We start from the raw sequence: 230,686 nt of genomic DNA, 5'->3' as shown, positions 1-230,686 counted from the left end.
TGATCGCCAGCGCGGCGCAGGCTGCCGAGTTCGGCGGGGAGGCCGGCGCCTATGCAGTCGGTACCGGCAATACCGGCGCCGCGCAGACCTTCATGACCTTGGGTATCCTCTATTTCGTGGTGATGATCCTCGCCGCCTTCCAGTACCGGGTTCCGGCCAAGGACTGGGCACCGGCGGGCTGGACGCCGAAACCTGCGGCCTCGGGTTTGGTGACGCAGAACAACGTGCATATCGACCAGGCGCTGAAGACGCCGCAGTTCTGGCAGCTGTGGGTGATGCTGTGCTTCAATGTGACTGCCGGCATCGGCGTGATCGGTGTTGCCAAGACAATGATGTCTGAGATTTTCGGCTCGGTGATGCCGCTGGTGGCAACCGCCGCTTTCGCCTCGACCTACGTGTTGATGATTTCCGTCTTCAACATGGTCGGGCGGTTCTTCTGGGCGTCGACCTCGGACTATATCGGGCGCAAGGCCACCTATATGTGTTTCTTCGTGCTGGGTACCGTGCTGTATCTGTCGATCCCCTATTTCGCCTCGGCTGCCGCGGCGAACCCGTCGCTGATCTATCTGATGGGGTTCTACCTCGCGACCATGCTGATCTTCTCGATGTATGGCGGTGGTTTTGCCACCATCCCGGCCTATCTCGCGGATATGTTCGGCACCATGCATGTGGGCGGCATCCACGGCCGCCTGCTGACGGCCTGGTCGACAGCGGGTGTGCTCGGGCCGCTGGCCATAACTTCGCTGCGGCAGATGTCGGTAACCAGCGCGGTGCAGGACCTGGCGGCCAAGATCGACCCCGCCGCCTTTGCCGAGAAGTTCGGCGCCCCGGTGACGCAGCTGGACCAGCTGGTGGCGGCCAAGACCGTGACCATCGCCAAGCTGATGGAGATCGCCCCCGCGGGCACCGTCGATCCGACGCCGAGCCTCTACAACACCACGATGTACTGCATGGCGGCGCTGCTGGCGGCGGCCTTCTTTGCCAATCTCGTGATGCGCCCGGTGAAAGAGCATCACCACCATGACGACCCGGAGCTGCAGGCCGTCCCCGGGGAGTAAAACCGGCGTCCGGGGTGCGTTTTGCGCCCCGGCTGCGGTTGCAGCCTGCATTCCAGACAGTAGATTTCCTGAAAGAAGTTTAAGTATTTATCGCAGCTACCGGGAGTGCCGCAAATTTTGCGAGGCAGCGTCTCTGCGCCTTGCCATCCTCAATGCAGAGTCCAGCACGAACAGGGCCAGAGCGCTACCCGGAGTTACACCTCTTCGTGGGACATGACTGTTGTGGATGACGCGGTCGCTCAAAATGTAATTCCGGAACTGTTAGTGACCTGAGCCCCAATTTTCCTCCACCTCGCGGAAAGTCCTTGGGATTGGTGCTCTGAGCCCCAACATTGGACCACCGTAGGCTGGAATTTCCCGGCTGTTTCACGATGACGGGCTGGTGGCACCATCAGGATATTGCATGGCGATCGGGACGTTGTACCCGATCGCACTGCGAGGTCTGTCCTCGTTGCAGTGTCTACGCTAATCCTCCGGCTTTTCGCGGGCATCCGCAAGGCTTATGAACCAATGGGTATTCAGTCATTCCGCCCGCAGCTTGCTGTTGAATGCCTCGATGAACCCGTTGTCCGTTGGTTTTCCGGGCCTTGAGAAGTCCAGCGTGACGTCGTTGGCGCAGGCCCAAAGATCCAAGTCGCGCGAAATGAACTCACTGCCGTTGCCGGCTCTGATTCAGGATTTCTGCCGGGCTTTGCTCTGTGCCGTGCGATAGCTTTCTGCAAACCGCTCTGCCTCGTGTTTTTCCATCGCAAGGTCGAGATCCCATTTCTGGATTTCCTTGGCCAAGATACGATCCTTGTCTTTGCGTTGTTTGGCGATTTGGCGTCTGACGGTGCCAACCGTCAGGCAATCCAGTGCGGGCGGGCCGTTCAGGGCCGCATTGGGTGCGGGCGCACGACCGAAAATGCCGACGACCGCGCGACGCTCGGCGGCGGTCAACCCGTTCACGACCATCGGCCCGAGCAGCAGCGATTCCGACAGGCAGCCATTGGCAGTGACAACCTCGTGCCGGTCACAGGCGAAGTGTACCCATGTGATCTTTCTCTTGCCCTTCATATGACGGATGCCCGGTACCGCCGTCAGGGATTTTGCAGGCGCGAAAGCCTCGCTGGTGAACACCTTGTCTAATTGCCCGTTCCCGCCGACAAATATGCGGTGTTGCGGCGAGACGATCAGGTCCTTTGCAGGCAGGTTAGGACCCAATGCCTCGGCCTTGATCTGCACCGGCTTGGCGTCGGCTTCGACCTCTTCCAGCGGATGGACGCTGCAGCGTGCCCAGCGGATTAACTGCGGGCCGTGATCCCGCGTCAGAACCAAATCGCCAGGTTTCAACGTCTCCACCGGGCGCGGCCCGTCCGGTGTGTCGATCATCGTACCAGGGGCATAGCAGACTATGTTGGCGTAGGGCTCCGAACTGGTGGATGTTCCGTCGCCGCTATCCACTGGATCGCCATCGCGCCCTTGTGCAGCGGTAAATGATGTTCCGTTGACAGGTTCTTGCCCCTCTGGATAGCCAAAACCAACGTTAACACCGTCGATCCTGACAACGAACACTTCATTGCCAGCAGCATCCAGCATTGAGAACTCATTCTCAACGACAGAACCGGCCAGATACGTCACACCATTTATGGTGACATCTTGGCCAAGTGTCTGAGCTCCGCCAGTTTCTACATATCCGTCCTCGAATTGACCGTCGTCATCAACGATATCTATCTGGGAACCTGATCCGCCGTTGAATGTGAAGGTTTCACCGATCCATGTTGGCGCCGAGGCATTATAATCCGGGCTGTCCGGATCGTTGGCATGGGAATCGCCCTCTATGTCCGACATCGGGATTGCCGATGGCATCGTATAAAGCGACCAATCGTATAACTTGATGATTGGCATCGGGTTCGACTCCCTTACATGACTCGCACAAACACTCGAAGATCCACGCTAAACTCGGTGGGTAAAACCCTGGCAACGAAACCTGAATATCTGGTGAACACGCGCCATTTTAACTGAAGAACTGCCTGCAACTGTATTGTTCAGGCGGTCTGAGCGGCCCATTTCTGGCGAGATTTGCGGAGTGCAATCACCATTGTCGCAAACTTGCGGGCGATAGCAATGATGATGACTTTGTGCGGTTTTCCTGCCTTCCACAGCCGGTCTGCTAAGGGTTTCTGGACCGGGTTGTGGTGCGCCGCCCTGTGGCCGGAAATCAAACCGCCGTTGATATATCTGCAGAAAACACTTGCAAGTTTGAGCCGTCCACCTAAGGCACTGGGAAGTGCCAGCCCTTGGCTAAGCCGGCATGACCATGCAGTTGAACAAGATCCATTCCGTCAAGACCATCGACCGCGTCGCTGCCGAATTAGGTGAGACCGTCGATCAGCTGCTCGCTTTCGCCATCAAACTGGAGCCGGAAGATGGCGTGATCTGGGTCTAAGGTCCCGAAGATGCCAGCGTCATGGCCTTCTCACCATTAGGTGTCCAAAAGCAGCGTGAGAGCATCGGACCGAACCATCAAAGTGGGTCCTGACGCCACCACGGTCGTTAATGTCCAGAGAGCCGGTGTAACTTTTCTCTGCGACCTTGGTTCGGCCGCAGTTACAGGGCGGTGATCTTCGCGGGTTCCATGGGGGCGGTGTCGCAAATGGCGGCGACGGTTTCCAGATGTCGCCTTGGTGCGGTCAGGTACTGATAGGCTGGCGCTTTCACTTCTCGGAAGAGGACGACATGAAGACTTTCATCGGCATTGGCGTTTCGCTCGCGAGCTCCGCAGTCTGCGTGCTAGACGAACGTGGGCAGATCGTGAAGCGGGCGCAGCTCGACAGCAAGCCCGAGGCTTTCAATGTGTTTCTGGGCGATCTGCCGTGGCGCATCGAGGCGATCGGGCTCGAGGCCGGCCCACTGCCGCAGTAGCTCCACCGCGGCTTGCGGGAGGCGGGGTTCAAGCTGATCCTGATGGAGGCGCGCCAGGTCAAGGCGGTCTTGAAGGCGATGCACGTCAAGACCGACCGCCGCGATGCCGAGGGGATCGCCCGGCTGCTGCGCATGGGGTGGTTCAGGCCGGTCCATTGCAAGTCGGTTTCGGCCCAAGAGGTGCGCGCTCTTCTTAGCGCCCGCAAGGCGGTTCAGAAAGCGCTGCTGGATATCGAGCAGTCGCTCTTCGGGGTGCTGCGCAGCTTCGGACTGAAGCCTGGTTCGGCCGGCAAGAGCCGCTACGAGGCGCGGATCCGCGAACTGGTCGCAGGAAACTCTGCGCTTGAAGCCGCAGCTGCAGCCATCCTGAGCGCCCGAACGGCGCTGCGCGGCGAACTGTCCGCCCTCGAGCGCCGGGTCCTTGCGCCCGCACGTCAGGACGAGGCCAGCAGACTGATGCTGACGATGCCAGGCGCCGGCGCCGAGGTCGCGCTAACGGCCCGGTCGCCGATTGACGCTCCGGGCCGGTTCCGCTTGTCGCGTGATGTCAGGCCATGTTCCGGCAGGTATCACCATAGATCTTCTTTCATACCTTCTTTGGAATAGGCGAACCTGTAAATGGCCTCTTGGCATAATGGCACAAGCGCGCCTTCATAGCGAAGGCGGCCGGCAATTTGCTCAGGTGTCCAACCGTATTTGATCCGTTCGATGATCAGTTCCCGCAGCTCGGGGTGCCGTATCAACTTCCGGTCCTTCTGACGCCGGGAAAGCGCCTTCATCGAAGCAACACCGCCGACATACCCGGCGACCTTGGCCATCTCTGCGTCCTGATAATGATTGCGCCGGAGCCCGCGGAAAATGCCGCTCTGTCGCGGCCGGGGCGCTCTGCATTCACGTCCGCGCTGACTTTGGCTCCGTGCCATTGCTTGATCTTGCGTCGTTCTTCCAGGCTCGGCTGCTTGTAGGGACGTTTCATCATTTGTCCTTTTGAGTGCCAACAGGCTGTTATCACTCAAAAGTCGCAACCCAATCTAGAATGTGCCCCGCTACCCACTTGAAAACGTGTAAGCGAAATTATGGTAAATTTTGACCAGAGCGAATGACTCTGTTTCAGGGCACGTTGTTGATTTCCGCTTCTCTATTCGGCGGGTTTAAGTCAAGTGTCATCGAACGAATTCCAAGCCGGCAACTTTTTCTTCCGCGGGGTCTCGCTTCTCGTCGGGATCGGCACTCCGGCCCTCCCATGATGGGATAAGAGGAACAAAGCGGTTCAATCTTAGAACCGTCCCGGCGGCATGGGCGCCGCCGGCATTGCGGAAATCGCGAGCTCACTGCATCCACCGTCCCGCGAAGGACATTTTGCCAACTTGGGCGGACCTCAGAAGACAGTCATCATCCGGCCATTCCGGCCGCGTCGTTAGGCTTTACTTTTCCCAAGAAAATTCGGTTCCGTCGCTCCACATCCGGTGCATGATTACAGCCAGGCGGCGGTCCAGCACGACGATGGCCTGCCGGTGGCTGCTGCGCGTTGCCAGTTTCACGGCCCTGGCTTTCAGCCAGGACCACTTCTTAACCCAGGTGAGCAGAACCTAAGCGGCCTTGTAAAGCAGTGCGCGCACTGCTGTATCGCCGCATTGCGACATCCGGCCGGCGCGCCTGCTTTCGCCTGATTGATGGAGCATAGGCGTCAGCCCGAGAACTGCCCGTAAGGTTCGTGAATTCCGGAAACAGGCCGGGATATCGATTGTGCTAGCAAATGCCACGGCCGTGACCGGCCCGACCGCCGGGATTGTCATAAGGCGGTTGCTAGTTACATCATTTTCAGCGACGGTCAGAGCCAAATGCTGAAAACGGGCAAACTCTTCCCGCAGCTTTCGCCTCGCCGCCAGCAACAGCTGTATGATCTCATCAAGGTCATGTCTCTCCTTGACGAACTCGCAGATCCGGTCTTCAAACCTAACGGCGCCAACTGATCGGCACGCAGAAGAAAATCGAGGCTCTGACTGCAGACATCCGCGCGGATGCGAGGGCCAATGAAGCCGCACAACGCATGCAAACGATCCAGCGCTTCCTTCAAGGCCTTGATGCAGGACCCGGCGATCATCGTGTTCGATAACCGCCAGCTCCACACCTTTCCGCTGTGCCAGTCCATGATCGCGACCAAATGAAGGAACCCAGGTGCATGGGAATGTTGGTTATGTCAGTAAACCAGACCTGATTGGGGCGGGTGATCGCCAAGCCTATAAGAAGTAATTGAAAATCCTTTTTTCAGGGTGTTTCTCGCTGGTCTTTTGCCCCTGGCAGATCGGCACAAGACGCATGATCCGCAAGCGACCGACACTGTCTATGAGAGAGGGTTACGCCGATGATGATTTCCAATGCCGATTTCGAAGAATTGTTCCCTGCACTTTTCCAACCCGAACCAGCACGCGCAACGCGCCCAAAGTCAAAGGTGCCAGGCGCCGTACGTGTCGCTCGGCGGGATGGTGACGGCGGACGGCCTGCGGCGTCCACCCGCGGATCGAAACCGCAGGCGGCGACGGCCCGCAAACCGGTTTCGATCTGACAGGTTTTGACAGGATCGGCATCGCTGCCGCCGCAACACGGAGCACGAGGGCCCATGCGGCCGCTGGAAGCGCGATCACTGCTTTTGGACAGATGCGAAACAACGGTAAGCCACGCCTGGAACGGCAAATCGGCACACCAGCCGCAGTCAGGAGTAAGAACCATGATAGCCACACGAATCCTCGCGGCAGTGGAACGGTTTCCGCAAGATGACGCGGTGTTGGAGCGCGGATTTGAACTCGTAAATCGGCTTGGAGCAGTGCTTGCCATCGTTCAGGTGTGGAGCTGCCCGGCCATGCGGCGGCGCGCGCATTGATAGGTACGTTCCGTTACCAATCTGAGGCTGCAGCCCGCGACCGGATCGAGGCGGCAATGCGCCGGAACAGCAACGATCCTGCAGCCACCGAGGTCCAAATCGTAGCCGGATCGGCCGCCCAGAGGCTTGTCGAAATCTGTGATGAAGTCGTTCCTGCCCTTGTCGTGAGGCGGGCAAATCCAAAACCCTGGATCGTCGAAAAGCTGCTTGGCTCAGACAGAACTGACCGCCCATCGCGACACTTTGGCCGAAGACGCCGAGAACCGCCTGCGCGGCGAACCGGCAGAAGAACTCATTCGCGCGACGCAAAGCCCCGATACGGACTTGATCATGCTGGGTCCCAACCTGTCCAGCCTGATCCTGCGTGGGTTTACTGGCAGTGTCACGCAGCGACTGCCGCGCAGTGCCGCCTGCAACGTGTTGATCTGCCGACCGGCAGAAGGTTTGCGGTCCACGCGCGCTGGCAACAGAACCGGCAGCCTGGCTATCCTGCGGCCAGCAATCCTGACCACTTTATCCAGGAGGCACCAATGACCACCAAACTGGAACAGGACCCGTCAGCCGACCATGCCAAGGCTGATATACCGAACACCGCGTCCGTAACGAAGGCGGTGTCCGAGGTCCTGGCGGAGACTTACCGGCTGGTCCTGAAGCCCCAAACTTACCATTGGAATGTGACGGGTCCGCTATTCTTCTCAATCCACGAGATGACCGAGGCGCAATACACCGGCATGTTCACCGCGGCGGATGTTCTGGCCGAGCGGATAAGGGCGCTGGGTAAGCCCGCGCCGGTGAACCCGGCGGCACTGGCCGCAGGACCGGATGGAGAGGATCCCGATGCAAAACTGTCAGCAAACAAATTTGTCAGGGTTCTTCTGACCGACCATTAAAGGCTGACTCAATGATCGCAGCAGCAACGAAACCCGCGGGCGCGTGCTTGGGTTTTATATGCTGACTTTCTACCTTGCGATTGCACTTGGCCAGACTTTGATCAACATCGCCCCGGTGACTCCACCGGAACGACAATCGGCCCGCTTCTCTCATCGGCGCTCATGTCGATCTACGGCCCCTCTTCGTTCTTCCTGTTCGAAGCCGCCGTCGCAGGGGGAATTTGCGCCGGTGGAAGCCGCCATCACGCGGATCGCCAGCGCTGTGCAAGCGGTCTTGCAGCATGCAATCTGCGCGTCAGGTGTGGCTGCGGGTCAAGCGGGCGGCGGCGCTCTGGAGTGCTGCCGGTCCGGTGCGGGACTGCCGAACACTCAGTCCGGCCGGGTGAAGAAAGCCTTGGCAAAGGCGGTGAACGCCTGGACAACAGGCCGTCTCACCGCGGCGCCGCGGTGGGCGAGGGCGATCTGGTGCGGCGGCGGATGGCCGGCGAGCGGTACCCGGACGACCGGATTGCCGTCATAGCACATCCCGTCCGGCAGATCGGTGGCCAGCAGGCCGGCGCCGAACCCGTTCGCCACCATCGACCGCAGCATCTCGATCGATCCGGTTTCATGGGCCACCTGCACCGGAAAGCTGGCGTTCTGCAGCAGCGACAGGAAATAGCCGCGGCTGTGCGGCAGGTTCATCAGGATGACAGGCTCCTGCGCCAGCTCTTCGACGCTGACAGCGGGCTGCCGTGCCAGCCGGTGGCCTTGCGGCAGCAGGGCATAGGGTTCCGCGGCCATCAGCGGGGTGATCGCAAAATTGGACGGCACCCCGAAATCATAGAGCAGCGCGACGTCAATCCGGCCTTCGCTGAGCCAGTCGAACAGCGTTTGCAGGTCGCCTTCGAGGATGCGGATTTCGGCGTCGGGACGGGTCTCCATGAAGCGGCGCACCAGCTGCGGCGCATAGCGCGGGCCGAGGGTGGAAAACACCCCGAGGTTCAGGAACTCCGGCGTGCCTTCGCCGCCGCTCAGCACCCAGCGCGCCTGTTTCTCCAGTTCGTGCATCTGGGCAACCTTGTGCTGCCCGAACGGCGTCAGCTCCATGCCGCGGCCGGGGATGCGGACAAAGAGCTTCTGGCCGAACACCTCCTCGCAGCGGGCGATGGCCAGAGACACCGATGGCTGCGAGGTGTTCAGCGCGCGGCTTGCCGCGGCCGTGCTGCCGGCTTCAGCCACCGCCAGCAGGAATTCGACCTGGCGGAAGGTCAATGGTATATTCAAATTGGAATACCTTTTATATCGATGCTGTATTTCCCGATATACCCCAGCGGAGGCTACCCTGCAGCAAGCAATTGATGGGGTATGCATGTTCGATAATGACGAGACCGCAGGCCGCAGGCCGCTGAACGGGGTCCGGGTGCTGGATTTTTCCCGCGTTCTTGCAGGTCCCTACTGCACCGCGCTGATGGCCGATCTTGGGGCGGAAGTGATCAAGGTGGAGCCGCCCGCGGGCGATGACTACCGCCATATCGGCCCGTTCAAGGACGGCGAAAGCCTGCTGTTCCATTCGGTGAACCGCGGCAAGAAATCCATTGTTCTGGACCTGAAGTCAGCAGAAGGCGCCGCGGCGGCACGGGCCTTGGCAGCCGAAAGCGATGTATTGATCGAGAATTTCCGTCCCGGCGTGATGGAGCGGTTCAGGCTGGGCGCCAAGGACCTGTGCGCAGCCTGTCCGCAGCTGGTCTATGTCTCGGTGTCCGGGTTCGGCCAGACCGGTCCGAACCGGATGCTGCCGGCTTATGACATCATCATCCAGGCGATGAGCGGGCTGATGGACGTGACCGGCGCCGAGGACGGCCCGCCGATGATGGCCGGGGACGCCTTTGCCGACGTGGCGGGCGGCATGTTCGCGGCCTTCGGGGCGATGGTGGCGCTGTTCGACCGCGCCCGCAGCGGCAGGGGGCGGCATGTCGATCTGGCGCTTTATGACTCGCTGGTATCGATGATGCCGGTGCTGGCCTGCCGGGCACTGATGGCCGGGGAAACGCCAAGGCGGACGGGCAGCAAACATGCGCTGTCAGCGCCCTTCGGCACCTATCCCGCCAAGGACGGTAGTTTCACCGTTGCGGTGCTGAACGACCGGCTGTTTGCAAAATTCGCAGCGGCCATCGGTGCGCCGGAACTGGCCACTGATCTGCGTTTCGCCAGTGACAGCTTGCGGCGGCAGAATGAACCGGCGCTGGCGCGGCATATCGAAAGCTGGGCCGCCGCCCGTGATGTGCAGAGCGTGGTTGCGGTACTGTCGGAAGAGGGCATCCCGGCAGCGGCGCTGTGTTCGGTGCCAGAGGCCTGGACATCGCCCCAGGCCCAGGCGCGGGAGCTGGCAACGCCGGTCATCCATCCCTCTCTGGGCGCGCTCAGCGTGCCGGAACAGCCGGTGCATTTCAGCGGCGCGCCGCGCGGCGGGCGGCAGGCAGCGCCGGAATTGGGGGCGCATACGGATGAAATTCTGAAGCAGCTGCAGGAAGGAGAGACCAAATGAACGGTGATCCGAACAGTGAAGACCAGGCCGTCATCGGCCAGATCGAGCGGTTTTCGACCGAGGTGCTGGCTCCTGCCGCTGCCGCGATCGATGCCGAGGGGACCTTTGCAACTCTGCACCGCCCGGCGCTGGCGGAGATGGGCATCATGGGGATGAACCTGCCCGAAGCCTATGGCGGCATTGGCCTGTCCGGTCCTGCGCTCTATTGCGCGGTGGAGGCCATCGCCGGCGCCTGCGGCTCAACCGCGTCGATGCTGACGGCGCATTTTCTGGCGACGGATTCGCTGCTGCTGGGCGCGGATGAGGCGCTGAAGCAGCGGCTGCTGCCGACCGCCGCATCGGGGGAGGCGCTGGGAGCTTTTGCTTTGACCGAGCCGATGGCCGGCTCCAACCCGGCCGACATGCGCACCACCGCCACCCGCGACGGGGACGGCTACCGGCTGAAAGGGTCCAAATGCTTCATCTCGAACGCGGGCGGCGCGGATTTCATCGTGATCTATGCCAAGACCGACCGCGCGGCAGGCGCCCGCGGGGTCAGCGCCTTTGTAGTCGAACCGGCCAAGACCGATGGGGTGGAGATTGGCAGGCACGAGGAGACCATGGGTCTGCGCGGCGGCCATGTGTTCCCAATCTCGTTTGACTGCCACGTGCCCTCGGCAAACCGGCTGGGCGACGAGGGCACCGGGTTTCGCACCGCGATGAAGGTGCTGGACAACGGCCGTATCGAAGTGGCCGCGCAGGCCACCGGCATTGCGCGCGCCGCGCTGGATGCGGCTGTGTCCTATGCCAAGGAGCGCGAGGTTGGCGGACGGCCGATCGGCAGCTTCCAGGGGCTGCAGTGGATGCTGGCCGATAGTGCCACCGAACTGGCGGCAGCGCGGGCGCTGGGATTGCAGGCTGCCCGCAAGCGCGGCACCTGCGAGCGGTATTCCTCGGACTCGGCCTTTGCCAAGCTTTATGCCAGCGAGGCGGCCTGGCGTATTGCCGACCGGGCGCTGCAGATCCACGGCGGTTACGGCTACACCCGCGATTTCCCGCTGGAACGCTACCTGCGAGATTTACGGATCTTCCGGATCTACGAGGGATCTTCGGAAATCCAGCGCACAATCATTGCCCGCAGCATGCTGAAGTAGCCGTTCAAGCTGCACAAACCATGCAGGCTGCGCCGTTTCAAAGCGCAGCCTGCCAGTGAACCAGCCTGTGAATGGCATAAGCGAATGGGCAGCCAGCTATGGCGAAGGTAAACGGCAGCGCAACGCCGGCGACCTTCGGTACTGATACGGCTTGAACGTCGCATCCTGTAACCGCGGCCAAAAAGTGACCTTAGGCAAGGCCTGTTTCGCCATCGGTCCATGGCACAAGGTGTTGCCGTGGTTTCATTCTATGACCGGATTAAGAAACTCGCAGCCAGAAAGATTCCGCACGCCGCGATGATCCGCTTCAAAAGCCTTTGAGGCAAGTATGTCATTGCTCTACCGCCAATCGCGCCACCGGCAAGGCCGCTGATCAGCACCGTAATCGCTGCATCCCAGGCAACAAGACCAGTCAGGGAAAACGGAACGACCGCGGCTGTATTCGCTCCCAGAGATATGAAATTCTTGCGCGCCGTCGCGACGTGGATGGAACCCTCGCCCGCCAGAAACACTGCAGCCACGATCAGGAACCCATATCCCGCGCCGAAGTATCCGGCATAGACGCCTGTGAACAGAAACATCACGCGCGCCGCAGCTCTGTTCCTGCCTGCCAAGCGCTGCCCCAGCTTTGACAACTGGTCGCCAAAGAGGATCGCGACGGCAGCTAGAACAAGGAAGCCCGGAACAATTGACAGGAAAGCGGCCTCACCCAGAGCATAGAGCAGCACCGCACCGGTGACAGCGCCTGCGGCGGCGATGATGGCGTCCAGAACATGCCTGTGCCGGTCGGCGGCAAGCGATCTGCGGAACACCCAGACACCGGGGAGCTGGGCAGGCCACAGCCCTGCTGTCGCGGTCGCATTAGCGACAAGAGGCGGCAGACCGGCGGCCATCAGCATCGGGAACACAAACAGCTTGGATCCACCGGCCACGACATTGACAAGCCCGCCAATCAGCCCCGCAAAAACAAGAAATGAAAAGTCACCGAAGACTGTCATTTTGCGTGGTTTCCAGGTGGTGAGTTGCCCCGCATTTTCAATCCTTGTCCAGCATGGCGGCCTCGATGGTCTTCAAATGGTCTGTCATCGCACTGGCCGCAGCGCGCGGGTCCGCTGCCGCGATTGCGTCGACAACCCGGTCGTGCTGATCACTGTGGATCGTCTGAAACTCGTCAGGGGCGATGCTGCGGTAGGTGCGGTCCCATTCCCGTTGCCATGCAACACGGCGGCGCGCGCCTGACACGTAAATCAGAAACCCGGTCAGCACCGGATTGCGCGACGTCTCGGCGACGGCGCGGTGGAACGCATTATCAGCCTGTTCACACGCTGCCCTGTCCCGCGCGTCGCGGCCCTCACCAACCTTTGAACGCAAGTGAACAACATCAGATTCATCCGCGCGCAAAGCCGCCACAGCGGCCACTTGCGGTTCAAGCAGCAAGCGCGCCTGCATGAGGTCCGGTGGCGTAGCCCCCTCGACCAGAAGCGTATCGCGCAGAGGCATATGGACCGGACGATGGCCTCGATATGTCCCCTGTCCGACGTGACGCCAGATTTCGCCCTCTTGTTCGAGAGTCGCATAACACGCCCGAAGAGTTTCCCGGCTGCACCCCAGAATGCCCCTCAATTCACGCTCTGGCGGCAATCGATCCCCGTGCACGGGTGCGAGCTTGTCGATGGCCTGACGAAGATCAGCCAAGACGGCTTTGACACGTCTCCCCATACACGCCTCCATTTCAGACCAATTTGCCGGCCAATCTATTTGCTGCCAGGAATGATGCCACTCTATAGGAGGACAACGTGATGAGTATGAATTCAATCCACTTCGGCACCTGCACGCCGGTTTTGACTGAAGAAGAGATCGAAGCGCAGGTTTTCCGCGATCTTAAAGCCGCGCAAAAAGCAGCCCGTGCCGAGGAAGAAGGCGGCGTTGTCCTCTTTCAGTATCCCGACGATCGCAGCGAGTTTCAGCGCCTGCGCGCCTGGTGGCACATCAGACATCTCCGGTCTGCCTCCAACACTGCGGAATACGAAACAGCTCCGATGACCGAGCCTGATTGGCCCGGGCACTGGGCAACAACTAAATACGTCTGACCTTTTAGCACTTGTATTTCTCAGGCGGCCTGATTGCCGAAGTACCTGCACGCCTTGACGATGTTGCCGGTTTCTGCTGCATAGGCAAAGACACGCTTTTTGCCTGCAATTTCGCTGAGAGTTTTCGTGTCTATCTGCTTACTCCTTGGAAGTCTTCCGCTTGTCGTCAAATACATCCGTCAAGCCATCCATAAGCTGATCCTTCCAATGCTTGATCTGGTTCGGATGCGTGCCACTCTTGCCAGTGACAAAAAGCGGGAGCCGCGGGCGACACGCCACCAACAGGTTCGCGCTCCCGGCTCAACCGGGTCAGTCGCAGAGGCGGCCGGCTACTAACACGAGCTCGCAGCTCATGGAATACTTCGGCCTGCCTGCACAATCGCGCTCCCCTTGCCTCCGTCCCGGGTGCTATCAGCATACACCCTGATCCGAAAACCGGGGCCGAACATTGGCACCAGGATCTGCATACCGGTTTCCAATGCCCCTCTCGGAAGATTTGCTTCACAAATCGCCTGCCGGGCAATGATTGAAGCGCTGAACGCGAAAATCCACCGCGCGGAAATGCCCAACTCGGAGCCGCGTGAACGTCGCAACCTGCCTAAATTTCGAGCCTGTCCGGTTCACTTTAAGGTGCCCACTGAGCCAAACAGACATCACTAGGAATAGCGTTTCCATGGACGGCAAGAATGTTTCTGAGACGAAGGAGGTCTACATATAACGGCCCTCTGCCACGGAAACCGGAGGATAGATGGTCTATGAGGCAGCGGGCCGATAGGCCCGCCCCAATTTTTACCGTAAGCCGCCACGCTGTGAAGCTGGCAGTCATGCATCCTGGCCAATAACCAGTCCCTCAGGCAAATTCTGATAGCAAACCGGACGCAGGAAGCGGCGGATCGACAAGGTCCCCACTGATGTGGCTCCGAAATTTGTCGATGCGGGGTACGGCCCGCCGTGCACCATGGTATCGCTCACTTCGACGCCAGTGGGGAAACCATTCGCCAGAACCCGGCCCGCCTTGCGCTCTAGGATCGGCATCAGCGCCTGGGCGTCCGGGGTATCGGCATCTTCCATATGCACCGTGCAAGTCAGCTGGCCTTTCAGGTTCCGTGCGATGGCGCGCATGTCTTCGACGCCTTCTGCCACAACAATGATGCCCATAGGCCCGAAAACTTCCTCGGCCAGCACTTCGTTGTTCATCCAGTTCTTTGCGGTCGTCTGATACAGGTATGGTGTCGCTTCACGCTGGTCGCACATCGAAGTCAGCAGTTCTTGGACACCTTCCGTTTCGGCGATCCGCCGCTGACCGTTGCGGTAGGCTTCAGCTATGCCATCGGTCAGCATCGTCTGTGCCCCGGTCTCGCCAAGAGCCTGCCGGGTCGCAGCGGCGAATTTTTCTGCCTGCTCACCCGAATTGACAACGGCTACACCGGGATTGGTGCAGAACTGGCCCGCCCCCATGCTGAGCGATGCCGCCCAGCCCTTGCCGATCTCTTCGGCACGGGCGTCCAGCGCCCCGTCCAAAATGAACATCGGGTTGACAGAGCCGAGTTCGCCGAAGAACGGAATTGGTTCGGGACGCGCAGCGCACAAATCGAACAGCGCGCGGCCTCCGGCCAGCGAACCGGTGAACCCGACCGCCTTGATCAGCGGATGCTGGACCAGCGCCGCCCCCACGTGGCGGTTGCCGCCCTGAATCAAGCTGAACACGCCAGGATGCACGCCGCATTTCACTGCCGCCGCATGAACCGCCTCAGCGACGATCTCTCCGGTTCCCGGATGCGCGGAATGGCCTTTGACAACCACGGGGCAGCCGGCAGCCAGTGCGGCGGCGGTATCGCCCCCGGCAGTGGAAAAAGCCAGCGGGAAGTTGGAGGCGCCAAACACCGCAACCGGACCGATAGGGCGCTGCACCATCTTCAGGTCCGGGCGCGGCATGGGCTGGCGCTCCGGCAGCGCCTCGTCATGACGGCGGTCCAGGTAGTCGCCTTTCAGAATATGGGCGGCGAACAGGCGCAACTGGCCAGTTGTACGGCCACGTTCCCCTTGCAGACGCGCTTCCGGCAGGCCTGTCTCCTGGGTTCCGATCTCGGTGATCGCGTCGGCCCGTGCTTCGATTTCGTCGGCAATTGCGTTCAGAAAATCGGCGCGGGACTGGCGGGTAGAATAGCCGTAGCTCCAGAACGCCTCTTCCGCGGCCTGGGCGGCTGCCTCCACATCCGAAACGCGGCCAACGGAAAAGCTGTGGCTAGGCCCATGCGCGGGACTCGATTGAAACGAATCGCTGCCTGCGGTCCAAACGCCTGCGATGAGGTGTTTTCCATGCGGGATAAAGGTCATGTCGGCTCACTTTCGTGCGAGTGCATAGGTAAAGGTTTGATATTTAGGATATTGTATCCAATTAAGCGGTGCGCGCAAGCCCCTGCCTTCTCACGCAGCCATTCACTCGCTTCCGTGACGCCTCTGCTTTACAATCATTTCCAGCAATTCAGTCTTGGTGCGTTCAATATGCTGCCGCAACAAAGCTGCTCCGCCGTCCACGTCACCATTGCGGGCATACGTCAGGAGCTTCCTGTGCTCCTCCTGTGCAGGTTTGCGCTGTTTCATGACGCTGAGGTGGATACGCACATACCGATCCGAATGAAGGCTGATGCGCTCCAGAAATTCCATCGACATGCGCCGGTCAGCCGCGGCGTAAAGCCCCATGTGATATTCGTGGTTGAACTTGCCCCATTGGCTGACATCGTCAGCTTCATAAGAGCGTTCCATCTCAGTCAGAAGCCGCTCGCATGCCTCAAAGTGGGCCGCTGCCATGTTTGGAATTGCCCGGCGGAAAAGGTCGACTTCGATCAGAATCCTCAGATCGAAAATTTCCCCGATCTCATGAAGGGAATGCTTGATGACCGTCCCGCCGCGGTTGTTCTCCCATTGCACAAGGCCTTCCGCACTCAGCCGTTTCAAGGCTTCCCGCACAGGCATCCTCGAGACATCATATTCCTTCGCCAGAAGCTCCTGCCGGATGGCCTCTCCTTCTGCCAGCTCACCGCTCAGAATGCGCTGCCTGAGATCGCTTACGATCATCTCAGGTAAGCTTAGCTTCTTGACAGCTCGCCCGCCTGCCATCTTGCATCTCCCTTTTGTATTTTGGATGCATATTTACTAATAGACTGACCATACAGCAGCATTTCCAGTTTCAGAAGCCAAAAAAGATTTGCCAAACACCGCCCAACTATTGCATCCAATATCCAAAATTAGAGTTTGGAGCCGCGCTATGACAACCGTAAGACAACTCCCCCTTCAGGAGATCAAGGAGCTAAGCCTGTCGGTTCTCAGCCGCGCAGGCTATGGTCAAGCCCATGCGCAGGCAATCTCGGACATGCTTTATACATGCCAAATAGATGACTGTCAGTCGCATGGCTTGTTCCGCCTGCTCATGTGTGAGCAGACGATGAGGGCTGGCAAGATTGATGGGCATGTTCCGCCTCACATATTAAACGAAGATACCGCCATAGTGCGCGCGGACGCACGGGGCGGCATGTCTCTTCTGGCGCTGGAACAGGCACTGCCGACGCTTGTCGAAAAGACGCGAAGGTATGGAATTGCCGCGATGGCAATCAACAACTGCTTTCATTTCTCGGCGCTCTGGCCGGAGGTTGAGCGGTTGTCCTCTGCCGGTCTTGCAGGCCTGGCAATGGTGCCCAGCCATTCCTGGGTTGCGCCTGCCGGTGGAACACGCGGCAGTCTCGGCACCAATCCGATCGCCTTTTCCTGGCCGCGCGCAGGCAAGGATCCCTTCACCTTTGACTTTGCCACTAGCGGCTTTGCCCGCGGCCAGATCGAACTGTACAAGCGCGCAGGCAAACCGCTGCCTGAAGGGGTGGCGATCGACAAGGATGGCAAGCCAACTACCGACCCGCAGGCGGCTCTGGATGGGGCGATGCTGACCTTTGGCGGCTACAAAGGCTCCGCCCTGTCGATCATGATCGAACTGATGGCCGGACCGCTGATCGACGACCTCACCAGTCTGGAAAGCATGGAGTTCGCCGAGGGCGCTGGCGGCGCGCCGTATCATGGCGAGATCATCCTCGCCTTTGATCCGCAGCATTTCAGCGCGGGCCGCACCGCCGAAAACGGCGCCCGCGCCGAGCGCCTGTTTGCCGACATCATCGATCAGGGCGCGCGCCTGCCCTCGCAGCGCCGCTTTGCCGCCCGCGCCCGCAACCTGCAGCGCGGCTATGTGGAAATCCCGCAGGCGCTGTATGATGACCTGACCGCTCTGTCCGGCGCGTGAACCAGAAAAAGGGGGCAGATCTGATCAGCCCCCTTCTTCGGTACTCAAGCGCCCCAAGTGTCCGACAGGCGATAGCCGCCCGGCCAGGGGTCATCCGGGTCCAGCAGATGCTGGTGAATTCCCGTCACCCAGCCGCGGCCGCTGATCTCTGGCACGATGGCATCCCGCTCCCCCACCTTTGCGGTCTCGACAATGCGGCCGGCAAAGCGCGAGCCGATGATCGACACGGCGTCAAAGGTCTGCCCAACCTGCAACTGGCCGCGCGCCGCCATCAGCGCCATCCGCGCCGAAACCGCGGTGCCGGTTGGCGAGCGATCGACCTTACCGGGTTGAATGGCCACAGCCGATTTGCCGCTCAGGCCGGTATCCGTTTCGCTGAGCGGACCGCAGAAGGCGCAAAAGGAGATATGATCCCATTCCGGGTTTTCCGGGTGACTGAAGCCTAGCTGTTCATTGGCCGCATTAGTGATGCGTACGCCAAGGCGGGCAATTTCCTTGGCCTCGGATTCGACAATCTTAAAACCCAGTGCCTGCGCATCTACCACCACGAAACTGTCGCCGCCATAGGCGGTGTCCACGGTGATCGTGCCCAGCCCTTCGACCTCAAGCGGAACCTGAATCTTGTCGGCAAAACTCGGAAGATTCTGCACAAAAATACGCTCAGCCTTGCCGTTGCGGCACTCCGCGCGCACCTTCACCAGCCCGCCCGGCGCTTCCAGCACCATATGCGTTTCCGGCTCCTGCATCGGCACCAGCCCGCCATCCAGAAGCACAGTCGAGACGCAGATCGAGTTCGAGCCGGACATCGGCGGCGTGTCTTCCGGCTCCATGATGATCCAAGCGGCTATGGCCTCGGGGTGCTTGGGCGGCACCAGCAGGTTCACATGACGAAACACGCCGCCGCGCGGTTCGTTCAGCACGAAGTTGCGCAGGGTCTCGTCCTGCGCGATGAAGTTGCGCTGCTCCCACAGCGTCTCACCCGGCGGCGGCAGCACGCCGCCGACAATGACATCGCCGACCTCGCCTTCGGCATGGGCCGAAATCACATGTATGGTCTTTGCGCTACGCATTCACTGCTTCCTCAATCAAAATCGGTCAGCCCTGTAAGGCTGAAGCGGAATCGAACAGTTCCTGCCCGCAACCACATCGCCCACCAGCTCGGCGGTGGCGGCGGACTGGGTCAACCCCAGGTGCCCGTGACCAAAGGCATAGATCACGTTCTCGGCCCGCGGTGAGGTGCCGATGACGGGCAGCGTATCCGGGATTGAGGGCCGGAACCCCATCCAGCGGGTGCCGCCCGAGGTCTCAAGCCCCGGCAAGAAACGCGCAGCCTTTTGCAGCAACACATCCGCGCGCTTGTAGTTGGGTGGCAGCTTCAACCCACCCAGCTCCACCGCGCCGCCGACCCGCACACCACCATTGATACGGCTGACCACAAAGCCATGCGCACCGAATGTCAGATGGGTGCGCACGTCAAATGCCCCGGCAGGCAGGGTGGTGTTGTAGCCACGCTCTGTCTCCAGCGGGATGCGGTCCCCGAGGGTGCGCGCCAAATGATGCGACCAGGCGCCTGCTGCCACCACAACCTTGTCGGCCGTTATGCTGCCGTCTTCGCAGACCAGCTCAACCCGCTCCCCGTCCTGGGCTATCGAGCGGACGGTGCTGCTCAGGATCTCTCCGCCTGCGGCCACAAAGCCGCGTGCCAGATGTTCGGTCCAGGCTTTCGGGTCGGTCGTGTTGATCCAGTCCGGCGTGAAGCCCGCATGGGTGAACCGGCGGTCGAGGCCCGGCTGGATCTCGGCGATTTCCTCGGGGCTGCGCAGCAGTTCATACCTGATACCATAGCGACCGCGCAGCTCCCACCCGGGCAGGCTGTCGCGAAACTGCGCCTCGCCCTCATACAGCTGCAACTGGCCGTCGCGTTGAATCAGCGCCTCGCCATCGGTGGCGGCAATCTGGCGTTCCAGCGCCGCCCTGGACAGATCCATCAGTGCGCTTTGAGCCGCAACGGAGGCGTCGTGGCGGTCCTGCCAGCTGGCCCGCCAGAACCGCAGCATCCAGGGTGCGATCCGCAATGCATAGCGCGGCGGGATCGACAGCGGGCCCAGCGGATCCAGCAACCACTTCGGCGCCTTGCGCATGATGCCCGGCGCCGCCAGGGGCATCACATCTGTAAAGGCAAAAGCCCCGGCGTTGCCCTGCGAAGTCTCGGCGGCAACGCCGGTGCGGTCCAGCACCCGGACCTTGTGCCCCTGCCGGGCCAGTCCGGCTGCGATGCTGATACCGACGACACCTGCGCCGATGACAACGATATCTTGCGGCATGGGATCTGCCCTCTGATTGAAAGGAATGCACGGGGCGAAACATGCGCCCCGCCAATTGACAAGAGAGCTGGCGCTGTCAGACGATCCCGGCCTTGAACGGATCGTCGGGCGCGAACACCAGTCTGGATTCCGCCATCACATAGGCCTGGCCGGTGATCTTCGGGATAACCCCACCAGTGGGGCCGTTCCGGTAAGACAGCTTGTAAGAGCTGCCGATTACGCTTTCCAGAACGATCTCCTCGCCTTCTGCAAGCTGATCAGCCGCTGCGAGACAGGACACGAAGGCCGAGCTACCGGTGCCACAAGGGGAGCGGTCGTATTCGTCATCCGGGCACAGCACAAAATTGCGACGCAGCGCCCCTTTGGCCGGGCTGGCCCCGCTCAGGATCACGTGATCCACCGGTTGGCCTTCCCGCCCTGCGACACCTGTGCGGTTGCAGCTTTCGCGAATGGCGACCGACAGTGCCGTCAGCGCAGGAATGTTGGCCGTCGATACTTCAAGCGGAGCGTTCGCGATGAAGAACCAGTTGCCCCCATAGGCCATGTCACCGCTGATTGCACCGTGGCCTTCGACCTCGACGGCTACATCGTGATGAATGCGACGGCTTTCGATATTGGTGACAGAGACGGTATTGGCATCATGCAGCTCCACCGTGACCACCCCTGCCGGGGTTTCGATCCTATGGGCGCCTTGGGAAATACGGCCCATATGCGCCAGAGTAACGGCCAGGCCGATGGTGCCATGGCCGCACATGCCCAGCACCGCATCCGCATCAAAATAGATGACGCCAGTGACGCAGTCCGGGTCCACCGGTTCCACCAGCAGCGCCGCCACCATCCCGGCTTGGCCGCGCGGTTCGAGCAGCACCGAATTGCAGAAATCCTGGTGTTCCGTAGCCAGCGCCTCTGCCCGCGCGGAAAGCGGCCCCGACCCAAGGTCGGGGCTGCCCTCAAGGATAACCCGTGTGGGCATCCCGCCGGTATGGCTGTCGATTACATGCATTCAGCGATAATCCCGCCCTGGGCCGACCAGTCAGCGAACCAGGTGCGGAACAGGTTGTACTGCTGTTCGCAATAGTTGCGCTGCGCGTCGGTCAGCTCATCGCTTTCGATGAAGTGCAGGCGATACTCTTCTTCGCCGTTCAGCACCAGCAGGTACTTGTAGTAGAGGACCAGGTCGGTGCCCTCGTCAAAGCTGGCCAGCACGCCGAAGGCTTCTTCCAGCTCGCGCGCGCGCAGGCGCGCCTCTGCATTGCCCTCGGCCGCCTTCTGCGACAGCGCGGCCAGCAGCAGGGCTTCCTTGGGCAGCGCGGTGCCGATGCCGGTGATCGAGCCGGTGGCGCCGCAGTTGACGAAGCCGTGGTAGACCTCAGTGTCCACGCCCACCATCAGGGTGACCTGATCGTCTTTGCTGGTGATGTGCTCAGCCGCATAGCGCAGATCGTCCTTGCCGCCGAATTCCTTGAAACCAACCAGGTTCGGGTGTTCTGCGCGCAGCGCAAAGAACAGATCGGCGCGGGTGGCAAAGCCATAGACCGGGCTGTTGTAGATAATCGCAGGCACATCGGGTGCCGCGGTCAGGATCGCCTTGAAGTGGTTCTTCTGCGCGGTGGCGGATGTGCCGCGCGACAGCACACGCGGGATCACCATCAGGCCTGCAGCGCCGACCTTCTGCGCATGGGCCGCCAGGGCCACTGCGGATTTGGAGTTGATCGCACCGGTGCCCACAACGGTCGGCACGCCGGCTTCGACCAAGCGCTCAACACCGGTCATGCGTTCTTCGTCGCTCAGCAGCGGCCAGTCACCCATGGAGCCGCAATAGACCACGGCGGACATGCCGGCCGCGATCATTTCCTTGCCCTTTTTTACCAGGGCGTCGAAATCCGGGGTGCGATCCGCCTTACAAGGGGTCATGAGTGCGGGCATGGTACCCGTGAAGATATTCTGGGACATGAGTGCTCCTTAATAAATGTGCCGCCTTTCGGGCCAGCCTGTCGAACTGAGATCCCAGCCTGGGCCGCAGCCCGATGCCACGATAACTCGCTTTGCCAGACTCGCGCTTGGAACCCACGACTCTGCAATGCAGTCCTAGTATTTTTTGGATCCAAAATCCAATATCTTTTAACACCGGTTCCAAAAAACTTTAAAAACCGGGCCACAGCGGCGCGAGCAGCCGCGCCGATACCCGGCCGCAGAGACGGATCCGAAACAAGACAGCCGGCGCTGAACGCCGGCTGTCCTTGCGAGGCTTGCAGCCCCTGCCCTTCATCACACGGAAAGAAGACCTGCTCAGCCCAGCAAGAGTTCGGGCAGCCACAGGGCCACGGAGGGCACGAAAGTCGTCAGCATCAGCGTCGGTAGCCAGGCAAAGATGATAAACACCAGCGTCGGCCAAAGCATCTTTGCAACGGGCGTTTCTGACACCTGCGCGCCGAGATAAAGCAGCGGCGCCGTCGGTGGCGTGATGTTTGCCATGCCGAGGTTGACACCAATCACGGCGGCGAAATGGATCGGGTCCATCCCCACGCTCTGCGCAATCGGCAACAGGATCGGTGTCGACAACAGCAGACCTGAAATATCATCCATCAGCATCCCGATCAGGATCATCACGACATTGATCATCAGCAGGATCACGATCGGGTTGTCCGACACGGAATAAACCATCTGCTGTGCGATCTGCGGCGCGCCCTGGGCGATAAGATTGTCGGAAACGATCAGCACCATGAAGATCATGATCATCACCACGCCAATAGTGATGCCAGATTTCTCGATTGTCCCCATCAGCCCCCGCCACGTCAGCCCGCGGTAGAAATAGATCGCGATCGGGATCGCATAGACCACGGCAATGCCAGCCGCTTCGGTCGGGGTCATGATACCGCCATAGATGCCGCCCAGGATGATGACAGGCATCATCAGCGCGGGGCCGGCAAAACGCCCCTGCGCTTTGAGCGCGGGAAAGAAGGGCGAAGGCCGCTCGGACAGCTTGATCTCGCCATGTTTGCGCAGCAGGAAATGGTTGGTGATGATCAGCAGCGTGATCAGGATGAAGGCGGGGATCACCGTCGACAGAAAGCACTTAAGCACATGCTGCTGTGCGACCCAGCCATAAAGAATATGGTTCGAGCTTGGCGGGATCAAAAGCCCCAGCGGGCTTGCCGCAACCAGCAGGGCCGCGGATTTACCCTCGGGATAGTTCGCCTTTTTGAGATGCGGCAGCATGATGCCGCCGATGCAGGTCAGTGTCGAATTGGCGCTGCCCGCGATGGAGCCGAACACCCCGCAGGCCAGCACGGCCGCCGCGCTCAAGCCGCCCTTGAGGTGGCCGACGAACATTTCCGCAATCGCCACCAGCGGCGCCGCGATGCGGCCGCGCTCCATAACGCCGCCGGCGATCATGAACAACGGAATGGCCAGCAGAACCAGCGACCGCAATCCGGTCGACCCGGTCGGCAGATAGCCGGTGATCGACTGATCGCCCACCAAAGCGATGAACATCAGCACCGCCCCAAAGGCCACAAAGACGCTGACACCCAAAAGAAGCATGGCGCAGACAATGACAAGACTTCCGACGATAATCATGACTGCGCCTCCTTGTTCAGATCTGATTTGAGAGGCAGGCCGAGGCCCTTTCGAATGTGAACGTAAAGGTAGGCGGCCGAAAACATCGCCATGAAGCCAAAGGCAATCATGATCGCGATGCGCCAGGAGACGAAGGGGATGCGTAAGGCAGGAGTCGCGCGCAGCCTTGGGAAGGAAAAGTCATCGGCAAGAGACACATAACAGGCGTAGGCAATAAAAACCGCTACAATGAGCTCGATCGCAAGAACCACAAAACCGCGCCACCAGATCAGACGCGGGTTCTTGAATACGACCTCGAGAACGTCGGCGTTGATGTGCAACTTGCGTTCGGAAGCCAGCACGGCACCCGCGAAGAACCCCACGATGCTGATCGCCAGCAGCCATTCCTCATACGCAAAAAGGTCACCGCCGAACCCGTAGCGAACAACGACAACCAGACCAAAGGTCACGGCCATCATCGCCCCGGAAAACACGACGAGGACCTTCATAATGAACATTGCCCAATTCATCGGAACGCCGATGCAGCGCGGCAACTCATCCGTAATACGCGCCATCTCCCCCCCCTTCTTGGAGTTGAGCTCCTGAAAATGCGGGAAATCAGCCTACCAAGGGTGCAGGAGCCAGAGCCGCTTACGGCCCGTCTCCTGCCTGGTTTGCCGAGATCCGTCAGAGCACTCAGGTGTCAGAGAATCCAGACAGGGGCGGCAAGCTCTGCTACCCCTGCTGAAATAGATTACTTAACTGCTGCCAGGACCTGATCGATTACGTCCTTACCAACCGCGCCTTCCATGGTCGGCCAGATGGTTGCGCGCACGTGGTCAGCCATCGCTTTCTGCTGTTCGCCGCTGAGGCTAAGGATCGTGTAACCGCTATCGATCAGCTTCTGGCCATACGCCGCATCGTTGTCTCGGTTGTAGGCAAAGAAATCTGCCGATGCCTTGGTCATCGCCGCCTGCACAACCTCACGCTGCTCGTCGTTCAGCTTCGCCAGCGTCCGCTCGGACCCATAGTAGAAGGTCTGTTCAAGGAGAGAGTTGTACTCGATGAAATGGGTGCCGACATCAGACTTCGCAAAGATTGAGTAGGTCGCGGTTTTGGTGCAGCAGATCGCGCCGTCCACGATACCGGACTGAAGCGCGGGGAAGATGTCCCCCCAGGCCATTGTCGTGGCGCGATAACCTAGGGCTTCCATCGTTGATTTCACCGCATTGGAAGACCAGACACGGATGTTCATGCCCTTGTCTTCGGAGCTGCTCCAGTTGTCAGGCTCCTTGGTAGCAACGATACCAACGAAACCTTCAGGATTTGCTGCCATCACGCGGACGCCGTATTCGTCGGTAATGTCCTGCAGGATCCGATTGTAATCCGAGTCCATGTCGCGCAGCACGCGCTCCATGTCGTCATAGCCGCTTACGAGGAACGGCATGTTGAGGAATTCCAGCCGCGGATCCGTATCAGAATAGATAAAGGCGGAGGCAAAATCGATGTTTCCGCGGGCCACATCTTCAAACAGGGCTTCGCCTGACCCCAGCTGGCTGGCCGGAAAGACGGTCATTTCCAGACCAACACCCGCAGCATTCACGTCAGCCGCGACCTGCTCCATCATCTTTGTGCCCTGGTGGTCGATCGGAAACACACCTGCAAAGCGCAGCTTGATATTCTCAGCAAAAGCGGGTGTGGCAAACTGCAATGCAATCGTGCCGGCGGCCACTGCTGTCAACAGCTTTTTCATTCCTTAGTTCTCCATGTTGTGAAGGCAATAATTATCAAACCGGCTGCCCGGCTTCTTTTCCCGCGTTTTCTTTCTGGGCACACCAACTGCCATTCACGGCCCATTGTCGAAGCACCTTGAACGTGATGATCGCTCTGAATTTCACCCGAAGCTCAAAAAGTACTCGCCAAATCCAGCCATGCTTCCTCCTCCCAAACGCAGCTTCAAGCTTTATAGTGATACAATATCCAAAATCCAATATCTCCGTGCGTCTGAGGGAGATTTATCGCAACTGATTGATATAAAAAATTTTTCCAGAACATACACCGGTTTCTGGCGCCTCTATCTCCCCAGGGCAGAGTTCCGGAGTCCTGAAAAACCCAGGAAAGATTCGCGCTGCGCACGGCTCGTTTGAGTGTTTTGGACTTGCGAATGTATGAATGACTAGAGAAGAAAACGGCCTGCTTCCGGCTCAGCATTTCGCCCAGCCAGTCGAGAAAGACGGCATAGGTCCGGGGTGCGTGCGAAGTAAAGCGCGGTGAGCTTTGCTGGCTGCTTCACAGAACCAACACGGCACAATGCGATGCAGTCGGGGTGAAGCCGCCCGCACGAGCAGATTGCTGAGCTTCGGCCAGCCTCTGGGCGATCTTCAACAATCAGTGACCTGCCACCCGCGGACTATGCGCGGACACTGACCACCGCATTCGCCCGCCCCGCTGCGCGAGAGGAAAGCTTTGCGCATCGGGCGATTGCTCAAACTGCGCCGATCAGCGTAAACACCAACCGGGCTCAAATCGTGGTTAGATGAAATTTTAGTCGCAGGTCACCACTGAGCAGCCCCACTTGTGCGGTCCGGTTTGAAAGTTAGTGCATGGTTGGCCGCTGGTCCATCAAGACGATGGCCTCGGGCGCAGGCGGGCGGCAGACCAGGGCACTGTGCGGTCGTTTAGTGTTGCAGTGCTGTCTCCAGCTTTCGATGATGATCTGGGCTTCCCGCAGAGGCTAGAAGACCTCCCCGTTCAGCAGTTTGTCCATTGCCCGTCAGGCGCATGCAAAGCATGCTGCCGAGAGGGGCGCATCCGCCCGTTGAAACTCTCGCAAAATCCGTTCTCCCACGGCGATCCTGGCTCGATGCAGGCGGTCTTTCCCCCGAAGCTTTGCTCCAATCTCTGACAGCCTCAGCGATAGGCTCCGGGCCGTTGTCCGACCGGATGCAGGCAGGCACGCCGCGTAGAAGGAACAGGTCGGTCAGCGCGCCGCTGACCCCGGCCCGGTTCAGCTTCCGCTTCACACGGATGGCCAGGCACTCCCGGCTGTGTTCCTCCAGAATGTTCAATGTCCTGAACGCCCCGCCATCATCAGGTCGATGATGCACGAAGCCGCAGGACCAGACGTGGCTGCGACATTCGGGGCGCAGCCGGGCGCATGATCCGCCGTTGAGCCAGAGCCGCCCCTTCCTGGGCTGTTTCAATGGAACCTTCAGCCCCTCGCGCCGCCATAGGCGTTCGGCCCGCCTGTCAATCACCTGCCAGCCGGCGTCCCGCAGCAAGGCCGCAACCCGGCGGCAGCCATATCGGCCATATTGACGTGTCAGCTCGATCATGTCCGCGACCAGGCGCTCCTCGTCTTCACGCCCCTGAGGCAATCGCCGCTGTGTGGACCGGTACCGGCCCGGGACGCGGCAAACGCGACGCTTTGAAACCGGCATCCCGCTGCGCGCATGAGTGATGCAGGAACGGCGACGCGAGGAGCTCAGAAGTTTCCCCGTGCGGCTTCCGGCAGGATCAGCTTGCCCAGCGTCAGATCCGGGACAGCCCGGCGAAGACGCTGGATCGCTTTCTGAAGCCGCTTCAGGTCCTTCAGTTGTTCTGCGCCCATTCCGCCGCACTTTTTCTTCCAGCGGTAATAAGTTTGCTCCGTCACGCCGGTCTGGCGGATTGCATCAATCCGGGGCATGCCTTGTCCCATCAGGACTTCAACCTGCCGCAACTTCACGACAATCTCTTCTGGCTTGGGTCTCTTAATCGCCATCTATGGTCTTCCGATTTCCCCATCATAGGCGCGGACCACTTCTTTGGGGGAGGCTCAGGCTTGAGCAGCCCTACTTGAGTGGTCCAAATTGAAAGTTAGTGCATGATTGGCCTGCGGTCCATCAAGACGATGGCTTCGGGCGCTGGCGGGCGGTAGCCCAATGCACTGTGTGGTCGCTTGGTGTTGCAGTGTTTTCTCCAGCTTTCGATGATGATTTGGGCTGCGCGCAGCGGGTAGAAGATTTCACCGTTGAGCAATTCGTCCCGCATCCGCCCATTGAAGCTTTCGCAGCAGCCGTTTTCCCAGGGGGGGCCCAGGCTCGATATACGCAGTCTTTGCTCCGGCCGCTTTGATCCAGTCTCTGACAGCCTCAGCGATGAACTCCGGGCCATTGTCTGACCGAATGCAGCCTGGCACGCCGCGCAGGATGAACAGGTCAGTCAGTGCATCAATGACCTCGGTCGGGTTCAGCTTGCGTTTTACACGGATCGCCAGACATTCCCGGCTGTACTCGTTCAAGATGTTGAGCGTCCTGAACGCCCTGCCAGCGTCGGTTCTATGATGCCCGAAGCCATACGGCCAAACATGGTTGCGATACCCGGGTTGCAGACGGACGCACGATCCATCGTTCAGCCGGAGCCGCCCCTTCTTTGGTTGTTTCATTGGCACTTTAAGCCCCTCACGCCGCCCCAAGCGTTCCACGCGTTTGTCATTCACCTGCCATCCTGCATCTCTCAGCAGGGCGGCAACCCGGCGGTAGCCATATCGACCGTGCTGCCGTGCCAGCTCAATCATATCCGCGATCAAACGCTCCTCGTCAGCCCGCCCTCGTGGCGACCGACGCTGTGTGGACCGGTGCCGGCCCAGAACACGGCAAACGCGTCGCTCAGATACCTTGAACCAGCTACGCACATGATCAATGCAAGCGCGTCGGCGTGAAGGGCTCAAAAGTTTCCCGATGCGGCTTCCTTCAGGATCAGCTTGTCCAAAGTCAGATCCGACACCGCACGACGCAACCGCTCGTTCTCTTTCTGAAGCCGCTTCAGGTCCTTGAGTTGCTCTGTGCCCATTCCACCGTACTTTTTCTTCCAGCGTAAAAGGTTTGTTCGGTCACGCCGAGGGGTTCAATAAGGCCGCAGTTGCGACGGCTCGAAAGATAGCTGTGCTGATGCTGACGATCTGGAAAAATGAAACTGAAATCTGTTGTTAGGAAAAGCTGCAGCCTAACACGAAATGACGGAATCCTGCCTGAGGAAGAGGCTGGGCGCGAAGTCCCCAGGGGACGGAGCCAGATTGATCTCGTGGGTGCGGTTGGGGCTGAGAGCATTGCGCCTGATGACCCCGCACATGACATTTGGAGACAATCAGCCCCGAACGCCATAGTGAGGCGGCCACGTCCGGTCTCGGAGAGAACCATGCCTCCGAAGGACAGAGCGAACCAGGTCTGGACTATGCCGCAAACAGAGAACCGTACCCGAACCTAACCTGAGAAAGTCGGAAAAACCCTTGCATCGAAGGGGGCATAACCGGGTTCTTCCACGCTAAAGCGGATCCGGCTGGAAGCCGGTGAGTTTGCTGCAGGAAGTGGATACTGAAGAGGCTTCATGGGCCTTCTGCACCTGCCGCCGGTGTCTGGTCATGTTGGCAGGCCGCGCCCAAAATGGCCCGGCCAATGACACGCCGGAACTGCAGATCCAGCATCACCGCCAGATACATCCGGTCAGGCAAAACCTACTCCGCGACGATCAGTCCCGGCACTTTGTCCTCAAGCTCATCGAAACCGGGGCACAGCTTGGCCTTGGCATCGACGATAAGATGATCCATGTCTTCCGTGCGGCAAAACACCGAGCGGGACGGCAGCCCGACTTTGGAATGGTCGGCCAGGATGATCCGCCGCTCCGAATTCCGGACCATCGCCCTTGCGATCTCGGCACCGTGCAGGAAGTGGTTCATCGCACCCATTTTGGCGCTGACGCCCCAGGGTGCAAGCAGGGCGGCGTTTGCATGATAACGCTGAATATCGTTGATCGTGGCTTCGCCATGGGTTTCCATCGGGTCCTGTTTGATATCCCCCGCCAGCATGACGACACGGAAGCCGCGTCCCGGCTCGCCCGGGCGCTCGGCCAGACGCTGGGCGACATCGACGGCGTTAGTGATGACTGTCATATCAGTCAGGCCATTCGGTCCGGCAAGAGCATCGGCCATCGCCTGGCTGGTCGCCCCCGCGTCCATGAAAATGGTCATGCCGCTTTCCAGCAGCTGCAGGGCGGTCGCAGCGATACAGCGTTTTTCCTGCAGGCGCTGCTTTACCCGCGTCGAAAATGCCGTGTCTTCCCGCACGGCGGGGACGGCCCCCCCCCTGACACGGCGAACCTCGCCGGCGGTTTCCATCTCCATCAGATCGCGGCGGATGGTTTCTCTTGAAACGCCAAACTCCTCAACAATTTTGTCGATGGACACCCGGCCGAATGCGGCCAGTTGCGCACGAATCTTCTGGTGCCGTTCTTCCTGCCACATAACTGAACCACCCAGCTTTATTGGAATAAGTCAAAATTTGCCTCTGTATTCCACAAACTTCAACCACCTCGAACAACTCAACACATAACGACACAAAATACACATATTGCCACAAATGTGAATCCACGCTAATGATTCTCCAGGCCGGCTGCGAACAGGCCCCCAATGAAAGAAAACCAGCCCCTTCAAAGCGAAGGGCGCCGCCGGAGCCTTGCGCACCTAACGATGGCTTGCGGCCGCAGAAACGGAGAGACCGCATGACCCGCGCTTTCGCGATCGAAGACCACCACATCGCCTTTGCGCTTGCGCTTGCCGATACCGCCCGGGATGTGCTGTCACGGCACGCCACCGATGCCCCGGGGGTTTCGGTCAAGCCGGATCGCAGCCTTGTCACCCAAATGGACCTGATGATCGAAGCCAGGTTGCGGGCGATGATCGCAGACCGGTTTCCGTCGCACGGGATCATCGGCGAGGAGGAGGGCGTCATCGCCGAAGACGCTGAAGCGGTTTGGATTCTCGACCCGATCGACGGGACCGCACCCTTCATCATGGGCCTGCCGGTATTTGGCACGCTGATCGCCCTTGCAATCGACGGCGTGCCGCTGCTTGGCGTCATCGACATTCCGGGCGTCAATGCCCGCTGGCTGGGTGCGCCGGGGCGTCAGACCACCTGCAACGGCCGGCCCGTGAGCGTGCGCTCATGCGCCGGGCTTTCCCAGGCTTTGATGACCAACAGCAATCAGGATTACATCCCCGCCGCCGACCGCGCCGCCTTCGAAGCCCTGAGAGCGGCAACTGCGACACGCGTCTATGGCGGGGCCGCTCTCAATTATGGGCGGCTTGCGGAAGGCCGCACCGATCTGGCCGTGGATGCCGGACAAAAAGTGTTCGATTACGCGCCGTTCCGTCCCGTCATCGAAGGCGCAGGCGGCATCATCACCGACTGGCGGGGCGACCCGCTGACCATTCATAGCGACGGCCGCATTCTGGCCGCTGGCGACAGTGCCGTTCACCGGCAAGCCGTCGATCTGATCGCCGGAACAGAAGCCTGCGGCCAGTAATTCCATCGCTGGGGCGCATCAAAATAACGGCACGATAACTGGGAGGAACCATGAGTATCGACATTTCCAATCTCACTGTCACCTATGGGCAGGTCGACGTGATTTCAGGCCTGTCTCTGACAATCCCCGAGGGATGTTTCTTTACCCTTCTGGGACCATCCGGCTGCGGCAAGACCACGCTGCTGCGCACGATCGCGGGCTTCGTGCCAGCTGCCGGCGGCATGATCAGCTTCAGCGGCCGCGACGTGACGCGCCTGCCGCCGCACAAGCGCGCCATCGGCATGGTGTTTCAGGATTACGCGCTCTTTCCCGACAAGACCGTGGCGCAGAACGTCGCCTTCGGCCTGCGCGCACGCGGTGAAAAGAGGCCTGAAATAGACCGCAAGGTGGCGGAAGCGTTGGAGCGTGTCGGGCTGGATGGATTTGGAGGGCGCCACCCCGCCGCGCTGTCTGGCGGTCAGAGGCAGCGTGTGGCGCTGGCGCGGGCGCTGGTCATCAAGCCGCAGGTGCTGTTGATGGACGAACCGCTGTCGAACCTCGACGCCAAGCTGCGCATCCAGATCCGCGAAACCATCACGGAACTGCAGCGCGAAGCCAACATTACGACCGTCTTCGTCACCCATGATCAGGAAGAGGCCCTGTCGATGTCCGACCTGATCGGAGTGATGAAGGACGGGGCCGTTGAACAGCTCGGCACGCCACAGGAGATATACGCCAAACCGGTAACCGGATATGTGGCCGATTTCGTCGGCGCAGCCAACCGGATGAAGGTACGGCTGGGCGCCGCCGAGAGCGGCATGGTCCGCGCCGAGTTCGGTTCTGCCAGCATCCTGGCCAGGAACGCGTTGCCAGGGCAGGCCGCCGAAGGGCTGCTTGTTCTGCGCCCCGAAGACTTGAAAATCTCTGCCGGCCAGCAGGACGGGCTGCAATCGCTGCCTGCACAGGTCCGGAAGCGGCAATACCTCGGGTCAAAAACCAGCTATTGCCTCGATCTGGGTGATGAATTGCAGGTCGTTGCCGAACTGCATGGCCCCGGCCACGACGGTTTTGCCCCCGGCGACCAAGTCAGCCTGGGCATCGACCCGGACCTTGCACGGGTCATCGCAGCATGAGCACCGCAAACCTCCGCTCTCCCTGGTTCTGGATAACCGTTCTGGCGCTCGGGCTGCTCGCGCTGTTCGTCCTCTACCCGCTCCTCAACATCCTCAGCGCCAGTGTGCTGGGCGACGGGCCGTCGGGCTGGTCACGGCTGATCGAGTCGCCGAAATACCTCCGGGCCATCGGCAACACCCTGATCCTGGCAACATCTGTAACCGTGATCTGCACGCTGATCGGGGTTCCGCTTGCCTATGTCACCGCACGCTACAGTTTTGGCGGCAAGACGCTGATCGCGCTGCTGCCGCTGATCACCCTGGTGATCCCCGAGGTGATCGCCGCGCAGACCTGGCTGATGATGCTGGGGAACAACGGGCTAATCACCAAGTTCTTCCGCGAATTCGGTATCCACCTGCCGTCTTTCTACGGCTGGTTCGGCCTGATCACCTCGATGAGCTTCATCTATTACACCTATGTCTATATCGGCACCGTCGCCGCCATCGGCAAATTCGATGTGCAGCTGGAAGAGGCCGCGCAAAGCCTTGGCACCCCGCCGGTTTTTGCCCGCCTGAAGGTAATGCTGCCGGTGATCATGCCCGCGATCCTGGCCTCGGCGCTGCTGGTTTTCACCATGACGGTCGGCAACTTCGCGATCTCGGTGATCCTCAGCCATCAATTGCCGCTGCTATCGGTGGCCACCTATCAGGCGGCGGTTGCCGAGGGCGCATCGGACATCACCATGCAAAGCACGCTGGCCAGCGTTTCGGTGATGATCGTCATGGTCGTGCTGTTCTTCAACCGCCGGGTCGTGTCGCGCGGCAGCTATGAAATCGTTCAGGGGCGGGGCGCCAGGCCCGTGCCGCTGCGTGGTGTGCGCGGAATGATGGTCGCGCTGCCGGCCTGTCTGGTGGTCGCGATCTCACTTCTGCCGCTGGCCACCATCGTCGCGGGGGCGTTCACAAAATCGCGCGGCCCGGTGCTGCAGTGGGGGGAATGGACGCTCGACAATCTTGCCCGCGTCTTCATCACGGCGCCCGGTCCCCTGCTGAACTCGCTGACCTATGCGGCAATCGCAACCGTGATCTCTATCGTTTTCAGCACGATGGTAAGCTATTTGGTGGTCAAGAAGCCGAGCCTGCTGACCCCGCTGGTCGACTATGTCTCAGCGATCCCGCTGGCATTGTCGGGGACGGTTCTGGGTGTCAGCCTGCTTGCGGCATTCAACGGCGGGATCCTGCCGCTGACCGGCACGGCGGCCATCATCGTGCTGGCCTATGTCATCCGCAAGATGCCGTTCGGAATGCGCAACAGCCAGTCGACGCTTCACAACATCCCCAACTCGATCGAGGAGGCATCCATCAGCCTCGGCTCGCCGCCGCTCCGCACGTTCCTGCGTGTCATCCTGCCGGTGATGCTGCCCGCGGTGGCATCGGCGGCGATCCTGACCTGGACAACCTCGGTGGCTGAACTGTCTGCCTCTATCCTGGTGTATTCCGGCGGCCGGGAGACACTGCCGATCCAGATATTCCGGCTCATCGATTCCGGGCTGATGGCCTATGCCTCGGCTTACGGGCTGGTTCTGGTGGCCATTATCCTGATCCCAATCACAGTCGCCAACCGGCTGTTCGGCATCGACATTTTCTCATCGAAATGACGTGTCGGCATCACCCGCGCACGGCGCGGACATCGAAACAGTAGAGAGGAGAAACCATGAAGTTCAATTCACTGATCCCCGGCGCCCTGGCCCTGGGCCTGACCGTCACACCGGTGCTGGCCAGCGAACCGGTCCTTTACACATCGAACCCGGTTCCCGCGGTTGAGGCCGTCCAGGCGGCGGTTCATGAAAGTGCCGGCACCGATCTGGGCGTCATCACCGGGGGCAGCGGCGTGCTGCTGCGCCGGATCGAGGCCGAGGCCGATGCGCCGCAGGGCGATGTGTTCTGGTCGACCTCGATCAACACCGTCGGCGCCTTCAAGAGCAATTTCGAAGCCTACAGCTCGCCCGAGCTTGCCGCGGTCAAGGAATCGCTGCGCTATCCGGACGACCTGTTCCAACCGGCCAACATTCACGTCGTGACCATGCTGGTGAACTCTTACCTGCTGGACGGCGCTGAAATGCCCGGCAGCTGGGCCGATCTTGCCGATCCGGCATGGAAGGGCCGGGTGATGATCCCCGATCCCGCAAACAGCTCGACCGGCTACACCATCGCCTGGGGCTTGTCGAAACTGCTCGATCAGGAAACCTTCGAAGCGGTGGTATCGAATCTCGTGATCAGCGGCTCGTCATCCGCGGTGCCGAGAGGCGTGGCAATGGGCGAATACGCCGTTGGGCTAACTTTTGAAACCAATGGATACGCCTATGTCGACGGCGGGCAGGAAGAGCTGCAGCTGGTTTACCCCGCAGAGGGCACTTTCATCACCGCCGACTATTCCGGCCTGGTGCAGAATGCCCCCGCCGGCGAGAATGCCAAGAAGGTCATAGACACGCTCATGTCGAAGGAAACCCAGACCGAGCTTCTGATGGTTGCCTTCCGCCGTCCCAGCCGGACCGACATCAAAGTATCCGACTATGTCGGGCTTCCTGAACTGGGTGACATCAAGATTTTCGACGTCGATGAGGGCGAAGCGGCCACCTCCCGCGAGGACTTCCTTGCCAAGTGGGCCACCCTCCCGAAGGCCGGCAGCTAAGTCCCCCCGGGCTTTCTCATCGGCAGCAGTCGCGGCATTTTCTCCCAGTGCCGCGACTGCGCTTTGTCGCTTGCTGCGGCTCTGATGATGTGACCGCCCCCCGACGGCATCAATGTGCCAAGGCGGGTCTGCAACGATCCACAAAGGAAAGCGGTCATGCCAGAGATTTCCAAGGTCGGGCCCGATCTGGCGAATAATGTGGTTCAGGCCCGCGGGGCAGATGCAGCGGGGCAGCCTGTTCTGCGCAAGAAGCTGCGGAGGGGTCAGGTGCTGGCCTTATTCGGCGGGTTGCAGCCCTGTGTTGTCGCGATGGAAGCCTGTGGCGGCGCTCATTATTAGGGTCGTGAGATCAGCAAGTTCGGCCACGAAGTACGGCTCATCCCTCCCGCTTATGTGAAACCCTTTGTTAAACATTGGAAGAACGATGCCGCGGATGCCGAGGCGATCTGCGAGGCCGCGCTGCGTCCGACGATGCGGTTTGTGCCTGTGAAGAGCGAAGAGACGCAGGGCGCGGCGATAGTGTTCCGCGTGCGCGAGCTTCTGATCCGGCAGCGGACCCAGGCCATCAATGCACTGCGAGGGCATTTGAACGAGTTCGCACAGGTCGCGCCACGGGGGGCGGCCAACGCGTCAAAGCTGATTGCAATCATCGAAAGTCCGGAAAGCGGCCTGCCAGCTGATGCCATCCCCACACTCAAGGTGCTGATCACGGCCCTGACGCCGCATCAGAGGCCGGATACATGTCAGCGGCTTCGTAGCAGAACTGATAGCGGAGGCGTGCGTTCCCCTTTCCCGGTTGGGGTCAGGCCACGCGAACGATCTTGGCTGCGCCGAGAGCCGGGAAGCGGTTCACTAGGGCAATGCGGATGTGGATTTCAGCGGTTTTTCCATTGGGGTCTTCTGTAGCGGTGCGATCACCGAAGGCCTTTAAGCAGCGCATTTTCGCCTCGATCCGGCTCCGGGTGTGATAGCCAGTCCAGCCCCGCCATCCGCAGCAGACCGGCCGGCGACCGGGGCGGGCCTCATGTGGCGCAAGCCAGGTCATCTCTTTGTCTCCCCAGATGAGCAGAGAACCGCGCTGTCGCAGCGCTGCATTGTAGCTGGACCAATTCGCCGTCCGGTAGCGGGCTGGTAAGGGTTTCGTCATGCAGCCCTTCTAACCTCATGTATCCACGCGGTGAATCCTCAAGGGGTCAAGTTCTGCAACAACGCCAGCCTGGTGGGCGCCTGGTGAGGGGCTGATCGCCTGGGGCGAGTTCATCCGGAACCGTAAGAAACTTGTGGTCGTGGCCGATGCAAAGCCCGTAATGAACGAAGACGACACTACAGCGGTGATTTGGGAGCGTCGGCCGCGGAGAAGGAAAATCACTAAACAAGCCAATTAGGGCAGCTGGGCTAACGGCGGCCTGAAAACCCCATAATTTTGCCATACTTGACAGTTTTTCTCAGTATGGCCGAGGCGAATTCATAGAGGTACAGTTATTTGGTTCAGGCGGGTATCAGGTGGCTGCTGGTCTTGTTCGTTCTCGAGGGCATTGCGGTCATCGCAACCTATCAGATTTTTTTTCCCATCGAATGTCACGCAACCGGAATAGCGGGATTGTGCCGCGGGTTGAGGATTGTGTTTATCAGCGCCATCTGCGTCTTCGCTGCGTTTGCAGTTCTGATATGCGGTCGGACCAGAAGCTGGCACCGGTTTCTCGAACTGATCAAGGCAGCAAGTCGAAAGCCCCTTTGGGGTAACGTTCACTTGCTCGGCGTCATGGTCATATTTCTGCCGGTACTGATCATCCCTCCAGGGGAAGTGAACGAAAAATTCCTGTATGTTTTCATACTGCTCGCAGGTGGCGGTGCCTTAGCAGCACTTGGATCCTTGTTCTGGGTTCTAAGACCGTTGTCCTGGTGGGAATGGCTAGGAACCGAGCGTTTTCAGCCGCTTGTAATCTTGCTGTTGGCTGCTTTGATCCCGTCCTTGGCGCACCTGATAGAGCCGCTGTGGGCGGTTGAGTTCGTGTCCACCGCCACATTCAAAGGTGTGGCGCTGTTGCTCTCTGCAGTTGGCCCTGAGGTTTTCATTGAACCGGGCCGTGCTTGGATCGGGCTGCCAGGGTTTGTGGTTGCTGTCGCCAGCCAGTGTTCCGGCATCGAAGGGTTTGCGCTGATCACCGGGTTCATGGTGATCTATGCTGTGCTGTTTCGCGAAACACTGAGGCAAAATGTATTCTGGCTTGTTCTTTGGCCAATAGCGCTTCTGGCCAGTTGGGTATTTAACATCCTGCGCATTACTGTCCTGATTCTGATTGGCAGGTATGTCTCGCCGGAACTCGCGGTGAACGGCTTTCACAGCTTCGCCGGGTGGTTGCTTTTCATCTTTCTGGCGCTTGGAATCTTATATCTCGCTCAAGCTATACCGGCGCTTCGCCGAGTGAACTATACCCTCCCAGAGAGGGAAAAATTGAGCGCCGACCCTGTAGCCGCTCTGATTGTCCCTTTTATTGCCTTTATGATTTCGGGCGTCATTGCACATGCATTCTGGGAAAACCCTGCTCTTGGATATCCGTTCCAGGCGGCGGTCATGCTTGGCGTCTTGGTCTGGATGCGCCGTGCGCTGTTTCCTCAGATCCGGCTGTCGCTCGACCCGTTTTCGATCGCGGCTGGTCTTGTCGTCGGTGCGGCATGGGTGTGGTTTTCCGAGCCCTATCAAGAAGACGATCTGGTTCTGGGAGCATTGAGCGGTAGTGCGTTCCTGGCATGGGCGATGGTACGCACGCTGGGAACCACCCTTCTGGTGCCCGTGGTGGAAGAAGCTTTCTTTCGCGGCTACATTCTGGCCAGGCTCGATACCGGCTCTCCGGCCGCAAAAGCCATCGCAGTTCTGGTGTCGACTGCTCTGTTTGCAGCCCTGCATGGACGCTTGATTCTGGCAGGCATCGCGGGCCTTCTTTTCGCAGCTGCAATGTTGCGCCGGGGTCGACTGGGCGATGCCGTTGTCGCGCATATTGTCGCAAACGCATCCGTCGCCGCAGTCGCCTGGTATTCCGGGCAATGGTCTTTGATCTGACCTGGGCTTACCCAGCCTTGCGGCGCCGGTTCACCTCCCAAGCCAGCACCAGAGCGGCGGCTAGAGCTGCGAGAGCCATTGCGCCTGTGGATGCGTCAATTTCGGGAACAGAGGCCGGTCGCCCTCCGCCGATGCCTACATCAACGGCGCCGAGATCGACGCCGATCGATTGCGCCGTTAGGACTGTGGGCAGCACGCTCAACAATGCAATGGAAGCACCGCAAACACCAACTTTCTTGCCAATACCCGCCATAGACAGATCTCCACTTGAACAATTCGCCCCATAATTGATTCTCGATAACTAAAAATCAAACAAATCTCTGCATTGTTGCGGAATTGGCAGTCAATCATGCCGCAGGCGGATCGTTGTTTCAGGATAGGCCTGCCCTTGAGTTCGCACGAGAAAAATTCACTGTAGTGATTTGAATGGCTTCGTAGCAGAACTGATGGCGGAGGCGTGCGTTCCCCTTTCCCGGTTGGGGTCAGGCCACGCGAACGATCTCGGCTGTGCCGAGGGCCGGGAAGCGGTTCATTAGGGCAATGCGGATGTGCATTTCAGCGGTTTCTCCGTCGGGGTCTTTTGCAGCGATGCGATCACCGAAGGCCTTAAAGCAGCGCATTTTCACCTCGATCCGGTTCCAGGTGTGATAGCCAGTCCAGCCCCGCCATCCGCAGCAGACTGGCCACCATGCCGGCGGCTTGCCTTAAGAGCAGCTTGAACAGAACTTTTATCGACAAGCGGAACTGGATCCCGGCATTGGAGCAGACCGGCCGGCGACCGGGACGGAGAAGAAGAAATTCCTGCGGCAGGCGATCCGCTTGGTGCTGTCCGAAGGCAGGCCGCCGTCCCCCCTCTCGGGTATTGCTGCGCAATCGCCTGCCGGGCAGTGGCGGCGACACTGGCGTAGCGCGCCGTCGTGGTCAGTTTGGCATGCCCGAGCAGCGCCTGCCCTCTCATCGAAACTGGGTTTCGACTGCCGGGCAATAAACGACCCGGATGCCGACGCCGCGCTCCGGCAGATGTGTCGCAAAACTGTGCCGCAGCGTGTGCAGCGTCACAGGCTTGGTGATGCCCGCGGCCCGCGCCGCCTGCTTGAACAAACGCGGGAACTGACGGGTATTCCGGGCTTGCCGCGATAGCCGGGGAAAATGACCCGTTCAGGCCCGGCCACGCCTGTGTCCTGACCGGCGGGCCGTTCTTATCACCACTCGCGCAACAAGCCCGGAATACCCGCGGGCAGCATCACGTTGCGATCCTTGCGGGCCCTTGGATTGCACGATGCGGATGATCTTCTGGTCCTCGTCGATGCCGCCGACCTTGAGCCGGACAACTTCGCCCGCACGCAGGCCGCAGCCATAGGCGAGCGACAGCATCACACGCGCCTTCAAGCTTGGTGCCATGAGCAGGATACGCTTGACCCCGGTACCGCTCAGCCCAGCGGCACCTTCACCGGCTCCTTGAGGCTGAAAACCTCCGCGGCCAGGTTATGCCGCCGCAGCGTCACCCGGAACAGAAACTTCACCCCGGTCATGGTCTGACTGCGGGTACAGATGCTGGTGCCGCTTTCCATCAGATGCCGCTGGAAGCCCCGCACATCATCGGTTGCCGCGGTCCCGGGGGATCGTCCGAGCCAGGCTGCAAACCGCTTGCAGGCCCGCAAGAGGCTGGTTTGAAGCGCCGGCCCCGGATTGCGCGCCGGCATATCGGCAATCATCCGGGCGCGAAGGGGTGCCGCCGGCGCGGACTGCTGAACGGTCATGGGAAACCCTCTGTCAACCGAGGCAAAATCACCGCGCCCGACAGCACGCAGCCGTCATCGAAATCCGCGAACAAATCCCGATTCCGCGCCGGGGCGACCGGGTCACCGTTTCGGAGGATTAGAGCGCTTCCCGGCTGTTCCCCAGGATGACGGCAGGCAGCCCGAAGCGGCCTTAGACAAGGGGTGTCGCGCCAAAGATTCTGCCGCCGCGAAATTCCTTGGTCACTTTCCCGGAAGCCGGTGGGGTGGATGGCTCCTGCTCCAACCGGCGTCGCAATGCGCCATAGTGCAGGTGTCGATATCTGGTTATGAGAGGAGCCACCCCATGCAAGTTACCACGACCGGTGTTGATCTGGCGAAGAACGTAATTCAGGTCCACGGAATTTCCGGAGATGAAAGTGTCGCCTTCAACAAACCGCTACGCCGCGCACAAGTTTTACCGTTCTTCGCGAAGTTAGAACCTTGCCTGATTGGTATGGAGTCCTGCAGCACGGCGCACCATTGGGCTCGTGAGTTGACCGCCTTGGGCCACGACGTGCGTCTGATCCCTCCGATGTATGTCAAACCTTATGTGAAACGCGGCAAATCCGATGCGATTGATGCTGAGGCAATCTGCGAGGCTGTTACCCGTCCGACCATGCGCTTCGTGGCCATCAAAACGGTAGAACAGCAGTCACTGCTATCGCTTCATCGTGCGCGTGACCTTCTGGTTCGCCAAAGAACGCAGTTAATCAACGGCCTGCGAGGGCTGGTCGCTGAGTTCGGCATTTATATACCCCGAGGTCTGGCTCGCGTCATTGGGTTTGCCGAAGACATCACCCTCGGAGAGGTGCTCGATGTCCCAGATATCGCCAATGAGGTGATCCGCAACCTGTCTGAACAGCTTAAGGCGTTGCACAAACGCGTCCGCTGGTATGAGGAACGTTTGAAGCAGGTGGCTAGGGAAGATGAGCGGGTAAGACTGCTGCGAACCATCCCAGGCGTTGGAGCGGTGACAGCCTCGGGGATCATCGCCAGCATCGGAGACGGGCACCAGTTCAGAAATGGCCGCGAATTTGCGGCGTGGCTTGGTTTGACACCCGCAAATAGATCCAGTGGTGGAAAAGAGAAGCTGGGCCGGATCACCAAAATGGGCGATCAGTACTTAAGATCGTTGCTTGTCGTCGGGATGACATCGCTTGTCAGGCAAACCCGATCACATCCAGAGCGCGCCAGCAAATGGCTGACGTCGCTCCTTGAACGCAAACCTGCTCGCCTGGCTGCAGTTGCTATGGCGAACAAGACGGCCCGAATCGTCTGGGCCGTTCTCACCCGTAGCGCACCCTACAACCCACATTTGGCCTAAGGAGACAGAACCACGAGTTAGCAAGACCTGCGAAATGATGGTGCAAAAGTCAGCCGCGAAAACCAAGAGACCCCGTCGAAGGTCCCGGGCATCATAGCCCGCTAAGCCGTAAGGAACTTGGTTTGCGGAACCCATCAGGGCCAGCGGTCAAAACCGCGCAAACAGGCCGGACACACGACTGCATCTGACGAATGCACGAAATCAACTCAAAAATGTCTTGCTATGCAGGAGCCATCCACACAGGTCCTTCGCCGGAACCAAGCTGCTTCATGTGACGCTTCGGGTTGCACCGGAGCAGCTATGCGCAAAAGCGCCATTTTCAAATCCAGCCCTGCCGCCTGCCGCAGGCGGAGCAAGAATCTGGCACCGTATGGCCGGGGCGGTGGCAGCGTCAACGCTCGTTCGATCTGGCTCTCAAATTAGCGGAAAATCGAATAGCAAAGACACGGCACAAGCCGGAAGAGGTTGTCTGGAAGCTTCCGCAGGAGGCCCCTCAGGTGCAGTTCGAGTTGCTATTCATGAATCTGCCTGGCAGGAAAGAATTGCCTTCGCCAGCAGACTTGCCGCGCGTGAAGGGCGTTTGCGCGGGTATACGATTTGAAACGTGTCATTGAACGTGACCCGGTCCTTGGCAAGGGTGCGCAAACGGCCGCGTTGCACTTCCGGATCCGCGTAATGATCGGGCAGAAATCCGATAAAGGCGCCGGACAGAATGAGAAGCAGCGTGCTTTCCATATGCGCGGCTACAGCGTGCCAGTTGAAGCCGATGCCGCAGATCGGTCCTTGCGGCATATACGTGCGTCCGGCAAAATCCTGCCGGGCAAGAACCGCATCCGTCAGCGTATCCTCATCAACGGCAAACAAGGGGTGCCGGCAACTGCAATACAGGTTCTGGCGTTCTTCGAAGACATCGACAGCCTGCATCTGTCCCAACTGACGCTGAGACGGCATCAAAACGGCTTGATACCGGCCGTTCAATATGCCTTGCGACAGGACTTGCGGCGCGGCAATGTCGATCGACAGCCGCACCTGTGGAGCGAGTTCTGCAAATTCCTCGATGGCACGGTCCAGTCTCAGGCTTCGGTTGGTGTACATGGCATCAACCGTCCCGAAACTCAGATCCCCGGACAGTTCCCCCTGCGCTTCGCTGACCGCATTTTGAAACCGGTCGATGGAGCCGAAAAGGTCAAGCATCGCCGAATAGATTTGGCGGCCTTCCTCGGTCAGATAAAACCCGCTGCGGCCGCGTTCGCACAGCCGCATGCCGAGCCTCTCCTCAAGATGCCGCATGTGCGCTGATATCGTTGCCTGCGTCATGCCGAGGTTTACCTGTGCGGCCGAAAACCCGTTTGCATTCACAATTTCTGCAAAGACCCTCAGCAGGCGCAAATCAACATCGGCAAGGCTGTGAGGTTGGGACGTTTGAGGCGCAATTTTCTCCATACATAGAGATTATCATAACTGAGCTTAGATACATATAGATTTGAATGAGAATATATCGGTGCTTTGCTGATCCCATCTAATTTGGAGGGGAGAAAAGCATGTCCGATAACGCCTATGACCAGGGCCGCCTCAACTTGCCATTCGTTGGCATCAGTACCTTTGGAAAAAACCCCTATGTAGCAGACTGGGACCGCATTGACGCCGATGTCGCGATCCTCGGGGCGCCGTTTGACTTTGGTACGCAGTGGCGCGCCGGTGCCCGGTTCGGACCACGGTCAATCCGCGAAGCCTCCACATTGTTCTCTTTCGGCCATGGCGGCGCTTACGACCACGAGGATGATGTCACCTACCTGCCGGCCGAAAAGGTCCGGATAGTCGACATCGGCGACGCCGATATCATCCACACCGATACTGAAAGAAGCCATGCCAACATTGAATTCGGTGTGCGCAAGATCCTGGCCGCAGGCGCGCTGCCAGTGGTCCTGGGCGGCGATCATTCGGTTAATATCCCCTGCATCAATGCCTTCGAGGAAGACTGTGCCAAGAACGGCCCCATCCATGTCGTTCAGATCGACGCGCATCTCGACTTCGTCGATGAGCGCCACGGCGTGCGCTGCGGACATGGCAACCCGATGCGCCGCGCCGCCGAGAAGGACTATGTCAGCGGCCTGTCGCAGCTTGGCATCCGCAATGTCTCCTCGACGGCGCGCGACGGCTATGAGGCCGCCCGTTCCATGGGCTCCGATATTCTCTCGGTCCGTCAGATCCGGGCGCTCGGCGTGGAGGCCGTGCTGGCGCGGATCCCCAAGGGCGAACGCTATTACGTGACAATCGACATTGACGGGTTCGACCCCTCGATCGCTCCGGGCACGGGCACGCCTTCGCATGGCGGCTTTATTTATTACGAGGTGCTGGAGATTCTCGCCGGCCTTGCCGAACGCGGCACGATTGCAGGGGTCGACCTCGTCGAGGTTGCGCCGGATTACGACCATACCGGCGGCACGGCAATTCTGGCGGCTCAGGTGCTGATGAACCTGATCGGCCGCATCATGCATGCGCGGGAGGTCTGAAAATGGGCAAGCTCCGCTATGATTTCACCGGCGAACAGGTGCTGGTCACCGGCGCAAGCCGCGGCATCGGTTTTGCCGCCGCCAGAGCCTTTGCCATGGCTGGTGCCGAGGTGACGATCCTGTCTTCAGGTGCCGGCATCCATGCCGCCGCTGATGCCATTGCCACTGAAAGCGGGCGGCCCTGCCGGGGGCTCGAAGCTGACATCACCGACAGCGCATCGGTAAAAGCGGCGCTGGCGCCGCTCGACCGGATCGACGTGCTGGTCAACAATGCCGGGCTGGAGCGCATCACCCCTCTGCTCGACCCCGACGCGGCGGTCGAGGAAACTTTCCGCCGCATCACCGACATCAATGTGAACGGCACCTTCTACGTCACCCGCCACGCCGTGCCGAAAATGCGCGATGGCGGCAGTATTATCGTTACCGCTTCGATCTGGAGCCGTACCGCAGTGCCGGAATTTGCGGCCTATATCGGCTCGAAACATGCCAACCTGGGTTTCACCCGCGTGATGGCCAAGGAGCTCGGGCCGCGCGGTATCCGGGTGAATGCGGTTTGCCCGGGATGGGTCAAGACCGATGCAGCGATGCTGTCGCTGACCGAGATGTCGCAGCGCACCGGCCGCAGCGAAGAGGATCTCTTGTCCGAGATCACTGCCGCGCAGGTCCTGCCGGGGCTGCTGGAACCTGACGATATTTCTGCGGCCTACCTGTATCTCGCCTCGGAAGGGGCGCGGGATATCACCGGTCAGGCGGTCATGGTTGACCGCGGCGAGGTGATGGCATGACGGCGCGCGTTCTCATTACCGGCGCTCAGCGCGGCATCGGAGCGGCCGCAGCTCTGGCCTTTGCAGGGCAAGGCGCGCGTTTGGCGCTTGCCGATCTCAATGCGCCGGACGCCACGGCCGAAGCGGCCGGTTCACAAGGCGCGGCCGAGGTCCATACGCACGCCTGCGATGTCTCCGATGCGGCGGCGGTGGCTGCGCTGGCTGACACCCTGAGATCTGCCTGGGGCGGGCTTGACGTGCTGGTCCACTGCGCCGGAATCATTCACGAGGCGCCGCTTCTGGACACGCCGGTGGCGGACTTCGACCGTGTGATTGGCGTCAATCTTCGCGGCAGCTTTTTGGCTGGTCAGGCTGCCATCGGCCTGATGACGCCGGATGCGGCCGATCCGCCCCGCGTTATCCTGATCGCTTCCGACATGGCCTACTACGGGCGCGAGACCTTTTCGCCCTATGTCGCCTCCAAACACGGTGTGCTGGGGCTCGTGCGCAGCTGGGCCAAGGAATTCGCCCCCGGTATTCTTGTCAACGCCATCTGCCCCGGACCGATTGATACCGAAATGCTGGGCGCAGCGCATATGAGTTCTGAATGGCGGGCAAAGGAACTTGCCATTCCGCTCGGCCGCTTCGGCACTCCAGCGGAGGTTGCCTCGGTGGCAACTTTCCTCGCCGGCCCCGGCGGCCAGTATTTCACCGGCCAAGGGATTGGCCCCAACGGCGGGAGCATCATGCCATGATCAGCAACCCAATTCCCTGGCCGGGCGGCGCGAAATGCGCGGCCAGCATCACCTTCGACATGGACGCTGACAGCCTGATCCATCTGGCCCACCCGACCGACGGCCACAGCCGCACGGCGGCGATTTCCATGCTCCGCTACGGGCCGGAAATTGCTATTCCCCGCATCGTTGAAAGCTACCGGCAGCTTGGTATCCGCCAGACCTTCTTCATTCCGGCCTGGTGCATCGAGCAATACCCCCGGGCGGTCGAGGCGATCCTGGAGGGCGGCCATGAGATCGCCCATCACGGCTACCTGCATGAGCACCCGCGTGAACTGTCCGCGGAGGAGGAGGCGTATTGGCTTGACCGGGGCATCGACGTCATCGTCAAGGCAACCGGCCAGCGCCCGCGCGGCTGGCGTGCGCCGCTCTACAACTTCTCGCACCGCTCGGCGGATCTTCTGGCAGAGCGGGGCTTTGTTTATGACGCCTCGCTGATGGGTGATGACCAGCCCTATATGCTTGACTCCGCGGCAGGGCAGCTGGTGGAACTGCCGTCGCATTGGGGATTGGACGACTGGCCGCAATACGTTCAGTCGATGGATCTCGACTACATGATGCCCATCCGCGCGCCTCAGGAAGGTTTCAAGATCTTCTCGCAGGAATATGACGCGGCATGGCGCCACGGCGGGCTTTGGGTTCCCGTTGTGCATCCTTTTGCCACCGGCCGACTGGCGCGGTGGGAGATCATGCACCGGTTTATCGAAGAGGCGTTGGAACGCGGCGGTGTCTGGTTTGCACCGATGGAGGAAATCGCGGCCCATGTCCAGAAGGTGGTGCAAAGCGGGGACTGGAGCCCGCGCATAGACAGGCTGCCGCATTACACGGAACCCGTCCAGGTCCGGAGAACCTAAGGGATACGTGGGGAGCGTAACCGCAGGCCGGAGGGGCCTGCAATCTAGGGAGGTAAAGATGAACGAACATACTGAAGAATGGCTCGCTGAGATTGACCGGCGCGCCGCGGTCTATGACCAGATCGGAGAAGGCGGCCGCGGCCGCATGACCGCAATCGACTATCTCGGGATAGCCGCGCTGACCTTGGCGCTTGCCGCCGTTTTCTGGATGTGGGGGACCTGAGATGACCTTGGAAACAACAACAGAGAACTTCGGCGCGGATCCCGCAGCCGGTGCATCCAATGGCTATGGTGCGGCAGCCGAACGGGGCGATGCGCCGCTGCTGCCTTCGGAACGGCTGTGGGGGTTCAAGGAATTCACCTTTGCCAATTCGGCGCTGGCAATTGCCACCTGGGCCTTCCTGATCGGTGGCGCGGTTGGATTGTTCGTCGGCCCGAAGGAAGGGATCGCGGCAATCGTGATCGGCAATATATTCGGCGTGGTTTTGACGGCATTGGCCACCACGGTTATGACCGGGCGCTACGGCGTTGAACAGTTCACCGCCCTGCGCAGCCAGTTCGGTTACAACGGCAGCCGCCTTGTCTATCTGCTGGCTGTCATCGTGCTGACCATGGGCTGGCTGGCAGTGCTGGCAATGATGTTCGGCCGTTCGATCGACGGGCTGACCGCGCTGGCAAGCGGCGGCACGGCTTCGCCAATTGGTATCAAAACGGCCATCGCCGCGGTTGGGGCGATCCTGCTGACCTGGTACATCGTCGCCCGCGGGCCGACCTCGATCAAGGTCTTCAACATGATCGTTTCGCCTGCGCTGGTGCTCCTGATGGTGGGCATGCTGTGGCTGATCTTCCGCCAGCACTCCTTTGCCGAACTGATGGCCATGGAGGCACTTGACCCGCCGTTCGAAGACAGCAAGCTGAACTTCATCATCGCGATTGAGGTCAACATGGCGGCCGGCTTCTCCTGGTGGCCCTACATCGGCAACCTGGCGCGGCTGACACGCAATGAGCGGACGGCCTTCTGGCCCAACCTGGTTGGCATTTTCGGCGCCGCTGTGCTGGGCGAGATCGTGGGCCTGCTGGCTGCGGTATCTCTGGGCGACAGCGATCCGACGATCTGGATGACAACGATTGCCGGTGTTGGTGTCGGTGTGGCGGCTCTCGGCTTCATCGCCTTTGCCAACATCACCTCAATGGCCAATATCCTTTATGCTGCAATCGTCGGGCTGCGCCAGGTCGGCACCGCTGGCGTGCGCCGGATCGGCTGGGGCACATTGCTGTTCGGTTTCTGCATAGTGCCGCTGCTGCTGGCCGTGGTCTTTCCGCAGATCTATGACGGGTTCTTCATTTTCCTGGTCTGGACGTCGGCGCTCAACTCGGCGCTGGCAGGGATCGGCATCGCCGACTACTTCTTCCTGCGCCGCCAGCGGCTTGACCTGCGCGCGCTGCACGGCAAGCAGGAAAACGGCGCCTATCAGTTCCTCGGCGGCTTCAACCCGATTGGCCTCTTTGCGCTGCTGGTGGGCTTTGTCACCTATGTGTGGCTCTTCAACCCGCAAACGCTCGATAACGTCGGGGCCTTCCGCTACCTCACCGCGTCGCTGCCGTCCTGCGCCATGGCCGGGCTGGTCCACTACGTGCTGACCCGCTTGCTGGCCAACCGGCCGGGCTGGGGAGAGTACCCCAAGAACTGACAACCAACCGGCAGGTGAAGCTCGTTTGCCTGCCGGCCGCCGCAAGGCTGCAATCTACTTACAAGAACGGAAGGTGTCCCATGGCTCAGTCCTACGATTATATCATCATTGGCGCAGGCTCGGCTGGATGCGTGCTGGCGAACCGGTTGAGCGAAGATCCCGAAACGCGCGTTCTGGTGCTGGAATTCGGCGGGTCGGACAAGTCCATCTTTATCCAGATGCCAACGGCGCTATCCATCCCGATGAATGGCACCAAGCATAACTGGCGCTATTACACGCTGCCCGAACCGGGGCTGGACGGGCGCCGGGTGCATTGCCCGCGCGGCAAGGTGCTGGGCGGGTCCTCTTCGATCAACGGTATGGTCTATATGCGCGGCCATGCCCGCGACTTCGATGAATGGGAAGAACTTGGCGCCAAAGGCTGGGGCTACGCCAACTGCCTACCCTATTTCCAGCGCGCTGAAAGCTGGAAAGGCGGCGGCGACGAATGGCGCGGGGACACCGGCCCGCTTGCCACAAATGCCGGCAATGAAATGGAGAACCCCCTCTACCGCGCCTTCGTCGCGTCAGGGCGCGACGCGGGCTATGTCACCACTGAGGATCCGAACGGCCACCTGCAGGAAGGGTTCGGCCCGATGCATATGACCGTGAAGGACGGCCGCCGCTGGTCCACTGCCAATGCCTATCTGAAACCGGCGATGTCCCGGCCGAACCTGACCGTCGTGACCCATGCCATGACGCGGCGGGTGATCCTGGAGGGCAAGCGCGCGGTAGGCGTCGAATATGAACGCGGCGGTCAGCGCCACGTTGCGCATGCCACGCGCGAAGTGCTGATATCCTCCGGCCCGATCGGCACGCCGCATCTGCTGCAGCGGTCGGGAATCGGCCCGGCACAGGTTCTGCGCCAGGCCGGGGTCGATGTGCAGCACGATTTGCCCGGCGTCGGGGAAAACCTGCAAGATCACTCCGAGGTCTACATCCAATACGCCTGCAGGGAACCGATCACGCTGAATGGCAAGATGGGGCTCTGGAGCAAGTTTCTGATCGGCGCGGAATGGATATTGTTCAAGCGCGGCCTGTCGACCACCAACCATTTCGAAAGCGGCGGTTTCATCCGTTCGGATGCCTCCCTGGAATGGCCCGATATTCAATTCCATTTCCTGCCTGCGGCGATGCGCTATGATGGCAAAGAACCGCTGAAAGAGCATGGTTTCATGGTGCTGACCGGGCCCAATAAACCCAAAAGCCGGGGCCATGTGCGGCTGCGGTCCACCGACCCCTACGAGCAGCCCGATATCCTGTTCAATTACCTCGACCGCGAGGAGGACCGGGAAGGGTTCCGCAGGTGCCTGCGGCTGACGCGGGAAATCATTGCCCAGCCGGCCTTTGACAGATACCGCGGCGAGGAGATGGCGCCGGGCAAGGACGTCCAGACGGATGATGAGATCGATGCCTGGGTGCGGGAAACGATGGAAAGCACCTATCATCCCTGCGGCACCTGCCGCATGGGCGAGGATGGAATGGCTGTAGTGGACAGCGAACTGAAAGTGCACGGTATCGACGCGCTGCGCGTGATTGACAGCTCTGTTTTCCCCAGTGAACCCAACGCCAACCTGAACGCGCCGACGATCATGCTGGCGGAGCGCGCGTCGGACATGGTGCGGCAGCGCCCGCTTCTGCCGCCATCGAATGCGGCGGTTGGCTCTGCCCCAGGTGTAGGCCAGAGCCAGCGCAGCAGGGAACCGTTGCGCAAAATCTGACAGGCGGGTTGGCCTTGCACAGTTTCAATGCCAACCGCCAGCGTTCAAAGTCGACCGCAGATGCATACAGTGCAGAGGCAAAAACGGCTTTGTTGCGCAAATGTCATTGGGGATTAATATTGCAATTCAGCATGATAGCTGGGGGTCATGAGCAGTTGGGCCCCTACGAAGTACAAGACCGGGAACTGGCCGTCTTACAACACCGCGCTGCAGCAGCGCGGATCTCTTTCGATTTGGTTTGATCCGAATATGGGCTGGGAGCCGCCGCCGAGCGGCAAGCGCGGCCGCCAGCAGAAGTTCAGCGGCGCCGCGATCCAGACCTGCCTGACGATGAAGGTCCTGTTTGGCCTGCCGCTGCGGCAAACTACGGGTTTCGCCGAGCGCCTTTTGCGGTTGGCCGGGTTGGACTGGGCGGCACCGGATTTCAGCACATTGTGCCGTCGCCGGAAGACGCTGAAGGCAAGCCTGCTATATCGCGGCGGCAGCGGCCCGCTGAGGAACTGATCTCAGCTGGCCGCGCGCAGCCCGCGGTCCAGGGAAACGCTGCGCAGCATGGCGGAGAAGCGTTTGTAGCTGCCGGGGGAATAGCGGACAGCCAGGAAGATCATCAGCAGCGATCCTGCGGCCATCACCAGCCAGACCTGGCTGAGGTCAGACATCGCGTCGCGGACCGCACCGGCCAGCAAAGGCACAAAGCTTGCCAGGATGTAACCGCCGCCCTGCACGAAGGAGGTGAAGTTGCCCGCGGTGGTGGGATCATCAACGTGGTCGATGGCGACGATGATCGACAGCGGGAACAGGATGCCGATGCCAACGCCCAGCAGGGTCATTGCCAGGAAGGACATCTCTACCGGGGAGGAATACAGAACGCCAAAGCCCAGAGCCGTCACAATCAGTGCAAAAACCAGCGGGCCGCGGCGGTCCGGGAAGTGATGGATGAAGGCAGCCACGCCCAGAGCTGTCGCCGCTTCGATCACGGTCAGCACGGACAGCAGAAGGCCCGCAGTGCCCTGATCCAGCCCCTGCTCCAGGTAGAACGGCGGAATCCACGCCATGACCAGCATGAAGGCGCCGGTGCCAACCCCGAAGAACAGCATCAGAGACCAGCAGCGGCCGCTGCGCCAGAATTGCGGCGGTATGGTGCCTGCAGCAGGGGCAGGAGCAGCGCGTTCGCTGTCGGCATTGCGGGCGGCCAGCGCCCAGAACACAATTGCCAGAACAGCGGGCAGGCTCCAGGCGGCCAGCGTGCCGGCCCATTCCAGGGAGGACGCCAGCCCGGCAGCGGTGCCCGCGGCGATCGAGGCCCCGGCCACGATACCGGTGGAATAGAGGCCGATCACCCGGCCGGTTGAGGCGCCAAAGTTGCGCTTGGCAAAACCCGGCATCAGCGATTGAACCATGGCGATGCCGATCCCGGCCCCGGCGGCGGTGACCAGAAGGCCGGCGCCGGTGGAAAGCCACAGGCGGGTGGCACAGGACAGCGCAATGATCAGCGCGCCCAGGGTGATGCCGCCGCGCTCGCCCAGGGCGGCGCGCAGCTGGCGCACATAGATGGCGCCGATGCCCATCAGAAAGACCGGGATCATGGTCAGGAATCCGATGATGGTGGAGTTGACGCCGGTGTCGCCAAGGATCTGCGACACCAGCGGGCCGATGGCGGCAACGGCAGGCCGCAGGTTTATCGAGATCAGGAAGATTGCGATCAGCAGCAGCGCTGGTGACGCATTGGATATGCGGTCATTCATGGTGTGTCCTTTCAATGAATGGAATGCGGGCGGAGATCAGATCGCCGAATAATCCGGCGATCTGATCAATTCCTGGGGGCGGCCTTCGATATCCGGGGCAAAGACGGAGTTGCTCCAATCGTCCGGATTCACGGGGCGCAATGCGATGGAGACCGCGTGTTCCGAGCAGCCGAAGGCCTGGGTCGCCGCCTTGGTGATGGCGTCGGAAAGGGCGCTTCGCTGCACGTCGGTCAGGGTGGCGTCGAAATGCTTGATGATGACATGGGGCATGGGATCATAGCGCCTCCGGATCGCGGTAGTAGCCGGGGCGGCCCATAACGACCTGGGCGCCGCAGCACACCGCCAGCAATTCCCACTGCGCGGCGTCAAAGCTGACAGGGGTTTTCTGAAGAATGGTTTCGCCGACCCGCAGCTTCTGCTCGGTCTGCAGCCAGGTCAGCTGGTTCAGGATAGCGGCATGCGAGATGCCGACGCCCTTGGGGGTGCCGGTGGTGCCGGACGTATAGATCATATAGGCCAGATCATCCTCCAGCAGGGCCGGGCCGCACAAACAGTCGCTGTCTTCGCCGCCCGGGACTGCATCCAGCGCGTCCAGGGTGATCACGGTCACCCCCGGCAGGATCATCTCGGCCAGGCGGCCGCGCAGTTTTTCCTGGGTGACAATCACGTCGATGCCGGCATCGCGGATCATATAGGTCAGGCGGTCTGCCGGGTAATCGGTGCCAAGCGGCAGATAGGCGCCGCCCGAAAACAGAATGCCCCAAAGCCCGGCCATCATCTCGGCCGAGGAGTCCGCGAACAGGCCGACCCGGGCGCCCGGGCCGACGCCTGCGCGTTTCAGGCGGGTGGCCAGGCGGGCGGCATATTCGGCAAGATCATTATAACGCAGCGCGCTGGTATCGTCGCAGACCGCAATTTCGTCACCGCGGCAGCGCACCTGCAGCATCAGCATGTCGACCAGGGAGGTGCGGGCCGATGCGGTGTGCAGCAGCGCCCGCAGGGCACTGGTTTGCTGCGCAGCGGCATGAACGGGACGGGAAAGAAGCGGATCAGGAGTGTTCATGGTAAATCCTGTCAATTTTGGAATGATCGTTTCATAAATTGCCGCTGTTGCCAGCAGACGGGGGTCTGCTGCAGACAGGGTACTATGCAAGAATGCGGATGCCGCAGCGGCAGCCGCCGCTGCGGGCCCGGGTCAGTGGTTCTCGTACAGGACGCCCCGGCCGGGGATCGGGTCGGTCACGCCGCAGCTGCGCAATGCGTGCCAGTACAGCACCGCATTGTTCGACAGCACCGGCTTGCCGGTCCAGGCTTCCGCGGCCTGGGCAAAAGCCGCCATCGGCACATTGGTGCCAACCTGGACAATCGCCTCCACCTGCGGGCTGTCAACGGCCAGAACCGCGTCGCGCAGATCCGCCGGTGTGACGTCCGAAATGTTCGAGGGCGTGCGCCCGCCCAGCCCGTGGGTGGCGGCAACCTCAATCCCGCTGTCGGTGAAAAAACGCGAGACCGGTTCGTCGCCAAGCTCAAGATAAGGCGAGATAAGGCCGATGCGCCGGATGCCGCCAAGTGCCTTGAGGGCCGCCAGGATGGCGTCAGCGCTCAGGATGACCTTGGCGCCGCCCGCGGCTTCCGCAAGACGCCCATGCAGGGCTTCATGTGCCGCGTGGCCTTCCCAGTAGCCATCCGGGGACACCGCGGCAATAATTGCACCGGCGCCGCAATGGCGCAGGCTGCGGAGGGCATCGGGGGTGGCGCTGCGGATGTTCTCGATCACCCGGTTGGAACCGTCCGCATGGGTCAGGGAATCGTCGTCAATGATGATCCTGCCGATGTGATTGGTGACGCCAAAGGCGCGCATATCCTCCATTTCAGGCTGTGCAGAGGTGTTGGTCGATGGAATGGCAACGCCGATGCGCAGCCGCTGGCCGAGAAAATTGCTCACATTAAACTCCTGTAATAAATAAAAAATTTCTGCGGCCGGCGGCCCAAAAGCCGCCGTGCTGGACGTTATGCGAGGATTGAGGCTGCCATATCGGCATCGCCCCGGCCCTGCCCCTGCACCCGCCGGTAGCGGTTCAGGCCTGCCTCTGCGAGATCGGCGCGCACACCTGCCGCGCGGGCGGCATCCAGGATCAGAACGCTGTCCTTGACGGCGTTGTCTATGGTGAAGGCCGGAGTGAAATCATCCGCCACCATCGCCTGGGCTTTCATTTGGAAGAAAGCGGTATCCAGCGGCCCGCCGCGCAGGGTTTCCGCCACCAGCGCCGGGTCCAGCCCCAAGCCGCGTGCCAGCGCCAGGCTTTCCGCCGCGCCATGGGTAAGGGCGAAAACCCAGCTGTTCAGCGCCAGTTTCAGCCGGGTTGCCGTGCCCGGGCCGGTGTCTAGCCAGCGGGTGGCTTTGCCGATTGCCTCCAAAACCGGGCGAACGGCGTCCCGTGTTTCTTCCGGCCCTGCTGCCAGCACCAGCAACTGCCCGGCTTCGGCCAACTGGCGAGTGCCGAGCACCGGCGCGTCAATCAGTGTAAGCCCCTTGCGGTCTGCCAAAGACTGCAGCCCGGGCAGGTCCGCAGGGCCGACCGTGCTCATCTGCAGCCAGCATACAGGGGACGCCGGCGCGCTGTCCGCATCCGGCAACGTGGACACGGCCTCTGCGATTGCGCCGGCGTCTTTCAGCATGGTCACAATGACATCGGCGCCAAGGACCGCCTCGGCGGAATCCGCCGCAGGGGCAATATTATGTACTGCCAAGGACAGGGCCTTGGCAGACGTGCGGTTCCAGACCGTAACGCGGCAGCCAGTCGCCGCGATATTGCGGGCCATCGGCGCCCCCATCAGCCCGGTTCCCAGAACCGCCACGCGCAGCGGGCAGTGCGTTGCAGATTTTGCTTCAATTGACATGCTTAACCTCTGTTTGCCGGGCCCGGCCGGCCGTCGCAGCGTGCAGACCGCATTGGGGGCCGGTGTGTGGCGCCGTTATGGAACAATCATTCCATAACAGTCAACAACCAAAGGAAGAGCTTCATGACGCCGCTACAACGATTTGATTACCGCGTCGACGATGCTTTGCAAGTGAACCTGGCGGGAGGCCTCTGGGAGACCCTTGCTGACGACCCTAATTCCTTGAATTACAGCAACAAAATACCGCGCCAGCATTTGGCAGTCCTGATCGGCCGGAATTTCTCCGGCTTTCTGCCCTCGCTTCAGGAGCCGCAGCAGACCGGCCTCCAATCGCTCGAAATGTTGCGCCACCAACGCGCTGAGCTCCGGATCCCGGCCGGAAACCTCCAAGCTGCTGTTTGCAGCGAAACAACCAAAGCCCTCGCGGTCACTTGATTCGTCGGCAACGATCGATAGAAGCAGTTCCCGGAGGCTGGTTCTCACGTCACCGGGCCGGGAGATCATCGCAATATTTTCAGTGGTCACTCGCCGGTACTCTTTAAGGGCCAGCGCAAAGAGCTTTTTCTTGCCGCCAAAGGAGTTGTATATGGTACTGCGAGACAGGCCGGTTGCTTCCACCAGATCATTCATGGAAGTTGCAGCATAGCCTTTTCGCCAAAAAATACACATGACCGCGTCAACAGCCGCATCTTCATCAAATTCTCTTGGCCTCATAGCACTTAACCATTCTGAACCGATTGTTTCAAAACTATGGCAGAACAAATACCTATGCAACATCGTTGTGTAGTTGATTGAGTGCAGCGAAAAAGCGGCATCAGAGCCCGTGTTCAGATTGCCCCCCCGGATGGCATGTGGAAACATCAAACGGCCGGATGCCGGGACTGGACCTGCACCGTTTCCGTTCCGGTGTGTTGCTCATGTTAGGCGGCGGTCTTTTCGAAAGCCACGGGTGATTTCCAGCCGATGCCCGAATGCCGTCGGTGCGAGTTGTAAAAACCATTGATGCATTCGAAGACGGCCAGCTCGACCTCGCGGCGGGTCTGCCAGGTCCGGCGCCGGATCAATTCGGCCTCCAGTGACTTGAAGAAGCTCTCGACCGTTGCCCGGCAGGCGATTTACAATGAAAATCTGCTGATAGGGGTCGGCTTTTCATAGCAATTGCCCTTGCCGCTCATCGACGGCGCCAGTTCGTGCTTGCGTAAAGGCTTCTGATATTCGCGGGCACAGTATTGCGCACCGTGACCGGTGTGGTGAATGCAGCCCGGAGGCGGCTTGCGGATGGCCACGGCCATGTCCAGGGCGCGCAAGGCCAGATCCTGTTTCATCCGGTTGCTCAGCGCCCAGCCGATGACGCGTCGCGAATACAGATCCAGGGTGACAGCAAGATAGGCCCATCCCTCGCGGGTCCAAATATAGGCTATATCTCCCGCCCATTTCTGGTTTGGCGCATTGGCGGTGAAATCCTGACGCAGCGGATTCTGCGCCATATTGAAGCTATGGTCGCTTTCGGGCGTACGCTTGAACTTCCGGCTTCGCCGGACCTGGATGCCGTTGTCGCGCATAACCCTGGCCACGCTCCGCTGCCAGACATGGATGCCCAATTCGTTGAGCTCTTGCGTCATGCGCGGACGACCGTAGCTGCCAAGGCTCAGGCGGTGCTGCTCGCGGATATGAGCCAGCAGGACCATATCCCGGCGCTGACGACGTGATGGCGGCCTGCGCCGCCATGCGCGCAAGCCACGATCCGTCACCTGCATCAGGCGGCACAGATGGGCGCGCGACAGATCTCCACGGTGGTCCGCAATGAATTGAAATCTCGTTGCTCTTGGCCTGCGAAGAAGATCGCTGCCATTTTTAGTACTTCCCTCTCTTCCCGAAGAATGCGGTTTTCTTTGCGCAGCCGCTCATTCTCACGAGCCAACTCGGCATCCTGTGTGGCGCCAGACGGATCATCCGCAAAGTCGCGCATCCATTTGCCAAAGGTCGAAAATGCGACCCCCAGATCGGACGTGACCTGGCGGCGCGTCAGGCCGTTGCTAGTCGCGATCCGAACCGCTTCGCGTTTTAGATCGTCACTGTGTTTGGCTGCCATATCCGGTTTGTTGCGAGCATTGCTCGCAACAAACCGGAACGAAAGTGACGCAGGCCGAGGGTGACAAGCCAAAGCGACAGCAGTTCAAAGGCTATCCTATCGGTTTTTTTTCACGTCGGCATCGCGGAGGTGCGAACCACCGAGGGCAAGCTGTATCTCTTTGTTGGCATTGACCGGCCAGCAAGTTTGCAGTCACGCAACTCGTGGACAAGGCCGATCGTAAGACCGCGTGGGAATTCCTTGAGCATCGGCTCAAGGAATTCCCCTATCGCATCCACACGATCCTGACCGAGCGAGGCATTGAAGGCGCCATTGGTTCGAGCCCAATGGCGAGCGGCATCCAGTTCGTCGAACAGCCCCGGAACCGGAACAGAGTATACTCCCGGCAGATGCGCTTCGGCATGATCTGTGAGGCCAATGGCGCGCGCCCATCCGGTGGTCCGGTTTGATTGTTAGTGCATCGTCGGTCTGATGTGCTCCCCGACGTGCCCTCGGCCGTCTTTAGAGCTTCCGCACTTCTTGCTCTGGTCCACTGGGACGACGCTTTCCGGCGCAGGCGGGCGGGGCAGAATGAACAGATCAGTCAGCGGATCCAGCACTTCGGTTGAGTTGAGTTTGCGAACGACGCGGATCATCAGCACCTTCCTTGTGTATTCGCCGGTAATGTTCAGTGTCCGGCAGAGCCTGCCATCAGCGGTACGGTCCTGGACGAAGTGGTACGGCCAGACATGGTCGGGGCGTTCAGGCCGCAGACGCACCCAGGAGCCATCGTTCAGCCAGAGCCGCCCCTTTTTCTTCTGCTTTTGCGGGATCTTCAGCCCTTCGCGCCGCCAAATGCGGCCGGCCCGTTTGTGGTTCACATGCCAGCCCGCATTGTTCAGCAAGCCAGTCACCATCCGATACCCATAGCGGCCGTATTTGCCCGCCAGTTCGATGATGTCATCGGTCAGTCGTTCCTCATCGGACCGGCCCTGCGGCACCTTGCGTTAGGTGGACCGGTGCTGACCGGGTATGCGGCAGGCGCGGCGCTCGGACACGCCCAGCTCCTGCCGCACATGGCCGATGCATCTGCGCCGGCGCGAAGGGCTTAGAAGTTTCCCTTTGCTGCTTCGGTGAGAATGAGTTTGTCCAGCGTCAGGCCAGACACTGCGCGACGGAGCCGCTGGTGCTCTTTCTCCAGCTCCTTCAGTCGCACGAGTTGAGACCGCTGCATCCCGCCATAGAGCTTGCGCCATCGATAAAACGCCTGCTGCGCCACGCCAATCTGACGCACCGCCTCGGCGATCGTCGCGCCTTGTCCCCGCAACACTTCAACCTGCCGAAGCTTCAATACAATCTCTTCGGGCTTCTCTCGTTTTCCAGCCGTCGCTGATCCTCCGATTTAAGGGACAATCTATCCCAGTTGGTGGACCCCTTTCAGGGGGCTGCTCCATGGGGCTTGCCAGGCGCCCGGAAGACGGTTCCCTGTCACGCATTCATCCATTTCAGGATTTGGCCAATTCTCTGGTTGTTCAGGCGCACGGCAAAATTTGTGACCAGCTCGGCGTCGCCCGCAACGTGAACCCCCGACACCGCCAGCCCGACAGGCAAGTCGAAGTCGAACATCACGCCTGCGCCGCTTTCGCCCTTATAGGTATCGATCCGGTAGAAAATGAATTCTTCATCCGGCGCGGAAATCGGGCCGGCGGCGGTCCACATATAGTCGTTCGGCTTGTCGCCCGGATAGCCCGTAATCCGTGCCGAAGCTCCGGACAGTTCCGTATCGCTCGCCGCGTAGAGCCCCATAATCGGCAGATTGAGGGGCGCTTTCAGCCGCACGATGGCGTAGTCCTCGGTGTAAAGCGTGATATCATCGACCTCGCCGTCCGGTGTCTGGTTCGGATTTGCCGGTGAAAGCGTGTAATATTCCTCGGTGATGAAGACCCTTTCGGCCTCGGCGATTCCGTACGGCATGTCATCGTGGCTGCGCGCTGGTACAAACCAGACATTCCGCGCGAACCCGCCGAGGTCATTGCCGAACACATTGTGCGCGGCAGTCAGAACGTGTCTTCCGTCAACCAGGGTTGCCGTTCCGGTAAAGAACTCCCCGTTCGGGAACTGCATGATAAGCTGGCCGATCGTGTTCCAGGGGTAGCTGGTGGTCACCTCCACCCGGGTCCGATCATCGGGGGGGAATACAATCTCGACCCCCTGTCCCGGAAAGCCCGGTATCTTCAGAGCGCCGGATGTTTTCCGGGTGCCGCCGGATTGCCCCAGGACGTGGCCGGCGGCCGGATAGTCAGGTTTGAATGGCTTGTTCATCTTCTTTCTCCCGTCGGGTTCAAATTTCTGGCAATGGCGCGTCAGCCTGCCAGGCTGACCGGCTTGACATCCTCGGTGAGACGGCTGCCCAGCTTTTCGAGGATCTGCTGGCGCACCTTGCTGTAGACATCGAGGTTGAGCGAAAGCGCCGCGAATTCCGGAACCAGTTCGGCATCCGGCACCCAGTCGAGGATGCCCGGCACGCCTTCATTCAGCGTGAAGGAGGTCAGCAGCAGGCTCAACCGAGGATCGCCGCCGCCCTCCTGTTCCGCCAGGCCGGTGAGGTAAAGCCCCCGCCCTCCGCCATAGGTGCCGGCATTCCACAGTTCCGCGGCGCTGCTTGTTCCTGGCAGCGCCGTGGCAGATTGGATCGTTCGCCGGACCAGCGGTGCCGCCATGCCGTAAAGGCGCTCGAAGATTTCCAGCGTCGTTTCTGGCCAGTCCACCGGCATCGCTTGCCTGTCAGGCGGGCAGGTCTTGTCTCCCCGCACGGACCAGCCCACGACCGACAGAACCTCCAGCACCTTACGGATCCAACTGCGCGGCGCGGTGAATTTGTCGCTTGCTGCGGTGGCGGCGAGTTGCGCGAACAGCAAGCTGGCGGACACATCCGATTTGTGCTGCAGGCCAAGAGCGCTGTCGAGCGCCAGCAGGGTGCTGGCATTGACTTCGGCGCTGTCGCTGACGCCATAGGCGGGCTTCAGCGACACCGGGCTGGCGGAAGCAGGGACCGCCATATCAGGTAGATCAATACCGTGAATTTCCATCTTCCGGTTCATATTGAACCTCCCATGTTTGACGGCTGGTGCTTCGGCCGGCAGGCAAATGCGGGTTGGTAAGCAAAAAAGCTGCCTGGCCTTCGGAGCCGGGCAGCGGTTCTGCATCAGCCGATCGGAATGTCGGCAACCAACTGGCTGGCGCGATCGCCCAGCTTGTCGATCACGGCCTGGCGCACTTGGGCGTACACATCCTCGTTCAACACGAACCGGTTTGCACCGCGCTGGATTTTGATCGAGGTGCTGGACCAGGTCCACCACAGGAACCGGCCATGGCTGGTTGATGCGTTGAACTGCATGCCGGTCAGAACCATGACGACATCGTCATTCGGCAACTTGTCGACGGGCATGATCTGGAAGTTGCCGTTGTTGCCGTTGCTGCCGTTGGCATCCCAGATTGTCATCTGCTTGGAATCATCGCCAAGCTCATTCAGCCCCTGCATCGTTGCCGCCACCATCGCAACTTCGGCACCCGTGGCGATGGCGGAAAGGATGTTCAGAACCGCCTCGTCCAGCTTCACGGTCGAGCCGCCCGAGGTGTAGGTATCAAAGGCGAATGCGGGCTGGTTCCAGCCGATCTGACCCAGAATGTTAACGTAGTTCTTGTACCAGTCCATCGGCTGACTATAGCGGTCATAAGCGTAGTCCGACGCGAGCTGAGCGAACAGTGTGGAATTCTTGACATCGCTCTTGCTCTGGCCTGACAGCCGTTCTGTGAAGGACGTCAGGCTCCCCGCATTGACCTGCGCGCTAGCAATGCCATCCGCCGCGGAACTGCGGATCAGCGCCGGAGACGACCCGTCCTGCGCGGCCTGGATATTGAGCAGCACATTGGCAAGATCCTTGTCCGACGGCAACGGGGTGTCGAGGACGGTCTTTGTGAGATCATTGAGCATGGTTTCTCCTTTGCACGCCGCCAAGCGGCGCCGCTGTCGCATGCGCGTCCGCCGGTCCTGACGCGCATTGGGTTGAGCTTAGATCCGGAGGCGGATCCGGCAGAGTTGATCGTGGCGGCAGCGGCGGGAGAAGTCCTGAATTCGATCCGAAATAAATCTGAAATTTCCTGAACAAGCGGCGGCGGCGGAAGGCCAAATCCGGCGCGCTGGCCGCCATCTGAGCAAGTTTCGTCCGTATTCCCGCCCGCACTGAAGCATGCCCGACGCTGCGCGGGGCGTCGGAGGTTGGCTAGGTCAGATGGCGCAGCCATAGCCGGATTGAGGGTATATCTATGAAGACCAGGAAGCTCTCAGCGGTTTTATCGTAGCGTGTTGCGACACGGCGGACGTTTTCCAACTTGCTGAAGCACCTCTCAACCATGTTGCGCAGCCGGTAGAGCGTATGATCGACACCAGCGCGCATCTTGCGGGTTTTGCGCATCTGGATTTGCGGTAAAATACCCCGCGCGCCCATTCCTCGTTGCCCATCAGGTCTCGTGCCGAGCTGGTCTCCATTGCAGATACCAGCTTGAAACACGATCACGTCGCGGTGGGAATCCCTTTTGTCAACACGGCCTAAATATAGATTTGCCGGCATTTTTTCACGCAATACAACTAAAGGTTGTGTAAGCCAGAAGGTGTTCTCAATACACCGCAGGCAGGAGACGCATGCTACCCGATCGTGCCCCAGAGCTGCCAGTCAAATTAGGCGAATGCTGGTTTCATCATAAGAAGGCCCGCCTGATTGGCAGGCACGGAGAGGAAATCCGTCTACGCCCGCAATCCGCACACGTGCTTGACCTGCTGGCCGCCAGCATCGGCCAGACCGTCACCAAGACCGAGCTTTTTGCTGAGGTCTGGCCAGATGTCAGTGTCACGGAGGACAGCCTGTGCCAGTGCATTGCGGACATCCGCCGTGCGCTGGATGACAAACAGCGGACCATCCTGCGCACTGTGCCGAAACGCGGCTATGTTCTCACGGCGCCCGGCGGTTTCGCTTCGAAACAGTTGAATGAACCGGCCCCGGCAGGCAAAAACACGGTACTTGCACTTGAGGCTGCAGACGGCGTGCTGACACCGGATATTCTTGGCTCGCTGGGCACCGGAATTGTCTGCGGGCTGGCGTTTCATCAGCGGGCCAGCCGGCGACAGCTGATGGTAGCTGAACTTTCCGGAACCGAGGCCGCAGTCAGGTTGGGGCTGGAACTGTCGGAAAAAATGCGCCGCCAGGGCGGACATTCGGAGGGCCGCATTGCGCTCGACCTCGCCAATGCGGCGACCCCCAGCAGCCAGGGAATGCCCTGTCTGCTGGCAGAGCCCCGCGTCAGTCGGCTCGTCAGCCTGACAGCTCCCGGAGAGGTTCTGGCTACGGCTGGCATCAGGAAGGCCGCTAAGGACGGTACCGGCTGGAACTTCGAGGACTTGGGTGAGCGGTGCATTAAGGGGGAAATGATACATGTTTTCCGGGTTATGCCTGTCACATCAGTAGCTGGGGGCCTCCGCAACACTGGGGAGGGCTGTCGGCCGTCGGTCGCGGTGATCCCGTTCCGGGCGCTGCCGGCGGAGCAAGAAGACATTCTGGGGGAGATGCTGGCTGACGATATCATCTCGATCCTGTCACAGTCGCAGGAGCTCAACGTGATGTCCCGACTGGCCGCCACCGCGCATCACAAGCGGGATCCGAACCCTGCGGTCATCCGGGATCGCCTCGCAGCCGATTCCGTCCTCTCCGGGCGCTACACGCAATCTGGCGGGCGGCTGGTGCTGAGGGTGGAGCTTGCGGACACACGGTCGCAGATGGTGCTGTGGGCGGACCGGATCGAGACCGAATGCAGCGCGGTTCTGAAAGATTTGACAATCGCATGCCGAATTGCGTCGGGCCTGCGCACGGCGCTGGGTCTGATCGAGCCGCGGCAGGTACAGATCTATCCGGCCGCCTCGCTTGGCAACTGCATGTAACGGCATCTACGATTGCCGCCCGCGATACCGCAGCAAGAATCACTCTGGCCAGGGAGCGGGTTGCGTATTCCGGAGGAGCCGCCCGCCCGGCCCGACAGCATGCGTTCAGGGCCGCACGGCAGATCTGCTGTGCCGCCTCAACTTCCTGATCCACAACGAGCTTGGCTATCTCCCCTTCGCACAAACCTGTGGTCAGCTATTGTTCCATCTCATCAGCTGCCTCTACGAGCACACATCGATCATCGTGACCACCAACCTCGACTTCGGCGAATGGCCCTTGGTCTTCGGTGAAGCCAGGATGACCACCGCGCTGCTCGAGCGCCTTAGTCCTGGTGCTGCGCCGGCACGAGCGGCAGCGATGCGGAGAAAGCTGCGTTTGCAATGTCGGGACCAGCAGGCTTGCCGCTCCCTGCGATGGTTAGGTTGCCGCCGCATTGTCCGCAGGACAGCAGGCCGGACAGCAGATACTTGCGCCGACGCATGCCTTGGGCCACGGACAGGCCGTTGGCGTCCGATGCGGTCTTGGCGCCGCGGACACGCTGCTGCGCGGTCTGTCGCTCCTTTACGCTGTCCCAGAGGTCCTGTGTGATGATCCGGAGGTTCGCATCCTCGTGCGAGATCCAGTTATTGGACGGGTTGAGCTTGGAGACAGGTTTGCCGGTCTCCGGGTGCTTGGAATACCGCAGGCGATCCCAGACTCGGCGCCCAATATAGAGTTCGTTGTTGAGAATGCCGGTGCCGCGGTCTCGGTTGCCGTTGATCGTCGTCTGGCGCCAGTCTCCAGACCCATTGCCTCGGCCGCGTGGGGCAAGGATACCATCAGCGTTGAGAGCCGTTGCGATTTGGAGCGGCGACTAGCCCGAGGCGTATTCTCGGAAGATACGTTCAACGATCGGTGCTTCATCCGGATTGATATCCTTTTCATCTTTGACGGTCTCCCCTGTGGCGGTGCGCCGGGCCTGATACCCATAGGACTGCTGACCTGCCCCCCGCTGGTCCCTCGCTCATGACGAGAGTCTGCGGGTTTGTGCTCTGGTCCCCAACATTGGACCACCGGAAGCTGGAGTTTTCCGGCTGTGTCACGATGACGGGCTGGTGACGCCATCGGGATAATGCATGGCAATCGGGACGTTATACCCGATCGCACTGTGAGGTCGGTCTTCGTTGTAGTGTCTACGCCAAGCTTCCAACTTTTCGCGGGCGTCGGCAAGGCTCATGAACCAATGCGCGTTCATGCATTCGGATCGGAGCTTGCTGTTGAACGCCTCGATGAACCCGTTGTCCGTCGGCTTTCCGGGCCGTGAGAAGTCCAGCGTGACGTCATTGGCGTAGGCCCAGAGATCCAGATCGCGGGAGATGAACTCGCTGCCATTATCGACTCGAATGGTGTTCGGGTAGCCAATCCTGCCGCAAACCTGTTCCAGGGTCTGAACCACGTCCTCGCCGCGGTAGCTGAACCGAGGATCCACGACAGGGCAGAACCGCGAATGCGTGTCGACCACGGTCAGGATCCTCAATTTCTTTCCCATGGCCAGCTGGTCGTGAACAAAATCCATTGCCCAGACGTCGTTCGGCCCGGTGGCTTCTTCGCGATCCTCGCGCAGCTTGGCTTTCACTCGCCGTTTCGGGTGCTTATTCCGCAACTGCAGACCCAACTCATTGTAAATCCTGCGTGTCTTCTTGATATTGATGGTCCAGCCCTCTCGCCGCAACAGAACATGGACGCGCCTGTAGCCATAGCGCACACGCGTTTCTGCAATCTCCTTGATCCGCCGCTCGACGGCAGCCTGGTCCCCTCTCGGGACATCGCTGGGCGATGCCCTGCCGGGCAGTGATCCGCCGGGACTTGTAGTGGTAGGTGGAGGTGTCGAAGCAGATGGCCCCACAGGCCCTCCGGATCGACACGCCCCAGTCGACGCACATCCCGGTGACGATCTCGCGCAAACGGCCAGGCTTCAGAGCTTTCGCCGAATGACATCCTGAAGCATTTCCCGGTCCAGCGTCAGATCGGCTACGATCTTCTTCAGCCGGGTGTTCTCATCCTCCAGCGCTCTCAGCCGGCGCATCTCGTCCGGCAGAAGACCCCCGTATTTTTTCTTCCAGTTGAAGTACGTCGCCTGGCTGATCCCCGCCTTGCGGCAGATCTCCGCGACCGGCGTGCCTTGCTCGCCCTGCTTCAGGATGAAGGCCTTCTGCGCCTCCGTGAACTTCGATGCTTTCATGCGATTCCGCTCCTCTCCCAGCCAGGGAAACTTAGCGGAAAACTCCAGCTTCATACGGTCCAGTTTTCAGGGGGCAGAGCAACCTATGTAGGAGCAGACGAATGCGTAAGAGCCGTTTCACCGAGGCGCAAATCATCGGGATGATCAAAGAGCAGGAGTTCAAGCGTTAAGCAATTGATCCAGTGGATCAATTGTAGTGCCGAACGGGATGCCGACGGCGGAGGTGTGCCGTCGGCATGGGCTGAGCCCGGCGACCTTTTACAAGCTGAAGTCCAAGTCTGGCGGCATGGAGGTATCGGAGGCGGCGCGGCTGCGCGTCACAACAAACGCGCGGCTGAGCCGAAGCCGAAAAATCGGGAGAGCGCCGAGAGGGTGTCCCTCTCGGCAAATTTTGCCCCGGGGGAATAGTAAGCGGCCCCAAGCCGGGTCATCATGCCGCCCACGGTGGGGGGCCGGAGCCAGCCCAATCGCGACATTCGAACCAGGCACAGCGAAGGCTCCTCTGCAGCCGCAAAACACTTCCCGGAAGCATGCGTAATTGGGCAGACCCTGAACTGAGGTCGAGCTCCCGATAGGATCACAATAGATCTGTGAAGATGGGAGATTTCGAATGGAGTATTTCGCGGGCTTGGACGTTTCGCTGCGGTCCTGCGCGGCCTGTGTTGTCGATGGCAAAGGCACGGTTCTGCACGAGCAAGAACTGCCTTGTGAGATTGAGGCGATTGCCGGCTATCTGACTGCGCTTCGCTTTCCGATTGAGCGTGTTGGCTTTGAAGCCGGTACGATGTGTCAGCATCTGTACTACGGCTTGATGGCTGAAGGGTTTGAAGTTGTCTGTATGGAAGCGCGTCAGGTGAGCGCCGCACTATCGGCGATGCGCAACAAGACGGATCGGAACGATGCTCGGGGAATTGCTCAAGTCCTGCGCACGGGGTGGTTCAGCCCCGTTCATATGAAGAGCCGGGAGGCGCACGGCATTCGGGCGCTTCTGAGCACACGGAAAGCTCTGCTGAGCAAGACCATTGATCTGGCCAACGAAGTGCGCGGTCTTTTGAAGATCTTCGGTATCCGCCTGCCCAAAACAGTGCAGCATGGCAGCTTTGACGATATGGTCCGGCCAATGGTCGAGATGGACGAGGTGTTGGCCCATGCCTTGCTGCCGCTGCTTGATGCCCGGTTGGCGCTGCACCAACACTTCCTGGAACTGGACCGGCGGGGTAAACGCGCGGCCCGCCAGGATGAGGTCTGCCTGCGCCTGATGACGGCCCCCGGCGTGGGCCCGGTTACAGCATTGACCTTCAAGGCTGCGGTTGATGACCCCGCGCGTTTCAAACGATCTCGCACTGTGGCCGCTCACTTTGGTTTGACGCCCCGAAGATACCAGTCCGGTGAACAAGATAATCCCGGTCGAATATCCAAGGCCGGGGATCGAGACGTGAGGGCGACACTTTACGCCGCCGCCAACGCCTTGCTGGTACGAACCAAGGCTGGCTCTCAGATCAAATCATGGGGCATGCGATTGATGCGCACCAAGGGGCGCCGCCGCGCTGTCGTAGCTGTCGCCCGCAAACTGGCCGTTCTGCTCCATCGCATGTGGGCAGATGGCGCCGAGTTCCGTTCAGGGACGGTGGAGGGCATGGCATGACCTAATAGCCCAATACCAAAACTGAACGGGATCGTCCTCACCGGACGAGGTTCGTGGAAGAAGCCGAAAGTGTCTGCTGCGCAACGAGAAGCGCGTCCGAAAGCGAGGCTCTCCACAGCCAATCCGGCACATGCGTGCAGCGATGCCTCACCCGGCATCACCCAGACTGCGAAGAGAAGCGTGACCCGGATGAGCGACAAAGATCCCGTACAAGGAAGGAAAACGAGCTTGACCCGAACGCCCAATTAGAGAAGCGGACCCTCGGCAGGGCCAAGCTGCCTCATGTGATGCTGCGGGTTGCACCGGGGGCAGCGGAGCGCAGATAGCGACCTTTGCAAAGTCACGAAATCGGCACCAAGGCAACTGGTGCTGTCGGCCCAAGGACGAAGCCGCTCCGCGGCATTGGCGCGGGTGGCTGGTGTTCAGCGATGATCTGACAGTGGTGCATTTGGGGAACGGCATTTCTGCCTGACGATTGAGCTCTTCTCAATCACCAGACAGGAGGCTCCCATGACAGAGGAGAGATCGACCCCGCTTCGAGAGCGGATGATCGAGGACATGCGCATCCGCGGGATGGGCGACAAGGCGCAGAAAGCGCATATCCGGGCGGTCAAGGATTTCGCCATTTTCCTCGGGCACCCGCCGGATACCGCCTCACCGGAGGAACTCCGCGCCTATCAACTGCACATGACGGATACAGGGGTAACGCCGGCGACTTTCAACGCCCGGATCGTGGCGCTCAGATTCTTCTTCGGCATGACCTGCGGGCGCGAGGAGATGAAGCGCTACATGCAGTTCCGCACCCAGCCCAGGAAGTTGCCTGTAGTCTTCAGCGTGGAAGAGGTATCGGACATCCTGATGGCGGCACCGGGGCCCGGGCTCAAATACCGGGCCGCGCTCAGCATTTCCTACGGCGCGGGGCTGCGGGCCGCCGAGGTATGCAACCTCAAGACCGGCGATATCGACAGCGACCGGATGCTGATCCATGTCGAACAGGGCAAAGGGCGGAAGGACCGGAAGGTGATGCTGTCACCCGGGCTTCTGAGCTTGCTGCGCGACTACTGGCGCGAAGCGCGGCCGGAGGGCTGGCTGTTCCCGGGCAAGCCGAAGATCAACCCGATCTCGCCGCGGCAGCTGAACCGCGCCTTCACGTCAGCGAAGAACATGGCCGGCATCAAAAAGGCCGCCACGCTGCATACCCTGCGGCACAGCTTTGCGACGCATCTGCTGGAGGCCAACACCCCCTCTCGGCAGCATCCTGCGGATGCGCCTGCCGGGCAGCGGATGTCCGGGTCATCCAGGTGCTGCTCGGCCATGCCAAGCTGAGCACGACGGCCCAATACACCCATGTCGCCACCAAGACGATCCGTGACACGGTCAGCCCCTACGAGATGCTGGCGCAGTTGCAGGATCAGACAATCAAGCGAAGCCTGAAGTGACGGGGTGCCGGGGTGTCCCGCCCGGGGCTGGAGATTGCTGATATATTCCGTGCCCATGGTCCCGGGTGGCGGCGGGCCAATGCAGGGAATGTCAGCCTGACCCAGCTCAAGGTGATGTCGGCAATCGAAGCCTGCCGGACCGAAGCGCTCGGCGGGCACGTGGCCGGGTGCGCCAAATGCGGCCATCGCCACATCGCCTACAATTCCTGCAAGAACCGGCACTGCCCGAAGTGCCAAGGGCCAGCAGCGCGCGACTGGATGGAAGCCCGCGCCGAGGATCTGCTGCCCGTGGAGTATTTCCACGTGGTCTTTACCCTGCCGGCAGAGATCGCCCGGATCGCCTCCTGGAACAAGCGGGCGGTCCACGGTCTGCTGTTCCGGGCGTCGGCACAAACGGTCATGACCATCGCAGCGGACCCCAAGCGCCTTGGCGCACGGGTGGGCATGACCAGCGTGCTGCATACCTGGGGATCGGCGCTGACCCATCACCCCCACATCCATATGATCGTTCCCGGTGGCGGCCTGTCTCTGGACGGCGCGAGATGGATTGCCTGCAAGCCCGGATTCTTCCTGCATGTGCGGGTCCTGTCGCGCTTGTTCCGGCGGCTGTTTCTGGAGGGGCTGATGGCGCTTCACCGCGCCGGGGAGCTGGCCTTCTTCAGCGGCCTGGAACCGCTGGCGCAGGCTGATGCCTTCGCAGAGTGGCTGGCTCCTTTGCGCAAGTCCGAATGGGTGGTCTATGCCAAACCGCCCTTCGGAGGCCCGGAAGCCGTGCTCGCCTATCTCAGCCGGTACACCCACAGGGTGGCCATCTCGAACCGCCGCCTCGTCAGCTCCGATGCGGGCACCGTGGCATTCCGTTGGAAGGACTACAGGATCAAGCGCGGCGACAGGCAGAAAGTCATGCGTTTGGCCACGCCCGAGTTCATCCGCCGCTTCCTGATCCACGTCCTGCCCGGTGGATTTCATCGCATCCGGCACTACGGCTTGCTCGCCTCAGCGCAGCGCAAGGCCAACATCGCCCGGTGCCGTGCCCTGCTCGGGGCAAGGTGCCCGGGTCAAGAACCGCCAGAAGCCGCCGAGGTTCTCCCGCTCACCCTGCGTGAGCCATGCCCCTGCTGTGGCGGAACAATGCATATCATCGAGATCTTCCGGCGCGGGCAAAAACCCCGGTCGCGCGCGCCACCGCGGAAGGAGGCGGCATGACGAAACGCCCGTCATTCCGGTACTGTGAACATCGGGCATCCGCTGCGGCCCGGCTGTATCCATTTACGCCTGTACTATCCTGCAAGCTCAGAACCACGCCGAAACGCCGCTTTCGTCGCAGAAATTGTCCGGAGGTCCCCGTTAAGTGCATCCCAACCAGCATCGGAATGCCTCCGGCTTGGCCGCCGGCTCCAGCCGCAGACCCCGCCGTCAGCGCTCTTTCCCCATAGACAGCCCCAAGAGCCCCGCGGCTTCCACCTTGGGAGGTTTTCCAACGCGGGCCGATGTCGCGCCAAGCCGCACCCCCACGCCGCGGCCCGCATCAGAAAACCTTCACCAAATCAGACCGTGATGCCGTCCGCAACTAAGGTCTGGTCTGAGGCCGCTTGAACGGCTGGTGCGATAGGGGCGAAAGCCGGCTTCAGTAGACTGCGCTGCAATTAGTCGTGTTCGGCAGCTTCACAACACTGGAAATCGCCTTTTACATGTTGTTGTAACTATTAGTAACGTTGATTTCATCAATTATGACACCCAATGGGGGGCCATCACCAAATAACCTTACAAATGTTGACACATTTTCCCCCAACGTGTAGCTGAGGGTGCAATGCTTTTGGAGGAACGGTTTGGATTTCTTTGCATGGTCCGGAACCGGCGCCGTACCGCCACGACGGGCTGGAGAAGAGATTTGCAAAGCCTGCTTCGCCAAAGGCTGCAAACGCCACACCATGGGAAAAAACAATGAACGATTATATCCTGTCCGATGAAACGCGTGACAAATTACGTAAGGTGTCTACCGCTTCCGTGGCCACCGCGCTCTATAAACGAGGACTGCGCAATCAGTTCGTGCAGGGGGTTACGCCGGTCGGACGCAAGCCGGTAACCATGGTAGGTCAGGCCTTTACCCTGCGCTACATTCCGGCGCGCGAAGATCGAAACCCGATCACGGTGTTCCGCGACCGCGACCACAAACAGCGCGTTGCCGTCGAGACTTGCCCCAAGGGCCATGTGCTGGTGATGGACGCGCGCAAGGACTGCCGTGCCGCCACAGCCGGCTCGATCCTTGTTACCCGCCTGCAACAGCGCGGTGTAGAGGGTGTGGTCTCGGACGGCGGTGTGCGGGATGCGGCGGGAATAGGCGCGCTTGACATGCCGGCCTATTTCGCCCGCCCTTCGGCCCCCACGAACCTGACCCTGCACGAGGCGATCGACCTCAATGTGCCAATTTCTTGCGGCGATGCGGCAGTCTTTCCCGGCGACGTAATGCTGGGCGATGGCGATGGCGTCATGGTGATTCCGGCCCATCTCTCTGATGAGGTCGCTGCGGAATGCACAGAGATGGAGGCCTATGAAGATTTTGTACTCGAGCAGGTCAACGATGGCGCGGGGATTATCGGACTTTATCCGGGAACCGACAACGAGAACATCGTGAAATTTAACGCGTGGCGCGAAAAGACAGGACGATAGACATGACATTTACCCCACACGGCGATCACCTAATTGCTGGCGAGCGCGTGAGCGCTGAGGGAAAATTATCTTCTGCTCCGGCCAGCGGCAACGCCTTTGAGTTCTCAGCGGGTTCGCCCGAGCTGGTAGCCGAAGCCTGTGCAGCAGCGCATGCGGCTTTCTCCGGCTTTGCCGCCACCACCCGCGAAGAACGTGCGGTTCTGCTTGAAACCATTGCCGATGAGATCGACGCACGCGGCGACGAGATCACCGAAATCGGCAGCGCCGAAACCGGTCTGCCCGAAGCGCGCCTTCAAGGCGAGCGCGGCCGCACCACCGGCCAGCTGCGCCTGTTTGCAACCCACATCCGCGACGGTGCTTATCTTGACCGCCGCCATGACACCGCATTGCCGGACCGTCAGCCGCTGCCGCGTCCCGATCTGCGGATGATGCAGCGCCCGATTGGCCCGGTTGCGGTCTTTGGCGCCTCGAACTTCCCGCTGGCCTTCTCCACCGCTGGCGGCGATACCGCTGCGGCGCTGGCGGCAGGCTGCCCTGTTGTGGTCAAAGGCCACGGCGCGCACCCCGGCACCGGCGAAATTGTCGGCGACGCCATCGTTGCGGCGCTGGCCAAGCTGGGCATGGACGGCGGCATCTTCAGCCTCGTGCAGGGCGGCACCCGCGCGGTGGGCGAAGCGCTTGTCACCGATCCCCGCATCAAAGCCGTCGGCTTCACCGGCAGCTTGGGCGGCGGGCGCGCGCTGTTTGACCTTTGCGCCAAGCGCCCCGAGCCGATCCCGTTCTTCGGTGAGCTGGGCAGCGTTAACCCGATGTTCGTGCTGCCAGAGGCCGCCACCGCGCGCGGTGCTGATCTTGGCACGGGCTGGGCTGCAAGTCTGACCATAGGCGCCGGCCAATTCTGCACCAACCCCGGCATCGCCATTGTAATGGATGGGCCTGAGGCTGACGCATTTGTGAACGCCGCCAGCGAAGGCCTCAAAGCTGTCGCCGCGCAAACCATGCTGACCGATGGCATGGCTGACGCCTACCGCAGCGGTGCGCGCCGCGTATCGGAGGCGGCGGGCGTGAAATCGCTGTTGACCAGCACCTGCGAAGGCCGCTCTGCCGCACCGTATCTGTTTGACGTCCCGGCCGAAGACTGGATGGCCAACGAAGAGCTGTCAGAAGAGGTGTTTGGCCCGCTGGGTTTGGTGATCCGGGTCAAGGACGCGGAGCAGATGCAGGTTGTTGCAGCCAACTTTAAGGGTCAGCTGACTGCGACGTTGCAAATGGACGAGGGCGATTTCGATCTTGCGCGCGCGCTCTTGCCGGTGCTTGAGCAGATGGCCGGACGCGTGTTGGCCAATGGTTTCCCCACCGGGGTCGAAGTGGCTGATACGATGGTACATGGCGGTCCCTATCCGGCGTCGACCAACTTTGGCGCAACATCCGTCGGCACCCTGTCGATTCGACGGTTCCTGCGGCCGGTCTGCTACCAAAACCTGCCCGTGGCGCTGCTGCCTGCCGATCTTCAGGCAGACTGACGGTCGATTGCTCAAAACAGCCCGCCGTCCTGTATCGGCGGGCTGTTCCGGCCCCTTTCGGGTTGTTGAGTTTACAATTATTACAGATCGCGCCGCCTGCAGGCACGAATTAGCCGACCTTCACAAAATGTGTATGCCAAATGAACAAATTTTGGGAACTCTTGAGCATATAATAGCCTTTGGGTGTGAAATTTGTGTTGATTTGTAAAAATTGTCTGCCTAATGTGATCGAAGCTTCAACGACCTCGCCCCAGTTGGCGAAACTTTGGTGAAGCAATATGCCGAAATGAAAAAGGGGAGGATCGTATCAGTTGCATCGGAGGCACAGCCACCTGTGTTTCCAAGCGCAAGGCAGAGCCGGGGCAGAGCGCGCATAGTGCGCCCTTAGCTATCGGAGCCTGGCGCGGCCGTTAGTAGCCAGCTTTTCCGGCCTCATAGCGCAGCTCCCTTACGACAACACTGACCAACATTTATGATGCCGAACCGGCAAAGCACAGCTTTTCCGGACCTGTCGGCGCACGCAAGACGCCAGACCTGTTTGGCACACGACATCTGTAGAGGAGGAACAGATCTATGTTTTACAAAAGCTTGAAAACCACACTTGGCGCTGCGCTTGGCGCGGCTATCTTTGGCACATCTGTTGCCGCGGCGGATTTCCCGACCCGCGATATTCGCCTAATCGTACCTTGGCCCGCAGGTGGCGGCGCAGACGCGATCTCGCGCAAAATCAGCAACATCGCCGAGCAGGATCTGCCGAAATCCATCTACGTGGAAAACATCGCCGGTGCGGTCACCGCCACCGGGCTAATCCAGATGACCAACGCGCGCCCCGATGGACACACCGTCGGCGTGTTGACCTATGACAGCGTCATCACCCTGCCGCGCGGTGAGATGGTGCCGGGCTATTCGCTCGACAACATGAAGCCGATCGCGCGCATCACCTCTGAGGCCGACGCCATCGTCGTCTCTAAGCATTCGGGCATCGAAAACTACGAAGATCTGATTGCCCGCGCCAAGGAAAACCCCGGCCAAGTGCGTGTCGGAGTGGCCCCCAAGGGCTCTGGCCCCTACCTCTCGGTGATGCAGCTGGAAAAACTGCTCGACGTGGATTTCAACGTCATCACCTATGCGGGCTCGTCCAGTGCTGAAGCCGAAGCGCTGCTCTCGGGCGAGCTGGATGCGGCAATCTCGAGCCTTGGCGACTTCAGCGGAATCCTGGCCTCCGGCGATGCCAAGGGCGTGGTCGAGCTGACCTCGATCCAGAACGCCACCTACACCGATGTACCGACGCTGAAATCCAAGGGCCATGACCTGCAGACCGGCAGCTTCATCGTGCTCGCGGCCCCGGCCAACACGCCGGATGATGCGGTCGAAACTCTGGAGACCACCTTCAAGGCGGCCTATGACAGCGCTGAGTTCCAAGACTGGCTGGCGCAGATCGGCGTGACCGCTGACTGGTTGGGTTCGGACGGGGTTATCTCCTGGATCGACGAGTTGCAGACCAAGACGTTCACGCTGATGGACGACCTGGAACTGTAAGCCGCTATGCCCACCATGTCTTTGGCCCTTGTGTCCGAAGACAGGTCCCCGGCGAGGGCAGCGACGCTTAGGACGTCGTCGCTGGCCAACCGCCGATTTTTTCCTGCACCGGGGTCATGCGCGGGGTCAGTCCTCTCAACCGACCCGCGGCAACAACAGCCGCCTTGCGCCAAGGCCCCTTTCACACCCGCCCCGGGAGAAGACGATGCTCTTAAACAGGCAAATGGTATTTCTGTATGTCACTCTCGCAGTGTCTGTTGGTTATTTGGTTACGGCCCTGAGTTTAGGCGCCCCGATTGCCGAGAATGGGCTGACACCTGCCTTCTTTCCGATCCTTGTGGGCGGTGCGGCGATTGTGTTCTGCAGCATCCTTATCGTGCAGGCGCTGCGGGCCGAGCCAGAGGTCGCGCCAGTGGACGAGATGCCGCGCTACACCCATGTCTGGGTGGTGGTGGCGATTTTCTTTTACATCGTCGCGTTCAAACCGCTGGGCTATTTCCTGTCGTCTGGCCTGTTCGTCTTTGCGCTGATCCTGCTTTTTTCGAAGTTCGAAAAGCTGGTCCTAAAGGCCATCATCTCGGCCGCAATTGTCGGGGTTGCCTTTGTTATGTTTCAACAATTGTTCGGGGTCCGCCTCCCGACGCTGTGGGGGTAAGTCATGGATTTCATCGTTCTCGTTTTCAGCAGCTTCTCCCTGCTGGCCGATCCGGTCAACTTCACTTACGTGATCCTCGGCTTTGTGATCGGCACGGTCTTTGCCGCCATTCCGGGCCTGACTGCGACGCTGGCAATGGCGCTGCTGTTGCCGCTGACCTATTCACTCAGCGTCGAAACCGCGCTGATGGCTTGCGCCAGCATTTATATGGCTGGCATGTGCGGCGGATCGATCACCGCCACCACGATCAACATTCCCGGCGCGCCGTCCTCTATGATGACCGCGCTCGACGGTTACCCGATGCAACAACAAGGCAAAGGCGCGCTGGCTCTTGGTCATGCGGCGATGGGCTCAATGTTCGGAGGGGCAGTGGGCGCGCTTTTGTTGATCGCACTCGCACCGTTCGTGGCCGAACTGTCGCTTTTGGTAAAGACCACAGGCAAGTTTTCCCTCTTGGCCTTCGCGTTGATCGTTGTGGTGATCGCGCAACGCGGTCGCATTCCTCAGGCCGGGCTGGCCGCTTGTATCGGTCTGATGCTGGCCACTGTCGGGCTTGACGCGATGGAGCCGATCACCCGCTTCACCTATGGCTATTCCAGCCTGACCGCCGGGATCGACCTGATGCCGGTGATCATCGGCACCTTTGCCATTGCCGAGGTGCTGACCCAAGCAAGCGCGCGCACAGATGTCATCGCCGCTGCCGCTGCCGCCAGTAAGGTTAAGATCCGCCGTCGTGATTTCCTGCCCCCCTTGTCGGATATCCGCAAGATCGGCTTTGGCTGCTACTTCAAATCCTGCCTGATCGGCTATTTCGTCGGCACTTTACCGGGTGCGGGAGGCTCGATGGGGTCGTTCCTGGCCTATACTGAAACCGTACGCACCTCGACCGAACCGGAGACGTTTGGCAAGGGCAACCCAAAGGGAATCGCTGCGTCGGAGAGCGCCAACAACGCGGTCTGTGGAGGGGCCATGGTGCCGATGCTGACCTTTGGTATTCCCGGCGATCCGATCACTGCGATCATGCTGGGCGTTCTGGTGATCAACGGCATTCAACCGGGGCCGCAGTTGATGGCTGATCAGGCCGGGCTGATTGCTCCTATGTTGGCCGCCCTGCTGTTCAGTGCTGTGGTGTTGATCCCCCTAACCCTCTGGCTGATCGGGCCGTATTTCATTAAGATCGTCTCAGTGCGCAAGGATGTGCTTTATGCCGTGATCGCGCTTCTGGCTGTAGTGGGCAGTTATGTAGCAACCTATTCGACCTTCCAAATGTTCATGGCGCTTGGCATGGGGGTTCTGGCCTTCTATCTGCGGCGCAATGGCTTTCCGGTGATCACCATGCTCCTGGGCTATATCCTTGGGCCAAATCTGGAAGAATTCCTGCGGCGCTCTCTGGCATTGTCGAACGGCGATCCGACGACCTTTTTTACCAACCCCGACAGCCTCTTCTTTGTCGCGCTGACGCTGGTGTTTGTCTACTTTTTGGTGATCCGCAATCCGGCAAAGCCGCTTGCGGCTGTCAAGACCGAGTAGCCTTCAGTTCTCTGGCCGCCCCCTTTCCAAGGGGGCGTTCGCACCTATTGTAGCCGCGCGCGCCGCTCCTGTATTTTAATCAAACTCAGTTTATAAAAGGCGCTACGCGCGCGCCCGATCCACAAGCAAGGAGACTACTTTGACAGAGACAAGGCGACCATCACTGTCAGATCAGGTATACGATCAGCTGCTAACTAAAATCCTCGAGGAGGAATACCCAGTTCACAGTCGGTTGCCCACCGAAGAGATGCTGGCTGAAAGTTTTGGTGTTTCGCGACCGATCGTGCGTGGTGCGCTTTCGCGGCTGCGGGACGATGGCATCGTGCAATCGCGCCGCGGCTCGGGGAGCTACGTGCTGCGCCGTCCCGACCGCGAGTTGATCAGCTTCGTGCCACTTGAATCAGTCTCGGATGTTCAACGTTGCTACGAGTTTCGCATCGATGTCGAAGGCGCGGCGGCCGCCTGGGCGGCGCGGCGGCGCGACGACGACGACTTGGCGGCGATGGATGCGGCCTATCGGCTGATGGAGCAGACCTATCAGCAGAACGCCTTGGGCGTAGACGCTGATCAAAGCCTGCATTTGGCAATCGCCCACGCAACCAAGAACCCGTTTTTTTCGTCGGTACTGGAATCCCTGAGCGATCAAATTGCCTATGGCGTTAAGTTGTCGCGTTCGCTGACCCTGCTCGACGCCCCCGACCGGCAAGAGCTGGTGTTGGCAGAGCACCGCGCAGTGCTCGAGGCGATCCGCCTGAAACAGCCCGAAGTGGCACAAGCGACAATGCGCCACCACATCACCGCCGCCAAAGACCGGATGTTCGTGGACACGCAAGAGGACTGACGTCGATACGCACCGCTTGATTAAGACAGAAGTGCCATGGGCTTCTTGGCGAACCGAGCGAAACGACTTCTCAAGCTATTCCAGGCAAAAACTTACTGGTTTGCGGCGGCGTGAACGGCAGAAGTTTCCGCAGAGCAGCCGTCAATGTCAAATGCAGCGAATGTCCAGTTCCCGCCCTCCCTGCGGGAGTACTCGCCACGGCTGAGAGGCAGGTCGGAAGTCTGGTTCGGGCTGGCTTTAGTCGGTCACGGTCGGCAGGAGCAGGTTGGTTCTTGTTTCACGGTTCTGTACCGCCGCATAGCGATAGAGAACCGTAAATTTTCGGATGCCACGTATTACTCGATTGGCCGGTTTTCAATTCGCGGGACAAACCAAATAGCAATGCTGACCAATTGGGCCACGGGCTCGTAGCACGAATTTGCGCGACGTTTATAGTGAACGTGTCGCTGGTTGCGCAAGTCACCGGTTTTGACACGAGGCGCGGAGTATCCAGAATTACTAGAAGGCCTAGTAGGATAGAAGCCCGTTACTATAACAGCAGCAATCTGTTTGGTTTCAGACGTCAACACTTATTCGAATTTTTGACGGATCCACCCCAAAATGCACCGCCAAGCCTTGGCGGGCCTGGTCCGGCGTCATCGTTTCGGGGGCTCTTTGCGAGGTTGTCTCGAGGTTGAACTGGCAGTCAGCAAAGTAAACGTCGAGGGGTTTCACAGTACGCATCCTGTTGTCTCTGCTACGTTCAGGTTTTTCTGCAAGCCAAGCCTCATGCTGCTTCTTAATGTGCGCTATCAGCCGGGGCACCGGCACTAGCCAAGCTGACAGGCTATCAACATCTCTGCCAGTTGCCATCAGGCAATAGTCTACACCTTCCAATGCAGGGATGTCTGCATCAGCATCCCCAGATTCGGCCATGAACTGCACTGATCCGTGAACGGTGTTGACCACCAACAGGCAGTGTTTGCTGTCCAATTCCACCTCGTATCTGCCAGCGTGCCGCCGCAATAGCTTAGCATCCGGCAGCATTTTCAAGATAGCCTCTTTCCGTTCGGTAGCATTCATAGCGCCCCTCCATAACAGCTCATACCGCCTGATACTTAGTATAACTCAGTTTGTAAAGTGTAAATCGGTAAGAGTTAGTAAGAGTAAAAAACTGCACACATTTACGCCGATGGCGATTGTAGAAGCCTCTTTAATGCGCTCGCCTCGCCAACACTCATACTGACCCAGATTTGTGCCGCGGCCACTTAGCTCGCCTAGTAGATCTCCCGGACAGCGCACCGACCAAGAAGTACAGTTTTGACCTGCAGTCGAAGTGCGACCATAGGAGCGGCCAAAGTAGGCGGCTCCTCTCATTCGCTGGGCGCAGCTGCCATTCGCGCATAGCTGGTTGATGCACCTGCGGCGAACGTCAGCCTTTTCGCAGTGCCCGTGCAGCGTAGGACCGCCGACTGCCTAGCAGACCCCAAGACTTTGCAAAGGTCACTATCTGCGCTTCGCTGACATCTGCGCCGTGCGCAGCATCACATGGGGCAGCTTGGCCCTGCCGAGGGTCCGCTTCCGGGCAAGTAACCATGGATTTTCGCACCGGCAGCATCTTTGGCACGGCGCCCCTTGTCTACGGCCGCTTTGGGCTGCGGCCGGCCGAATTCACCCACAGCGTCCGCATGGAGTGGCGATGGAAGCTGCGGACTTCATCTGCATCGTTGCGGAATTTGCCGCACTCAGGACAAAATCCTGCCAAAAAGGTATTTACTGTCTGTACCCATGGTGTGGACTGTCTCGCTTCTTCCTTTCCAAAGGGCTTTCAAGCCCCTTCTTACGGGCCTCCTGGTGAGCAGCATGGCTGCAACAGCGGCTCTCTCTTTGGAGATCACGACTGATGAGCCGGTCGTGATCCTTTATGATCAGGAAGGGCGGCCGGGAAAATGGGCCTTCTCGGAAGCTCCGAAAGCCGGGTTGGTTTCCGGCTTTCTATCGGCAAACACCTTCGCCCTGGAAGGCAGAACCGATGTATCCCTCCGTTTGGCTTCAACCGGTGTTTCAGGAGATGTCGGAACAGACTGCGCCGCCCACGAGACCGTGGTGTCTTTGGGCAGAGAACTGACCCCGGACGCCATCGGCCGCTACGCTGCCCGGCTATCAGCCGATGGACATCAGACTGCGCCCGCCGCTGCTTTGAGGCAAGCGGTGGCAGATCTGACAGCGCTCGGTGGCGGGCGGGTGATCTACTTCGCTGATACGTTGTCGAGCTGCGAAGATGACCCTTTGTGGGTCGCAGAAACAGCCCCGGACACGGTCCGGATCGATGTCGTCGCGATGGGCGCAGCAGAGGATCTGCATGAACTGTCGGAACTGGCGCTGGCCTCGGGCGGCGTGTTTCGTCTCTGGTCCGAACCGGACGGTGCTGCCGAGCCCGGCGGACCGATGATCGACGAAGCCTTGCCTGTTGCCGAAAGCGGCGACGGCGACGGTTTAGGAGCACAGCCGCCCCGCGGCCAGCCGCTGCCTGTTGCCAAGGAAGGCGCGGATGTGAGCATTGATGCCGCTGCGCTCCGGCCCAGAAACTCAGGATCGGACGCGGTTCTAGCACATGTCAACACGGGAATTGATCAGTGTCCTGCCTTCGACGCGCTGTCGCGCAAGCTGCTTGACTACACGAATGGGATAGTCAGCGACGGCCCGGTCATTCCGGACGATCCGGTTGCTATCGCCTTCGTGCTCGACGCCAGCGGCTCCATGGCCGGGCATCAGGACGGCCGCAGCAAGATGGAAATCGCCAAGGAGGCGCTTGGCGAGGCGGTGCAGGCACTAGATGGCGTGAATGCGGTGTCTTCCCTGCACGCTTATGGCTTTGATGGGAGCCTTCCCAAGACGCAAGAAGCGAGCTGCCCCAACACGGCGGAAGTCGTGCCCTTCGGCCCGAACAATGGGTGGCGGATCGCCCGCGTTGCCGAAGGGCTGAGGCCCTATGGCTACACGCCGCTGGGTGCCTCCTTGCGGGCTGCTGGCGAGCGTTTGCAAGCTGCCGAGGCCAGCCGCCGGGTCGCCGTGCTGATCTCGGATGGGGAGGAAACCTGCGGCGGCGACCCCGTGGCCGAGGCTGCCGCCCTCGCGGAAGCGGGGATAGGCGTGAATACTTACGTCGTGGGCTATGACCTTGATCTCTCCCAGCGTCGGGAGCTGGAGGCCGTGGCGGTTGCCGGCGGCACCGGGTACCTTGATGCGGAGGACGGCCCCGGGTTGAAACGTGTGCTCAAGGAGCTGGTCTCCGTGGTGGCCGAGAAGACAGAACGCATCGCCCCGAGCTGCTCGAACCCGGTGCGGGGCGGCCCGACACCTGAAACCGCCACCCTGATTTCGCCAGGCATCTACACAGTCGGTGAACTGCTGGAGCCGGGCGAGTTCCGGTATTACCGGGTCGCCATGCAGGAGGGCCACCGCGCGGTGATCAGAGGGCTGATCCAATCCTGGCAATATGTCGACACGGCGGAGGGGCCAAGGGAGTCCAGCGCGGCGCCGGCAGCGCTGACCATCGAGACGCGCTACCCGGATGGTCGGCCCACAGCGGCGCAGTCCGCCCGGGAGGTGGGTATTCCGGGAACCCCGGTGGAGGCAACTTTCGTGGACACGACCGGTGGAGGGATGATCTTCGGACTTGGCGACGCCTACCGGCGGCTGCCGCCGGAAAGCTTGCTCGAGGTGACGATCGTTCCCTTTGGCGATGGCGGAAACGGAGATGCCGGCGCGGTGCCTGACGGCGAGGACGTGGCCCGAGTCGGGTCAGGCGGAACCGCTGAGGGGAATTTCGGATATGAAGACGTGAAGGATGTCTGGCATCACGAGCCGGAAGCCCCCGCGCGGCTGACCGCATCGCTTGCTTACCGCGAGGGGGCGCCGAAATTCCGCCTGACGGTTTATGACGCGGCAAGCGGCAAGAGGATCGGACGGGGCAACAATGGCCCGGTTCAATTCGACGCTACCGGTCCGGTCCGGATCGAGGTCGAGAACCGGTCCCCGAAACTGCGGCCGGAACTGGGTGCCTACACGATCGTGGTGTCCGATGAATAGGCGTGCGGCAGCCCTGACGGCCATGATCCTGGCCCTGGCACACGCGGGCCAGTCTGCTGCACAGGACAGTGCGGCATTGCCGGAACTCGCCTCGGCCTATCTTTCCGAGGTGATAGACGCAGCGCGCGCGCAAGCCAGTGCGGCTGGCACCGCAGGCGCGCCGGAGATCCCAGAGCTGCTTGCCGGGGATCCCAGGTGGGTGGCACCGCAGGCGCAACCCGGAATTGGCCCTCTGATAGGTCACTTTGCAGTCCATGGTACCGAAACTGCACATATATCCGGCGTGCAGCTGGCAGGTGAAGCCGCGCGGGTGACGGCAAAGGTCTCCTATGCAGAGCTGCCCGATATCGATTGGCCTGTCACGCTGGATTTCCTGTGGCTCGATGGGGAATGGAAAATCCGTGAGGTGGAGCCGGCACGGCGGCGTGCCCTGCCGGCCGATGCCAGTCCGGACGAAGTGCTTGTGGCCTATCTGTCCGATCTCAAGGCAGCTGTTGAACGGCACTCCGGCCTGCCGCCGCAAAGCTGGCTTGCGCAGGCGTTGCAGTCGCGCTGGATTGCCGGTGGCGGCGGATATTGGCGCCGGGCAGCCGATTGTCCCCGGAAACGGCGGGCCGACTGCATGGCGGCTCCACTGCAGGGAGCAGGTCTGTGGACTGCCTTGGCGCAGGACCGCGCCGTTGATGCCAGGATCAATGATTTCCGGCTTCATCCCCAGCGCCCGTCAGGCGAGGTTACCGTCACAACCGCGCGCCGAACCTATACGGCGGTCGATGTCTTCGCCGCCACCCTTGAAAGGGACAAGCGGCACGGATGGCAGATCACCTCCCTCAAGCGCCGTCAGGATACGCCCGCCCCGGCCGCGATCAACCTGGAGGTGGAGACCGGCAGCGGCCTCGCCCTCGTTACTTCATTGCTCGACGCACTGACCGGTCCCGGGGCGCCCTCGCAGGCCGAATTGCTTGCTGATCCCGGCCAGGTTGCCCGGTACTTCGCCGACAGCCGCGAAGGTCGCAAGGCCGCGGCGCGGACCATGAACCTGCCGCTCATGCTTTCGGCAATGGGAACCGATGCAGCCAGCCGGACCATCGCGGCAGAGGGACCGGACCGCGTGAGAGTGGATTTTGCGACTGACCGGGGGGGCGCGCGCAGCCTGTTGTTCTCCCTTGTCTCTACCGGTGACGGTCCGAAGATCGGAGAGGTCCTGATGGAATGAACAAGTTACGCACCCTTGCCGCCTTCTGCGCCGCCACCCTTGTCATTCCCGCCGGCGCTCAGGCGACCAAGCTGACGGACAGCTTTGCGGCGTCGGGCTTTCTCGATCCCGGCGCGAACACCTTCGACCAGGTCACCGATTTCCTGAATGCCTGGGATGCGGGACAGCAGATGCCCGATCAGTGGAGCGATGACGCCGCGCCGCCGCAGCCGGAGGACATGACGATCGGCTCGCAATGCCTGACCCACCAGGCCTGCATGACCTGCGCCGACGGGGCCGCCGACCGGGCGAACCGCGCCTTCGAGGTGCTGGTCAACAACGAAAGGCTGCTGGCGCGCACCCTGCGCAAGGCAAAGATCCTCCACACGCTCGCAGAGGGGGCAGCTGCGCAGCACCCGGCGGGCAAGGCCGCCTATGCGCTGCAGCAGATCCGCGATATCGAGCCGGCAAAACGCACCTTTTTCGAGAACCTGGGGAAGGCACAGGGCAATGCGCTGGAGGCCATGAGGGACTCGCTGAACGTGATCGGCACCTGCGAGCAGCAGCATCTGGGGCATACGACCTTCCTGGCCCTCGCCGAACATACCTATCAGATCGCGAAGATCCGCTTCGCTCTGAGCTTGAAAGGGGAAGCGCAATGAGGTGGCTTGAAGCAGGGTTTCTGGTGGCGATCGCGGTTCCGGCGACTGCCGCCTCCGCCAATGACGGCGCCTACGCCACCGCCGAGCCGGTGGCGATTACCCAATCAATCGCGGGCGGCCCCGCTGGCGGACGCGAGGGGTTCTGGCTGATCTCGCTTGGAGGTGAGGACCTGTCCGACGGCTACCGTATTGATCCGCCGCCGCAAGCCAGGGACAGGGTCGATATCGTTGGCGCCACGGAGGACGGCCGCCGCATCCCCGCGACGCTTGAACTCGTGCGGCGGTTCGGCGGGCAAGTGGTCGCCCGCGCCAGCCTCATGGAGAGCGAATCCTATGCCAGCTGGGTCGCCGATGCACCTGTCTTTCTCCGGGTATCCATTGAGGCAGGTTCGGCTCCGGTGGAGATGCTGGTTGGAGTGCGGATTGCCCCGGCGGAGCAGACGGCTGAGCCAAGACCGACCTCAGGCATACAAGACCGGAGTTCTGTGCCGGTACCGGCACTCGTCGTTCCCGCTAACTGACCTGCGGCTGATGGTTGATGGGGCGTGTCGAGGATTGTTAAGGTAGACGGGCTTTGCCGTTGAGGTCGCATGTGGCCGCAGGCAGCCCGGAGCGGCCATAGACATGGGGTGTCCCGCCAAGGATGCTGCCGGTGCGAAACTCCATGGTCACTTCCCCAGAAACGGACCCTCGGCAGGGCCAAGCTGCCCCATGTGATGCTGCGGGTTGCACCGGCGGCAGTGGAGCGCAGATGTTGACCTTTGCAAAATCGGGGTCGCCAGGCGCCCAAGAAAATCCGGCCAGCCCAAAGCCGGCTTCCAATTTTGGACTTTTGGGTCGGCCTTGCGACGATCGAATTTCAACCCATGGGCAATCCCGCTGCGAGGCGCCCCTCTTCAGATTTCAGCGAGACGTCGGTTCCGAGATAGGGATCGGCCTCTGCCGTTGTCAGCCAAGCTATCGCCTTCGCTACCCGCTCTGCCGGGATATGGGCAGACCAGTCGAGCTGGCTGACCGGGTTGATCCCCGAACGCCGGATCTGTTCCTGCATCCGCGTTGCTACTGTTCCCGGGCTGAGCCCAATCACACGCAAACCCCGGTCGCGATATTCGCGGTCAGCCACGCGGGTCAGGGAGAGTACGGCGGCCTTGCTCGCGCAGTAATGACTCCAGCCCTCCATAGCCGATACCGCCGCGCCGGACGAGATGTTGACGATGGTTCCGCCGCCCTGGGCCATCATCACGGGGATGGCGAAGCGGAGGCCATGGTAGACACCCTTGAGATTGACGTCGACGACCCCTCCCCAGTCCTGCGGGTCGCTGTCGGCCAACCGTGAGATCGGGTCGATCAGACCCGCATTGTTGACCAGGAGGTCGAGCTGGCCGGTTTCCTGCACCGCCGCGCCGATCAGTGCCTCGACCTGCACAGGATCAGCGACGTCGCAGGGAACGGCGCAGCACGGCCAGCCCTGTTGCGCCAGTCTGGCAGCGATCCTTTCGATGCTGCCGGCGCTGCGCGCCGCAAGGACGACATGTGCGCCCCGGGAAGCGAAATAGGTGGCCGCAGCTTCGCCGATGCCCCGGCCGGCGCCGGTAACGACGACTGTCTTGTTCCTGATTTCCATGAGGATACTCCTTAATGAGAACCGGAGCGATGACCGCACCGGTCCGTCAGGTCACTCGGCCGCCGTGGCAATCGAAGGCGTCCAGGCCAGGGCCGGGTCGGACATGAACTCTTCGTTCGGAACTCCGGCCAGCGCGGCGGTGTAGTTGGCAAGGACCTTCGCCGCGATGATCGCGACCACGTCCAGCACGTTGGCCCGGCTGAAGCCTGCCGCAAGGAAAGCCGGGACAGCCTCTGCCGCCTCGCCCCGTTCGGCCGTGACAGCACGGGTAAACTTCCAGAGCGCGGCCAACTTGTCATCCCCGGGCGCTTGGCCCGCGCGAAGACGGGCGATCGTCGCGTCGTCCATGCCCGCCTGGTGCGAGAGGAACGTGTGGCCCATAGTGCAATAGCCGCATCCGTGCAGGACATTGACGGCCTGGTAGGCCACCTGCTGTTCCACAGGCGAGAAGCTGGACGCAGCGATCTGACCCCAGAGAGTTTCGTAGCCAATTAGCGCGCTCGGGCTTTCTGCCAGGGTGGCATGCATGGCGGGTATGGCCCCCCAGGCCTGATGAACTGCCTCAAGCGTTGCCTTCGAGGCGGCGGGCGCGGTTTCGGGGGTGTGCAATGTGAACTCGGGCATGGGTCTCTCCTGTCGTTGGTGGTGAACCGATGACAGGACTATTCCGGTTCATTTCTTTTATAAACAACGTGACGAACCTCATACTATTGCGTAGAACGCATGAATGAACCTGAGCGACCTGACACTGATCCAGGATATTGCGCGGCATGGCAGTTTTGCCGCTGTTGCCCGCCGCCGCGAGGTTGACCCCTCTTCTATTGGACGGCTGGTGGCGGCGGTCGAGGCAGAGCTTGGGTTCCGGCTGTTTGCCCGCACGACGCGCCGGATGGAACTGACCGAAGCCGGGGGCCTCTATCTCGCCCGGATCGCGCCGCTGACCGAGGAACTGGACCGTGCGGCGGAGGAGTCCCGCGCGATGCAGTCCGAACCGCGCGGCACCCTGCGTCTCTCGGCGTCCGCAACCTTCGGGCAAAAGTTCATTGTACCCCGCCTGGCGAGCTTTCGCCGCACCTATCCCGAGGTGGCAATCGAAGGGCTATTCACCGACTCCAATGTCGACTTGGTGGCCGACCGCATCGACCTCGCGATCCGTCTTGCGCCAGCGATACAAGGCGACTGCATCGCCGCCAAACTGATGGACACGCATTATCGCGTCGTCGCGGCGCCAGACTACCTGCGAGAGGCCCCGCCGCTGGCGCGGCCGGAGGATATCGCGCATCACCGCGCCATATTGTTCCCGTACCGCGACTACCGCTCCCGGTGGATTTTCCGGGATGCAAACGGCACCGTCACGGAACAACAGGTCTGCGGTAATCTCGTTCTGTCCCCGGCCGGCGCCATACGTGACGCGGTACTCGCCGGTCTTGGCCCGGCTCTCCTGCCGGAGTGGCTGATCGAGGACGATCTTGCGAACAGCGCCCTGTGCAGCTGCATCGAAGGCTGGGATGTCACTGCTACCTCTTCCGGCACTGCGGCCTGGCTGATCTACCCGAACCGCAGCTACTTGCCTGCGAAGGTCCGCGCGATGATCGGCTTTCTTCGTGGATCAATTCACAAAGAGGCTTAATGTCCTTGTCGTCGCTGGTTTTCGTATCGGCATTCAATCTGTAGACGAATTGAAATTCCGGGCACCGGTAGCACTCGTACCGAAAGGCGGCTGCCCGCCGGCCCCGCGGGAGCGACACGGGCAGACTGGAAGCCAGTATCGCATCCGCTTTGGGCTCACTGCCGCCACCGGCTACATCGCCGACAACCGTCCAGGCCGGTGATCGACACGCTGCGGTGCCGCAATGCGGCAGTGAGCCCACATCGGAAGTACTGAAACTTTGCTGCGCGCGCACGCCGCGCGTCAATGCGCTGCACCGCCAAAAAATTACTGCTGCATGGCAAAGAGCAACTCGGACACTCAGGCAAGGGCAGCGATGTTTCAATGGTCAATGACTAAGAGGCGCAGACGTTGCGGCCACTCGCATGTGCGATGAAATTGACATTCTTCAGCCCTCCGACCGATATAGCCAGCATGGTTGAGAAGGGCATCCACATTGCCGCCCAGTTGGCCGGTATCCCCATGGCGGGATGCCGGGATGCTAATTACGCGAACTGACCATGCTGATTGCCAGCCTCAGCCTTGCCCTTTTGGGCAAGGGTGTTAGACGTGGAAAACGTGCCTCGTCCTCCCCTTTATCTGGAGACAGGCATGGCACAGAATATCTACAGCAATCCTGATTTCTTCGCTGGTTACAGCCAGCTTCCCCGGCAAGTTTACGGGCTGGACGGTGCGCCGGAATGGCCCGCAATCCAGGCGCTGCTGCCTGAACTGACCGGAAAGGGCGTGGCCGACCTGGGCTGCGGCTTCGGCTGGGCCTCACGCTGGTTTCGCGAACACGGGGCAACCTCTGTTCTCGGATTGGATTTGTCACAGAATATGATCGAGCGTGCGAAGGGTGAAACGGAGGATGCCGGCATTGAATACCGGGTTGCCGATCTCGAAACGCTTGAACTGCCCGAGGCAGCGTTTAATCTGGTCTGCAGTGCTTTGACCTTTCACTATGTGCGAGATTTTGAGAGGCTGATCCGCATGATCCATGCGGCTTTGGCGCCCGGCGGGAATCTGCTATTCACCATCGATCATCCGATCTTCATGGCAGCCGGCAACCCGAAATGGACGCAAGACGAAGACGTGCGTAAAACTTGGCCAGTGAACGGCTATTCCATTGAGGGTGAGCGCCGTACGGACTGGTTCGCCAAGGGTGTGCTGAAGCACCATCGGACCGTGGCAACCACGATCAACGCCCTGATTGGAGCGGGTTTCGAATTGGACCGCATGGAAGAGTTTGCGCCCACACCTGAACAGATTGCAGAGATTCCGGACCGGGCCGAAGAAATGGTAAGGCCGATGATATTGCTGGTTTCGGCGCGCAAGATTTGATCCTACCGCCGTCCAGTCATATTGCATGGGCGGCGGGCATTCTAATGATTTGAAAAGGTTCACTGCCGCCTTGCGGTAGCGCAGCGAACCGCTTTGCCGTTGCGCTCTGAGCCCGGCCCTTCGTACTGCCGCTGCAGGTTCCGGCTAAGCACTCGTAAACATATGAGTTTCTCAGGTTGCCTTGAATTTCGCTTTGAGACGCAGATTGCCAGCAGCCATTTAACAAGCTGCCATAGAAGCACCCTGCTCAGCTCGCGGTGGAGACGCGAAGCACAAGTTCCGGCTGCGGAGCACTCACGGGCTTAGCAATTCCGCCGTCAATTGCGGACATCAACAGCCCGACGGCTTGGTCAGCAATGGCCTCCAGATGCAATTCCACGGCGGTCAGGGGGGGCTGGGAGAGCTTGGCTCGCAGCCCGTCGTAGCGGGTTGCGAGCCTGATATTTCGGGGAATTTTCAGACCTATGGCTGCCGCTGCCGTGACTGCGCCAGAGGCAAAGGCGTCTACCGGCACATAGAGCGCGTCAAGGTCCCCGCGGCGGGACAGCAAGTCGGCGACGGCTTCCGAGGCAAGATCCTCGCCTCCGGATTCATCCAGCTGCAGACAGGCAGGCTCGATGCCGGTCTCGTCGCAAAACAACCGGTAGGCAGCCTCTGTTTCAAGGTAGGAGTTGCGCCGCTGTTCGCCGGTGACCAGACCAATGCGGGAGGCACCGGAGGCGCGCAGGTGCTCCAGCACCATCCGGGCAGTCGCACCCGAGTTCAAGTCGACGTGCGGGATGTCCTCACGTCCGGGCACGCGTCCAATAGATACAACCGGCACCCCAAGGCCCGTGAAATGCTGAACCAGCGGATCGTCTTGGAAGGGTTCGACCAGGATCACCCCGTCCGGTGTGATGGCATCCAGCTGTGCCCCGGACTGAAACGGTGGGATCAGGCAAAGTGCCATGTTCCGCGTCAATGATGCCACCGCCGCAGTGGCCGCAATCTCCATCAGAAAACCGAGCCTCGACGGGCCCGCCGCCACCGAGAAGGGCATAGAGGACGCAAGTGCGATCATCCCGGTCCGCCCGGTGCGCAGATGCTGTGCTGCACGGTTCGGCCGGTAACCGATCTCCTGCGCGATCTTCTCAATGCGTTCCCGGGTTTCAGGATCCACATGCCGCCGCCCGCTAAAGGCATGGGAAACCGTGGTTTTAGAAACACCCGCCGCCTGCGCTAGATCGCTGATTGTAGGTTTTTTCATTGCTGCCTCGTCCGACTGCCCGGCCAACTCCGGTCCAAACCGTCTAGCAAATCGGTTTGCACGAATCAATTTCCGTGCTAAGCCAAACAATCATGCAAATCGGTTTGCATGTCATTTTCTTGCGGTTTGTTCCGGTTTTGCCCGTGGGATGGCGGGCACCAAAGGGAGGAAAACAATGTCAACACACACGCAAACGCATACCCGCGATCCCGCGGATGAAATGCTGCCACCACGCAGTCTTGCTATTTACGGACTGCAGCACGTTCTGGTGATGGCTGCGTCACCGATCACCGCGGTGTTCCTGGTGTCGCGCGCCCTCAGCTTCGATGAGGCCCTGACGGTTGCGCTGATCAGCGCCACTTTCCTGGTTTGCGGCTTCGGCACCCTGCTGCAGAGTTTCGGCCCCCGCGGCTTTGGCGCCCGGCTGCCCTTTATCATGGTGCCGGGCGGGGCGCCGATCTTCATCTTCATGGCAATTGCCGTGCAAACGGATGTTCAGACCGCGGTGGGGGCGGTGATCATGACGGCGCTGTTCTATTTCGCCGCGCTGCCAGTCTTCAGAAGGCTGATCGTGTTCTTCCCGCCCATCGTTGTGGGCACTATGCTGCTGCTGGTGTCGGTCAAGCTGGTGAAAATCTTCGGCGGCACCATCACCGGCAAGCCGGGCACGGAAGGATATGCCGACCCGATCAAGATCGCGCTGGCAGGCGCGACCATCCTGCTGACCATTCTTTGCGCCCGCTTCCTGTCCGGCACGTTGCAGCGGCTGGCGGTCATGCTGGGCCTAGTTGGCGGCACGCTGATCGCGCTCACCGTCGGCGAAGCCCAGATCACCGGCCTGTTCACCGGCCCGGTCATCGCGGTGCCGCAGCTGCTGCCCTACGGCATGCCCAAGTTCGACATCTTCGCCTCGCTGCCGCTGATCATCTTCTCGATCATCTCGATGGCTGAAGCCACCGGCCAGACGCTGGCCACCGCCGAAATAGCGGGCCGCAGCGGCAATGCGCAGGATATCGTGCCCTCCACCATCCGCGGCGATGCCATAACTTCGCTGATCGGCGGGCTGTTCGGCACCTCGCTGATCATCACCTCGGGTGAAAACATCGGCATCGTGCGTGCCACCAACGTGAAATCGCGTTACGTCACCGCGGCAGCCGGCGTAATCCTGATCCTGATCGCAATCATTGCACCGGTCGGCCGTCTGGCGTCTGCCTTGCCCGGCCCGGTTGTGGGCGGCACCGCTGTCATCGTCTTTGCCATCATCGGCGTGATCGGCATCGACATGCTGCGCCGCGTCGACCTGCGCGACCACGGCAACATGTACACGCTGGCTGCCGCGCTCACCATGGGGCTGCTGCCGACACTGGTCCCGGACCTCTACAGCCAGTTCCCGAAGTGGTCGCAGATGATTCTTGGCAATGGCCTGGCCATGGGCACGATCACGGCCGCGGTGGTGAATGCGCTTTTTGTACACATGGGGCGCGCAAACCGCCCCGCTGAACCCGAAGCCATCACTGTTGAAGCAGAGGCAAGCAAATGACTGATCTCAAGAGCCGCCTCGCCGCGGGAGGCGATCTCCTCCTCCTGCCCGGAAAGCTCCTCCATCAGGGGGAGTGCCGGACCGGCCTGGGCGTACTGATCCGCGGCGGCCGGTTCCAGGACATCGACGATGCTGAGGCGCTTTGCGCCCGGCATCCCGAGCTCGACCCGCTGTACCTGCCGGATCACCTGATGATGCCGGGGTTCATCGACAGCCATACCCATCTGACCCAGTCGTTGGGGAAGTCGCTGGTCTTTGGCGAGCCCTCGGAAATCTTCCGCCGCATCTGGGTGCCGCTGGAATCCAGCCTGAATGAGCGCCTGGTCTACCTTTCGGCCAAGCTGGCAGCCTTGGAGTGTCTCCGCGGCGGGTTCACGGCCGCAGTGGATGCCGGCACCCGCTCGGACGGCTGCATCGGCGCGCTAGCGTCCGCGGCCCGGGAGACGGGCCTGCGCAGCGTCGTCGGTTACATCTGCAACGACCTGGGCGGCACCGCCAAAGTGGCGGATCAGGCCACCATCCTGGCGCGTGCGGAACAGCATCTGGCTGCTTGGGAAGGCGACCCGCTGATCCACCCCTCCCTGGCGGTTTCCATTCCCGAAGTTGCAACCGACCGCATGCTGGCCAGGGTCTCAGGCCTGTCTGCTGAAGCAGGCGTGGTGTTCCAATCCCACGTGAACGAGCATCTGGCAGCCGTTGAGCGCTCGCTTGTGGCGCGGGGCCAGCGGCCGCTGGAGCATCTCGCGTCCATCGGCGCATTGGGGCCGCACGTTCTGATCGCCCATTCCACACTTGTCACCCCGCAAGAACTGAATCTGCTGCGCGACAGCGGCACGGCGGTGGCCTACAACCCCGTCGCCAGTGTCTGGAAGGGCAACGCGATTGCACCCGCATTGCAGATGGAGGCACTTGGCATCCGGTTTGGCCTGGGGACCGACGGCACCCGCGCCGACGGGTTCCGCCTGATGGATGCGGGCGAAAGCCTGCAGCGGGCGGGATTTGGCCTGGCCACCGGCGACAGCTCCTGCGGCGGCGGCTGGCTCTGGCTCGACGCAGCAACCAGCCGCGCCGCCGATGCGGCAGGGCTGGGCGCAGTCACGGGCGATATCGCATTGGGGCTGGCAGCCGATTTCCTCCTCGTTGATCTTGACCGGCCGGAGTTCACTCCGTCGCACGATCTGATCTGGGAGCTGGTCCGCTATGGCAGCCGCGACCAGATAGATGCGGTCTTTACGCAAGGCAAGCTGCGCCTCTGGCAAGGCTGGCCGTTGGATTGGGATGCCAGGGCGCTGATGGCTGAAGTGCGCGAACTGTCCGGTTCCGCCATCGCGGGTGCCGGCATCCAGCGCATCCACCCGGTTGCCTCCAGCCACAGAGCGGAAGCTCTCCAGAAACAGGCGGAGCCAAAGTGACTTTCGACGTTTTGCTGATCTTGTCGGCCGTGGTATTTGCCGCGGCCTTCATTCAGGGCGCGCTAGGTATCGGCTTTGCTCTGATCGTGGCGCCGGTCCTGGGCCTGGTGGAGCCGTCGCTGCTGCCCGTCACCCTGTTGATCCTGATGCTTCCGCTGAACAGCCACGTGGCCTGGCGCGAGCGTGAAGAGGTCGACTGGAACGGCGCCGGCTGGATCACGCTGGGCCGGTTCGCCGGGACTTTTGCGGGGCTCTGGCTGCTGGTGGTGCTGAGCGGCCGGCAGCTCGACCTCGCCGTCGGCTGGTTCACGATCATCGCCGCCGGAGCCGCGCTCCTTGCGCCGCGCTTTGACCCCACCCGCCCAGCGGCTTTGGGCGTTGGTCTCTTTACCGGAGTCACCGAGACTTCCACCGGGATCGGCGGCCCGCCGCTGGCGCTGCTCTACCAGCACGCCGCGGCGCCCGTACTGCGCTCGACAGTGGCAATCTGCTTTCTTGCGGGCGAGGTGATTTCCCTGATAATTCTTGCGCTCGCCGGACGCATGGAAACCGTGCAGCTGCTGGCCGCTGTGTATCTGTTCCCTGCCGTCATGCTGGGCAGTGCGCTTTCGCGGATGACACACAGCCGGATCGGCGGCCCTGGTCTGAGAGTTGCGGTTCTACTGTTTGCTATCGTTAGCGGCCTTTATCTGATTGCAGGCTGATGTGCCTTGCACCTATGAGTGCAGACCGCCGGGAGGCTCCGCTTCGAGCGCCCATTGCCGCCTTGCGGAACACATGTTGCAGGAACTGCAAGGGCGGACGGGCTAAGCCGCTCCGCGGCATTGGCGCTCGTGGCCACGGGCGTGGGGCGCCCATAACGAGGCACATTTGGCTGGCTTAGCAAGCTGCCTGACGATTGGGCCTTCTCAATCATCAGACAGGAGGCTCCCATGACAGAGGAGAGGGTGACCCGGCTGCGCCAGCGGATGATCGAAGACATGAACATCCGAGGTCTGGCGGAGAAGACCCAAAAGGCCCATATCCGTAACGTGAAGCACTTCGCGGCGTTTCTTGGCCGATCACCCGATACGGCGTCCCCCGAGGAGCTGCGGTCGTATCAGTTGAAGATGACTGAAGACGGGGTATCAGCCAGCACCTTCAATGTTCGGATCATTTCCTTGCGGTTCTTCTTCGGTGTGACCTGCGGGCGCGAAGAGATGAAGCGCTTCATGCAGTTCCACCGCAAGCCCCGCAAACTGCCCGTGGTGCTCAGCGCCGAGGAGGTGGCCGACCTGTTGGCCGCGGTTCCCGGCCCCGGGCTCAAGTATCGTGCCGCCCTTGGCATCAGCTACGGAGCCGGTCTGCGCGCCTCCGAGGTATGCAACCTCAAGGTCACGGACATCGACAGCGACCGTATGCTGATCCATGTCGATGATGGAAAGGGCGGGCGGGATCGTAAGGCGATGCTGTCGCCCAACCTGCTTGCGTTTCTGCGCGACTACTGGCGCGTGTCCCGTCCGGAGGGATGGCTCTTCCCGGGAAAGCCGAAGACCAATCCACTGTCACCACGACAGTTGAACCGGGCGTTCACCTCGGCCAAGCACATGGCGGGCATCAAGAAGGCGGCAACGCTGCACACGCTCCGCCACAGCTTTGCGACGCATCTGCTGGAGGCCAACACCGGTGTCCGGGTCATCCAGGTGTTGCTCGGCCATGCCAGGCTGAGCACCACGGCACGCTACACGCAGGTAGCCACAAAGACGATCCGCAGCACGGTCAGCCCCTATGAGCGCCGAGCCTGCCGCACTTTGGGTCAGCACCGGTCCACGCAGCGCAAGGTGCCCCAAGGCCGTGCCGATGAACAACGTCTGACCGATGACATCATCGAGCTGGCCGACAAGCATGGTCGCTATGGCTATCGCATGGTCACCGGTTTGCTGAACAATGCTGGATGGTGCGTAAATCACAAAAGGGTCGAGGGCATCTGGAGGCGTGAAGGGCTGAAGGTTCCGCCAAAACAGAAGAAGAAAGGGCGGCTTTGGCTGAACGATGGGTCTTGCGTGCGCCTGCGGCCAGAACGTCCGAACCATGTCTGGTCCTATGACTTCGTCCAGGATCGCACCGCCGATGGGCGCGTCTACCGGACGCTCAATATCATTGACGAATATACGAGGGAGGCGCTGATGATCCGCGTTGATCGCAAGCTCAATTCCACGGACGTGCTGGATGCGCTGACGGACCTGTTCATCCTGCGCGGCCCGCCAGTGTATATCAGGTCGGACAATGGGCCGGAATTTATCGCCCGGAAGGTGCGCGACTGGATTGCCGCCGTTGGTGCGAAAACAGCTTACATCGAGCCAGGATCGCCTTGGGAAAACGGATACTGCGAAAGCTTCAATGCCAGGTTCCGAGACGAGCTGCTCAATGGTGAACTGTTCTACACCCTGAAGGAGGCCCAAATCCTGATCGAGCGATGGCGCGTTCACTACAACACCGTCAGGCCGCACAGCTCATTGGGCTATCGTCCGCCTGCACCGGAAAGCATCGTTCCGATGGACCAGAGGCCCACGATGCACTAACAATTAAACCGGACCACCCGATGAGGGCACGCCAAACGGGCCCCCTGCCCTGCGGCTGCATCCCAGCCTTTCGCAGCGCTACGGCGAGATGGTCGAAGATCTCGCCCGGTCGCTGAACGCGCCGGAGGTGAAGCGGGAAGCCACAGCAGCGCTGCGGGCGCTGATTTCGCAGGTTCGGATGGTTCCGGACGCTGATGCGCCGGGCGGGCATGAGCTTGAACTTGTTGGGGAATTGGCCGGGATCATGGCTTTGGGGAGCCCGGAATCGAAAAAGCCCCCGCTGTTGGCGGAGGCTTGGTCGGAAACGCTGGTTGCGGGAGCAGGATTTGAACCTGCGACCTTCAGGTTATGAGCCTGACGAGCTACCTGGCTGCTCCATCCCGCGTCAGGTGTTTTTTTTTGATATCGTTATGAGAGGTTTGGATTTTACTAGGTTTGGCGGTGACCTACTCTCCCAGGGCTTGAGCCCAAGTACCATCGGCGCGACAGTGCTTAACTTCCGGGTTCGGGAAGGGACCGGGTGTTTCACTTGTGCTGTAGCCACCAAACCGAGGAAAATCCAAAAGCCTCCGGCTTTTGGATTTGGCGGCAGGCAGCGTGTTTGCAAAGCAAACATGCGTTGCCGCTGGTCTGTTACGTCACGGGGACGTTTCCAAAAGCGGAAGGCGTTACAATCAAGGTTGTCCAAGTCAGTTTGGGATGTGTTTGCTTTGGTTCGAGTAACACTGTCTGTTACTGGATCAAATCAAGCCTATCGGGCGATTAGTACCGGTCAACTGAATGCATTGCTGCACTTACATCTCCGGCCTATCGGCGTGGTGGTCTTCCACGGCCCTCAGGGATACCTTGTTTTGAGGGGGGCTTCCCGCTTAGATGCCTTCAGCGGTTATCCTGTCCGAACATAGCTACCCTGCACTGCTGCTGGCGCAACAACAGGTCCACCAGTGGTTCGTTCACCCCGGTCCTCTCGTACTAGGGGCAACTCCTCTCAAGTATCCTACACCCACGGCAGATAGGGACCGAACTGTCTCACGACGTTCTAAACCCAGCTCACGTACCTCTTTAAACGGCGAACAGCCGTACCCTTGGGACCTGCTCCAGCCCCAGGATGAGATGAGCCGACATCGAGGTGCCAAACACTGCCGTCGATATGGACTCTTGGGCAGTATCAGCCTGTTATCCCCGGCGTACCTTTTATCCGTTGAGCGATGGCCCTTCCACTCGGGACCACCGGATCACTATGGCCGACTTTCGTCTCTGCTCGACTTGTCAGTCTCGCAGTCAGGCTGGCTTCTGCCATTGCACTCAACGAGCGATTTCCGACCGCTCTGAGCCAACCTTCGCGCGCCTCCGTTACTCTTTAGGAGGCGACCGCCCCAGTCAAACTACCCGCCACGCAGGGTCCCGGATCCGGATAACGGACCGCGGTTAGATATCAAGAGTGCGAAGGGTGGTATCTCAAGGGAGGCTCCACCGCGACTAGCGTCACGGTTTCGATGCCTACCACCTATCCTGCACATCACAATCCTGATACCAGTGCGAAGCTGTAGTAAAGGTGCACGGGGTCTTTCCGTCTAACCGCGGGAAGCCTGCATCTTGACAGGCAATTCAATTTCGCTGAGTCGATGTTGGAGACAGCGGGGAAGTCGTTACGCCATTCGTGCAGGTCGGAACTTACCCGACAAGGAATTTCGCTACCTTAGGACCGTTATAGTTACGGCCGCCGTTTACCTGGGCTTCAATTCGGAGCTCTCACCCCTCCTTTTAACCTTCAGGCACCGGGCAGGCGTCAGACCCTATACGTCGCCTTACGGCTTCGCAGAGCCCTGTGTTTTTAATAAACAGTCGCCACCCCCTGGTTTGTGCCCCCGGATTCCACTTGCGTAGGACCCGGGCCTCCTTCTCGCGAACTTACGGAGGTATTTTGCCGAGTTCCTTCAACATCGTTCTCTCAAGCGCCTTGGTATTCTCTACCAGTCCACCTGTGTCGGTTTAGGGTACGGTCTGACGGAGGGCTATTTCCAGGGACTGATCAGCAGCCCATTCAATCCGATAAGGATGAACTACCTTCACAATCCGTCACATCCTCCTGGCCCACGAATATTAACGTGGTTCCCATCGCCTACGCCTTTCGGCCTCGGCTTAGGGGCCGGCTTACCCTGCTCAGATTAGCTTTAAGCAGGAACCCTTGGACTTTCGGCGAGAGTGTCTCTCACACTCTTTGTCGCTACTCATGTCATCATTCTCACTAGTGATCTCTCCACGGGATCGCTCACGCGCCCGCTTCATCGAAAGCTCCTTGCGTCCAATCTTTCCCGGAGGAAAGTAAGGACGCATGGAACTATGTCACACTACGCTCTGCTACCATGCACTATGTGCATCCTCGGCTTCGGCTCATGGCTTGAGCCCCGTTACATCTTCGCCGCAAGACATCTTGATTAGACCAGTGAGCTGTTACGCTATCTTTAAAGGATGGCTGCTTCTAAGCCAACCTCCTGGTTGTTTTGGACGTCTCACCTGCTTTCCCACTTAGCCATGAATTGGGGGCCTTAGCCGGAGGTCAGGGTTGTTTCCCTCTCCACGACGGACGTTAGCATCCGCCGTGTGTCTGCCATCCAGTACTCCCGGGTATTCGGAGTTTGGTTAGGATCAGTAAGCCTGTGGGGCCCCATTACCCATCCAGTGCTCTACCCCCCGGGGTATTCGGATGACGCTCTACCTAAATAGATTTCGCAGAGAACCAGCTATCTCCGAGTTTGATTGGCCTTTCACCCCTAGGCACAGCTCATCCCGATCCTTTTCAACGGATGTGGGTTCGGTCCTCCAGTGCGTGTTACCGCACCTTCAACCTGGCCATGCCTAGATCACTCGGTTTCGGGTCTGATCCCACGAACTCATGCGCCCTATTAAGACTCGCTTTCGCTGCGCCTACACCTAACGGTTTAAGCTTGCTCGTGAGACCAAGTCGATGACCCATTATACAAAAGGTACGCTGTCAGCCCTCAAGGGGCCTCCAACTGATTGTAGGCGTTCGGTTTCAGGTACTGTTTCACTCCCCTCGCCGGGGTGCTTTTCACCTTTCCCTCACGGTACTGGTTCGCTATCGGTCAGTAAGGAGTACTTAGCCTTCGGAGGTGGTCCTCCGATCTTCGAACAGGATTTCACGTGTCCCGCCCTACTTAATACGTCCCTCAGAGCTTAGAATACGGGGCTGTCACCCGCTATGGCCATGCTTCCCAGCATGTTCTTCTCACTCATCAGGCTCGGCTGGTCCGCGTTCGCTCGCCGCTACTAACGGAGTCTCTATTGATGTCCTTTCCTCCGGGTACTTAGATGTTTCAGTTCCCCGGGTTTGCTCTTATAAACCTATGTATTCAGTCTATAAGTACCTGGTTAAGCCCATTATAAGCAGCCATCCGGAATAAACCGGCGGCTATTATAACAAACTTTCAGGTGGGTTCCCCCATTCAGAGATCTTGGGATCAAAGCCTATTCCCGGCTCCCCCAAGCTTATCGCAGGGTATCACGTCTTTCATCGCCTCTTACTGCCAAGGCATCCACCAAACGCCCTTCTCGCGCTTGATTTGATCCAGAAAAAGAAAGTGTTACCTTCCGCGGCTCCGGAAGCTGGTAAGAAACCGGCGCCTTTATTCTGAACCAAAAAGCAAACTATCCCGCTCCCGGCCACATCTGCGACCAGGAACTTGTTGCATGATCCTCAGATCATGCGGGTTAGTGTACTTGACTTGGACAACACTGTCTTTTCAATCAGGCAGACTTCAGGACGTCTGAGGAAACATGACGTATTCTGAAGCTCGCATCCCGTCCCGAAGGACAGTCAGCACCTGACTGAGACCGGTCCCACACTCGGGCGGCCAACAGTCTTGTTGATTGTATCTCTCTTAACGATGTCAATTTTCGTCTGAAGAACAGACGTTCAAACAGTCAGAAACTGCTTGAAGATATGTTCTTCCTTACGGCGTCCCCGCGGGGGATGGTGGAGCCTAGGAGGATCGAACTCCTGACCTCCTGAATGCAAATCAGGCGCTCTCCCAGCTGAGCTAAGGCCCCAAATATATCCCGAGGGATTATGGTGGGTCGAGGAGGACTTGAACCTCCGACCTCACGCTTATCAGGCGTGCGCTCTAACCACCTGAGCTACCGACCCAGGTTTTCGTTCTGCTCTGCAAAACAAAACCGGTGTGCGACAGGGTATTGCAAGGCAATGCCCGAGAGCAGCACTCAGTGGTTATGTCACCGACAGCTGCCAGTAACGGCTGCTGCCGCGTGTTTTCCTGAAGAGATATGAGGACGGTCCGGTCCAGAGGGCATCTTGCGATGCCCCGATGCGGACAGCTTTGTTTGCTGTCCATGCTAAGTGATGCACGATCAGGAGCAGGCTCCATGATGCTAGCATCATCCTTAGAAAGGAGGTGATCCAGCCGCAGGTTCCCCTACGGCTACCTTGTTACGACTTCACCCCAGTCGCTGAGCTCACCGTGGTCCGCTGCCCCCACCGAAGTGGTTGGCGCACGGCCTTCGGGTAAACCCAACTCCCATGGTGTGACGGGCGGTGTGTACAAGGCCCGGGAACGTATTCACCGCGTCATGCTGTTACGCGATTACTAGCGATTCCGACTTCATGCCGCCGAGTTGCAGACGACAATCCGAACTGAGACAGTTTTTTGGGATTAACCCATTGTCACTGCCATTGTAGCACGTGTGTAGCCCAACCCGTAAGGGCCATGAGGACTTGACGTCATCCACACCTTCCTCCCGCTTATCACGGGCAGTTTCCCTAGAGTGCCCAGCCGAACTGCTGGCAACTAAGGATGTGGGTTGCGCTCGTTGCCGGACTTAACCGAACATCTCACGACACGAGCTGACGACAGCCATGCAGCACCTGTCACTCGGTCACCGAAGTGAAAACCAGATCTCTCTGGCGGTCCGAGGATGTCAAGGGTTGGTAAGGTTCTGCGCGTTGCTTCGAATTAAACCACATGCTCCACCGCTTGTGCGGGCCCCCGTCAATTCCTTTGAGTTTTAATCTTGCGACCGTACTCCCCAGGCGGAATGCTTAATCCGTTAGGTGTGTCACCGAATAGCATGCTACCCGACGACTGGCATTCATCGTTTACGGTGTGGACTACCAGGGTATCTAATCCTGTTTGCTCCCCACACTTTCGCACCTCAGCGTCAGTATCGAGCCAGTGAGCCGCCTTCGCCACTGGTGTTCCTCCGAATATCTACGAATTTCACCTCTACACTCGGAATTCCACTCACCTCTCTCGAACTCAAGACCAGGAGTTTAAGAGGCAGTTCCAGGGTTGAGCCCTGGGATTTCACCCCTTACTTTCTGGTCCGCCTACGCGCGCTTTACGCCCAGTAATTCCGAACAACGCTAACCCCCTCCGTATTACCGCGGCTGCTGGCACGGAGTTAGCCGGGGTTTCTTTACCAGATACTGTCATTATCATCTCTGGCGAAAGAGCTTTACGACCCTAAGGCCTTCATCACTCACGCGGCATGGCTGGATCAGGCTTGCGCCCATTGTCCAAGATTCCCCACTGCTGCCTCCCGTAGGAGTCTGGGCCGTGTCTCAGTCCCAGTGTTGCTGATCATCCTCTAAAACCAGCTATAGATCGTAGACTTGGTAGGCCGTTACCCCACCAACTATCTAATCTAACGCGGGCCGATCCTTCTCCGATAAATCTTTCCCCCGAAGGGCGTATAAGGTATTACTCACCGTTTCCAGTGGCTATTCCTTAGAGAAGGGCACGTTCCCACGCGTTACTAACCCGTCCGCCGCTCCCTCCCGAAGGAGAGCGCTCGACTTGCATGTGTTAGGCCTGCCGCCAGCGTTCGTTCTGAGCCAGGATCAAACTCTCAAGTTGAAACGCCGTTGCCAGCGTATCCTTGACGTTCGAACCTCTGCACATCACTGGTTGCTTTAACAAAACACTCAAACACGGGGGTCTGAAATGCCTTGCGATCCGACCCGGCTAGGAACCGGAACTGCAACCAATTATTCTCTGTCTGTTGTGCTTGGTTTCAAAAGAAACCGAAGCCGAACAAGACAGTGAAGCTGACACTCAATCATCGGAAGCGAACTTCCTAAGAGCGTTGATATACAGACGCTGATCCATCGAAACGAACCAAACCGCCCACATATCTCTTCAGTTATCCATCAATGTCAAAGAGCAAACATCCCGAGGTCAAAAACAGGACCGATGCGCCAGTTCTCCCAGCGCGCCCGCCTGCCAAATCCATCAAAATGCCCCGGTCTCTCCCGGGCGTCCTGCCGTCTCTCCGGCCCGTCCCGGCGTCTCTCCGCCGTGTCCCCCGTCCGTTCCTGCGTCGCCGCCGCCCCGTCCGGTGTGCCCCGCTGCGCCTCAGCGCCGCCGGTGAGGGGTGTTCTATGGTTAGCGCCGGAGAGTCGCAAGCCCTTTTTTGACGTTTGCATGACTTTTTGCGAAACCCACGTTAAATTCAATTCATTTCAATAACTTAACGGACACGAAAAGGCTGCCGGCTTGCTGTTTGCCGGCCATCCGCCCGGCTTAGCCGCGACAGGCGCGATGGTTTGAGGATCACCTTCCGCTAGATGTTGTTACTCCCGGCCCATGGCACACAAGAGACACAGGTTTCTGCGAGTCGCCCGCGGCAGCTTTCCTTCAGGCAAGCCATCCGATTCCACAGATTTGGACCTGAAAATGGCCGGATGCGCCGGAGAGCCAGGCAATCCTCCCGGCTGAAGCAGCGGAGACCACCCGGCCAGCCGCGCTTAGCCCCGGCGCCCGGAAAATTGACGGATCGCGATCCCGCCTTCCGTCAGGCTGGTGCGGACAGATTGGGCCAGCTGCACCGCTTCCGCCGTATCCCCATGCAGGCAGATGGTATCGATTGCGGTGGGAATACGCTTGCCGCTTTCGGTGATGATGGCGCCCTCTTCCACCATTTGCAGAATGCGCGGACCGGCCAGAGCCGGGTCATGAATGACCGCGCCCGGCAGGGAACGGTCGACCAGCGTGCCGTCATCATTATAGGCGCGGTCAGCGAAGATCTCACCGCACCAGTTGCAACCGAGGCCGCGCACCACCTCCTCCATGGCGGTGGAAGCCAGCACCATGATGATGATGTCCGGATCCACCTCCAGCGCGGCCTCGTAACAGGCCCGCGCCATCGCGTGATCGGTGCAGGCCATGTTGGATAGCGCCCCGTGCAGCTTCAGATGGCGAACTTGGGTTCCCGCGGCCCGCGCCATGCCCTGCGCCGCACCGAGCTGATAGCGGATCATGCTGGCCAGCGTGCCATGCGGCACATGCATCTTGCGCCGCCCGAAGCCCTGCAGGTCCAGAAACCCGGGATGGGCACCGATCCCGACGCCGTTCTCAGACGCCAGTGCCATGGTCCGGGCCATTACATCCGGATCGCCCGCGTGAAAGCCGCAAGCAATATTGGCCGAAGAGACGATGTCCAGCAGCGCCGCGTCATCCCCCATGGTCCAGGGGCCGAAGCTTTCGCCCATATCGGCGTTCAGGTCGATGGTCTTGGTCATGCGGTCTCTCCCGTGGCGAAAGGGTCCGCCTCCGCAGAGACGGCCCCGCTGATCAGTTGATAGGATAACAGGTCCCGCAGCACAGCCGGATCGCGTACCAGCGGGCGGCAGGCTGCAGGCAGCCCTCTTTGAGACTCTTCGAACCTGGACTGGATTTCCAGAGCCTCTGCCAGGCCGATCCAGCGGAAGCGAAGCGCAACCCCGGCCTGTGCCTGCGCGACCTTTGGCAAATCGCACGGCAGGACGGTGCCGATCCGCGGATAGCCGCCGGTTGTCTGGCATTCGCGCAACAGCACGAATGGTTTGCCATCGCCGGTCATCTGCACATCACCCGGCAGGATTACCTCAGACAGGATATTGAGCTGGCTGTCAGCGGAAAAGCCCTCGCCGTCCGAGACCATTTCCACCCCCATCCGGTTCGCTCGGCTGCCGCGCCTGAAAGCAGTGGCCGCGAACCGGGTACGGACCGCTTCAGGGAACAGGCTGCTTTGGAAACTTTCGACAATGCGCAGTTCGCCACCCTGAAAACGGTCTTCGGCGGCCAGCACCAGACCTGTTTCACTATTTTGTTCCGCACCGGCAGGCAGCAGGTCTCCGGCTTCGGCCGCCCGCCCCAGCCCGGCCATCAGATGCACCGCGCGGGAGCCAAGCAGCGGTTCCGTGGCGATGCCGCCGCCAAGGTGCAGATATCCGTAGACGCCGCGGCGGGCGGCACCGATGGACAGGCGCTGGCCCGCCTCCATCCGGTGCGACGCACTCCAGGTCAGCGGCTCACCCTCCAGCGTTGCAGCCATGGGCGCACCGGTCAGGGCAATGCGCAGAGCGCCGGTTGCCTCGAAATCGCCGCCCATGCCGCCCATTTCCAAGGCCGCCAGACCGGGATCCTGCCGCAACAGCGCAGCCCCCTCGGCCAAAGCCAGCGGGTCCGCAGCGCCGCCCTGGGACACCCCCTGCCCCAGCAAACCGGGCCGCCCCAAATCCTGAACCGAAGCCGCTGGCCCGATCCGCAGTATTCTGAGGCCGCTCATGCTGCGATCTCCGAGGCGATAGCACCACCAAGCAACGGGTCATCCTCACAGTGTTTCAGGAAGTCCGGTTTGGAAACCGGCTCAAACTGCATCTCATCGCCCGGGCGCAGAGTAAACGGCTGCTCGGCTCCTGGCTGGAACAGGGTCAGCCCGGTTTGGCCGACATGGCGCCAGCCGGTCGGTGCCGGATTTGAAAACAAGACGAATTGGCTGATCGCCTGCACCAGCGCGCCGCGCGGCACCATTGGTGTCAGCTCGGTCTGCCGCGGCAGGTTCCATCCGGGTCCAAGGGACCCAAGGTAGGGCTGGCCGGGGGCAAAGCCGATGGTCAGCACCCGCACCCGCGCGGCGCCCAGGCTTTCGATGGCCTGTGCCTCGCTCATACCTGCGGCATCAGCTGCTTCCGCCAGTTGGGGCGCCAGGTCGGTGCCATATACTGTGGGCACGCGCCAGAACCGGCGCCCGGCCGGCAACGGCGTCTGCAGCCAGTCCCGGGTCGTCAGAAGGCTCTGCAACTCAGCCTCCAGCACCTCATGCCGCAAATCAGCAGGGTCGAAACGGACAAAGACCGAGGCCAAAGAGGCCATGGTCTCTACCACCCCTTCCAGCGGCAAAGCCTCCACCGCACTGCCGAAAGCCAGCGCGGCCCGGTTCGAGGCCTCGCTCAGGCTGCTGTCAAAGCTTACCAGCATGCCATTCAATCCGGCCCGCCGGACCAGCGGATAGGCTGGCGCCTTCTGGTTGCCCATGTCTTTATCCCGTCATTTTTGCGCGCCAGCGTTGCGGCGCGGGCCGGGAGTGTCAACACGTCAATTCATGCAAAGCCTTACCGTTGCCGCTGGCAGAAGCCGCCAGCGGGTTTCAGGTATCATCCGGCCCGCACGCGGCAGGCAGCGCATCCGCACTGACACCGCCGGCGCCTAATGCCGCCGGGGCGGGTGCCGCCGGGCGCTGAAAGGCGACTACATCTGCAACCGGGCCCGGATTCACCGCGGAAGTGAACTTGAACACCTTGCAGGTCAGCGGCCTGGCATCTGCGGAAAGCAACTGGCTGGCGGCCGAGGTTTCCACCACCATCGCGGCATTCTGCTGAGTCACTTGGTCCAGCTGCGAAACACCAAGGTTGATTTCGCTCAGCGACGTCGCCTGTTCCTTAGCGCCGGTGGCAATCCCGCTGATGAGGGAGGAGATATTGCCCACACGGTCAATACTCTGCTCCAGCTCCATTCCGGTTCTGTCGACCAGCTCCACACCGCTGGCCACCTGCTGTTTGCTTAGACCGATAAGCTGCTTGATCTCGCCAGCCGCTCCAGCGGACCGCTGCGCCAGTGCCCGCTCTTCAGGGGCAACAACTGCAAAACCGCGGCCTGCTGTCCCTGCCCGGGCGGCTTCGCCCCCGGCATTCAGCGCCAGCAAGTTAGTCTGAAAGGCAATATCGTCGAGCATCCCGATGATCTTGGCGATCTCCTCGGATGAATGATCGATCTGCGACATCGCCGCCACAGCGTCAGACACAACCTGACCGCTGCGTTCCGCGGCAGCCTGGGCCCGGCTGACGATGCCCTTAACCTTCGCAGGCCCTCCGCCGAGGAATGCACGGTGCTGGTCAGTTCCTCGATGGCCGCGGCGGTTTCCTCCAGCGTTGCAGCCTGGCTCTCGGTCTGCTGAGACAGGTCGCTAGCGGACTTGGAGATTTCATCCGCTGTGCGCCCGACGGCTTTGGAGACTTGCGTCACCGCGCCCATCGCTGAACCAAGCTGCTCCGCCTAGCGGTTGAACGCCTGATCGGACAGTTGAACCCGGAAGCCCAGTTCCCCCTGGCTCATCGCGTCCAGCCTCTTGGCGATTCCCTGCAGTCCAAGACGGCGTTCCGTTACATCGGTTCATCAGCGGCCACCATGACCACCCTTTCAACTGTGCCATCCGCATTTGTGCCATCCGCATTTTGAACCGGAGCATAAGTCGCCTGGATCCAAATGGTGGCACCGTCCTTGGTCGCCTGCGGGAACTGATCCGTGAAAACGCGGCCGGCGGCGAGATCCTTCCGGAACGCCCGGCGCTCCGCACCGGCGGCTAAATCAGGTGCCGCAAACATCGAATGACGCCGGCCCGCAATCTTTTCCAGCCGGTAACCCAATACAGCAAGAAAATTGCTGTTTGCACTCAGAACTGTGCCGTCCGGCTTAGATTGGAATGCAGCCTGGGAGCGTTCGACCATACCGGCAATATCCTGGCATCGCTGCCCTGATCTCCGAGCCTGGACGCTTTGCAATTGAAGAACAATGAATTTCTCCGCGCGTTCCTGAATCTCGACAACACGCGCCAGAAGTTTCGTGAAACCAGCACAAGAACCTTAACGCACCGGGATGCATGGGTCTAAGCATCTCCCAGCACAACGCCGATCCGCAACGGGCAACTTTAAGTTGCGCAGCCATTGCCGAAATCTCCAAAAGATGTAATCTAATCCAAAAGGCCGGGCCGCGTGCAGCGTGCAGCGCGGCATTCCGGCAATTGGCAATCAGGCAATTGATCGTTTGTGCAGCAGCAGAAAGTTCCAAGGATGACACTTTCCAGACCAATGGACGCCTCCCGGCCACTCCGGCGCAATTTCATCCAGTACCGGAACCACGGCATTGCATTACTGCTCCTTGGAGCCGGCTTTGCTTTCGACCTGCTGACACCGCTTGGGATCGCGGGTGGCCTGATATACGTGACCGTTGTCCTCGGCGCCCTTTGGGATGATAACCCGAACACGGTCTACTGGTATGCGGCGGCTGCAACCGTGCTGACGCTTCTTGCCTATGCGCTGCTCCCGCGGACCGGCGTCAATGCGTGGATCGTCCTGAGCAACCGGGGGCTCACGATATTGGCACTTTGGGCCCTTGCCATGCAAAAAGCTGCCCAGCTCTCCCTAAGGCGCAAAAAGACCGAGCTTACTGCCATTCAGGACAACACCGTCGAGGGGATGATAACCATCAGCACAGAAGGAACCATCCTGAGCTACAACCGCGCCTGCCGGAAAATTTTTGGCTACGACGCCGAAGAGGCCATTGGCCGGAACGTTAAATTCCTGATGCCGGAACATTACCGCACTGAACATGATGGCTACCTCAGCAACTATCTTCGGACCGGACAGAAGAAGATCATCGGCACTGCCCGGGAGGTTGAGGGACAGCGCAAAGACGGCAGTATTTTCCCGCTCGATTTGTCTGTCAGCGAAGTCCGGGTCGGCGGCCACCTCCTGTTCAGCGGTATCGTCCGCGACATATCCGAACAGAAGCGTATCGAAACTGAGCGGGAGCAGTTCATCAAAGATCTGTCCCGGTCGAACCAGGATCTGGACGATTTCGCCTATGTGGCATCCCACGATCTGCGGGCGCCTCTGCGGGTAATCGGGAACGCTTCCAGCTGGCTGGAGGAGGATCTGGCCGATGCCCTGGACGACGAGAGCCGGGAAAACCTGCAGCTCATCCGATCCCGGATCACGAGGATGGAACAGCTTCTGAACGATTTGCACGAATATTCCCGGGCAGGACGCAACACGGACGCCAGATACCGACAGTTGATGCCGGGCGCCGAGCTGATGGATGAAGTGCTGATGCTGGTCGAGCAGCCTGATGGTTTCACCATCAATATCGACCCCGGGTTCGCCAGTATCCGGCTGCCGAACATGCCCCTCAAGCAGATTTTCGCCAACCTTGTCTCCAACGCGATCAAGCACAATGAAACGGGCACCGGCGTCGTTGACGTGCTGCTGGAAGACGGCGGCGGATTTTATGCCTTTACGGTTGCCGATGACGGTCCAGGGATTGCCCCCCAGTTTCACGAGCAGATATTCAAGATGTTTCAGACATTGAAGTCGCGCGACGTGGTCGAGGGCAGCGGTATGGGCCTCGCGATCGTCAAGAAGCACGTGGAAAATGCGGGCGGCACGATCACTTTGGAGTCCTCCGCCGGCGAAGGCTGCGCATTTCGTTTCACTTGGCCCAAAACGGCCCGCGCCGATAACGGATAGGCATTAGCATGCAACAGAATTTGAGTGGCGGGCAGAATGATAAGAAAGATCTGAGTATCATTCTGGTGGATGATGACCACGGCGACGCCAAGGCGGTTCAGCGGGCATTCAAGAAAGTCAAAATCGCAAACGAGATCACCCGCGCGATAGACGGCCTTGAGGCGCTGGATTACCTCCGCGGCACGGGTGGCAAGGACAAAATCCATCCACCCTATGTGCTGCTTGTTGATATCAATATGCCGAGGATGAGCGGCATCGAACTGGTCCAGGAATTGCGCGCAGATCCTGAACTCAGCAGGTCTGTGGTATTCTTCCTGACGACCTCAAGCCACGAACAGGACATCGAAGCTGCCTATGACTTGAATGCAGCAGGCTATATCGTGAAGGAAACAGCAGGGCGTGATTTTCTGGAACTCGTAAACATGGTTGACCGCTATTGGCGGATTGTCGAATTCCCTGAGCCGAGTAACTGATCCGCAGCGCTGGTGCGCCGGCGGGATTGAAAATCACCAGCAGCCGGCAAGACCCGGCCTGCATGGCTTCAGCGGCCTTGCAACACGCGCCGGATTTCCGGGCTGGTTTCTGCTCAACCGCAGTGTCCCGCAATATCTTGACACTCAGAGGCAAAGGGTGGCTGTCTTATTCCTTGAACAGAATGCGAAAATTGCATTCAATTCCCCAAAAGCAGGAGCGGCACCTCACCATGCCCCGTTTTGAGATCAGCCCGGAAAACCCAGCCGGGCCGGAAGCATCGGCCCTGATTCGGCGGCATCTTTCACAAATGGCGGCACAATCGCCGGAAGAAAGCTGCCACGCGCTGGATTCAAGCGGCCTTGAAGACCCTGAAGTGCAGTTTTTTCTGCTGCGCCATGACGGCAAACCGGTTGCCATGGGGGCGCTGAAGCTGCTGAACGGCGGCGCTCGTGAGCTGAAATCCATGCACACGGTTTCCGAGGCCCGCGGCAGCGGAGCAGGACGCGCAATGCTGGAATTCCTGCTGAAACTGTCCCGTGAGGAAGAGGCCACAGGCATTTTTTTGGAGACCGGCTCCACGGATGATTTTCTGCCCTCTCGCAGACTGTATGAATCCTTTGGTTTCAAGCAATGCGCGGCCTTCGGGGACTACACCGAGGATCCTTGGTCGGTATTCATGCACCTGGACTTGCGCGCATCGGCTTGACCCTTGGCGCCTGCCTGTCATAACTGGCGCCAAGCGGTCCCTTAGCTCAACTGGATAGAGCAGCTGACTTCTAATCAGCAGGTTGAGGGTTCGAGTCCTTCAGGGATCGCCAGCAAGTCCAGCAACTTGCGCCAAACTTCGGTTGGCTCAGATTCCTGAGGGTTACACTTGGGTTACAAATACGCGGCGGGCACGATCTTTCCTCTGAAGTTCAGTTTGAATACTTGGGATTACCTTAGTGTAATTTTTTTCATTTAGTTCAAGCTCTCAAAACAATGTCCTCGCCACTGTGTCAGCTGCTGGGTGCCAACCTTCCTGAAATTTAAACGCGTGCACTTCAAGACGACTGAGACGGCCTGTGATCATGCGTGGCAATCCTCAATTCGGCCCGTTTGGCGCCTGACCCCATCTGCCTGAATTACTATGTGAAGGCCGCTTTAGTGCAGACCCGTTCGCCGGGGGCGGGGGTGGGTGGGATACCTTTACCAGCCGATTTAAACCCCACCCCTGCACGCCCTGGCAAGTACAGCAGGGACGAGCACCGCATTTCTGGAGGGGCAGAGGACGAAAGGTAGTTCCACCCTCTGCCGGACGTTAATGTTGCGCGCCACAAGTCGCAGCATCGTGACAGCTACTCGGATCATAGTGACCAAACATCTCTGCAGCTGTGATAATCAGGTTTTCCATCCTACTAGACAGACACAGCCAGAAGCCGTCTGCTGGCATCTATCAACTATGCGCCTATCAGTGAAAGCCGGAAGCCTAGCAGCTCAAGGCGGTTAAAAGATGAAATCATCACCCCCCAAGCTTTTCAGTGTTGTGCTGTCCAGCGTTAAGGTGTTGCCGTTAAGATCATCAATGATCACATCGCCATTAATTCTGGAAACGTGGTTGTTCATCAAGTCTTCGAAGTCCGTGATCGAACTCACGCCCCGCAGATCAATCCGCTCCCCAGCGCTGAACGCATCGAAGTCAGTCACGGTATCGTGGCCACGGGACATTATGAACGTGTCGTCGCCGCCACCGCCAGTCATACGGTCGTTTCCGCCAGCGCCGTTCAGTTTATCTTTGCCCGCCCCGCCATTCAGCCGGTCGTTGCCGTTGCCGCCACTCATACGGTCGTTTCCACCAGCCCCATCCAGAACATCTTTTCCTGCTCCGCCAACCAGGGCATCCTTACCAGTTCCGCCTTTCAGCCGGTCGTTGCCGCCATTTCCTTGCAGATTGTCGCTTCCCGCGCCGCCATTCAAACGGTCGGCTGCCCCGCCCCCCTCCAGAAGGTCGTCCCCAACGTCCCCGTTTAGCGTATCTTTTCCGCTGTGCCCGCGCAGAGTGTCGTTTCCGCTGTTTCCGGAAATTGTGTCATTTCCGCCATTGCCGTTTAGCTCATCATCCCCGTTGAAGCCGATCAAACGGTCGCTTTCGGATGACCCTGCGACGAAGTCATTGCCCGAGAGGCCCAGTGAGTAGAGGGTGCCAAAGTCACCAGCTGTCACCGCAGCGGCTGCTGTAAGTGCCGGGATAGACAAGCCCGATACATCAGCGGTCAAGGTATAGTTGGTGTAGGACCGGAACCCTGTAACAGTTCCGCCAGCCAGGTAACCAAGTGAATCGTAATAAAAAACACCCATCCAGTCATTTCGGTTTCCAGCACTGTCTTCAATTCGAATCAAACTGCTGGTTGCAGCGGTTACGGATCCGTAAAAGCTCGCGCCCGTTTGGAGGAAATCCGTTGCTGCATATAGGTTTACTCGTGCCATTCTTACCCCTTGGGTATGAGAAAAGTTACTACGGCAGCAAACCTACTTTCCGAGCCATTCATGTTCCAGCCCTACCGCAGGCTGTCAGACAGCATTGGCTGTTCCGGTTCCGGCAGCGCGAGGAATGCACGGTCTTAAAAGCACTGCCGCTGTAAGAGCGCAAAAGCCCGTGAGGAGGTTGCTGGTTGTTGAGTGGCCGCTAAGTTACAGCGCCATTGCAGTTGTTGACAGAGCTTTCCAGGCAGGCTCTGTCATCAAACGCCTGGTTATCTTCGCGAAATGTTCCTGCTGGACGTACTTGCGTTTAGGCTTACTCATGCATTTTGCCTCTCGCAAGATGTCAACTTAGTCCACTGAGATGGAAAGTTTTCGGGGAGGGCTTCGATTGCTTTGATCGGAGCTCCACCCGACAGGCCGTTTAAGCTCCGGCAGGCGGCGCTTAAGGCTCTTCGAGTACGAAAGTACTGGACGCCCGTCCAACGCGCTTTGCCGGAGCTTAGACCGTCTTGCTTCTGCAGTATCCACTGGATGCAATCTCTGCAGGCAATACCGCGATAGCGTGACGGGGGTGGTTTGTTCATGCAAACCGTGTAAGCACTTGGATTCCTAATGTGAATCCTCAGAAGTCAGAGTTCTGAAACAACGCCCATTGGCATAAATCAAGGCGCCAGTCGCGCATATTCGCGCAAATCCGGCGGATCACATGCTAGCCGGTGTCATTGAATCTGTTTTTGCCAGTGTGCTGCCTGCAGCCGATACTTCTGTGCGCCCTGCCGTGGCCGGGCACAACTCTTTGCTGTGTTCCGAACCCTCACGAAAACTTCTTCTGCGACTTGCCTCTGTAGGCCCGGGTCCCGGCCTTGCCCGCCGTGGAGCGGCCCCGGGATTTGACGGCAGCATCAGAGGCCGCCTCCACCGCCGATTGCCGCGCCAGCGGGTCGTCCGATATGGCCAGATCCACCGCCTCCAGCCGCTTGACCTCGTCACGCAAACGCGCGGCTTCCTCAAATTCGAGATTTTCGGCGGCCTTGCGCATCTGGTCACGCAATCCGTTCAGATGCGCCTCCAGATTGGCTCCGTGCATCGGCTTGTCGATCTGAGCGGTGACGCGGTTCATATCAACGTCGCCCTGATAAAGTCCCGCCAGAACGTCCTCGACGTTCTTCTTGACCGTCGCCGGTGTGATGCCGTGTTCCGTGTTATAGGCGATCTGTTTCTCGCGGCGGCGGTTGGTTTCACCCAGCGCGCGCTCCATCGAGCCAGTGATGCGGTCGGCATACATGATGACGCGGCCCTCGGCGTTGCGCGCGGCACGGCCGATGGTCTGGATCAGCGAAGTTTCCGAGCGCAGGAAGCCCTCCTTGTCGGCGTCTAGAATGGCGACAAGGCCGCATTCTGGAATATCCAGCCCCTCGCGCAGCAGGTTGATGCCGATCAGCACGTCAAAAGCGCCAAGACGCAGATCACGCAGGATTTCGATACGCTCCAGCGTGTCGATGTCTGAGTGCATATAGCGGACCTTGATCCCCTGTTCGTGCAGGTATTCGGTCAGATCCTCGGCCATGCGTTTGGTCAGCGTGGTCACAAGGGTGCGGAAGCCGTTGGCGGTGACGCGGCGCACCTCGTCCAGCAAATCGTCCACCTGCATATCAACCGGGCGGATTTCGACCTGCGGGTCCAACAGGCCGGTGGGGCGGATCACTTGTTCGGCAAAGACGCCGCTGGATTGCTCCAGCTCCCATTTTGACGGCGTGGCGGAGACAAAGACCGACTGCGGGCGCATAGCATCCCACTCCTCGAATTTCAGCGGGCGGTTGTCCATGCAGGACGGCAGCCGGAACCCATGTTCGGCCAGGGTGAATTTGCGCCGGTGGTCACCCTTGTACATGCCGCCGATCTGCGGGACGGAAACGTGGGATTCATCGGCAAAGACAATGGCGTTGTCAGGGATGAATTCAAACAGGGTCGGGGGGGGCTCGCCCGGGGCGCGGCCCGTCAGGTAGCGGGAGTAATTCTCGATCCCGTTGCAATGGCCGGTCGCCTCCAGCATCTCGATGTCGAAGTTGCAGCGTTGCTCCAGCCGCTGGGCTTCCAAAAGCTTACCCTCTCCGACCAACTGCTCGAGCCGCATCTTCAGCTCCTGCTTGATCGAGATGACGGCCTGGTTCAGCGTCGGTTTCGGTGTCACATAGTGAGAGTTCGCATAGACGCGGATCTGGTCGAAACTGCCGGTCTTTTCGCCCGTCAGCGGGTCGAACTCGGTGATCGCCTCCAGTTCCTCGCCGAAAAAGGAAAGTTTCCAGGCGCGGTCCTCCAGGTGGGCTGGGAAGATTTCCAGCGTGTCGCCGCGCACCCGGAAGGAGCCGCGCTGGAACGCTTGGTCGTTGCGCTTGTACTGCTGGGCAACCAGATCGGCCATGATCTGGCGCTGGTCGTAGATTTCACTGGCTTTCAGGTCCTGGGTCATCGCTGAATAGGTCTCAACCGAGCCGATGCCGTAAATACAGCTGACGGATGCGATAATAATGACGTCGTCGCGTTCGAGCAAAGCGCGGGTGGCAGAGTGGCGCATCCGGTCGATCTGCTCGTTGATCTGGCTTTCCTTCTCGATGTAGGTATCCGAGCGCGGCACATAGGCCTCGGGCTGGTAGTAGTCGTAGAAAGAGACGAAGTATTCGACCGAGTTCTCCGGGAAAAAGCCCTTGAATTCGCCATAGAGCTGGGCCGCCAGCGTTTTGTTGGGGGCCAGGATGATGGCGGGGCGCTGGGTCTCCTCGATCACTTTTGCCATGGTGAAGGTCTTGCCGGTGCCGGTGGCGCCCAGAAGGACCTGATTACGCTCGCCGTCAAGCACGCCCTCGGACAATTCCTTGATCGCAGTGGGCTGGTCGCCGGCGGGCTGAAACGGGGTATGCATCACAAACCGCTTGCCGCCTTCCAGCTTGGGCCGCTGCTGCGGTGCCCGCTGAGTCATCATCGGCATGGTCTTATCGGAATGGGCATAGGGCATGAGGCGACTCCGTTGGCGGCTGGCGCTGATTTTGGTCTGTTTATGTTCTTGTGCAAGAGGGTGGCACAGGCTTTCGCCGGATTGCCGCCGGTTTTTGTCAGCTGCGGGCGGGCCGCAGGAGCCTGCCGAGCAGATCTGCCAGCCTCTGTGCCTCACCCGGGCTGAAACGGCTGCCGACGGCCTGCTGCATGGCATCGGAGTAAACCGCCCAGATCCGGGTGCGCATTGCGGCGCCCTCCGGCGTGATCACCAGGATCTGGCCGCGGCCGTCGCCGTCACAGGTCCGGCGATCCAAAAGGCCGGCCTTGGCCAAGCGTTCCACCAGGCGCGAGACGCCATATTGCGGCAGCAGCAGTTTTTCCTGCAACTCATAGGGGCGCAGGCCGGCCTCCGCGGCGCTGTCCAGCTCCCGCAATAGGTCGTACCAGTCCAGACTTGGCAAGCCTGCCTGCTTCAAAGCAGACTCTACCGTGTCCAGGATGGATTTATACGCCCGTGCCAGCGGCAGCCAAATGTCGAAGGGATCAGGAGAACTCATTTCACCAAAGTAAATGCACATGCATTGACATGCAAGAGCGCCCACCCCATCTAAATTACATGCATATGCATCTAAGGGAGGACCCCATGAGCGACTTGCATCTGATCAGCCATCACCTGTGCCCCTATGTCCAGCGGGCGGTAATTGTGCTGGACGAAAAAGCCATCGCCCACCGCCGCACTTATATCGATCTGGCAGACAAGCCCGGCTGGTTCCAGGCGCTGTCGCCGCTGGGCCGTGTACCCGTACTCGAGACCGGCGGACGGGCCTTGTTCGAAAGCCAGGTGATCGCGGAATATCTGGATGAGATCACACCCGACTCACTGCATCCCGCTGACCCGCTGGAACGCGCGCGGCACCGGGCCTGGATCGCATTCGGATCGGATACGCTGACGGCGATCGGCACGCTCTATAACGCGCCCGACGAAGCAGCCTTCACTCGTGCTGCCGAGGTTCTGCGCGGCAGGCTGGAGCGGATCGCGCCTGAGGTCGAAGGGACGCTTTTTGCCGGCGATACCTTCCACATGTTGGATGGGGTCTGGGGCACCATCTTCCGCTACTTCGACACTTTCGATGTGATCGGGAACTTCGCGCTGATGCCGGAGATGGGCCGTTTGGACACCTGGCGGGCTGCCGTCATGACACGGCCTTCGGTGCAGGCGGCACCGCCGGAGGGCTATCCGGCGCGGTTGATGGCGTTCCTCTGTGACCGTCAGTCCCATTTGGGAAAGCTGGCGCGCACCGCCTGTCGCGGGGCTGCAAAGCCGCTTTAATGCTGCGCAATTGGCATCTTGCTGCTGAACTGCATCCGGCGCATAAATGCGAAGGATTTAAAACTCAAGCGGGAGACAGCCCATGCAAGCGCGGATTTACCGGCCGGCACGCAACGCCATGACCTCGGGCATGGCCAAAACGCGGAAATGGGTTCTGGAATTTGCGCCGGCCAGCGCACGGGAAGTGGATCCGCTGATGGGCTGGACCACTTCCAGCGACACCCAGGCCCAGGTCCGCTTGCGCTTTGACAGCAAGGAAGCGGCACTGGAATATGCCAAGGATAAAAACATCAAAGCCCAGGTGGTCGAGCCCAAGGAGCGCAAGCTCAATATCCGCCCGGGCGGCTACGGCGACAATTTCGCCACCAACCGCCGCGGCCCCTGGACCCACTGAAACTGTGTAAATCGGGGCAAGGATCCCGCGGAGGCTTGGTGTAATCAAGATATGGGCCGCCCAATGGGCGCCCATACTATCTGCCACAAGATCCGGCAGACGCATGTTTTTAAGGATGCAGGCCGACCCAGTGTGTGCCTTTTGGGTTAGAAACCTGATCAATTCACAGTCGGGAACTTTAAGCAAAGCTTAGGGTTTACGCCAAAGTTTCGGCAGATCACCTGCCAATGAGGCTCAGTAACACCCATGCCTTGTCAGCATCCGCGCCCTCTCTTGTGACGGACTGCTCCTGATCGGCGGTAAGCACGGTTGGTCTCGCAGTCAGCCTCATTGCTCAGCAACTCTAGGAGGCGGAGCCGTACTCAAGGGCTGCTCTATACGTTGCTGCCATATGTGCTTGGCGCAGCTTCGACCTGTTTCAGGCACAAAGAATCCCTGCAGACCCCATAGCCGCTATGCAGAGGGACTGGCAGCCTTGGCTGATGCTGGGGTCGGCCCCAAGGGGACCGCGACGCGCAGGAAGCGATCTTTGGAAATGGGGAGCGTTCAAGTAGAATGTTGCTATGACCTAAAACTTTCGCGACACTGGCCCTGTCAACGGCGGCGCAAAATCCGGCCACGGGGCGGAGCAAAAGTCGGCCAGTCTGGGCGTGACCGGCGCCTTGGCAAACGCGCTCCCCACATGGCTGTCGGTTGCCAAGGCGCCTTGGTCCGTTAGGACCAAATCCAGGCTTGGTTCAGGAGTTTTGGCGAGCCTTGCTCTGTGCCAGCCGATAGCTGTCGCCGTTCATCTCCAAGATACTGACATGGTGGGTCAAGCGGTCGAGCAAGGCACCTGTCAGGCGCTCTGATCCGAAAGTTTCTGTCCATTCTTCGAACGGCAGGTTCGAGGTGATCAGGATGGAACCGCGCTCGTATCTCTGGGAGATCAGTTCGAACAGCAGTTCGGCGCCGGTCTTGCTGAGAGGCACGAAGCCCAGTTCGCCGATGATGAGAAGCTTCTGCTTCACCAGTTGCTTCTGAAGCCGCAGGAGTTGGCGCTCGCCGCGGGCCTCCATTAACTCGTGGACGATGGCGGCGGCGGTGGTGAAGCGGACCGCCATCCCTTTCTGGCAAGCGGCCAGGCCGAGGCCGAGCGCCACATGGGTCTTGCCGGTGCCGCTGGGGCCGAGAGCGATGACGTTTTCGCAGCGGTCGACCCATTCACAGCGCGCCAGTTCCAAGACCTGCATCTTGCTGAGGCTGGGGATTGCGGTGAAGCCGAAGCTGTCCAGGCTCTTGGTCGCCGGGAATTTTGCGGCCTTGATCCGCCGTTCGATCATACGCCGTTCCCGATCGAAGAGTTCCAATTCGATCAGGCGGGCCAGAAACTGGACATGGTCACGAGCCTCGGCAGCACAGAGCCGGGCTTGCTTGTCGTATTCCCGCAGGATGGTCGGCAGCTTCAGCTTCTTGAGTTGGTGGTTCAGCAGGATCTGCGGGGCTTCCGTCATGTCCGGGCACCGGTTGTCAGGCACATATAGCTGGCCGGAGATGTCGTCTGCACCGTAGTCCGTGGCAGGAACGGGTAGACATCCAGATCGAGCCTCGGTGGCCGTCGTTCGATCCTGCACAGTTCCAGATGCTTCACGGCATCGAAGCTGATCGCACCCATTTGGGGAGCCGCTTTCACGGCAGCATGAACCTCCTCCATCTCGAAGCTTTCGAGTAGCCGTAGGACCTGAACGTATTCGCGCCGTCCGGCCTTCAGCATGCGTGCCTCCATCAGCTTCTGGAGAGTGCCAAACGCCTTGGGAAGCTCCCATCCGGCCAGCGGTGCTGCCTGCTCGAAGGCGGCAATCTTCCTTTCCAGCAAAGGCAGGTAATGAATCGGATCGAAGATCATGTCTTCGCGGCCGTAGCTGCGGGCATGTCGCGCGATGATCTCGCCGCCACAGCCGATGACCACCTGGTCGACATAGGCGCGGATCCAGACATCCCGGTGCCCGAAGGCATCCGGCACGGAATAATCGTTGGTTTTGTAGCGCACCAGTGCGAGCGGGCTGACCCGCCCGGACGTCTGGTCACAGGCTGCAAAAGGTGTGGCTGACAACGGCGCCATCGCCTCCAGATCCTGTTGGAGCCGTTCACCAATCGTCTCGCTGTGCCCGCGTAGCTTGTCATTCTGGCGTTTCCGGCATTGCTCTTCGAGCCAATCGTTGAAGGCATCCCAAGCCGGAAAGTTCGGGATCGGAACCATGAAGTTGCGCCGGGAATAGCCGGCCAGACCTTCAACGGAACCCTTGTCGTTGCCCTTGCCAGGACGCCCGTAGCGGTCCCGGATCACGTAGTGGGACAGCATCTCACTGAACAGCCGCGCGCGCCTGCGGGTTCCGTCAGGCTCGATCTTCGCCACAAGGCACCGGTCGTTGCCGTACAGGATCGACTGCGGAACGGCCCCGAAAAATCCAAAGGCATGGACGTGGCCATCCAGGCTGCCGCTGTCGCTGTCGCCGCCGGATAGGCCCGGATGTAGCAAGCATCGCTGTGCGGCAGATCCAGGGCAAAGAAATGGGCCTTCTGTTCAACACCGCCGATCACTACCACTGCCTCGCCGAAATCGGCTTGAGCATGGCCTGGCGCGTGCGTCAGAGGAACGAACACTTCGCGATGCCGCCGACCGTGCTCCCTCACATAGCCCTTGATGATGGTATAGCCGCCCTCGAAGCCATGCTCGTCGCGAAGCCGCTCGAATATCCGCTTGGCCGTATGCCGCTGCTTGCGTGGTCTCTCCCGGTCTTCTGAAAGCCATTGATCGATGATTCCGGTGAACCCATCCAGTTTGGGCCGCCGGATCGGCGCTGAGCGCCGATAGCCAGGCGGAACCGAAAACGCCAAAATCTTCCGAACGCTGTCACGAGATATCCCGAAATGCCGCGCCGCTTCACGCTGGCTCATGCCCCCTGCGCACGCCAGACGAACCTTGCGGTATAAATCCACGGTGAAGATCCTCCCGCCCTCCCTCCGTTAAAAGAAGGGCAAAGGTGGACGACTTTTACGCCGGCCGCAGCAGGATCATCCCGCCGCTACCGTGGTCGACTTTCTCACCGCCGTTCTCACGGCGTCCAGATCATCTCCGGATCGAACCAGATCGCAAGAGATCCGCGTCGCCTTGGCGCGTCATTGCAGGACGACCAGTTCGTGGTCTTGTATTCTGCAGGGGCCCAACGGCTCATAACCCCCAGCTATCATGCTGGTTTCGCAGGATGAATCCCTCAGTCGATTTGTGCAACAAAGCCGGCTCAGAGCACCAGTCATGACCTGGCTTAATACTCTTGCCGTTACTTTTGGTCATTCGCTGTCTATCCCGATATCAACGCAAGTCGCAGACTGAGTAATGCGGCCAACCGAAATATAGTCGACACCGGTTTCGGCCTTGCCGCGAATGGTATCCAAGCGGACGCTGCCAGAGCATTCAAGAGGAACGCGCTTTCCGACGAGCGCTACTGCCTTGACCATGTCCTCATTACTCATATTGTCCAGCATGATGACATCCGCGCCACTTTCCAGGGCCTCTTTTACCTGGTCCAGCCGGTCACATTCAATCTCGATCTTCGTCAGTATGGGAGCCCCAGCCTTGGCACGCCTGACCGCTGCTGCAATGCTGCCAGCCACAGCTATGTGGTTGTCTTTCAGCATGATACCGTTGTCGAGACCCAAGCGGTGGCTCCGGCCGCCTCCGCAGGCCACTGCATACTTTTCAAGTATGCGTAATCCCGGAGTGGTTTTGCGTGAATCAAGTAGAGTGACACCCGTACCAGCCACCTCCTCAACGTATTGCGCGGTCAGTCCTGCAATACCGCACATACGCTGTATTAAATTCAAAGCTACACGTTCAGCAGTCAAAAGAGATTGTGCGTTGCCGGAGATGAAGGCAATGGTCTCACCCTCTTCGACACGGTCACCATCCTTCTTGTCTGTCAAAAAATTACATTCCGGATCCAGTTTCTTAAAGATCATTTCCGAAACCTTCAACCCTGACAGGATGATCGGCTCACGTGCGTTCATTCTGAATTTGGCGATAGCATCATCGTCAACCATTATTCTCGCGGTCAGGTCATAGTAGTTCACGTCTTCGTTCAACCAAAGATCAATCAACTGATCAACTTTTCGGAGGTCCAGCAACATAAAATCTTCTCTTTCGTTTGTGCGACAGCAGTCAAAAAACACACGCGTTTCTGAATGTTTCTCTGCTTTAATAAATGTTGGAAAGCCAACATCGTCTGATGTCAGCTCAAGATCCCCAATAACATCTTTCATTTCTGGCATTGGTAGCGATAGCATACTGAGAGCAACAAACATCGTGAGACCAACCAACATTAGGTTTAGAGTCTTGTTATCTCCTCCCGCCGCAATCGCAATCAGAATACAAACCAGAGCCGCCAGTGCGGTGATGGCCGTGGCCTGAAAACTAGCTAGCTGCGCAAGCTATTGAAAAGCCTAATTCTTTCCGCATGCCTCGCTCATGGTGATTAGGACGCCACTGGATCGAACTTGCAGACTGCCAAGGAGGAGATAAACCCATTATCTATGCGGCAGTGCTGATACCCGCAGTTAACATGAGAACTGTTGCCTATTGCTCTGTTCATGCCTAGCTGCACTCATCATGGGGAGGAGTATCAGGTGAAAGCTACTGAGGCATTCAATTCACGTAAATTACGGGACTGTATAAAGTGTATCTCCTTTTTCCTTCCGATCCTTCTGACATTAAGTTTCCAGTCGTTTAACGATGTGACTATCGCTGCCCTTTTGGCAACGTTACTTTGCGCTACTATTATCGTAGCGTCAAGCTTTTTGTCCGCAGTGAACCTCCCCCAAAGAAGTGGTCCGCGCCTATGATTAGGAAATCGGAAGACCATAGATGGCGATTAGTCGTGCCGCTATCCTCCGCCAAGTGGTCGACACAACTCCGAACGAGGAAATTTGTCCCGAGTTCTTCGGCCAGGCAGTAGAGCTCATAGATGTCGCTTCCCGTTCACCGGCATGCACACAACGTTCGGGCGCGCCTGCCAGCTCGGTGAACAGGCGCAGGTTATCAAGCCAGCGCATGCTTTCCTTCTGCTCGATGGGCATCCGGTTCGAAACCGGTCCTATGCCCAGCTCCAACCGCCGCAGCCGAAATCCCGAGGTCAATTTCAAGGGCGAGACGCGTTCGAATACGACACATGCTCCGGTCACCAACCCGGACGCACAGCTCTATAAGAAGCCCCCAGCACAGGTGCGGTGCTGCGCTTCATGGGGCATGCGCTGATGGAAAACCGGCACGGGCTGGTTGTGCAAGGCGACCTGACCCGCGCTGACGGCCGCGCCGAGCGCAAGGCCGCGCTGGACATGCTGCACCGCCACTCCCCTGGATCGACCCGGCAGCTGACCTTGGGTGCCGACGTCGGATACGATACGTCCGAATTCGTCGCGGATCTTCGCCAGGCCCGCGTCACCCCGCACGTCGCCAGAAAGGCGCGGCACTCAGCAATCGACGGGCGCACGACCCGTCACGAAGGCTATGCCCTGTCCCAGAAGCACCGCAAACGGGTCAAAGAAGCCTTCGGCGGGGGCAAGACCGTTGGCGGCATGTCCCAGACCGTCTATCGCGGAGTTGAGCAGGTGCGGTCCCGCTGCATCCTGACATTCGCCGCAGGAAATCCCGCCCGGCTGCTCCGGTTGCCGGCTGTATGAGGCTGGATGAAGCGGCCATAGGCCTGCTTCCAGCCACCCGATCCGGAAGATCGATGAGGGAACTCATCCCATCGGGGAGAATGGCGTTCCGCTGGCCTGCCTAAATCAGCAACCTGCTAGTGCCTCCTTCCATTCTCGTGAATGGATCGCACCATCAAACCGTGGGATCAAACACCTATCAACCATTGTGGAGCCGAGGTCGCAACCCTGAAAATTCTGGCTCCAATTCTATACCGAGAGTGCTTATGAATTTAGAGACCCCGACGTAAAAAGTAGTTACATAAGCGGCATCGACAATTTCCGGGTCGGACCAGTGCTGCCTTATACGAGCCCAAGTATCGACACTTACCGCGCTTGAGTCTTGGGCCAACTGGCGGCAAAAATCCAAGAGTGCCCGCTCCGCATCAGTGAAATGCTCGGACGTTTCGTACTTCATTCCCTGCAGGTCGGCGATCTTGCTTGCTGAAATGCCAAGCTTGCCGGCCAAGCGCTCGTGCTGGACAAGGCAGTAGGTGCAGTCGTTTTCGAAGGTGGTTTTCAGAATGAGCAACTCTTTAATTTTCCACGGCAATACACCATCTTTTAGGATTGTAAGTAGGGTATCTGTAAATACATGCCCATACTCAGGGTGGTGCCCAAAAACCTTTAGAGCATTTAATAGAACGTCAAGTCGCTCTCTTGCCTTATCATAGAAAGCCCGCGTTTCATGGCCGGCTTCATTGTATTCAACACAGACAATCGCCTGACTTAGACTGTTATCTTTCATTTCAGATCCTCGGTGGTTTTCGCCAATTTTGTGCTTAGCGGCGTTTGTTCGGGTGCGTCGTTAGCGATTCCCAAAAAGCTTCTTTTCTTTCTATTTGGTGACAGATGCCAAGCCTCAAGTATCGTGGGTTCAACATTTAAAACTCGCTAGCTGTCAAAGAAAACGCTGCAGAACGCGTGAAGTGTGCGGCTGCCAGACCATTGCGGTGGCAGTGAAGCCATTCATGCTGTTGCTACTCTATTTAATTACCTGTCATTCACGTGCTTCATACTGTGTCAATATCTATTTCACTTTTCAGAACACTTCCCTGACTGTACTAACTCGGATTAAATTAGCCTCATTGAATTCAGCCGAAGACACTTCCTTTCTTCTCGTGAATCTTCAGACGCCGAGCACCCGAAACAATTTAGGACTCCATAAAATGGCACCTCTTCCAGCTTCACGCGGACCTCAATGAAAATAGGCCCTCTTTGCTTCCAAGGGCCTTATCAAAGGCCACCGCCCTGTTGCCAAAGCCTAAATGTTACAAAAGGGGTCATTTTAGCCAACACAGAAGAAATAACGGTAAAATCGCATGGTGATTTAACGTTAACTGGGGCTACTCGGATACGTGACGACGCCAGCGCTATCCTGGCCAATCACAGCGGCTTTCATTCGGTCATAGAGGACTTCCTCTGGTGCCCCACCCATTTCCCCAAACCGTCGGACCGAACGATGCCCGTGCGTTGGACTTTGTTCATGACCAGCTTGCCTTGGGCAAAAGGCTCCGCATCCTGACCATCGTCGATACACAGTCGCGGCTGTGCCCGGCCGCCGATCCCAAGTTGTCCGATCCGGGAGAAGAAGTAGTGAAAACGCTCGAACGGGTCTGCGGTCGGATCGGCTAGCCGAAAACGATCAGTGTCGACAATGGCAGCGAATTCATTTCCCGCGATCTGGATCTTTGGGCCTCCGGCAACAACCTCACTCTCGATTTCTCACGGCCTGGAAAACCTAAGGACAACGGGCTCATCGAAGCCTTCAACAGCAAGGTGCGGGCGGAACATCTGAACGCCCACCGGTTCATGAGCCTTGAAGATGCAGCCGGAAAGTTAGAGGCTTGGCGTAGAGACAACAACTTTGCTTCATTACGCCCATCTTTCTATGTTGTTGAAGAAAATAGGTTTTGCTGATCCGGGTGCGATACCGCGGGGTGTTTGAGGTTTTGCCGCGCTCTTTTCCTGAGTTGTTGTGCCGCCGTTTTTGACAGTTCCGCGCGCTCGAATACCCTTGGCCCGCCGGCAAGCGGTTGGTCCGCCTCGATTTCACCTGCTTCCGCTGCCAACCGCAACTTTTTTGGGGCTACGCCGAGCAGCTTGGTCGCCCTGGATAGGTTGAGCCAGGGATCGAGGCCGCCGGGTTCGGGCTTGAATACCGGAATTTTGCGATAGGACCGGAGCGCTGTGATCCGCTCCCTCGTCCAGCGGTCGCCGTTCCCGGTGGCAAGGCCATTCCGGTTCAGAACGCCTGCGATGACATCGTCGCTGGCGATCCGCGCAAGCTGGCGGACATCCGCCGCGGCGGCGTGTTCTGCCACAGCATCATCACCGCGTGGCTAAAACCACTCGTTTATCGCCAATTAGACATTGGCGGCAGTGAGAAAAATTCGCCTATGCAGGCGCAAACATACAAACGCCGTTTTGCGAACAACCGCAAAAGGCAAGTAAGGGCTTTTTTCCATGGAAATATGCTTCGAAACCGTTGGTCGGCTACAGAGAATGCTGGAAAGCGGGGAGTTGACATCGGTTGCATTGACGAAAGCTTATTTGACCCGAATTGACAGGCTCAATAGTGAGCTAAATGCCTATATCACTGTCTGTTCCGACCTCGCATTGGAGATGGCGGGTGAGGCCGACAGGCGCCGGAAGCGGGAAAAGGGGCCGTTTCTCGGAATTCCCGTCGCTCTTAAGGATGTTTTTGACGTGGCCGGCCTTCAGACAACGGCGGGGTCTAGCCTGCTAGCCAACCAGATCGCAACACGCGACTCTACCGTGGTTCGTAAGCTCAAAAATGCCGGAGCTGTGATCCTCGGCAAGACCAATATGCATGAGTTTGCCTACGGTACGACAAGCATCAATCCTACTTTCGGAACGGTCAAGAACCCATGGGCGAAAGATCGTATTTGCGGAGGCTCTAGTGGAGGGTCAGCCTGTGCGGTCGCAGCGGGTTTGGCCCCTATTGCACTTGGCACGGACACCGGTTGCTCGGTACGGCAGCCGGCCCATGCTTGCGGGCTTGTCGGATTGAAGCCCGGTTTTGGTGTTATCAGCCGCAATGGGGTCTTTCCGCTAGTCCGTAGCTTGGATCATGTAGGGGTTCTAAGTCGTGATGTAGCTGACGCGACGGCGATGTTGGATTTGTTGTCGGGCCTGGACCCAAAGGACCCTTATTCATCCACTCTCACGCCAAAAGATGAGTTTGATGTGGGCAATCATGGCGACCCTGGCAGCATAAGGTTGGCGATCTGCCGTGAAATGTTTTTTGAGGGGCGGCCCGAGATGATCGAAGTGGCCGAGCGCGCAATCGAACGGCTGGCAGGAGCAGGCGTCGAGATGATTACAGTTGAACTGCCTGAAGTGCAAAAGGCCTTCGAGGCAGCCAAAACTATCTTCGCGGAGGCAGGACAGGTTTTGAGGGACATCGCTGAGAAAAACGCGGAAAAGATGAGCGAGGATGTTTATCGAAAAGCAACGGCCCGCAGCAGCGTCGGCGTAGAAGACTACATTGATGCTCAGCATTTTCGCCATGTGTTTTCAAACCGTATCCACCGGGCACTGGAAGGGTTTGATGGGCTGATCGCTCCTACGTCAACCGCCAAAACACCCAGGGCGCAAGACATACCAGACGACTACGGCCTGTTGTCATGGCGGAACTGCAGCATTTTTAACTTGACGGGCCAGCCGTCCATTTCGCTGCCATGCGGCTTCACAGACGAAGGCATGCCGGTGGGCCTGATGTTAACTGGCAGACGAAACGGTGATGTTGCTTTGGTCAACGTTGCCAAGTGCCTGGAACGGACTTTGCAGGACAAGGTCACTTCGGAACCAGTGACATGGAATGGCCCCGAAATAAATAAACTGCGCGGATAGTCCGGTTACGGTTCCTAGAAAATCATATCCAGGCGGGTGTTCAGTCACGTATCCAGCGCGGCAACCCAACAAAAACATGCCGTTGGAGATGCACCCAAAGAAGTAACCTGCATCTAAGTCTCGAAAAGGTCGTCATGGCAGTATTGCTGCCATGACGACCAGAAGGAGACGATCGGGTCCACGACTCAAATCCTGAATTCACAGTGCTGAATACGTATTCACCTTCTCAGTGCTCTCAGTGTGCGCTCGATTCAGAAAAATCTATAGGACCGGCTCAGCAGTCCGAAAGGAAGTCAAAAATGGCGATTCAGCACCCCACCTCCCCCACCGCGGACGTCCAGGAAAGCGGCCAGTCTGTGTACAAATGGATTATCGTTGGAATCGCGACGCTTTGTCTTCTGTTTGGATTCGGTGCAAATATCACTGTTACAGTGTTCATCAATCCGCTGGAGCAGGAGTTTGAATGGAGCCGAACCGCCGTTTCCTCCGCCTATAGCATCTTGGCAGTCGGCGCAGCAATTGGTGGTATTCTCTGGGGAATGGTTTCAGACCGCCTCGGGAGTAAACCGGTTGCCTTTTTTGGGGCCACCAGCCTCTCAGTGTCTTTCATACTACTGTCCTACCAAAATAATCTTCTGGTCATCTATGTATTGTACTTTTTCATCGGTTTCTGCGGGTTCGCCTGTCTATTCGCGCCAATCTTGGCTTTAACGGGACGCTGGTTCAACCGTGGTCGTGGTCTGGCTATTGGAATCGTCACAGCAGGCGGAACCATTGGGCAGGGCGGGGTGCCCTATCTGGTGCAACTCTGGATCGACCAGCAGGGGTGGCGCGAGGCCTCCTTTCAGATGGGTATCATGTATGCCGTAGCTCTGTTGCTACCGCTTATTTTACTGAAAGAGCCGAACACTACGCCGTTGGTAGAGGAGAACCCCGCGGCCGAAGCCCCGCCAGAGGGCTGGGCTGTGCCGCACCGGGTCAGTCTGGCTTGGTTGTCGATGGCCGGGGTCTTCTGTTGCGTATGTATGGCCGTACCGTTAATTCATTTGGTGCCACTTGGAATATCTATTTGCCTCAGTCCCGGCCAAGCTGCTGAGCTCTTGGTCGTGCTAATGGCTAGCGGGACCGTAGGCCGTATATTTTTTGGATTTGTAGCGGATCGGATTGGAGGGCTTCCCGCCTATCTTATGGCTTCCTTCTTGCAATCCGGGTTTGTTTTCTGGTTCACCCAGACTGAAGATCTGCCTACGCTCTTCCTGATTTCACTGTTATTCGGCTTTTCCTTTTCCGGAGTTATGACCGGATTACTAATTAGCACTTCGGAGGCGGTTCCGCGGAAGATGGCCGGGTTAGCCGTCGGCTTAGTATCGGCCTTCGGATGGTTCGGCATGGGCATTGGTGCCTCCATGGGTGGCTATCTTTTCGATATTTTTGGCAATTACTCATGGTCCTTTGGAGCGTCAGCGCTCTTGGGAATGACAAATGTCAGCATCGTCGCAGCCCTATACTTCTATGTGGATGGGCATTGTGGCAGAACTCACACGTGAGGTATGACTTCCCCTTTCCCCACTGACATCATGCCACGCGGACGATTTCGGCGGTGCCGAGCGCGTTGAAGCGATTCATAGGAGCGATGCAAATGTGGATTTCTGCGGTCTGGCGCTCGGGGTCTCTTGCGGCGATGCGCTCGCCGAAAGCCTTGAGGCAGCGCGTCTTGGCCCGATGCGGCTTCAGGCGTTGTATCCGGTCCTGTGCTTCCAGAACGCCCGGCCGTAGTGTCGGGTGGCACGCAGTGTCTCATTGCGGACCCGCGCAGCCGTGCAATCCTCTTTCCACGCGCGCCCGGTCTTGCGGATTGGGATGATCGGGGTGGCCTTCCGGTCGATGATGGCGGTGTGGCAGCGCCGCGTCGGAAAAGACCGCTGGGCGGCCCGGGCGGCCTTCCTGGGCGCGGACCTGACTAGCCACGACCATCGGCTGCAGGCACTCAACGCTTGGAAAGCAGAGGCCTATACTGCCTGATCCGGCAGCCTCCGCGCCTTTGCCGACCCACAGGAAGTTAACGTAGCAATGCCCCGCAGCCTATGCCGGATGGTTAATCCACAAATGGCAATGGCACCGAATAAATTACGTAACGTAGCTCCCCCGAGAAGAGCTTGCCGCTACCAATTAAGTAGCGTACGCAGGCGCTACTGAAACGGTAGCACGAATCGTGTAGCGCTTCCGGTAGCAACTTTATGCGAAGTGTACCGAAGACAAGGAAAAGGCACCTTTAGAAGCTCCGCCACTTGAGCGCCTTGCCGCCACAATGGGTTTTCCATGGCGTAACTTTCTCACAACCAAAGAAGCTAGACATGACTGGAACTTTCGAAAACATTCTCAACTTGATTGGAAATACCCCAATCATTCGCCTCAACCGTATTGCACCGGAAGGCGTAGAGCTTTTCGCCAAGCTCGAAGCATTCAACCCGATGGGGTCTGTCAAGGACCGGCTTGCTCTCGCTATCATCGAAGCGGCAGAGCGTGATGGCTCGCTCAAACCAGGCCAGACCGTAGTCGAGGCTACCAGCGGAAATACTGGTATCGGTCTGGCGATGGTTTGTGCCGCCAAGGGCTATCCGCTGGTTGTTGTCATGTCGGAAAGCTTCAGTGTCGAACGGCGCAAACTCATGCGGTTTTTCGGAGCGCGAGTGATCTTGACGCCAGCCTCGGAGAAGGGTTCGGGAATGATCGCCAAGGCAGAAGAGCTAGCCCGCAAACATCGCTGGTTTTTGTGCAGCCAATTTGAAAACGAAGCCGGACCCGACATTCACTCCCGCACCACGGCGGAGGAAATCCTGCGAGACTTTGGAGAAAAGTCGCTCGATTACTGGGTATCTGGTTATGGAACCGGCGGCACAATGAAGGGCGTATCCCGCGTATTGAAGGCAAAAAGCCCTTCAACTAAGATTATCGCGGCAGAGCCTGAAATCTCACCGCTCCTTGGCTCCGGTGTTCCACAGATCCATAATTTCGATGGCAGCCCCGCCGCAAGCCACCCTGCCTTCAGCCCGCATCCAATGCAAGGCTGGACGCCCGACTTCATCCCGCAGATGGCGGCGGACGTGGTTGCGGCAGGTCATATCGACGAAATCAGGCCTGTTGCGGGTGATGCAGCTCTGAAATGCGCACAAAACTTGGCCAATATGGAAGGCATTTTCTGCGGCATCTCGGGCGGTGCGACGTTTGCCGCCGCGCTTGAAGTTGCACAGAATGCGCCGAACGGGAGCCGGATTCTAGCCATGCTTCCGGACACTGGTGAACGTTATCTTTCAACTCAGCTTTTTTCTGAAATCGCTGAGGAAATGAACCAGGAAGAGCAGGAAATCTCCGTTTCGACGCCTAGCTGCCTTTTCGGAACGCCTACCGTTCTGGTCTAAAGTGTCTCCCCGCCCACACCGCCCAGGGCTTTCACTGCGAGTGCAGTAGAATACCAAAATTGAAATGTCCCATCTGGATTGGTCCACCGTCATGTCTAAGAAACGGAAGACGGAGAATGGCGAACAATTGAAACAAGCCAGAGGAAATAATGCAGAAGCTTCGGCAGCTTGATGTGTTCGCAGGGCAAGTGTTGATGCGATCCGCAAGGATCGCATTACCAAAAAGACTTTTCGCCGCTGGCGAAAGCAGTACTGCGGGCTGGAGGCAGACCAACTAAAGGAACTCAAGCGGCTTGGGAAAGCGGCCTCTGAACGGATCTTTGGAAAACTCATCCAGAAGGAAGCTGCGCGGGGAAACTTCTGCACCCCGCCCGTCGTCGCGCCTGCATCGAGCTGAGACGCAGCGAGTGAAAGTTTCGGAACGCCGGTGCTGCCGGGTGCCGGGGCAGCATCGATCAACATAAAGGTATCAGCCACGAGGCCGAAAAGAAGAAAACAGGCTCGTGGCGGACCTGATTGGACTGGCCAGGAAATACGGCAGCTATGTCTACCGCCTCGTTGCAGTGCTGCTGAGGGATGCTGGGCGGTAAGCCGGCGACGGCCGCATCAAACGCCTGTAGCAACGAGAGGGGCTCAAAATGCCGACGAAAGAAAAAACGAATGGTCGTTTCTGGCTGAATGGCAGCTCATATATGACCACCGGAAAAAAACAGAGATCGCGCCTACCCCCACTGAGAACGAGTATTCTAGCGACTGAAAAAACCTACGCCTCCTCTATTTTAGGAGTATACGATGTTCTTTCAACGGTCTCGAAATTGCGGCGGTTCGACCCGAATGTGCCCCTAGACCCACCCTTTAAAGTCGAGATCGTATCTCCACGTAGCGGGACGCTTCGAACCGCCAGTAATCTGGAGATAGCGTCGCATTGTGCGATTAACGAGATTACCGAAACAGATTTGGTAATTCTACCCTCCATTCAGCTTGATACCAATCAATGGATCAGAGGACAGGACCCTGAAATCACACAGTGGCTAAAGGAAATGCATGAAAATGGAGCTTTGCTTTGCTCAATCTGCTCCGGAGTGTTCTTACTGGCAGAAACTGGACTGCTGGATGGGCACGAGGCCACATTGCATTGGGCGCATGAAGAGCACTTTCGTTGTGTTTTCCCGGATATTAATATTAATATGGAACGTCTGCTGGTAACGAGCGGCGGAAACCTGAGATTTGTGATGGGTGGTGGGTCGTCCTCTTGGCAAGATCTGCTGATCTATCTCATTTCCCGCTTCGTCGGTTATCCAGCCGCACGTGCAGTTTGCAACTTTTATGCTATACCCTGGAATTTTGAAAAACAAACTCCATTTTACATCTTTACTCCGTCAACTGATCATGGCGACAGTGCAATATTGCACGTTCAGAAATGGCTTGATAGGAATTTCTCCTACCAAAATCCGGTTGTCGAGATGTACAAACAGGCCGGAATGCCTCAGCGAAGCTTCCTCCGGCGCTTTCAGAAAGCTACAGGCCAGACACCGATCCAGTATGTTCAGCAATTGCGGGTGGATCGCGGCAAGCGCTTGTTGGAACAAACAAACCTGCCTATCGAGGATGTCGCATGGAAAGTTGGTTATGAAGATCCAACTTTTTTTCGGCGCTTGTTCAAGCGGTTGACTGGTGTTTCGCCAGGCGTATACCGGAGGAACATCACCGTTCCGAATTTCGCCGACTTAGAACTTATGATCGCGGAGTAACTGACTAGGTCATGTTGACAAATGGTGTAGCCAAAGTCGGATTGATGTGATGTCGATGAAACCCAGGAAGCTTTCAGCAGTCTTGTCATGCGCAGCCCCACTTGTGCGGTCCGGTTTGAAAGTTAGTGCATGGTTGGCCGTTGGTCCATCGGGAGGATGGCCACGGGCGTAGGCGGGCGGCAGACCAGGGCACTGTGCGGTCGTTTGGTGTTGCAGTGCTGTCTCCAGCTTTCGATGATGATCTGGGCTTCCCGCAGAGGCTAGAAGACCTCCCCGTTCAGCAGTTCGTCCATTGCCCGTCAGGCGCATGCAAAGCATGCTGCCGAGAGGGGCGCATCCGCCCGTTGAAACGCTCGCAAAATCCGTTCTCCCACGGCGATCCTGGCTCGATGCAGGCGGTCTTTCCCCCGCAGCTTTGCTCCAATCTCTGACAGCCTCAGCGATAGGCTCCGGGCCGTTGTCCGACCGGATGCAGGCAGGCACGCCGCGTAAAAGGAACAGGTCGGTCAGCGCGCCGCTGACCCCGGCCCGGTTCAGCTTCCGCTTCACACGGATGGCCAGGCACTCCCGGCTGTGTTCCTCCAGAATGTTCAATGTCCTGAACGCCCCGCCATCATCAGGTCGATGATGCACGAAGCCGCAGGACCAGACGTGGTTGCGACATTCGGGGCGCAGCCGGGCGCATGATCCGCCGTTGAGCCAGAGCCGCCCCTTCCTGGGCTGTTTCAATGGAACCTTCAGCCCCTCGCGCCGCCATATCTCGCGGGGCGAAGCGGCGCTTCAATGCCATACTGCGCCGCCGGAGCACTCGGCCGGACCGCAGCTATCGCCTTGCTGGCCGCAGTGCTTTGGCATGGCTCGGCCGCAGATTGGCGGCCGGTATCTCTCGGCGCCGCGGCACTGGCGCTCTGGATGCTATACGCCTTTGTAAGCGGGATCGTTGGCGTCCCCTGCAATGATATCGTTGCCCGTTCGGTTCCCTCTAACCGCCGGTCGTGCTTGCTGGCGCTGCGGTTTTTCGGGGGCGGTCTCGTTGCTTTGGCAGTGGCGGCCTTGGCCGGTCATTTCGTCAGGTCCACGGAGTTCCCCGTCTCCTATGCAGCTGTGTTCGGGATCGCGGCGTCATTGATGCTGGTATCTTCAGTCCTCTTTGTCTCAATACGGGAGCCGGAGCGCCCGGGCATCTCGGAAGGCGCAGAGAGTTTCGCGGCCAATTTCCGCGAGCGGCGCACGGCCTTCCGGAAAGATCCCCGCTTCCGCCTGTTCGTCTTCGCGCAATGCAGCGGTAACGCGGTGCTGATCGCGGCCCCGTTCTATGTGGCCGCCGCCGCGGATATGGGGCTTGATCTTGAAAACATTGCGCTTCTTCTCGGCGCCCAAACGTCAGGTGCTCTGGCTTCCAACCTGCTCTGGGGCTGGCGGGGCGATACGCGCGGCAAGCTTCCCCTCATGCGCCTGGTCTCTATCCTGCGGCTTGCACCACCCTTGATACTACTGGCCCTGCTATTCTTGGAGATGCCGCATACGCAAATTCTGATTGCTCTTTTGGCTGTATTCCTGCTGCTCGGCGCCCTCGCAAACGGATTAACCATCGCTGTACCCGGGCTGCTGATGGAGATTTCCCCGGAACACTGCCGGCCAGCCTACTCCGGGTACTTCAATGCGTTGACTGCCCCGGCATTTGTGTTGCCGCTCTTAGGCGGGGTAGTCTATGCCACCATCGGAGCGGAGGCTGTGTTCTTCCTGTCGGCTGTATTTGCGGCGGGGCAGGTCTGCGCCTTAACGCCAACTCGAACGAAAGAAACCTTGTAGCTTGCCTCTCTTACAACTTCGTTTGGTTTCGGTATGAGCGAGGTTGAAGAGCTGAACAGTTCTGGCCGAGCACTTCAATAGCAAAGGTGTCCCGCGTCTCGACTCTTAGACCACGATGCGGCGAACGGATGGTTTGAAATCAACCCCGAAGCGTGGCTTTGGATGTCCGTGCTTGGGAAATCTGCTGCGCCGCCGAAATACTGCTGCTATCCCTGCCGCTATCGAGCAGCCTGACGAGCTGCGCCATGTCCACAGCCAGATGAAGGTTTTGGACCGCCGCGTGTGCCGCGTGCTGGTCCAACACCGGTCCACACAGCGGCGAATGCCTCTGGGGCGTGCTGACGAAGATCGCCCAGCCGCCGACATGATCGAGCTGACACGTCAATATGGCCGATATGGCTAGGCGGCGGGGCGCTTTGGATGAGGTAATGACGCCCTATTCGAGTCCTTCACATGCTATGGCTGCAAAGGCCAGATGAGCGGTGCTAGCAGCACGGTCACAACGCCAGCCAGGATGTTCATTGGCAGGCCCAAACGCAGAAAATCTGAGAAGCGGTAACCCCCGGCGTTGTAGACCATCGTGTTCGTCTGGTAGCCGACCGGCGTGGCGAAACTCGCGCTTGCACCGAACATGACCACAACGACAAATGCGCGTGGATCGAAGCCCATTGCGGCTGCAACACCCACCGCGATGGGCGTCATGATAACGGCGACCGCGTTGTTCGTAACGAGTTCCGTCAGCACCGAGGTCACTGCGTAAATCAACGCCAGCGCAAAGATCGGACTCAGCTGCCGCAGCGGTCCAGACAGCGTTTCCACGATCAAGGTCATGGCGCCGCTGCGTTCCATGGCCGCGCCAAGAACCAGCATGCTGACGATCAGGAGCAGTAGCCGCCCGTCGATTGCCCCGACACCTTCGTCCGGCTCGACGCAGCGTGTGAGCAGCACGATTGCCGCCCCGACAATGGCCAGCGGCAGGATCGGCGCCAAGTCTAGCGCAGCGCCGAGTACAACCAGCGCCAGCACCGCCAGCGCGATTGGGGCCTTGCCGCGGCGGTAGGCCCGCGCCTGCATCGGAGCAAGCAGGATAAGATCCTCATCGCGCGCAAGCCGTGCGATCTCCTCGGCAGGACCGTCCAGTAACACCGTGTCGCCCGGGCGCAGATGGAGGGTTTCATCCTGCAAATCCACGGCGCTGCCATGCCGGTGGACGGCAATCGGATAGACGCCGTGGCTGCGTCGCCAGCCCAGAGCAGAGAAGCCGCCCTTGCGGTCCTTCACCAGCGCTTCTACCACCTTGTGAGGCCGGGCCGCAGCGGGCTCCGTACCGGCAATGGCAAACTCTTTTGCGTCAGAGGACCGAAATCCTATCACCTCGGAATCCGAGGCATGCACCACTACCCTGTCGCCCGCCTTCAAGACCTCATCGCGCAGCTGCCGCCTGAGCGAGACGTCTTCACGTATAAGATCGACGATCTGCGTGGTGCTGCGCCGGAAATCAGGCACCTCTGCCACTTTCCGCCCAATAAGAGGCGATCCCGGCGGAACGAAAAGCTCAACCTGCCAGGAGCGCCGGACCCCAAATGCCTGCTCGCCGGCCGCGCTGCGCTGGGGCAGCAGAAGAGGCGCAGCGAGGGAAAGATAACAGCTGCCCACGAGAGCCAGTGCGATCCCAAGCGGTGCGATTTCAAGCAGTGAAAACGGTGCAAGGCCCAGATCCCGCGAGACCCCGTCTACGAGCAGGTTGGTGGAAGTGCCAATCAGCGTGCAGGTTCCTCCCATGATCACAACAAAGCTGAGCGGCATCAGAAGGCGCGACGCGCTGATTCCGGACCGCCGGGAGAGGCTGAACACGACCGGGATCAGGATCATGATCACCGGCGTATTGTTCATGAGGGCGGAAGCTATCGCCGCCAGCAAGAAAAAGAACGCGATTGTGGCAGAGGGACGATGCGCCATGCCGTGGCCGAGCCATTCAGCCACAGTCTCCAGTACACCAGTCCGCACCAGCGCCGCGCTCAGCACGAACATCGCACCGATTGTGGCCGGGGCCGGGTTGCTCAGCGCCTTAAGCACATCATCCACACTGACAAGACCCAAAAGCAGCGCCAGCGCAACACCCCCAAGCGCTGCGACTTCTGCTGCGAAGCGTTCGCTGACAAAGAGGGTAAAAACCGCCACAACCAGAAGAAGTGCGCCGTAGGGTGCATAGGAGCCGAGATCGATCAGCATTCGGGCCACCCGAAACAATGCCGTGCTGTTGAGCGCCGACGGCGAAGCGCAGGTGGTTAGCCGGGGTTCCGGAGCCCGGTTTGCACCATTGGTTCACACCGCTGTATGCCATATTCTGCAGCGTGCGAGAACTGATTTTTGAGAGCCAGGAACCTTTGCTCCAGTCCCTTCGCGACCGGTAGGAACGCGTCTGTCACTGAATATTCGCACCTGCAACTAAGCATTGCATCGTTTTGCCCGCTGGATGGTGATGCAGACCGGAATACAGCTGGCAAATCTGCGTTTCGGACACACTGTCGGCTTCCGTCGCAAGGCGCACCATCGGGTCAGCCAGCATCTGGACCTGCCACGGATTTGTGCCGCTCCTTTGATAGCATTTACTGCAGCAAAGGAGACGAACGATGAGACATGGAAGCACGGATGAATTCCGCCAGGATGCGGTGCGGATTGCACTGATCAGCTATGTATGGACGCATGAAGGCTGGCTCTACCTGGCTGTCGTTCTCGACCTCCACTCCCGCCGTGTCATCGGCTGGGCAGAGAGTAACCGGATGAAGCGTGATCTGCCGATCCGCGCCTTGAAGATGGCCATCGCGCTCCGGCAACCGCCCAAGGGCTGCATTCACCACACGGATCGCGGCAGCCAATACTGTTCACATGATTATCAGAAGATTCTGCGCCAGCACGGTTTCCAAGTGCCGATGTCAGGCAAAGGCAATTGCTACGACAGCTCCGCCGTCGAGACATTCTTCAAAACGATCAAGGCAGAACTCATCTGGCGCAGGTCATGGCAGAGGCGCCGAGACGCAGAAGTGGCCATCTTCGAATACATCAACGGGTTCTATAATCCGCGAAGACGCCATTCAGCATTGGGATGCAAAAGCCCAGTCGCCTTCGAACGACAGGTGGCTTAAACGAGCACTTGGGGCGGCACAAAAACGCGGCACGTCCAATGCGCTTCGGCATGATCTGCCAGGCACATGGGATCGAGCACCGCCTGACAAAGCCAAACCATCCATGGACCAACGGCCAGGTCGAACGGATGTCCCGAACGATCAAGGAAGCGAAGGTGAAACGATCCCAATACGATAGCCATGATCAGCTGCGCACGCACCTCGCCGACTTCATGGCGGCCGACAACTTCGCACGCAGGCTCAAGACACTCAACGGTCTCACGCCTTACGAATACATCTGCAAAATCTGGCCTTCAGAGCCAGATCGTTTCATCCTAAATCTGGTCCACCAGAGGCCGGGACTGAACAGCTAGATTTTTTCCACAAGCATGGCTGCAAGGCCAAGACCGTTTCCGGCTCCAATCATCAGCACACGGTCATGCTTGCGAAGCGCTTGCCTCCGGTCGATCTCCCACAGACCAAGAAACTGGTCAGCCGTTCCCGTATGCCCGACGCTGCGCCCAAAGTCCCACAAATCCTGTTTTGCGAGGTCCGCAAACGCCCCCGCGTACAGCTGAGCACTCAGCCCGGCACCGACATTCGGATAGATCACGTATTCCGCCGGGCGCGCATCAAGATCCGCGGCTTCCAGCAACCTGCGGCGCAAACGCTGCAGCGCGGGGATGAACAGCGCGTTGAAGCCTTCCCGTCCATGTGCCTCCAGATACGCTTTCTTGGCGGATTTAACGTCGTGATCGCCCGGCCCTTCCGGCTCAGGCCTGGCGGCCCGGTACATGGGTTCCAGCGCCGGTTCCGACTCCAGCTCAAGGCTGACAATCCGGTAGGGACCGGGATCGGCGCTCAGCCGCAGCGCAAACGCCGCATCACCGTAAAGCGTCCCAAGATCCGAATTGAACCGGTCAAAGGCCGACCCGGAAAACCGGTCCCCGCCAAGAACCAGCTGGTCGCCCGGCAGCCCGCCCCGGATCAGATCATAGGCCAGCGAGACCGCGGTGAAACCGCCGTTGCACCCCTGGTTCAGGGACATGACACGGGTGCGGCTGTCCAGTTCCAGCGCCCGGTGCAGATAGCTGGCCGGTGGCCACAGCAGCTTGTGGCCGTGCCGGTGGATGCTGCAGAGGTACAGCGAATTGATGGCGCTGGCATCCTCGGGGCGCAACAGCGGCCGCGCGGCACGCAGCGCCATTTCCGGCGGGCTCAGCTGCTGTTCGATGCAAACCGACGTGAAACCGTCCGTGGCGGCCCGGGTCTCGTCATAGCGGCCTTGCGAAATCGCCTCGGAAACCGTGCAAACGGTTTCCGGAAGCCATGCGCTCACGCCGGAGAGATACACATCTGCTGTCATGCTGCCACCTTGCGGACGCGGTCCAGGGCCTGGACGGCATCGGCAATGATATCGTCCTCATGCTCGCAGCCGACACTGAGACGCACCAGATCGCCGGGAATGCCTCCCAGTTTCTTTTCCGCCTCACTGAGCTGCGAGTGGGTGGATATCGAGGGGATGGTTGCGGTGCTCTTGATACGCCCCAGATCATTTGCCCGCCAGAAGATCTGCAGCCCGTCAAGAAAGGCCCGGGCCGCCGGAATTCCGCCGCGCATCCGCACCGACATCAGATAGCCAAAGCAGTTCTCTTGCCCGCCGGGCTCCATTTCGCTGTCCACCAGCACCATGTCGCGCCGGGCAATCTCATGACCGGGCATGCCCGGCAGCCCCGGATAATAGGTCTCAGCCACCGCCGGGTGTGCTGCCAGCACCTCTGCCAGCCGCTGGGCTGAGCGCCCCATGATCTGCATCCGGCTGCGCAGGCTGCGCAAATCCGCAAGGCTTTGCAGGGCGTTGAACGGGCTGAGGATGACGCCTGTATCGCGCTGCGGCCCGCGTTTCAGAAATCCGGCGAAGTCGGCGCGCATTTCCTGCCGCGGGTGCGGGCAGCAGATACCGGGCCGCGACACAACAGCACCTGCAATGCTCAGGCCGCTGGCCGACATGGATTTGCTGACCGAATGCACCACGATATCGGCCCCCAGAACCAGCGGCCGCATCACCGCCGGACTGGACAGGGTGGCATCCACCATAAGCGGCACGTCATGGGCCGAGGTGATACGGGCCAGCGCAGGGATGTCGGTCATCCGCAGCAGCGGGTTGCACGGCACCTCGCACAGCGCGAACCGGGTGTTGCCGTCGATCGCGCGCTCCCATTCGCCAAGATCCAGCGAGTCCTGGATCCAGCGCAGCTCGATGCCCCGGTCCTGCTGGAACCTTTCCCGGAACAGCATGAAACTGCCGCCATAGCAGGCCGCGGGCAGCACGATGTTCGGCTTGGGCCGGGCCGGGTCATCCGCAACCAGCGCGGTGGCCGCCATGAACAGCGCCGCCATGCCGGAGGAGAACACCGTGGCGGTGGCGGTGAACCCGCCGCCGTAGGCCTCAAGCGCCGCAATTGTGGTCTCCAGCTGGCGCACGGTCGGGTTGTCGATCCGGGTATAGATCCAGCCATCCGCCTCCCCGCTGAGCGCCTGCCGCATATGTTCAGAAGAGGCAAAATGCTGGGCAGGCGACAGATAGGCCGGCTCGCAAATCGCGCCTTCGTTTGCCAGCGCCGACGGCTCACCATAGCCGCCGCGCACCGCAAGTGTATCGAAACGCATGTTGATAAACCCTTCCGCCTATTGGGCCGCAACGCCGCTGGCCAGGCCAGCATCCGCATCATGGTCCTGCTGCAGCAGCGCATTGGCGATGGTTTGCGCCCTGGGCGCCAGCAGCGACAAGGAGCCGGCATCGCCCATGCCGTGGGTCGCCTCGCACAATCCGTTCAGCACCAGCGCGCCGGCACTGGCAAAACCGGGCTGCAGCTGCGCGCGGTAGGACCGATCCACCTGGACACAGCCGTCTTCGTCCAGCGCCAGCTGGTCCTGCACACCTTCCAGAAGGCGCGGCACCCGTACCGATCTGCTGTCGCTGCCGATGTTGCGGAACCCGGTTGCCAGGATCACCCCGTCGAAGCACTCGCTGCGGGTTTCACCGGTCTCGCCGTCGCGGACCGTCAGACGGACACCCTCTGCCTCCTCTTTCGCCGCAAGAATATCGGTCAGCCTGTTAATGGTGATCCGGTTCACGCCATGCATCCGGTCATAGTAAAGCTGGCGGTACAGCTCCTCGAGCACATCCATGTCGCACGCGCCGTAATTGGTGCGGCGGACATCCCGGTCGATCCGCCCCTTCAAGTCCTTGCCGGCCTCGAAATACATTTCGGTGAAGGACGGGAAATAGATCTCGCTCATGAAGGGGTTGGTGTCCTTCAGCGGGAAGGCAAAGCGGCGCATAAAGCTGTGCAGTTCCAGACGCGGCTCGTATTTGGAAAGATGCAGCAGGATTTCCACCGCGCTCTGGCTGCTGCCGACAACGGCAAACTTCCGGGCGCCCTTGTTCAGCAGCGCCTTATGCGCGCTGTTGTACCGGTTGAGGTGGAACACCCGGCCGGAGGCGGTCAGTTCCTCGAAGGCTGGCGGGATATAGGGCTCGCGGCCCGTGCCGACCACAACATGACGGGCAAAGACGGGCTCGCCCGATTGCATGTCGATCCGGTAGACATGCTGGTGCGCCTCATCCAGCATGGTGATCCGCTCCACACCGCACCCGGTCTGCAATTTGCCGGACAGCTGCTCCGCGACCCAGCCGACATAGGCGGCAAAGTCCGGCCGCATCGGCATCAGAAGATCCATGTTCAAATGGCTCAGCAGCTTTCCGGTTCTGTGCAGGTAGTTCATGAAGGTGTATTTGCTGCGCGGCGACCGCAGCGTGGCCAGATCCCGGTGCGGGATATTCTGAATGTTCGAATGAATATCGAGCGCGTTATTAAACAGCATTTCCTGCTGCCAGGTCGGATTGACCGACTTGTCCAGGAACACTGAATTCGAATACAGGCTTTCTTCGTCAAACAGCGCTGCCAGAGCGATATTTGCAGGGCCGAAGCCGATACCGGCGACATCAAAGGTCTTTGTCATTTCAGGACTCATCTCTGTCTGGGCAAAGCAGGCACGGCCTGCTTTGCATTGAATGAAAATTGAAAATTCAGTGGTTATGCCGGTTGAAATTCCGGCACACGGGGCTGGGCAGTGCATTCCCTGTCACCCAGCACAGCGGTCAGCGCCTGCCGGACAATGGCAAATCCTTCGTCCAGCTGTTCCGGCGCAAGAGTGAGCGGCGGCAGGAATTTCAGCACTTCGTCATGCGGTCCGCAGCGTTCGATAATCAGACCGCGGCGGACACAGTCCGCCTGCACTGCCGCCGCCATGCCGTAGTCGGTGAATTCGAGGCCCATCATCATTCCGCGCCCTTTGACGCGCAGGCCAAAGTTGTCTGCAAGCTGTCCGCAGTGGCGCTGCATTGCTGCGCAGCGGTCTGCGAGGGTTTGCGCAAACTCAGGATCGCCCCAGAAATGCTCCAGCGCAGCCGCGGCGGTGACAAAGGCGTGGCTGTTGCCACGGAACGTGCCGTTATGCTCGCCCGGCTTCCAGCAATCCAGCTCCGGCTTCAGAAGCAGCAGCGACATCGGCAGGCCATAGCCGGATACCGCCTTGGCCAGGCAAATCATGTCCGGGATGATGCCAAGCGGCTCGAACGAGAAGAACGTGCCGGTCCTGCCGCATCCTGCCTGGATGTCATCGACAATCAGCAGCGCGCCGTGCTTGCGTGCAATCTCCTGCAGGCGGCCGACCCAGCCTGCAGACGCGGCTTGCAAACCGCCCTCGCCCTGCACAAGCTCCACCACAAAGGCCGCAGGCGCATCAATGCCGCTGCTCGGGTCATCCAGCAGCCGGTCAATATAATCTGCGGTATCGAGACCGCTCCCAAGGTAGCCTTCATAAGGCATCCGACTTACCTGCTGCAGCAAGGCTGCCGAGCCGGCCCGGTGATGGCTGCTCCCGGTCAGCGACAGCGCGCCCAGCGAACAGCCATGGAACCCGTTGGTGAAGCCGATGACATTGCTGCGCCCGGTCGCCTTGCGGGCCAGCTTGATTGCCGCCTCCACACAGTTTGCCCCGGTCGGGCCAGGAAACTGCACCAGATAGTCCAACCCGCGCGGCGCCAGGACAATCCGTTCAAACCGCTCCAGGAATGCCGACCGCGCGGTGGAGTTCAGATCAAGCGACATGCACAATCCATCACGGGCCACATAATCCATCAGCGCGGCCTTGAGCACCGGGTGATTGTGCCCGTAATTCAGCGACCCGCAGCCTGCGAGAAAATCCAGATGCCGACCGCCGGTTTCGTCGAACATCTCAGCGCCGGCCGCCCGGTCAAATGTACTCCCGAACGCCCGGTTATAGCTGCGCACATTTGATTCCATTGTCCTGTTTGCAATCATTTCCCCTGCACTCCAATTCGCAAAAACGTGGTGAACCCTTCGCTTTCCTAGGCAGGAGTTTTAAGGGATTTCGGCCAAATTCACGACGGTTTAAGACACCTTTTAGCAGATTCATTAACCAATCAAGCAACTAAAGGATCAGCACCTTCCGCGGCCAGGAAAGGCAATATACCGGCCGGAACCAGCAGCACGTCTCTTGCATTGGCCGTTCTGACAGCAGTTTTGGCCGCCATTGCCTTCCGGACGCGATAGCTTTGGGAATGATCCCTTTGGCCCGCCATCATTTGCAGGCCAACTCCTGATTAACTGGCGGCAGCCTGACAGCTGCCGCACTTTTCAGCCGGATTCAGCTGCAGCCCCGTCTTTCTGCACGGCCTTCATGCAATGGCGCATGACATCGACCGAGGAAAAGCCCGCCAGCGCTGCAATCCGCTTCTGATTGTAATCCGTGTTCTTCATGTAAAACTCTGCACGGGCGGCCCGTATTTCCCGAACCATTGCCGCCGGGGTCTTGCCCAGGGCAGTCTTGAACTTCCGGGTAAAGCTTCGGGTGCTCATATTGCAGCGCTCCGCCATACGGTTCACGTCATGATTGGCGGCAGGATTGGTCCTGATGTACATGACCAGCTCGTTGAACTTTTCCTCCTGTGTGGGCACATTGCGCAGGAACTCTGAGATCTGCTCCAGATGACCTGGCCGCGCCATGTAGAGAACAAGGTTCCGGGCCACCTGCTGCGAAATGTCCTGACCGAAATCCTCTGCAACAATGGCCAGGGCCATATCAATCCCGGTGGCCACTCCGGCCGACGTCCAAATGTTGTCCTCGGTGTGGTAAATCACATCGGTCAGGACGGTTACGCCGGGGAACAGGCGGCGGAAGTTGCCGATTTCGGCCCAATGCGTCGTGCATTGGCGGTTGTCCAGAATGCCGGCCTCAGCCAGGACAAAGGCACCGGTGCATATGGACATGAGGCGGATTTGCTTGTCGTTGGCGCGCCGAACCAGCCGCCGCAATGCCGGGTCCCGCATCGCCTGCGGCGTTCCCTTGCTGCCGCCCGGGATCAAAAGGGTGTCTACCCCTTCCAGATCCTCGCTCTCAACGCTGCCATGCGCCTGTATTGCGATACAGCCATTGGTCGCAACCGGCCCGCCGCCCGGCGAGATCAGCGAGACGTCATACCCCAGCGCCGGCGGCAAAAGCTTGTTTGCGCCCTCGAAAACCGTCACCGGGCCGGAAATGTCCAGCACCTGGGAATCGGGAAACATGACCACTTTAATCTTCCTGCGTTCCTGAGCCGCCATCAGCCTGCCCCCCCCTTTTTCGACTTGCCTTTGGTACCGCATAGCAAATTGTGACGCGGCGTAATCTTACTTTTGCGGCGCGATAGCACAACTTTACCGTCAGTAGAGAAATTTTTTCAAACTTCACAGGGGTTGCAGGATTCCGCCGGGGCCGGCGGTCGGCAGACTGGCTTAAATCACCGTGCCGTTGACATAAAATCAGGTGCCGCAAGCTGTATCCCCTCTGCAAGTAATTCTGTGGACAGACCCATGCTGCTGATCAAAAGCCCAAACTTCCTGCTCGTGCTGCTTGGCGCGACAGTTCTGACGATCCCGATGCCGATGCTGATCATCCTGGGAGGGCTTGCAGGACTGCAGCTGTCGCCGGGCGAAGGCCTGGCCACGCTGCCCGTGTCGATCCAGCTGCTGGCAGGGCTGTTCACGGCGACGCCAATGTCGATCCTGATGGGCGCGCGCGGGCGCAAGGCTGGGTTCCTGCTTGCCGCGCTGTTTGCCGTGCTGGGCGGGGCGCTGGCAGCCTACAGCTTGATCCACGGGTTGTTTGCATTGCTGTGTTTTGCCCACGCGCTGCTCGGCGCTGCGGTTGTCAGCTTCGGGCTGTTCCGCTTTGCCGCGGCGGAACTGGTTGCGGCGCCGCAGCAGGCCAAGGCGATTTCCCTGACCCTCGGCTCGGGGCTGGTCGCTGCACTGCTGGCGCCCGAAGTTTTCCGACTGTTCAAGGATTCCCTGGCACCTGTCCCCCTCGCAGGCGCCTATCTGGCGGTGTCCGCCATCGCGCTGGCCGGCATGCTGCCAATCGCAGCCGCAAAGTTCGCACCGCCGCAGCCCAAAGCCGGCAAGGACAAGTCCCGCGGCCAGACCGCGGCGCTGTGGAACCGCCCGCGGCTGCTGTGGGCGATCCTGTGCGGGGTCGGCAGCTTTGCCGGCATGATGCTGCTGATGACGCCAACGCCGCTGGCAATGGTCGGCTGCGGCTTCAGCGACGTTCAGGCCGCCGATGTCATCCGCTGGCATGTGGTAGCGATGTTCGCCCCCAGCTTCTTCACCGGCTCATTGATCACCCGCTTTGGCGCCAATGCCATCGTCGCAACAGGCGCGGTCCTGCTGGCCCTGTCCGGGCTGACGGCTCTTGCCGGGATTGAGCTTGTGCATTTCTACGTATCCCTGGTCCTGCTGGGGCTGGGATGGAATTTTGGTTTCGTCGGCGCAACAACGCTGCTGAACTCTGAACTGATGGACAGCGAAAAATCCCTTTTCCAGGGCATCAACGATACAGGCATCGCGCTTGGCGCGGCCATCGCCTCCTTCAGTTCCGGCCTGATGATTGCCTCTGTGGGCTGGGCGATGATCGCAGCGGCTCTGCTGGGGTTCGCGGCAGTTGTTGCCTTCTCCAGCTTCAAGCAGCGTCAAGCGGTGTCAAACACCTCTTCTCTCGTGCAATATTAACTTCACAGGACATCGCCATGGCTTTGGATATCTCCCATGCCCCCGCCGGGCTTACCCAGGCTGTTACCCGGTATTTCGACGCGCTCTACTTTTGCGATACAGACCTGCTGCAGCGGGTATTCCATCCCGCTGCCAGCCTGTTCGATGCCGATGACGGCCGCATCTTTGCCGACCCGATCAGCTGTTACCACGACACCATTCTGCGCCGGTCTCCGCCTGCCGCCCTGAATGCCCCGCGTGAGGACGAGATCCTGTTCGTTGACCTGCTTTCAGACGCTGCGGCCACTGTGAAAGTGCGGGTCCGGATCCACAACAATCGGTTCTCTGATCATCTGATGTTTGCCCATGACGGATCCGAATGGCGTATCGTCGCCAAGCTGTGGCACCTGGATGAGGTCGCTGCAGACGCCTGAACTGCACGCGGAACCGGGGACTGCGCCCCTGCGCTCCCGGTTCCGTTCACCTGTTTACGGGCGCTGGTACTTGATGAAGGGCGTTTCCACGCCGATACGGTCATACAGCTGCCGGGCCTGGCTGTTGAAATGCTGCGTCATCCAGTAGACGCCGCTGGCAGCGGCCTCATCCGCCGCCGCATAGACCCCCTCGATAAGACGCCGCCCCAGCCCCTGCCCGCGTATCCCCGGGTCTACATACAGGTCTTGCAAGTAGCAGACCGGCGACGGCTTCCAGCAATGGGCGTGATACAGGAAATGCACCAGCCCTGCGAGCGGCTGCGGCCCGTCTCCGCTTCCAGCGGATGTCAGCACCAGCGCTGACGGCTCCCAAGCGGCCCCCGACATCAGGCGCGCAAATGTCCCCTCGTAGATTTCCTCGGCAAGCGCGGTCTCATAGAACGCCAGATAACCGGTCCATAGCCGCGCCCATTCCGCCCTGTCGCTTTCCCGCAGCGGGCGCAGTTCAAAGTCTTGTGCGGTCATGTCAGCTGTTCCTTCTGAGTTTTCAGGTCCTGCCAGCCTGGAACCGCCGCAAGGACGGCCTCGCACGCGGCCAGCCCGGCCAGCGGAGCCGTCTTGAACCCGCCGCCGGTATCCGAGGTTATCACGGTGCAAAGCCCGGCCTGCTGAACCATCCCGGGAAACGGGCACATGGCCCAGATATTTGAAGCAACCCGCCCGTTCAGCAACGCGCGGTAGGCCGGATCTGCACCGCTGTAGGCGGCAGCCATCTTGGCGCGGACCTCGTTATCCGGCAGCACCGGCTCATCAGCGCTGTGGGTCAGCAGACCGCAGCCGAACTTGGCGTCATTCCTGCCCAGTGCCGGCATGCCCCACAGGTCCTGCCCCAGGAAACCGGTCCAGGCCGTGCGCGGCCGTCTGGCCTCCGGCAGCTCTGCCTCGGGCAGGTAGACAACATAGCTGCGGCGGGGGCTGAACTGCGCCAGGAACTCCCCTGCCCCGGCAATATGCTCCAGATCCCGGGACTTCCAGCCAAGGGCGCAGACAATCCCGTCAAAGCGCTGCGGCGCACCACCCGCGATATCCGCCGCTCCGGTTGCCGTGTCCAGGCCGCGCAGCGGCGCCCTTGGCAGGAACTCCACTCCGCGCTTGGCCAAACCGTTACACAGCGCCGACAGGATCTTTTCCGCCAGCAGCACGCCAAATTCAGGAAACAAAACCGCCCCGGGCATTTCCGCCGCACCTGCCAGCAAGGCATCGGCCCGTGCCGGCAGAAGCCGCAGCGTGTGTTCTCCTGCGGCAGCGTCACAAGCCTCCGGCGAGGCCACCAGAACACCCGTCTGCACAAAACCGCTGCAGCCGATGTCCTGCAAAAGCGCGCGCCACAGCGGCAGCGCCCGCTGCGCCGCAGCAGCCTCCTGCGGCCGTCCGGCAGGCGGCCAGGGGTGGATCAGCCGGTGCGCCCCGTACGAAGCGCTGGCGGGATTGGGCACCGGTCCGGCCTCGCAGACCGTCACCCGCGCCCCGGCCCGGATCAGGTAATAGGCAGCCATCAGCCCGTTAATTCCCGCCCCCGCGACCAGGATATGCGGGTGGCAGTCAGGCAAGCTGCTCACCGCCTTCCGGCCCGTAGAAGATCACCCAGGTTTCCAGGCTGCTGCCAAAGTCGAGAAACCGGTGCTCCATTCCCGCCGGAACAAACAGGAAGTCGCCCGCCTCAAACGGCACCGTCTCCTCCCCCATCTGGAACCGGCCGGACCCGCGGATCACCACATAGCATTCATCACGGCTGTGCGGCTGTTGCAGGTCTTCATTCTGCGGCACATACAGCTCGACCTGCAATTCGCCGCGCAGCAGCCCGATATGAAACCGCTCCCCGCCCTGGCCTGGAATGCTGTTGCGCATATCCTCCGGCCGCAGCCGCACCGCATCTGTTGCATGGCTCATGCCACCCTCCTCAATTCCCAGGAAAAACCTTCGGCCCGCCCGCAATCATCAAAAAACAGCGGTCCATAAACTGTTTGCCAGCTCCGCCCCTGCAGGCTTTGCAGCATCTGCCCGGGTGTCCGGCACCCCTGCTTCAGTCCGCGCAACGCGAGATAGACCGCCATCCAGGCGGTCAGGAAATAGGGCCCGGGCTGCCGCCCCAGCAGACGGGCGGCATCATGTTCGATACTGTCAGCCGAAAACCCCAGAAGGCAGGTCTGCTGCCGGGGCCGGCTGAGCGCCGCAATATAGACCGGACAGTCCAGCCGCACCGCTTGCTGACGGACCGCTGCGGCATTCAGGCTGTCGTCGGACAGATAGACGGCGGAGGGCTGCGCCTGCACCGGCAGGGCGGCCAAAGCCTCTGCGGCGTATTCCTTGGATCCCAGAAGCACCAGCGGATTGCCCGCAATCTGTCCGGCGGGAACCTGGGGGAAGCTGCTGTATCCGGCCAGGGGGCATGGCTTCTCTGCCCTCAAAGCGCTGAGCAAGGCGGCACCGGCATTGGCCGGCTGGCCCAGCACCACCGCCCGGCCTGCCCCCCGCAGCGCGCCGCACAGCACAGCGATCTGGCCGCTGTCACGGGCGAAAGTCTGGAAAACCGGAGCACCGGGCACCTGCGCCAGGTCATCGGTAGAGGACCCCGGGGCGAAAAACGGCACCCCCTGTGCGGCATAGCGCTGTGCTGCCTGCCGTGCGACCGGAGAGGAGAAATGGCCAATGGCAGCGTCCGGACGCAACCCGTCAGCGAACATCCTGTCCAGTGTCACAGCGCATATTCCGGGGTCGCGCTGGTCATCAAGCACAACCGCCCGGACACCGGAGCGGCGCCCCAGGTTCAGGCACCAGGCAGCCAGAAGGTCCTCAAAGTTCTCCCCCTCGCTCTCGCCCAGCAGCACACAAGAACCGCCAGCATCAGAGGCGCTTTGCTGCCGCTGCAGGAACCAGCCGGGCAAGGCAGGGACCGGGCGGCGGGCCGCAGTCGGCAAGATCAGCTGCGGGCTGTGGCTGAAGAATTCGCTCATCGCTTTCAAGCTCCTATAGATATGTGCCCGCCTGCAGCAGGATCCGCATCCCGATCAGCAGCAGCACCAATCCAAGAACACAATCGATGGAAAAGCTGGCACGTTCATACAGGCTGCGGAACCTGGGCCGGGCCAGGATCAGGATCACCAGACCGTACCAAAGGATCTCGATCAGAAAACTCGCGGCCAGCACAGCGCCCTTGGTGGCCAGGCTGGTCCGGGCGATCAGCGGCGCATAAAGCCCGATGAAGAACACGATGCCCTTCGGGTTGAGCAAATTGACCAGCAGCCCCTTGTTAAGCGCAGATAAAAGGCTTTCACCGGCGGGCGGGTCATCCGGTACCGCCTCCATCTGCTCCGCGGGCAGCGTGCTCACGTGGCCTGCCGGCTGCAGCTGCGTGCGCCCCCGCAGCGCCGAGACAATTGCGCTCAGCCCCAGATACCCCATGAACCCGCCGCCCGCGACAGAGACCATGAAGCCGAACACCGGATAAGCCACAATCAGCGACCCCACACCGAACATGGTGATCGAGGCATTGATTGTAGCGCCCGCCGCTAGGCCGAGCGTCACCGCAAACGCCAGCGGCACCGGGTGCCGCAGGCTGTAGCGGGTGATCAGAACAAAATTGGGCCCCGGGCTGATGACGATCATCACATAAACCGCGATGACCGCAGCGAAGGTTTCAAAATCGAAGGTCATGCTGCTTCATCCTGCGCGCCTGCTCAGGCAGGCTCCGGCTCAAGTTTGGCATTCGGCCGGCAGGGCCTGCCTTGCGGGTCAAAGGCCGACTTGAAGGTAAAGGCATGCGGTGCCGGCCCGTGGTCATGCAGATGCTCCAGCCTGGCGCAGGCCTCCGGCCAGACGGGCTGATGCCCGGCCGGAATCCACCAGGCTGCAAAAATCGGCCAGTCCTGCTGCCCGAACCACTCGGCGGATTGCTTCAGCGCGGACCGGTGGCGGGCGCCGCGGTAGGCAAAGGTCCAGACCGAATGCAGGTCGCGCCAAACCGACAGCGTCTGCGCCTGATAGGAGCTGCCGCTGGAGGTGCCGCCGGGATAGAAGCGCGGCACCGCGAACGGCCCCCAGCGCCCCCAGTCCTTTTGGTAGTTGGTCATCCAGGCGGTGTCCTCCACCGGCTTGGCACGGTCGATAAAGCCGTCGCTGCTTTCCGCTTCGGCAAAGGTATCCGGCGTCCGGTCATCGAATTCCTGCACCGACGGATCGCCATAGGGCGCCTTGAGCACGGAAAATGTCATGAAGGCGAGGTGCATTTGCTCAGGCATGTTCCGGCTCCTCCGATCTGGCGGCGGCATCGCCTGCCGCGCCCTGCCCGGCCAGCTCCCCAGGCATGCGCCCGGCCTCCAGCGCCCGCAGCAGGCCGCTGGCAACCGAAGGCATCAGCGGCGCGGCGGCGCGCGCCCAGGCGCCCAGCATCTGCATCACGCTGTCCCGGCCCGCCCCCGGCGCCGCCTGAAAGCTCTCGATGGCGCCAAGCCCCTTGAGGACATCCTCGGCCCCCTGCCGGAGGTTGAACCGCTCCAGTGAGAAGCTTGCAGCCACCCGCGCTTCCATCACCGCTGCCGCACCGGCAGCAGTTTCCGGCAGCCCGGCACCCTGGCCAGCGGCCGCCGCGGCCGCCGCGATCCGCCTGTACGGAGCCAGCAGCCTGCGCTCGATGACCTCCTCCATGTCCTGGGCATTGAAATTCCCCTGCTCGAATCCCGGCGCGGAAAGCGCCGTGTAAAAGCGCACCAGATCTGCCGGATAGTCCGCGGCGATGTCGCGCGCCCAGATCAGATGCCCGCGGCTGGTGGAGAATTTCGCGTTCTCCAGATTGTAGAATTCATTGATCACCGTGGCATGGGGCAAGAACTGCTCCATCCCGGCGGCATGCAACAGGGCCACATGCACGATCGCGTAGAAATAGGAATTGTCATAGCCGAAGAAATTGACAATCTTCGGCGTCCCGCCAGCGGATGCTGCCTGCTTGTAGCCATGCACGAAATTCAGTGCCAGTTCCGGCCAGGCATTGACAACCTGCCCCGGCAGATCCGGGTGCCCGGCTTCGATCCCCCAGCTGCCCGGCACCGTCACCGGGAAGTCCGGAAGCGGCCCGGCAAGCGCGTCATCGACCAGCCAGCGGTATTTCGGGCGGATCGCGTCGCCGAAGCTATGGAAGCGGCGCAGAACATCGCGCCAGGTTTCCAGCTCCAGCACCAGCACCTCAGCATGACGGACCTCAACCCGGGCCGAAGGATCATTGGTGGACCGCGGGTTCAGAAGCGTGTCGGCCTGGGTCGGAAACCCGCAGGCCTCGCAGATGCCGCATTTGCAGTCATCCAGGCAGCGCGGGCACAAGCCGCTGGCGCCGGCTTCGTCGAGAAACTGATCTTCGTCCGGCAAATACATGAATGGAAATGATTTTTTCTTGAGAACCCCCGCCTCGTAAAGCCGCAGCAGCGTGTCCCGCACAAAGCCGTCGGATGCCGGACCCGGTTCAAAGTAATTGTCGACCTGGCAGCCGTAGATCTCCAGCGTGTTCAGAATGTCGCGTGTCCAGCCGGACGCCAGCTCCGCCGGATCGCGGTTCTGCTTTTCCGCGGTTGCCCGCACATAGGACTGGTTGGTGTCGCTGAAGGACAGCACATGCACGCTCCGGCCACCCGCTTGGGCCGCCTTGGCAAAGATGTCCGCAGCCAGAAACGGTCCGGCCATATGGCCCACATGCAGGCCGCCATTCGGGGTCGGCGGCGGCAGGGTGACGATGAAATCGGGCGTGGCGGCAGCGGGTTTCATCACATGGCCTCCTCAAGCTCAGTGGCGGAAAATGTCTCGAAACTGCGGCCCTTGTCGTCCCAATACAGATCAACAAAGACAAAGGGTTCGGCATTGGGATTGCGCAGCTGGTGCATCCAGAAGCGGGGGATATAGACCACGTCGCCGGCGGACAGCTGCGTTGTCTGCCCCTCGATCTCCAGGCTCGCCCGGCCCACGGTGACGATAAAGCATTCCTCCTCATCGTGGCGGTGGGCATCGACGTCCTCCTGCGGCCGGATGGTCACTAGGATGGCACCGAATTCCGTCAGCGGGCGCTTGCTGTTTGCGCGCCCGGGCCAGGGCAGCAGCCGCCGCAGATCGGCGTTGTACTCGCGCGTTGTCACCGCGGTCTCACCCCGGCGCACCAGGGTTTCGATGTCAAAGGTGTCTCTGTCTTTCAGTGCAAACATAATCTGCCTCGTCATGCAGGTTGAACCGTCAGCGCAGGGGTGTCCTGCCCTGCGCCGGGGGAGATTTTCTGCGGCCGGACCGGCACCCCGGCAATCGACCGGGCCAGCTCTGCCGAGCGGACCGAAAGCAGGCTAAAGGAGCCGGCATCGCCAAATCCATGGCTGGTTTCCGAAACGCCGTTCAGGAAGACCGGGGCCCGCGTCAGGCCCGGCTTGTTCAGCAGCCGGTAATCCCGCGCCTGCGCAATGGCGCCATCCGCGCGGAACCGGGCATCTTCCGCAACACCGGCCAGCAGCGGGTGAAAGGGCTCACCCTCGGGCGCACAGCTATGGTTCAAGAACCCCGTCGCCAGAATGACCGCATCAAACCCCGCCCGGATTTCGCTGCCATCCATCCGGTCCAGCAGCGTCAGCTCAAAGCCCCCTGCCCCGTCCCGCGGCGTGATGTCCAGCGTGGTCTTGTTGTCCAGCAGTACGATCTGCTCGCGCCCGGTGACCCGCTGCTCATACATGCGGAATTGCAGCGCGGCGATCACGTCATGGTCTGCTGCGCCATAGTTGCTGCGCCACAGCTCCCGCCGCATGCTGTTCTGCACAGCCTCCGGCGCGTCATAAAACCGGTCGACAAACTCCGGCTCATACACACGTTCGGTGAACGGGCTGAGGTCCTTTTGCTTGTAGCCGAAGGACCGGCAGATGCCGGTGATCTGCGCCGACGGAAAATGCCCCGGAAGATCCAGCAGCATTTCCACGGCGCTCTGGCTGGCACCGATCACAGCAATGCGTTCGACAGCGCCCTCGAGCTGCCAGCGGGCCAAGGCAGACCGGTACTGCGCCGCATGCACCATCCGCCCGCCCATATGCCCGGCAAAGGGCGCCGGGACGTTGATTGACCGGCCCGGTGCAAAGCTCACGCTGCGGGCAAGGTACACCTGCCCGTTTTCAAGGCTGATCCGGATTGCCGGAAGCCCGCCGGCCTCGACATAGGCCAGGTTGCGCACCGCCGAACTGTAGCGCACCGCCCGGTCGAACTGGCGCGCCACCCATACAGTATAGCGGGCATACTCGGTTCGCGGCGGATAGGGGGCTTCCAGATTGAGAAATTCGAAAAGGCGGCCCTTAGCCTTCAGATAGCTGAGGAATCCGTACGGGGAGGACGGGTTGCGCGGTGTTACAAAATCGCGCAGCGGGTTGTGCTGGATATCGCTGCCATCGATCAGGAATTCACCCTGCCAGTCCGGTGCCGCCGCCTTTTCCAGAAACAGCACATTGTCCAGTTCCCCTGCTTCCTCAAGCGCGATCGCCAGCGCGATGTTCGAGGGGCCGAAACCAATGCCGATGCACCGATAGATATGCGGGCTGTCTTCAAACACGTCCATGCTCCGTCTGTTACCATCAAAAGGGCACGGTCAAACGCGGATGCCGGACGCTCGCCCCGCCCCGGTGATGCACAAGCCGCCCCCAATTTATTCGCCAAAAAAACCAGGAATTGAGCCAAATGCCACTCCGTCACTGGGGCGCATCGAAACAACGGCACGATAGCTGGGGATCATGAGCCGTTGGGCCCCTGCAAATTACCAGACCACGAACTGGTCGTCCTGCAACGACGCGCCAAGGCGACGCGGATCTCTTGCAATCTGGTTCGATCCGGAGATGATCTGGACGCCGCCGCCGAGCGGCAAGCGCGGCCGGCAGCAGCGCTTCAGCGACGCCGCGATCCAGACCTGCCTGGCATTGAAGGCCATGTTCGCCATGCCGCTTCGGCAGACGGCGGGGTTCGCCGAGAGCCTCCTGCCGCTGGTTGGGCTGGATTGGGCCGTGCCGGACTGCAGCAGGTGATGCCGCCGCCGGAAGACGCTGAACGTGAGCCTGCCGTACCCGAGCTGCCTGGCCAAATCCCGCCTGAACAGAAGATAGGCAGCGTCACTGCGGACGGCGCATATGGCACCCGGAAATGCCAGGGGGCAATTGCTGCCCCTGGTGCTGACGCCATCATCCCCCCCCGCGGGAACGCCAATCCCTGGAAGCCGGCAAGCGCGGGTGCCATCGCACGGACCGAAGCTCTACGGGCCGCACAGTACCTGGGCCGCGTCCTATGGCGACGGTTGACTGGATACCAGCGCCGGCGCCGCGCCGGGATATGACGAGGGTCTGAAAATGATCCGGGGGATCATTTTCCCGGCGATTGGATGCATTGCATCAAACTGCTCGGCCAAAGCCTCATGGCGCTGGACTTCGATCGGCAGGTCGCAGAGATTCAGGTCCCCATCGCCGTGCTCAACCGATACACAGCTCTCGGCATACCGGATACCCTGGCCGCAGGATAAGTCTGTCCGGGGAAAGGGTTAAGTACGCTCAAAACCCGATTTATGCAACAAAGCCCCTTCGAGCGTTAAAAGCCACTGAAGGGCCCTGTCGCAAGGGCTTTGGGCAATCTCGACAAACATCAACGTCCGTACAAGCCCGGCTTGATCCCCGATTATCGTATGTTAACGTTTCACTCTTCTACACCAAGCCAAACCCGGTCACCGTGATCGGCCTGATGAACGGCCGGGAAAATGGCACGCTCGTCTTGCTGGATCGCAGCGGCAATCCGGTCCTCTCGGATTTCAACGAGCCTCAACATTGAAGTCAGCATCTTCCCAATGACCTCTTCCCGCCTATTTTGTTGAAAAACTCCTCCTTGATTGCGGCCTGAACTACTGATTCAATTCCCGCATTGGGCGGGAGGATTTGCGATGATGGGACCAAGGCAGGAGGCGCAGCCGTCGCTGTTCTACGAGTTCTCGCTGGAAGATCATGTCCCTCAGGATCACCTTCTTCGGTCCATCGACCGCTTCGTCGATTTGACTGACGTCCGCGCCTATCTGGCGGATTTCTACAGCCACACGGGCCGCCCCTCCGTCGATCCCGAGTTGCTGATCCGCATGCTCCTGGTCGGCTATTGCTTCGGCATTCGGTCGGAACGGCGGCTTTGCGAAGAGGTGCATCTGAACCTCGCCTATCGGTGGTTTTGTCGGCTTGATCTGAGCGACCGGGTTCCGGATCACTCGACTTTCTCCAAGAACCGGCACGGGCGCTTCCGTGACAGCGAACTGCTGCGGCACCTGTTCGAGACGACTGTCGCCCGGTGTATCCAAGAAGGTCTGGTGAGCGGACAGCGCATGGCCGTCGATGCCAGCCTGATCGAGGCGGATGCCAACAAGCAGAACTCGACGCCGAAGGAAGAATGGGATGCGGGACAAATCGATCCCGCCGATGCGCCCCGCGCCGTGCGCGAGTATCTCGACACCCTGGACGAGGCCGCTTTTGGCGCCGCCAGCGAGGTGCAACCCAAGTTCACCTCGCATTCTGATCCCGCCAGCCAATGGACAGCGGCCCGTAAAGGCCCTGCATTCTTCAGCTATTCCGACAATTATCTCATCGACACAGATCATGGTGTCATCTTGGATGTGGAACCCACCCGCTCCATCCGGCAAGCAGAGGTCGGGTCAACAAAGACCATGTTGAAGCGGGTCAAAGAGAAGTTCGACCTGCATCCCGAACGCCTGATCGCCGACACGGCCTATGGCACCGGACCGATGCTGGGTTGGCTGGTTGAACGCAAGATTAACCCGCACATCCCCGTCTTCGACAAATCTGGCCGCAGCGACGGCACCTGGAGCCGGGCGGACTTCGAGTGGGACGCCGAGAACGACCAATACGTCTGCCCCGAGGGCCAAGAGCTGAAGCAGTTCCGGCGGAACTATTCCGATCCGAACCGGGGGCCGACCGGACAGGGCAGAACCAAATACCGTGCCCTGAAACTGACCTGCCAGGCCTGCCCGTCCAAGGCGAAATGCTGCCCGAACGCAGATGCCAGATCAATCACCCGCGAAGAACACGAAGACGCCCGCCAGGTCGCCCGAGACATCGCAAAGACCAAGCAATACGACATCTCCATGAAGCTCCGAAAGAAGGTCGAGATGCTCTTCGCGCACCTCAAGCGCATCCTCGGCCTCGGAAGGCTACGATTACGTGGCCCATGCGGTGCAAATGACGAATTCCTCCTCGCCGCAACCGCCCAAAACATCCGCAAATTGGCCAAGATCTTTCCTGCACCGCAGCAGACGCGCACAGCCTGATAGGAAAGGCGCTTGCGCCCAACTCAAGCAACGAAATTCTGCGCCCGCGAACGGGTGTTTTTCCACGGAATCCGCCGATAACGTTCCGGGATCCTTTGCAAAGCTCAGCAATAGCTGACTGCCCTAAGTCGTCGCGATGATCCAGTTAGGCCGGATCGCACATCTCGTGATGTATGGGGCGATTTCATGGCCTCGGAACAGGCCGTTATCGGTGATGAGAATTGTGCCAATACCCGCGGCGGCCCCGCCCAGCACATCGGTGTGCAGGGTATCGCCCACCATCGCGATCCGGTGCAGCGGGATCCCGTCCAGCCGGGCAAGCGCGGCCTCGAAAGCGTTACCGAACGGCTTTCCGAAGAAAACCGCCTTTACGCCAGTTCGCCCGGTGATCCGATGCGCGATCAGCCCGGGCTCAACCGTCAGGCCTTTTTCACGCGGCGCAACGAGGTCGGGGTTTGCAACGATGAGCGGCCTTGGATCGCGCAGCAGCGCATCGGTCAAGGCCGCGGTCTCCGTCTCGCTCCAGCGTTCCGAGGACAGCAGCAGGAAGCCGCCTGCAGTGCGCAGCAGACCGGGATCATCCGCCAGTTTTGCAATCCGCGCTGCTTCAGGCGCATCACTGAAATCATCCCCATCCGCCGCCGCTGCAGCCCAAACCTTGCCGTCTGGCAATTTCGGGAGCGCAGAGAAGGCCACATCCCGGCTGGAAACAACCTCTGACGGCGCAAAATCAAACCCCAGCCGGTGGTACTTGGCCAGAATGTCAGCGCGCCTGTAGCTTGCAGCGTTGGTCAGAACCACCAGCCGCTTTCCCTGCTCCCGGAGCGCGGCCATGCGCTCCACCGCGCCAGGGATTGCGGTTTCTCCCCGGTTCAGCACGCCGAAAGCATCCAGGACATAGGCGTCGTAATCCTGGGCCGTGTCGCCCAGGTCATGGCCAGAGCGCATCTCCTGCGGGAAATCTGCGCGCGGCAGATCCGCCCGCAGACTTTCATAGGTGTCAAATGCCCAATTCGTACTGATCATCTTGCCCAGTTCCCTTTAAGTCAGCGGCAGGCCCTTCCCCCGGGGTTTCGGCATGCTCCCAGTCCCAGAATCTCCGCTATGCAACCATCACTGGTGCGGCAAGGCACAACAGACTGGGGTTACGTGCATCTGGCCGGTTTCACAGGATCTTTTTGCGCAGGTAGGACGAGACCACCTCGCCAAAGACCACCAGAGCAAGGATGGTCAGCAGCACCATGGAAACCTCGGGCCAGTTGAAGGTGTCGATCGCGCCCTGCAGGATCATCCCGATGCCGCCCGCGCCGACAAGGCCCAGCACGGTGGATTCGCGCAGATTGATGTCCCAGCGCAGGATCGCCACGGCAAAGAAGGCGGGCATTACCTGCGGCACGATGGCATAGAGCACGATCTTAAAGCGCGACGCGCCGCAGGCTTCCAGCGCCTCGACGGGTTTGCGGTCGATCTCTTCGATTGCTTCGCCCAGCAGCTTGCCCAGGAAGCCGATGGAGCGGAACATGATTGCCACGATCCCGGCCACGATGCCGGGGCCGAAGATGGCCACGAACAGCAGCGCCCAGATGATCGTGTTCACCGACCGCGACGACACCAGGATGAAGCGCCCGACCCAAAGGGCGAACTTGTTCGGCGTGGTGTTCTGCGCCGCGATATAGGCAACCGGCAGCGAGACCACGACCGCGATCATCGTCGCCAACGTGGCGATGTTGACCGTCTGCCAGATCGCCTCAAGGATTGACGGCAGGTTGGAGGGGTCCGGCGGCATCATCCGGCCGAACAGATCCGCCATCTGCGACGGCGCGTCCCAGACCCAGGCCCAGATCACGTCGATGCTGCTCAGCGCCCAGGCCACCACCAGCAGGGTCAAGGCAAAGCCGCCATAGCGCATCAGCCGCTGGCGCAGGGTGAAGCGGGTCCAGTGGTCGAGGGTTTGGTTCAAAGATTTGCTGGTCATCATGCAATCCGCTTCCTGATAAATCCGCTTACCGCCTCGGAGATGAGGATCACTCCAACGATGACCATGGTGATCGCCAGGGCAAAGTCGTAGTCATAGCGCCCGAAGGCATTGGCCAGCGTCGCGCCGATCCCGCCCGCGCCCACTATGCCGACCACGGCAGAGGCACGCAGGTTGCTGTCGAGCTGATAAATGCCAAGGCCGACGAGGCGCGGCATGATCTGCGGCATCACCGCATAGGCCAGCGTCGCTATGAAGCCTGCCCCAGCAGAGCGCATCGCCTCCACCTGGCCGAAATCGATCTCCTCAATCCGTTCCGCCAAGAGTTTCCCGACAAAGCCGATCGAGTAGACCACCAGCGTCAAAGCGCCCGCAAAGGGGCCGAAGCCCACCGCCTTCACAAAGATGATCGCGACGATGACCGGGTGGAAGCTGCGTGCAACGATGATAATGCCGCGACCCAGCAGATAGACGGGTTTCACTGCAATGTTGCCCGCCGCCATGAAGGCCAGCGGCACCGACAGAAGGATGCCGCCGACAGTTGCGAGAATGGCGATCTTCAGGCTTTCCATGAAGCCGTCGAACAACAGCCCCGCGCGCTCGAAACTTGGGGGGAAGGCGCCGCTGAAGATCCGCTGCGCCCGGACCATCCCGTCCGAAACCCGGTCCCAGTCGATGGGCAGGGTCACCAGAGTCACCAGGAAATAGATCGCCACCGCAGCATAAAGCCCATAGCGCAGCACCGGGTTGGCAATGAACGGCGGCTTGCGCCAGGTGTCCTTGACCGTGCTCATGCCGCTGCCCCGACCTGGGCGCGGTCCTCGGCCGGCACGCCTGCATAGATCTCGTCCATCTGCTCCTTATCAAGCGCCGCGGGCTTGTCGTCAAAGATGATCCGCCCATAGCGCATGCCGACGATGCGGTCGCTGAATTCCTTGGCTTCGGTCACATTGTGGATGTTGATGATCACCGGCAGCTTCAGCTCGCTGGCCAGATCGCGCAGCAGCGTCATGATCTGCTCCGAGGTCTTGGGGTCGAGCGAAGCCGTGGGTTCATCCGCCAGGAGGATCTCCGGCCGCTGCATCAGCGCGCGCACCACGCCGACCCGCTGACGCTCGCCGCCCGACAGCTCGTCGGCGCGTTTGTTGGCGTAATGGGCGATGCCCACCCGCTCCATCAGCTCATAAGCGTGGCGGATGTCCTCGCGCGGGTACCGCCGTGTCAGTGCCGCCCAGGTGGAAATATAGCCAAGCCGCCCGGACTGGACGTTTTCCATCACCGTCAGCCTGTCGATCAGGTTGAAGCTCTGAAACACCATTCCGATCCGGCGCCGCGCGGTGCGCAGCTCGCGGCGGCTCAGCTTGGTGAAATCGGTGCCGTTCAGATCAACGGTGCCGGATGTAGGCTCCACCAGGCGGTTGATGCAGCGCAAGAGGGTACTCTTGCCTGCGCCGGATGAACCAATGACCGAGGTCAGCTGATCGCCCTCAACGGTCAGGTCCAGCTCCTTCAGCACCGGATCGCCGGATCCGTAGCGTTTGGTCAGTTTGGTGATTTTCAGCATGACGGTCTCCCGGACATAGCGCGGCCCCGCCCCTGTCACGTTGCCGCTTGGCAGAGACGTAAACCGGGCCGCGAAAGGCACCCGGTCAGATCCATGCTGACCGGGCGGTTTCAATTGCAGGCAGGGTTAATTCCCGGCAAGTCCCTGCGGCGTGTATTCCACACCGTTAGAGGCCTGGATCTGACGGATAACCGCCCATTGATCCTTGTAGGTGATCGGGATGAACTTGCTGACGCCATCGAATTCCTCGCCCAGCTTGGTACCGGCGAAATCAAAGCTGAAGAACGCTTCCTTGATCTTCGCGGTCAGCTCAGGGTCTAGGTTGTGCGCCACGTTGAAGGAGGTCGTCGGGAAGGGATCGCTCTCCCAAATCTTGCGCACGTCGGCAGGGTCATAAAGGCCACGTTCCGCCATGCGGTCCACCACTTCCGAGGCCACCGGCGCCGCGTCATAGTCGCCCGCGACCACACCCAGCATCGACTGGTCGTGGGAGCCGGAATAGATCACCTCGTAATCCTTGTCGGGCTCCACGCCCAGGCTCGGGAACAGCGCGCGCGGCGCCTGATTGCCGGAGTTCGAGGTCGGCGAGGTATGCGCCACGCGGCGGCCTGCCAGATCCTTCACTTCCTGGATGTCGCTGTCGGCCTGGGTGAAGACCTGCAGCTTGTAGCCGAACTGGCCGTCCTCGGCCCCCATGATGGCAAAGGGCACGGCGCCCGCGAGGTTCACGGCAAAGGGTGTCGGCCCGGTAGAGAAGCCCGCCACATGCAGACGGCCGGAGCGCATCGCCTCAACCTCGGCAGAGTTCGACTGCACTGCAAAGAACTGCACGTCCTTGCCGGTGACTTCTTCCAGATGCGCGATGAACGGCGCCCAGATGTCGGCATAGACCGCCGGGTCTTCGACCGGGGTATAGGCAAAGACCAGCGTGTCCGGGTTGCTCAGTTCTGCCGGGTTGGTCGGTGTATCCGCAACCAGGTCGCCATTTGCGTCGCAATACAGAACGTCAAGCGCGCCGCGCTCGGAGCAGTCCTCGGCAGCTGCTGCAAATGCGCTCAGCGATAGAACGCCCAGTGCCGCCGCGGAACGGGTAAAGAATTTTGTCATGATATCCTCCCTAGATACGCCTGCCGGAAACCTCCCCGGTGGATCAGGCGCTGACCCCCCGACGATAGGCGCGGCGCTACCGGGGAGGCGAGCCGCGTTCTGTTAACGGAACAGCGCGAATGCAGGATTCATGTTAACAGTGTTACAATCTTTCCCGCGTCCCCTTAAACTTGGCCGTCACTTGCGACACAGAAAGAGGGCGGCCGCCGCGCGCGAGCCGCGAAAATACCCGCAGGTGACAGGAGGAGGGTTGCATGCAGCAGGGCAAGACAGAGCCGCTCATTGCCATCGTTGACGATGACGCCAACATGCGTGACACGCTGTCTGCGCTGATGCGGGAGAGTGGCTTTGACGCCATCTGCTGCGCCGATATCCCGGCCTTTCACGCCCTTGGCGACCCGCCGCCGGTGGATCTGGCGCTGATCGACCTGCGGCTGCGCGGCGAATCCGGGCTGACGCTGGCGATCCATATCCGCGAACGCTATGAGATCCCCATCGTCATGCTGACCGGTGTGGGTGACGAGATCGACAAGATCATCGGGCTGGAGACCGGGGCCGATGATTATATGATCAAGCCCTTCAACCCGCGCGAGCTGGTGGCCCGCATCCGCGCCGTGCTGCGCCGCTATGGCCATGGCTCCGCCCGCCCCAGCGCCAATCCCGGCCAGGAGATCGCCTTCGGCTCCAAGCGGATCGACGTGCAATCCCGCCGCCTTTTGGATGCAGAGGGCGAGGAGATCCCGCTCACCAACGCCGAATACCGCCTGCTGGAATATTTCGCCCGCAACCCCGACCGGGTCATCCCGCGCCCGGAACTGCTGGAGGAACTGGGCTCCGACATGCAGCGCTACGTGGACCGCACCATCGACGTGCTGATCCTGCGCCTGCGCCGCAAGATCGAAGGCGTGCCCTCAAAACCCGTCCACCTGCAGACCCGCCGGGCGCAAGGGTATATTTTTCAGCTCTCCGGGAACTGAACAGGTGTTGCCTCCGCTCTCCTCCCTCAGCGTCCGCTTTCGCCTTTCCGCCGCCATTGCGGTGCTGTTCGGGCTGATCCTGCTGGTCAGCCTGATCGGGATGCGGGTGCTGAACCGGACCGAAATCTGGATGAACGTGCTGCATCAGGAAACGCTGGCCGAAGTCTCCGACGCCCTCGACCTGTCGCGCCATGCGGCCGATCTGGCGACCTCCGCGCCCTTTCTCCATGCGCTCTTCCCGACCTTCCAGCTTGAACAGGAGGCCGAGAAGGTCCGCGGCAGCCTCGCCCGGATTGAGGCCCATGCGACCGGCGATCCCGCGCTTGAACTGCCCTTGGCCCGGCTGCAGCTTGCCATCGACGATTTAACCGCCGCGCTGGTTCCGCAAACCGCGCGCAAGGCCGGCCTCACGGCGATAGACCGCGATATGCAGCGACTGAACGGACGGGTCCGGCGGCAATCAGGCGATACCTCGCTGCCGCTGGCGGAGCGCGAGATCTGGGCCGAACTCCAACAGCTGACCGCCAGCGCCATCGCCGCCGGGCGGGCCGCGGCCCTGATCGAACTGGGCGAGTTCACCCGCCGCTACACCGCCATCCGTGACCGCCTCGAACCGCGCTTGCTGCCCGCCCATCGCTCTACTTATCGAGAGATCCAGGCGTCGCTGTCGCGCAGCGACGGCCTCTTCGTGCTCAAACACCGTGAACTCGCCGCACAGCTTGACGCGGGAAATGCCCTCTTCCGCATCCGGCAGGAAGTTGGCCGCGTGACCACCTATGCAGGGGAAAAGGTCGCCCAGGCAGAGGCCCGCCTCAGCCAGGCCCGTGCCGAGACCTCGTACAACCTCGGCATTGCCAAGAACTCCTTTCTCGCATTTACGCTGATGAGCCTTCTGGTGGCGGTGACTTCCGCGTTTTATGTCTCGCGCTATGTCACCCGCAACCTGCGCCGGGTTGCCTTCGCCATGCGCAGACTCGCGGCAGGCGATCACCGCAGCGACCTGCCCCGCGCGCGCATCAGCGACGATGAGATCGGTCAGCTTTTTGCAGCCTTCCAGGTTTTCCGCGACAACGCCCGCAAGCTCGACCGCCGCACCGGCGAGATCCGACGCCAGAACGCGCTGTTTTCCCGCGTGTTCCGCAACATCAAGGACGGCGTCGCCATCACCGCCGCCGACGGGCAGATCGAAGCGGAAAACGGCACCCTCCGCACCCTCCTTCGGCTGGCGCCAGAGGACAACGAACCCCGCATGGACATGCAGGCGCTGATCGCCCGCTCTGCTTTTGTGCGGCAGGCAAGCGCAGGCGAACGGGGCGGGTTTGAAGAATACACCGATACGTCCGGTCACGTGCTGGAACTGCGCCACTCGCCGCTGCCAGACGGCGGTGCAGTGTGGCTCCTGTCGGAAACCACCGAGCGCAAGCGCATCGACGAGCGGCTGGAGGAGATCCGCCGGGTCGAAACGCTGGGAAAGGTCACTGGCGAAGTCGCCCACGACTTCGGAAATATCCTGTCCAGCATCTCCGGCAATCTGCACCTTCTGGAAGAAGCAGACAAGGAAAAGTCGCGGCACTTCCGCGCCCGCATCAGGTCTGCCGTGGATCTGGGCGTGTCATTGACGGAGCGGCTTCTGGCCTTTGCCCGCAAACAGCATCTGGAACCGCAGGTGACCGACATCGGACTGCTTGTCGAAGGCATGACCGACCTGCTGGAAATCGCATTGCCTGACACCGTCTCCCTCGAGTTCACCCCTTCGGACGCACCCGTCTTCGCCCGCGTCGATCCGGGACAGCTGGAAAGTGCCGTGCTGAACCTTTGCGTCAATGCAGGCCAAGCGATCACCGGTTCCGGCACAATTTATGTGACCGTCGGCACCGGCAACGGCGGGGGGGCTCAATTGTCCATCCGCGATAGCGGCTGCGGCATGCCCCCCGATGTCCTGCGGCGCGCGGCCGAACCCTTTTTCACCCATCGCAACGATGGCAACGGGACTGGACTAGGGCTGTCCATGGTCGATGGCTTCGTTCACCAGTCAGGCGGACACCTGACCATCACCTCGCGGACTGAGCCGCCACTTCAGGGCACAACTGTTACGATGAAATTCCCTGCCTTGGCGAAAGAGGACAATCACGCCCGCCAGGCGCATGCCGCCGGGACCGCGCTGGTGGTTGACGATGATCCGGCCAACCTTGCCGCCACGTCCAATGCGCTGGAGCGCTTGGGCTATGCAGTCTTCGCGGCTGCAAGCTTTACCGAAGGCACAACTCAGATCCAGCAGCAGTGCAAGTTGAACCTGGTTATAAGCGATCTCAATCTCGACGATGGCGCTTCTGGATGGGAGGTGTTGCGGCTGGCGCACAACCTGCACCCAGAATGCCGGCTCGTGCTGATGTCAACGAGAGAGGCAACGCGTATACCGAACGCCCTTAATGGGGCTTCCCGGCTAGCAACTCTGACAAAACCTGTCACGGAAATTATGATGCGGGACCTGTTAGCGTCACGGTGATAGCTTGAAGGTCTGCCTCACTGCAAACACGAAAATAAGCAATCTGCGTGACCGCTTTGCGCTTGCAGCTGCCGCTGAACTTGCAGCTGCTCGTTTCTGGCCTCCAGGCAAAAAATCATGGCAGCCGGGATGTTGTTGCGAGCTGCACAATCCTCCGCGAAGCGCTGCGCGCAGCCTGCTGCGGCTGCAGTCCCCATTCAAGGCTTAGAACGCGGGTTGCTGAAGATATTTGGGGAGTCGTCCGCCCGAAACCGTGAAGCACGGGAGTTTCGATGGCATTGCACGCCCTATGATCGAGATGGACGATGTTCTGGAACATGCCCTCGTGCCGCGTCCGGACCCAAGAGTAGTGTTATATCAACACTTTCTGGAACTTGACCGGCGTGTCAAACGCGCCGCCAGCCATGATGAGGTTTGCATGCGGATGATTGGCGTGCCCCCATCGGGTGGTCCGGTTTGAAAGTTAGTGCATGGTTGGCCGTTGCTCCATCGGGAGGATGGTTTCCGGGGCCGGCGGGCGGCAGACCAGGGCCCTGCGGTAGAGCGCTGAAGAATGCCGGCATCTGCCCGCGTCGCAGCGATTTGCGCAGAATAACCTTAGCGTCTTCATCTACTCCGTGAAGCTGGAAGACTTTCTTTGCGATATCAAGCCCGATGGTGGTGATCCCGTTCATGGTGGATGGCTCCTCTCCAGGGTTTTACAACAACCCAGTCTGGCACATCGATGCCGCCGGAGAGCGCGAACCACTGCATCACATTGACTTCCTGCGGGGCAGCAAAGGCGCGTACCTTTCTCCGTCACCAGAGACCGAGTAAGCCGGGCTGGAAAGCGCGTGCCGGCGGCTGGCTTAAGATGCCGGCCCCAAAATTCCGCGTTGCCAAATCTGCAATCATGCGCTCAAGCACGCCTCCATTCCGACGTGGCAGCCGGTAACGCTCCGAAAAAAGAACAGGTCCCGACGCCGGATACCGCGCTTCAGAACAGCGCGCCCGCGGGCATCGGCGCTGTTAACCCGGAGCGCCCGGGTTCATTCAATCAAGGGAAAGACGGCAGTGCGTTTGACGGTACTGTAGACAAAACTGGTGTCGATTGATGCGATGCCGCCGATCGGGTGAATACGGTGGCGGATGAAATTCTCATAAGCTTCCAGGTCAGGCACCAGAACGCGCAGCTGGTAGTCCATTGCGCCGGTCAGAACGTGGCATTCCAGCACTTCCTCGATCATTTGCATCCGCCGTTCGAAATTCTGAACGTCGGTTTCGTTATGCCGTTCCAGCCGGATGCGGACAAAGACCGTGATCGCCAATCCGCAGGCAGCAGCATCCGCATCGGCGCTGTAGCCCCGGATAATCCCCTTGGCCTCCAGGTTCCGGACCCGCCTCAGGCAGGGCGACGGGGACAGGCTGACCGCGTCGGCAAGCTCTTGGTTCGTCATCCGCCCGTCCTGCTGCAGGGCGCGGATGATTTGTCTGTCCTTGGCGTCCATTAAATCCTCCATTGGCAGTATCTGCCAATTTTTCCGCCTATTGAAGCACAATCCGCAATCACTTGCCACATCATCTGGCGTATTATGGCTGAAATCAGATTGAGGAGACAGCCATGACCCGCCCCAACGGCTTTGCCACCCGCGCCATTCACCACGCCTATGATCCGCAGGACCACGAGGGCGCGCTGACGCCGCCTTTGCACCTTACCTCGACCTTTGCGTTTGAGACCGCCGAGGCGGGCGGCGAGATGTTTGCGGGGGAGCGCGCGGGCCATATTTACAGCCGCATCTCAAACCCGACCTGCGATCTGCTGGAGCAGCGCATCGCCACGCTCGAGGGGGCGGAAGCAGGCCTGGCGCTGGCCAGCGGCATGGGCGCGGTGACCGCCGTGCTGTGGACGCTGCTGTCGCCGGGGGACGAGGTCATCGTCGACAAGACGCTTTACGGCTGCACCTTTGCCTTTATGCGCCACGGGCTGGCAAAGTGGGGCGTCACCATCACCCATGTCGACATGAGCGACCTGGACAACCTGCGCCAGGCGGTCACCAGCAAGACCCGGGTGGTCTATTTCGAAACACCGGCCAATCCCAACATGCGGCTGGTCGATATCGCCGCCGCGGCCGGGATCGCCCATGCTGCCGGCGCGCAGCTGGTGGTCGACAACACCTATTCCACCCCGTATCTGACCCGCCCGATTGAACTGGGCGCTGATATCGTGCTGCATTCCGCCACCAAATACCTTGGCGGCCATGGCGATGTGGTGGCCGGGCTAGTCGCGGGCCGCGCCGAGCAGATTGCCGAAATCCGCCTGGTCGGAATGAAAGACATGACCGGGGCCGTGATGGCGCCGTTCAACGCCATGCTGATCCTGCGCGGGCTGAAGACGCTGAACCTGCGGATGGACCGCCACTGCGCCTCGGCCAGGGTGGTTGCAGACTACCTTGCCGCTCATCCGGCTGTCCGCACGGTGCATTTCCCAGGCCTCAAAAGCTTCCCGCAGTATGACGTGGCAGAACGCCAGATGGACCAGCCGGGCGCGATGATTGCGTTTGAGGTTGACGGCGGCCTGCCCGGCGGCATCGCCCTGATGAACGGACTGCAGATGATCCAGCGCGCGGTGTCCCTGGGCGATGCCGAAACCCTGATCCAGCACCCCGCCTCGATGACCCATTCGACCTATACGCCGGAAGAGCGCGCCGAACATGGCATCAGCGACGGGCTGATCCGCCTGTCCGTCGGCCTGGAAGAGGTTGAGGACATTCTGGCTGATCTGGAGCAGGCCCTGCCTGCCCCGGTGCAGCACGCCGCCGAATAAGGAGACCGCCATGCACCCGGCCCTGCCCCATCTGAAGACCATCGAACAGCGGCTGTTGTGGCTGTCGCATTGGATGATCCACAATGCCAACCACATCCGCCCCAATCCTGACGGGATCAAGGTGGGCGGGCATCAGGCCTCCTCGGCCTCGATGGTGTCGATCATGACAGCGCTGTATTTCTCGGCGCTGCGGCCCGAGGACCGGGTGGCCGTCAAACCCCATGCCGCGCCGGTGTTCCACGCGATGCAGTATCTGATGGGCAATCAGACCCGCGAAAAAATGGAAAACTTCCGCGGCTTCGGCGGCGTCCAAAGCTATCCCAGCCGCACCAAGGACATTGACGATGTGGATTTCTCCACCGGCTCGGTCGGGCTCGGTGTCGGCATCACCGCGCTGGCCTCGATGGTGCAGGACTTCATCGCGGCCAAGGACTGGGGGTCGGGCACCAGGCTGGGCCGCATGGTGGCGCTGGCGGGCGACGCGGAACTGGACGAGGGCAATATCTACGAGGTGCTGCAGGAGGGCTGGAAAAACGGCCTGCGCAACACCTGGTGGATCATCGACTACAACCGCCAGTCGCTGGACGGGATCGTGCGCGAGGGCTTGTTTGGGCGGATCGAAAAAGTGTTCGATGCCTTTGGCTGGGATGTGGTGAAGGTCAAATACGGGGCGCTGCAGCGTGCCGCGTTCGAGGAGCCGGGCGGGGACGCCTTGCGCGCCTGGATCGATGCCTGCCCGAACCAGGAATATTCAGCGCTGACCTATATGGGCGGCGCGGTCTGGCGCCAGCGGCTGCTGGATGATCTGGGTGATCAAGGCGCAGTCACCGCGCTGATTGAGGGCCGCGATGACGCCGAACTGGCGGCGCTGATGGAAAATCTCGGCGGCAACTGCGTGGAAACCATGGCAGAGGCATTTGCGGCCATTGATCACGACCGCCCGGTCTGCTTCCTGGCCTATACGGTCAAGGGCTGGGGCACGCCGATTGCCGGCCACAAGGACAACCACGGCGGGCTGATGACCAAGGCGCAGATGACGGACTGGCAGACCCATATGGGGGTGCCCGAAGGCCGGGAATGGGATCCTTTTGCCACCGTTGCGGATGTGCCGGCGCTGCAGGCCTTCCTGGGCCAGGTGCCGTTTTTTGCCCATGGCCCGCGCCGCTATGCCGAGGCTCCGCTGGCGGTGCCGGCCGTGGCGCTGGATGCATCCCGCGAAATCTCAACCCAGATGGCCTTTGGCAAAATCATGGACGCGCTGGCGCGCGGTGACAGCGAACTGGCAGCACGGATCATGACCACCTCGCCGGATGTGACCGGCACCACCGGGCTGGGGCCTTGGGTGAACCGGCGCAAACTTTTCGCCCGCGAGGCCCAGGCGGATGCGTTTATCGAGCACCGCATTCCCTCGACCGCCAAGTGGAACTTTGCCCCCGAGGGCCAGCATCTGGAGCTGGGCATCGCCGAGATGAACCTGTTCCTGCTGCTGGGAGCGGCGGGGCTGGCGCACAGCCTGTGGGGCAAGCGGGTGATCCCGGTCGGCACGGTCTATGACCCCTTTGTCTGCCGCGGTCTCGATGCGCTGAACTATGCCTGCTACCAGGATGCGCGCTTCATGATCGCTGGCACCCCTTCCGGCGTGACCCTGGCGCCCGAGGGCGGCGCCCATCAATCCATCAGCACGCCGCTGATCGGGATGAGCCAGGACGGGCTGGCCGCCTTTGAACCCGCCTTTGCCGATGAACTGGCGGTGATCATGGAATGGGCCTTTGGCTATTTGCAGCGGGAGGGCGAGGGCGACCCGGATGAACGCACTTGGCTCCGGGATGAGACCGGCGGATCGGTCTATTTGCGGCTCAGCACAAAACCGCTGGAGCAGCCCGGTAAACGCGCCGATGATGATTTCCGCCAAGGCGCCATCGATGGTGCCTACTGGCTGCGCAAGCCCGGACCGAATTGTTCGGTTGTGATCGCCTATCAGGGCGCAGTAGCGGATGAGGCGATTGCCGCCGCCGGCATGATCGGCGAAGTGCGGCGGGATGCCGGCGTGCTGGCCGTCACCTCGGCGGACCGTCTGAACGCAGGCTGGACCGCCGCCCAGCGGGAGCGCGCCCGTGGCAATCCGGCCGCCCTGTCGCATATCGAACAGCTGCTGCGGGATCTGCCTGCGCATTGCACCCTGGTCACCGTGATCGACGGCCATCCGGCCACCCTCGCCTGGCTTGGCGCCGTGGCCGGGCACAGGACAGTGCCGCACGGGGTGGAGCATTTTGGCCAAACCGGGACAATCGGGGATCTCTCCCGCCATTTCCGGATCGACCGGAGGGCAATCGTCAATTCCATTGACGGCCTTACAGCAGGCCGCAAGGCGGCGCTGATGGCGGTCACTCCCGGCTGACGCAGGTCAAACGGCCCGCCGCGGCGCCTGCATCCGCCCTTAACGGTGGTAGTGCGCAAACGGCAGGCCGCCGATCCGGGTCAGGGCCACCGGTGTCTGATACAGCGCCGTCAGGCTGGCGGCGCTGGCGGCCTCATCCACCGGGCCCTGAAAAGCGATCCGGCCGTCCTTCAGCGCCACCACGTGATCGGACCAGCTGATCGCATAGTTGAGGTCATGCACGACAATCACGATGCCTTTGCCGCGCTCTTCGGCCAGGCGGCGCAGCTGCGCCATCAGGTTGCGGGCGTGGTGCAGGTCCAGGTTGTTCAGAGGCTCGTCCAGCAGCAGCCAATCGGTGTCCTGGGCATAGGCCATGGCGATAAAGGCCCGCTGGCGCTGGCCGCCCGACAGCTCATCCAGAAACCGCTGCTGCAGCGGGGCAAGGCCGAACAGCTCTGTTGCATCCCCGATTGCCGCGTGATCCGCTGCCGTCAGCCGCCCCTGGCTGTGGGGCCAGCGGCCGAAACCGATCAGATCCTTGACCCGGACCCGGCTGGCCACGGTCAGGTTCTGGGCCACAACCGCCATCTTGCGGGCCAGCCGGCCGGGGGCGATCCGGGCCGCGTCCATACCGTCCAGGCTGATGCGGCCGCGGCTGGGGGTCAGCTGCTGCGCGATCAGGTTCAGCAGGGTCGATTTGCCCGCGCCATTGGGGCCGATCAGGGCGGTGACCCGGCCTGCGGGGATCTCCGCATCAATCCCGTCCAGAATGGGCTTCGCGCCAAGGCCATAGCTGAGGCCGGATACTGTAATCACCAGATTTTCCCCCTTGTCAGCAAAAACATGAACAGCAGGCCGCCGCAGAACTCGATGACAACGGCGAGGGTGGATTGCAGCCTCAGGATGCGTTCGAACACGGTCTGGCCCGCAACCAGGATAAGCGCGGAAATCTGCGCCGCGGCCGGCAGCAGCAGCGCATGGCGGTGGGTCCGCATCAGGCTGTGCGCCAGGCTGGTCACCAGCAGCCCCAGAAAGGCAACCGGCCCGGCCAGCGCCGTCGACACCGAGACCAGCGCGGCAATGATGCACAGCACCTTCAGCTGCAGCCGGTCATGGCCCACGCCCAGGCTGCGCGCCGTGTCCCGGCCAAGCGCGGCCACATCCAGCACCGCGTGATTGCGCCAGAGCCAGCAAAAGGCCAGCATCATCAGCCCCAGCGCCATCACCAGGGCCTCGCGGTCGATGCTGCCGAACTGCGCGAACATCCTGGTCTGCACGATCGAGAATTCGGATGGATCCATCAGCCGCTGGAGAAAGGCAGTGATGGTCCGGAACATCAGGCCCAGCACCACGCCGGTCAGCACCATCAGCTGAATGTCGTGGCGGGTCCGGCGCAGCACGCTGGTGAACAACAGCAGCGCCGCGCCCATCATCACCGCGGCGTCCAGCAAAAACCCCGCCAGAGGCGGGATCCGGCTGCTGCCGGCAATTCCCAGCCCGGCAACCAGCCCGGTCTGCAGCAGCAGGAACAGCGCATCGAACCCCATGAAGGCGGGCGTCAGAATGCGGTTGCGGCTGATCGTCTGCAGCAGCACCGTCGCCACCCCCACGGCGGCCCCGACCGACAGCAGGCCCGCCAGTTTGACCATCCGCAGCTCCAGGATATAGGCCGTCGGCCCGCGCAAGCCCCAGAACAGGAACAGCGCCGCCGCCGCCGCCAGCAAACAGCCAAGGCCCAGGATCCGCCGGTCAGCCATGCGCCCGCCGCCCCAGCAGCATGTACAGGAACACCGCGGCACCAAAGAGGCCGAAAACGGTCCCGGCGGGGATCTCATACGGGTAACGCAGCAGCCGCCCCAGAATATCGCACAGCAGCAGCAGCCCGGCTCCGGTTCCGGCAACAACCGGCAGGCTGGCACCCAGATTGTCGCCCATAATGCGTGAGACCAGATTGGGCACCACCAGCCCGACAAAGGGCAGCATGCCAACGGTCACGATCACCAGCGCCGACACCAGCGAAACGGTGACAATGCCGAACCCCAGAACCTGCCCGTAGCGCAGCCCGAGGTTCAGGCTGACAGCCCGCCCCAGGCCCGCAATGGTGAATTGATCGGCGGCGAAATAAGACAGCAGCGCCAGCCCGCCGGCCAGCCACAGCAGCTCGTACCGCCCCGCCAGAATGCCGGAGAACTCACCGCTCATCCAGATCCCAAGGTATTGCAGCAGGTCGCTCTGAATGGCGATAAAACTCGCACAGGCCATCAGCACCCCGCCGTAAACCAGCCCGGCCAGCGGGATCAGCAGCGGCCGCTCCGGCGGAATGCGGCGGGCCAGCAGGATGAACAACGCCGTGCCCGCCAGGGCCGACGCCGAGGCCGCCAGCATCTTACCGAACAGGGGCATCGCGGGAGTCAGCAGCGTCACCGCAAGCAATCCCAGCATGGCGGCTTCATTGGTGCCGGTGGTGCCGGGTTCGACGAATTTGTTGCGCACCAGCAGCTGCATGATGACACCCGCCGCCGCCATGGCAGCACCGGTCAGCAGCACCGCCGCGGTGCGGGGAATGCGGCTGACCGCCAGCAGCTGCAGCGCTTGCGGATCGCTCAGCAGGGCGCCGGGATGCAGCGGGCTGGCGCCCACAAACAGGCTGATCCCAGCCAGCAGGCACAGCAGCAGGCCCATCAGAACCAGCGGGCGGCGCCCCCCGGCACTGCGGTTATCCAGGGCGGCCGGATCAGCCACCTGCCGCAAACCCTGCCAGAACTTCTTCCAGCGTCGCGGTCATCGCCTGGATGCCGCCGCCGGCCACATAGACGCTGGCGGCATCCAGATAGACCACCTGCTGCCGCCGCCAGGCCGTGGTGCCCGCCACCAGCGCGTTATCAAGGGTGACCGCCGCCGCCTGATTGCCCTGGCCGATCGCCGCAGCCCGGTCGATGATGATCAGCCAGTCGGGGTCAGCCGCGGCAATGAATTCAAACGAGACCGCCTCGCCGTGGGTCTGCGCATCGACGCTTGCAACCGCCTCCGGCAGGTCCAGCGCGGTATGCAGCCAGCCGAACCGCGATCCTGCGCCGTAGACCGACACTTTGGGGCCGTTGGTCATCAGGATCATCGCATTGCCGCGGCCCGCAACGGCGGCTCTGGCCCGCTCCAGCTTGGCGGTGAACGCCGCTTCCAGATCCTCGGCCCGTGCCTCCTGCCCGGTCAGGCGGCCATAGCTGCGCAGCCGTGCCAGCGATTGCCCAATGTGGTCTTCGCCCCAGATCGTCATGTCGATGGCAGGCGCGATCCCGGCCAGCGCCGCAACCCGGGCCGAGGACCGCCCGCCCGCAATGATCAGATCCGGGGCCAGCATGGCAATGGCCTCGTAATCCGGCTCAAACAGGGTGCCCACCGGCGCGGCCTTGTCCTGCAGATCCTGCAGGTGCCCGGCATAAAGCTGCGACGGCACCCCGGCAATGGGCGCCTGCAGAGCTTCCAGCGTGTCCGCAGCAGCGGCATCAAGGACGACGATTTTCTGCGGCTGCCCAGGCAGCTCCACCACGCCGCGCGCGGTGTCGATGGCAATGCCTTGCGCCTGCGCTGCGCCGCACAGGGCAACAGCAATTGATGCAGCCAGCTGCACGATCTTCCGATGGGCCATTTTCTATCCTGCTAAGATGGAAATTGGCTGGCGGGGCTGGCTTGCTCAAAATCGAGAGCGGCTTACCGGCCCGCGCGGCAAAAGTCCAGCCGCGCCGCTGCAACCTCTGCCGCAGGCTGCAGGCTGCGCAAATATGCAACATCAGCATATTAACGGCAAATCTCCCTGACAGGGGCTTGCAGCTGCGGGGATTGCTTCTTATCAGACCCCAGCCTTTGCAAGGCCAGCCAGGATTCAACCCAAGCTATCAGCTCTTAGAACACGGGTTTTATCATGGCACGAACTTCCAACATCCGCCTGTCAGGGCTGCTGTGCAGCACCGCCCTGACTCTCATCTCCGCCCCGGCAGCCTTTGCAGAAGACGACGGCGTGCTGTCGCTGGATCCGATCATCGTCAAACAGCGCGACCCCGCAGGCAACGCCGCCGACCGCGCAACATCGATCTATGTCGCCGACGCCGAAATCGAACGCGCCGCGATGGGCGACCTCAAGGACCTGTTTGCCGGCATCGCCTCGGTCTCTGTCGGCGGCGGCATTCCGATCGCGCAGAAAATCTTCGTCAACGGTGTCGACATGCTGAACCTCGCGGTGCAGGTGGACGGGGTGTCGCAGAACAACCGCACCTTCCACCACGTCAGCGCCAATGCCTTTGACCCCGGGCTGATGAAATCGGTCCGCGTCGATCCCGGCGTCGCCCCCGCCGATGCAGGCCCGCGGGCGCTGGCGGGCCGGGTGGTGATGGAAACCATCGACGCCGAAGACATCCTGCAAGACGGCGAGACCTTCGGCGGCCGCTCCCGCCTGTCCTATTCCAGCAACGGCAGTACCGCCCAGGGGTCGCTGACCCTGGCAGGCCGCAGCGGCGGCTTTGAAATCCTCGGCTACGCCAAACGCGCAACCGGCGACAACTACAAGGACGGCGACGGCAACGAGGTCACGGGCTCTGCCGCGAACCTCACCGCAGGCCTGTTGAAATTCGCCTATGAGGGCGATCAGGGCGACCGGATCGAACTATCGCTGCAAGAGGCGCAGGACAATGAAATCCGCAACTTCCAGCCGAATTTCGGCTCCAGCACCCGCGGCTTCGCCCCCTATTTCACCCGCCGCCGCATCGCCTCGCTGCGCTATGAAAGCGGCAATGAAACCGGCCTTTGGGACCCTTCGGCGACCTTTGGTTTCTCTGAAATCAACGTTGACCGCCCCTCCGATCCGTTCGGCGATTCCACGTCCACCAGCTCGAACACCTACGCGCTGACGCTGCAGAACGACTTCCACCTGTCCGACAGCAACACGATCACGGCCGGCGTGGATTATCAGATCCGCGAAAGCGCGGTGAACGCCACCTGGGTCAACGGGCTGACCGGGGAGGAAAGCACGAACCTGGGCGTCTTCGCCCAGGCCCGGCTTGAACCCAGCAGCCGCCTCAGCGTTTCGGCCGGCCTCCGCTATGACTGGCAGGACTTCACCGGTCAGGACTTTGCCCAGACCGGCACGTCTTTTACCGCCTCGCCCTCCGGGGCAAGCGGCAACCTGTCGCTGGTCTATGACGTGACCGATGCACTGTCCCTGCGGGCCGGCTATTCCAACGTCTTCGGCGGCATCGACCTGGAAGACAACTTTCTGTTTTATCAGGCCTGGGACTACTCCGCCCTGCAATCCTCACGCGCCAAGAACATCATCGTCGGCGCCGACTGGCAGCGCGGCAACTGGACCCTGGGCGGCGAGCTGTTCAAGACCGGTATCGACAACGTCCGCGGCGTCTCCGGGGCCGGTGCTGTCGCCGGTAACGATTTTGAAAGCAAGGGTTTCAACCTGGCCGCGACCTATGGCTGGGACAGCGGCTTTGCCCGCTTCACCATGAACAGCAGCGACGTCGAATTCAACGATGCGCCGGCCGAAAGCTTCTTCCTGGTCGACTCGGGCACCCCGATCGGCAAAGTGCTGGCCTTTGAGGTGCAGCAGGAGATCCCGGCGATGAACCTGCTGGTCGGCGGCAGTGTCGAGGCCGCCCTGTCGAACGACAACGGTGTTTATGAAACCTACACCCAAAAGCAGGAAAGCTATCAGGTTCTGAACCTCTTTGCTGAATACAGCCCGCCGTCGCTTGGCAACGTCACCATCCGGGCGGCCATCGACAACGTGTTCGACACCCAATACGCCGACCGCGCCACCTATGGCACCGAATACTCCGCCTCGACGATCAACACGATCAAGGAGCCGGGCCGCAATATCTCGGTTGTTGCCACGCTCAAGTTCTAAACCATCACGGGGGCGCCTGCCGTGGCGCTCCCGTGCCGGATTCCCGCCATGCGCGGTCTTCTGCCGGGCGCCGTAAATCCTTCGTATTTTTGGAAAAAACCGCTTCCCCGCCGCTCGGAATCCGATTATTAAAAGCGGTGTGAATCCAACGTCACAACAGGCGCCCTGCCTTCCGCCGGCGCCGCTCAGCAGCCAGCCTTCCCGCTAGTTCATGTCGAAACAGACCCGGTTGACCTGAATGCCCGGCCCCCGCCAGGCGTCAGCCAGCCGCGGCACGGCTACGGGAAAATCCTGGACCATGCGACCTGCCTTTCCTCCCATCACGTCCCTGCGGGGCTGCCCGCGATGAGTTTTCAGCAGCCCCCTCCGCCCGGCGCCTGCGGCCAGAGCGCATCCCAGGCCGTATCTCAGGCCGCATCCTTGCAGGCGCTGCTGAACGGTTTCCTGCGGGAAATCATGCCGGACAGTGTCACCCCCGGCCGCCCGGTGGAGATCCCGCTCAGCCACATCCCCGCCCGGCTGCGCGTGGCGGTCGTGTACCACTCCCGGACCGGGCCGCATCAATTCGGAGCGGCGCAGATCCGCTTCGCCGCCTCCCCCGCCTGGCAGGCGGCAGCGCCGGTGCAGGTGATCACCCTGATCGCGCAGGAATGCTTCTCGCGCCTGAACACCCGCGATCCGGGCAAACTGCCGGAGTTCCTGCGCGGCATCTTCAACAGCAATGCCCAGATCGAAACCATCCTGCACCGCAATGCCGGCCTGCCCGAGCCGGATGGTTTTCTGACCGCCGAGCAGGCCCTGTCCTATGGCCACTGGCTGCACCCCACCCCCAAAAGCCGCGACGGGCTGACCGGCTGGCAGCAGGCGGTATATGCCCCCGAATATGCAGGCCGGTTCCCGCTCACCTTCTTTGCGGCGGATAAATCCATCGTCTCGCAGGGCGCCGCCCAGGACGACGCACGGGGGGCTGCGCAGGGGGCCGCCGCGGGCTTGGTCAATCAAATCCCCGGCATCGCCGGGATGTTCCAGCTGCAAGCGGATGAAATACTGATCCCCGCGCACCCGCTGCAGGCGCAGGCGCTGCGGCTGGATCCGGCAGTGCAGGCGCTTCTGGCCGCCGGCAGGTTGCGCGACCTGGGCGCGGCAGGCGGCGACTTTGCCGCCACCTCCTCGGTCCGCACGGTTTATGCACCGGATTGCCCCTGGATGCTGAAATTCTCCATTCCCGTGCGGCTGACAAATTCCTTGCGCGCCACCCTGCGCAACGAGCTGGAGGTGGGCGTGTCCATGGCCCGGCTGCTGCACAGGCTCGGGTTCGCCAAGACCAGCCCGCGCTTCCAAATCATTGACGATCCGGCCTATCTGACCGTGGACCTGCCCGGCCGCCGCGAAAGCGGGTTCGAGGTGATCTTCCGCCAGAACCCTTTTGCCGGCGAACAGGGCAAGGGCATCTATAACCTTGCCGCCCTGACCGCAGACCCCCCGCCCGGCCGCACCGCCCTGCTGACCGGTATCATCACCCGGCTGGCAGCCGCACGCGGCGAACCCCGGGCCAAGACGGCCCGCATCTGGTTTGATGCCTATCTCGACTGCATGCTGGATCCGGTTCTGGCGCTCTACGACCGGCATGGCATCGCACTGGAGGCGCATCAGCAGAACAGCCTGCTGGATCTCGGCACCGGCCTGCCGTCGCGTGCCTATTACCGCGACAACCAGGGCTATTTCATCACCCGGGACGCCTATCCGCGGCTCAGCGCGCTGGAACCCTCGCTGGCGGGCCAGCCGGTGCTGGTCTTCTCTGAGGACCACATCAATGAACGGCTGGCCTATTACCTGATCGTCAATCAGCTGTTTGCGGTGATCCGCCGCCTGGGCTGCGACGGGGTGGCAGAGGAAGCCGCCCTGCTGCTGCAACTGCGCCGCCGCCTGACCGCAGCCGCCGGCCGGTTCACCGGCGCCGCCGCCGGGTTTGCCCGCTATCTGCTGACCGCCCCGGCCCTGGCCGCCAAGGCCAACCTGCTGACCCGCGTTCACAATATGGACGAGCTGGAGACCGACACCCAGGAAGGCCTGTTCCTGCAGATCAAGAACCCGATTGCCGCCTGCCTGCCGCAGCCCGCACAGGAGCCTGCCGATGTCCTTGCATGAACACCGCTTTGCCGGCACCGCGCCGCGCGTCCTGCGCCAGCTGTGCGAAGCCCTGCTCAGCGAAGGCTGGGCCGCATCGCTGCAAACCGGGCACGGCCGGATGCTGCGCTGGTCGCTGAGGGGCACCCGGTTCCGCGCCCTTGGCCGCCGCGGCGCTTTTGACCGCTACCGCCTGCAGGAGGGCAGTATCGAGGTATATGACAGCAGCGGATGGCGCCCCGCTGACACCGGTGATGTGCTGGCTGCAGTGGCGGACCCCTCGCCGGCGATGGAAATCCTGCGCGCCGATCTGGCCCGCACCGAACATCTCAGCGATCTCAATGCACAGCAGATCCCGCCGATGACCGAGCGCCGCAGGCTGACGGTTTCCGCGCTGGAAACCGCCCTGCACGAGGGCCACCCCTACCACCCCTGTTTCAAGGCGCGCAGCGGGTTTTCCGACGCCGACCATCTGGCCTATGGACCCGAAGCAGGCCGGACCTTCCGGCTGGCCGGGGTCCTGTTCCACCACACTCTGGTGCAGCAGTCCCTGCCGGATAAGGACTTCTGGCCGCAGGAGCTGGGCACTGCCGAATGGGACCGCATCACCGCGCTGGCAGACCAGCAGGACGCGCCGCTGCAGGATTTCCGCCTGCTGCCGCTGCACCCCTGGCAAGCCGCCAGGCTGCAGGACGATCCGCTGTTTCAGGACTGGTGCCGCACCGGCCGGGCGGTGCAGATCGGCCCGGTCGGCGACCCCTACCGCGCCACCCAGTCGGTGCGCACCCTGATGAATGCAGACACCCCGCAGCGCGCCCATGTCAAAACCGCGATGGCCATGCGCAACACCTCCTCGCTGCGCACCTTCATTCCGGCCACGGTTGCCATTGCCCCCGCAATCTCGCGGTGGCTGGCAGACGTGCTGGCCGGCGACCCGCTGTTTGCCACCCGCTACCGGCTGACCCTGCTGCCCGAATACGCCGGCATCATCGCGGGCCGCGGCACCGCGCTGGACGGGCATCTGGCCGCGATCTGGCGCCAAAGCCCCGAGTCGCTGGGCTTGGCCGGAGACCGGATGATGCCCTTCAACGGCCTTGCCCTGACCGAGCCGGACGGCACCCCGCTGATTGCCCCCTGGATAGACCGGCACGGGCTGGATCCCTGGCTGGACCAGCTGATCGAAGTCGCCGTTCTGCCGGTCTGGCACCTGATGGTGGCGCATGGCATCGGGCTTGAAGCGCATGGCCAGAACCTGATCCTGCAGCATGATAACGGCTGGCCCGCCGGTCTCATCGCCCGCGATTTCCACGACGGCGTCGAATATGTTGACGCGCTGCTGTCGCGCCCCGGCCTGTGCCCGGACCTGGCGCAGATCGATCCCATCTATGCGGATGCGCCGCTGGATGACTACCACAAGCTGTCTGCGCCCGATGGCTTGCGCGAACTGGTGATGGACACGCTGTTTGTGTTCAACCTCGCCGACCTCTCGGACCTGCTGCAGCGCCGGTACGGCCTGGCCGAGACCGCATTCTGGCGCCGGGTCCGGGCGCGGCTTGACCGGTATGCCGCCGAGCACGGGCTGGAGGCCCGCCAGGCCGCACTGGCGCCCTTTGCGCCGAAGATCCACGCCGAAAGCCTCATCACCCGGAAAATCGATCCCGGCCGGCCGCTGTACCGCCATCTGATCACCAATGCCCTGGCCCCTGCAAAGGACTGCTGACATGTTTGTGCTGAACGACACCCCCATCGACCCGGCTGATCTGGCCGCCCGGCTGGACAGCGTCCTGACCGATCCCGCTGCGCACCGCTACGGGCTGCACATGCAGAACACCGGCGCCGCGCTCTCGGTCCTGCTGTACCTGCGGGTGCAGAACGCGGGCGTGTTCCCGATCCATGCCGGCATCCCGGCGGAGACCGCCCGTGAAATGGCCCAGGCGGCGGGCTGCGATCTGCTGCTGAGCGACGGGCTGAAGCAGACCGCCGTCCCGCACCCCGGCAACACCCCGCGCGGCGGCGTTCTGGTGCAGATGAGCTCGGGCACAACGGGGGCCGCCAAGGTCATCACCCGCACCTGGGAGGAAATCGCGGCTGAGGTCGAAAGCTACGCCGCCTTCTTTACCGCCAGCGCGGCGATGACGCCGGTGATTGCCTGCCCGGTCACCCATTCCTACGGGCTGATTGCCGGTGTTCTGGTGGCGCTGCACCGCGGCCATCTGCCGGTGATCCTCGACAGCCTGAACCCGAAATACATCCTGCGCCGCCTGCGCGAGACGGATCAGCCGCTGCTCTATACCTCGCCCGCGATGCTGCACACCCTGGCCCGGCTGCTGCCCGCCGGCCAGCGGCTTTATGCGGCCAACACCTCCGGCACCGTGCTGCCCGAGGCCTGGTTCCAGCTGATCCGCGCCCGCACCACCCATTTTTTCCAGCAGTACGGCTGCTCCGAGGCCGGCTGCGTTGCCATCAACCAGGACCTGCAAAACCCCTATGACGTCGGCCACCCGCTGCCGCATGCCACCCTGACCGCCGGCCAAAACGGCGCCCCGGATGCGGTGCATGTCACCGCCGCCGGGCGCGAAATCGACACCGGCGATCTTGGCCACCTGCGCGCGGACGGAATGCTGGTGTTCACCGCCCGCGCCGACGACATGATCAATGTCGCAGGCCTCAACGTCTATCCGCAGGACGTCGAGAAAACCGTCATGGCGCTGCCCGGCGTCTCCGATGCCGTCGCCTTCCGCCTGCCCGACCCGCACTCCGGCGCCCGCGCCGGGCTGCTCTATGCCGGCAGCGCAGCCGAGGACGATGTGCGCCGGGCCTGCCGTGATACGCTGGCCGACTACCAGCAGCCGCGTCTCATCAAACATCTGCCCGCCCTGCCCCGCCAGGCCAACGGCAAGATCAGCCGCCGCGAAATCGCGGCACAATATGCCGCCCCCGCCGCCCCCAAGGATCTGGAAAACGCATGACCTACGACAGTCTTCTCGAGGCCATCCGCCTGACCCTGCAGGGGCCGCTGGCAAATGCGCATATGGCGCGGTTCGGCCCCGCTGCCGTGCTGAACGACGATCTGCACATCGACTCGGTCATTCTGATCAACCTGATGCTGCATCTGGAAACCGATCACGGCATCGAAATGCCCGAACGCGCATTGTCCAAGGACGATTTTGCCACGGTGGACGCCCTGATCCGGATGCTGATGGGCGAAACCCCGGCACCGGCCATGGACGACGGCAACGCCCCCGCCCCCAACGAAATCACCGTGCATTGCTTTGTCAGCTGTCTCTGCGCCGCGATCCGCCGGCACCAGGATCTGAACTTCCGGCCGTTCTACTTCGGCACCTGGGACAGCAGCTTTGCCGTCACCCCCTCGATGCAGCTCGCCTACCACAGCAAGGAGATCACCCAGGACCATTACGCCGGCTGGGTCGAACGGCTCTACAATATCCCGGTGCGCGAATGGTACGATCACAGCCGGACCAAGGCGGAAAACCTGGCCCGTTTCGAACGGCTGCTGTCCACCAAATCAGATGACGAGCAGCTGGTGGTCTTGCTCGACATGTACCACCTGCCCGAGCGCGAGAATAAGTACAATCAGAACCCCTTCCCGCATTTCGTGATCATTGAACTGACAGACGATCCGGACATCTGGCACCTTTATGATCCGGACTACCGCTGGCGCGGCGGCCTGCCGCGCAAGACCATCCTCAATGCCATGGCGCAGCCCACCGTCGCAGGCGGCTATATTATCCACAGCGGTCATGCGCGGGCGCCGCACCCGCAGGATCTGGCCGCCTATTTCAATGAAACCTTCCGGCCGGACGGCAATCTGCTGACCAGCGCCCTGCGCCGGATCTTTGATTACCACTGCCTGCCCGCACGCCCGCTGGCCTTGGCAGACCTGCAGCACGCGGTGCGCGAATTGCCGGTGCTGTCCTTGCGCAAATACGCCTACGAGCACGCCTTTGCCTTCTTCTGGCAGGAACTCGGCACGGCGTTTGCGGCTTTCGACGCCGAATGCGACCGGGTCGAGGCGCTGTGCGAGGGCTTCCGCAGCCTGCACTTCCTGGCCGCCCGCATCGCCCATACCGGCGACCGCGCGCTGATCCCCGATCTGTTCGCCGCGCTGGATGCGCTGGACGAGCTGGAATTCACCATCAAATCCGCGCTCCAGAGCCAGTTCCACGCCTGGTGCGCGGTCAATCTGCCAGCCCCGCCCAGTCTTCCGGCCGGTCTTCCGGCCAGCCCCCAGCCGCAGGAGCTTCCGGCATGAAGATATCCCTTTGCACCATCTCGTTCCGCCACCAGCTCATCGGCCTCAAGGACATTGCGTTCTGGGCCCGTGACAACGGCTTCCAGGGGATCGAGCTGTGGGGCGTGCACGCCCGCAGCCAGCCGCCGCTGGCCCTGCATAACGCCCAGTGGATGGCGGCGCAGGGGCTGACGGTGCCGATGATCAGCGACTACCTGCCGCTGCAGGACCCCGGTCTGCTGCGCAGCCGCACCCTCGCGCTCTGCGCTCAGGCCCGCACCTGGGGGGCTGGGAAGATGCGCACCTTTGCCGGCCAGCACGGCAGCGCCGCCGCCACGCCTGACGAGCGCCGCCGGACCATCGGCGCCCTGCGCGAGGCCTGCACCATCGCCGCCGATCACGGGCTGCGGCTTCTGGTTGAAACCCACCCCGGCACCTTGGCCGACACGCTGGCCAGCACTTGCGATCTGATCGATGCCGCCGATCACGATGCGCTGATGATCAATTTCGACGCCCTGCACATCTGGGAAGGCGGCGGCGACCCGGTCGAGGCCCGCCGCATCCTGTTGCCCCGCATCGCGCATTACCACCTGAAAAACGTCTCCGCCCGCGACCGGCTCGGGGTCTTTGCCCCCGGCAACGTCTACAGCGCGGCAGGCAGCCGCGACGGCATGGTGCCGCTGTTTGACGGGGCCTATGATTACAGCGATTTCCTGTATGCCCTGGCACAGGAACCCGGCTGCGAGGCCTCGCTGGAATGGTTCGGAGATGCGGTTTTTCAGACCCTGAAAAGCGATATCGCAGAAGTCCGCGCCCGAACCCGCAACGGCATCGCCAAGGCAGAAGCAGTCTAGCAACCCGCCCCGCCTGTGCGGAAAAGACCCGGTGTGCATCGCTGCACACCGGTTTTGCTTTTCTCCATGCCGGCATATCCAGCAGGCCTCAGCCGGCCGGTTCCAGCACCCTCTCGGCGGTTCCGGCCTGCCGCTGCCATAATCCGGCATAGACCCCCTGCCCGGCCAGCAGCGCCTGATGGCTGCCGTCCTCGGCAACCCGGCCGTCCTGCAGCACCACAATGCGGTCCATCCGGGCAATCGTCGACAGCCGGTGGGCAATCGCAATCACCGTCTTGCCCTGCATCACATCCATCAGGGTTTTCTGGATCTCTTCCTCGACCGCACTGTCCAAGGCCGAGGTCGCCTCGTCCAGGATCAGGACCGGCGCGTTCTTCAGCACCACCCGCGCAATGGCGATCCGCTGCCGCTGGCCGCCCGACAGCGCCACGCCGCGCTCTCCCACATGGGCGTCATAGCCGGTGCGCCCCGCCTGATCGCGCAGCGCCATAATGAACTCATGCGCCTCCGCCCGCTTGGCGGCGGCAATCATTTCCGCCTCGCTGGCGCCGGGGTTGCCATAGAGGATATTGGCGCGCACCGACCGGTGGATCAGCGAGGTGTTCTGCGTCACCACCCCGACCTGGCTGCGCAACGAGTCCTGCGTCACTCCGCGGATGTCCTGCCCGTCGATCAGGATGCGCCCGCCCTCGGGGTCGCGGAACCGCAGCAGCAGGTTGATCAGGGTCGACTTGCCCGCCCCCGACGGCCCGGCAATGCCAACCCTTTGGCCCGCCGGAATATGCAGATCGATCCCGCTCACACCGCCGCGCGCGTTGCCGTAATGATGCGTCAGCCCTTCGATCCGCACCTCAGCCCTGCCGACCAGCAGCGCCGGCGCCCCCGGCGCATCGGTGATCCCATGCGGCGCCGACAGCGACCGCAAACCCTCGCGGATCACCCCCATGTTTTCAAACAGCCGGATCGTCACCCACAGGATCCAGCCGCTCATCCCGTTGAGCCGGATGGTCAGGGCCGAGGCCGCCGCCACCTCGCCGACGCTGACCTGGCCGCGCATCCACAGCCAGATCGCGGGGGCCACCACAATCAGGATCAGCACGCCGTTGATCGCGATGCTGCCAAAGGCCAGCGTCGTCATCATCCGCAAGAACCGCTGATACCGCGCCCGCAGGCGGCGCAGCGCCGACAAGGCATAGACCTGCTCCTGCTGGTTGCGGGCAAACAGCTTGACCGTCTCAATGTTGCCATAGGCATCCACGATCCGCCCCGTCGCGTTCGACCGCGCGTCCGACCATTTCTCGGCGGTGGCCGCGACGTTCAGCGCCACATGGCGCACATACAGAATATACAGCCCCACCCACAGCACCAAAGGCACCGCCAGCCGCCAGTCGATCTGCGACAACACCAGCACCGCGCCGATCATATAGGTGACCGCAAACAGGATCGCCTCGAACAGCATATGCACGCTGTCCTGCACTGCCGGCCCCATCTGCATCACCCGGTTGCTCAGCCGCCCGGCAAAATCGTTTTGAAAAAAGGCGGCCGATTGGCCCAGCAGATGCCGGTGCGCCTGCCAGCGCACCTGCTCCTGCAGGTTCGACGACAGCGTCTGCTCCAGCAGCAGATGGTTCAGCCCGGTCAGTGCCGGCCGCAGGATCAGCACGCAGAACAGCGCCAGCAGCATCTCCGTGCCATGCGCGGCCCAGAACGCCGCGGCGCCGGTTCCGGCCATCAGATCAACCACCCGCCCGGAGTAAAAGATCAGCCCGCTTTCCATCAGCGCCGTCAGCACCCCGGTGGCAAACATCAGCGGCAGCCATTTTTTATAGGGCGCCATCTGCTGCATCAGATAGGCCCGCAGACTGGCGCGCGGCGGGTCCATCCGGTCCGCGGCAAAAGGATCGACAAGGTTTTCAAAAGCCCGGAACATGGGGACCCTCTCAAGTGGATTTTTGGGATCGCTTGAGATGTGGGTTGCCGTTTCCGCCCTGCAGACGGCCCGCGGACGGGGCCGAATCTGAAACCATTGCGAAAGATGCCTGCACCGCAGCCCGGCTTTTCTAGATTGCGCGCAAGCATTTGTCAGCAGCGGATTTGCCCCCGCCGCAAATATCGCAACCGTAAAAACCCTCGGCCTGCGCTTGTGTTTACGGGTTGCGGCGCCGTGGCGATTCACTACAGTGCCTGTAGCTTAGTAAAACAGTAAGGAATTTGGCGATGCTCACCGACACAGGCCGTTTTGACACCCCGGATGCAGCAAAATACCTGCAGCAGCTCTGCAAGCATTTCGCCCATAAGGTCGAGGTGCAATTCGACGCCACCGATAAAACCGGCCACGGCACCGTGGCGCTGGGAATGGGCCCCGCAACCCTGCGCGCAACCGCTCAGGAACTGACCGCCGATGTCACCGCCCCGACCGCTGAGGAGCTGGATCATGCGCGCCAGATCATCGACAACCACCTTGCCCGCTTTGCCTTCCGCGAAGAATTCAAGAACATGATCTGGCAGTCCGCAACAGCCCCGGCGTAATCCCTCCGCGGGACAGGTATGCGCCCGGCTCCGTTTTTTACCGTATTAGATAAATTCTCTGAGGTTTTCCCCGCCCTCAGTAGAAATTTATCGAAAAAGGTAAAAACTGTTGATTCACCTCCGGCCGCAGGGCATATTTATCGTATTCGATAAACCGGAGCCCGCATGACCGATCAGAAACACCCGGAGCTGATCCGCCTTGGCCAGTCCATCCGCAGCATCCGCAAGGACAAGGGCCTCAGCCTGACCCAGCTTGCGCAATTGACCGGGGCCAGCGTTTCGGCGCTCTCCACAATCGAAACCGGCACCCGCGACGCGCGGGCCTCGACCCTGTACCGGATCGCCAAGGCCCTGCGCGTGCCCGCGGCAGAACTGTTCGAAGCGTCCCCGGCCGATGCTCCGCACACCGGCACCGCCAGCGGCTACGACCTTGGAGACCTGGAATGACCCTTCAGGTTCCGGTCTACTATGCGCAGTTTCTGGTTGGCCGCATCGCGGTTCATGACGACGGCACCATAGGGTTTGCCTACACTCCGGAATGGATCAGCACCCCCCGCGCCTTCCCCATTTCGGTGCTGATGCCGCTCGGGCCTGACCCGTTTCCGAACCGGGTTACGGCCCCCTGGCTGGCCAACCTGCTGCCGGAAGAACAGCAGCTGGAAACCCTCAGCCGCTCGCTCGGCCTGTCCAGAACCGATGCGGTGGCCCTGCTGCGCGAAATCGGCGGCGACACCGCCGGGGCGCTGTCCTTTGACAGCCCCTCCCTGCAGGACCAGTGGGACTATGTCCTGCTGACGGATTACTACCGCACCTCCAGCCCCCAAGACGCCCTGCAGGCGCATTTCAACGACCTGGCCCAGCGGCCGTTTCTGGCCGGGGCCGACGGGGTCCGCCTGTCGCTGGCCGGCGGGCAGCAGAAATCCGCCCTCGCCGTTCTGGACGCGGACGGGCGCCCGGTGCTGCAGCTGCCGGAGGACGGCAGCAGGCTGGCCATTCCCAGAAACGGCGCCCCCTCGACCGTTATCCTCAAGCCGGACAACCCGCGGCTGCCGGGCATCGTTGAAAATGAGCTCTACTGCCTGACGCTTGCGCAAAAGACCGGCATCCCCGCCGCGCAGGCCGCCTCGATCGCCCTCGGGGTCCGGTCGGCCATTTGCGTCCTGCGCTATGACCGGCACCTGTCCGCCTCCGGGCGCATCCAGCGCCTGCATCAGGAGGATTTTGCCCAGGCCACAGCCACTCCGCCGGGGCGCAAGTATGAGGTCGGATCGGTGCCGGGCTTCACCCTCGCCAATCTGTTCACCGCCGCCGGGCATCTGGAGCCCAGGGATGTGCTCAACCTGTTTGATCAGTTCGCCTTCAACATCCTGGTGGCCAACACCGACGCCCACGCCAAGAATTATTCCATATTGCACCGGCTTGGCCCGTCGGTTGCGCTTGCCCCGCTCTACGATGTCTCCACCGTCCTGCCCTGGCCCGCGGTGAACCAGTATTTCGCCCAGAAAATCGGCGGCCGCAAACGCAAACCCGCTGACGTGACACCGGACCACTTTGCGCAGATCGCGGCCGAGCTTGGCTTCCGCCCCGCCGAAGTCCTGAACCGCGTCACCCGGCTGGTGGATCTGATGGTGCAACACCGGCCCGCAGCCGAACAGCATGCCGCCGCGCAGCCGGGCACCGCGCCGGGTTATGTGGAACAGGCCGCAAACTGCGCCGAGCAGAACGCCCTCAGGATCCTGGGCCGGATCCCGCGGGCCTGACCCAAACGCCCGGCCGCCGCGGCCCGCATCAGGCACACTTAGCTGCCGCCGGCTTACTGCACGGGACGTATGGTGGCAGCCAGTTCGGCAACTTTCAGGCCGAATTTGCGCATTTCGGATTTGTTCATGATCACCCCGTTGGCGGTCAGATACATCCAGTCCGTGGCCTTCAAAACATGGCCCCCGGCGCTGTCCGGCAGGATGATCTCATAACTCAGCCGCACTGTCGAACCTGACACAACGCCCTGTGCTTCACCCGCCAGATCCTCTGCCGTGGCAGTGAACGTGCTGCCGGGGCCAAGAGTCAGAAACCATTTGCGGCTCTGGGTCACGCCGTTGGAATAGGTGAATTCTTCGCTCAGCGTGCCGGTATCGCCGTCCCAGTCCCCAACCATCTTTGCGACAAAACTGCTGGTCATTTTGCCGCTGGGCCCAAAGATCAGCCCTTCCGACATAAATTCACCGGACAGGTGTTTGTTCAGAACAAACTGCGGACCGGTGTCTGCATAATCTTCGGGCGACTGGAAGCGGAAGCTCAGCCAATAGGTTTTTGCAATCATCGCAACAAGCGCGATCAACAGGATGGCGATCAGGAGTTTCATGCGGCAGGTCTTTCTTCTGGCAGGGTGAGTGCAAAGGCAAAGGCGGCTGTTTTCAGGACGCAGGGCAGCACGGCATAGGCCAGGTTGAGGGCGCCAAGCGCCTGCCGGCTGTTGTCCGCGCCGGGCCGGAAACCGTGGTGTTCCAGCAGCGGAAGCGCCAGGGCGGCCGCCAGCGCCAGCGCCAGCTTTCCGGCAAAGGACCAGATGCCGAACGCGGTGGAGGCATTCAGCCCCGCTTTGGTCAGGGCGATGCTGAACATCGCAGGCAGCAGAACCATGTCGGCCCCAAGGGCAGCACCGGACGCCGCGCAGATCAGGGCAAACCCCGGCAGGCTGCCCGGCCCCAGAAAGGCGGCGCCTGCAAAGCTGGCGATGGCCAGCGGCATCGCGATCAGCAGCGTCTGTTTCGGCCCCGCCCGCCGGCTGAGCCAGGCCCAGAACGGCACGCTCAGCCCGGCGGCCAGGAAAAACAGAACCAGCAGCCCTCCGGCATATCCGGCCAGGTTCAGCCGGTCATCGGCAAAGAACAGGAACAGGGTCGATGTCAGTGCCACAGGCAGGCTGTTGAGAAGCGCCAGAACCAGCAGGCGCAGCGCCCCGGCCCTGGCCAGCGCCACCACCGACAGCGGCTGCCCGGTCACCGCAGGCCGGGTCCAGACCGGCCGCGTCAGAACCGCGGCAGCCAGGGCAAAGCCGCCCAGCACAAACCCGAACACGGCATAGCCCTGCCCCGGCGCGCCAAGGCGCACCAGAACGGCGGGGGCAATTGCCGCCAATAGCACGCCGCCCAGCATGCCGCCCTCGCGGAACCCCGCCAGCGTCAGCAGCTCGCGCGGCTCTGCGCGCGCCGCCAATGTGGCGCTGCGGCCGTACAGCAGGATCATCCCCAGGCTGTAGGCGGTGAACAGACCGATCAGCACCAGCACCAGCTGCAGTATCACCCCCGGCCCGGGAGTAAGGCTGAACAGCAGCGGAAACCCGAGGGCCAGCCCGCCCGCCGCCAGCATTGCGAACTTCAGCTGTGCACCGGGCCAGCGGTCGACGATCCAGCCGATCAGCGGATCCTGCACCAGATCCACCAGCCGGATCGCCAGCAGGATACCGCCAAGCGCGCCCAGGCCGATGCCCAGCTCCACCGCCGCAAACTGCGGCAGGTGGATGTACAGCGGGATCCCCGCCGAGGCGAGCATCATCGCAAAGAGGCTGACCCGCGGGTAAATCATCACCCGCCCGGCAATTCGCGGATCAACCGGGGCAAACGCAGGGCCTGCCTACGCATGGGCCAGCTCCACCTGCACCACATTGGTGTGGCCGACGGCAAAGGAGGCGGCGCAGATCTCCAGATAATACTGCCAGTTGCGGAAAAACGCCTCGCCGTATCCCAGCGCCATGATCCTGCGTTTCTGGCCTGCCAGGCGCTTGGCCCAGATGCGGCAGGTTTTGCCGTAGTCCTGGCCAAAGGCGAAACTGTCCGCAACCTGCAGCCCGGCAGATTCTGCCTGCTCTGCAATCACCTGATCGGACAGCAGCATGCCGCCGGGAAACACATACTGCCGGATGTAGTCGGAAGAGGTCCGGTAGGTCTGGAAAAAGTCATCCCTTACGGTGATCGCCTGCAGCAGAACCCGCCCGCCTTCGGCCAGGCTGGTCTTCAGCTTGGCGAAATAACCGGGCCAGTAACGCTCCCCGACCGCCTCGATCATCTCGATCGAGACGATGCTGCCGAACCTGCCGTCAATATCCCGGTAGTCCCGCAACTGGATATTCGCGCGCCCGTCCAGCCGGCATTCCGCATAGCTGTGCTGATTGCGCGAAATGGTGACGCCGGTCACGTGGCGGCCCTCGGCACTGGCCTGTTCGGCAAAGCCGCCCCAGCCGCAGCCGATCTCCAGCACCTGCTCCCCCTCTCCCAGGCGGGACAGGATACGGGCATTCTTGCGGCTTTGGGCCTGGGCCAGGTCGTCGCCGTCAGCCCCGAACAGGCCCGAGGAATAGGTCATGCCGTCGTCCAGCCACAGCTGATAGAACTCGTTTCCCACGTCATAATGGGCGCGGATATTCTTGCGCGCACCGCGTCTGGAATTTGCCCGCAGGAGGGTATCGACGGCGCGGAACTTGACCCGGTTCAGCACGCTGGCCTGATCATAGCTGCCCAGATGCGCCCGGTTGCGCATCGCCAGTTGCGTCAGCCCTTCGACTGATGGCGTGTCCCACAGGCCCTGCACATAGGCCTCGCCCAGCCCGACCTGGCCATGCGCCGCCATCGCCGACACCGCAGCCCAGTCATGGATCTGCATTTCAGCCCCCGGGCCCCGATCCCCGAACTCATAGCGCGCGCCATCCGGCGTGCGCAATGTCAGCCGGCCGTCACGCAGACGCGCGCAGGCCGACAGGAATTCCGACTGCAAGGCCTTGTCTGCAAATGCCATGATCTGTTCCTTTGTCCGGGTGAGAGATGAGCGGATTCATCATGCGGACAATCCGCATGGCGCTGGCGATGCCGTCTTCGTGGAAACCATGGCGATTGTAGGCGCCGGCAAACCAGGTGTTGCTGCGCCCCTGCATCGCCCGGATCTGCCGCTGCGCCTGCAGGGCCGCCTGGTCGAAAACCGGATGCGCAAACTCCACCTGATCATAGATCTTTGCTGCCGGAATCGGCCGGGCGGGGTTCAGCGTCACAAACAGCGGATCGCTTTCGGGAATGTTCTGCAGCCGGTTCATCCAATAGGTGATGCCGACGCCGCCCTCCTGGCTGCGGTAGGCCCAGCTGGACCAGCACCTGCGCCGCTTGGGCATCTGCCCTTCGTCGCAATGCAGAACCGCCCGGTTCGGCTGAAAGCGGATTGCCCCCAGCGCCGCCGCTTCTTCCGGCCGGGCATCATCCCCCAGAATGGCCAGCGCCTGATCGGAGTGGCAGGCAAATATGATATCGTCGAACCTCTGAGGCGGCTGCCCCTGCGCCTGCACGGACACGCCGCCCGCCTGCCGCACCGCCCGCTGGACCGGAGCATTCAGCCGGATGCAGCAGCCCCGCGCTATCAGCGCAGTCTCCAGGCGGCGGACATATTCGATGCTGCCGCCCTTGACGGTCCACCATTGATGCCTGCCGGCCCCCGCCAGCAGCGCGTGGTTGCGGAAAAACTGCACCAGCGACCGGGCCGGAAAGGCATCGACATCGCTGACGGGCGTGGACCAGATCGCACCGCACATCGGCATCAGGTAATGGTCGCGGAACCAGCTGCCCAGGCCCAGCTCCGCGACCAGCTCGCCGATGGTTTTCCCGTCGTCCGCCGCGGCCGCCTCGGCCTGTCTTCCAAAACGCAGAATATCGGCGATCATCCTGTGAAACTGCGGCCGGATCAGATTGCGCTTCTGCGCGGTCAGCATCCGCAGGCTGTTCAGCCCGTATTCCAGCCGCCCGTCATCAATGCTGGCGCAAAAGCTCATCTCGCTTCTCATCACCGGCACGTCCAGTTCGCGGAACAGCCGGGTCAGATACGGATAGGTGGCATAATTGAACACGATGAACCCCGTGTCCACGGGCTGGTCGCCGTGTTTCCCTGCCAGCACGGTCCGGGCATGCCCGCCCAGCCGCGGAGCTGCCTCGAACAAAGTCACGTCATGGCTGGAGGACAGGTAGTATGCTGCAGCAAGCCCGGAAATGCCGCCCCCCGCGATTGCAATCTTGCGGCGGAGCCCCTGCGTTTGATCCAGCATGCGTTGTTTTCCTTCCCGCTGTTTCCTTTCATTACGTCCGCCGGGCGGCTGCGGATCACTTGGGGTGCGATAAAATAACCGGCCCGCGGTGATCCAGCACCGCAAAGCAAACGTAACCCCTGTATGATTGAACATGTCGCAGCTCAGACTTTTCATGCCCGGCGGGGCGCGGTGGAAAACGCCTTCCGCTATGGTGTCGACTATATCCTGACGGACATGACCAGCGGCGCTCCGCCCTTGCTGTCGCGCAACCGGTTCAATCTGTTTTCCATCCATGACCGCCACCATGGCGGGCCGCGCGGCAACGGGCGCGGCGCGGCCTGGTTCCGCGAGGAGTTGCTCCAGCGCGGTTTTCCCCTCGGCAGGGCGCAGCTGCTGTTACTGACCCAGCCCAGCTTTCTGTGGTTTCATTTCAATCCGGTCAGCTTTTGGATCGCGGTCAGGGACGGCACGCCGCGGGCCTTCATCGCCGAGGTGAACAACACCTTCGGACACCGGCACTGCTATTTCGCGGCGCACCCTGATTTCCGGCCCCTTCAGCCCGAACAGGTGATTGAAGCGCAAAAGCTCATGCATGTTTCCCCGTTTCAGCAAGTGGCCGGGCGTTACCAGTTCAGCTTTGAAATGACCCGCCGCGCCTTCAATATCCGGATCGCCTATCAAAACGGCAGCCAGGGCGTGCTGGCGACTTTGAACGGGCGGCGGCGGCCTGCAACCACCGCGTCCCTGGCCCGCGCCGCCATCCGCCGGCCTTTCGGGGCGCTGCGCGTGGTGGCGCTGATTTACTGGCAGGCCCTCAGGCTTTGGGTCAAACGCGCGCCGTTTCTCAGAAAACCCGCGCCGCCAAAGCCGCTGCTGTCAGACAGTTCCACCTATTCGGACCGCAAGGCATGAACAGCCTGCACGGCAAAACCATCTGGCTGATCGGGGCAAGCCACGGGCTGGGCCGCGAAACCGCCCGGCAGCTGGACGCCTTGGGTGCCCGGGTGATCCTCTCTGCCCGCTCGGCCGAAGCCCTGGAACAGCTCGCGGATGAGCTGACACAGGCCCGGCCGGCGGCGGTGGACGTCACCGATCCGCAGTCCGTCGCATCCGCCGCCCGGCTGGCCGGGCCGGTTGATGCCGTCATCTACAACGCCGGCGCCTATGAACCGTTGCGCACCCAGAACTGGGACACCGATGCGGCCCTCAGAATGATTGACGTCAATTTCAACGGTGCGCTGCGGGTTCTGGGGCAGGTCGTGCCCGGCTTTGTCAAATCCGGGCGCGGCGAGATAACGTTGATCGGCTCCCTGGCCGGATACCGCGGCCTGCCCGCCGCCATCGGCTACGGTGCCAGCAAAGCCGCGCTGATCAGCCTGGCGGAAACCATGCGCCATGATCTGAAAGGCACCGGCGTCACCGTCCGCATTATCAACCCCGGCTTTATCAAGACCCGGCTTACGGAGAAGAACAGCTTTGCGATGCCGCAGCTGATGACCCCGGAACAGGCCGCAGCGCATGTTGTGCGCGCCCTGCAATCGCGCCGCTTCAGAACCGATTTCCCGCGTCCCTTCTCCTGGGCCATCAAAGCCTTCGCCCTTCTGCCCGACTGGCTGGCCTATCGCGGCCGGCAGACCGGCGGCTGAGACCCGCCGCCCGCCCGGTAAACCCGGCGGCCTAAATCCGGAACAGCGGCTGCAGCAGCCGCGGCATGAACGCGCTGAACCGCAGCGGCGCATCGGTGGCCGCCAGGCAAATGCACGGTTCCCCGGCATCCGCAACCGGCGTATGCTCCAGCTCCTCATCCCCGATCTCAACGTCGCCAACCCCGAAACGTCCGGTTTCGTCGCTGAAACTGCCCTGCAGCACCAGCGTCAGCTCCAGTCCGTTATGGCTGTGATCCGGCACCGCCCGGCCCGCCGGGATGTACAGCAGCCGGGCCGACCCGCCCTCCCCTTCGAACAGGATGGTCTGCTTGACGCCCATGCCCAGCGTCCTCCAGCGCGGCGCGGCCCCCTTCAGAGCCTGCATCACCGGCCCCGGATAGATCCCCTTGGCGTCATACTGCGGCTCCGGCACCGGCGGCGCGTCCAGCAGCGCCATGACACCGGCCTTCAGGCCGCGGGACAGCTCTGCCGCCTCGGTGCGCTCCAGCAGGGCACCGCCCACGCTTTGATGCGCGCCAAGCGCTGCCTGGCAGCCGCGGCAGCAGGACAGATGGCTTGCCACCACCATGGAAAACGCATGCGGCAGGCTGCCACCCGCATAGGCGGCGATCATCGGGTCGGGAATGTGATGGGTGATTGCCGGCATTCAGCGCAATCCTTTTAACTCTTTGCGCAGCCGCCCAAGTCCCAGGCGGATACGCGATTTTACGGTTCCCAGCGGCAGGCCGGTCTGGGTGCTGATGTCCTGATGGGTCAATTCCCCGAGATAGGCCTTTTCGATCATGTCCCTCTGATCGGGGTGCAGCTGCTCGATGGCCAGTTTCAGATGCCCGGCTTCCTGCTCCATCGCCAGGATCTGGCCGGCATCAGCGCCCAGCCCAGGGTCTTCGCCCAGTTCATCCGGCACCGGACGGTTTTCCTTGCGGACAATATCGATATGGCGGTTGCGGGCGATCTGATAGATCCAGGCCGCCGCTTGCGCCTTATGCGGATCAAACAGGCCCGCCTTTCGCCAGATGGTCAGCATGACGTCCTGAACGATTTCCTCGGCCAGCGCCGGCGCCGCTCCGGACCGCATGACAAACCCTTTCAGGCGCGGCGCCAGATCGTCGAACAGATTGCCGAAGGCTGCCCGGTCCCGCTGATCGCGCACGGCAAGCAGCCAGATGGTCAGCTCGGAATAAGGTTGCGCCTTCGACACTGCAGCTTTGCCCTCAGGAGGTTCCCCGCGCGCCAGGTTTCTATCGGGCGGCCTGTCTGTTTTCACTGGCATCATAGGATATCTACGGGCCGGCGGGAAAGCTGGATCACACCAGCCCGCAGAATTTCCGCGCCGCGCTGCGCCGGGTTACTTTGACCCCGTATCCAGCCCGGCAGCACCGTCACCGGCTCCGCCACCGGACGCTTGCTTGCGGTACTGGCTCGGCGTCGCCCCCTCCCGCTGGCGGAACGCGCGCTCAAAAGCCGAGACTTCGGAATAGCCCAGCCGCTCCGATATATCATGAAGCTGCGCCCCTGGTGCCCGCAGCATGCGCTTGGCAATCTCCATCCGGCAGCCCGCCAGCAGCCGCGAGAACTTCTGCCCCTCCTCCTCCAGCTTGCGCCGCAGGGTCCGGCGCGACATGCCCAGGGCGGTGGCGATGACGGTCTGCTCGAAACTCTCGCGGCCAATGCGCATCAGCAGCTCGCGGCGCACCCGCACGGCAACCGGCGCCTCGCGCTCGTTTTGCCGGGCGCTGCGGACAATCGACTGCGACGCCGCCTTGAACGCCGGGCTATCGCTGTCCGCCAGCGGCAGATCCAGCAGGACCGCCGGAAACACCAGCGTATTGGACGCGGCGGCAAACTGCACCGGACAGCGCGGCCCGGCAGCGCTGCGGTGCTGCAGGGCGCTTGATTCGTGCTCCAGCGACAACAGATCGGGCCGCCAGTCCGGCCCGGCCGCGGATCTCACCAGACTATGGAGCACCGACAGCGTCAGCTCCGCATCCTGCTGCCGCGGCCAGATGCGTGCATCCAGGATCCGGTAGGTCAGCAGCGCCTTGCCCGCCTCCGTCGACAGCCGCATTTCCGAGTCGCTCTGCACCATCGGAAAGGCATTGCGGAACAGCGACAGCGCCGCCCCCAGCGTCGGGGCCTGCTGGATGAAATCTCCAAGCGTGCCAAGATTCTGCAGGTCGAACACCGAGCCCACCCGCCAGCCGAAATCAGGCAGCCCCAGCTGGTCCGAGGCATGCTCGCAGAAGGCCACGAACTTCTGCAGGCCGATCTCGCCTTCCAGATCTCCGGGGCCGATCCCGGCGGTGCGGAAAATCCTGCCGGCATCGCCGTTCATGAACTCAACAGCCCGCAGCGGGTCGTTCAATGTGGAGGCCGAAATCCGGGGCTGGTAGTCGTGTGGCATCGCGCAATTCCTCAGGATTGCGCCAGAATACCGTAAAATCCCGCCATTCCAGAAAAAACAGGGCGGTCCCGGCCGCAGCCGCCGATTCTGTCCGGAAATGTCGTCTTGTTGTCCGGATGTGTCCGCCACAAGCACCGCCGCCACAGTGCAGCTTGTGTAAATGGCACCTCAAACCGGCACCTTTGACATAGCAATCGCAGGCGGCGGCCCGGCCGGATCGGTGGCCGCAGCGCTGCTGGCGCGGGCCGGGTTCCGCGTGGCGCTGGCCACCCTGCCGCCGCGCGGGCCGCGGCATGAGGGCATGTCCGCCCGCGTCGCCGCAATCCTGCAGCGGCACCGGCTGCCGCTGGCGGGCATCGGGCCTGCGGCGCAGCGCCATGTCAGCTGGGGGGCTTTCCAGGGCGGCCGCAACAGCGAGCATCCGGCCGACCGCACCCAATTCGACGCCGGGCTGCTGAACGCCGCCAGGGCGGCGGGCGCCGCCGTTTTTCAACAGGCCGTGGCCAGCCTCCGCCCGGACGCCGGCGTCATCCGGCTGGCCAGCGGTCAAAACCTCTCCGCCCGCTTGCTGTTCGAGGCCCGCGGCCGCCGCGCCCCGCGTCCCTGCACAGAACAAAGCCGGGCAGAGCTCATCGGCCCGGATACCATCTCCATTGCAGGAATTGTGCAGCCGCAGACCGGGGACCTGGACACTCCGCAGATAACGGCCCGGCCCGGCGGCTGGACCTGGTCCACTCCCTTGGGCAAAGGCCAGCTTTGGCTCCAGGCTGTGGGCGACGCGGCCGCGCTGGACAAACGGACCGGCGGCAAGGCGGCGGTGGCGGCGCTGTGGCACACGGTGCTGGCGGACACCCCCCTGCCCCGCCGCCCCGCCATTCATGCCATTGCACCGCGGCTGACCGCGCCGGAGCTTGATCCGCACTGCCCGCGGCTGGGCGATGCGGCGGTGGCCCTGGATCCCCTGTCCGGGCACGGCATGTTCTGGGCGGTCTCCTCGGCGCTGATGGCGGTGCCCATCGCACGGGCCTTGCTGGACGGCGGCACCGGACTGGCCCGCGATTTCTACCGCAACCGGGTGGCAGAGACCTTTTGGCGGCAGGCCCGGGTGGGCCGCGATTTCTACCGCGAGGCGGACATTGAAACACCGTTCTGGCAGCCGCGTGCCGCCTGGCCAGATGATCTCCCCGCCCACGGCACCGGGATCCGCCCGCACATCGCCCGCCGGGTCATCGTGCAAAACGGCCATCTGGCGCGGCGCGAGGTGCTGATCACCCGCGATGCCCCCGGCGGCGCCGCCTTTGCCGCCGGGCAGGAGATCGTGCCGCTGCTGCGCCGCCTGAACGGCCGGCCGCTGCCGGACGCGGCGCGCTTTCACACCGCGGTTTTACCGGCGGCCCCGCCGCAGACGGCCCGGGCCATCCATCAATGGCTTCTATCGCAAGGCTTCACCGAGGGGGCGCAGATCCCCTGGGACACCAGCAACAGGGAGAACCTTCCATGGCAAAACGAACAGCCGGTCTGACGGCTGCAATGCTCTTAACATTCACCAGCGCCGCACCCGCGCTGGCCAGCGAAGCGCTGGTGCAGGACATCTGCACCGCCTGCCATACCGGCGAAGACGGCGGATTGACCCGGATCAGCGGCCAGCGCAAGACGCCCGAAGGCTGGATGATGACCATCGTCCGGATGCAGCAGGCGCATGGGCTGGAAATCAGCCCTGAGGACCGCCGCGCCATCGTGCAGCATCTGTCCGACACCCAGGGCCTGGCCCCGTCCGAGGCCGCCCCCTTCCGCTATGCGCTGGAAAAAGACCCCAATGCGCAGGAAAGCTTTGACGAGCCCTTTGCCTCGATGTGCGCGCGCTGCCACACCGGCGCCCGCGGTCTGCTGCAGAACCGCACCGCCGCGGAATGGACGCTGCACATGGATTTCCATGTCGGCCATTTTCCCACCATCGAATATCAGGCGCTTGGCCGCGACCGCGAGTGGTACAAGATCGCCCGCACCGAAATCGCCGGCTATCTGGCGGAGCGGAACCCGCTGGAGACCGCCGCCTGGGCAGACTGGCAGGCGGCAGACAAGCAGCCGGTGGCGGGGGATTGGGTGGTGATCACCGACCTGCCCGGCATCGGCGAGGCCTACGGGCGGCTGACGGTAACGGGCGACGCCTCGCCCTATCAGGTCAGCGGAGACTTTGTGACCGCAGACGGCACCAAACATCCCGCCTCGGGCCGGATGAACCTTTATACCGGCTATGAATGGCGCGCCAATCTGGACATCGGCGGCACCGCCTACCGCCAGGTGCTGGCGCTGTCGGCGGATGGAAACGGCCTGCAGGGCCGCCAGTTCGACCGCAGCAACGACGCCCTCGGCGCCCCCTTGACCGGCGCGCGGGCGGGCGCGGGCAGCGTCATCCTCGGCACGGTTCCTTCTGCCGTTCCGGCGGGCGCCGCACAGGTGCAGGTGGTCGGCACCGGGCTGGACACCCTCGCCAGCTCCGGCGGCACTGCAGCGGCAAATGGCTTTGGCGCCGCGCTGTCGCTGACGGCTGAGGGCAATGGCGTGGTCACCTTCAGCGCCGGCGGCGCCGAGGGGCAGATCGCCCATTACACTTCGGTCGACAGTATCCGGGTGGAGCCGGAATTCACCATCGCCCGCGTCGGCGGCGGCAGCGATGCAGGGCCGCCCCCGGTGCCCGCCTATTTCAACGCGATCGGCATGTGGAACGGCCCGGACGGCAAACCCGGAACCGGGGACGACGTCCGCATCGGCCGGGTCGAGGCGCAGTGGACCGTTGCCAACGCGCATGAGCACGCGGCCCATATGAAAGACACCGAATATGCAGGCGGCATGCAGCCAAACGGCATCTTCCAGCCCGCCATTGCCGGCCCCAACCCCGACCGCCCCTTCAGCGCCAACAACGCCGGTGAGCTGAAAGTGCAGGCCAAGGCGATGGGGCAGCAGGGCGAGGCGATGCTCATCGTCACCGTGCAGCGCTTCATCGATCCGCCGATCCGCTGAAGCCCAGGGAGAGAGAGACCATGAAAGATTTCCACTATCAGCCAGCCAATGCGCACCGGGTCGCGGTCGACGGGCGCGAGGTTCTGTTCCACGTTCCCACCACCTCGATCTTCGAGATCGACAGCACCGACCGCGACATTCTCGACTACGCCGCGCAAGAACAGGCGTTCAGTATGGACGACTTCGCAGCCCGGTTTGCGGCATCGGATGCAGCTGCCCGGCTCGACGGGCTGGTGCGGCTCGACATCGTCAACGACGGCCGCCCGCTGCAGCCCGAACGCCCGCCGATCGAGATCGAAAACTTTCCGCTCACCACCATCGTTCTGAACGTCAACACCGGCTGCAATCTGGCCTGCTCCTATTGCTACAAGGAGGATCTGGCGGTGCCCTCCAAGGGCCAGAAGATGGCTTTTGACACCGCGCGGAAATCGGTCGAGATGCTGCTGGCCGAAAACCCGGACCGCGACAGCTACAACGTGGTGTTCTTCGGCGGCGAGCCGCTGTCGAACCAGCCGCTGATCCGTCAGGTGGTGGACTGGGCCGGGCCGCATTTCGCCGCCCTCGGCAAGACGGTGAACTTCAGCCTCACCACCAATGCCACCCTGCTGACCGAACCGCTGATCGACTGGCTCGACCAGCACCGGTTCGGCCTCACCGTCTCCATCGACGGCCCCAAGGCGCAGCACGACCTGAACCGCAAGACGGTCGGCGGCAAGGGCACCTATGACGCGGTCGCCGCCAAAGCGCGGCTGCTGCTGTCGCGTTATAAATCCAAGCCGGTGGGCGCCCGCGTCACCCTGACCGCAGGCATCACCAACATCGTCCAGATCTGGGACCACCTGATCAACGGCATCGGCTTTGCCGAGGTGGGCTTCTCTCCCGTCACTTCGGGCGACATGGATGCCTTCAACCTCAACGGCGCCGAGCTGCTGGAGGTGTTCGAGGGCATGAAGTCCCTCGGCCGGCTCTATGTCGAGGCGGCGCTCAAGGGCCGCAACATCGGCTTTTCCAACATGCACCAGATGATGAACGACCTTTACGAGGGCCGCTCCAAGGCGCTGCCCTGCGGTGCCGGGGTGGGCATGCTGGCGGTCAATCACGACGGCGCGCTGAACCTGTGCCACCGCTTCACCGGATCGGAAATGGACCAGTTCGGCACCGTCGATGAAGGCATCAGGCGCAAGGAGCTGTCGGGCTTCATCAAGGCACGGTCCGACCGCACCGAAAAGGGCTGCGCCACCTGCCGCATCCGCAACCTGTGCGCGGGCGGCTGCTACCACGAAAGCTATGCCCATTTCAGCGACCCGATGATGCCGACCTATCACTACTGCGACCTGATGCGCGACTGGATCGATTTCGGCGTCGCCGCCTATGCCGAACTGATCGCCAAGGCCCCGCAGTATTTTCACCAGCATGTTGCGCCAAGGAGGGCGTTTGGAAAATGAAACCGCTCAATCAGAAAGCCGAACGCGTCCAGCAGGCCGCAACCGAGGGCCAGATGGAAGAGGTCCGCGCGATGCAGACCGTGACCGCGGGCTGCGCCACCACCTTCGATCCCGGCTGGGAGGTCGATCCCTTCGGCGGCCTTGCCGCCCTGTGCCAGCCGATGGAGGCGGACCTTTACGGCTGCTCCGACCCCTGCTGGTGGCCCGCCCAGGTGCCCGACATCATGGTCAACCACCAGAACTGGGACGAAAACGCTCCCAATGCCGCCAAGGACTGGCGCGCGCTTGGCGCCACCTATCCCACCGACGCTGAAACCTGAGGAGACCCGCATCATGAAAACCGCGTTTTTTGCTGCTGCCGCGTTCTGCGCCTCCGCCCTGCCGCTGGCCGCAGGCGATCTGCTGGTGACGGTGGCCCGCCCCTCCAACCTCTATGTCTTTGATGCCGGGGACCGCTCGGTCAAATCCGACTGCGATCTTGGCGCCAATGTGACGCCGGGGGTGATCGCCATGTCGCCGGACAACCGCATCGCCTATGTGCTGCTGAACCACTGGCAGGATGTGGTCGGTGTCGATATCGAAACCTGCGAGACAGTGTTCCACGCGGCCCAGTCCGACGGCGATGTGACCCGCCGCTCGCTGGCCTCGCTGGCGGTCTCCAAGGACGGCAGCCGGATCTATACGGTGCGCAATCCGGTGCGCAAACTGACCGACCGTTACGAGGTGATGCAGCCGGAATTTGCCGTCTATGACGCCGCCGCCGGGCTGGAGGCCACCCCCGCAGCCGTGTTCGAGGCGCCGCGCCGCTCCACTCTGATGGCCACCGACCGCAACGGTCTGGTCTATGTCGCGGGCCACGACCTCTACCGGGTTGATCCCGCCACCGGCAACACCGAGGTGGCCATCGCCAACGCCAGCTGGGACCGCCCCGCCTACAGCCCGCCGGATGTGCTCGCCTTCTGGCCCACCGGCAGCCAGAACGACGAGATGCTGCTGATGTACACGGCGGCCGTCTTCACCGACGAAACCCAGCAGGAAATGGCGGATTTCGTCTGGGGCTATCAGTCTGTCGACCTCACAACGGGCGAGACCGGGATCGCCGATTTCGCCTCCTTCGAGGTGCTGATGTTCTCCGCCGTGCGCAGCGCTGTGGACCCGAATTACCTCTATGGCGTCTATACCCAGCTCTCCAAGCATAACCTGGAAACCCGCGAGCTGGTGAAACGCGTGGACCTGCCGCACACCTATTATGTGATCAACGTCTCCAGCGACGGGCGCGAGATCTATGTCGGCGGCACCAATGACGACATCGGCATCTATGACAGCGAAACGCTGGAGCGGACCGGCGAGATCCGCATCCCCTCCGGCGGCGACATGTCGGTCTCCACCCTGCACGTCGTGCCGCAGGGATGACCGGGCCTGCCGCCAAACTCTCCCCCCGGCCGGGCGGCCCTGCGGCCGCCCGCACCTGGCCGCGCCTGCAATCCCGCGCAGGTGCGGCGCTTTTCACATCCTCCACTGCGGGTTGGCTGCTGCCCTTGCTGCACCCGCACCGGCACCGGCTGGCGCTGCTCTTGCTGATCAGCTTTGCCGCCGCCGCCATCGGCCTGCTGCCGCCCTATATCAGCAAGCTGGTGATCGACCGCGGCCTGATGGCCGGCGATGCCGCGCAGCTGGTGATCTGGTCGCTGGCGCTGTTTGCCATCGGCCTCGCGGCCACCGCCACCGGCGCCCTCAGCAATATCCTGCACATGCGCGCTTCACTCCGGATGCTGGCACGGCTGCGCCGGAAACTGCTGGCCCGTATGGCCGGGAAGCCCTCCGGCTGGTTTGCCAGCCAGCGCGCAGGCGAGCTGCTGGCCCGCATCGACGGCGACGCGGCGGAAGTACAGAAATTCACCTTCAACGCGGTGCTCGGCGGCTCCTCGGCGCTGATCCGGCTGATCGGCGGCTCGGCAATGCTGATGGTGCTGGACTGGCGGCTTGGCCTGCTGACCGCATTGCTGGCCCCCGCCGAACTGCTGTTCCTGCTCTGGGCCCGGCCCCGCACCGAACGCCACGCCGCCGCAGTGCGCGGCATGCAGGGGCGCTACGCCGCCGGTCTTTCGGAAACCCTGTTCGGCCTGCCCGCGCTGCAAGCCGCCCGCGGCACCCTCTGGGCGCAGCGGCGCAGCCTGCGCGACCATGCCGGGCTGAACAGCCGCCTGATCGCCCAGAACCTGTGGGGCGAGTTCACCCGCGCGGTGCCGGTGCTCTTGTCGGCGCTGACCCGTTCCGCGATCTTTCTGGCGGGCGGGCTGATGGTGATCCGCGGCGACTGGCCGCTCGGCTCGCTGATCGCTTTCATCGCCTATATGGGCTTCATGACCGGCCCGATGCAGTCGCTGCTGGGCCTGTGGCACGCGCAGGCGCGGGTCAAGGTTGCGGCGGCGCGGCTTGATGCGGTGATGCAGCCCGCGGCGCGCGCGAAAGCTTCCTGTTTCTCCCCCGCCGGCTACGCCCTGCAACTGGATCGGGTCACTGTGGCCCGCGGCCAGGCTGCGCCGCTTGGCCCGCTGTCCCTGACCATTCCCCAAGGCACCAAACTGGCGCTCAAAGGCCCTAGCGGCGCCGGAAAAACCTCGCTGATCGCGGTGCTCTGCGGCCGGGCGCAGCCCCTGTCCGGGCGTGTCACCTTGGGCGGCGCGGACCTCCGCCAGCTTGGCGGCGCCGCCTTGCCGGAACGGGTAGCCTATGCCGGCCAGCGGCCCTTCACCCTGCGGGCCAGCCTGCGCGACAACCTGTTCCAAAGCCGCGCCTTCTGGGCCGATCCTGCCAATGAAACATACGTCTGGGAGCTGCTGGATCTGTTCGGCTTCGCCGAACGCTTCCGCCGCGCAGACGGCCTTTGCACAATGCTGGGCGAAAGCGGGCTCACGCTGTCCGGCGGCGAACGCCAGCGCCTTTGCCTGCTGCGCGCCCTGCTCACTTCCTTCGACATCCTGATCCTGGACGAGGCCCTGTCCGAGGTCGACCCCGCCACCGCCGCCCGGATCCTCACCCATATCGACGGGGCCTTCCCCCGGGCCACCCGCATCCTCACCGCCCACGGCGGCGCGGCGGCCGCCAGCCCGTTCGATATGGAGATCACCCTGACCGAGGCCGGCGCATGACCCCCGCCCCGCTGATTGCGCTGATCGACGGCCCGCTGGCCGCGGACACCCCGGGCCTCGCCGCCCGCACCGATATCTGCGATGTGCACCCCCGCGCCGCCGAAAGCCCCGCCGCGCTGCACGCAGCCCATATGGCCGCCGCCATCCGCGCCAATGCGCCGGCGGCCCGGTTCCTTGGATTCAGCATCTTTCCCGGCCGCCTCTCCGCCTCCCTCGCCGCCGTGGCCGAGGCCCTGCACCGCGCCGCCTGTTCCGAGGCGCAGATCGTCCACTGCTCCTTCGGCCAGCCTCATTACAGCCCGCTGCTGGCCGGGGCCGCCGCCGCGGTGCTGCAGGCGGGCAAACTGCTGGTCGCCTCCGCCCCCGCCCGCGGCGCGCCGGTCTGCCCGGCGGCTTGCAGCGGGGTGCAGTCGGTGCAGGGCGATGCCCGCTGCGCCCCCGGCCAATGGTCGCTGCTGAACCTGCCCGGCGCGCAATACGGCGCTTGCCCCGGTACCGCGGGCGCAGCAGTGCGCGGCGCCAGCCTGGCGGCAGCGCATTTCACCGGCCTTCTGGCCCGCGCCCGCATCAGCGGCGGCGGCAAGGCAGTGCTGCAACCCCCGGCCTTCATTGGCCGCGAACGCATCACCCTGCCGCCGCCGAGCGGACCCTTGGCGCAGGGCACACCCTCGGCACCCCGGCGGCCCCCTGCCCCGCCGCCGGGTCCTGCTGATCTTTTTCGATCACCCCACACTGACAAATAATCAGGGAGAATACCTATGGACTACCGAATGCTCATCAACGGCGAACAGGTTTCGTCAGACCGGATGATCGGCGTCATCAACCCGGCAACCGAGACGGTCTTTGCCCGCGTGCCGCATGCCTCCGGGGCGCAGCTGAACCAGGCCGTGGCCGCCGCCAAAACAGCCCAGCAGGCATGGGCAGACACACCGATGGCCGAACGCCGCGCCAAGGTGGAGGCGCTGGCCGCCGCCATCGGCGAGGAGGCCGGCGAACTGGCCCGGCTGATCACCCTGGAACAGGGCAAACCGCTGCCCGAGGCCCAGGGCGAGGTTGCCTGGTCGCAGGGCTACCTGGCCCACACGGCCACGCTGGAGCTGCCCGACCGCATCATCCAGGACGACGCCGAATTCCGGATTGAGACCCGCCACAAACCGCTGGGCGTGGTGGCCGGCATCATTGCCTGGAATTTCCCGCTGCTTCTGTGCTGCTGGAAGATCGGACCGGCGCTGATGGCCGGCAATGCCATCGTGCTGAAACCGGCGCCGACCACCCCGGTCACGGCGCTGAAACTGGGCGGGATCTGCGCCCGCATCCTGCCGTCCGGGCTGGTCAATATCATCACCGATGCCAATGACCTTGGCCCGAAACTGACGACGCATCCGGATGTGGCCAAAATCGGCTTTACCGGATCCTCCGAGACCGGCAAGCGGATCATGGCCGGCGCCGCCGCCACCATGAAACGGGTGACGCTGGAGATGGGCGGCAACGACCCCGCCATCGTGCTGCCCGACGTGGATGTAAAGGCCGCGGCCGAGAAGGTCTATGGCGGCGCCTTTCTCAATGCCGGACAGGTCTGCCTGGCGGTGAAACGCGCCTATGTGCACAGCGACATCTACGAAGACTTCTGTGCCGAACTGGCCGCCTTGGCCGATCAGGCGGTTGTCGACGACGGCATGAAACAGGGCACCACCATCGGCCCGATCCAGAACAAGGCGCAGTTCGACAAGATCAAGGGTTTCCTGGAGGACGCCCGCGCCAGCGGCCGGATCATTGCCGGCGGCACCCCCAAGGACGGCCCCGGCTATTTCGTGCGCCCGACAATCGTGCGCGATGTGACCGACGGCCAGAAAATCGTTGACGAGGAGCAGTTCGGCCCGATCCTGCCGGTGATCCGCTTTGACAGCATTGATGATGTGATCGCCCGCGCCAATGCCTCCGACTACGGGCTGGGCGGCTCGGTGCATTCAGGCGATACCGCCAAGGCGGCAGAGGTCGCCGGCCGGATCGAATCCGGCACCATCTGGGTGAACCAGCAGCTGAACATCGGCCCGCATATCCCGATGGCGGGTTTCAAGGGCTCCGGCCTTGGGGTGGAACAATCGGTCGAAGGGCTGGCCGAATACACCCAGATGCAGGTGATCAACGTCGCCCGCGGCTGACCTCGCGCCGGCCCACTGAACGGCGGGCTGCATCCCAGCGGCCCGCCTGACGCTCAGGCCTTCCGGCAAAGCGTCACAACCGGTCCACGCCGGCCGCCGCCCCGGCGGTGCGCAGCCAGGCTATTCCGCCGGGCGCCCTTCCCCCATGTACAGCTTCTGCATATCCACGAAATGCCCGGTATCAAGCCGCTTGCGGATGGCGTTCCAGCCCTCCGGATTGCCCTCGATCGCCTTGTACAGCTCCGCCGGCACGGTCATGTATTCGATGTATTTCTCCGATGCGGTTTCCAGCCAGGCAAAGACATAGCCATCGCTGTCTTCGTCGGTATTCACCAGACGCAGCTCTATGCCCTCGGCCATCGGCACCGATTCAACACTGCGCAGGATGTGCAGCTTCATCATTTCGACAATCACATCCTCCAGCCCCAGCTGCTTGACCAGCAGCTTTTCCCGCACCGCAGGCCAGCCGAAGGTCAGGCGCACCGCCAGCCCGCTGCCCACATCCCGCGCCGCCGCCGGGGCATTTGCGCCATAGCTGGTGTCAAACAGCGCGGCGGCCTCATCCTCAATCTCCAGATGATCCCGCAGGCGGCTGGCAGGCATCGCCGCAATCCACTGGCCGCGCCCGGTATCCAGATAATTGAACTGCGGCTGCAGCCGGAAGCTCTCGCCGCAGGCCTCGCAGGTCACATCCTGAAACCGGTCTTCCAGTATATCGTCCCGCAGATCGGGGCGGCGGTCGGCGTTCACACTGCCCACGGCCATCATGGTCACCGGGGCCTCGCATTGCGGGCACACCAGGTTGACGGGGTGAAAAAGCGACATCGGTCAACAGCCTTTCAATGGGTCAAATCAGTGGGTCAGAGTTTGGCCAGCCAGCCGGCGGCGGGGTGGTTCGGCTTCAGCTTGCCGGAATGATAGGCGGCATACAGCTCCGAGAACCATTCCCCCGGAGCGCGGAACTGATAGCCGGTGATCCCCTTGGCCCGCTCGCCCAGCAGATAGGAATTCCAGGTGTTCGGGTAGCTTTCCTGATACACAACACCGCCGATTTCAATCTGCTTTGCAATCGCCATGCTGGACCAGGGCTTGGCCGGTTCGGAGGCCATGTCGATAAACGCCTGCATCTTGATGCGCCGGCTTTCCCATTCCTCGTCGGTGCAGCTTTCAGCGGCCGGCTTGGGCGGCACATGCGCGCCCTTGTTATGCGCCATATACTCGGTTGCATACGCCTTGTCATAACTGAACTTTTTGGCAATTTTATCAGCGATGCCAGAGATATCCATGCCGTGTTCGGTCCAGCCGCCGAACTCCTTCTTGCCGCCGTTGCTTTTCATGAAGCTCTGCTTGTCATCGACGGCATGGCCGACCTCATGCAGGGTGTTCCAGTTGAAAAAGGTGACCGGCTCCTCGTTTGCGGGTTTGCATTTCTCCAGCTCGGCGCGTTCTTCCGGGGTGGCGGCATCATCCAGGCTGCCCACCGCATCATCGCTGCCAAAGGCATAATTGGGCGACACGCCCGCATCGCCCTCATGCATCACGATCCGCTTTTCGTTGCCCTGGTACATTGAGCCGCCTTCCGCAGCTTCATTGACCGCGAACTTCTGCAGCGAGTCGTTGTTCAGCGTGTGATCCAGCGGCAGATCCTGCATCGCCTTGTAGAAGGCGACGATATTCGGCCCCTTCAGATCGGCATCGGCAATTTCCGTGGCCGGTGCCAGGTTCTTATTGCTGAAGTTCTTGATATCGCAGCCGAAACGCGCCTTGAACGCCACTTTGACCACGGCCCGCTGCGCCTCCGGCTCCAGGTTGTCGATCATTGCGTCCAGCTCGTCGGTGCCATTGGGCCGCGACAGGATTTCCTTGATGTCCGCTTCCTTGGGCGGCGTGTTGGCCCGCATTTCGGCCATCACAAAGGCGCTGGTGCCGATGGCGCGCGCCTCTTCCAGCAGCTTGATCGCGTCTCCCGGCTTCTTGCCGGCCACCGCCGCGGCGGCATCCGCCAGTTTCTTGCGCATGGTGTCGATGCTGGGCTTGATCGCATAGCGGTGCTCATGCGCTTCCAGCACGGCCAGCCGCGGCTCCACCTCCGGCTTGGCCCGCAGGTCCTTGTACGCCTTGTGCTGCTCCGCCATCTCCAGCGCGGCTTTGGTCTGGGCGATGGCCGCCTCGATGCCGCTGCTGACCTTGGCGTAATCCTGGCCGCCCTTGGCGGCGGTTTCGGCATCCTTCAGCAGCTTTTCAACCGCGTCGGTCTCATCCTTCACATAAGCCGCTTCGCCGTGGCTTGTGACCGGCCCCAGCGCCGCCCGTGCGCGGGTGATCTCCTGTTCGATGAAGGCATATTGCGAGATCACCTCGTCAGCCGTGTTGCAGGCCTCCAATGCGGCCAGCAGATGGCCCTTGGCGGTCTTGGCGTCCAGCCCCTCCTTCTGGCAGTTTTCAATCTCGGCATTGGCGGTATCCAGATGGGTCTTGGCCACGTCGGCGTTTTCACGGCTGCCAACCACCTTGATCGACAGTTTCGCCGCCTGCACCTGCGGCCACCAGGGGGCGCTGTCGTCGTCGCCGCCGATGGCGGAATTCACCGCCTCCAGGATGCCATGGGTATTGGCAGAGCTGATCGCCTCCTCGGCGGATTTCTCCACCTCCCCGGCCATGGTCTTTGCGGTTGCGTAATCGCCGGGCGCCAGTTTCACCAGAGCCTCGTATTTCGCGGTCAGCCGGGTCAGCTGGGCCTCGATTGCATCGGCGTGCTTGTGGCCCTTTGCCTCTGCCAGCTTGGCCTCGGCGGCGGCGCGGGCCGTTTCATATTCGGACGACCCCTGGACCGCCGTCAGCAGCGCCTTGGCATCATCGGTGATCTGCTTCAGCAGCTTGATCGCCTGGGTATAATCGTTCTCGCCCAGATCCGTCCTGGCGGTATCCAGCTTGGCCGCGGTCAGCCGGTCAGCCAGCGCCTTGATCCGGTCCTTGGTGGCATCGTTGCGTTCCGGCGCCAGCGCATCCACCGCTGCCTGCGCGTCAGTGACCGTCTGATTGTACGGGGCCGCCGCCGCAATCAGGCGCTGGCAGGCGGTGATTTTCTGATAGGCCTTTTCGAACATCGCCTTGGCAGCCGTATACGTATGCGCTGCCTTCGCCGCCTGGTATTTGGCGTAATCCGCATCCGCCCGCGCAATCTGATGCACGCCGGCCTCGTTGCCCGGCCCGATCAGCGCCGCTCGGGGCACAACAAAAAACTGGTTCTCCCAGCCCAGCACCGTCTTCAGCGTCGCCAGATCCGCATCCGTGGCTGTTTCCCAGCCCGCAGCAGCCTTGGCCTTGTCCGCCGCCCCTTGGAAGTCCCGCGCGGTCTGTTTGGCGGTGCTTTCATCCAGCAGGTCCTGGATCTCGGTCTTGCGATGGGTCAGCTGGGTCTCAACCGCGCCGCCTTCGGTGGTGATCTTGGCAATCACCGCGGTGGCCTTGGCCCGGTCCGCCTTGATCGCCTTGTACAGCTCGCCATCGGCGCGGGCCTGCTCGGCCATTTTGCGCGCGGCGGCAAGTTTGGCCTCCGCCCCCTTGTAATCATAGGCTTCCGGCTTGATCAGATCGTCCGCTTCGCCGGTCAGCCGGGTGATGTCATCCAGATGCGGCTGCAGGCAGGCAGCGTCGTTCAGCGGCGCCAATGCGGCGGCCTGTGCCGCCAGCGATGTCTTCAGCTCGCCATAGGCGCGATGCTGATGAACCAGCACCATGGCCATCTTCAGATTTGCGATGGCGCTGTCCAGATGCGCTCTGGCATCATCGTATTTCTTGGCCGTCTTGGCCTTTTCCGCTTCCGCCGCAGGCAGTTGCGCCTTGGCGATCAGCGCGGTGAAATCATTGCCCGCATCCGCCGCGACAACCTTGTCGCGGATATCGGTGAAGACCTTGAACGCCGGATCCCATTTCTTTTTCAGATCATCCAGCGCCGCCGTATCGGTCATCCCGTCCAGTTCGACCGCAGCCTCTGCCGCCGCCTTGGCGCTGTCCACCCGTTTCTCGGCATCCGCCAGGCAGGTGTTTGCCAAGGCGAAATCCAGCTTCAGCGCCGCTGCCGCCGCCTCGGCCATCAGCGCCTTGGCATCCTCCAGCATCGTGGCCGCCTGCGGCACATTCTTCAGGGGATCGATCTTGCCCTGAACCGCCACGCGTTTTTCCTTATAGGCCTTGCAGGCATCCGCCTGGGCCGTGGCCGCGGGCCAATCGCTCTGGGTGGCATCCAGAAGAGTCAGCGCGGTGGAGTATTTGTGCAGGGTTGCTTCCGCCTTGGCCGAAGCAAGATCCGCCTCCATTTTCAATATGATAACCTGAATGCCCGAGGCACCGCCGTGGTCCTTGAAATCCTTCAGCTTGGCCTCGAAGGCCGTCAGCTTGGGCGCATATTGCTGAACCACCGGGATTTCGGTTTCCAGGAACGCGCGCAGCGACCAGAATTTCCCGAGTATCTTGAGGGAGTCGCCATAGTCCTTGGTGGTGGCAACGTCCGAATCCGTGTAATAGCCGCCAAGCTCGGTCAGTTTGACCGTCAGCAGGGTTTTGATCGGAGCTGCCAGCCCGGCCCAGTGATCCACCCATTGCTTTGCTTTCGGGCGCCCGTCTTCATAAGATTTCCGCAGCACCCGCACCTTGGCGGTCTTGGCATGAACCGTGGCAATCTCGTCAAGCTTCTTGACGCCGTCCTTGAATTTCTTGGCCGCCTTGTCCTGCTGCGCCGCATCGTACAGGCGCTCCATCTCGCGCGCCGCATCATCGATCGCAGGGTCGCCGACTGTGACACCGCGGGCCGCATCGGCCAGCGCCTTGCGGTCCGGGTCAAGCGCCATGAAATGCGCGAAATCATCGGCCAGAACCTCGGCCTTGGCAATTTCGGCCTCTGCTGCCGCCAGATCATCCGTGGCGGTTTTCAGATCATGCGCCTTGGCCTTGCCGACCGCCGCCGTGCGCAGCCCGTTGATCCGGGTGATTTCCGGCGCAATCTCCGGCGCCGCAGCCTTGGGGTGGCTGGTCAGGGGCACCAGCCGCAGATCGAATATCTCCAGGGCTTTCTGAAAGCTGGTCTTGGCGGCAGTATCGGCGGCAACCGCTTTTTCCAACGTCTCCAGCGCCTTTTCCCCAGCGCCCAGCTTGGCGCCGTCGGCGTCCTCGGGTTTGGCCTTGGCCTGGGCTGCCAGGGCCTCGACCTTGTCCAAGGCGGCCTTCCACTTGTCCGGGGTCTGGCTGACCGCCTCCGGCACCATGGTGTTGTAGGTCTTCACCGGCCCGTCGCGCAGCGCCTTCAGCGCCGCCTCGATCCGGGCGATCTGCTCCGCCACATCGGCGTCTGCGGTGTCTGCGCCGCTGTCATCCGAAGGCGGCGCGGCCTGTTCCGGCGCCTTGGCCGGGGCCTCGGGTTTGGCAGTGGTGACGGTATCCCCCTCCCCTGCCGATGCGGCCCCGGCACCGGCTGGTGCCGCCTCTTCCGCAGTTTCGGCCGCCGCCTGGCGGGCCTTGGAAATGGCCTGGGCCAAGGGGCCGACCGCCTTCAGCGCGCCTTCGTAATCCGGCGGCGTGGCGGCCACCCGGGCCTTGATCTGCATCCAGACATTTTCGATTTTCGCCGACTGCGGCGTCTTCAGCGCCAGAACCTCGCTGACCAGCGGTTCCAGTTTGCCCGCGGCCTGCTGCCATTTGCCTTCCAGCAGGGTTTGCCGCTTGGCCCGCGCCGCGGCGTCCTGGGCCGCGGTCTTCATCTCGGCTGACAGCTTGGCCACATGTTCCAGCGCCGCCGCATAGCCGCTGCCCTCCGCCTTGGCCTGGATCGCCTTCCACAGCGCCTCGGCCTTCGACAGGTCGATGCCGGCAATGTCCCGCAGCTTGGCCAGATTGGCCTCAACCTTGGCGGCGGCGGTTTTCCATTTGGCCTCGGCCGGATCCGGTTCCGCCGACGGCGCTGCCGGCGTATCCTCAGTATCTTCGGTGACAGTGTCGCCGCTGGCCGCCGGGGCCGCCTGCGGGCCGTCCTCCGCGGCCTCGTCGTCATCGCGGTCCGCCTCGACAACGGTTCCGTCGGGATCCAGAATGATGATGCTGTATTTGAGCCCGACCACCATGAACATCTTCTTGGCCTTGCGGGCCATGCCCGGCACCACTTTGCCTTCGAGCGAAAACGACAGCTCCTTGCCGTCCAGCTTCAGCGTCCCGAAGGTGAACTGCGGCGTCTCGCCATCGGCTTTTGCCTGCTTGCCCAGGACCTTGGCCGCCTTGGTCTTATGGGTCAGAAATACCGAGTTTTCGATTTTCTTGCCGAAACACAATCCGAAGGACAGCGCCCGCTTTCGCGCAATCGCCATCTGTTGCTTGATTTCTTTTGCAGCAGATCCATCAAGAGGCATGGGAAGCTCCTGAGTTAAAAAATTGTTTAAAACTAGAGCCTTAGCTCTCATTACCTTTAAGCGTCGCATGGAACCCGGATTCCAGCAAGATTTTTTTCTTGTCAATCCGCTCAGGCTGCGCACACTCGACCCGTACATGCATCAAGGTGAGACGCTGATGACTTTGCAGCCAGCCGCTTCAGCCGAATGACGGGTTTGCGCCCTGCCCGGGCCGTAACGCTTGCGGCGCTCGCAGGCCTGTGCGGCGGCGCTCTGGCGGTGTGCTCATTCGCCTCTGAAAACGCAACCGGACACAACGGAGAGATTTCAATGGCTTCAACCACCGCAGCAAGTTTTGACGGCGCCTGGATTGTTGAAAAGGTCCAGGACGTCGATCTGGCGCAGTTCGAAGACCTGCGGTTTGATTTCGACGGCGGCACGCTGTACGGCTCCAGCCCCTGCAGAAGCTTCACCACAACTTTCGGGCCCGGCATGGAGACCATTATGTTTTCGCCGTTACAGATCGGCGGCGGGCTGTGCGACGAAGCGACGATGATCGCCGAGCGGGATTTCCTGCAGCAGATCGGCCTGGTCAACCGGATGGAGCTGACCGGCGGCGGCCAGCTGGTGATGTATAATTTCGATACGCCGCTGCTCTGGGCCAAACGGCTGGAGGAGTGACCGGCCGAGGTTTCGCAGCGAAACCCTGAAACCCGCCTTTCACAGACCCCTGAAATGAAAAACCCCGGCCGTTCAGGACCGGGGTTTCGCAGCGAAACCGGAACCCGGCGGCGGCCCTATCCGCCGTGCGCCAGCAGGTGGCGGACATTGTCCATCACCGTATCAACCAGTTCAGCCGTCACATCGCCGCCGGAGAACCGGATCGCATAGCCGCCCGGGCCGAATTCCCGTTCGATGGTGATCCCGCTGGCGACGCGGGTCTTTCCGGACCGCTCCACCTTTTGCGCGGTCTTGGGGCGGCCGCCGCGGCTGGGATCCTGCGGCGCGCCTTCGGTGTCCTCGATCACCGGCAGCAGGGCGTCCCACTCCTCGGCTGCCGAGCGCCCCTCTGCCCGCTCCAGCGCAGCCCGCAGCCGCTCCGCCCCGCCGCTCCGCAAGGCGGCGGCCAGACGCAGGCACTGGCGTTCATTGAGGCCGGTGGCATGGGACAGCATATCGCCCAGCTCTTCGTGGATCAGGGCAAACGAGCGGATCTTGGACCGCTTCGCCTTGGAGGCATTCTGGAACAGCACCGCGACGGCTTCGTCCACCGTCGGGAACACCCCGTCATGCACCGCCGAAGCCGCCGCCCTGCCCCGTTCGTACTGGCTGAGACCGGAGCGGATTTCGTTTTCCTCGATCATCGAGACCAGCGCATTTGCAAGGCTGCCGGGTTCACGGACGAACGCCGGGATGGTCTGGAACCGTTCGCCGCCGCTGAGCGCCTTCAGGCGGCGCAGGGCTGTCAGGCGGCGGTAGCCGGAGACCAGCGCGTATCTGCCCGCGTCCTCGGGATTGAGCGGTACAAAAACCTCGACCGGCAGGCGCAGGCCATTGACCGAGATGGAGGTCATCAGCTCCTGCATCTCCTCCTCGTCCAGCACGATCCGGTCGCGGTTCAGGGCATCCGCGGTAATGTCTTCCAGCGGGATTTCCACTGCCACCAGCCCTTTGCTGGCTGCGTCGCGCAGGCGTTCGGCGTCTGCCTTGTCACGGGCTGCAGCCTCGCGGTCGGCCTGCGGCGTCGGGTCCGCGTGGCGGGCGGCATCGGCCACAACATCGGCTATCGGCGGCCGCAGGCCGGGGCCGCGCGAAAGGTCGCGGTCAATGCCTGCTTCGATCTCTTTCAATGCCTCGGGCGAGGGGGTCTCAAGCTGTCTGCGTCTGGCCATCTTCGCTCTCCTCAGTCTGTGCTTCTGCCTGCTGCATCTGCTGATCGCGCCACCAGCTGCCGATCAGCAGTTCCTTGAATTCCGCATAGGTGCGGTCGAACACCTCGCGGCCGCGCACATATGTATCGCGGTTGAAGTTGCGGTAGTCCGCCTCGTAGATGCCGGACACGCTTTCGCCGGCCTGGCCGACCATGGCGGTGTAATCCTGCCGGTAGGCGTTCATCATGTCGCCGAAATAGGCCTGGATCACATTCGCCAGATCGGTCTGCTGGCTGGCGTCGAAGCGGGTGATCAGGGCGCGCACCACGTCCCATTCGAACTTCATCTCGGGCAGCCCGGCGCGGCGGCGGCCGGCGTTTTCACCGTCCTCGATCGAGGCGAAGGTGGAATAGAGCATATCGAAGAACCGTCCCGTCGAGTCGAACTCGAGGAAGGACGCGCCAAGCGGCACCATCAGGATGTCGGCAGCCGCCAGCGCATTGATGGTCAGGTAGCCGAGGGCAGGCGGGGTATCCAGCAGCACGATGTCATAGTCATCGAGCGCGCCGCCCTGATCCAGCGCGTTGGTCAGCGCGTCCCACAGCGCCCAGTTCCTGAGCCCCATCCGCCAGACCGGGATCTGGAACTCCGCCCAGTAGAGGTTCAGCTGGGCGCCGATCAGATCGATGTTGGGCCAGTGGGTTTTCTGGACCACGTTTCGCAGCGAAACCTCCCGCGCTTCGGTCAGAGTCTCATCCAGCGGAATAGGGTCTGATCCGGAGGCGGCGCGGACCTTGTTTTCAGACTCTACCGCTTCGGCGTAGTCTCTGGCCAGCAGGGGGAAGACGGTCTGCCATTCATCGGCGACCTGGCCGCCCATGATCGAGGTCATCGAGCCCTGGGAATCCAGATCCACCACCAGCACCTTGTAGCCGTCCAGCGCCGCCGACATCGCCAGATGCGCGGCGGTGGAGGTCTTGCCGACGCCGCCCTTGAAGTTGGCCACGGCCACGACTTTGGCGGGCAGGCCTTCGGGGCGGTAGGGGCGGTATTCCTTGGTGCTGATGCCTTCTTCGGCAAAATGATCGCGCAGCTTCAGCACGTCCTCCAGGGTGAACCAGCGCGAGCCGCTGGCGCCCTCGCCCTGGGGCAGGTCGGGGTGTTTGTTCAGGACCCGGCGCAGATGGGCGGGGGCGACCGGGATCAGGTAGCGGCAGACCTCCCATGTGGAGAAGCTGCGCAGGCGTTTGCGCCCGTCGGGGGCGTAGCCGCGTTTGGCCAGATCATCGCGGCCGCGGCCGGCGAAGGCTGCGGCCTTGGCGAATCTGGCGGTGTCGACGAGCTCGCCCAGTTTGGCGGCGGCAGCCTCGGGGTCGAGGTTGAAATAAGGGGGCAGGGGAGTTTCAGGTTTCTTTGCCATGTAACGGGTGCCTCGGGTATATCGCCTGTTTGGCGTGTTATCACCGCATTTGTGGCACATCCCCGGGACAGAGTGAATCATATTCTGGCAACGCATCTGTTTTCCGCTGCCGTCCGGATTTCGCGGAATAAATGACTCTTTTCCCCGTATTCATCATGGCACAAACAGGTTGAAATGTTGTGAATCTTTGATTCAGTTTAGAGTCTTTGGGTCTGATAAATTACTATATATCAAGCGCTTATATACTTTTGGGGACCTGTATCCAGTACCAAAGGAACCCGTTTGCAGGAGCATTGGTACCCGTCTGCGGGAGCAAGGGTCCCGATTCGCAGGAAGACAGGCACCCGCGACTCGCAGGCTGTAAATCTGGCGGTTTCAGGCAGGATAATCGCCGGAAAACCGGGGAAACCAGCGCTGAATGGCGCCTGAAATCGGGATGATCCCGTAAAGGTACCCGTTTCCGGGACCGGGTTTTCCCGTAAACGGGTCCCCAAAGCAGGATTGAGCGCGGGTTCCTTTTAAGTCATAGTACCGCCAAGGCAGGCCCCGGAGAGTCGCAAAGACCGGCACGGGGGCAAGAGGGCAGGGCGATGGACGCAAAAGACATCCCGCATAACAAGCTGACAGGCCCGCTGCGCCGGGGGTCGGTGAAGAAGAATGTGGCGGCCATTCATGTGTCCGGCAAGCTGACGCTGCTGCAGCGCAAGCTGTCGAATGTGCTTTTGCTCAATGCCTATGACACGCTGATTTCAAAGCCCAAGCATCAGATCGATGCGCAGACGCTGTGCATGATGGTGGGCTATAACTCCAACGACATGGACACCCTGAAGCAATCGCTGCGCAGCCTGGCGGAGACGGTGGCGGAATGGGACATGCTGGATGAACAGGGGCGGCAGGAATGGGGGGTCAGCTCGCTGCTGTCTTATGCCAAGCTGGCGGGCGGCGTCTGCGAATATGCCTATAGCCCGGCGCTGGCGGAGAAGCTGCATGATCCCAAGGTGTTTGCGCTGATCAACCTGAACATCCAGCGGCGGTTCACCAGCGGCCATGCGCTGGCGCTGTATGAGAACTGCTACCGCTTTGTGCGCACCGGCTCGACCGGCTGGTGGGATATCGCGCTGTTCCGGCGCCTGATGGGGGTGGATGGCAGCGCCTATTACGAAAGCTTCAAGCATCTGAATGCCAAGATCATCAAACCGGCGGTGGCGGAGGTCAACAAGACCTCGAACATCCTGCTGACGCCGGACTTCAAGAAGATGGGGCGGCAGGTGGCCGAGGTGCGGTTCCTGATCAAGGAGAACCCGCAGCTGGCGATGCTGGACATTGATGACGGGGCAGGGGTGCGGCAGGGCGCTGTTTACGGCCAGCTGATCGGCCTTGGCGTCAGCGACCGGCTGGCGCGGCAGTGGATTGCCGAACACGGCGAGGACTACGTGGCCGAGAAGGTCGGCTATCTGAAGAGCAAGAAGGGCGTGGACAGCCCGGTGCGCTATCTGAGCGCGGCGCTGCGGGATGATTACAAGGATGCGCCCGCGGAGACCGCGAAGGAGCTGCCGCCCGAGGTTCTGGCGGCGGCTGAGGCGCGCCGCGCGGCGGAAGCCGAGGCGGCCCGGCTGGCGGCAGCAGAGGATGCGGTCAAGGCGCGGGAGCGGTCGCTGAGGGCGCAGCGGCTGGAGCGGATCCGGGATCTGGCCGCCGGGCGCTCACCGACCCAGCGGGACGCGGACAAGCGGCTGTTCCTGAGCCGTCTGGAGACCGAGATCGACCGCGAGGAGTTCCGCAACCGGGGCTGGGCTGCGGCCCTGCTGGCCGGTGAGATGGCAGAATTCTGGGAAGAGCTGATCCCCGGCGCGCTGGAGGATCTGGCAGGGTAGGGGGGCCGCTTGCGGCAAGCGGCCCTGCAGGATCAAACGGTGTGCCGGGCACAGGCCCGAAAGAGCAGATGGCGGCGGTGTTAAACCGCCGCCATTTCCAGTTTCTCCGCCCGCCGGAAGAAGATCAGGTAGAACACCGGCGCGGCCACCAGGGTGAGCACGGTGGCAAAGGCCAGACCGCCCATGATGGTGATCGCCATCGACACAAAAAAGGCGTCGGTCAGGAGCGGCGCCATGCCGAGGATCGTGGTCACCGCCGCCAGCATCACCGGGCGCAGACGCGACACCGAGGCCTCGACGATGGCTTGGCGCAGGGGCAGGCCGGTTTCGCGCACCAGATCGATTTCCTCGACCAGCACGATGCCGTTCTTGATCAGCATCCCCGACAGGCTGAGCAGGCCCAGAAGCGCGGTGAAGGTGAAGGGGAAGCCGGTGCCCAGAAGCCCGATCACCACGCCGTTCACCGACATCGGCACCAGCAGCCAGATGATCACCGGCTGGCGGATCGCATTGAACAGCAGCACCGAGATCAGCACCATGATCAGCAGCGTCACCGGCAGCTGCTTGCCCAGCGACTCATTGGCATCGCCCGAGCTTTCATGCTCGCCGCCCCATTCCATCAGGTAGCCGGGCGGGATCTCCATCGCCTCGATGGTGTCCTGCACCTCGGCAAAGACGGTGGCGGCGGTCAGGTCCGGCGGGATGTCGGCGCCGACGGTCAGGGTCGGCAGCCGGTCGCGGCGGTGCACCAGGGTGTTTTCCATAACCACATCAACGCCGTCGATCATCTGTTCCAGCGGCACGAACTTGCCGGCTGATGAGGAAAACACCACCTGATCATAGATGTTGTAGGGCTCCTGCGGGGCCCGGCGCACAATGATCGGGATCAGCCGGTCGCGTTCGCGGAACACCCCCATCTGCAGCCCGTCGGTTGAAAACTGCAGCGCATCGGCGATGTTTTCGCGGGTGACGCCGGCGGTTTGCGCCCGGTCGTTGGCATAGACCGGCTTCAGCACGGGTTCCTGTTCGCGCCAGTTGTGGCGCGGGGTCAGGATATTGGCGGAGGCCGCCGCAAGCCGCTGTTCCGCCTCTGCGCCCAAGCGGCGCAAGACCTTGGGGTCGGGGCCGGAAAAACGCACCTGGATCGGGTCGCCGCCGCCGGGGCCGAACACCAGCCGTTTGGTGCGGAACTCGCCCTCGGGGAACTGTGCCTGGCCGAAAGCCTCAAGCGCGGCCTGCAGCGGCGGGATCGCATCGAGGGTTGCGGTGCGGATGATCAGATGGCCGTAGCTGGGGTTCGGCTTTTCGGCCGAATAGGTCAGCATGAAGCGGGTGGCGCCCTGGCCGGTGAAGGAGGCGACCGAGACCACGTCTTCGCGTTCGGCAAGCCAGTCCTCGAACACCTTCAGATGCCTGGAGGTTGTCTGGATCGAGGTGCCCTGCGGCAGCTTGTAGTGGACAAAGAACAGCGGCGTGTTGGAGTCCGGGAAGAACTGCTGTTTCACCTGGCCGAAGCCGATGAAGCAGATCACGGTGATGCCGGCCAGCCCGGCCACCACCAGCCAGCGCAGTTTCAGCGCCCAGGCCAGGATTTTGCCATAGGTGCGGAACATCAGGCCGCTGTAGGCATCCTTGCTGTCTTCGTTGCCCTGTTTGAAGAAATAGTGGCCCAGCAGCGGCGTTGCGGTCAGCGCCAGCAGCCAGCTGAGCAGCAGCGAGATCGCGATGACGGCAAACAGCGAGAACAGGAATTCGCCCGAAGAATCGGGGCTGAGGCCGATGCCGGCAAAGGCCATGATGCCGATCACCGTGGCGCCCAGGAGCGGGATCTGGGTTTTTGAGGCGGCCTCATGGGCGGCCGCGCGCGAGGTCTTGCCGCGCAGCATGGAAATCTGCATGCCTTCGGCGACGACGATGGCATTGTCGACCAGCATCCCCATGGCGATGATCAGCGCGCCGAGGGAAATCCGCTCCATCGAGATTGAGAACATGTTCATGAAGAACAGCGTGCCGACCACGGTCAGCAGCAGCGTCGATCCCACCACAACGGCGGCGCGCCAGCCCATGAACAGGGCCAGGACCACCACCACAATGGTGACCGACATCGCCAGGTTGACCAGGAAGTCGTTGGAGGCCTGCTCGACCACCACATGCTGCTGGTAGATCGGTTTCAGGTCCACGCCATAGGGGATCCGGCTGTCCAATGCGGCCAGTTTGGCGTCGACGTTCTGCCCCACTTCGACGATGTTTTCGGTGGCGAGGCCGGCGATCCCGAGGGTAAAGGCCTCAACCCCGTTGAAGCGGATCAGCAGGTCCGGGTCGCTGATGCGGCCGCGGTGGACGTCGGCCATGTCGATCACATTGACCACGTCGCCCTGCGAGCCGATGGAGAGGCCGGCGATTGCAGTGACCGAGTCCGAGCCTTCCGGGGCGCTGAGGCGGGTGTCGGCGGGGCCGGCCTCAAGACTGCCGGCCGGCCGGACCGAATTGGCATTGGCCAACGCGCTGCTGACGGCGTCAATCGGGATGTTCTGATTGACCGCAACCGCCATCTTGGGCTCGACAAAGACGGCCTCGGGCGGCAGGCCGGTGATTTCGACATCGGCCACCCCGTCGACGGTCAGCAGCTCGCGCCGCAGGTAGGTGGCCAGTTCGTGTTTCTCGGCGTCGCTGTAGCCCTCGGCGGTGACCGCGTAAAACAGGCCGAACACATCGCCAAAGCCGTCATTGACATAGGGTTCGCTGACGCCATCGGGCAGGGCGCGGGCCGCATCGCGAACCTCGGCGCGCAGTTTGGTCCAGATCGCGGGCAGTTCGGTGCCGTCGTAGGTGTCCTGCATCTCCACTTCGATCAGCGAGGAGCCGGGCCGGTTCACCGAGGTGATCAGCTTGACCTCGCCCATCTTCTGGATTGCCGATTCCAGCGGTTCCGACACTTCCAGCGCCACCTGGGCGCTGCTGGCGCCGGGATACTGGGTCGCGATGACCGCGGATTTGATGGTGAAGGCCGGATCTTCCAGGCGGCCCAGGTTCAAAAAGCCCCAGATCCCGCCAAGCAAAGCCGCCAGCATGATGAGCCAGGTGTAAAGCGGCCGGTTGATCGACCCGCGTGCAATGTCCATCAGGCCGCCCTCAGTTGCCGAAACCGGTGAAGCGGCTGACCTGCTGGCCGTCTTTCAGCGCGGAGCCGCCGGTCAGCACGATTTCCTCGCCGCCCGCCAGGCCCTCGGCAATCCGGAAATCGCCGTTCTGGGTCGCCTCGGCCTTTACGCGGGTCCAGGTGACGGTGCCGTCTTCGGCGCCTGCGGGGGCAAAGACCATCACCCCGGTGCTGCCATCGGGGGCGGCCACCAGCGCGGTGCCGGGCACCCGGATCGCCGCATCGCCGGTGTCAACGCGCACATGCACCGTGGCCGAGGCGCCGGGCAGGATCTGGCGGTCTTCGGGCGGGGGCAGGCGGAAGGTCACCCGGTAGGTCTGGCCGACGCTGCTGGCCTCGGCGTCGAATTCCAGGATTTCGAGCGGGTAGTCTGTATCCCGGCCGGGAAAATTCGCAACGATTGTCAGCACATCGCTTTGATCGGCCTGCTGGAACAGAACCTCGGGGACATCCACCTTGATGTGCAGTTCGGACATGTCGTGCAGCCGCACAATCGGGGTGCCGGCGCTGACGGTGGTGAACTGTTCCACCTCGCGGCTGGAGACCAGCGCATCAAAGGGCGCATTCAGGGTTGCATGGCCAAGCGCATATTCGGCGTCCCGCAGGGCGACCCGGGCCAGGCCGGCCTCGGTCTCGGCGTCGTCGATCGAAACCTGGCTGACGGTGCCGCGCAGCTTTTCCAGCCGTACCACGGTGCGGTCGGCCTGTTCCTTGCGCAGCCGCGCCTGTTCCAGCTGCAGCTCGAACGGCTCCAGGTCCAGTTCGGCAATCAGCCCGCCCTGCGGAACAGAACCGCCTTCGGTCACCGGGAATTTCAGGATCTGCCCGCCGACCTGGAAGGCCAGGTCAACGGTCTGTTTGGCCGCGACCTTGCCGAAGAACTGCCGCTCCAGCATCAGGGAGTCCGATGAAGCCTGCAGCAGTTTCACGGGCTTCAGCGGCTCCTGGGCCGCGGCGGCCGCGGCAAGGGCGGCAACACCGCCCGCCACAGCAAGGGTTTTGCACCAACGCATTCCTGTCACTCCTTCCGGGCGGTTTTGCCGCCTGCCCGCATTATTGTTTCGTGCGCCTTCACGCCCGGTTGCCCAATCCGCCCGCAAACCAGCCGATGCGGCGGCCTGCCAGGGAACTTGCGGCCTATAGCTCAATTGCGGGAACTTTCCTGTGAACGAGGTCACAATGCAACGATTTCCCTGAGGGCATACGGGATTCGGGCCGTTTAACAGCACAGGCGGCAGCGTGCAAATGCTGTGCCGCCTGTGCTGGACCGCCTGCAGGGGACCGGCTGCGCGGCCCGCGCCGGTTTGCCGGAACAGATCAGACAGACCCCCGCGCCGTTTTCCTGGGGTGGCTCAGGGCGCGCGGTCAAAATCAGTGAAATGCTGTAACGGGGCCAGCGCCGCGCATGGCCCGGTGCCGCGGCAGACAGCAGGGCGGCCTGCGGCGATACGGCTGCGGCTTTGGCCCCGGCTGCCCGCGCGGGTTCCGAATACGGCCCTGCAATTTCTCACGCGGCGCTAATCCCCGAGCAATTCCCGGATATTGGCGTCCAGCCGGGCGGCGAAACCCGGATCATTGCCCGGATTTGCCGCGCAATGGCCCCAGGGCGAGTCATACGGTCGGACGGCTGCGTTTGGCATATGGCGGGCTTCTGTCCGGTTGTCCTCTGGCGGGAAGTAGAGATCCTGGGTGCAAGGCATCAGGATGGCGCGGGCGGTGATGGATTTCAGTGCCGCTTTGAAATCGCCGTTGCAGCGCGGGCCTGCCGAAATATCGGCGGCTTGCCAGGTCGCAAGTTTGGCCAGAAGGTTGTTGGCGTCCCAGCCTTGCACATGGTCCTGCTCCCAGTCTTGCAGCAGGTCTTCGACAGTGTCGAAGCCAAGCTGGCGGTAGAGGCCCTCGCGGTAGAAGGTCTGCGAGAAGGCCCAGCCGGCGTAGACCCGGCCAAAGGCCTTGAGCCCGGCTTCGGGCGGGGCGGTGTAATCGCCGCGGTTCCAGGTCTGGTCGGCGCAGAGGGCGGCCTTGACCCCTTCGAGGAAGACGAAGTTGTGCGGCGAGGTGCGGGCGGAGGCGCAGAAGGGCAGGATCGCCTGCACCATGCCCGGATATTGCGCCGCCCATTGGTAGGACTGGCAACCGGCCATCGACCAGCCCGCGACCAGGGCGATCCGGTCTATGCCGAGATGGCCGTGGAGCAGCCAGTGCTGGGCAGCGATGTTGTCGTGCATCTGCACCAGCGGGAAGCGCGGGCCGTCCTGCGGAGCAGGGGTGTTCGACGGCGAGGAGGAGCGGCCGTTGCCGAACAGGTTGGGGCTGACGATAAAGTGGCGCGCCGGATCGATGGCCCGGCCGGGTCCGAAGAAGCCCTCGTTCCGCGTATTGGTGCCGGTGTAGAACGTGGGCAGGACAATGACGTTGTCGCGCGCGGGCGAGAGCGTGCCATAGGTTTGATAGGCCAGCCTGGCGTCTTTCAGCACCGCACCCGACAGAAGCGGGAAATCCCCCAGGTCCAAGATCTTGTAGTCCGGCATCTTGTTATCCTTTGAAAACATCGCCCGCCTGCACGGCTAGGCGTCCTCTGCCAGAAGGCGAAGAAGATGACCCAGACCGCCGCCCCGAGGGCGAGGTGCCAGGACGGCGGGATATCCGAAGATCCGCAGTTCCGGGCGCGTGTCCGTGGCCCGGGTTGCCGGCCCTGTCCGAAGGGCCTGGGTCATGATTTCTGCGTTCAGTGAGGGCTTTAGTAAAGGCGCAGGTATTCCTGCACTTCCCAGTCGGTGACCGACTGGTGGTATCGCTCCCATTCGTCGTTCTTGTATTCGAGGAAGGATTTACGCATCACCGGGCCCATCACATGCCCGGCCATTTCGTCCTGGCGCAGCGCCTCGATTGCGCTCCACAGGGTGCGGGGCAGGCGGCGGATGCCAAGCTCGGCCAGTTCCGCCTCAGACTTGGAATAGAGGTCAAAGTCGGTGGGTTTGCCCGGCTCGATCCTGTTTTTGATGCCCATCACCGCGCAGCTGAGGTGCATGGCCATCGCCAGATAGACATTCATCGTCATGTCGCAGGCGCGGTTTTCAATGCAGTGGCGGCTTTGCGGCAGGCGGAACTGGGCCGAGCGGTTGTTGTAGCCGTAGGTGATGTTGGTCGGCGCCCAGGTGACGGTGCCGCCTTCAAAGCCGCCCACCCGCGGCACCAGCCCGTTGTAGGAGTTCACGGTGGGGCAGGTGATCGCGGTGATCGCCTCGGCGTGCTGCATCAGCCCGCCCACGGCCCAGCGGCTTTCGTCGGACCAGTCGCTGCCGTCAGGGGTTTCAAAGATGTTTTCGCCCGGGCGGCTGTCATGCTGCATCGACATGTTGATATGCGCGCCGGAGCGCCAGTCGCCCACCGTCGGCTTCGGCATGAAGGTCACGAACAGGCCGTGTTTCTTGGCCACCTCCTTGAGGGTGATGCGCAGGAACGCCAGCCGGTCGGACATTTCCAGCATGTTGGTATAGTGGAAATCCAGCTCGAACTGGGAATAGGCGCCCTCGGCCACCACGTCGTGCAGGTTCCAGCCGAGGCCCTCGATGATGTCGATCATGTCTTTCAGGAAGGGCATCGAGTCGAGGGAGTATTCCACGTCATAGCCGAACGCCTGGCGGCGCGGGCGCAGGCCCTCTGCCGGGTCGTCGTCAAAGGCTTTCACCGGCTGGCCGGCCTCATCGTATTTCATCACGATGAACTCGGGCTCGACCCCGGCAAAGCCGGTATAGCCCTCCTGCGCGGCCTCGAACATGGCGCGCCGCAAGGCCTGGCGCGGGCAGACATTATAGGGCGCGTCCTCCCAGTAAAGGTCGGAAAAGATGATCGCCATCGAGCTGTCCCAGGGGCAGATATAGACGGCGTCCAGATCCGGCACCACCACCTGGTCGCTGTCGGCGGGGCTGAGCTCGGGCACAAAGGAAATCGAGTGGACCGCGAACTGCGGCCCCTTGCCGAGGCAGAGCGGTTCAAAGTCGCTCATCGGCACCGGTTTGGTCTTGGGGATGCCGTGCAGGTCGATCCAGGCGGCCATGACGTATTTGACGCCTGCGGCCTCCAGACGTTCGCGCACCTCGGGGATGCGGGGGCGGTTGCGCTCCACCGCGTCCTGGAAGGTTTCGTAATAGATCCGGGTTCCGGGATTGGCTTTCAGCATGGTTGTTTCTCCCATAGGCTGGCAATCGGGTGCCGTTCACTGCCGGGGGCCGGGCAGCGTTGGTTTGGTTTCGTTTTCTGCAGTTGCCTGGCGGAACAGGCGGGCACCCCGTCCCCCGTAAATCGTTACATTGCGTTCAGGCCAGGGTGCCCAGTGGCGGCGTCTCTTAGCCGGGGACAAAATCCGACGGGTCGATGCCCGGAACCTGGGTGATCCCGGCCAGCTGTTTCCAGTTGTGCGGATAGGCGGCGTAGAAGATCACGCATTTGCCGTCCGCCTCGTAGGAGATGCGGTTGTCCTTGGGCACAAACAGCACGTCGCCGCGGCTGCAGATGTAGCTTTCGCCGTCGCAGACCAGCCGGAAGGTGCCCTCCAGGCAGTAAATGATCTCGTCGCAGGTGAGGTCCCAGGGCACCTTGATATTGTTCAGCACATTGATGCCGCCGCACATCGACTTGCTGAACTCGCTGGTGACCATCGGCTTGATGTAGGTGTCGCTGCCGCCCATGGCGTCGTAACGCTCCTGGACCAGATCGAATTTGAAAAGCTGCGGTTGATCGCCCATGGGCTATGCCCCTTCGCTGGCAAGATGTTTCAGGATGCTCTCGTTCAGTTCGACCTTGTAGCCGTCCGGATCCTCGCAAAAGGCGATGACGCGGGTGCCGTTCTTCATCGGTCCCGGCGGGCGGGTGATGTTCACACCTGCCGCGGCCAGCTGCTCGCAGGCGGCATAGACGTCCGGGGTTTCGATGCAGATATGGCCCCAGCCGTTGCCTTTGTCGTAAGGCTCGGTCTGATCCCAGTTGGCGGTCAGCTCCAGGGTGGGGGAGGCCGCCTCCGGGCCGTAGCCGATGAAGGTATTGGTGAATTTGCCTTCGGGGTAGTCGGTGCGGCGCAGCACCTCCATGCCTAGAATCCCGCAATAGAATTCCAGCGATTTCTCCATATCCATCACCCGCATCATCGTGTGGGCCAGGCGGAAACCCTTGGAAACAGGTTCGCTCATTGGGTTTGTTCCTTCTGGTCAGTGCTTGCCAGGTCGCGCTCGATCAGATCCTGGAAGGCGCGGACGCTGTCTTCCCAGGCCGGCGACAGCAGACCGCCGCCGGCTGCAACGGGGGATTTGCGGCCCTCGAACATGCGTTCGACCATCTCGTGGTCTTCCTTGTGAACGTCCCACCAAAGCTGCCTGAGACCTTCGATCTCGTCAGCACTCAGTTGCTGGCCTTCGGTGGTATAAAGCGCGCGGTACTGGCGCATTCTGCCGGGGCCGGTGGGCACGTTCAGGTAAACCCCCAGCTGATCCGGGAAATAACGCCCCAGAATGAAGTTGGGATAGAGCGTCAGGTAGCGCGAGCTGACGCCCAGGCTGCCAGCGGTGCCGGTCTCCTGCTTCAGGTCCACGGCGCTGCCGATGCAGTTGCCGTCGGTGATGGTGTAGTGATCCTCCAGCGGCTGGTCAGTGGTCGCAGCATGCACGAACTGGACGTGGTAGGGTTCGATGAAATTCTCCATGATCAGTTTCCAGTTGGTCTCGATCTCGCCGAAATCGAGCAGGCCGATCGGTTCCACCCTGCCAAAATCCATCCCTTCCAGACGGTTGACCAGCGGCGCGGCGTAGTCTTCGAACTCCGCCGCGCTGCCGTCCAGATTGACGAAGATCCAGTCGTGCCAGACATGGGTGCGAACCGGTTCCAGGCGGTGTTCCTTGAGGTCGAAACCGTCGAATTCCTGCTTGCCGGTGCCGGCGAAATGCGGCGCGGCGCGCAACCGGCCTTGCAGGTCATAGGCCCAGGCGTGATAGGGGCAGCGGATCAGCTTGCCGACATTCCTGGGCTTGTCGACCAGCGTCATGCAGCGGTGCAGGCAGACGTTGTGGAACACCTGGATGCTGCCGTCCTGGGCACGCAGCGTCAGCAGCGGCAGGCCGGCGCAGGTCACCGGGCTGGCGTCGCCGGGATTGGCGATCTGATGGGCGAACCCGATCAACACCCAGTTTTTGGCCAGGACGGTCCGGCATTCCTGCTGCCAGATGTCCTCGCTGCGGTAGGTATCTGCGGTCAGGCCGTGCTGCGGCCCTGCGGATATCCGCGTTCTTTCCTCGGCAATTGTCATTCGTCCTCCCTTCGACACTGCCGCATGCGCGCCGCCGTTCCGGTCTGTGCGCATGCTATCCGTCCCTGCCCGCGGCGGCCCGTTTGCAGGGTCTGCGCCGCCGCGGTGGGCTTGGAGACCATGCTTACGAAAATCGTACCGATTGGCAATAGATTCTTGCGATATTCGTTATGCGTCGAAATTTTTCGATAAGAATCAGGAAAAAACTTGTCGGAAAACGGCAAATGGTGCGAAATTCGCATGCGGGCGGCGCTGCGGGGAGTGAGAATCGCAAAATCAGCAGGGTTCAGCGCGGGATTCCGCTGCGCCCCGGGGGGGCGGCACCGGGTTTTTCCGGCAGTGGCATGGAAAACGGTCAGTCTATGCTGCTGTTTCTGCGGAAAACCCGGCAGGTTGTTTGCGGATTCCGGTGTGCTGCCCTAATTTGGGCTGCGGATACAGCAGTCGGGCAGCAGGCAAATGGCAGATAAGCAGCAATCCTCTTCGCGCGCAAAGCGCGCCAGTCAAAGCATCCGGTCGCCGGGGGATGATCTGAACCAGCAGATCATCCGGCTGTTGCAGATTGACGGGCGGATGGCCTTTTCCGAAATCGCGCAGCGGCTGGATGTTTCCGAAGGCACCATCCGCAACCGGGTCAGCGGCCTGCGGGAGAACAACATGCTGCGGATCGTGGCGATGTCAGATCCGGTGGCCACGGAATACACGACGGATGCGATGATCGGGCTGAATGTGGCGGCAGGCGTGACCCCGCGCCAGGTCGCAGAGCGGCTGGAGAAGGATCCGCGGGTGGTCTTCATCCTGTGGGTGGCGGGCCGTTATGACCTGATTGTCGAGCTGGTCAGCGATGACGGCGATGCGCTGAGAGGGTTTCTGGAGCAGGAGATTCACGCCAGCGACGATATCGCCAATGCCGATGTCATGCCGGGGCTGAAGAACTTCAAGAACCAGTTCCTGCTGAAGCGGGACATGGCAGAGACCGGGGGCGATGCCGCCGGATAGCCGCGAAGGGCAGGGGGGGGGGGGCGCCGAGGCCGGGGGAAGCCGGCATGCCGTAAGAGCGCTGGCAGAGCGGGTATTGCGAGATATCCTGCGGGCTGATCTGCTGCACCGGCAGCGTGAGCAGAGGATGGTCCCGGCGGCAATAAAGGCGGTGCTCCTCGCTGCACAATGCCTCATACACCCTGCAGGTCGCCATTGGAGCGGCGGCCCCGCCGTTCGGCCGCAACCTGTTCAGCTTCGGCCATGCCGGCGCCTATGGCCACGGCGGCTTTCAGTCTTACGATGTGCTGGAGATCCTGCAGGGGCCTGCGAAGCGCGGCGATGTGGCGGGCATCGACCTGGTTGAGGCCGCCCCGGCCTATGATCCGGCTGAAAGCACCCAGATCCTGGCCGCCCGGCTGCTGCTGAGCTTCATCGGCTTCATCTTCCGCAACAGGACATAGCCTCCTCCCGCTGCACCTGCTGCTGCAGCTGCAGCGGAACCCTGAACCTGGCCCGCCATCGGACATCAGGCGGGCCAGGCTTTAAGAAGGTGCAGTCATCACAGGGTCAGGAGGCAGTGAGGGACTCGCCGGTATCCAGGACCGGCGCCGCATCAATGTCCTCTGCATCCAGCATGGAGGCCACGCGCTCAAGCGCCGCAATCAGCGCCGCCTGCTCCCAGTCCTCCATCGCTGAGAACTTGCGCACAAATCTCTGCTGCAGCGGGTCGGGCGCATCGGCAATTGCCCGGCGCCCCTTTTCAGTGACAAGGATATTGGTCTGGCGGCGGTCAGTCAGCGACTTTTCCCGCACCACCATTTCCTTGCGCACCAGCTTGTCCACCAGCGAGGTTACCGTTGCCTGGGAGATCCGCATCTGTTGCGCGATCGCCTTGGCGGTGCAATGCGCGCTGGCGGCGACGATCTGAAGCACCCGGAACTGCGCGGCTGTCAGCTCGACCGATTGCGCGAGTTCCCGGCTGAACAGGTCGGTCGCACGCAGAATCCGGCGCAGGGCGATCAGGCTTGAGTCAATGCGGTCCATGTCCCGGTTCTGGCAGAGCGCAGCGGGACAATCAAGGCACACGCATTGCAATTTAATTTGACAAGCGAAGCATAAAGCCTTGCGATACCGCGCTGAAGCACGTTGAAATGATGGAATATTGCCACATTGACGCAGGAATTCTCTGAAGGCTTGAAATAATTCCCGCCTCGATATACTTAGCTTGCCAAAGCAATAATGGAGACGCTAGGACAGATGCGACATGCATTAGAGTTATTCCGGAAGGCAGCCCCCGCGCTGCGTGAGCCCAAGGCAGACGACGGCCCCGAAATCTGGGAGCTGGTAAGGGCCTGCAAGCCGCTCGACGAGAACTCAATCTATTGCAATCTGATCCAGTGCGACCACTTCCGCGATACCTGTGTTGTGGCAGAGATCGGCGGCGAAATTGCCGGCTGGGTGTCCGCCTATGTTCTGCCCGAAGATCCGGAAACGCTGTTTGTCTGGCAGGTGGCGGTGTCGGAAAAGGCCCGCGGGACCGGTCTTGGCTCGCTGATGCTGAGCGGCCTGCTGCGCCGCAAGGCCTGCCAGAATATCAAACGTCTGCAGACAACCATCACGCAGGAAAACAGGGCCTCCTGGGCTTTGTTCCACAAATTCGCAGCCAACCGGAGCGCGCCGCTGAACAGTCAGCCCTACTTTACCCAGGGCCAGCATTTCCGCGATCGCCAGAGCACCGAGCACATGGTCACGATCGATTTCTCCGAGGCGCCCAGCTGGGCAGCTTGAGGCCGGTCGATCCCATGTGGCGCATGCCCGTTCTGATCTGCACACTTCCAAAAGGACACACTATGCCGACTGATACGTCAGCCAAAATCTCTATTTTCAAACGCCGCGAATCCGAGGCACGCAGCTATTGCCGCAGCTTCGACACGGTTTTCACCCAGGCCAAGGGGTCGGAACTGACTGACAGCAAGGGCCGCAGCTATATCGACTTTCTGGCCGGCTGCTCGTCGCTGAACTACGGTCACAATGACCCCGACATGAAGGCGGCGCTGCTCGACCACATCTCCGCGGACGGGCTGGCGCACGGGTTGGATTTCCACACCAGCGCCAAGGCCGACTTTCTGGATGCCTTCGACCAGCATATCCTGCGGCCGCGCAATCTGGACCACAAGGTCATGTTCACCGGCCCCACCGGCGCCAATGCGGTTGAGGCGGCCCTGAAGCTGGCCCGCAAGGCGACCGGCCGCAGCAACGTGATTGCTTTCACCAACGGGTTTCACGGCGTCACCATGGGCGCACTGGCGGCCACCGGCAACAGCTACCACCGCGGCGGCGCCGGCACTCCGTTGAGCGGCGTCACCCGGGTGCCCTATGACGGTTACTTCGGCGCGGACACTGATACCGCCAGCTACCTTGAAACGATGCTGAGCGACGGCTCCAGCGGCGTCGATGCTCCGGCGGCGATCCTGCTGGAAACCGTGCAGGGCGAAGGCGGTCTGAACGCTGCCAGCCCGGAATGGGTGCAGCGCATCGCTGCCCTGGCCAAAGCGCACGGCGCCCTGCTGATCATCGACGACATCCAGGCCGGCTGCGGCCGCACCGGCGGCTTCTTCTCCTTTGAGGAGATGGGGATCACACCGGACATCGTGACGCTGGCAAAATCGGTATCGGGTTTCGGCCTGCCGATGGCGCTGATGCTGGCCCGCCCGCAGCACGATATCTTCGGCCCGGCAGAGCACAACGGCACCTTCCGCGGCAACACCCACGCCTTTATCACGGCCAGCGTGGCAATCCGCAAATTCTGGGCCGACGCCGCCTTTCAGCGGAGCGTCGCCGCCAAGGCGCAGCTGCTGACCTCGGCGCTGGAGGAAATGTCCGGGCTGATCCCCGGGTCCAAGCTCAAAGGGCGCGGCATGATGCAGGGGCTTGATGTCGGGGCTGGCGAATTGGCCGCCAGCATTTGCGCCCGTGCATTCGAGAACGGCCTGATCATCGAAACCTCCGGCAATAAGGATCAGGTGGTCAAGGTTCTGGCCCCGCTGACCACGCCTGAGGAGACCTTTGTGAAAGGTCTGAACACCCTGCGCAGCGCCATCCGCGGTGTGACCGATTCAAGCAAATTTGCAGCGGAGTAAGACATGATTGTTCGCGACTACAACGACATTATCAAAAGCGACCGCAACCGCGTTGTATCAGACGCAAAGTGGTCTTCGGTCCGGATGCTGCTGGCCGAGGACGGGATGGGGTTCTCCTTCCACATCACCTTTCTTGAAGCCGGGTCCGAACACACGTTCGAATACAAGAACCACTTTGAGAGCGTCTATTGCATGCAGGGTTCGGGCTCGATCACCGATCTGGCCACTGGCGAGACGCATCTGATCCGGCCCGGCGTCATGTATGCGCTGGACCAGCATGACCGCCACACCCTGCGGGCCGAGGAAGACCTGGTCATGGCTTGCGTGTTCAATCCGCCGGTGACCGGCAGCGAAGTGCATCGCGAAGACGGCTCCTACGCGCTGGAAACCACCTGAAGAGGCCCCGGCTGAGGCCGGGTGAAGCATTTTGAATTTCCCTGACCATACCGTCGAGAAAATCGGCGGCACCTCGATGAGCCGTATCCGCGAACTGCGCGATACGCTCATCATCGGCGGCCGCACCGGTGCCTCGCTCTATCACCGCATCTTTGTGGTCTCCGCCTTTGGCGGGATCACCAACCTGCTGCTGGAGCACAAGAAGAGCGGCGAACCCGGCGTCTACGCGCTGTTTGCCAATGATGACAACGACCACGGCTGGCTTGATGCGCTGACCCGCGTTGCCGACGCCATGTCCGAAGCCCATAACGGCGTGCTGGACAATCCGGCGGACCGCGCCCGGGCAGAGGATTTCGTGCGCGACCGCATCGAAGGCGCCCGCAGCTGCCTGTTCGACCTGCAGCGCCTGTGCTCCTACGGCCATTTCCGGCTGTCGAGCCAGATGATGCTGGTGCGCGAGCTGCTGTCCGGCCTGGGCGAGGCGCATTCTGCCTTTGTCACCTCACTGATGCTGCAGCGCGCCGGCGTAAACGCCAGTTTCGTGGATCTCAGCGGCTGGCGGGACGAAAGCGAATGCTCGCTGGAGGAGCGGATTGCCAACGGGCTGCGCGATCTTGATCTGGCCTCGGAATTGCCCATCGTCACCGGCTATGCCCAGTGCCGCGAAGGCTTGATGCGTGAATATGACCGCGGCTATTCCGAGGTCACCTTTTCCAGCATCGCCGCCTTTACCAAGGCGAAAGAGGCGATCATCCATAAGGAATTCCACCTGTCTTCCGCCGATCCGGCGCTGGTGGGCACTGCAGCCGTGCGCAAGCTGGGCCACACGAACTATGATGTGGCCGATCAGCTGTCGAATATGGGGATGGAAGCCATCCACCCGAATGCCGCCAAGATCCTGCGGCAGTCGAATGTGGCCCTGCGCGTGACCAATGCCTTTGAGCCTTCGGATCCCGGCACCCTCATTGACAGCCAGCCAGCCAAAGTTCCTGCGGTCGAAATCGTGACAAGCCTTGATGCTGTCGCGCTGGAGCTGTTCGAGCAGGATATGGTCGGTGTCAAAGGCTATGATGCCGCCGTGCTTGAGGCCCTGCGCCGGCACAGCGTCCGGATCATCTCCAAAAGCTCGAATGCCAATACCATCATCCACTATGTTGAGGCGTCTCTGAAAGCAGTGCGCCGGGTGACGAGCGACCTGGAGCGCGTCTATCCTTCCGCCCAGGTCAGTGCGCGATCGTTGTCGATTGTCTCGGCGATCGGGCGCGATCTGTCCGGGGTGCAGGCACTTGGCCGCGGGCTTGCAGCCTTTGACAAGGCTGGGGTCGAGGTGATTGCCGCGCATCAGACGCCGCGCAACGTTGATGTGCAATTTGCGGTGCCAAGGAAATCAGCTGAAACAGCGGTCGCCGTTTTGCACAGGGCGCTCATTCCGGAAACCGGCCGGGATCTAAGGCCGAAGGCGGCGTGAGCCGGAGGCTGGGTTCTTGCCGCGCGGTTGCTTTGGCCATAAGGGCAAAAGGGAAGGGCGGCGATGTGGTATCCTGATCCCGACACGCTGCATACGCCGTTACACGCCAGCCTTGCCGCCGCCATTGAGCAGGCCATTCTGACTGAAGAACTGCCTGCCGGCGCCCGCCTGCCGCCGCATCGCGGAATGGCAGACCGGCTTGGGCTGAGCGTCCACACGGTGAGCAAAGCCTATCAGAGCTTGCGCAAACAGAACCTGATTGACGGGCAGATAGGCCGGGGCAGCTATGTTTGCGGCCCCGCGCCGCAAGATGCCCCGCAAGACCCCGGGCCCGAGGAAGGGTTTGATTTCTCCACCTGCCACCCTGTCCACAGCCCGCAGCATTGCAGGCGGTTCCAGCAGTCCTTGCAAGAGCTGGCGGCAGAACTGGATCCCTCGGCGCTGCAGGTTTGCAAGTCTATCGCTGGAACCGATGCCGACAAGAGCGCAGGCGCGCGGTGGCTGGCAGCCTGCGGTTTTGCAGCGGCTCCGGATCAGGTTATTCTGACGAATGGCGGCAGTCACGGATTCACTGTTGCGCTCTCGGCACTGACCCGCCCTGGCGATACTGTCTTGTCTGACAGCATCACGGATAATCTGCTTGTGTCCGGATGCGCCTATCTGGGGTTAAAGCATTTGGGCCTGGAGGCGGATCCGCATGGCATTCTGCCGGACGCCTTGACGGAAGCCTGCCGGACCTCCTGCCCCAAAGTCCTGTGTTTGCTTCCGTCGCTGGCAAATCCGGTTCCGGTGATGATGCCCGAGGACCGGCGCAAGGCGCTGGCCCGGATTGCGCAAGAGAATGACCTGTACATCATAGAGCATGACCCGCTTGGCCCCGTGGCTGGGGATCGCCCGCCGCCAGTCTCCGCACTGCTGCCGGAGCGGTCACTTTATATGACCGCCCTCAGCACATGCCTGATGCCCGGGCTTCACGCCGGATACATGGCTGGGCCGTCCCATTTGCTTCCGTCCCTGAAAGGCCGCCTGCTGAGTTTCGGAGGAACCGCAATGCCTTTGATGCGGGCGCTGGCCAGCCGCTGGGTGCTGGACGGCACGGCGCTGGAGCTTGCGGGCTGGCAGCAGAACGCGTTGAAAGGCCGCCACCGCATCGCCTGCAGGGTATTGCATGGGGTCCCCTGGACAGGGCATCCGTCTGCAATGCATCTTTGGCTGCCGCTGCCTGAGGGGTGGAGCGCTGCCGGTTTTTCGCAATATGCGCGCCAGATGCAAATCGCCGTTATGCCTGACATGCCATTTCTCGCCCCGGGCATATGCTCAGCGGACGGATTGCGCATTTCCTTGGGGGCGGTTCAGGGGGAAGGCCGGTTCCGCAAGGGCTTGGAGCACATCGCGGCCCTCTTAAAGCTGCAGCCGCACAGCTTGCCCCACCTCGCGTTTTAACGGCCGCACTTCGGCGGGCGGCTTTTCGGGCGCAGCGGTTTGCAGCGCCCGCCGCCTGGCCGCCGCGGAGATCGTCCGCAGGCCTTGCGCGCACCGTGCCCCTGCTGCGGCGGCCCGATGGGTAATCCCTGCATAATTGCTTGGGCTTTGATCGCGGGCGTTCAGCAATCATCGCGCTTTGACGACCTCCTCTGCGACGGCAATGAAGTTCATCAGTGCTGGCGTTTTATAGGCCCGGTTGCACACCAGGAGAGTGGAGATCTCCGCATCGCAGTCAGAGATTGGTTTTGTCATAATCGTTCTTGGCTGAAATCTCGTGATCCCCTGTGCGTAAACTGAAACGCCGAGGCCGCTGCCAACCAGGCCAAGGATCCCCAGAGCATTGGACGCTTCGTATTTCACATCGATCGTGTTGCCGCTTCTCAAAAACACATCGTCGATAAACAGCCGGAAAAAATCCCATTCGGCCATGCTTCCCAGGACCATCGGGTACTGCGCGATTTCCTGGAGAGTAACCGAGGGCCGGGTCGACAGCCGATGGTCCACCGGTAGCAGCGCGACGAGTCTCTCGCGTGCCACTTCCCTAGTTTCAAACTGGGGGTGCTTGAACGGGCCGAGCATGAAGCCAGCATCGATGTTGTTGCGTGACAGTTCAATCTTCTGTCCCTGGGTGCGGATATATTTCAGCTCAAGTTCAATGTCCGGATAGCGGCGGGTAAACTCCCGCACTACCCGGGGCATCAGATCCAGCGCCGCAAAGGACATGTATCCGACGCGCAGGAATCCTTTCTTGCCTTCCGCTGCAATGCGCCCGGCTTGAACGGCGGCAGTAATCTCAGATGAGATCAGCCTGGTCCGTTCGTAGAACACCTCCCCCGCGGCGGTCAGTGAGACTTCGCGCGTCGTGCGCCGGATGAGCTGGTAGCCAAGCTGATCTTCCAGCTGGCGGATGCGGCGGCTGAGTGCGCTCTGGTCGATGGAGAGCCGCTCTGCTGCGCGCCGGAAACTGAGTTCGACGGCCACTGCATTGAAGGCTTCCAGGTCGCGCGTCTGAGGTGTGTGGGTCATTGCCGCTAAAATTTC

General features: G+C 61.5%; 180 protein-coding genes, 4 tRNA genes, 3 rRNA genes and 34 pseudogenes (1 of these 221 running past the window's edge). 104 read left to right on the top strand and 117 right to left on the bottom strand.

Translation table 11 applies throughout. The features are described from left to right. Positions 1-1,058: the 3' portion of an OFA family MFS transporter gene (locus tag METH_RS16820; RefSeq protein ID WP_024091684.1), read on the top strand. 664 nt of this gene lie to the left of the window's left edge; only the last 1,058 of its 1,722 coding nucleotides appear in the window; the start codon falls outside the window, past its left edge; its stop codon occupies positions 1,056-1,058. Positions 1,059-1,424: 366 nt separating this feature from the next. On the opposite strand, the pseudogene METH_RS24090 reads toward METH_RS16820, so the two are convergent. Further along, positions 1,425-1,730, bottom strand: a pseudogene (locus METH_RS24090) (integrase core domain-containing protein); the annotation flags it as partial. Continuing rightward, on the bottom strand, positions 1,731-2,945 hold the full coding sequence (locus METH_RS22790) for a Hint domain-containing protein (protein WP_084013823.1): 1,215 nt from the start codon (positions 2,943-2,945) through the stop codon (positions 1,731-1,733). Positions 2,946-3,351: 406 nt separating this feature from the next. On the opposite strand from METH_RS22790, the gene METH_RS25205 reads away from it, so the two are divergent. The 3 genes from METH_RS25205 (at position 3,352) to METH_RS16805 (ending at position 4,568) form a co-directional block, all read left to right on the top strand. Continuing rightward, positions 3,352-3,486: a hypothetical protein gene (locus tag METH_RS25205; protein WP_281173398.1), complete on the top strand. Its 135-nt coding sequence runs from the start codon at positions 3,352-3,354 to the stop codon at positions 3,484-3,486. Positions 3,487-3,776: 290 nt separating this feature from the next. Continuing rightward, on the top strand, positions 3,777-3,962 hold the full coding sequence (locus tag METH_RS24085) for a hypothetical protein (RefSeq protein WP_156927515.1): 186 nt from the start codon (positions 3,777-3,779) through the stop codon (positions 3,960-3,962). Between the two features lie 12 nt (positions 3,963-3,974). Beyond that, positions 3,975-4,568, top strand: a complete 594-nt coding sequence (locus METH_RS16805) for an IS110 family transposase (RefSeq protein ID WP_052348728.1) — start codon at positions 3,975-3,977, stop codon at positions 4,566-4,568. Here METH_RS16805 and METH_RS23385 read toward each other — a convergent pair. Further along, a complete protein-coding gene (locus METH_RS23385) occupies positions 4,532-4,780 on the bottom strand; it encodes a hypothetical protein (RefSeq protein WP_024091681.1) in 249 nt (82 codons plus the stop codon). The genes METH_RS16805 and METH_RS23385 overlap by 37 nt on opposite strands. A 771-nt stretch (positions 4,781-5,551) precedes the next feature. After that, positions 5,552-5,758, bottom strand: a complete 207-nt coding sequence (locus tag METH_RS25425) for a transposase (protein ID WP_425412331.1) — start codon at positions 5,756-5,758, stop codon at positions 5,552-5,554. 45 nt (positions 5,759-5,803) lie between these two features. Here METH_RS25425 and METH_RS25200 point away from each other — a divergent pair, with 45 nt between their 5' ends. Continuing rightward, on the top strand, positions 5,804-5,935 hold the full coding sequence (locus tag METH_RS25200; protein ID WP_024091679.1) for a hypothetical protein: 132 nt from the start codon (positions 5,804-5,806) through the stop codon (positions 5,933-5,935). A gap of 83 nt (positions 5,936-6,018) precedes the next feature. Here METH_RS25200 and METH_RS24930 read toward each other — a convergent pair. Then, positions 6,019-6,301 (bottom strand): annotated as a pseudogene (locus METH_RS24930) (DDE-type integrase/transposase/recombinase); the annotation flags it as partial. A gap of 749 nt (positions 6,302-7,050) precedes the next feature. On the opposite strand from METH_RS24930, the gene METH_RS16790 reads away from it, so the two are divergent. After that, complete coding sequence (locus METH_RS16790; RefSeq protein ID WP_044008473.1) at positions 7,051-7,377, top strand: universal stress protein; 327 nt, start codon at positions 7,051-7,053, stop codon at positions 7,375-7,377. Continuing rightward, entirely contained in the window at positions 7,374-7,733 is a 360-nt protein-coding gene (locus METH_RS16785; RefSeq protein ID WP_024091676.1) for a Dps family protein, read from the top strand. Before METH_RS16790 ends, METH_RS16785 begins: the two co-directional genes overlap by 4 nt. Positions 7,734-8,102: 369 nt before the next feature. On the opposite strand, the gene METH_RS16780 is transcribed toward METH_RS16785, so the two are convergent. Further along, the gene (locus tag METH_RS16780; protein WP_044008472.1) at positions 8,103-8,999 is read right to left on the bottom strand and encodes a LysR family transcriptional regulator; all 897 of its coding nucleotides are present in this window, start codon (positions 8,997-8,999) and stop codon (positions 8,103-8,105) included. A gap of 85 nt (positions 9,000-9,084) precedes the next feature. On the opposite strand from METH_RS16780, the gene METH_RS16775 reads away from it, so the two are divergent. Both METH_RS16775 and METH_RS16770 read left to right on the top strand, forming a co-directional pair. Further along, the gene (locus tag METH_RS16775) at positions 9,085-10,260 is read left to right on the top strand and encodes a CaiB/BaiF CoA transferase family protein (RefSeq protein ID WP_024091674.1); all 1,176 of its coding nucleotides are present in this window, start codon (positions 9,085-9,087) and stop codon (positions 10,258-10,260) included. Continuing rightward, a complete protein-coding gene (locus tag METH_RS16770) occupies positions 10,257-11,393 on the top strand; it encodes an acyl-CoA dehydrogenase family protein (RefSeq protein WP_024091673.1) in 1,137 nt (378 codons plus the stop codon). Before METH_RS16775 ends, METH_RS16770 begins: the two co-directional genes overlap by 4 nt. A gap of 248 nt (positions 11,394-11,641) precedes the next feature. Here METH_RS16770 and METH_RS16765 read toward each other — a convergent pair whose 3' ends face one another. Together METH_RS16765 and METH_RS16760 are read right to left on the bottom strand one after the other, a co-directional pair. After that, positions 11,642-12,391, bottom strand: coding sequence for a sulfite exporter TauE/SafE family protein (locus METH_RS16765; RefSeq protein ID WP_024091672.1), 750 nt, complete (start codon positions 12,389-12,391; stop codon positions 11,642-11,644). Positions 12,392-12,428: 37 nt separating this feature from the next. Then, positions 12,429-13,112 (bottom strand): FadR/GntR family transcriptional regulator, encoded by a 684-nt coding sequence (locus tag METH_RS16760; RefSeq protein WP_024091671.1) that lies wholly within the window; start codon positions 13,110-13,112, stop codon positions 12,429-12,431. Positions 13,113-13,189: 77 nt separating this feature from the next. Between METH_RS16760 and METH_RS24075 the strand changes: the two genes are divergently transcribed. Then, a complete protein-coding gene (locus tag METH_RS24075) occupies positions 13,190-13,483 on the top strand; it encodes a hypothetical protein (RefSeq protein WP_156927512.1) in 294 nt (97 codons plus the stop codon). 822 nt (positions 13,484-14,305) lie between these two features. Here METH_RS24075 and METH_RS16750 read toward each other — a convergent pair. Together METH_RS16750 and METH_RS16745 are read right to left on the bottom strand one after the other, a co-directional pair. Next, the gene (locus METH_RS16750; protein WP_024091667.1) at positions 14,306-15,820 is read right to left on the bottom strand and encodes an aldehyde dehydrogenase (NADP(+)); all 1,515 of its coding nucleotides are present in this window, start codon (positions 15,818-15,820) and stop codon (positions 14,306-14,308) included. 102 nt (positions 15,821-15,922) lie between these two features. Next, complete coding sequence (locus METH_RS16745) at positions 15,923-16,603, bottom strand: GntR family transcriptional regulator (RefSeq protein ID WP_024091666.1); 681 nt, start codon at positions 16,601-16,603, stop codon at positions 15,923-15,925. Positions 16,604-16,751: 148 nt separating this feature from the next. Between METH_RS16745 and METH_RS16740 the strand changes: the two genes are divergently transcribed. Next, positions 16,752-17,771 carry an Ldh family oxidoreductase gene (locus METH_RS16740; protein ID WP_024091665.1) on the top strand — a complete coding sequence of 340 codons (1,020 nt, stop codon included), beginning with the start codon at positions 16,752-16,754 and terminating at the stop codon, positions 17,769-17,771. 44 nt (positions 17,772-17,815) lie between these two features. On the opposite strand, the gene METH_RS16735 is transcribed toward METH_RS16740, so the two are convergent. The 10 genes and pseudogenes from METH_RS16735 to METH_RS16685 form a co-directional block, all read right to left on the bottom strand. Continuing rightward, on the bottom strand, positions 17,816-18,841 hold the full coding sequence (locus tag METH_RS16735) for a trans-3-hydroxy-L-proline dehydratase (protein ID WP_024091664.1): 1,026 nt from the start codon (positions 18,839-18,841) through the stop codon (positions 17,816-17,818). Between the two features lie 15 nt (positions 18,842-18,856). Beyond that, positions 18,857-20,095 carry an NAD(P)/FAD-dependent oxidoreductase gene (locus METH_RS16730; RefSeq protein WP_024091663.1) on the bottom strand — a complete coding sequence of 413 codons (1,239 nt, stop codon included), beginning with the start codon at positions 20,093-20,095 and terminating at the stop codon, positions 18,857-18,859. Positions 20,096-20,171: 76 nt separating this feature from the next. After that, positions 20,172-21,098 carry a 4-hydroxyproline epimerase gene (locus tag METH_RS16725; RefSeq protein WP_024091662.1) on the bottom strand — a complete coding sequence of 309 codons (927 nt, stop codon included), beginning with the start codon at positions 21,096-21,098 and terminating at the stop codon, positions 20,172-20,174. Continuing rightward, on the bottom strand, positions 21,089-22,048 hold the full coding sequence (locus tag METH_RS16720) for a dihydrodipicolinate synthase family protein (protein ID WP_024091661.1): 960 nt from the start codon (positions 22,046-22,048) through the stop codon (positions 21,089-21,091). Before METH_RS16720 ends, METH_RS16725 begins: the two co-directional genes overlap by 10 nt. A 336-nt stretch (positions 22,049-22,384) precedes the next feature. Further along, positions 22,385-23,674, bottom strand: a complete 1,290-nt coding sequence (locus tag METH_RS16715) for a TRAP transporter large permease (protein ID WP_024091660.1) — start codon at positions 23,672-23,674, stop codon at positions 22,385-22,387. Beyond that, a complete protein-coding gene (locus METH_RS16710; protein WP_024091659.1) occupies positions 23,671-24,228 on the bottom strand; it encodes a TRAP transporter small permease in 558 nt (185 codons plus the stop codon). Before METH_RS16710 ends, METH_RS16715 begins: the two co-directional genes overlap by 4 nt. Before the next feature lie 179 nt (positions 24,229-24,407). Further along, positions 24,408-25,406 carry a TRAP transporter substrate-binding protein DctP gene (dctP, locus tag METH_RS16705; protein ID WP_024091658.1) on the bottom strand — a complete coding sequence of 333 codons (999 nt, stop codon included), beginning with the start codon at positions 25,404-25,406 and terminating at the stop codon, positions 24,408-24,410. Between the two features lie 843 nt (positions 25,407-26,249). Next, a pseudogene (locus METH_RS23375) lies at positions 26,250-27,416 on the bottom strand (IS3 family transposase). Positions 27,417-27,511: 95 nt separating this feature from the next. Further along, a pseudogene (locus tag METH_RS16695) lies at positions 27,512-28,536 on the bottom strand (IS3 family transposase); the annotation flags it as partial. Between the two features lie 611 nt (positions 28,537-29,147). Next, positions 29,148-29,933, bottom strand: a complete 786-nt coding sequence (locus METH_RS16685) for a DeoR/GlpR family DNA-binding transcription regulator (protein ID WP_024091653.1) — start codon at positions 29,931-29,933, stop codon at positions 29,148-29,150. A 257-nt stretch (positions 29,934-30,190) separates the two neighbouring features. Between METH_RS16685 and METH_RS16680 the strand changes: the two genes are divergently transcribed. The 5 genes and pseudogenes from METH_RS16680 to METH_RS23370 all read left to right on the top strand — a co-directional run. After that, entirely contained in the window at positions 30,191-30,994 is an 804-nt protein-coding gene (locus METH_RS16680; RefSeq protein ID WP_024091652.1) for an inositol monophosphatase family protein, read from the top strand. Positions 30,995-31,044: 50 nt separating this feature from the next. After that, positions 31,045-32,106, top strand: coding sequence for an ABC transporter ATP-binding protein (locus METH_RS16675; RefSeq protein ID WP_024091651.1), 1,062 nt, complete (start codon positions 31,045-31,047; stop codon positions 32,104-32,106). Next, on the top strand, positions 32,103-33,743 hold the full coding sequence (locus tag METH_RS16670; protein WP_024091650.1) for an ABC transporter permease: 1,641 nt from the start codon (positions 32,103-32,105) through the stop codon (positions 33,741-33,743). Before METH_RS16675 ends, METH_RS16670 begins: the two co-directional genes overlap by 4 nt. Before the next feature lie 56 nt (positions 33,744-33,799). Beyond that, the gene (locus tag METH_RS16665; protein WP_024091649.1) at positions 33,800-34,777 is read left to right on the top strand and encodes an extracellular solute-binding protein; all 978 of its coding nucleotides are present in this window, start codon (positions 33,800-33,802) and stop codon (positions 34,775-34,777) included. A 156-nt stretch (positions 34,778-34,933) separates the two neighbouring features. Beyond that, positions 34,934-35,494, top strand: a pseudogene (locus tag METH_RS23370) (IS110 family RNA-guided transposase); the annotation flags it as partial. 85 nt (positions 35,495-35,579) lie between these two features. Here the strand turns inward: METH_RS23370 and METH_RS25420 are convergent. Further along, a pseudogene (locus METH_RS25420) lies at positions 35,580-35,765 on the bottom strand (IS5/IS1182 family transposase); the annotation flags it as partial. A 9-nt stretch (positions 35,766-35,774) separates the two neighbouring features. Next, positions 35,775-35,924, bottom strand: a pseudogene (locus METH_RS25415) (IS5/IS1182 family transposase); the annotation flags it as partial. 369 nt (positions 35,925-36,293) lie between these two features. On the opposite strand from METH_RS25415, the gene xrtE reads away from it, so the two are divergent. Further along, positions 36,294-37,838, top strand: a complete 1,545-nt coding sequence (xrtE, locus tag METH_RS16655; protein WP_169731249.1) for an exosortase E/protease, VPEID-CTERM system — start codon at positions 36,294-36,296, stop codon at positions 37,836-37,838. Positions 37,839-37,845: 7 nt separating this feature from the next. Here xrtE and METH_RS16650 read toward each other — a convergent pair whose 3' ends face one another. The 5 genes and pseudogenes from METH_RS16650 to METH_RS24055 form a co-directional block, all read right to left on the bottom strand. Continuing rightward, positions 37,846-38,091 carry a VPEID-CTERM sorting domain-containing protein gene (locus METH_RS16650; protein WP_024091645.1) on the bottom strand — a complete coding sequence of 82 codons (246 nt, stop codon included), beginning with the start codon at positions 38,089-38,091 and terminating at the stop codon, positions 37,846-37,848. Between the two features lie 229 nt (positions 38,092-38,320). Next, positions 38,321-38,506: pseudogene (locus METH_RS23360) on the bottom strand (IS5/IS1182 family transposase); the annotation flags it as partial. Beyond that, positions 38,490-38,618, bottom strand: a pseudogene (locus tag METH_RS25410) (transposase); the annotation flags it as partial. The pseudogenes METH_RS25410 and METH_RS23360, both read right to left, overlap by 17 nt. A gap of 174 nt (positions 38,619-38,792) precedes the next feature. Beyond that, positions 38,793-39,212 (bottom strand): annotated as a pseudogene (locus tag METH_RS24920) (tyrosine-type recombinase/integrase). A gap of 56 nt (positions 39,213-39,268) precedes the next feature. Next, positions 39,269-39,598 carry a phage integrase N-terminal SAM-like domain-containing protein gene (locus METH_RS24055; RefSeq protein ID WP_024091641.1) on the bottom strand — a complete coding sequence of 110 codons (330 nt, stop codon included), beginning with the start codon at positions 39,596-39,598 and terminating at the stop codon, positions 39,269-39,271. A gap of 325 nt (positions 39,599-39,923) precedes the next feature. On the opposite strand from METH_RS24055, the gene METH_RS16635 reads away from it, so the two are divergent. Continuing rightward, on the top strand, positions 39,924-40,943 hold the full coding sequence (locus tag METH_RS16635; RefSeq protein WP_024091640.1) for an IS110 family RNA-guided transposase: 1,020 nt from the start codon (positions 39,924-39,926) through the stop codon (positions 40,941-40,943). Positions 40,944-41,459: 516 nt separating this feature from the next. Here the strand turns inward: METH_RS16635 and METH_RS16630 are convergent. Next, positions 41,460-42,386, bottom strand: a complete 927-nt coding sequence (locus METH_RS16630) for a LysR family transcriptional regulator (protein ID WP_024091639.1) — start codon at positions 42,384-42,386, stop codon at positions 41,460-41,462. 98 nt (positions 42,387-42,484) lie between these two features. On the opposite strand from METH_RS16630, the gene speB reads away from it, so the two are divergent. From speB to METH_RS16595, 8 genes and pseudogenes are all read left to right on the top strand, one after another. Continuing rightward, on the top strand, positions 42,485-43,456 hold the full coding sequence (gene speB / locus METH_RS16625; protein WP_024091638.1) for an agmatinase: 972 nt from the start codon (positions 42,485-42,487) through the stop codon (positions 43,454-43,456). A gap of 2 nt (positions 43,457-43,458) precedes the next feature. Then, positions 43,459-44,241 carry an SDR family NAD(P)-dependent oxidoreductase gene (locus METH_RS16620; RefSeq protein ID WP_044008471.1) on the top strand — a complete coding sequence of 261 codons (783 nt, stop codon included), beginning with the start codon at positions 43,459-43,461 and terminating at the stop codon, positions 44,239-44,241. Beyond that, entirely contained in the window at positions 44,238-44,975 is a 738-nt protein-coding gene (locus METH_RS16615; RefSeq protein WP_024091636.1) for an SDR family NAD(P)-dependent oxidoreductase, read from the top strand. The genes METH_RS16620 and METH_RS16615 overlap by 4 nt, the downstream gene beginning before the upstream one ends. After that, positions 44,972-45,868: a polysaccharide deacetylase family protein gene (locus METH_RS16610; protein ID WP_024091635.1), complete on the top strand. Its 897-nt coding sequence runs from the start codon at positions 44,972-44,974 to the stop codon at positions 45,866-45,868. Before METH_RS16615 ends, METH_RS16610 begins: the two co-directional genes overlap by 4 nt. A gap of 58 nt (positions 45,869-45,926) precedes the next feature. Beyond that, entirely contained in the window at positions 45,927-46,091 is a 165-nt protein-coding gene (locus METH_RS24375; RefSeq protein ID WP_024091634.1) for a hypothetical protein, read from the top strand. Between the two features lies 1 nt (position 46,092). Then, a complete protein-coding gene (locus METH_RS16605; RefSeq protein WP_024091633.1) occupies positions 46,093-47,559 on the top strand; it encodes a purine-cytosine permease family protein in 1,467 nt (488 codons plus the stop codon). Positions 47,560-47,639: 80 nt separating this feature from the next. After that, entirely contained in the window at positions 47,640-49,319 is a 1,680-nt protein-coding gene (gene betA, locus METH_RS16600) for a choline dehydrogenase (protein ID WP_024091632.1), read from the top strand. 147 nt (positions 49,320-49,466) lie between these two features. Continuing rightward, a pseudogene (locus tag METH_RS16595) lies at positions 49,467-49,814 on the top strand (transposase); the annotation flags it as partial. A gap of 11 nt (positions 49,815-49,825) precedes the next feature. On the opposite strand, the gene METH_RS16590 reads toward METH_RS16595, so the two are convergent. The 7 genes and pseudogenes from METH_RS16590 to METH_RS16560 all read right to left on the bottom strand — a co-directional run bounded on the left by METH_RS16590 (position 49,826) and on the right by METH_RS16560 (position 56,057). After that, positions 49,826-51,064 carry an MFS transporter gene (locus METH_RS16590; protein WP_024091631.1) on the bottom strand — a complete coding sequence of 413 codons (1,239 nt, stop codon included), beginning with the start codon at positions 51,062-51,064 and terminating at the stop codon, positions 49,826-49,828. Between the two features lie 36 nt (positions 51,065-51,100). Continuing rightward, the gene (locus METH_RS16585) at positions 51,101-51,334 is read right to left on the bottom strand and encodes a tautomerase family protein (protein WP_024091630.1); all 234 of its coding nucleotides are present in this window, start codon (positions 51,332-51,334) and stop codon (positions 51,101-51,103) included. 4 nt (positions 51,335-51,338) lie between these two features. After that, complete coding sequence (locus METH_RS16580) at positions 51,339-52,127, bottom strand: AMP-binding protein (RefSeq protein WP_024091629.1); 789 nt, start codon at positions 52,125-52,127, stop codon at positions 51,339-51,341. Positions 52,128-52,259: 132 nt separating this feature from the next. Then, positions 52,260-53,009, bottom strand: coding sequence for a maleate cis-trans isomerase family protein (locus tag METH_RS16575; protein WP_024091628.1), 750 nt, complete (start codon positions 53,007-53,009; stop codon positions 52,260-52,262). 65 nt (positions 53,010-53,074) lie between these two features. Continuing rightward, the gene (locus METH_RS16570) at positions 53,075-53,923 is read right to left on the bottom strand and encodes an NAD(P)-dependent oxidoreductase (RefSeq protein ID WP_024091627.1); all 849 of its coding nucleotides are present in this window, start codon (positions 53,921-53,923) and stop codon (positions 53,075-53,077) included. 174 nt (positions 53,924-54,097) lie between these two features. Continuing rightward, a complete protein-coding gene (locus METH_RS16565; RefSeq protein ID WP_084013819.1) occupies positions 54,098-54,826 on the bottom strand; it encodes a TetR/AcrR family transcriptional regulator in 729 nt (242 codons plus the stop codon). Positions 54,827-54,885: 59 nt separating this feature from the next. Further along, positions 54,886-56,057, bottom strand: a pseudogene (locus METH_RS16560) (IS3 family transposase). Positions 56,058-56,113: 56 nt separating this feature from the next. Here METH_RS16560 and METH_RS25405 point away from each other — a divergent pair. Both METH_RS25405 and METH_RS24915 read left to right on the top strand, forming a co-directional pair. After that, positions 56,114-56,255: pseudogene (locus METH_RS25405) on the top strand (IS481 family transposase); the annotation flags it as partial. Positions 56,256-56,260: 5 nt separating this feature from the next. After that, positions 56,261-56,506, top strand: coding sequence for a hypothetical protein (locus METH_RS24915; RefSeq protein WP_024091624.1), 246 nt, complete (start codon positions 56,261-56,263; stop codon positions 56,504-56,506). A 102-nt stretch (positions 56,507-56,608) separates the two neighbouring features. Here METH_RS24915 and METH_RS24910 read toward each other — a convergent pair. The 5 genes and pseudogenes from METH_RS24910 to METH_RS24905 form a co-directional block, all read right to left on the bottom strand. Further along, positions 56,609-57,438 (bottom strand): annotated as a pseudogene (locus METH_RS24910) (IS3 family transposase); the annotation flags it as partial. 86 nt (positions 57,439-57,524) lie between these two features. Next, a complete protein-coding gene (locus METH_RS16535) occupies positions 57,525-58,358 on the bottom strand; it encodes a trypsin-like serine peptidase (RefSeq protein ID WP_024091621.1) in 834 nt (277 codons plus the stop codon). A 41-nt stretch (positions 58,359-58,399) separates the two neighbouring features. After that, complete coding sequence (locus METH_RS16530) at positions 58,400-59,095, bottom strand: hypothetical protein (protein ID WP_024091620.1); 696 nt, start codon at positions 59,093-59,095, stop codon at positions 58,400-58,402. Positions 59,096-59,241: 146 nt separating this feature from the next. Continuing rightward, entirely contained in the window at positions 59,242-60,030 is a 789-nt protein-coding gene (locus METH_RS16525; RefSeq protein WP_024091619.1) for a hypothetical protein, read from the bottom strand. A 289-nt stretch (positions 60,031-60,319) separates the two neighbouring features. Continuing rightward, a pseudogene (locus METH_RS24905) lies at positions 60,320-60,538 on the bottom strand (IS5/IS1182 family transposase); the annotation flags it as partial. Between the two features lie 200 nt (positions 60,539-60,738). Here METH_RS24905 and METH_RS16515 point away from each other — a divergent pair. Then, on the top strand, positions 60,739-62,028 hold the full coding sequence (locus METH_RS16515; protein ID WP_084013817.1) for a winged helix-turn-helix domain-containing protein: 1,290 nt from the start codon (positions 60,739-60,741) through the stop codon (positions 62,026-62,028). A gap of 106 nt (positions 62,029-62,134) precedes the next feature. Further along, positions 62,135-62,356: pseudogene (locus METH_RS23330) on the top strand (ATP-binding protein); the annotation flags it as partial. Here METH_RS23330 and METH_RS23325 read toward each other — a convergent pair. Together METH_RS23325 and METH_RS16505 are read right to left on the bottom strand one after the other, a co-directional pair. After that, positions 62,352-62,870: a recombinase family protein gene (locus METH_RS23325; protein ID WP_281173430.1), complete on the bottom strand. Its 519-nt coding sequence runs from the start codon at positions 62,868-62,870 to the stop codon at positions 62,352-62,354. The pseudogene METH_RS23330 and the gene METH_RS23325 overlap by 5 nt on opposite strands. Before the next feature lie 237 nt (positions 62,871-63,107). Then, positions 63,108-64,250 (bottom strand): annotated as a pseudogene (locus tag METH_RS16505) (IS3 family transposase). A 101-nt stretch (positions 64,251-64,351) separates the two neighbouring features. Here METH_RS16505 and METH_RS23320 point away from each other — a divergent pair. The 10 genes and pseudogenes from METH_RS23320 to METH_RS16455 form a co-directional block, all read left to right on the top strand. Continuing rightward, positions 64,352-64,593, top strand: a pseudogene (locus METH_RS23320) (transposase); the annotation flags it as partial. A gap of 267 nt (positions 64,594-64,860) precedes the next feature. Beyond that, entirely contained in the window at positions 64,861-65,895 is a 1,035-nt protein-coding gene (locus METH_RS16495) for an IS110 family RNA-guided transposase (RefSeq protein WP_024091613.1), read from the top strand. A gap of 510 nt (positions 65,896-66,405) precedes the next feature. Continuing rightward, positions 66,406-67,334, top strand: a pseudogene (locus tag METH_RS16490) (tyrosine-type recombinase/integrase). Between the two features lie 12 nt (positions 67,335-67,346). After that, complete coding sequence (locus METH_RS16485; RefSeq protein WP_024091612.1) at positions 67,347-68,540, top strand: IS91 family transposase; 1,194 nt, start codon at positions 67,347-67,349, stop codon at positions 68,538-68,540. 738 nt (positions 68,541-69,278) lie between these two features. Then, positions 69,279-70,004, top strand: a complete 726-nt coding sequence (locus METH_RS16480) for a ribonuclease activity regulator RraA (RefSeq protein ID WP_024091611.1) — start codon at positions 69,279-69,281, stop codon at positions 70,002-70,004. Between the two features lie 2 nt (positions 70,005-70,006). Further along, on the top strand, positions 70,007-71,527 hold the full coding sequence (locus METH_RS16475) for an aldehyde dehydrogenase (NADP(+)) (protein ID WP_024091610.1): 1,521 nt from the start codon (positions 70,007-70,009) through the stop codon (positions 71,525-71,527). Positions 71,528-72,100: 573 nt separating this feature from the next. Further along, a complete protein-coding gene (locus METH_RS16470) occupies positions 72,101-73,066 on the top strand; it encodes a Bug family tripartite tricarboxylate transporter substrate binding protein (RefSeq protein WP_024091609.1) in 966 nt (321 codons plus the stop codon). 223 nt (positions 73,067-73,289) lie between these two features. Continuing rightward, positions 73,290-73,721, top strand: a complete 432-nt coding sequence (locus METH_RS16465; protein ID WP_245602910.1) for a tripartite tricarboxylate transporter TctB family protein — start codon at positions 73,290-73,292, stop codon at positions 73,719-73,721. A gap of 3 nt (positions 73,722-73,724) precedes the next feature. Next, positions 73,725-75,251, top strand: coding sequence for a tripartite tricarboxylate transporter permease (locus tag METH_RS16460; protein ID WP_024091607.1), 1,527 nt, complete (start codon positions 73,725-73,727; stop codon positions 75,249-75,251). A 139-nt stretch (positions 75,252-75,390) separates the two neighbouring features. Continuing rightward, a complete protein-coding gene (locus METH_RS16455) occupies positions 75,391-76,092 on the top strand; it encodes a FadR/GntR family transcriptional regulator (RefSeq protein ID WP_024091606.1) in 702 nt (233 codons plus the stop codon). A 555-nt stretch (positions 76,093-76,647) separates the two neighbouring features. On the opposite strand, the gene METH_RS16450 is transcribed toward METH_RS16455, so the two are convergent. Further along, positions 76,648-77,154, bottom strand: coding sequence for a hypothetical protein (locus tag METH_RS16450; protein WP_024091605.1), 507 nt, complete (start codon positions 77,152-77,154; stop codon positions 76,648-76,650). Between the two features lie 780 nt (positions 77,155-77,934). On the opposite strand from METH_RS16450, the gene METH_RS16445 reads away from it, so the two are divergent. The 4 genes from METH_RS16445 (at position 77,935) to METH_RS16430 (ending at position 82,541) form a co-directional block, all read left to right on the top strand. Next, positions 77,935-80,163, top strand: coding sequence for a vWA domain-containing protein (locus tag METH_RS16445; RefSeq protein ID WP_044008468.1), 2,229 nt, complete (start codon positions 77,935-77,937; stop codon positions 80,161-80,163). A gap of 199 nt (positions 80,164-80,362) precedes the next feature. After that, positions 80,363-81,379: a hypothetical protein gene (locus METH_RS16440; RefSeq protein WP_156927508.1), complete on the top strand. Its 1,017-nt coding sequence runs from the start codon at positions 80,363-80,365 to the stop codon at positions 81,377-81,379. Beyond that, the gene (locus METH_RS16435) at positions 81,376-82,020 is read left to right on the top strand and encodes a hypothetical protein (protein ID WP_024091602.1); all 645 of its coding nucleotides are present in this window, start codon (positions 81,376-81,378) and stop codon (positions 82,018-82,020) included. Before METH_RS16440 ends, METH_RS16435 begins: the two co-directional genes overlap by 4 nt. Next, on the top strand, positions 82,017-82,541 hold the full coding sequence (locus tag METH_RS16430; protein ID WP_024091601.1) for a hypothetical protein: 525 nt from the start codon (positions 82,017-82,019) through the stop codon (positions 82,539-82,541). Before METH_RS16435 ends, METH_RS16430 begins: the two co-directional genes overlap by 4 nt. Before the next feature lie 338 nt (positions 82,542-82,879). On the opposite strand, the gene METH_RS16425 is transcribed toward METH_RS16430, so the two are convergent. Together METH_RS16425 and METH_RS16420 are read right to left on the bottom strand one after the other, a co-directional pair. Beyond that, entirely contained in the window at positions 82,880-83,644 is a 765-nt protein-coding gene (locus METH_RS16425) for an SDR family oxidoreductase (RefSeq protein WP_044008467.1), read from the bottom strand. A 51-nt stretch (positions 83,645-83,695) separates the two neighbouring features. Next, positions 83,696-84,268: a carboxymuconolactone decarboxylase family protein gene (locus METH_RS16420; RefSeq protein WP_024091599.1), complete on the bottom strand. Its 573-nt coding sequence runs from the start codon at positions 84,266-84,268 to the stop codon at positions 83,696-83,698. Positions 84,269-84,371: 103 nt separating this feature from the next. Between METH_RS16420 and METH_RS16415 the strand changes: the two genes are divergently transcribed. Then, positions 84,372-85,274: a LysR family transcriptional regulator gene (locus METH_RS16415; protein ID WP_024091598.1), complete on the top strand. Its 903-nt coding sequence runs from the start codon at positions 84,372-84,374 to the stop codon at positions 85,272-85,274. A gap of 630 nt (positions 85,275-85,904) precedes the next feature. After that, positions 85,905-86,636, top strand: coding sequence for a class I SAM-dependent methyltransferase (locus tag METH_RS16410; protein WP_024091595.1), 732 nt, complete (start codon positions 85,905-85,907; stop codon positions 86,634-86,636). 247 nt (positions 86,637-86,883) lie between these two features. Here the strand turns inward: METH_RS16410 and METH_RS16405 are convergent, their stop codons facing one another. Next, positions 86,884-87,882, bottom strand: a complete 999-nt coding sequence (locus METH_RS16405) for a LacI family DNA-binding transcriptional regulator (protein ID WP_044008721.1) — start codon at positions 87,880-87,882, stop codon at positions 86,884-86,886. Positions 87,883-88,057: 175 nt separating this feature from the next. Between METH_RS16405 and METH_RS16400 the strand changes: the two genes are divergently transcribed. The 5 genes and pseudogenes from METH_RS16400 to METH_RS25395 all read left to right on the top strand — a co-directional run. Further along, positions 88,058-89,422, top strand: coding sequence for a uracil-xanthine permease family protein (locus METH_RS16400; protein ID WP_024091593.1), 1,365 nt, complete (start codon positions 88,058-88,060; stop codon positions 89,420-89,422). Further along, positions 89,419-90,834: an amidohydrolase family protein gene (locus METH_RS16395; protein WP_024091592.1), complete on the top strand. Its 1,416-nt coding sequence runs from the start codon at positions 89,419-89,421 to the stop codon at positions 90,832-90,834. The genes METH_RS16400 and METH_RS16395 overlap by 4 nt, the downstream gene beginning before the upstream one ends. Beyond that, the gene (locus METH_RS16390; RefSeq protein WP_024091591.1) at positions 90,831-91,538 is read left to right on the top strand and encodes a sulfite exporter TauE/SafE family protein; all 708 of its coding nucleotides are present in this window, start codon (positions 90,831-90,833) and stop codon (positions 91,536-91,538) included. Before METH_RS16395 ends, METH_RS16390 begins: the two co-directional genes overlap by 4 nt. Before the next feature lie 228 nt (positions 91,539-91,766). Further along, positions 91,767-92,606: pseudogene (locus METH_RS25400) on the top strand (tyrosine-type recombinase/integrase); the annotation flags it as partial. Further along, a pseudogene (locus METH_RS25395) lies at positions 92,604-93,395 on the top strand (IS3 family transposase); the annotation flags it as partial. The pseudogenes METH_RS25400 and METH_RS25395, both read left to right, overlap by 3 nt. Positions 93,396-93,703: 308 nt before the next feature. On the opposite strand, the gene METH_RS16375 reads toward METH_RS25395, so the two are convergent. The 10 genes from METH_RS16375 to METH_RS23305 all read right to left on the bottom strand — a co-directional run bounded on the left by METH_RS16375 (position 93,704) and on the right by METH_RS23305 (position 103,484). Then, a tRNA-Met gene (locus tag METH_RS16375) sits at positions 93,704-93,780 on the bottom strand. Positions 93,781-93,828: 48 nt separating this feature from the next. Beyond that, positions 93,829-93,943 (bottom strand): 5S ribosomal RNA (gene rrf / locus METH_RS16370). A gap of 193 nt (positions 93,944-94,136) precedes the next feature. After that, positions 94,137-96,980, bottom strand: a 23S ribosomal RNA gene (locus METH_RS16365). Positions 96,981-97,390: 410 nt separating this feature from the next. Then, positions 97,391-97,466: transfer RNA gene (locus METH_RS16360), tRNA-Ala, on the bottom strand. Between the two features lie 20 nt (positions 97,467-97,486). Further along, a tRNA-Ile gene (locus METH_RS16355) sits at positions 97,487-97,563 on the bottom strand. Positions 97,564-97,821: 258 nt separating this feature from the next. Further along, positions 97,822-99,289 (bottom strand): 16S ribosomal RNA (locus METH_RS16350). Together the 16S, 23S and 5S rRNA genes with 3 tRNA genes alongside form the textbook arrangement of a ribosomal RNA operon. Before the next feature lie 890 nt (positions 99,290-100,179). Beyond that, positions 100,180-100,953 carry a LamB/YcsF family protein gene (locus METH_RS16340; RefSeq protein ID WP_024091588.1) on the bottom strand — a complete coding sequence of 258 codons (774 nt, stop codon included), beginning with the start codon at positions 100,951-100,953 and terminating at the stop codon, positions 100,180-100,182. Continuing rightward, the gene (locus METH_RS16335) at positions 100,950-101,981 is read right to left on the bottom strand and encodes a 5-oxoprolinase subunit C family protein (RefSeq protein WP_024091587.1); all 1,032 of its coding nucleotides are present in this window, start codon (positions 101,979-101,981) and stop codon (positions 100,950-100,952) included. Before METH_RS16335 ends, METH_RS16340 begins: the two co-directional genes overlap by 4 nt. Then, positions 101,978-102,730 carry a 5-oxoprolinase subunit B family protein gene (locus METH_RS16330; RefSeq protein ID WP_024091586.1) on the bottom strand — a complete coding sequence of 251 codons (753 nt, stop codon included), beginning with the start codon at positions 102,728-102,730 and terminating at the stop codon, positions 101,978-101,980. The genes METH_RS16335 and METH_RS16330 overlap by 4 nt, the downstream gene beginning before the upstream one ends. Positions 102,731-102,842: 112 nt before the next feature. Further along, a complete protein-coding gene (locus METH_RS23305) occupies positions 102,843-103,484 on the bottom strand; it encodes a methyl-accepting chemotaxis protein (protein WP_245602996.1) in 642 nt (213 codons plus the stop codon). Here METH_RS23305 and METH_RS24895 point away from each other — a divergent pair. Beyond that, the gene (locus tag METH_RS24895) at positions 103,458-103,649 is read left to right on the top strand and encodes a hypothetical protein (RefSeq protein ID WP_245603004.1); all 192 of its coding nucleotides are present in this window, start codon (positions 103,458-103,460) and stop codon (positions 103,647-103,649) included. The two genes, METH_RS23305 and METH_RS24895, sit on opposite strands and share 27 nt — an antisense overlap. 205 nt (positions 103,650-103,854) lie before the next feature. Here METH_RS24895 and METH_RS23300 read toward each other — a convergent pair whose 3' ends face one another. Beyond that, positions 103,855-104,199: a PAS domain-containing protein gene (locus METH_RS23300; RefSeq protein WP_044008466.1), complete on the bottom strand. Its 345-nt coding sequence runs from the start codon at positions 104,197-104,199 to the stop codon at positions 103,855-103,857. 342 nt (positions 104,200-104,541) lie between these two features. Between METH_RS23300 and METH_RS16315 the strand changes: the two genes are divergently transcribed. From METH_RS16315 to METH_RS16300, 4 genes are all read left to right on the top strand, one after another. Beyond that, positions 104,542-105,996, top strand: coding sequence for a sensor histidine kinase (locus METH_RS16315; protein WP_245602909.1), 1,455 nt, complete (start codon positions 104,542-104,544; stop codon positions 105,994-105,996). Between the two features lie 8 nt (positions 105,997-106,004). Then, positions 106,005-106,469, top strand: a complete 465-nt coding sequence (locus METH_RS16310) for a response regulator (protein ID WP_052348725.1) — start codon at positions 106,005-106,007, stop codon at positions 106,467-106,469. Between the two features lie 230 nt (positions 106,470-106,699). Further along, complete coding sequence (locus METH_RS16305; RefSeq protein WP_024091583.1) at positions 106,700-107,176, top strand: GNAT family N-acetyltransferase; 477 nt, start codon at positions 106,700-106,702, stop codon at positions 107,174-107,176. Positions 107,177-107,211: 35 nt separating this feature from the next. After that, positions 107,212-107,288 (top strand) — tRNA-Arg (locus tag METH_RS16300). 667 nt (positions 107,289-107,955) lie between these two features. On the opposite strand, the gene METH_RS22755 is transcribed toward METH_RS16300, so the two are convergent. From METH_RS22755 to METH_RS16285, 3 genes are all read right to left on the bottom strand, one after another. Continuing rightward, entirely contained in the window at positions 107,956-108,936 is a 981-nt protein-coding gene (locus METH_RS22755; protein WP_084013815.1) for a calcium-binding protein, read from the bottom strand. Between the two features lie 811 nt (positions 108,937-109,747). Beyond that, on the bottom strand, positions 109,748-111,946 hold the full coding sequence (gene uvrB / locus METH_RS16290) for an excinuclease ABC subunit UvrB (protein ID WP_024091581.1): 2,199 nt from the start codon (positions 111,944-111,946) through the stop codon (positions 109,748-109,750). Positions 111,947-112,043: 97 nt separating this feature from the next. Continuing rightward, positions 112,044-112,484 (bottom strand): MarR family winged helix-turn-helix transcriptional regulator, encoded by a 441-nt coding sequence (locus METH_RS16285; protein WP_024091580.1) that lies wholly within the window; start codon positions 112,482-112,484, stop codon positions 112,044-112,046. An 86-nt stretch (positions 112,485-112,570) separates the two neighbouring features. On the opposite strand from METH_RS16285, the gene METH_RS16280 reads away from it, so the two are divergent. Both METH_RS16280 and METH_RS16275 read left to right on the top strand, forming a co-directional pair. Beyond that, entirely contained in the window at positions 112,571-113,257 is a 687-nt protein-coding gene (locus METH_RS16280) for a glutathione S-transferase family protein (RefSeq protein ID WP_024091579.1), read from the top strand. A gap of 82 nt (positions 113,258-113,339) precedes the next feature. Next, positions 113,340-113,651, top strand: a complete 312-nt coding sequence (locus METH_RS16275; RefSeq protein WP_024091578.1) for an ETC complex I subunit — start codon at positions 113,340-113,342, stop codon at positions 113,649-113,651. Between the two features lie 737 nt (positions 113,652-114,388). On the opposite strand, the gene istB is transcribed toward METH_RS16275, so the two are convergent. From istB to nadC, 4 genes and pseudogenes are all read right to left on the bottom strand, one after another. Then, the gene (gene istB, locus METH_RS16270; protein WP_024091577.1) at positions 114,389-115,144 is read right to left on the bottom strand and encodes an IS21-like element helper ATPase IstB; all 756 of its coding nucleotides are present in this window, start codon (positions 115,142-115,144) and stop codon (positions 114,389-114,391) included. Further along, positions 115,141-116,630 (bottom strand): annotated as a pseudogene (gene istA / locus METH_RS16265) (IS21 family transposase). Before istA ends, istB begins: the two are co-directional and overlap by 4 nt. A 125-nt stretch (positions 116,631-116,755) precedes the next feature. Continuing rightward, positions 116,756-116,866 (bottom strand): annotated as a pseudogene (locus METH_RS24050) (IS5/IS1182 family transposase); the annotation flags it as partial. A gap of 115 nt (positions 116,867-116,981) precedes the next feature. Further along, positions 116,982-117,950 carry a carboxylating nicotinate-nucleotide diphosphorylase gene (nadC, locus tag METH_RS16260; protein WP_245602908.1) on the bottom strand — a complete coding sequence of 323 codons (969 nt, stop codon included), beginning with the start codon at positions 117,948-117,950 and terminating at the stop codon, positions 116,982-116,984. A gap of 820 nt (positions 117,951-118,770) precedes the next feature. Here nadC and METH_RS16255 point away from each other — a divergent pair. After that, positions 118,771-119,366 (top strand): annotated as a pseudogene (locus METH_RS16255) (transposase); the annotation flags it as partial. 178 nt (positions 119,367-119,544) lie between these two features. Here the strand turns inward: METH_RS16255 and METH_RS16250 are convergent. Next, complete coding sequence (locus tag METH_RS16250; protein ID WP_024091575.1) at positions 119,545-120,132, bottom strand: carboxymuconolactone decarboxylase family protein; 588 nt, start codon at positions 120,130-120,132, stop codon at positions 119,545-119,547. A gap of 701 nt (positions 120,133-120,833) precedes the next feature. Between METH_RS16250 and METH_RS24890 the strand changes: the two are divergent. Beyond that, positions 120,834-121,250, top strand: a pseudogene (locus METH_RS24890) (DDE-type integrase/transposase/recombinase); the annotation flags it as partial. 23 nt (positions 121,251-121,273) lie between these two features. Here the strand turns inward: METH_RS24890 and METH_RS24510 are convergent. After that, positions 121,274-121,708 (bottom strand): MerR family transcriptional regulator, encoded by a 435-nt coding sequence (locus METH_RS24510; protein WP_024091574.1) that lies wholly within the window; start codon positions 121,706-121,708, stop codon positions 121,274-121,276. A gap of 142 nt (positions 121,709-121,850) precedes the next feature. Between METH_RS24510 and METH_RS16235 the strand changes: the two genes are divergently transcribed. Next, entirely contained in the window at positions 121,851-123,260 is a 1,410-nt protein-coding gene (locus METH_RS16235; protein ID WP_024091573.1) for an Asp-tRNA(Asn)/Glu-tRNA(Gln) amidotransferase GatCAB subunit A, read from the top strand. A gap of 299 nt (positions 123,261-123,559) precedes the next feature. Continuing rightward, positions 123,560-124,807 carry an MFS transporter gene (locus tag METH_RS16230; RefSeq protein WP_024091572.1) on the top strand — a complete coding sequence of 416 codons (1,248 nt, stop codon included), beginning with the start codon at positions 123,560-123,562 and terminating at the stop codon, positions 124,805-124,807. A 28-nt stretch (positions 124,808-124,835) separates the two neighbouring features. Here METH_RS16230 and METH_RS23285 read toward each other — a convergent pair. Beyond that, positions 124,836-125,173 (bottom strand): annotated as a pseudogene (locus METH_RS23285) (IS5/IS1182 family transposase); the annotation flags it as partial. Between the two features lie 441 nt (positions 125,174-125,614). Here METH_RS23285 and cysK point away from each other — a divergent pair. Together cysK and METH_RS16220 are read left to right on the top strand one after the other, a co-directional pair. Continuing rightward, complete coding sequence (gene cysK / locus METH_RS16225) at positions 125,615-126,679, top strand: cysteine synthase A (protein WP_024091570.1); 1,065 nt, start codon at positions 125,615-125,617, stop codon at positions 126,677-126,679. 638 nt (positions 126,680-127,317) lie between these two features. Next, positions 127,318-128,430 (top strand): GlxA family transcriptional regulator, encoded by a 1,113-nt coding sequence (locus METH_RS16220; protein ID WP_084013813.1) that lies wholly within the window; start codon positions 127,318-127,320, stop codon positions 128,428-128,430. 9 nt (positions 128,431-128,439) lie between these two features. Here METH_RS16220 and METH_RS24360 read toward each other — a convergent pair. Both METH_RS24360 and METH_RS23275 read right to left on the bottom strand, forming a co-directional pair. Then, a pseudogene (locus METH_RS24360) lies at positions 128,440-128,520 on the bottom strand (IS5/IS1182 family transposase); the annotation flags it as partial. A 32-nt stretch (positions 128,521-128,552) separates the two neighbouring features. Further along, positions 128,553-129,189: pseudogene (locus METH_RS23275) on the bottom strand (integrase core domain-containing protein); the annotation flags it as partial. A gap of 24 nt (positions 129,190-129,213) precedes the next feature. Here METH_RS23275 and METH_RS16215 point away from each other — a divergent pair. Beyond that, positions 129,214-130,242 carry an MFS transporter gene (locus tag METH_RS16215; RefSeq protein ID WP_024091568.1) on the top strand — a complete coding sequence of 343 codons (1,029 nt, stop codon included), beginning with the start codon at positions 129,214-129,216 and terminating at the stop codon, positions 130,240-130,242. A 265-nt stretch (positions 130,243-130,507) separates the two neighbouring features. Continuing rightward, a pseudogene (locus METH_RS24035) lies at positions 130,508-130,642 on the top strand (IS3 family transposase); the annotation flags it as partial. A 56-nt stretch (positions 130,643-130,698) separates the two neighbouring features. Here METH_RS24035 and METH_RS16205 read toward each other — a convergent pair. Then, positions 130,699-132,474, bottom strand: coding sequence for an SLC13 family permease (locus tag METH_RS16205; RefSeq protein ID WP_024091566.1), 1,776 nt, complete (start codon positions 132,472-132,474; stop codon positions 130,699-130,701). A 455-nt stretch (positions 132,475-132,929) separates the two neighbouring features. Between METH_RS16205 and METH_RS16200 the strand changes: the two are divergent. Then, positions 132,930-133,388, top strand: a pseudogene (locus METH_RS16200) (IS3 family transposase); the annotation flags it as partial. A 62-nt stretch (positions 133,389-133,450) separates the two neighbouring features. Next, positions 133,451-133,741: pseudogene (locus tag METH_RS16195) on the top strand (integrase core domain-containing protein); the annotation flags it as partial. Here the strand turns inward: METH_RS16195 and METH_RS16190 are convergent. The 5 genes from METH_RS16190 to METH_RS16170 form a co-directional block, all read right to left on the bottom strand. Then, the gene (locus METH_RS16190; protein WP_024091562.1) at positions 133,738-134,733 is read right to left on the bottom strand and encodes a ketoacyl-ACP synthase III family protein; all 996 of its coding nucleotides are present in this window, start codon (positions 134,731-134,733) and stop codon (positions 133,738-133,740) included. The pseudogene METH_RS16195 and the gene METH_RS16190 overlap by 4 nt on opposite strands. Further along, positions 134,730-136,037 (bottom strand): trans-sulfuration enzyme family protein, encoded by a 1,308-nt coding sequence (locus tag METH_RS16185; RefSeq protein ID WP_024091561.1) that lies wholly within the window; start codon positions 136,035-136,037, stop codon positions 134,730-134,732. Before METH_RS16185 ends, METH_RS16190 begins: the two co-directional genes overlap by 4 nt. 18 nt (positions 136,038-136,055) lie before the next feature. Continuing rightward, positions 136,056-137,393, bottom strand: coding sequence for a SidA/IucD/PvdA family monooxygenase (locus METH_RS16180; RefSeq protein WP_024091560.1), 1,338 nt, complete (start codon positions 137,391-137,393; stop codon positions 136,056-136,058). A gap of 74 nt (positions 137,394-137,467) precedes the next feature. Beyond that, the gene (ectB, locus tag METH_RS16175; RefSeq protein WP_245602907.1) at positions 137,468-138,739 is read right to left on the bottom strand and encodes a diaminobutyrate--2-oxoglutarate transaminase; all 1,272 of its coding nucleotides are present in this window, start codon (positions 138,737-138,739) and stop codon (positions 137,468-137,470) included. 354 nt (positions 138,740-139,093) lie between these two features. Then, on the bottom strand, positions 139,094-140,059 hold the full coding sequence (locus tag METH_RS16170) for a GlxA family transcriptional regulator (protein ID WP_281173395.1): 966 nt from the start codon (positions 140,057-140,059) through the stop codon (positions 139,094-139,096). A 249-nt stretch (positions 140,060-140,308) separates the two neighbouring features. On the opposite strand from METH_RS16170, the gene METH_RS16165 reads away from it, so the two are divergent. Beyond that, positions 140,309-141,505: an MFS transporter gene (locus METH_RS16165; protein ID WP_044008463.1), complete on the top strand. Its 1,197-nt coding sequence runs from the start codon at positions 140,309-140,311 to the stop codon at positions 141,503-141,505. A 17-nt stretch (positions 141,506-141,522) separates the two neighbouring features. Then, positions 141,523-141,918 (top strand): nuclear transport factor 2 family protein, encoded by a 396-nt coding sequence (locus METH_RS16160; RefSeq protein ID WP_024091556.1) that lies wholly within the window; start codon positions 141,523-141,525, stop codon positions 141,916-141,918. A gap of 54 nt (positions 141,919-141,972) precedes the next feature. Here the strand turns inward: METH_RS16160 and METH_RS16155 are convergent, their stop codons facing one another. Genes METH_RS16155 through METH_RS16115 form a run of 9 tightly spaced genes read right to left on the bottom strand, consistent with a single transcriptional unit; the run spans position 141,973 to position 149,539 of the window. Next, positions 141,973-142,443: a GNAT family N-acetyltransferase gene (locus tag METH_RS16155; protein ID WP_024091555.1), complete on the bottom strand. Its 471-nt coding sequence runs from the start codon at positions 142,441-142,443 to the stop codon at positions 141,973-141,975. Then, positions 142,440-143,537, bottom strand: a complete 1,098-nt coding sequence (locus tag METH_RS16150; protein WP_156927506.1) for an FAD-dependent oxidoreductase — start codon at positions 143,535-143,537, stop codon at positions 142,440-142,442. Before METH_RS16150 ends, METH_RS16155 begins: the two co-directional genes overlap by 4 nt. Then, entirely contained in the window at positions 143,521-143,868 is a 348-nt protein-coding gene (locus METH_RS16145; protein WP_197538809.1) for a cupin domain-containing protein, read from the bottom strand. The genes METH_RS16150 and METH_RS16145 overlap by 17 nt, the downstream gene beginning before the upstream one ends. Continuing rightward, positions 143,865-144,932, bottom strand: a complete 1,068-nt coding sequence (locus tag METH_RS16140; RefSeq protein WP_024091552.1) for an ABC transporter substrate-binding protein — start codon at positions 144,930-144,932, stop codon at positions 143,865-143,867. Before METH_RS16140 ends, METH_RS16145 begins: the two co-directional genes overlap by 4 nt. Before the next feature lie 13 nt (positions 144,933-144,945). Continuing rightward, entirely contained in the window at positions 144,946-145,632 is a 687-nt protein-coding gene (locus tag METH_RS16135) for a LysE family translocator (RefSeq protein WP_024091551.1), read from the bottom strand. A 23-nt stretch (positions 145,633-145,655) separates the two neighbouring features. Further along, positions 145,656-146,216 (bottom strand): DUF3291 domain-containing protein, encoded by a 561-nt coding sequence (locus METH_RS16130; RefSeq protein WP_024091550.1) that lies wholly within the window; start codon positions 146,214-146,216, stop codon positions 145,656-145,658. Then, positions 146,209-147,729: a class I tRNA ligase family protein gene (locus METH_RS16125; protein ID WP_024091549.1), complete on the bottom strand. Its 1,521-nt coding sequence runs from the start codon at positions 147,727-147,729 to the stop codon at positions 146,209-146,211. The genes METH_RS16130 and METH_RS16125 overlap by 8 nt, the downstream gene beginning before the upstream one ends. Next, entirely contained in the window at positions 147,729-148,160 is a 432-nt protein-coding gene (locus METH_RS16120; RefSeq protein ID WP_024091548.1) for a cupin domain-containing protein, read from the bottom strand. Before METH_RS16120 ends, METH_RS16125 begins: the two co-directional genes overlap by 1 nt. 11 nt (positions 148,161-148,171) lie before the next feature. Continuing rightward, complete coding sequence (locus METH_RS16115; protein ID WP_052348724.1) at positions 148,172-149,539, bottom strand: lysine N(6)-hydroxylase/L-ornithine N(5)-oxygenase family protein; 1,368 nt, start codon at positions 149,537-149,539, stop codon at positions 148,172-148,174. A 172-nt stretch (positions 149,540-149,711) separates the two neighbouring features. On the opposite strand from METH_RS16115, the pseudogene METH_RS23270 reads away from it, so the two are divergent. After that, positions 149,712-150,487 (top strand): annotated as a pseudogene (locus METH_RS23270) (transposase). 170 nt (positions 150,488-150,657) lie between these two features. Here METH_RS23270 and METH_RS24575 read toward each other — a convergent pair. Further along, on the bottom strand, positions 150,658-150,798 hold the full coding sequence (locus METH_RS24575; protein ID WP_024091545.1) for a hypothetical protein: 141 nt from the start codon (positions 150,796-150,798) through the stop codon (positions 150,658-150,660). Between the two features lie 100 nt (positions 150,799-150,898). Here METH_RS24575 and METH_RS16100 point away from each other — a divergent pair, with 100 nt between their 5' ends. After that, positions 150,899-152,284 carry an IS1182 family transposase gene (locus METH_RS16100; protein WP_024089601.1) on the top strand — a complete coding sequence of 462 codons (1,386 nt, stop codon included), beginning with the start codon at positions 150,899-150,901 and terminating at the stop codon, positions 152,282-152,284. A 123-nt stretch (positions 152,285-152,407) separates the two neighbouring features. On the opposite strand, the gene METH_RS16095 is transcribed toward METH_RS16100, so the two are convergent. The 5 genes from METH_RS16095 to phnD form a co-directional block, all read right to left on the bottom strand. Beyond that, the gene (locus tag METH_RS16095) at positions 152,408-153,310 is read right to left on the bottom strand and encodes an HAD-IIA family hydrolase (protein ID WP_024091544.1); all 903 of its coding nucleotides are present in this window, start codon (positions 153,308-153,310) and stop codon (positions 152,408-152,410) included. A gap of 139 nt (positions 153,311-153,449) precedes the next feature. Then, positions 153,450-154,259 (bottom strand): phosphonate ABC transporter, permease protein PhnE, encoded by an 810-nt coding sequence (gene phnE, locus METH_RS16090; protein ID WP_024091543.1) that lies wholly within the window; start codon positions 154,257-154,259, stop codon positions 153,450-153,452. After that, positions 154,259-155,053 (bottom strand): phosphonate ABC transporter, permease protein PhnE, encoded by a 795-nt coding sequence (gene phnE, locus METH_RS16085; protein ID WP_024091542.1) that lies wholly within the window; start codon positions 155,051-155,053, stop codon positions 154,259-154,261. The genes phnE (METH_RS16090) and phnE (METH_RS16085) overlap by 1 nt, the downstream gene beginning before the upstream one ends. Beyond that, positions 155,050-155,823, bottom strand: coding sequence for a phosphonate ABC transporter ATP-binding protein (gene phnC, locus METH_RS16080; RefSeq protein ID WP_024091541.1), 774 nt, complete (start codon positions 155,821-155,823; stop codon positions 155,050-155,052). Before phnC ends, phnE (METH_RS16085) begins: the two co-directional genes overlap by 4 nt. 126 nt (positions 155,824-155,949) lie before the next feature. Then, positions 155,950-156,930, bottom strand: a complete 981-nt coding sequence (gene phnD, locus METH_RS16075) for a phosphate/phosphite/phosphonate ABC transporter substrate-binding protein (RefSeq protein WP_024091540.1) — start codon at positions 156,928-156,930, stop codon at positions 155,950-155,952. Positions 156,931-157,184: 254 nt separating this feature from the next. Here phnD and METH_RS16070 point away from each other — a divergent pair, with 254 nt between their 5' ends. Beyond that, entirely contained in the window at positions 157,185-157,907 is a 723-nt protein-coding gene (locus METH_RS16070) for a winged helix-turn-helix domain-containing protein (RefSeq protein WP_024091539.1), read from the top strand. 61 nt (positions 157,908-157,968) lie between these two features. Continuing rightward, positions 157,969-160,413 (top strand): ATP-binding protein, encoded by a 2,445-nt coding sequence (locus METH_RS16065; RefSeq protein ID WP_342667049.1) that lies wholly within the window; start codon positions 157,969-157,971, stop codon positions 160,411-160,413. 539 nt (positions 160,414-160,952) lie between these two features. Here the strand turns inward: METH_RS16065 and METH_RS24885 are convergent. Continuing rightward, positions 160,953-161,087 (bottom strand): annotated as a pseudogene (locus METH_RS24885) (IS110 family transposase); the annotation flags it as partial. A 354-nt stretch (positions 161,088-161,441) separates the two neighbouring features. Further along, positions 161,442-161,900, bottom strand: a complete 459-nt coding sequence (locus tag METH_RS16060; RefSeq protein ID WP_024091536.1) for an Lrp/AsnC family transcriptional regulator — start codon at positions 161,898-161,900, stop codon at positions 161,442-161,444. 113 nt (positions 161,901-162,013) lie between these two features. Between METH_RS16060 and METH_RS16055 the strand changes: the two genes are divergently transcribed. Both METH_RS16055 and METH_RS16050 read left to right on the top strand, forming a co-directional pair. Continuing rightward, positions 162,014-163,216: a methionine gamma-lyase gene (locus METH_RS16055; RefSeq protein ID WP_024091535.1), complete on the top strand. Its 1,203-nt coding sequence runs from the start codon at positions 162,014-162,016 to the stop codon at positions 163,214-163,216. A gap of 10 nt (positions 163,217-163,226) precedes the next feature. Further along, positions 163,227-165,614 (top strand): transketolase, encoded by a 2,388-nt coding sequence (locus METH_RS16050; RefSeq protein ID WP_024091534.1) that lies wholly within the window; start codon positions 163,227-163,229, stop codon positions 165,612-165,614. 39 nt (positions 165,615-165,653) lie between these two features. On the opposite strand, the gene METH_RS16045 is transcribed toward METH_RS16050, so the two are convergent. From METH_RS16045 to METH_RS16030, 4 genes are read right to left on the bottom strand one after another with little or no spacing between them, the layout of a single operon-like run. Further along, positions 165,654-166,412 carry an iron ABC transporter ATP-binding protein gene (locus tag METH_RS16045; RefSeq protein WP_024091533.1) on the bottom strand — a complete coding sequence of 253 codons (759 nt, stop codon included), beginning with the start codon at positions 166,410-166,412 and terminating at the stop codon, positions 165,654-165,656. Further along, entirely contained in the window at positions 166,409-167,353 is a 945-nt protein-coding gene (locus METH_RS16040; protein ID WP_024091532.1) for an iron chelate uptake ABC transporter family permease subunit, read from the bottom strand. The genes METH_RS16045 and METH_RS16040 overlap by 4 nt, the downstream gene beginning before the upstream one ends. Beyond that, the gene (locus METH_RS16035) at positions 167,346-168,278 is read right to left on the bottom strand and encodes an ABC transporter permease (RefSeq protein ID WP_044008706.1); all 933 of its coding nucleotides are present in this window, start codon (positions 168,276-168,278) and stop codon (positions 167,346-167,348) included. The genes METH_RS16040 and METH_RS16035 overlap by 8 nt, the downstream gene beginning before the upstream one ends. A gap of 52 nt (positions 168,279-168,330) precedes the next feature. After that, positions 168,331-169,242, bottom strand: coding sequence for a siderophore ABC transporter substrate-binding protein (locus METH_RS16030; RefSeq protein ID WP_024091530.1), 912 nt, complete (start codon positions 169,240-169,242; stop codon positions 168,331-168,333). A 273-nt stretch (positions 169,243-169,515) separates the two neighbouring features. On the opposite strand from METH_RS16030, the gene METH_RS16025 reads away from it, so the two are divergent. The 6 genes from METH_RS16025 (at position 169,516) to METH_RS16000 (ending at position 178,734) form a co-directional block, all read left to right on the top strand. Further along, a complete protein-coding gene (locus tag METH_RS16025) occupies positions 169,516-171,501 on the top strand; it encodes a TonB-dependent receptor plug domain-containing protein (RefSeq protein ID WP_024091529.1) in 1,986 nt (661 codons plus the stop codon). 345 nt (positions 171,502-171,846) lie between these two features. Beyond that, positions 171,847-173,649: an IucA/IucC family protein gene (locus METH_RS16020; RefSeq protein WP_024091527.1), complete on the top strand. Its 1,803-nt coding sequence runs from the start codon at positions 171,847-171,849 to the stop codon at positions 173,647-173,649. Beyond that, positions 173,636-175,348: an IucA/IucC family protein gene (locus tag METH_RS16015; RefSeq protein ID WP_024091526.1), complete on the top strand. Its 1,713-nt coding sequence runs from the start codon at positions 173,636-173,638 to the stop codon at positions 175,346-175,348. Before METH_RS16020 ends, METH_RS16015 begins: the two co-directional genes overlap by 14 nt. A gap of 1 nt (position 175,349) precedes the next feature. Beyond that, complete coding sequence (locus tag METH_RS16010) at positions 175,350-176,597, top strand: AMP-binding protein (RefSeq protein ID WP_024091525.1); 1,248 nt, start codon at positions 175,350-175,352, stop codon at positions 176,595-176,597. Then, a complete protein-coding gene (locus tag METH_RS16005) occupies positions 176,594-177,901 on the top strand; it encodes a DUF6005 family protein (RefSeq protein WP_024091524.1) in 1,308 nt (435 codons plus the stop codon). The genes METH_RS16010 and METH_RS16005 overlap by 4 nt, the downstream gene beginning before the upstream one ends. Then, complete coding sequence (locus tag METH_RS16000; RefSeq protein ID WP_024091523.1) at positions 177,898-178,734, top strand: sugar phosphate isomerase/epimerase family protein; 837 nt, start codon at positions 177,898-177,900, stop codon at positions 178,732-178,734. Before METH_RS16005 ends, METH_RS16000 begins: the two co-directional genes overlap by 4 nt. Positions 178,735-178,822: 88 nt before the next feature. Here METH_RS16000 and METH_RS15995 read toward each other — a convergent pair whose 3' ends face one another. Beyond that, positions 178,823-180,664, bottom strand: a complete 1,842-nt coding sequence (locus METH_RS15995) for an ABC transporter ATP-binding protein (RefSeq protein WP_024091522.1) — start codon at positions 180,662-180,664, stop codon at positions 178,823-178,825. Between the two features lie 287 nt (positions 180,665-180,951). On the opposite strand from METH_RS15995, the gene METH_RS15990 reads away from it, so the two are divergent. The 3 genes from METH_RS15990 (at position 180,952) to METH_RS15980 (ending at position 183,023) form a co-directional block, all read left to right on the top strand. Then, positions 180,952-181,263: a DUF2218 domain-containing protein gene (locus tag METH_RS15990; RefSeq protein ID WP_024091521.1), complete on the top strand. Its 312-nt coding sequence runs from the start codon at positions 180,952-180,954 to the stop codon at positions 181,261-181,263. A 165-nt stretch (positions 181,264-181,428) separates the two neighbouring features. Next, positions 181,429-181,710: a helix-turn-helix domain-containing protein gene (locus METH_RS15985; RefSeq protein ID WP_024091520.1), complete on the top strand. Its 282-nt coding sequence runs from the start codon at positions 181,429-181,431 to the stop codon at positions 181,708-181,710. After that, entirely contained in the window at positions 181,707-183,023 is a 1,317-nt protein-coding gene (locus METH_RS15980) for a type II toxin-antitoxin system HipA family toxin (RefSeq protein WP_024091519.1), read from the top strand. The genes METH_RS15985 and METH_RS15980 overlap by 4 nt, the downstream gene beginning before the upstream one ends. A gap of 53 nt (positions 183,024-183,076) precedes the next feature. On the opposite strand, the gene METH_RS15975 is transcribed toward METH_RS15980, so the two are convergent. The 4 genes from METH_RS15975 to METH_RS15960 are packed head-to-tail and all read right to left on the bottom strand — an operon-like array spanning position 183,077 to position 187,342. Further along, complete coding sequence (locus METH_RS15975; protein WP_024091518.1) at positions 183,077-183,625, bottom strand: DUF3833 family protein; 549 nt, start codon at positions 183,623-183,625, stop codon at positions 183,077-183,079. Beyond that, positions 183,622-184,848 carry an MFS transporter gene (locus tag METH_RS15970; RefSeq protein ID WP_024091517.1) on the bottom strand — a complete coding sequence of 409 codons (1,227 nt, stop codon included), beginning with the start codon at positions 184,846-184,848 and terminating at the stop codon, positions 183,622-183,624. The genes METH_RS15975 and METH_RS15970 overlap by 4 nt, the downstream gene beginning before the upstream one ends. A gap of 48 nt (positions 184,849-184,896) precedes the next feature. Continuing rightward, complete coding sequence (locus tag METH_RS15965; protein WP_024091516.1) at positions 184,897-186,054, bottom strand: SAM-dependent methyltransferase; 1,158 nt, start codon at positions 186,052-186,054, stop codon at positions 184,897-184,899. Then, entirely contained in the window at positions 185,993-187,342 is a 1,350-nt protein-coding gene (locus METH_RS15960; RefSeq protein WP_024091515.1) for an NAD(P)/FAD-dependent oxidoreductase, read from the bottom strand. Before METH_RS15960 ends, METH_RS15965 begins: the two co-directional genes overlap by 62 nt. Positions 187,343-187,465: 123 nt before the next feature. On the opposite strand from METH_RS15960, the gene METH_RS15955 reads away from it, so the two are divergent. Together METH_RS15955 and METH_RS15950 are read left to right on the top strand one after the other, a co-directional pair. Then, on the top strand, positions 187,466-188,236 hold the full coding sequence (locus tag METH_RS15955; RefSeq protein WP_024091514.1) for a DUF1365 domain-containing protein: 771 nt from the start codon (positions 187,466-187,468) through the stop codon (positions 188,234-188,236). Further along, a complete protein-coding gene (locus METH_RS15950; RefSeq protein WP_024091513.1) occupies positions 188,233-188,970 on the top strand; it encodes an SDR family NAD(P)-dependent oxidoreductase in 738 nt (245 codons plus the stop codon). Before METH_RS15955 ends, METH_RS15950 begins: the two co-directional genes overlap by 4 nt. A 31-nt stretch (positions 188,971-189,001) precedes the next feature. Here the strand turns inward: METH_RS15950 and METH_RS15945 are convergent, their stop codons facing one another. The 3 genes from METH_RS15945 to qhpR form a co-directional block, all read right to left on the bottom strand. Beyond that, positions 189,002-189,637, bottom strand: a complete 636-nt coding sequence (locus METH_RS15945; protein ID WP_024091512.1) for a ChrR family anti-sigma-E factor — start codon at positions 189,635-189,637, stop codon at positions 189,002-189,004. Next, positions 189,638-190,192 (bottom strand): sigma-70 family RNA polymerase sigma factor, encoded by a 555-nt coding sequence (locus METH_RS15940; RefSeq protein ID WP_044008704.1) that lies wholly within the window; start codon positions 190,190-190,192, stop codon positions 189,638-189,640. 147 nt (positions 190,193-190,339) lie between these two features. Further along, entirely contained in the window at positions 190,340-191,395 is a 1,056-nt protein-coding gene (gene qhpR / locus METH_RS15935) for an AraC-like transcriptional regulator QhpR (protein ID WP_024091510.1), read from the bottom strand. Positions 191,396-191,555: 160 nt separating this feature from the next. On the opposite strand from qhpR, the gene qhpG reads away from it, so the two are divergent. From qhpG to METH_RS15895, 8 genes are read left to right on the top strand one after another with little or no spacing between them, the layout of a single operon-like run. After that, positions 191,556-192,917 (top strand): flavin-dependent monooxygenase QhpG, encoded by a 1,362-nt coding sequence (qhpG, locus tag METH_RS15930; protein ID WP_024091509.1) that lies wholly within the window; start codon positions 191,556-191,558, stop codon positions 192,915-192,917. Then, positions 192,893-194,416, top strand: coding sequence for a quinohemoprotein amine dehydrogenase subunit alpha (gene peaA, locus METH_RS15925; protein WP_024091508.1), 1,524 nt, complete (start codon positions 192,893-192,895; stop codon positions 194,414-194,416). The genes qhpG and peaA overlap by 25 nt, the downstream gene beginning before the upstream one ends. Before the next feature lie 20 nt (positions 194,417-194,436). Then, positions 194,437-195,861, top strand: coding sequence for a quinohemoprotein amine dehydrogenase maturation protein (peaB, locus tag METH_RS15920; RefSeq protein WP_024091507.1), 1,425 nt, complete (start codon positions 194,437-194,439; stop codon positions 195,859-195,861). After that, positions 195,858-196,181, top strand: coding sequence for a quinohemoprotein amine dehydrogenase subunit gamma (qhpC, locus tag METH_RS15915; protein ID WP_024091506.1), 324 nt, complete (start codon positions 195,858-195,860; stop codon positions 196,179-196,181). The genes peaB and qhpC overlap by 4 nt, the downstream gene beginning before the upstream one ends. Positions 196,182-196,194: 13 nt before the next feature. Continuing rightward, on the top strand, positions 196,195-197,274 hold the full coding sequence (gene peaD, locus METH_RS15910; protein ID WP_024091505.1) for a quinohemoprotein amine dehydrogenase subunit beta: 1,080 nt from the start codon (positions 196,195-196,197) through the stop codon (positions 197,272-197,274). Then, positions 197,271-199,013, top strand: a complete 1,743-nt coding sequence (locus tag METH_RS15905; RefSeq protein ID WP_024091504.1) for an ABC transporter ATP-binding protein — start codon at positions 197,271-197,273, stop codon at positions 199,011-199,013. Before peaD ends, METH_RS15905 begins: the two co-directional genes overlap by 4 nt. Next, positions 199,010-199,756: a peptidase S8 and S53 subtilisin kexin sedolisin gene (locus tag METH_RS15900; protein WP_024091503.1), complete on the top strand. Its 747-nt coding sequence runs from the start codon at positions 199,010-199,012 to the stop codon at positions 199,754-199,756. Before METH_RS15905 ends, METH_RS15900 begins: the two co-directional genes overlap by 4 nt. Before the next feature lie 15 nt (positions 199,757-199,771). Continuing rightward, positions 199,772-201,175 carry an aldehyde dehydrogenase family protein gene (locus tag METH_RS15895; RefSeq protein ID WP_024091502.1) on the top strand — a complete coding sequence of 468 codons (1,404 nt, stop codon included), beginning with the start codon at positions 199,772-199,774 and terminating at the stop codon, positions 201,173-201,175. Positions 201,176-201,295: 120 nt separating this feature from the next. Here METH_RS15895 and METH_RS15890 read toward each other — a convergent pair whose 3' ends face one another. Then, positions 201,296-202,000 carry a CpXC domain-containing protein gene (locus METH_RS15890; RefSeq protein WP_024091501.1) on the bottom strand — a complete coding sequence of 235 codons (705 nt, stop codon included), beginning with the start codon at positions 201,998-202,000 and terminating at the stop codon, positions 201,296-201,298. Between the two features lie 35 nt (positions 202,001-202,035). Continuing rightward, positions 202,036-207,573, bottom strand: coding sequence for a hypothetical protein (locus tag METH_RS15885; RefSeq protein ID WP_024091500.1), 5,538 nt, complete (start codon positions 207,571-207,573; stop codon positions 202,036-202,038). A gap of 309 nt (positions 207,574-207,882) precedes the next feature. On the opposite strand from METH_RS15885, the gene METH_RS15880 reads away from it, so the two are divergent. Then, positions 207,883-208,233, top strand: a complete 351-nt coding sequence (locus METH_RS15880) for an META domain-containing protein (protein WP_024091499.1) — start codon at positions 207,883-207,885, stop codon at positions 208,231-208,233. A gap of 116 nt (positions 208,234-208,349) precedes the next feature. Here the strand turns inward: METH_RS15880 and METH_RS15875 are convergent, their stop codons facing one another. After that, positions 208,350-209,444 (bottom strand): ParB/RepB/Spo0J family partition protein, encoded by a 1,095-nt coding sequence (locus METH_RS15875; protein ID WP_024091498.1) that lies wholly within the window; start codon positions 209,442-209,444, stop codon positions 208,350-208,352. Beyond that, positions 209,422-210,843 carry an AAA family ATPase gene (locus tag METH_RS15870; RefSeq protein ID WP_024091497.1) on the bottom strand — a complete coding sequence of 474 codons (1,422 nt, stop codon included), beginning with the start codon at positions 210,841-210,843 and terminating at the stop codon, positions 209,422-209,424. The genes METH_RS15875 and METH_RS15870 overlap by 23 nt, the downstream gene beginning before the upstream one ends. Before the next feature lie 590 nt (positions 210,844-211,433). On the opposite strand from METH_RS15870, the gene METH_RS15865 reads away from it, so the two are divergent. Continuing rightward, entirely contained in the window at positions 211,434-212,717 is a 1,284-nt protein-coding gene (locus tag METH_RS15865) for a replication initiation protein (RefSeq protein WP_024091496.1), read from the top strand. An 80-nt stretch (positions 212,718-212,797) separates the two neighbouring features. On the opposite strand, the gene METH_RS15860 is transcribed toward METH_RS15865, so the two are convergent. From METH_RS15860 to METH_RS15830, 7 genes are all read right to left on the bottom strand, one after another. Next, on the bottom strand, positions 212,798-215,839 hold the full coding sequence (locus METH_RS15860) for an efflux RND transporter permease subunit (RefSeq protein ID WP_024091495.1): 3,042 nt from the start codon (positions 215,837-215,839) through the stop codon (positions 212,798-212,800). Positions 215,840-215,849: 10 nt separating this feature from the next. Then, a complete protein-coding gene (locus METH_RS15855) occupies positions 215,850-216,890 on the bottom strand; it encodes an efflux RND transporter periplasmic adaptor subunit (RefSeq protein ID WP_024091494.1) in 1,041 nt (346 codons plus the stop codon). Between the two features lie 504 nt (positions 216,891-217,394). Continuing rightward, entirely contained in the window at positions 217,395-218,408 is a 1,014-nt protein-coding gene (locus METH_RS15850; protein WP_024091492.1) for an alpha/beta fold hydrolase, read from the bottom strand. Between the two features lie 209 nt (positions 218,409-218,617). Then, entirely contained in the window at positions 218,618-220,060 is a 1,443-nt protein-coding gene (locus METH_RS15845; RefSeq protein WP_024091491.1) for a glutamine synthetase family protein, read from the bottom strand. A 166-nt stretch (positions 220,061-220,226) separates the two neighbouring features. Further along, entirely contained in the window at positions 220,227-220,625 is a 399-nt protein-coding gene (locus tag METH_RS15840; protein WP_024091490.1) for a cupin domain-containing protein, read from the bottom strand. A 3-nt stretch (positions 220,626-220,628) separates the two neighbouring features. Continuing rightward, positions 220,629-221,066, bottom strand: a complete 438-nt coding sequence (gloA, locus tag METH_RS15835) for a lactoylglutathione lyase (protein WP_024091489.1) — start codon at positions 221,064-221,066, stop codon at positions 220,629-220,631. Further along, on the bottom strand, positions 221,063-222,175 hold the full coding sequence (locus METH_RS15830) for an aromatic ring-hydroxylating oxygenase subunit alpha (protein WP_024091488.1): 1,113 nt from the start codon (positions 222,173-222,175) through the stop codon (positions 221,063-221,065). The genes gloA and METH_RS15830 overlap by 4 nt, the downstream gene beginning before the upstream one ends. Before the next feature lie 459 nt (positions 222,176-222,634). On the opposite strand from METH_RS15830, the gene METH_RS15825 reads away from it, so the two are divergent. Together METH_RS15825 and METH_RS23260 are read left to right on the top strand one after the other, a co-directional pair. After that, positions 222,635-223,174: an Lrp/AsnC family transcriptional regulator gene (locus METH_RS15825; protein WP_024091486.1), complete on the top strand. Its 540-nt coding sequence runs from the start codon at positions 222,635-222,637 to the stop codon at positions 223,172-223,174. Positions 223,175-223,422: 248 nt separating this feature from the next. After that, positions 223,423-223,617 (top strand): annotated as a pseudogene (locus METH_RS23260) (arginase family protein); the annotation flags it as partial. 106 nt (positions 223,618-223,723) lie between these two features. On the opposite strand, the gene METH_RS15820 reads toward METH_RS23260, so the two are convergent. Then, positions 223,724-224,200, bottom strand: a complete 477-nt coding sequence (locus tag METH_RS15820; RefSeq protein WP_024091483.1) for a MarR family winged helix-turn-helix transcriptional regulator — start codon at positions 224,198-224,200, stop codon at positions 223,724-223,726. A 213-nt stretch (positions 224,201-224,413) separates the two neighbouring features. On the opposite strand from METH_RS15820, the gene ectA reads away from it, so the two are divergent. The 5 genes from ectA (at position 224,414) to ehuR (ending at position 229,603) form a co-directional block, all read left to right on the top strand. After that, a complete protein-coding gene (gene ectA, locus METH_RS15815; RefSeq protein WP_024091482.1) occupies positions 224,414-224,944 on the top strand; it encodes a diaminobutyrate acetyltransferase in 531 nt (176 codons plus the stop codon). 62 nt (positions 224,945-225,006) lie between these two features. Further along, positions 225,007-226,296 (top strand): diaminobutyrate--2-oxoglutarate transaminase, encoded by a 1,290-nt coding sequence (gene ectB, locus METH_RS15810; RefSeq protein WP_024091481.1) that lies wholly within the window; start codon positions 225,007-225,009, stop codon positions 226,294-226,296. Between the two features lie 3 nt (positions 226,297-226,299). Continuing rightward, positions 226,300-226,692, top strand: a complete 393-nt coding sequence (locus METH_RS15805; protein WP_024091480.1) for an ectoine synthase — start codon at positions 226,300-226,302, stop codon at positions 226,690-226,692. A 31-nt stretch (positions 226,693-226,723) separates the two neighbouring features. Further along, positions 226,724-228,160 carry an aspartate kinase gene (locus METH_RS15800; protein WP_024091479.1) on the top strand — a complete coding sequence of 479 codons (1,437 nt, stop codon included), beginning with the start codon at positions 226,724-226,726 and terminating at the stop codon, positions 228,158-228,160. A 63-nt stretch (positions 228,161-228,223) separates the two neighbouring features. After that, a complete protein-coding gene (ehuR, locus tag METH_RS15795) occupies positions 228,224-229,603 on the top strand; it encodes a MocR-like ectoine utilization transcription factor EhuR (RefSeq protein WP_024091478.1) in 1,380 nt (459 codons plus the stop codon). 168 nt (positions 229,604-229,771) lie between these two features. Here the strand turns inward: ehuR and METH_RS15790 are convergent, their stop codons facing one another. Then, on the bottom strand, positions 229,772-230,671 hold the full coding sequence (locus METH_RS15790; protein ID WP_024091477.1) for a LysR family transcriptional regulator: 900 nt from the start codon (positions 230,669-230,671) through the stop codon (positions 229,772-229,774). Positions 230,672-230,686: the final 15 nt, after the last annotated feature.

The organism is Leisingera methylohalidivorans DSM 14336 (assembly GCF_000511355.1).
Lineage (GTDB): Bacteria > Pseudomonadota > Alphaproteobacteria > Rhodobacterales > Rhodobacteraceae > Leisingera > Leisingera methylohalidivorans.
The sequence above is the reverse complement of the archived record's forward strand: the minus strand, read 5'-3'. Positions and strand labels throughout refer to the sequence as shown.

Bases quoted from the DNA above. Each gene is read 5' to 3' on its own strand.
- METH_RS22790 (WP_084013823.1), bottom strand. From the start codon at position 2,945: ATGCCAATCATCAAGTTATACGATTGGTCGCTTTATACGATGCCATCG.
- METH_RS25205 (WP_281173398.1), top strand. From the start codon at position 3,352: ATGACCATGCAGTTGAACAAGATCCATTCCGTCAAGACCATCGACCGC.
- METH_RS24085 (WP_156927515.1), top strand. From the start codon at position 3,777: ATGAAGACTTTCATCGGCATTGGCGTTTCGCTCGCGAGCTCCGCAGTC.
- METH_RS23385 (WP_024091681.1), bottom strand. From the start codon at position 4,780: ATGGCCAAGGTCGCCGGGTATGTCGGCGGTGTTGCTTCGATGAAGGCG.
- METH_RS25425 (WP_425412331.1), bottom strand. From the start codon at position 5,758: ATGACAATCCCGGCGGTCGGGCCGGTCACGGCCGTGGCATTTGCTAGC.
- METH_RS25200 (WP_024091679.1), top strand. From the start codon at position 5,804: ATGCTGAAAACGGGCAAACTCTTCCCGCAGCTTTCGCCTCGCCGCCAG.
- METH_RS16785 (WP_024091676.1), top strand. From the start codon at position 7,374: ATGACCACCAAACTGGAACAGGACCCGTCAGCCGACCATGCCAAGGCT.
- METH_RS16775 (WP_024091674.1), top strand. From the start codon at position 9,085: ATGTTCGATAATGACGAGACCGCAGGCCGCAGGCCGCTGAACGGGGTC.
- METH_RS16770 (WP_024091673.1), top strand. From the start codon at position 10,257: ATGAACGGTGATCCGAACAGTGAAGACCAGGCCGTCATCGGCCAGATC.
- METH_RS16765 (WP_024091672.1), bottom strand. From the start codon at position 12,391: ATGACAGTCTTCGGTGACTTTTCATTTCTTGTTTTTGCGGGGCTGATT.
- METH_RS16760 (WP_024091671.1), bottom strand. From the start codon at position 13,112: ATGGGGAGACGTGTCAAAGCCGTCTTGGCTGATCTTCGTCAGGCCATC.
- METH_RS16750 (WP_024091667.1), bottom strand. From the start codon at position 15,820: ATGACCTTTATCCCGCATGGAAAACACCTCATCGCAGGCGTTTGGACC.
- METH_RS16745 (WP_024091666.1), bottom strand. From the start codon at position 16,603: ATGGCAGGCGGGCGAGCTGTCAAGAAGCTAAGCTTACCTGAGATGATC.
- METH_RS16740 (WP_024091665.1), top strand. From the start codon at position 16,752: ATGACAACCGTAAGACAACTCCCCCTTCAGGAGATCAAGGAGCTAAGC.
- METH_RS16735 (WP_024091664.1), bottom strand. From the start codon at position 18,841: ATGCGTAGCGCAAAGACCATACATGTGATTTCGGCCCATGCCGAAGGC.
- METH_RS16730 (WP_024091663.1), bottom strand. From the start codon at position 20,095: ATGCCGCAAGATATCGTTGTCATCGGCGCAGGTGTCGTCGGTATCAGC.
- METH_RS16725 (WP_024091662.1), bottom strand. From the start codon at position 21,098: ATGCATGTAATCGACAGCCATACCGGCGGGATGCCCACACGGGTTATC.
- METH_RS16720 (WP_024091661.1), bottom strand. From the start codon at position 22,048: ATGTCCCAGAATATCTTCACGGGTACCATGCCCGCACTCATGACCCCT.
- METH_RS16715 (WP_024091660.1), bottom strand. From the start codon at position 23,674: ATGATTATCGTCGGAAGTCTTGTCATTGTCTGCGCCATGCTTCTTTTG.
- METH_RS16710 (WP_024091659.1), bottom strand. From the start codon at position 24,228: ATGGCGCGTATTACGGATGAGTTGCCGCGCTGCATCGGCGTTCCGATG.
- dctP (WP_024091658.1), bottom strand. From the start codon at position 25,406: ATGAAAAAGCTGTTGACAGCAGTGGCCGCCGGCACGATTGCATTGCAG.
- METH_RS16685 (WP_024091653.1), bottom strand. From the start codon at position 29,933: ATGTGGCAGGAAGAACGGCACCAGAAGATTCGTGCGCAACTGGCCGCA.
- METH_RS16680 (WP_024091652.1), top strand. From the start codon at position 30,191: ATGACCCGCGCTTTCGCGATCGAAGACCACCACATCGCCTTTGCGCTT.
- METH_RS16675 (WP_024091651.1), top strand. From the start codon at position 31,045: ATGAGTATCGACATTTCCAATCTCACTGTCACCTATGGGCAGGTCGAC.
- METH_RS16670 (WP_024091650.1), top strand. From the start codon at position 32,103: ATGAGCACCGCAAACCTCCGCTCTCCCTGGTTCTGGATAACCGTTCTG.
- METH_RS16665 (WP_024091649.1), top strand. From the start codon at position 33,800: ATGAAGTTCAATTCACTGATCCCCGGCGCCCTGGCCCTGGGCCTGACC.
- METH_RS16650 (WP_024091645.1), bottom strand. From the start codon at position 38,091: ATGGCGGGTATTGGCAAGAAAGTTGGTGTTTGCGGTGCTTCCATTGCA.
- METH_RS24055 (WP_024091641.1), bottom strand. From the start codon at position 39,598: ATGACCGTTCAGCAGTCCGCGCCGGCGGCACCCCTTCGCGCCCGGATG.
- METH_RS16635 (WP_024091640.1), top strand. From the start codon at position 39,924: ATGCAAGTTACCACGACCGGTGTTGATCTGGCGAAGAACGTAATTCAG.
- METH_RS16630 (WP_024091639.1), bottom strand. From the start codon at position 42,386: ATGGAGAAAATTGCGCCTCAAACGTCCCAACCTCACAGCCTTGCCGAT.
- speB (WP_024091638.1), top strand. From the start codon at position 42,485: ATGTCCGATAACGCCTATGACCAGGGCCGCCTCAACTTGCCATTCGTT.
- METH_RS16620 (WP_044008471.1), top strand. From the start codon at position 43,459: ATGGGCAAGCTCCGCTATGATTTCACCGGCGAACAGGTGCTGGTCACC.
- METH_RS16615 (WP_024091636.1), top strand. From the start codon at position 44,238: ATGACGGCGCGCGTTCTCATTACCGGCGCTCAGCGCGGCATCGGAGCG.
- METH_RS16610 (WP_024091635.1), top strand. From the start codon at position 44,972: ATGATCAGCAACCCAATTCCCTGGCCGGGCGGCGCGAAATGCGCGGCC.
- METH_RS24375 (WP_024091634.1), top strand. From the start codon at position 45,927: ATGAACGAACATACTGAAGAATGGCTCGCTGAGATTGACCGGCGCGCC.
- METH_RS16605 (WP_024091633.1), top strand. From the start codon at position 46,093: ATGACCTTGGAAACAACAACAGAGAACTTCGGCGCGGATCCCGCAGCC.
- betA (WP_024091632.1), top strand. From the start codon at position 47,640: ATGGCTCAGTCCTACGATTATATCATCATTGGCGCAGGCTCGGCTGGA.
- METH_RS16590 (WP_024091631.1), bottom strand. From the start codon at position 51,064: ATGAATGACCGCATATCCAATGCGTCACCAGCGCTGCTGCTGATCGCA.
- METH_RS16585 (WP_024091630.1), bottom strand. From the start codon at position 51,334: ATGCCCCATGTCATCATCAAGCATTTCGACGCCACCCTGACCGACGTG.
- METH_RS16580 (WP_024091629.1), bottom strand. From the start codon at position 52,127: ATGAACACTCCTGATCCGCTTCTTTCCCGTCCCGTTCATGCCGCTGCG.
- METH_RS16565 (WP_084013819.1), bottom strand. From the start codon at position 54,826: ATGTTTCCACATGCCATCCGGGGGGGCAATCTGAACACGGGCTCTGAT.
- METH_RS16535 (WP_024091621.1), bottom strand. From the start codon at position 58,358: ATGAACAAGCCATTCAAACCTGACTATCCGGCCGCCGGCCACGTCCTG.
- METH_RS16530 (WP_024091620.1), bottom strand. From the start codon at position 59,095: ATGGCGGTCCCTGCTTCCGCCAGCCCGGTGTCGCTGAAGCCCGCCTAT.
- METH_RS16525 (WP_024091619.1), bottom strand. From the start codon at position 60,030: ATGCTCAATGATCTCACAAAGACCGTCCTCGACACCCCGTTGCCGTCG.
- METH_RS16515 (WP_084013817.1), top strand. From the start codon at position 60,739: ATGCTACCCGATCGTGCCCCAGAGCTGCCAGTCAAATTAGGCGAATGC.
- METH_RS16495 (WP_024091613.1), top strand. From the start codon at position 64,861: ATGGAGTATTTCGCGGGCTTGGACGTTTCGCTGCGGTCCTGCGCGGCC.
- METH_RS16480 (WP_024091611.1), top strand. From the start codon at position 69,279: ATGAACGATTATATCCTGTCCGATGAAACGCGTGACAAATTACGTAAG.
- METH_RS16475 (WP_024091610.1), top strand. From the start codon at position 70,007: ATGACATTTACCCCACACGGCGATCACCTAATTGCTGGCGAGCGCGTG.
- METH_RS16470 (WP_024091609.1), top strand. From the start codon at position 72,101: ATGTTTTACAAAAGCTTGAAAACCACACTTGGCGCTGCGCTTGGCGCG.
- METH_RS16465 (WP_245602910.1), top strand. From the start codon at position 73,290: ATGGTATTTCTGTATGTCACTCTCGCAGTGTCTGTTGGTTATTTGGTT.
- METH_RS16460 (WP_024091607.1), top strand. From the start codon at position 73,725: ATGGATTTCATCGTTCTCGTTTTCAGCAGCTTCTCCCTGCTGGCCGAT.
- METH_RS16450 (WP_024091605.1), bottom strand. From the start codon at position 77,154: ATGAATGCTACCGAACGGAAAGAGGCTATCTTGAAAATGCTGCCGGAT.
- METH_RS16445 (WP_044008468.1), top strand. From the start codon at position 77,935: ATGGCTGCAACAGCGGCTCTCTCTTTGGAGATCACGACTGATGAGCCG.
- METH_RS16435 (WP_024091602.1), top strand. From the start codon at position 81,376: ATGAACAAGTTACGCACCCTTGCCGCCTTCTGCGCCGCCACCCTTGTC.
- METH_RS16430 (WP_024091601.1), top strand. From the start codon at position 82,017: ATGAGGTGGCTTGAAGCAGGGTTTCTGGTGGCGATCGCGGTTCCGGCG.
- METH_RS16425 (WP_044008467.1), bottom strand. From the start codon at position 83,644: ATGGAAATCAGGAACAAGACAGTCGTCGTTACCGGCGCCGGCCGGGGC.
- METH_RS16420 (WP_024091599.1), bottom strand. From the start codon at position 84,268: ATGCCCGAGTTCACATTGCACACCCCCGAAACCGCGCCCGCCGCCTCG.
- METH_RS16415 (WP_024091598.1), top strand. From the start codon at position 84,372: ATGAACCTGAGCGACCTGACACTGATCCAGGATATTGCGCGGCATGGC.
- METH_RS16410 (WP_024091595.1), top strand. From the start codon at position 85,905: ATGGCACAGAATATCTACAGCAATCCTGATTTCTTCGCTGGTTACAGC.
- METH_RS16405 (WP_044008721.1), bottom strand. From the start codon at position 87,882: ATGAAAAAACCTACAATCAGCGATCTAGCGCAGGCGGCGGGTGTTTCT.
- METH_RS16400 (WP_024091593.1), top strand. From the start codon at position 88,058: ATGTCAACACACACGCAAACGCATACCCGCGATCCCGCGGATGAAATG.
- METH_RS16395 (WP_024091592.1), top strand. From the start codon at position 89,419: ATGACTGATCTCAAGAGCCGCCTCGCCGCGGGAGGCGATCTCCTCCTC.
- METH_RS16340 (WP_024091588.1), bottom strand. From the start codon at position 100,953: ATGACCAAGACCATCGACCTGAACGCCGATATGGGCGAAAGCTTCGGC.
- METH_RS16335 (WP_024091587.1), bottom strand. From the start codon at position 101,981: ATGAGCGGCCTCAGAATACTGCGGATCGGGCCAGCGGCTTCGGTTCAG.
- METH_RS16330 (WP_024091586.1), bottom strand. From the start codon at position 102,730: ATGGGCAACCAGAAGGCGCCAGCCTATCCGCTGGTCCGGCGGGCCGGA.
- METH_RS24895 (WP_245603004.1), top strand. From the start codon at position 103,458: ATGATCGATCTGCGACATCGCCGCCACAGCGTCAGACACAACCTGACC.
- METH_RS23300 (WP_044008466.1), bottom strand. From the start codon at position 104,199: ATGGTCGAACGCTCCCAGGCTGCATTCCAATCTAAGCCGGACGGCACA.
- METH_RS16315 (WP_245602909.1), top strand. From the start codon at position 104,542: ATGACACTTTCCAGACCAATGGACGCCTCCCGGCCACTCCGGCGCAAT.
- METH_RS16310 (WP_052348725.1), top strand. From the start codon at position 106,005: ATGCAACAGAATTTGAGTGGCGGGCAGAATGATAAGAAAGATCTGAGT.
- METH_RS16305 (WP_024091583.1), top strand. From the start codon at position 106,700: ATGCCCCGTTTTGAGATCAGCCCGGAAAACCCAGCCGGGCCGGAAGCA.
- METH_RS22755 (WP_084013815.1), bottom strand. From the start codon at position 108,936: ATGGCACGAGTAAACCTATATGCAGCAACGGATTTCCTCCAAACGGGC.
- uvrB (WP_024091581.1), bottom strand. From the start codon at position 111,946: ATGCCCTATGCCCATTCCGATAAGACCATGCCGATGATGACTCAGCGG.
- METH_RS16285 (WP_024091580.1), bottom strand. From the start codon at position 112,484: ATGAGTTCTCCTGATCCCTTCGACATTTGGCTGCCGCTGGCACGGGCG.
- METH_RS16280 (WP_024091579.1), top strand. From the start codon at position 112,571: ATGAGCGACTTGCATCTGATCAGCCATCACCTGTGCCCCTATGTCCAG.
- METH_RS16275 (WP_024091578.1), top strand. From the start codon at position 113,340: ATGCAAGCGCGGATTTACCGGCCGGCACGCAACGCCATGACCTCGGGC.
- istB (WP_024091577.1), bottom strand. From the start codon at position 115,144: ATGACGGAAGCCCCGCAGATCCTGCTGAACCACCAACTCAAGAAGCTG.
- nadC (WP_245602908.1), bottom strand. From the start codon at position 117,950: ATGAAAGATGTTATTGGGGATCTTGAGCTGACATCAGACGATGTTGGC.
- METH_RS16250 (WP_024091575.1), bottom strand. From the start codon at position 120,132: ATGAAAGATAACAGTCTAAGTCAGGCGATTGTCTGTGTTGAATACAAT.
- METH_RS16235 (WP_024091573.1), top strand. From the start codon at position 121,851: ATGGAAATATGCTTCGAAACCGTTGGTCGGCTACAGAGAATGCTGGAA.
- METH_RS16230 (WP_024091572.1), top strand. From the start codon at position 123,560: ATGGCGATTCAGCACCCCACCTCCCCCACCGCGGACGTCCAGGAAAGC.
- cysK (WP_024091570.1), top strand. From the start codon at position 125,615: ATGACTGGAACTTTCGAAAACATTCTCAACTTGATTGGAAATACCCCA.
- METH_RS16220 (WP_084013813.1), top strand. From the start codon at position 127,318: ATGCCGACGAAAGAAAAAACGAATGGTCGTTTCTGGCTGAATGGCAGC.
- METH_RS16215 (WP_024091568.1), top strand. From the start codon at position 129,214: ATGCCATACTGCGCCGCCGGAGCACTCGGCCGGACCGCAGCTATCGCC.
- METH_RS16205 (WP_024091566.1), bottom strand. From the start codon at position 132,474: ATGCTGATCGATCTCGGCTCCTATGCACCCTACGGCGCACTTCTTCTG.
- METH_RS16190 (WP_024091562.1), bottom strand. From the start codon at position 134,733: ATGACAGCAGATGTGTATCTCTCCGGCGTGAGCGCATGGCTTCCGGAA.
- METH_RS16185 (WP_024091561.1), bottom strand. From the start codon at position 136,037: ATGCGTTTCGATACACTTGCGGTGCGCGGCGGCTATGGTGAGCCGTCG.
- METH_RS16180 (WP_024091560.1), bottom strand. From the start codon at position 137,393: ATGACAAAGACCTTTGATGTCGCCGGTATCGGCTTCGGCCCTGCAAAT.
- ectB (WP_245602907.1), bottom strand. From the start codon at position 138,739: ATGGAATCAAATGTGCGCAGCTATAACCGGGCGTTCGGGAGTACATTT.
- METH_RS16170 (WP_281173395.1), bottom strand. From the start codon at position 140,059: ATGGCGGCTCAGGAACGCAGGAAGATTAAAGTGGTCATGTTTCCCGAT.
- METH_RS16165 (WP_044008463.1), top strand. From the start codon at position 140,309: ATGCTGCTGATCAAAAGCCCAAACTTCCTGCTCGTGCTGCTTGGCGCG.
- METH_RS16160 (WP_024091556.1), top strand. From the start codon at position 141,523: ATGGCTTTGGATATCTCCCATGCCCCCGCCGGGCTTACCCAGGCTGTT.
- METH_RS16155 (WP_024091555.1), bottom strand. From the start codon at position 142,443: ATGACCGCACAAGACTTTGAACTGCGCCCGCTGCGGGAAAGCGACAGG.
- METH_RS16145 (WP_197538809.1), bottom strand. From the start codon at position 143,868: ATGAGCCATGCAACAGATGCGGTGCGGCTGCGGCCGGAGGATATGCGC.
- METH_RS16140 (WP_024091552.1), bottom strand. From the start codon at position 144,932: ATGAGCGAATTCTTCAGCCACAGCCCGCAGCTGATCTTGCCGACTGCG.
- METH_RS16135 (WP_024091551.1), bottom strand. From the start codon at position 145,632: ATGACCTTCGATTTTGAAACCTTCGCTGCGGTCATCGCGGTTTATGTG.
- METH_RS16130 (WP_024091550.1), bottom strand. From the start codon at position 146,216: ATGCCTGAGCAAATGCACCTCGCCTTCATGACATTTTCCGTGCTCAAG.
- METH_RS16125 (WP_024091549.1), bottom strand. From the start codon at position 147,729: ATGAAACCCGCTGCCGCCACGCCCGATTTCATCGTCACCCTGCCGCCG.
- METH_RS16120 (WP_024091548.1), bottom strand. From the start codon at position 148,160: ATGTTTGCACTGAAAGACAGAGACACCTTTGACATCGAAACCCTGGTG.
- METH_RS16115 (WP_052348724.1), bottom strand. From the start codon at position 149,539: ATGGACGTGTTTGAAGACAGCCCGCATATCTATCGGTGCATCGGCATT.
- METH_RS24575 (WP_024091545.1), bottom strand. From the start codon at position 150,798: ATGCTGACTTCAATGTTGAGGCTCGTTGAAATCCGAGAGGACCGGATT.
- METH_RS16100 (WP_024089601.1), top strand. From the start codon at position 150,899: ATGATGGGACCAAGGCAGGAGGCGCAGCCGTCGCTGTTCTACGAGTTC.
- METH_RS16095 (WP_024091544.1), bottom strand. From the start codon at position 153,310: ATGATCAGTACGAATTGGGCATTTGACACCTATGAAAGTCTGCGGGCG.
- phnE (WP_024091543.1), bottom strand. From the start codon at position 154,259: ATGACCAGCAAATCTTTGAACCAAACCCTCGACCACTGGACCCGCTTC.
- phnE (WP_024091542.1), bottom strand. From the start codon at position 155,053: ATGAGCACGGTCAAGGACACCTGGCGCAAGCCGCCGTTCATTGCCAAC.
- phnC (WP_024091541.1), bottom strand. From the start codon at position 155,823: ATGCTGAAAATCACCAAACTGACCAAACGCTACGGATCCGGCGATCCG.
- phnD (WP_024091540.1), bottom strand. From the start codon at position 156,930: ATGACAAAATTCTTTACCCGTTCCGCGGCGGCACTGGGCGTTCTATCG.
- METH_RS16070 (WP_024091539.1), top strand. From the start codon at position 157,185: ATGCAGCAGGGCAAGACAGAGCCGCTCATTGCCATCGTTGACGATGAC.
- METH_RS16060 (WP_024091536.1), bottom strand. From the start codon at position 161,900: ATGGACGCCAAGGACAGACAAATCATCCGCGCCCTGCAGCAGGACGGG.
- METH_RS16055 (WP_024091535.1), top strand. From the start codon at position 162,014: ATGACCCGCCCCAACGGCTTTGCCACCCGCGCCATTCACCACGCCTAT.
- METH_RS16050 (WP_024091534.1), top strand. From the start codon at position 163,227: ATGCACCCGGCCCTGCCCCATCTGAAGACCATCGAACAGCGGCTGTTG.
- METH_RS16040 (WP_024091532.1), bottom strand. From the start codon at position 167,353: ATGGCTGACCGGCGGATCCTGGGCCTTGGCTGTTTGCTGGCGGCGGCG.
- METH_RS16035 (WP_044008706.1), bottom strand. From the start codon at position 168,278: ATGGGCCTGCTGCTGTGCCTGCTGGCTGGGATCAGCCTGTTTGTGGGC.
- METH_RS16030 (WP_024091530.1), bottom strand. From the start codon at position 169,242: ATGGCCCATCGGAAGATCGTGCAGCTGGCTGCATCAATTGCTGTTGCC.
- METH_RS16025 (WP_024091529.1), top strand. From the start codon at position 169,516: ATGGCACGAACTTCCAACATCCGCCTGTCAGGGCTGCTGTGCAGCACC.
- METH_RS16020 (WP_024091527.1), top strand. From the start codon at position 171,847: ATGAGTTTTCAGCAGCCCCCTCCGCCCGGCGCCTGCGGCCAGAGCGCA.
- METH_RS16015 (WP_024091526.1), top strand. From the start codon at position 173,636: ATGTCCTTGCATGAACACCGCTTTGCCGGCACCGCGCCGCGCGTCCTG.
- METH_RS16010 (WP_024091525.1), top strand. From the start codon at position 175,350: ATGTTTGTGCTGAACGACACCCCCATCGACCCGGCTGATCTGGCCGCC.
- METH_RS16005 (WP_024091524.1), top strand. From the start codon at position 176,594: ATGACCTACGACAGTCTTCTCGAGGCCATCCGCCTGACCCTGCAGGGG.
- METH_RS16000 (WP_024091523.1), top strand. From the start codon at position 177,898: ATGAAGATATCCCTTTGCACCATCTCGTTCCGCCACCAGCTCATCGGC.
- METH_RS15995 (WP_024091522.1), bottom strand. From the start codon at position 180,664: ATGTTCCGGGCTTTTGAAAACCTTGTCGATCCTTTTGCCGCGGACCGG.
- METH_RS15990 (WP_024091521.1), top strand. From the start codon at position 180,952: ATGCTCACCGACACAGGCCGTTTTGACACCCCGGATGCAGCAAAATAC.
- METH_RS15985 (WP_024091520.1), top strand. From the start codon at position 181,429: ATGACCGATCAGAAACACCCGGAGCTGATCCGCCTTGGCCAGTCCATC.
- METH_RS15980 (WP_024091519.1), top strand. From the start codon at position 181,707: ATGACCCTTCAGGTTCCGGTCTACTATGCGCAGTTTCTGGTTGGCCGC.
- METH_RS15975 (WP_024091518.1), bottom strand. From the start codon at position 183,625: ATGAAACTCCTGATCGCCATCCTGTTGATCGCGCTTGTTGCGATGATT.
- METH_RS15970 (WP_024091517.1), bottom strand. From the start codon at position 184,848: ATGATTTACCCGCGGGTCAGCCTCTTTGCGATGATGCTCGCCTCGGCG.
- METH_RS15965 (WP_024091516.1), bottom strand. From the start codon at position 186,054: ATGGCATTTGCAGACAAGGCCTTGCAGTCGGAATTCCTGTCGGCCTGC.
- METH_RS15960 (WP_024091515.1), bottom strand. From the start codon at position 187,342: ATGCTGGATCAAACGCAGGGGCTCCGCCGCAAGATTGCAATCGCGGGG.
- METH_RS15955 (WP_024091514.1), top strand. From the start codon at position 187,466: ATGATTGAACATGTCGCAGCTCAGACTTTTCATGCCCGGCGGGGCGCG.
- METH_RS15950 (WP_024091513.1), top strand. From the start codon at position 188,233: ATGAACAGCCTGCACGGCAAAACCATCTGGCTGATCGGGGCAAGCCAC.
- METH_RS15945 (WP_024091512.1), bottom strand. From the start codon at position 189,637: ATGCCGGCAATCACCCATCACATTCCCGACCCGATGATCGCCGCCTAT.
- qhpR (WP_024091510.1), bottom strand. From the start codon at position 191,395: ATGCCACACGACTACCAGCCCCGGATTTCGGCCTCCACATTGAACGAC.
- qhpG (WP_024091509.1), top strand. From the start codon at position 191,556: ATGGCACCTCAAACCGGCACCTTTGACATAGCAATCGCAGGCGGCGGC.
- peaA (WP_024091508.1), top strand. From the start codon at position 192,893: ATGGCAAAACGAACAGCCGGTCTGACGGCTGCAATGCTCTTAACATTC.
- peaB (WP_024091507.1), top strand. From the start codon at position 194,437: ATGAAAGATTTCCACTATCAGCCAGCCAATGCGCACCGGGTCGCGGTC.
- qhpC (WP_024091506.1), top strand. From the start codon at position 195,858: ATGAAACCGCTCAATCAGAAAGCCGAACGCGTCCAGCAGGCCGCAACC.
- peaD (WP_024091505.1), top strand. From the start codon at position 196,195: ATGAAAACCGCGTTTTTTGCTGCTGCCGCGTTCTGCGCCTCCGCCCTG.
- METH_RS15905 (WP_024091504.1), top strand. From the start codon at position 197,271: ATGACCGGGCCTGCCGCCAAACTCTCCCCCCGGCCGGGCGGCCCTGCG.
- METH_RS15900 (WP_024091503.1), top strand. From the start codon at position 199,010: ATGACCCCCGCCCCGCTGATTGCGCTGATCGACGGCCCGCTGGCCGCG.
- METH_RS15895 (WP_024091502.1), top strand. From the start codon at position 199,772: ATGGACTACCGAATGCTCATCAACGGCGAACAGGTTTCGTCAGACCGG.
- METH_RS15890 (WP_024091501.1), bottom strand. From the start codon at position 202,000: ATGTCGCTTTTTCACCCCGTCAACCTGGTGTGCCCGCAATGCGAGGCC.
- METH_RS15885 (WP_024091500.1), bottom strand. From the start codon at position 207,573: ATGCCTCTTGATGGATCTGCTGCAAAAGAAATCAAGCAACAGATGGCG.
- METH_RS15880 (WP_024091499.1), top strand. From the start codon at position 207,883: ATGGCTTCAACCACCGCAGCAAGTTTTGACGGCGCCTGGATTGTTGAA.
- METH_RS15875 (WP_024091498.1), bottom strand. From the start codon at position 209,444: ATGGCCAGACGCAGACAGCTTGAGACCCCCTCGCCCGAGGCATTGAAA.
- METH_RS15870 (WP_024091497.1), bottom strand. From the start codon at position 210,843: ATGGCAAAGAAACCTGAAACTCCCCTGCCCCCTTATTTCAACCTCGAC.
- METH_RS15865 (WP_024091496.1), top strand. From the start codon at position 211,434: ATGGACGCAAAAGACATCCCGCATAACAAGCTGACAGGCCCGCTGCGC.
- METH_RS15860 (WP_024091495.1), bottom strand. From the start codon at position 215,839: ATGGACATTGCACGCGGGTCGATCAACCGGCCGCTTTACACCTGGCTC.
- METH_RS15855 (WP_024091494.1), bottom strand. From the start codon at position 216,890: ATGCGTTGGTGCAAAACCCTTGCTGTGGCGGGCGGTGTTGCCGCCCTT.
- METH_RS15850 (WP_024091492.1), bottom strand. From the start codon at position 218,408: ATGCCGGACTACAAGATCTTGGACCTGGGGGATTTCCCGCTTCTGTCG.
- METH_RS15845 (WP_024091491.1), bottom strand. From the start codon at position 220,060: ATGCTGAAAGCCAATCCCGGAACCCGGATCTATTACGAAACCTTCCAG.
- METH_RS15840 (WP_024091490.1), bottom strand. From the start codon at position 220,625: ATGGGCGATCAACCGCAGCTTTTCAAATTCGATCTGGTCCAGGAGCGT.
- gloA (WP_024091489.1), bottom strand. From the start codon at position 221,066: ATGAGCGAACCTGTTTCCAAGGGTTTCCGCCTGGCCCACACGATGATG.
- METH_RS15830 (WP_024091488.1), bottom strand. From the start codon at position 222,175: ATGACAATTGCCGAGGAAAGAACGCGGATATCCGCAGGGCCGCAGCAC.
- METH_RS15825 (WP_024091486.1), top strand. From the start codon at position 222,635: ATGGCAGATAAGCAGCAATCCTCTTCGCGCGCAAAGCGCGCCAGTCAA.
- METH_RS15820 (WP_024091483.1), bottom strand. From the start codon at position 224,200: ATGGACCGCATTGACTCAAGCCTGATCGCCCTGCGCCGGATTCTGCGT.
- ectA (WP_024091482.1), top strand. From the start codon at position 224,414: ATGCGACATGCATTAGAGTTATTCCGGAAGGCAGCCCCCGCGCTGCGT.
- ectB (WP_024091481.1), top strand. From the start codon at position 225,007: ATGCCGACTGATACGTCAGCCAAAATCTCTATTTTCAAACGCCGCGAA.
- METH_RS15805 (WP_024091480.1), top strand. From the start codon at position 226,300: ATGATTGTTCGCGACTACAACGACATTATCAAAAGCGACCGCAACCGC.
- ehuR (WP_024091478.1), top strand. From the start codon at position 228,224: ATGTGGTATCCTGATCCCGACACGCTGCATACGCCGTTACACGCCAGC.
- METH_RS15790 (WP_024091477.1), bottom strand. From the start codon at position 230,671: ATGACCCACACACCTCAGACGCGCGACCTGGAAGCCTTCAATGCAGTG.